Genomic DNA, 229469 nt, shown 5'->3' with positions numbered 1-229469 from the left:
GAAGCCTTGCCTGAACATCGTGGTCATGAGTGGTTACCACAACAATCTGAGCGCGCCATTGCCACCGGATGTCGAGTTTCTGGCCAAGCCATGGTCGCTCAAGGACTTCAATGCCCTGGTAAGCGCGCAGTTCCACGCGCGCCAATCCGGCGACTTCCATCTGGCTTGACCCTTGCGCGGTCCGTTGGTCGGGCAAGCGGACCCCTGTTGCGCGCATGAGACTCCAACCAGACGAGACAGGTGCTCGTTCATCGTTTGAGACGGAGGTTTACCCATGAGCAAGCGACATCAATCAGGCGGTTTTTCCGACGATCCGCAAAAAATCCATGATGCGGGCAGCAAGGGTGGCTCGAACCAGGACATCAAGAACACCAGGGCCGAGAAGGCCCGCATAGGTGGGCAGCATAGCAATGGCGGTACCGACAGGCGCAGTGGCCGCACCTGACATCGGGCGCTGCGGGGGGCGCGCTGCGCCCCCCATTCAACCGACCTGAGACCGGTTATCCGAGCGATACCCCAGCCGCCCTCGCCCGGGCCGCGTGCAGCTTGCGGTAGCTGTCGATCAGCCTCTGGTGCCGGTCGAGCCCTTCGAGCCTCAGGCTGGTCGGGGCCAGGCCATGGAAGCGTACACTGCCCTCGATCGAGCCGAGCACCGCATCCATGCGCGGGTTGCCGAACATGCGGCGCAGGTTCGCCTCGTAGTCCTGCAATTTCAGCTCATCGTCCAGCAGCACTTCCAGCACCACGTTCAACGCCTGGTAGAACAAGCCGCGCTCGAGCGTGTTGTCGTTGTACTGAAGGAACATTTCCACCAGTTCCTTGGCCTCCTCGAAGCGCTGCAGGGCCAGATGGATCAGCAGCTTGAGCTCAAGAATGGTCAGCTGGCCCCAGGCGGTGTTGTCGTCGAATTCGATGCCGATAAGCGTGGTGATGTCGGTGTATTCGTCCAGGTCACTGTCTTCCAGGCGTTCGACCAAGGCCTGCAGGCCGGCATCGTCCAGCTGGTGGAGGTTGAGGATATCGGCGCGAAACGCCAGCGCCTTGTTGGTGTTGTCCCAGATCAGGTCGTCGACCGGATAGATTTCCGAATAGCCCGGCACCAGGATACGGCAGGCCGTGGCGCCGAGGTCCTGATACACCGCCATGTAGGCTTGCTTGCCCATGTCCTCGAGAATACCGAACAAGGTCGCCGCTTCTTCGACGTTGGAGTGCTGGCCCTGCCCGGAAAAGTCCCATTCGACGAACTCGAAATCGGCCTTGGCGCTGAAGAAGCGCCACGACACCACGCCGCTGGAGTCGATGAAGTGCTCCACGAAGTTGTTCGGTTCGGTCACGGCGTTGCTTTCGAAGGTGGGCTGCGGCAGGTCGTTCAGCCCTTCGAAGCTACGTCCCTGGAGCAGCTCGGTAAGGCTGCGCTCCAACGCCACCTCGAGGCTCGGGTGCGCGCCGAACGAGGCGAACACGCCACCGGTACGCGGGTTCATCAAGGTAACGCACATCACCGGGAACTGGCCACCGAGCGAGGCATCCTTGACCAGTACCGGGAAGCCCTGCTCCTCCAGGCCCTGGATGCCGGCCATGATCGCCGGGTACTTGGCCAGCACGTGCGCCGGCACATCGGGCAAGGCGAGTTCGCCTTCGAGGATCTCCCGCTTGACGGCGCGCTCGAAGATCTCCGACAGGCACTGCACCTGGGCTTCGGCCAAGGTGTTGCCAGCACTCATGCCATTGCTCAGGAACAGGTTCTCCACCAGATTGGACGGGAAATACACCACTTCGCCGTCGCACTGGCGCACATAGGGCAGCGCGCAGATCCCGCGCTCGACATTGCCGGAGTTGGTGTCGTAAAGGTGCGAGCCACGCAGCTCGCCCTCCGGGTCGTAGATCGCTCGGCAATGCTCGTCGAGGATGCCGGCCGGCAGCGCATCCTTGCGCCCGGGCTTGAACCAGCGCTCGTCGGGATGATGCACGAAGGGCGCATTGGCGATCTCCTCGCCCCAGAACTGATCGTTGTAGAAGAAGTTGCAGTTGAGACGCTCGATGAACTCACCCAGCGCCGAGGCCAGCGCCGCTTCCTTGGTCGCGCCCTTGCCATTGGTGAAGCACATCGGCGAATGCGCATCGCGCAGGTGCAGCGACCAGACATTGGGCACGATGTTGCGCCACGAGGCGATCTCGATCTTCATGCCCAGCTCGGCGAGAAGGCTCGACATGTTGGCGATGGTCTGCTCCAGCGGCAGGTCCTTGCCGACGATCGAGGTACTGGCCTGCGCGGCCGGATCGAGCATCAGCAGGCCCTGGGCATCGGCATCGAGGTTGCTCACCTGTTCGATGACGAAGTCCGGCCCGGTCTGCACCACCTTCTTCACGGTGCAGCGGTCGATCGAGCGCAGGATGCCCTGACGATCCTTTTCACTGATGTCCGCCGGCAGTTCGACCTGGATCTTGAAGATCTGCTTGTAGCGGTTCTCCGGGTCGACGATGTTGTTCTGCGCCAGGCGAATATTGTCGGTAGGGATACCGCGCGTCTGGCAGTACAGCTTGACGAAATAGGCCGCGCACAACGCCGAGGAAGCCAGGAAATAGTCGAAAGGCCCCGGTGCCGAGCCATCACCCTTGTAGCGGATCGGCTGGTCGGCGATCACCGTGAAGTCATCGAACTTGGCTTCAAGTCGAAGGTTGTCGAGAAAGTTGACCTTGATTTCCATGCGGGTACCAGAATGACGAGCGGAACGACGGGGCGTCATTATCCGGGTTTTTCCGCGACAAGTCTTGGATAGCTCAGCCCGCAGAGCCTTGCCGCGCGCGTCGAAGACGGCTGACAGGCGGCAAGCTGGCGTTCCGGATTCAGGCGAGGCCAAATCGGCTTATCTTCGGCCAAGGCCCAGTGTTATGGTAAGCGCCCCATTGTTGTCGGCAGCCTCATCGGCGGCAGGCCGCTCAAGATCCACGACACAGGTAGCGATTGTTTCAGTGATGCCCAGGATACGTAGACTGCTGCTCGGCGCCGTGGCGCTGGTGTTCATCGCGGCCCTGTGCGGCTACGGTTTCTGGACCCAGCAACGGCCGCCGGGGCATTACCTTTCCGACCTGCGCATCGAGCTTGCGCTGGACCAGGGCGTGCCTGGCGAACGTGGCAACCTGCTGGGCATCGAGCCAGTCCTGCATCCGGTCGACTACCAGAACCTGCAGCGCCTGCATCGCAAGCTCGCCGCCTACCTGGACAAGGCCAAGGCCCTGGGCCTGGTGAACGCGCGCACCGTGGTCGTGCTACCCGAACACATTGGCACCTGGTTGTGGGCGCGAGGCGAAAAGAACGAGCTGTACCAGGTCACGCGCCGTCGCGAAGCCTGGCAGTGGCTGGAAATCAGCAACCCGCTGCGCTATGGCCTGGCCCTGCTTGCCGCCACCGGTGACGATCGGCGCAGCGACGCACACCTGCGCATGAAGGCGGGCCAGATGGCCGCGGACTACCAGGCACTGTTCGGCGGCCTGGCCAGGGAGTTCGGCGTCACCCTGGTGGCTGGCTCGATCGTGCTGCCCTCCCCTCGGGTCGAGCACGGCGTATTGCAAGCCGGCAACGGGCCGCTGTTCAACAGCAGCGTAGTGTTCGCCAGCGACGGCTCGGCCATGGGGCAACCGCAACGCCAGCACTACCCGGACAGCGAAGTCCGGCGCTATATCCAGGCCGGCCAGGACCAGCCATTGCAGGTACTGCAGACGCCGGCCGGACGCCTGGGCGTGCTGGTCGGCAGCGACAGCTGGTATCCGGCCAACTACCGGCAACTGGCTTCGCAAGCGGTGGAGCTGATCGCCAATCCGGTATTTCTCAGTGGACGTGACAGCTGGGGCAGCCCTTGGCGGGGCAATCGGCACCAGCCCCTGAGCGCGCGCCTGCCCCTGCGTCAGGGCCAGGTCAACGAAGAGCAAGCCTGGCGACAGCTGACCCAGGCCGCCAATGGCGATGTCACCAGCATCAGCGTATTCCTGCGCGGCCAGTTCTGGGACCTGGGCAGCGACGGGCAAGGCTTCGTCAACCACGACGGCAGGCACCTGGCTGGCGATTCGCATGCTGGCGCGCGCCTGCTGAACCTGTGGTTGTGACGCGATGGCGCCCCCACGCGTGCGCCTCGGCGACCTGTCGGTAGGGTTCGTGCAGCCATTGGTCGAGGCCCTGCTCGAACTCGGGCATGATCCACAAGCGCTGCTGCTGCGCTATGGCCTGGATGAGCAGTGCCTTGGCGAGCCACAGGCACGGCTGTCGATTCCTCGCTACATGCACCTGGGGCATGCGGCCATCGAGCTCAGTGGCGATCCCGCCCTCGGGCTGCGCATGGGCCGCCTGAGCCGCCTGCCCCATGCCGGGCTGGCCGGGGTAGCCGCGGCCCAGGCCCCGAACCTGGGCGAGGCTGCGCGCACCCTGCTGCGTTTCGAGCCGCTATACGCCGCCAACTACCGTGGCCGCTGCCGTTACCAGAAAGACGAACATGGCGCCTGGCTGTGCTTCTATTCGATCAGCCCCTATAACGCCTACAACCGTTTCGTGGTCGACTCGCTAATGGGCGGCTGGCTGGCCCAGCTCTCGAGCATCGCGGCTGAGCCAGTGCTGGCTGATCGCCTGGAAATCGAGTTCGAGGCACCCGACTACGCACACTGCTATGAGGCGCTCTGCGCCAGCCAGGTGCTGTTCGGCGCTCGAACCAATCGGCTGCACTTGCCACGCGAGACGCTAGGCCTGCGCAACGCACAACACTGCCCCGGCACCTGGCGGCACCTGCTGCAATTGTGCGAGGCGCAACTGCAGCAACGCACCCGAGTGCGCAGTCTGAGTGAAAGCATTCTCCATCTGCTCGGCCCCCTGCTCAGTGGTGGCCAGGAGCCCACGCTGGAGGAAGTGGCGCGACGCCTGCAACTTCCGCCATGGACGCTACGCCGCAGGCTGGCTGACGAAGGCACGCGATTTCGCAACCTGCTCAACGACGCACGACGCGATCTTGCCGAGGCGTACATCCGGGATACGGAGCTGAGCTTCAGCGAAATCGCCTATCTGCTTGGTTTCGCGTCGGCCGAGGCCTTCCAGCGCGCCTTCAAGCGCTGGACCAGCCTGACGCCGGGTGAGTATCGCCGCACGCGCAGGCAGCTCTCCTAGGGTTGTTCCAAAGTGCCTGCGCGAGCTTCGTACCGGCCCTAGAGCTCCGTGGCGTCCTCGGCGGGCTCCGGGGTATCCAGCTCCGAGGCGTGGAACTCGAGCAATTCTTCCTGGTAATCGTCCATGACCTGCTTCCTCTTGATCTCGTGATTGCCTGATCCATGCCCTCAAGCTAAAGCAGCCCTGTGAAGGAAACATGACTCCTGGAAATAAACGTAGCAGGCCTTGGCGGAATTATCTTCAGCGCTTGTTTCAATGCTTTTCCGCGACCAAGACGCCACCGCTCAGAAAACCGGAGCCTGTTCGGCAGGCGAAGCGTCCTGCCGATTCACCTGGATAGGTGCCACCTCGGCTGGCGGCGCTACCGGTTGCGAGCCCTGGTCGTCGGCAACCGAGGGTTGCGTCTCGGTCTGCGCAGCCGCTGCCGGGGCGGCCTGGATCCTACCCGGCTCGCCCGCGGGCTTGGCTACCGGCTGTGCGGAAGCCGGATTGCCAGGCTCGTCATCCGAAGCGGTCACGGCTGTGTCTTGTCCAGGCGCAGCCCCAGAGGCCGGCCCCGTCGTGGGCGGCGTATCGACGGCCGCGGCAGGCGCGGGAGCCGCTGGCATCAACGAAGCACCTGGCGCACCTGGCAGCCCGAGGTCGGCTGCTGGTGCGGCAGGCTGGTCAGTCGGCGAAGTGTCGACGGCCTTGGCCTGGGCTTGTTTGGGCAAGTAGCTTTCCACCAGGGCGAAATAGCGCTCGTAGAACTGGGGCGCGGTGACGGTTTCGCTGGCGACCTTGACCATGGAATCATCGCTCGAGCCGATGGGCATGGAGACCGAGCCCAGCACCCCGACACCGAGGCTGGCCGAGGTGTTGGATTTCTTCAGCGTATAGCGGTCCTGCAGCGCGTTGGCGAACATGGTGGAACGCTGCCCGTCCCCGCTGTCGGGAACACAGGTGACGTTGAAACTAATCTGCAGGTGGTTTTCGCTGTTCTGCTGGAAGCTCTTGTTACCGGCTACCTGGTTGGCGCCGCTGCTGGTGATGATGTAGCCCTGGCTGAGCAAGGCACGCCGCGCCGCCTCGCAGGATCCGGCCTCGCTCACGGCAAAGGCACGGGAAAAGGTGCCGGAATCGTCGAAGTTCTCATGCTCGTAGATGGCAGTCTTTTTCGAGGAGCAGCCAGTAGCACTGGCCAGCACCAGGGCCAGCCCGAGCGCGCCGATGACGGTGTGTCCAGACATTGCGAATTCCAGGAAGAACGAACGGCGCCTATTGTGCATCACATCCTGCGCAGGCCGAAACCGTTGATCGGTGAAGATTGCGCCAGGGTCCTGCAAGGCCTTGAACAGGCCGGAGGGATCTGGCCGGCGCGGGCCAGTAACGAAAAAGCGACCCGAAGGTCGCTTCTGTCGTGCGTCGAGGCGTTCAGTGACCTCTCGGCGAATATGGCGCAGCGGACGGGACTCGAACCCGCGACCCCCGGCGTGACAGGCCGGTATTCTAACCGACTGAACTACCGCTGCGTATCGCTCAGGCTTGCGCCCGATTGAAACTGGGATCTGGTCTCGATGCCTGGTATCGCTACCTCGGCCTCGGACCTCAGATCGGCGACGAGCACCCATCTGGATGAAAAGTGGCGCAGCGGACGGGACTCGAACCCGCGACCCCCGGCGTGACAGGCCGGTATTCTAACCGACTGAACTACCGCTGCGCATGTGGACTTGCGTCCGGTTCCTCTCAATGGGCCTCATCTTTCGAATCGACCTGGGTCAGGAACATTCTCAGGAAGTGGTGGGTGATGACGGGATCGAACCGCCGACCCTCTGCTTGTAAGGCAGATGCTCTCCCGGCTGAGCTAATCACCCGCTTGTTGCGTTTGCTTCGCTGAGGCCGCGAAATTTACGCAGGTACCGAAGCTAAGTCAATACCCCCGTTGAATTTTTTTTGAAAAAGGTTGGTCGGGCAGCCACAAGCTACAAGCAAAAGCAGTGCGCATGGACTGAACGGACTCGGGACGGACAGTTGATGCGGTCGGCTTGCAGTCTGCAGCCCTAGGCGTAGATCATCTTGCGGGTCATGCCACCATCGACCACATATTCCTGGCCAGTGACGAAGGCGGCCTGGCTGGACAGCAGCCAGGCCACCAGCGCTGCCACGTCTTCGACGGTTCCGACGCGACCGGTGGGGTGTTGCGCATGGTCGGCACTATCGAGAGGCTCGGCACGCTTGTGCGACGGGTCGCGGGCGTCGATCCAGCCGGGGCTGACGGCGTTGACGCGAATCTCCGGGCCAAGGCTCATGGCCAATGCATGGGTCAGTGCCACCAGGCCGCCCTTGCTCGCCGCGTAGGCCTCCGTATCAGGCTCGGACTGGCGGGCACGGGTCGAGGTCAGGTTGACGATGGCCCCACCATGGGCGCGCAGGTACGGCGCGCAGTGCTTGGCCAGCAGCATGGGGCCGCTGAGGTTGACCGCCAGGACCCGGTTCCACTGGGCCAGGCTCAAGCTCTCGAGCGTGTCGTTGTGCGGATTGGCGATCGCCGCGTTGCACACCAGCCCGTCGAGACGCCCGAACTGGCCGAGCACTTCGGCCACCGCGGTGGTCACCTGCTTTTCGTCGGCGACGTCCATGGCCACGAACCAGGCGTTGTCGCCCAGCGCCTTGGCCACCTTGGCGCCGCGCTGGCGGTCCAGGTCGCTCAACACGACCTGCCAGCCTTCGCAGATCAACCAGGCGGCAATGCCCAGGCCGATGCCGCGAGCGGCACCGGTCACCAGGGCGACGCGGCCGTTATGGCTGGTCTCACCGCCTTTCCAGTCGATCACAGCGCAGCCAGCCCACGAGCCAGGTCGACTTGCAGATCGGCGACGTCTTCCAGGCCCACGGCAATGCGGATCAGACTGTCGTGAATACCCGCCGCTTCGCGTTCCTGTGGCGTCAAGCGGCCATGCGAGGTGGTCGCGGGATGGGCGATAGTGGTCTTGCTGTCGCCAAGGTTGGTGGTGATCGAGATCAGGCGCGTGGCATCGATGAAACGCCAGGCGCCTTCCCTGCCACCCTTGACCTCGAAACTCACCACGGCGCCGAAGCCGCTCATCTGACGCCTGGCCAGCTCATGCTGCGGGTGGCTGGTCAAGCCGGCATAGTGGACGCGCTCCACGCCCTGCTGGCTGGCCAGCCACTCGGCCAGTGCCTGGGCGCCTTCGCAATGGGCACGCATGCGCAGCTTGAGAGTCTCCAGGCCCTTGAGGAACACCCAGGCGTTGAAGGGACTCAAGGTTGGCCCGGCCGTACGCAGGAAGCCGACGATGTCTTTCATCAGCTCGCTGCGGCCGGCGACCGCGCCGCCCATGCAGCGACCCTGGCCATCGATGAACTTGGTCGCCGAATGAATGACGATGTCGGCGCCGAGCTTGAGCGGTTGCTGCAAGGCTGGGGTACTGAAGCAGTTGTCCACCGCCAGCAGCGCACCCCGTGCATGGGCGATCTCGGCCAGCGCGGCGATGTCGACCAGTTCGGCCAGCGGGTTGGAAGGCGACTCGACGAACAGTAACCGGGTATTGGGCTTGATGGCCCGTTCCCAGCCTGCCAGGTCGGCCAGCGGCACATAGTCGACCTGCACGCCGAAGCGCTTGAAATACTTCTCGAACAGGCTGATGGTCGAACCGAATACGCTCTGCGAGACCACCACATGGTCGCCACTGCTGCACAGCGACATCACCATCGCCAGGATGGCCGCCATGCCGGTGGCGGTGCCAACGGCCTGTTCGGCCCCCTCCAGGGCTGCCAGGCGCTCCTCGAAGGCGCGCACGGTCGGGTTGGTGTAACGCGAATAGACATTGCCGGGCACTTCCCCGGCAAAGCGCGCAGCGGCATCGGCCGCCGTGCGGAAGACATAGCTGGAGGACAGGAACAGCGCCTCGCTGTGTTCGCCCTCCGGCGTGCGTTGTTGACCGGCACGCACCGCCAGGGTGTCGAAACCGACACCCTCCAGGTCGCTGTCCAGTCGCCCGGCATCCCATTGCTCAGTCATGCCGTCGCTCCCAAGTCAGTTGTTGTAGAGGTCGATGATCGCGCTGACGGCCTGGTTCTTGACCTTCGCCGCATCGTTTCGCGACTGCTCGATGCGGTCCAGGTAGGCCTCGTCGACATCGCCGGTGACGTACTGGCCATCGAATACCGCGCAATCGAAATGCTCGATCTTGATCTTGCCACCCCCGACCGATTCGATCAGGTCAGGCAGGTCCTGGTAGACCAGCCAGTCGGCGCCGATCAACTCGGCCACCTGTTCGGTGGTACGGTTGTGGGCGATCAGTTCGTGAGCGCTCGGCATGTCGATGCCGTAGACGTTGGGGTAACGCACCGCGGGCGCGGCGGAACAGAAATACACGTTCTTCGCACCGGCCTCGCGGGCCATCTGGATGATCTGCTTGCAGGTGGTGCCACGGACGATGGAGTCGTCCACCAGCATCACGTTCTTGCCACGGAATTCCAGCTCGATGGCGTTGAGCTTCTGGCGTACCGATTTCTTGCGCGCCGCCTGGCCAGGCATGATGAAGGTACGACCGATGTAGCGGTTCTTGACGAAGCCTTCGCGGAACTTGACGCCCAGGTGATTGGCCAACTGCAGCGCGGCGGTCCGGCTGGTATCGGGGATCGGGATAACCACGTCGATGCCGTGGTCGGGGCGCTCGCGCTGGATCTTCTCGGCCAGTTTCTCGCCCATGCGCAGGCGTGCCTTGTACACCGACACGCCGTCGATGATCGAGTCGGGACGCGCCAGGTAGACATGCTCGAAGATGCATGGCGAGAGTTTCGGCGCGGTCGCGCACTGACGGGTGTGCAGCTGCCCGTCCTCGGTGATGTAGACCGCCTCGCCCGGCGCCAGGTCGCGGATCAGGGTGAAGCCCAGCACGTCCAGGGCCACGCTTTCGGAGGCAATCATGTACTCGACGCCTTCGTCGGTGTGGCGCTGGCCGAACACGATCGGACGGATCGCATTGGGGTCACGGAAACCGACGATGCCGTAGCCGGTGATCATCGCCACCACGGCATAGCCGCCGACACAGCGGCTGTGCACGTGGGACACCGCGGCGAACACGTCTTCCTCGGTCGGCTGCAGCTTGCCGCGTACCGCCAGCTCATGGGCGAACACGTTGAGCAGCACTTCCGAGTCGGAGTTGGTGTTGACGTGCCGCAGGTCGGACTCGTAGATCTCCTTGGCCAGCTGCTCGACGTTGGTCAGATTGCCGTTGTGCGCCAGGGTGATGCCGTAGGGCGAGTTGACGTAGAACGGCTGGGCCTCGGCCGAAGTCGAGCTGCCCGCGGTCGGGTAACGCACATGACCGATGCCCATCTGCCCAACCAGGCGCTGCATGTGGCGCTGCTGGAAGACGTCGCGCACCAGGCCATTGTCCTTGCGCAGGAACAACCGACCATCATGGCTGGTCACGATACCGGCAGCATCCTGGCCGCGGTGCTGGAGGACGGTTAGCGCGTCATACAGCGCCTGATTGACGTTCGACTTACCGACGATACCGACGATGCCACACATGCGACGCAACCCCTACTTTGATGAAACTAGACTGAGCAGCCCTCACGGCCTTGCCGGCCCGAGCAGCTGCTCCTTGAATGGCAGATCAGCTGGCACGCTGACCCCACTGGACATCCACTGACTGGCAAGACCCAGGACCAGGTTCTTCGACCAGTCAGCTACCAGAAGAAATCGAGGCAGCAGGCTTGATTCCTGCCACCACGGATCCTGTTGCACGGGCCCCAGGCTCAGCAAGCCCACGGCCACCACTACCAGCAAGCCCCCGCGCGCGGCCCCGAAGGCCATGCCCAGGAAGCGATCGGTACCGGACAGCCCGGTCGCGCGTATCAGCTCGCCGACGATGAAATTGAGCATGGCCCCCACGACCAGCGTGGCGACGAAAAGAATGGTGCAGCCTGCGATGACCCGCGCCGAAGGCGTCTGGATATACGGCTCGAGGTATTGCGACAGTGAACCCCCGAACATCCACGCAACCGCGCCAGCCACGATCCAGATGACCAGCGACAGCGCTTCCTTGACGAAGCCGCGCTTGAGACTGATCAAAGAGGAAACGGCAATGATCGCGATGATCGCCCAATCAACCCAGGTAAATGCCACGGTGTCGCCTGCAGACTTGTCAGGTCGCGCATTTTAGCAGAGCGACAGGGTTGGGGTAAGCGGAATGTCAGCTTTCCCGGCCGTCGAGGCGGCAGCGAGCCGGCATTTGCCATGACCGGAGCTGCCGCATCGGCCATGCAGGCGCCAGCGGCCTGGCGGCGGCGCCTCGACCTCACTCCCGCTCGGGCTGGAAGCGCACCACGATACCCTTGATCTTGTGCTGGCGATTGATCACGTCGCGGACACGCTCGGCCTCGCCGCGTTCGATCAGCGGGCCGACGAATACCCGGTTCAGCCCACCGGCCGAGCGGACGTAGGCGTTGTAGCCCTGGTTGCGCAAGGTCTGCTGGAGCTTGTCGGCACCGGCACGATTGGACAGGCTGGCGACCTGGATCGACCAGCTCACCGGCAGGCCATTGCCATCGATCTTGGCCGGCGAGGCGGGCTTGGCAACTGCGGCCGACGGCGCCGGGTCCGGCTGGCTGGCGGGCGCTTCGGCCCGGGTCGCCGGTGCTTTGGCGGGAGCCGTGGGCGTGCCGGGTACCGGCTTGATCGGCTGGCTGGGCGGGGCCACCGGCGCGCTGGATTCGTTCACGATCACCGGAGCCTGTTCGCTGACCAGCGGATCCTCCGGCAGCGGCTTGGGCTCGGGCACTTGCACCGGCTCGACCTCGACCTGCGCAGGGCTCGGCATCGCTGGCGCCTGCGGCGCCTCGACCCGAACCTCGCGCATTTCGTCCTGACGGGTGAACAACATGGGCAGGAAGATCACCGCCAGCGCCACCAGCACCAGCGCACCGACCATCCGCTGCTTCACGCCCTTATCCAGCACTGCCATCCGTCGTGTCCCTCGCAGCCTGCCGCTCGAGCCATTGCAAGGCTTCGGCGACACAAAAAAACGAACCGAACAGCAGAATCTGGTCATCTGCCGTCGCCCGCGCGCACTGCGCCTCAAGCGCAGCGGCCACGCTGGCATGAGACTTCACCTGGGCGCCAAGGTTCGTCAGCGCTGCCCGCAGCTCGTTGACGGGACGGCTGCGGGGGGTGTCCAGGGCAGCGACCGCCCACTCGTCGACCAGGGCGTGCAATGGCGCGATCACACCCTCGAGGTCCTTGTCGGCGAGCAGGCCGAATACCGCCAGGCGCCGCCCTTTCAGCGGCCGGCTCGCCAGCCGTTTGGCCAGGTAGTCGGCGGCGTGCGGATTGTGACCGACGTCCAGCAGCAGCTCCACGGGCCTGCCCTGCCAAAGCAGCGAGCGCCGGTCGAGGCGACCGGTGATGCGGGTATCGAGCAGGGCCTGGCGCAGCTGCTCCGGTTGCCAGGGCAGGCCCAGCAGCAGATAGGCCTGCAACGCCGCTGCGGCGTTTTCCATCGGCAGGTCGAGCACGGGCAGCTGCTCCAGCGTCACCACAGCGCCGTCGGCCTCGCGTCCTTGCCACTGCCACTGCCGCGCACTCACGGCCAGGTCGAAGTCGCGACCACGCAGATACAGCGGGCAGCCCAGCTCCTTGGCCTTGTCGAGCAGGGGCTGGGGCGGCTCGAGATCGCCACACAAGGCTGGCTTGCCGTGCCGGAAGATCCCGGCCTTCTCGAACGCCACCGACTCGCGGGTATCGCCTAGGTAGTCGGCATGATCGACACCGATGCTGGTGACCAGGGCCAGGTCGGCGTCAACCAGGTTGACCGCGTCCAGGCGGCCGCCAAGACCGACCTCGAGCACCACCGCATCCAGCGACGCCTGACGGAACAGCCAGAAGGCCGCCAGGGTGCCCATTTCGAAATAGGTCAGGGAAACCTCGCCGCGCGCGGCCTCGACCGCGGCGAACGCCTCGCACAGCGACTCGTCGCTGGCCTGCCGGCCGTCGATCAGCACGCGCTCGTTGTAGCGCAGCAGGTGCGGGGAACTGTACACGCCCACCCGCAGGCCCTGGGCCTGCATCAGCGCGGCGGCGAAGGCGCAGGTCGAACCCTTGCCATTGGTACCGGTCACCGTCAGCACCCGTGGCGCCAGCCGACCCAGCCCGAGCCGATCCGCCACCTGGCGCGCCCGTTCCAGGCCCATGTCGATGGCGCTGGGATGCAACTGCTCGAGATAGGCGAGCCACTCGCCAAGGGTACGTGCTTTCATCAGGCGACGACGGGCGCCTCCGAGACGAGAACCGGGGTCGGCTGGCCGGTCATCTGCGCGAGCAGGCGAGCCAGGCGCGGACGCAGTTCGTTGCGCGAGATGATCAGGTCGATCGCGCCATGATCGAGCAGGAATTCGCTGCGCTGGAAGCCTTCGGGAAGCTTTTCGCGCACGGTCTGCTCGATCACCCGTGGGCCGGCGAAGCCGATCAGCGCCTTGGGTTCGCCGACGATGACGTCACCGAGCATCGCCAGGCTGGCCGACACGCCGCCGTAGACCGGGTCGGTCAGCACCGAAATGAACGGGATGCCCTCTTCGCGCAGGCGGGCCAGCACGGCGGAAGTCTTGGCCATCTGCATCAGGGAAATCAGCGCTTCCTGCATCCGCGCGCCACCGGAGGCGGCGAAGCAGATCATCGGGCAGCGGTGCTCCAGGGCATGATTGGCGGCGCGCACGAAGCGCTCGCCGACAACCGCGCCCATGGAACCGCCCATGAACGAGAACTCGAAGGCACTGACCACCACCGGCATGCCCAGCAGGGTGCCGCTCATGGAGATCAGCGCGTCCTTCTCGCCGGTCTGCTTCTGGGCCGCCGCCAGGCGGTCCTTGTACTTCTTGCCGTCGCGGAACTTCAGACGATCGACCGGCTCCAGGTCGGCGCCCAGCTCGACGCGACCTTCGGCATCGAGGAAGATATCGATGCGCGCCCGCGCGCCGATACGCATGTGGTGGTTGCACTTGGGGCAGACATCCAGGGTCTTTTCCAGCTCCGGACGATACAGCACGGCCTCGCAGGCCGGACACTTGTGCCACAGGCCCTCGGGCACCGAGCTCTTCTTCACCTCGGAACGCATGATCGATGGAATCAGTTTGTCTACTAACCAGTTGCTCATGCTTTCATCTCCAGTCTTGGCAGCTGGCGGGCCGTCGTCGACGGCCCTGCCCTGCCCTTGAGCTCACAATCTTCTTCGAAACGATGACGGATCGGCCCGATGGCCCGCTGCTGGCGTGGCCGGCACGGCAACCGCTCCGTCCCAATCTGTCTTGGCGGCGCCCCGTGGCGCCATCACTGCCCGGCCGCGTTCACGGCCGCGATAGCTATGGACGATGGCCCCTGGCCTGTCGTCACATCCGCCGTCATGCCTGGCGGACGGCGCGCAGGAAGGCTTCGATCTTCTCCGGGTCCTTGATGCCCTTGCCTTGCTCCACGCCACCGCTGACATCGACCGCATGGGGCCGCACCTGGTCGATGGCCCGGGCCACATTGTGCGCCGCCAGGCCACCGGCCAGGATCACCGGCTTGCTCAGTCGCGGCGGCACTAGCGACCAGTCGAAGGCTTCGCCCGTACCACCGGGGACGCCAGGCACGTAGGTGTCGAGCAGAATGCCACGGGCCCCGGCGTAAAGCTGGCAGGCCGCCTCGAGATCATCGCCGGGGCGAACCCGCAGGGCCTTGATCCAGGGCCTGTGATAGCCCTCGCAGTCGGCCGGGGTCTCGTCGCCGTGGAATTGCAGGAGGTCCAGCGGTACCGCCTCGAGGATCTCGTTGAGCTCGCAGCGCGAGGCGTTGACGAACAACCCGACCGTGGTGACGAATGGCGGCAACTCGGCGATGATCGCCCGCGCCTGGCGCACGTCGACCGCGCGCGGACTCCTGGCGTAGAAGACCAGGCCGATGGCGTCGGCACCGGCCTCGGCCGCCGCCATGGCATCCTCGATGCGGGTGATCCCGCAGATCTTGCTGCGAACGGAACTCACGGGGACTGATCCTCGACAGGCGAACGAAGCCTCGGATCTTAGCAAAAGCCTCGGTCAGCGTCAGCCGACAAGGCTTTCGTAGCCGGTGAGAAAGTGTGGGCCGATGTAACGCTGCGGAAGCGAGAATTCCTCGGGGTATTCGACCTCGACCAGATACAGGCCGTAGGGATGCGCCGTCACGCCGCCTTCACGACGATTGCGCCCTTCCAGCACTTGGCGCGCCCAGCCAGGCGGACGCTCGCCGGCGCCGATGGTCATCAGCACGCCAGCAATGTTGCGTACCATATGGTGCAGGAACGCCGTGGCGCGCACGTCCAGCACGATCATCCGCCCATGGCGAGTCACCCGCAGATGATGGATATGCTTGACCGGCGACTTGGCCTGGCACTGGCTGGCGCGGAAAGCGCTGAAGTCGTGGGTGCCGAGCAGCAAGCCGGCCGCCTCGGCCATCGGTGCGATGTCCAGCGGCCGATGGTTCCAGGTCACCTCTTCGCCCAGGTGCGCGGGGCGGATCGGGTCGTTGTAGATCACATAGCGGTAGCGCCTGGCGACAGCCTTGAAGCGGGCGTGGAAATGCCCGGGCATGGCCCGCGCCCAGGTGACGCTGATGTCATGGGGCAGGTTGAAGTTGGTGCCCATCGTCCAGGCGCGCTCGTCACGAACCGCGCGCGTATCGAAGTGCACGACCTGACCGCAGGCATGCACGCCAGCGTCGGTACGCCCGGCACAGACCACGCTCACCGGGGCGTCGGCCACCCGCGACAGCGCCTGCTCCAGGGCCTGCTGGACGCTGGGCACGCCACTGGCCTGGCGTTGCCAGCCACGATAGCGGGCACCCTTGTATTCCACGCCCAGCGCGATGCGAAAATGACCTTCGGCCGCCGCTTCGGCCGCGTCGTTGTCGATGATGTCCAAGAAAGCCAGCCCTGTCGGTTGTACGAAAGGCGGGCATTATAGCGATATCGAGACAGGGCCGGGCCAATACCCGGCCGCCGCCAGGCGGCCTCAGGCCAGGCGCGAAAGCATGTCCTCGGCTTCCTGGCGCTGCCCGGCGTCGCCGTCCTTGACCACTTCGTCGAGGATGTCGCGGGCGCCCTGCTGGTCGCCCATGTCGATATAGGCGCGGGCCAGGTCGAGCTTGGTGGTGACTTCGTCGGCGTCGGAGAAGAAGTCGAAGTCCAGGTCATCGACCGGCTCGGGCTCCGGCTCCGGCTCCGCTGCCTGCGGCGTCGAGGCGTCGGCCATCTGCGGCTCCAGCGAAGGTGACTCCAGGTCCTGCGACAGCTTGTCCAGTTCGGCGTTGACGTCATCGAGCTCCGAGGCGAAGTCACGCCCGGCCGGTGAGTCGTCCTCCAACGCCAGCGACAGGTCGAAGTCCTCGGACAGGTCCGGCTGGTCGCTCGCATCGGCAGGTGGCGTCGCGGGCTTCGGGCTGGCCGGCGTCTGCGCCGCCTGCGTGGCGGCGGGTTCGCCCTGCTCCTGCGCGGCGCCGACGTCCAGATCGAATTCGTCCCCGCCCGCCTGGGCCTGAGCCTGGGCCAGCATCGCCTCGAAATCGGCATCGGCATCGTTCTGCTCAGCCGCTGACGGCGCCGCCAAGGGGTCGAGCAACGGCGGCTCGGCCTGCTCGACCACGGGCAGTTCCGCGTCCAGGCGCAAGTCGGCGACCGCGCCCAGTGCGTCATCCGGAATCGTTTCGATATCGTCCGCGGCCTGGTCGAACGCGGACGCAGGCTCGGACGAGGCAGTGCGCACCGCAGGATCTTCGAGCAGCTCCTGCACATAGTGCTGGTCCATTTCGGCAGCCAGGGCGGCGGCCCCCAGTCCTGCGGCAGCGGCTGCGAGCATGGCCGGATAGCGTTGGCGCAGGCCATCGACCTGCGCCCGGTTCTGCTCGGTACCTGGCAGTTGGCGTTCCTGGGAGACGAAACCGTACTGGTCCCCCTGGCGGGCGTAGACCTCCATGAGCTTCAGCCGCAGGTCGCTGCGCTCGGGATAGGTCGCGACACCTGACTCCAGCAACTCGGCGGCGTCGTTCAGCCGGCCCGCGGCCAGTTTCAGCTCGGCCTCGGCCAGCACCCGCTCAGGACCTTCCCGGCCTGCCGCCGGGGCCTCGGCCACAGGCTGCGCCTGGAGTCTTTCCGCCGCCACGGCGGCGGCTGCCGAAGCGGCAACCGCGGCAGGCGACAGGGTGGTGGTGTCCAGTTCGTCGAAACTGCCTGGTGGCATGTCGAAATCGGGATCTTCGTCCTGTTCGGCCAGCGCGCGGGCCATCTGCCGGTGCTTCTCGGCTTCCTGCTCGGCCTTGCGCTTGCGCAACAGGATCAGTAGCAGGATGAGCAGCACGAGCAACAGCGAACCGGCGATCAAGGCCAGCAGCAGCGGGTTGCCGAACAGCTGGTCGAGCGCGCTCTTTTGCGCACCGACCGGTGCGGCCGAGGTATCCTGCGCCGCTTCGGGGCGCGTGTCGGTGGCCGCCGGGGACGGATCGAGCACCGGCTCGCCAGCCAGCGGCGCCTGAATCGCCGGGCCGCTGCCGGGTGGCGTCTCGGCCACTGGGTCATCGCCCAGCGCGCTGCTGGCGGGCTGGGTGCCGGCCACTGGCCCGGTCGCTGGATCGGCGGGTACGGCGGTCGCCGGCTGCTCCGCTGCGCCTTGCGCCTGGAGACGCGCCAACTGGTCGTTCTTGAGCTCGATCAGCCGCTGCAGCTTGTCCAGCTGGCTTTGCAGGTCGGCCAGGCGGCTCCTGAGCTCCTCGTTGTCACGACGACTGGTATCGAGACTTTCCTGGGCGACCGCCAGCTGATCGGCAAGTGCCTTGGCATCGCCCGCGGCGGGTTGCGAGCTGGGGGACACCAGGCGCAGGTTGTCCGGCCGAGCCACCTGCGCTGGCGCCGCATCGGCGGCGACTCGCCGGGTGGCGTCGAGCTGGCGCGCGCGCGGGCCGAGTCGTCGCCCCTCGCGCCAGGCCGCATACTGCTCGGCCACTTCCCGCACCGCTTCGCCCTGGGGAATGCTGCGAATCTGCTGCGCATCGGGCAGACGCAAGACTTGCCCGACCTTGAGCCGATTGATGTTGTTGCCAATGAAGGCATCCGGGTTGAGCGCCTGGATGGCCAGCATGGTCTGTTGCACCGATCCGCCCTGACTGTTGCGTGCGGCGATCTGCCAGAGCGTGTCGCGTCGCTGGCTGGTGTAGGTGGCAGCACCGCTCACCGCCGGCTCGATGCCTGCCTGGGACTGGCGAGCGCCGGCCTGCGCCCGGTCGAGCGACAGGCTGTAGTCACGCAACAGCCGCCCCTGAGGCCACATGACCTGGACCAGGAACTTGACTTGCGTCTCGGGCAGCGGTGCGCTGGAGGTCACCCGCAGCACGCTGCGGCCATCCGGCACGATCACCGGGGTGAAGGACAGGTCTTCCAGGTAGGTCGGCATGGGCAGGCCGGCACGCAGGTACTCCTCGGGGGGCGCGAGGCTGGGGGCCAGCTCGGCCGCGCTCAGGTCACGCACGTCGAGCAGTTCGATCTCTGCGTCGAGCGGTTCGCCCTGTGCCGACCTGAGCGTCAGCTCGCCCAACCCGAGTGCATTCGCCATACCGGACGAAAGAGCCGTGGCGGCAGCGATGGCCAGAACCAGTGTGCGAATTCGAAGCATGTCCCCTTCCCTATCAGTGGTGCGTCCCGGCAAGCCCTTGCGAAAACAGGACAACAGTGCTGGCGAGTATCTTTTACGCCCGGTCTTTTATCAACAATTGCGCCACCTGGACGGCGTTGAGCGCCGCGCCCTTGCGCACGTTGTCGACAGTCAGCCAGAAATTGAGCTGCTCGACCTCGTCGATCCCGTGGCGTACACGACCAACATAGACCACGTCCTGCCCGACTGCGTCGCCAACCGGGGTCGGGTAGTCGCCTGCCGCTACCAATTCGACGCCCTCGGCCGTCTCCAGAGCCGCATTGACAGCCGCGAGGTCGACAGGGCGACGGCTCTGCACGGTGACGCTGTAGCTATCCCCGAAGAACACCGGGACCTGGATGCAAGTGGCGGAAACCTTCAACGCAGGCATTTGCAGCACGGCTCGCAACTCGTCGACCAGACGCCGCTCAAGACGACCGTGGCCGCGCTCGTCGTCCGGACCGACCTGGGCCAGCAGGTTGAACGCCACCTGGCGATCGAATAGACGCGGCTCCAGCGGGCGGACATTGAGCAGTTCCGCGGTCTGGCGTGCCAGCTCGCTGACGCCCTCGCGTCCATGTGCCGAAACCGCCAGGCAGGCGGTCACCTGCACTCGCTCGATGTCCAGCAGCTCGCGCAACGGCCCCAGCGCCACGGCCAGGCTCACGGCCGCGGCGCTGGGGCTGGCGAGTTGCGCGGGCATGGCCAGGCCCTCGGCTTGCTGGCCGTTGGCCTCTGGCACGATCGCCCGCGCCTGGTCGAGACCGCCCGAGAGGTCGATCACCGAACAACCGGCGGCCTGGGCCTTGTCGGCCAGACTGCGGCTCACTGCGGGGCTTGCGGCGAAGAAGGCCAGTGCGGCCTTGGCGAAGTCGAAACCATCGGCATCCCGTACCCGCAGGTTGCGCCCACGGAACGCGACCGAGCTGCCAGCCGATTCGCTGCTGGCCAGCAGGTGCAGGTCGCCGACCGGAAAGTCCACTTCCTCGAGAATCTGCACCAGGGTTTCTCCCACGGTGCCGGTGGCGCCGATCACGGCGATATCGATAGGTGCTTGCATGATGAAGCCTCGGGCGGGAAACGGGAGCGGCACTTTACTCGGATTGCCCGCGCGAGGCCAACGGGGGGGTTGGAAAGGGCTGCTCGGTTGTCGGACACCTGCGCAATTCATCGGTGGTGGACCGGTCTTGAGCCTGCTCCAGGTGTTGTCGCCTGTCGGGTCCGGAGGGCGCTGCGCGCCCTGCAAACCCACCGATGAACGGTGCAGGATCGGCCGCAGTGCCCCGATAGGGGACTAACGGCCTGCGGATCCGACGGTGCCTCCAGATCACATGGCCAGCCAATGAAAAGCCCGCGACTGCGAGCAGGCGCGGGCTTCCAATGGCTCAGGCACCGCGCCTGTTGCTGCTCAGCGCTCCAGCAGGATGCGCAGCATGCGCCGCAGCGGCTCGGCCGCGCCCCATAGCAACTGGTCGCCAACGGTGAAGGCCCCCAGGTACTGCGAGCCCATGTTCAGCTTGCGCAGACGGCCCACCGGGATGTTCAGCGTGCCGGTGACCTTGGTCGGACTCAGCTCCTGCATGCTGAGCTCGCGCTGGTTGGGCACCAGTTTCACCCACGGGTTGTGCTGGCTGATCAGGCCCTCGATGTCGGCCATCGGCACATCCTTGTTCAGCTTGATGGTCAGCGCCTGGCTGTGGCAGCGCATGGCGCCGATGCGCACGCAGATGCCGTCGACCGGGATCGGGCTCTTGAAGCGGCCGAGGATCTTGTTGGTCTCGGCCTGGGCCTTCCATTCTTCGCGGCTCTGGCCGTTGGGCAGCTCCTTGTCGATCCAGGGGATCAGACTGCCGGCCAGCGGCACACCGAAGTTCTCCACCGGGAATGCCTCGCCACGCATGCTTTCGGCGACCTTGCGATCGATGTCGAGGATAGCGCTGGCCGGGTTGGCCAGGTCATCGGCCACCGCCGCGTGGGTAGCGCCCATTTGCCGGATCAGCTCGCGCATGTTCTGCGCGCCGGCGCCGGAGGCCGCCTGGTAGGTCATGGCGCTCATCCATTCGACCAGACCGGCTTCGAACAGCCCCCCCAGCCCCATCAGCATCAGGCTGACGGTGCAGTTGCCGCCGATGTAGTTACGGGTACCGGCATCGAGCTGCTGGTCGATCACCTTGCGGTTGACCGGATCGAGCACGATGACCGCGTCGTCCTGCATGCGCAGGCTGGAAGCGGCGTCGATCCAGTAGCCCTGCCAGCCGGCCTCGCGCAGCTTGGGGAAGACTTCGCTGGTGTAGTCGCCACCCTGGCAGGTCAGGATCACATCGAGGGTCTTGAGCTCTTCGATGCTGTAGGCATCCTTCAGCGGGGCAATGTCCTTGCCCACGGCAGGGCCTTGGCCACCGACGTTGGAAGTGGTGAAGAACACCGGCTCGATCAGGTCGAAGTCCTGCTCTTCCAGCATCCGCTGCATGAGCACGGAACCGACCATGCCGCGCCAACCGATCAGACCTACACGTTTCATCGCAACTACACCTTCGCTAAAAGTGGGCCGCTGCCAGGTGAATGTACGGCAGCGGGCCAGAGAGATTACAGATTCCGCAGGGCCGCGACTACTGCGTCGCCCATTTCCTGCGTGCCGACCTTGCGGCAGCCGGCCGACCAGATGTCGCCGGTGCGCAGGCCCTGGTCGAGCACCAGGCTGACGGCCTGCTCGATGGCGTCGGCGGCAGCCTGCCGGTTGAAGCTGTAGCGCAGCATCATCGACACCGAGAGAATGGTCGCCAGCGGGTTGGCGATCCCCTGTCCGGCGATGTCCGGCGCCGAGCCGTGGCACGGTTCGTACATGCCCTTGTTGTCGGCATCCAGCGACGCCGAAGGCAGCATGCCGATCGAACCGGTCAGCATGGAAGCCTCGTCGGACAGGATGTCGCCGAACATGTTGTCGGTGACCACCACGTCGAACTGCTTGGGCGCGCGCACCAGCTGCATGGCGGCGTTGTCGACGTACATGTGGCTGAGCTCGACGTCCGGGTAGTCCTTGGCCACCTCCTGCACCACTTCGCGCCACAGCTGGCTGGACGCCAGGACGTTGGCCTTGTCCACCGAGCAGAGCTTCTTGCCGCGCACACGGGCCATGTCGAAGCCAACCCGGGCGATGCGGCGGATCTCGCTCTCGCTGTAGGGCAAGGTATCGTACGCCTGGCGCTCGCCGCCGGCCAGCTCGCGAGTCCCGCGAGGTGCGCCGAAATAGATGCCGCCGGTCAGCTCGCGGACGATGAGGATGTCCAGGCCAGCGACGATCTCAGGCTTGAGCGAGGAGGCATCGGCCAGCTGCGGGTAGAGGATTGCCGGGCGCAGGTTGGCGAACAGACCCAGTTGCGAGCGGATCTTCAGCAGGCCGCGCTCGGGACGGATATCGCGCTCGATGGTGTCCCACTTGGGACCACCGACGGCGCCCAGCAGCACGGCGTCGGCCTGGCGCGCGCGCGCCAAGGTCTCGTCGGCCAGCGGCACCCCATGCTTGTCGATGGCAGCGCCACCGATCACATCGTGGGTCAGACTGAAGCCCAGCTGGAACTTGTCGTTGGCCAGTTCCAGAACCTTGACGGCCTCGGCCATGATTTCCGGGCCGATGCCGTCACCTGGAAGAATCAGAATCTGCTTGCTCATGCTTTCCTCATATCCATTCAAGCGGCGCGCCAGGCAGGCGTGCCGATAATTTCCGAGCGGCGAGCCCAAGCGGCAAGCTGAACGTGGCGAAACAGACCTCGCCACCCCTGCGCCGTCGCTTGCAGCTCGCCACTTGAAGCGTGTGGTCTAGCGCTCGGCCCACAGCACCAGCACATCGGTGCTGAACGAGCCGTCGGCTTCGATCTGGTAATACTGCCGCACTTCTTCGCCCATGGCCTCCTGCAATTGGCGAACGGCCACACGCAGGGGCTCGGGGGTGCGCATGCGCTCGACCCAAGACTCGAATTCGAGTCGCAGGCGCTGACGACCATGGCTGCGCACGAACAGGCCCGCCTCGCTGACCTGACGCAGCCACTGGGCAGCGGAATAATCGCGCACATGGCTGGTATCGCGCAGCACCTCGACGGCTTGCAGGTAGGTGTCGAGCAGCGGGCTGCCCGGGGACATGACATCGATGAACGCCGCCACGCCACCTGGCTTGAGGACCCGGCGCACTTCGCGCAAGGCCAGGCCCAGGTCGCTCCAGTGGTGCGCCGAATAGCGGCTGAAGACGAAATCGAAGCTCGCATCGTCGAACGGCAAGCGCTCGGCCGCGCCGCATTCGGTGACTATGTTGCCAAGCCCACGCTGTACCGCAGCCGCGGCGACCACTTCGAGCATCGAACGCGACAGGTCATAGGCCACCACTTCGCGAACCAGCGGCGCGACCTGGAAACTGACATGACCGGCGCCACAGCCCAAGTCCAGCACACGAGCCGACTCCCGCCCCGTCAGTTCAGCCTGCAGTAGAGCGAATTCGCTGCCCTGGGCATGCACGGCGCTGGCCAGGTAGGCACTGGCCTGCTCGCCGAACTGGCGCTGAACGACGTCGCTATGGCTGGAACTCTTCATAGGGCCTCCAATGGGTGGTGAGTAGCAAGCGGCAAGCTGATGGCGGTGGTCCTGCATGCAGCGGCTGATTCGAAAATCTTGGCAGCAGGCACAGGCGACACCGTCAGCTTGCGGCTTGCGGCTTGCCGCTCGCGGGCTAGGAGCGGAACAGCCAGGGCTGGCTGGCGCGGTGTTTCTGTTCGAAGGCCCGGATCGCATCGCTGTCCTGCAAGGTCAGGCCGATATCGTCCAGTCCGTTGAGCAGGCAGTGCTTGCGGAAGGCATCGATCTCGAAGCGCAGTACCTTGCCGTCCGGACGGGTCACCGCCTGGGCCTGCAGGTCGATGGTCAGCTGGTAGCCCGGATTGGCTTCGACCTGTTCGAACAGTTCGTCGATTTCCTCATCCGGCAGGATGATGGGCAGCAGGCCGTTCTTGAAGCTGTTGTTGAAGAAGATGTCGGCGAAGCTCGGCGCGATGATGCTGCGGAAGCCGTACTCGTCCAGCGCCCAGGGCGCATGCTCGCGGCTCGAGCCGCAACCGAAGTTTTCCCGGGCCAGCAACACGCTGGCACCCTGGTAACGCGCATGGTTGAGCACGAAATCCTGGTTGAGCGGGCGCTTGCTGTTGTCTTGGTAGGGCTGGCCCACGTCCAGGTAGCGCCACTCATCGAACAGGTTCGGGCCGAAGCCGGTGCGCTTGATCGACTTGAGGAACTGCTTGGGGATGATCTGGTCGGTGTCGACGTTGGCGCGATCGAGTGGCGCGACCAGGCCGGTGTGCTGGGTAAAGGCTTTCATGCTGCGCTCCCTTGAATCAACTCGCGGACATCGATGAAGTGGCCGGCCACCGCGGCGGCGGCGGCCATGGCTGGACTGACCAGATGGGTACGCCCACCGGCGCCCTGGCGACCTTCGAAGTTGCGGTTGGAGGTGGAGGCGCAATGCTCGCCGCTTTCCAGACGGTCCGGGTTCATCGCCAGGCACATCGAGCAACCGGGCTCGCGCCATTCGAAACCGGCCTCGAGGAAGATCTTGTCCAGCCCTTCGCGCTCGGCCTGCTCCTTGACCAGGCCCGAGCCCGGTACCACGATCGCCTGCTTGACACTGGCAGCGACCTTGCGGCCCTTGGCGATCTCGGCGGCCGCGCGCAGGTCTTCGATCCGCGAGTTGGTGCATGAACCGATGAACACGCGATCGAGACGGATATCGGTGATCGCCTGGTTGGCCGACAGGCCCATGTACTTCAGGGCGCGCTCGATCGAGCCACGCTTGACCAGATCTGGCTCGGCGGCCGGGTCGGGGACGCGCTGGTCGACGGCCAAGACCATCTCCGGCGAGGTTCCCCAGCTGACCTGCGGCTTGATCTGTTCGGCGCGCAGCTCGACCACGGTGTCGAACACCGCGTCGTCGTCGGAAACCAGCTCTTTCCAGGCTTCGACTGCCTGCTCCCACTGCTCGCCGTTGGGCGCGTACGGGCGGCCCTTGACGTAGTCGACGGTCACTTGGTCGGTCGCCACCAGGCCGACGCGCGCACCGGCTTCGATGGACATGTTGCAGATGGTCATGCGGCCTTCCATCGACAGGGCGCGAATGGCGCTGCCGGCGAATTCCATGGCATGGCCGTTGCCACCGGCGGTGCCGATCTTGCCGATCACCGCCAGGACGATGTCCTTGGCCGTCACGCCTTGCGCCAGCTCGCCCTCGACCTTGACCAGCATGTTCTTCATCTTCTTGGCCACCAGGCACTGGGTCGCCAGGACATGCTCGACCTCGGAAGTGCCGATACCATGGGCAAGAGCACCGAAGGCGCCATGGGTGGAGGTGTGCGAGTCGCCACAGACCACGGTCATGCCCGGCAGGGTGGCGCCCTGCTCCGGACTGATCACATGCACGATGCCCTGACGCACGTCGTTCATCTTGAACTCGACGATGCCGTACTCGTCGCAGTTCTCGTCGAGGGTCTGGACCTGCAGGCGCGACACCTGGTCGGCGATCGCCTCGATGCCGCCCTTGCGCTCGGGGGTGGTGGGCACGTTGTGATCGGGCGTGGCGATGTTCGCATCGATGCGCCATGGCTTGCGGTTGGCCAGACGCAGGCCTTCGAACGCCTGGGGCGAGGTCACTTCGTGGATGATGTGACGATCGATGTAGATCAGCGAGGAACCGTCGTCCCGCTGCTTGACTACATGCGCGTCCCAGAGTTTGTCGTAAAGCGTTCTGCCGGCCATCGGACTGTTCCTCATCAGCGTCTTTCTATGCCAAAGACCACTTGGCTTGTACGGCGGATGCTATGGGGTTAGATTGAATAACTCAAATTCATAATTTTCATGCTTTGGATAACAATCAGGAATCTGAACAGTGGACCTGGCCAACCTCAGCGCTTTCATCGCCATCGCCGAAACCGGCAGCTTCTCGGGCGCTGGCGAACGTCTGTACCTGACCCAGCCGGCGATCAGCAAGCGCATCGCCAGCCTGGAGCAACAGTTGGCAGTACGTCTGTTCGACCGCCTCGGGCGCGAGGTGACCTTGACCGAGGCCGGACGCGCCCTGCTCCCGCGTGCCTACCAGATCCTCAACGTGCTGGACGACACACGTCGGGCCCTGACCAACCTGAACGGCGAAGTCAGCGGCCGCCTGACCCTGGCCACCAGCCATCACATCGGCCTGCATCGCCTGCCGCCAGTGCTGCGCGCCTTCACTCGGCAGTATCCAGCCGTGGCCCTGGACATTCAGTTTCTCGATTCGGAGGCCGCCTATGACGAGGTCCTCCACGGTCGCGCGGAGATCGCGGTGATCACCCTGGCGCCGGAACCACATGCTCTGGTCAAGGCCACGCCGGTCTGGAACGACCCGCTGGACTTCGTCGCCGCGCCGGAACATCCCCTGGCCAGCAACCAACAGGTCAGCCTGGCAGACGTGGCCCAACATCCGGCGGTATTTCCAGGCGGCAATACGTTCACTCACCATATCGTCCAGCGTCTTTTCGAAAGCCAGGGGCTCACGCCCAACATCGCCATGAGCACCAACTACCTGGAGACGATCAAGATGATGGTGTCGATCGGCCTGGCCTGGAGCGTGCTGCCCCGCACCATGCTCGACGAACAGGTGGCGTCCATCGCCTTGCCGGACATACAGCTGTCGCGCCAGCTAGGCTACATTCTGCATACGGAGCGAACACTTTCGAACGCGGCCAAGGCCTTCATGGCGCTGCTCGACAGCCAGGCGCCGGCTGGCTGAGCCACCGACAGCCTGGCATTCCCTATTCTACAAGGACGCTTCATCCGCCAAAGGTCTGGTAACCGATGCCCAAACCCGCAAACCGCCCCCCGCGCATGCCGCGGATTCCCGCGTCCGACCCCCAGGCATCGGAACAGGCCTGGCAGAACGCGCCGCAACTGCTGGCCGCGCTCAACGGGGCGCAGCTGGGGGCCTGGCTGTGGGACATCGAGAGCGGCCTGATCAGCTGGTCGCGCGGCACCCAGGCACTGTTCGGCTTCGATCCGCAACAGCCGCTGCGGCGCGACCTCGAGTACCTGGACCTGTTGCCGGAAGAGGATCGCGCCCGCACCCGCCTGGCCTTCCAGGCGGTAGTCGCTGGCGAACCGGTCAAGCATGCCATGCGTCATCGCATTCGCTGGCCGGACGGCAGCCTGCACTGGCTGGAAGTGCGCGGCAGCCTGACCCACGACGCGCAGGGCCGCGCGCAGATGATCGGCGTGGTCCGCGAGATCACCCGCCAGCGCGAACGCGAAGCGGCCTTGGCCAATTCGGAAAAGCGCCTGGCCACGCTGTTCCATCTCAGCCCCAACGTCATCCTGCTGACCCGCCGGCACGACGGCATGATCTTCGAAGTCAATCGCTATTTCGAACAAAGCCTGGGCTGGTCGGCCACCGAGGCCATCGGCAGGACCACCGTGGCGCTGGGCCTGTGGGTCGATCCGGCGCAACGCAGCCATATCGTCGAAGCGACCCGACAGAACAGCGGGCCGCTGACCCTTGAAGTTCGCTTTCGCGCCCGCGGTGGCAAGGTCCATGACGGTATCCTCTGCACGCAGGGCATCGAAATGGAGGGCGTCACCTACCTGCTGAGCACCTTCGTCGATACCAGCGAGCGCAAGCGCGCCGAGCAGGCACTCAAGGACAGCCAGGAACGCCTGGACCTGGCCCTGGATTCAGCCCAGCTCGGGACCTGGGACTGGCACATACCTAGCGGCATGTTCTACGGCTCGGCGCGCGCGGCCCAGTTGCACGGCCTGCAGCCGCTTGCGTTCCACGAGTCCTTCGACGCGTTCTTCGAGGAAGTGCCGGCGCACGACCGCGAGGCCATCCGCCAAGCCTACGGCAACCTGCGCGAAGGCCCTGCCGGCAACGGCCAGATCACTTACCGCGTACAGCTGGAGAACGGCAATTCGCGCTACATCGAGAGCCGCGCCCGCCTCTACCGTGACGAACACGGCCAGCCCTTGCGCATGGCCGGGACCTTGCTCGACATCACCGAGCAGGTGCAGCGCGAACAGCGCCTGAGCGCCTCGGAAGAAAAATTCGCCAGCCTGTTCCAGGTCAGCCCCGATCCGATCTGCGTCACTCGCCAGAACACCGGGCAGTTCATCGAGGTCAATCCGGCTTTCACCCAGACCTTCGGCTGGAGCGTGGAACAGGTCATCGGCCGCACCGCGCAGCAGCTGGGGCTATGGGCCGAACCGGCCGAGCGTGCTCGACGCATCGAGCAGGTGATTCGCGACCAGGCCCTGAGCAATGTCGCCGTAGGGGTCAACACCCGCACCGGCACGCCATTGACCTGCGTAATTTCCAGCCGGCTGATCAGTGTCGACGGCCAGTCCTGCAGCGTCACCACGCTGCGCGACATCACCCAGCAGCAACGCGCCGAAGCCGCGCTCAAGGCCAGCGAGGAAAAGTTCGCCAAGGCGTTCCACTCCAGCCCCGATGCGATCACCATCAGCGAGCGCGACAGCGGGCGCTACCTCGAGGTCAACGACGGCTTCTGCCGGCTGACCGGCTATACCACCGAGCAAGTGCTCGGACGCAGCGTCCACGAAGTGGGCATCTGGGCCGATGACAAGCAGAGGGCTGCCTTGCTCGACGAACTGGCCCAACGGGGTCGAGTCCATCACCGGGAAATGCTCGGTCGCAACAAGGAAGGCGAACTGTTGGCCGTCGAGGTCTCCGTCGAACCGATCAAGCTCAACGAGACCGATTGCCTGCTGATGACGGCCCGCGATGTCAGCCTGCTGAAGAACGCCCAGGCCCAGATCCGTCACCTGGCCTACCACGACCCGCTGACCAACCTGCCCAACCGCGCCTTGCTGATGGAGCGCCTGAGCCAGCAGATCACCCTGCTCAAGCAGCATCATCTGCGCGGTGCGTTGCTGTTTCTCGACCTGGATCACTTCAAGCACATCAACGACTCGCTTGGCCACCCGGTCGGCGATACGGTACTCAAGATCATCACGGCGCGCCTGGAAGCCAGTGTCCGTTTCGAGGACACCGTCGCGCGCCTGGGTGGCGATGAGTTCGTGGTGCTGCTCAGCGACCTGCCAGGCAGCCGCGAAACGGTCGAGTGCCAGGTGTACGAACTGGCCGACACACTGCGCAACCTGCTGGCCCAGCCCATGTTCATCGACGGCCAGCGCCTGCAGGTGACGCCCAGCATCGGCGTGGCGCTGATTCCCGACCATGGCAACACGCCCGCCGACCTGCTCAAGCGAGCGGACATCGCCCTGTACCGGGCCAAGGACTCCGGACGCAACACCACCGAGTTGTTCCATGCCACCATGCAGAAGGCGGCCAGCGAACGCCTGCGCCTGGAAAACGACTTGCGCCTGGCCCTGGCACGTGGCGAACTGGCGCTGCACTTTCAACCCCAGGTCGATGCACGCGACAACCGTATCGTTGGCGCCGAGGTGCTGCTGCGCTGGTACCATCCGCAGCTTGGCCAGCAGTCTCCGGCGCAATTCATCCAGGTCCTGGAAGAAAGCGGCCTGATCCTCGAGGTCGGCAGCTGGATCCTCGACCAGGCCTGCCAAGCCTGCGCAGGCATGCTGGCCGACGGCCTGATCGATGTCCGCTCGTTCAGCCTGTGCGTCAACATCAGCCCGCGGCAGTTCCGCCAGAACGATTTCGTCGAGCGGGTATTGCGCAGCCTCGACGAGTTCCGCCTGCCCCGCGGCATGCTCAAGCTGGAAATCACCGAAGGCATCGTCATCCAGAACCTCGACGACACCATTGCCAAGATGCACGAGCTCAGGCGGCATGGCGTGAGCTTCGCCATGGACGACTTCGGTACCGGCTATTCCTCGCTGACCTACCTCAAGCGCCTGCCGGTCAATGCCCTGAAGATCGACCAGTCCTTCGTGCGCGACGCTCCCGAGGACCCCAACGATGCCGAGATCGTCCGAGCCATCGTCGCCATGGCGCGCAGCCTGGAGCTGATGGTGATCGCCGAAGGCGTCGAGCTGACCGAACAGCTGGAGTTTCTCGAACGACTCGGCTGCCACCTGTACCAAGGCTACCTGTACAGCCGGCCGCTGCCATTGGCGCAATTCCGCCAGTTGCTGACACAGCCTTCGTTCGATGACTGAAGCGCACGAACGGAAAGGGCGCCCTGGGGCGCCCTTCCGGGTTGCTGCTGGTTCGACCTGAGTCGAACTCAGTTCAGCGCAGGTGTTTCACCATTGATCGGGATGCGCTTGGCCTTGGCTTCTTCCGGCACGATGCGCAGCAGATCGATGCTGAGCAGGCCGTTGGCCAGGCCGGCCGACTGGACCTCGATGTGATCGGCCAGGCGGAAGGACAGCTTGAATGCACGCTGTGCGATCCCCTGGTGCAGATAGGTGACTTCGCTTGCGCCGTTGTCACGCTTGCCGCCGGTCACGGTCAGCACGCCCTTTTCTACCTGCAGATCCAGATCGCTTTCCTGGAAGCCGGCTGCGGCCACCACGATGCGATACTGGTCGTCGCCATGCTTTTCCACGTTGTAGGGAGGGTAGCTGCTACCCGCCTCGTTACGTGCCGCGGACTCGAACAGGTCGTTGAAGCGATCGAAGCCCACGGAATGGCGGAACAGTGGAGCAAGGGAAAATGCGGTAGTCATGGTGTAATCTCCTGAGATTCAGCGAGTTGTTGATCACGCGACCCGACTTCGGCATCGCGTACAACAGAGATAGGGACCGTCAACCACATTTCAAGGACCGTCGAAAAAAAATTTTCGTATCCTGCGATCAAGCCACATGTTGCTCGACGAGCTGGCCTGGCGGAACCGCGGGGAGCCCCAGCAACCGGCTGATCTTCTCGCAATCATCCTCACGTCGCAGCTCGGTGAACAGGACCACGGCCTGCGGATAACCGCGCGTGAGCATGGCCACCCATTGCTTCAGCCGTCCCGGCGCGTAGCGCGCCGACAGCTTGGCCTGGGCCTGTCGCCAGAAAGCATTGATCAACGGCAGCAGCGCGTCCCAGTCCATGGGCTGGTAGTCGCGCCCATCGCGGGCGGCGGCGATCTGCAGGGCCAGGTCCGGCCGTGAGACCAGCCCGCGTCCGAGCATGATGTGCTCGGCTCCGCTGACTTCGCGACAACGCCGCCAGTCGTCGACGGTCCAGATCTCGCCATTGGCGAACACCGGCACGCTGACCTGATCCTGCACGCGAGCCACCCACTCCCAGTGCGCCGGCGGCTTGTAGCCCTCGACCTTGGTCCGCGCATGCACCACCAGATGCGCCGCCCCGCCCTCGGCCAGCGCCGTGGCGCATTCCAGTGCGCCGTCCGGGCTGTCGAAGCCCAGGCGCATCTTGGCGGTCACCGGCACATGACAAGGCACGGCACGGCGCACCTCGGCGACGATGGCATGCAGCAGCTCCGGCTCCTTCAACAGCACGGCCCCGCCTCGCGACTTGTTCACGGTCTTGGCCGGGCAACCGAAGTTCAGGTCGATCACCGGCGCGCCCAATTCGCATGCCAGTACCGCATTGTCAGCAAGGCAAGCCGGATCCGAGCCCAGCAACTGCACCCGCATCGGCACACCTGCCGCGGTCCGGGCCCCCTTTCGCAGCTCCGGCGCCAGCTTGTCGAATTGCGCAGGCGGCAACAGACGATCGCAGACCCGAATGAACTCGGTCACGCACCAATCGATGCCACCGGTTCGGGTCAGGACATCGCGCAGAATGTTGTCGACCAGCCCCTCCATGGGGGCCAGGGCTATTTGCATGGCAGCGTCTCGGATGAAAAGGCGCGAGTCTAGGGGTGGGCGCTGCAAGCTGCAAGCCAATCGTGTCGCCAGTGCCGCGACGGCGACCTTGACCTCGACGGCGCATGCGGGACCAGCACGATCAGCTTGCCGCTGCCCCCATCCCGTAGCGCTCGACGAATTCGGCAGGCATGCGCTTGGGCTTGCCGCTGGACAGCTCGATGCAGGCGAAGGTGGTCTGGGCGCGCAATAAGGTGACGCCATCGCTTGGGCGCTTGAGCTGGAAACGTCGCGTCATGCGCAAGCGCTGGTCGGAATCGATGATCCAGGTGGCCAGTTGCAGTTCATCACCCTCGTAGGCGGCAGCCAGGTAGTCGATTTCATGGCGAACCACCGCCATGGCCCGGTCCAGCCGACGGTATTCGGCAAGATCCAGCCCCAGCCGCTGGGAATGCCGCCAGGCGCAGCGTTCGAGCCAGGTGACATAGGCGGCATTGTTGGCATGACCCAGACCGTCGATGTCGTCGGCGGCGACACGCAGGTCGATGATGAATGGCGTTTGCAGATCCCAGCTCATGCCTTCTCCTGATCGCGATGAATCCGAAGAGTGTACCGGATGGGCTGGCTGCAAGCTGCTCGAGATGGCTCTGCATGCGCCGCTGGCCTCGAGGCTGTCGCCGCAGACATCGGCGGCACGGTCAGCGTGTGGCTTGGGGCTGGGGCCCTGAAAAACAAAAGGCCCATTCAATATGCGAATGAGCCTTCAAAGTCCCGCAAAACGCGGGTAAAAAATTGGCGTCCCCTAGGGGACTCGAACCCCTGTTACCGCCGTGAAAGGGCGGTGTCCTAGGCCACTAGACGAAGGGGACATACAACCTTCGTGCAGATCCGTTTTCACGAATCCTGGCGGAATTGGTGGAGCTAAGCGGGATCGAACCGCTGACCTCCTGCATGCCATGCAGGCGCTCTCCCAGCTGAGCTATAGCCCCGGATTTCTAGCCTCTCGGCCCAGCGTCATCAACGATGCCGCTTGTGCGAAACTGGCGTCCCCTAGGGGACTCGAACCCCTGTTACCGCCGTGAAAGGGCGGTGTCCTAGGCCACTAGACGAAGGGGACGAACCTTCTTACCTTCAAGACCCGGTTGCTGGACCCGGTCTTGCTTCCTGGCCAACTCGTTGACCCTGAAGCGGAATTTGGTGGAGCTAAGCGGGATCGAACCGCTGACCTCCTGCATGCCATGCAGGCGCTCTCCCAGCTGAGCTATAGCCCCACGATGTCGCTCTGAACTTGAATCACCTTGCTGGGTGCTTGGCGTTTCGTTTTCGTTCATCGCTGTGGACGGGGCGCATATTAAGATCGGATTACCGGGCTGTCAAACATATTTTTCAAAAAAGTCGAAAAATTTTTTCGGGATTACAATCACTTACTGGAACGGTGCGGGGGACTGCAAGCTTCGAGCTTCAAGCGGATCGTGCAGTCGGCACGATCCGCTTGAAGCTCGAAGCTTGCGGCTGGCTCAGGCAATACCGCCCAACAGCTTCTCCCATTCCTTGTTTTCTTTCTTCGACACGCCGCCGAGCAGCTCCAGCGCCTGACGCAGACGATACCGAGTCAGGTCCGGCCCGAGGATTTCCATGGCATCGAGCACCGACACCGAACTGGCCTGTCCGGTGATGGCGGCGAACATCAGCGGCATGGCGTCACGCAGCTTCAGGCCAAGTGCATCGACCACGGCCTGGATGGTCGCGGTGATCCGCTCCTTCTCCCACTGGCGCAGGCTTTCCAGTTTCCAGAGAATCAGCTGCATCAGCTGGCGCACCTGGTCGGGCGCGAGCTTCTTGTGCTCGAACAAAGCAGGATCGAGCTTGAGCGCGCCCTCGAAGAAGAATCCGCCCAGCGGCGCGATCTGGCTGAAGGTCTCGACACGGCTTTGCACGTGCGGGGCGATCCTCATCAGGTAATCGCTGTTGAACGCCCACTGGCGCGCCCGCGCGGCAAACTCTTCCACCGACAGGTCACGCAGCCACTGGCCGTTGAGCCAGGACAGCTTCTCGATGTCGAAGATCGGCCCGCCAAGCGAAACCCGCGACAGGTCGAAGTGCTCGACCATCTCGTCGAGGGAGAACTTCTCGCGCTCGTCCGGCATCGACCAGCCCATGCGCCCCAGATAGTTCAGCATGGCTTCGGGCAGGAAGCCCATGCGCTCGTAGAACGTCACCGAGGTGGGGTTCTTGCGCTTGGACAGCTTGCTCTTGTCCGGGTTGCGCAGCAGCGGCATGTAGCACAGCTTGGGCTGCTCCCAGCCGAAGTACTCGTACAGCTTGATCAGCTTGGGCGCCGAGGGCAGCCATTCCTCGCCACGCAGCACATGGGTGATGCCCATCAGGTGATCGTCGACCACGTTGGCCAGGAAGTAGGTCGGCAGACCGTCGGTCTTCATCAGCACCTGCATGTCCATGCGGTCCCAAGGGATCTCCACATTGCCACGCAGCATGTCGGGAACCACGCACACGCCTTCGCTCGGCACTTTCATGCGGATCACGTGAGGCTCGCCAGCGGCCAGGCGACGCTGGACCTCCTCCGGGTCCAGCAGCAGGGCGCGACCGTCGTAGCGCGGCGTCTCGCCACGCGCCATCTGCTCGGCGCGCATCTGATCCAGCTCCTCGGCGGTGCAGAAGCAGTAGAAGGCATGGCCAGCTTCCACCAACTCGCGAGCGTACCTGGCATAGATCTCGCCCCGCTCGCTCTGCCGATACGGACCGTGCGGGCCACCGACGTCGGGCCCTTCGTTCCACTCGATGCCGAGCCAGCGCAGCGCATCGAAGATCTGCTGTTCCGATTCACGGGTCGAGCGCAGCTGGTCGGTGTCTTCGATACGCAGGATGAACTCGCCACCGTGCTGCTTGGCGAAGCAGTAGTTGAACAGAGCGATGTAGGCGGTGCCGACATGGGGATCGCCGGTGGGCGACGGCGCGATACGCGTGCGAACGGTGGTCATGGGACTCTCGGAATAGGATGAAACAAAGATCGGATGTTAGCAGGGAGCGGGCGCCAGGCTCCAGCCATCGTCGTCCGCGGACCGCAACGGCCGATGGCCAGGCATCGCGGCTTGCTCCAGGATGGCTGGCGGCAGACGGCTCACGCCTGACCGACCCGCGCCAGGGTGCGCTCGGGAGCGAGCCACCCCACCCTGCCCAAGCTCAAGCGGTGAGCAGCCGTTCGCGCAACTGGCCGATCTCGTCGCGCAGTTGCGCAGCCGCCTCGAATTCCAGGTCGCGGGCGAACTGGAACATCTTGTCCTCGAGCTGCTTGATTCGCTTGGTGATCTCCGCCGGCGAGCGCGCCTCGGCCTCGTAGCGCGCCGTCTCTTCGGCCGCCTTGGCAGCGCCCTTGCGCTTCTTGCTACGCGCGCCAGGCACACTGGCCCCTTCGAGGATATCGGTGATGTCCTTCTTGACGCCCTTGGGCACGATGCCGTGGGCCTCGTTGAAGGCGATCTGCTTTTCTCGGCGACGCTCGGTCTCGTCGATGGCCCGCTGCATCGAGCCGGTGATCACGTCGGCGTACAGGATCGCCCGGCCGTTGAGGTTGCGTGCGGCGCGGCCGATGGTCTGGATCAGCGAACGCTCGGAACGCAGGAAGCCTTCCTTGTCGGCATCGAGCACGGCCACCAGCGAGACTTCCGGCATGTCCAGGCCCTCGCGCAGCAGGTTGATGCCCACCAGCACATCGAAGGTCCCCAGGCGCAGGTCGCGGATGATCTCGACCCGCTCCACGGTATCGATATCCGAGTGCAGGTAGCGCACTCGCACATCGTGGTCGGCCAGGTAGTCGGTAAGGTCCTCGGCCATGCGCTTGGTCAGGGTGGTGACCAGTACACGCTCCTCGAGGGCCACGCGCTTGCGCACCTCCGAAAGCAGGTCGTCGACCTGGGTCAGGGCCGGACGCACCTCGATCTGTGGATCGACCAGGCCGGTCGGCCGCACCACCTGCTCGATCACTCGCCCGGCGTGCTCCTGCTCGTATGGGCCAGGGGTGGCCGAGACGAAGATGGTCTGCGGGCTCACCGCTTCCCACTCGTCGAAGCGCATGGGCCGGTTGTCCAGCGCCGAGGGCAGGCGGAAACCGTACTCCACCAGCGTTTCCTTGCGCGAGCGGTCGCCCTTGTACATCGCGCCTACCTGGGGAACGCTGACGTGGGACTCGTCGATCACCAGCAGCGCATCGGCCGGCAGGTAGTCGTACAGGGTCGGCGGCGGCGCGCCGGCGGGACGCCCCGAAAGGTACCGCGAGTAGTTCTCGATGCCGTTGCAGTAGCCTAGCTCGAGCATCATTTCCAGATCGAAGCGGGTGCGCTGCTCCAGGCGCTGGGCCTCCACCAGTTTGTTGCCCTTGTGCAGGTACTCCAGGCGGTCCCTGAGCTCTTCCTTGATGCCTTCCACCGCGCCGAGCAAGGTCTCGCGCGGCGTCACGTAGTGGGTCTTGGGATAGAAGGTGAAGCGCGGCAGCTTGCGGATCACCTCGCCGGTCAGCGGATCGAAGGCGGCGATGCTCTCGACCTCGTCGTCGAACAGCTCGATGCGAATCGCCTCGAGGTCCGATTCGGCCGGGAAAATGTCCACCACGTCGCCACGCACACGGAAGGTCGCCCGGGCGAAGTCCATTTCGTTGCGGGTGTACTGCAGTTCGGCCAGGCGACGCAGCAGGGCCCGCTGGTCGAGCTTGTCGCCCCGGTCGATGTGCAGGACCATCTTCAGGTAGGTCTCGGGGCTGCCCAGGCCGTAGATGCACGAGACGGTGGTGACGATGATCGCGTCGCGCCGCTCCAGCAGGGCCTTGGTGGCCGACAGGCGCATCTGCTCGATGTGGTCGTTGATCGAGGCGTCCTTCTCGATGAAGGTGTCGGAGGACGGCACGTAGGCTTCAGGCTGGTAGTAGTCGTAATAGGAAACGAAGTACTCCACGGCGTTGTTCGGAAAGAACGCCTTGAACTCGCCGTACAGCTGCGCCGCCAAGGTCTTGTTCGGCGCCAGCACCAGGGTCGGACGCTGCACCTGGGCGATCACGTTGGCGATGCTGAAGGTCTTGCCAGAACCGGTCACGCCCAGCAGGGTCTGGTGCGCCAGGCCGGCCTCGATGCCTTCGACCATCTGGCGAATGGCTTCGGGCTGGTCGCCTGCCGGCTCGAATCGGGTGACGAGCTGAAACTCGGACATGAGGTACCTCTGTCGTCGTGCATGACTGTAAATTTAACCAGTATTTTACACCAGTTTCGCCCCGCGAAGGAGCTGGCCTCGCGGCCAGCGGTCGCCCCGCTTTCTCGTGGGACCCGCGAACTTGCCCAAGGGTTGAAAAATAATCGCGCAAAAGCATGGAAAAGCTGCGCCAGACTGTCGCAGCGACGCGCCGGTATCACTATACTGACTCCCCGTTTGCGCACCGCTTCAGTGCACTCGGCTGGAGCGTGGCATCCCTATCACTCTCCATCAGAGCCAAGGTAACAATGAGCCTGTTTTCCGCTGTCGAGCTGGCACCCCGCGACCCCATCCTGGGCCTCAACGAAGCGTTCAACGCCGATCCTCGTACCGACAAGGTCAACCTGGGCGTCGGTGTCTACTGCAACGAGCAAGGCCGCATTCCGCTGCTGCGCGCGGTGATCGAAGCCGAGACCCAGCGCGCCGCCCAGCACGCCTCGCGCGGTTACCTGCCGATCGACGGCATCGCCAGCTATGACCAGGCCGTGCAGAAACTGCTGTTCGGCGCCGAGTCGCCCCTGCTGGCCGAAGGTCGCGTGGTGACCGTGCAGGCGGTCGGCGGCACCGGTGCGCTGAAGATCGGCGCGGACTTCCTCAAGCGCCTGGCCCCGGGCGCCACCGTCGCGATCAGCGACCCAAGCTGGGAAAACCACCGCGCGCTGTTCGAGACCGCTGGCTTCCCGGTGCGCAACTATCGCTACTATGATGCGCCGAGCCATGACGTCAATCGCGCCGGCATGCTCGAAGACCTGAACGGCCTGCCGTCCGGCTCGATCATCGTGCTGCATGCCTGCTGCCACAACCCCACCGGCGTGGACCTGAGCCTGGACGACTGGAAGAACGTGCTCCAAGTGATCAAGGCCAAGGGCCATGTACCATTCCTCGACATGGCCTACCAAGGCTTTGGCGAGGGCATCGCCGAAGACGCCTTCGCGGTACGCCTGTTCGCCGAGTCGGGCCTGAACTTCTTCGTCTCCAGCTCCTTCTCTAAGTCGTTCTCGCTGTACGGCGAGCGGGTCGGCGCACTGTCGATCGTCACCGACTCGCGCGAAGAGGCCACTCGCGTCCTGTCGCAGGTCAAGCGAGTGATCCGCACCACCTACTCCAACCCGCCGACCCATGGCGCCAGCATCGTCGCCGCGGTGCTCAACAGCCCCGAACTGCGCCAGATGTGGGAAAGCGAGCTGGCCGAGATGCGTGGCCGCATCCACGGCATGCGTGGGCAGATGGTCGAACTGCTGGCCCAGTACGGCGCCAGCCGTGACTTCACCTTCGTCGGTCGGCAGCGCGGGATGTTCTCCTACTCGGGCCTTTCCGCCGCCCAGGTCGGCCGCCTGAAGGATGAGTTCGGCATCTATGCCCTCGATACCGGACGCATTTGCGTCGCGGCGCTGAACCAGAGCAACATCCACGTGGTGACCAAGGCCATCGTCGAGGTACTGTGATCTTGCGGCGCCCAGGGGGAGCTTGACTTCCCCTTGGCAATCAGTAAGATACGTGCAGATTCCGCGATAGCTCAGTCGGTAGAGCAAATGACTGTTAATCATTGGGTCCCTGGTTCGAGTCCAGGTCGCGGAGCCAAATAGCGAAACCTCCAGATGCGCAAGCACTGGAGGTTTTTCGTTTTCCACGTCGCGCCTCGCCGGGCGGCCGCTGCCTGACCCCCTCGAGCCGTTTCAGGTGGCCTTGCCGATCGGAAAGAAGCAGCCGTGGCTCCAGACACCCAGCCATGTTTGGCCATCGAGTTCATGCTCGACCGCCAGCTCGACCAGCTCATAGAACACGTTGCGGTGAACCAGCGCCTCGAGGTTGTCGCGCATCAGAAGGTAGGGCGAGGGTTCCTGGCTCTGCGGATCGACCTCGACACGCAGGGGATGCCCTGGCCCCGCCTCGGCCTGGTCCTCGACGTTGCTGGTGAAGCGCAGCACCTGTCGCTCACCCTCGCCCTGAACCTCGAGCGCCACGGCCACGAACGGCGCATCATCGACCCGGATACCGACTTTCTCGACCGGGGTGACCAGCACGTAGGCATCCCCGTCCCGACGCAGGATCGTGGAGAACAGGCGCACCATCGGCTTTCGCCCGATCGGCGTCCCCTGGTAGTACCAGGTACCGTCACGGGCGATACGCATGTCGATGTCGCCACAGAACGGCGGGTTCCACAGATGAACCGGCGGCAAGCCCTTACCCACCGGGGGAACCTGCGCCAGCAGATCGCCAGCCTTGCCGTCTTCGCTCATCAGGCAACCTCCTCTATCGGCTCATGCCCAGTAGGCTACGGGCGTAGTCACGCATCGGCGGGCCCAGCAGGTCTTCGGGCCTTTTGTCATACAGGGTGAACAAGCCACCGCGCGTCTTGATGCGCACGCTATCGATCAGGTAGCGGGTGCTGGTTTCGACCAACATCATCTGAACCACACCGGTGTCGACGCCAAGGCGATCGACGGCCTGCTCGTCATACCATTCGTCACCGTTGCCGATACGGTCATCGGTATGGGCAAAACGCGTGTACAGGACATAATGAGCGCCGACCGAGCGCGCCTCGGCGAGCGCTTCCTCCAACCCCAGCGGACCCTGCGCCCGACGCACCAGCGGGAAATATTCGACGAAGCTGTCGAAAGCCGCCTCGGCCACGGCATTTGGCCTGGGCAGCGGGCCACGACCAGGCGGCACGAACGCGCCCTGGCCGATGAAGATGAACGAATCAGGCTGCAGGCGTACCGACAGGGTACGCCGGGTATCGCTGTGATCGAGCAGGCCGGCGTCGCTCATGTGATAGCGAACGCCCTCCCCCATGTCACTGACCTTCATGCAACCGGCCAGCATTGCCAGCGCCAGCGTCAAGACCAGGCTACGCATCATTCCTCCAGAAGCCGGCGACGGAAACCCGGCAGATAGCGGCCCGATGCAGCTTTCGCGCCATGACCGACCAACCTTGCGCCGAGCTACCAATGCCGAACGGCCTCAGGCGCTTGGCTCAGGATCGCGCTTGCGCTTGTTGCCCATGCGCACACCGATCTCCATCAGGAACTGGAAGAAACCTTCCTGGTCTTCCAGGACGTTGCTCCAGAACGGCGAATGGTAAAGTGCGACCGCACCATGCACCAGGGCCCAGGCCGCGCAATAATGGAAATACGGCGGCACGTCTTCGAGCTTGCCTTCATCGATGCGCCCCTTGATGAGGGAGGTCAGCCGATCGAAGTTCGACGCCCGGATGCGATGCAGCTCGTCCACCATTTCCGGTACCTGGCTGCTCTTGACCACCTTTTCTTCGAGCCGGTCGAACAGGCGATAGCGCTGGGGATCGCGCATGCGGAACTCGAAGTAGGCGCGCGACAAGGCCTCCTTGTCACGATCGATATCGTCCGAGTGCAGCAGCGCATTGAGGTCCTGCTCGTAGTCGAGCATCAGCCGCAGGTAGATCTCGGCCTTGGACTTGAAATGCTTGTAGATCGTGCCTTTGCCGATGCCCACGGTATCGGCGATCATCTCGACCGTGACGCTGTCTTCACCCTGATCGAGAAACAACTTCAGCGCCGTATCGAGGATTTCCTGCTCGCGGCGGCGAAACTCACGGATTTTTCGGGGTTCGGTCTGCATAGGAATGTCTGGATGACGATCGAAGCGGTTTATTATGCCTAACTTGCGGCAAATTGCACGGATCAGCGGGGTATGTGTGTAACGGGGAGCTGCAAGGCTCGAGCTCCCAGCTCGTCCGCATCGACTGCGCAGTCGGCTTGCAGCCTTTTCTTCATTCCAAATCTGTTTAAAAAATGAGCAGGTGACACTGGCGTCCGGGGAATTCTGACCAATACTTGAACTGTTGGTCAGGCGCTTCCCCCCAGCGTCCTGCCGATGAAGGCAATCACGGAACGAAAGCCTTTGCTTTACTCCTAATGGTCTTGACCCGAATTCTCCCCCCAGGATTCGGGTTTTTTTTGTTTCAGCATGACTCCATCCCGGTACTCGCTGGACTCGCCGCACCGGAGGTCACGAGCGAAGCGCCGGTGGAGTGCCGCCGCGGTGGTGATGAGCAGCCGCAAGCCGAGGCATTGGCCCTGTGCTCGCGCCCGCTGATAAGCGCCCGGTTCGACCAGGAGCTTCAGGCCAGGGTGCCCTTTACCTACGCGCCTACCAGGGCGTCGCCGTGGTGGATTCCCGGACGAAGTCCATCGGTGCTTTGCCAAGCCGCCGTTTGAACATGATGGAAAACGCGCCGGGGCTGCCGTAGCCGAGATCCAGCGCCACCTGCGTGACGGGCCGCCCGGCCGACAGACGCGGCAGTGCCGCCAGTAGACAGGCTTGCTGGCGCCAGGCACCGAAACTCATGCCTGTCTGTTGCTGAAAGAATCGGGTGAAGGTGCGCAGGCTTCTGTTCAGCCGCTGCGCCCACGCCTGGGGCGTCACCTGGATGCTGGGCGATCTCAGGAACGCCTTGCACAGCCGCGCAAGCTGTCGGTCTTGGGGGATCGGCGCAAACAGGGGCATTGTCTTCGCCAAGCGTATTTCGTGAAAAAGTAGTTGTACCAAGGCGCTGTCGCGTCCGTTTTCATCGTAGAGCGCGGGAATGTCCGCCGAGGCAAGCAGCAGTTGATGCAGTAGCGGAGTGACAACCAGCGCCTGACAGTGTTCGGCCGGACGCGGCGCGGCCGTAGGCTCGATGTAGAGGCTACGCGTGCTCACGCCTTGCATGCGTACGCGGTGGCGTTTTCCTGCCGGAATCCATACGCCGCTATAGGGCGGAATAGCCCATGCGCCGTCGTCCGTTTCGACCTCCATCACGCCGCTCATGCCGTAGAGCAGTTGGGCGCGTCGATGCGTATGGGCTTCGAGCAGAGTGTCGGACGGATAGTCGGTTCCGATGGCGAGGACTGGGCGTGACACACCATCCACGGAATCGAGCGGTACGTTGCGCATGACGTTGGTCTTGGCCGAAATAAAAGGATTATTGACCATTTATCGAAAGTCGGCCAATCCATGCCGCCCTATCGTGATGTCCTTGTCCAATCACGGTGCAGCTTGCTTATGTATTTCCTACTCCTGATGTTTGGTGCGTTGGCCGGTGTGACCACCGTGCTGTTTGGCTTCGGCGGCGGGTTCGTGGTCGTGCCTGTGCTGTATTCGGTTCTGCTAGCCACCTACGGCATCGACAGCGCCGTTGGTCATGTCGCTATGCACGTAGCAGTGGCCACTTCCACTTGCGTGATGACTTTCGGCGCAGGGCTGGCGACGTTCCGTCACCACAAGGCCGGCACCGTGCCATGGAATCAGGTACGTCCATTGCTGGGCTACATTGCAGCCGGAGCCGTACCGGGCGCGGCTGCCGCGCTGGCTCTAAGCGGGTCTTGGGTACGCTGGGCATTCATCGCCTATCTGGGACTGACGATTCTCGACAGCATCCTGCGCCCTGGCTTCACCGAGGAAAGCCCATTGCCGATACGCCCACTGGGCAGGTGGATGAGCGCTGTCTGCGGCATGGCGATCGGCGCGATCGCAACCTTTCTCGGTGTCGGTGGTAGCGTGATGACAGTGCCGCTGATGCGGCGCCGCGGGGCGAGCATGACCGCTGCGACGGCGGCGGCCAATCCGTTATCGCTACCGATGGCCGTGGTCGGCTCGGCAACCTATGTGGCGCTGGCCTGGAACGACACGCCGTTAGGTGCGTGGCATGCCGGCTACATCGATCTACGTGCCTGCACGGTATTGGCGGTTGGTTCATGGCTGGGTATCCGGGTCGCATCGAGGTGGATCGGCAGGATTCCCCATGGCATCCACGCCAAGGCGTATATCGCGCTGTTGTGTATCGTGCTGCTGGCAATGTTGGCGGTTTAGCCTTCAACGCTTCACGGCTGTGCATGCAAAGAACGTCACGTTCCGCCGTAAGGCGGCGCTTGCGGGGCTACGTCCGGCTTGTTGAAGAAAATTGTGCGAAAGCGTACCGCCCTCGACGTTGACGGTTAGTTGCCTGGGTGTCACCAAGAATGGCTCACCGAGACGCCGTCCGGCTTCAAGGGCTGGATACAAACGCTTTTGCCTGCCAATCAGGCTACTCGGGCCAAAGGGAACAGCCGCTTGAAGTTCGTGGTGGTTTGCTCGGCCAGCGCCTCGTAGCTTTCACTGCGCAGCGAGGCCACGAATTCGGCGACTTCACGCACATACTGTGGCAGGTTGGGCTTGCCCCGGTGAGGGATCGGCGCCAGGTAGGGCGAGTCGGTCTCCACCAGCAGCCGGTCGGCCGGCACCCGGCGCGCCACGTCGCGCAGGGCCTCGGCGTTGCGGAAAGTGACGATGCCGGACAGCGAAATGTAATAGCCCAGGTCCAGCGCAGCCTTGGCCATCTCCCAATCCTCGGTGAAACAGTGCAGGACGCCAGCCTGTGGCAGGTTCGCTTCGCGTAGCAGCGCCAGGGTGTCGGCCCTCGCCGCGCGGGTATGGACGATGACTGGCTTGCCGGTCTGGCGCGACGCCTCCAGGTGCAGGCGCAAGGAGGCCTGCTGCAGCTCGGCGGCTTCTGGTTCGTAGTGATAGTCCAGCCCGGTCTCGCCGATCGCCACCACATGCGGGTGGGCCAGCTCCTGCAGCAGCCATTCCAGCGCGGGCGTCTGGCCAGGCGCCAGGTCGAGCGGGTGGATGCCCACCGAACAGTCGACATCGGCGTAGCGTTCGCTCAGGGCCTTGACCGCTCCGGCATTCTCGGCGCTTACACCGATGCACAGAAAGTGCCCGACTCCACGTTCGCGGGCTGCCTGCAGGGCAGTATCCAGCGAACCTTGGTGGGCGGTGAGATCGAGACGATCGAGGTGGCAATGGGAATCTACGAGCATTTGTCCGGACACGTGTGGAAAGTGGAACGAAACGGCCGGGCTCAACGCGCACCCGGCAACTGGGACCAGGATGTCAGCAGCGCCTCGAGCAGCAGCACCCGGTTGAGATTGGCCTTGGCCAGGACCTTCTGGCGCTGCTCGAGGATCCAGGCCTGGATCGCCAGGACCTTGTCCTGGGAGCTCTTCTGGGCAAGGTACTGGATCACCTTGCGCATGTCATCCAGGCCCAGCCCCTGTTCGTCCTGGGTCAGCTGGTAGCGCAAGACCAGGTGGGCCCAGTCGCAGAACCAGTCGAACAGCAGCAGCAGCGGAATGGCATTCCAGGCCTCGGCCAGCTGGCTCGGCGATTGCTGCTGCTTGAGCAACTGCTTGACGCCTTCGATGACCAGCGCGCGCTGCTCGCGCACGTCTTGCCGCTGCAGGCTGATGGCAGCCAGTGGGGAACCGGCCGCCAGGCTCAGCAGCTCCTGGCGCTCGGCAACGCTGCTGTCAGGCAAGGCTGAGGCCAGCCATTCGCTGCTCTGCGCAAGCGTCGGCCGGGGACAGCCAACTTGCTGACAGCGGCTGCGAATGGTCGGCAACAACAGGCTCGGCTGATGGCTGACCAGCAGCAGGACCGTATCGCCCGAAGGCTCCTCGAGGCTTTTGAGCAAGGCATTGGAAGCATTGACGTTCATGGCCTCGACCGGTTCGATCAGCACCACCTTGCGCCCGCCCAGCTGAGCGGTCTGGACCACGAAGCCGACCAGCTCGCGAACCTGGTCGATCTTGATCGGCTTGTCCGCCTCGTCCGGCTCCAGCACGAAGTTGTCCGGATGGCTGCCCGCCTTGAGCAGCAGGCAGCCCTTGCATTGGCCGCAGGCATCCAGCGCCTCGGGCCGCTGGCACAGCAACAACGCCATCAGGCGCTCGGCCAAGGCACGCTTGCCGATGCCCCGCGGACCATGCAGCAGGTAGGCATGGGCGTGCTGACGCCGCCCCGCCAGTTGCTGCCACAGCCCCTGCTGCCAAGGGTAGGCGTCAGCCACGGCAGCGCTCCAGGATTGCCGGCAGCAAGGCATCGATGTCCTGCTGCACACGCTCCAGCGGCTGCGCCGCGTCGAGCAGGACATAGCGCGCCGGCGCGCCGTGTGCACGCGCCAGGTAGGCCTGGCGCACCGCCTCGAAGAACTCCTGCCCTTCCTGTTCGAAGCGATCCAGTCGTCCGCGAGCAGCGGCCCGCGCCAGCCCGACCTGCACCGGCAGATCGAAGACCAGGGTCAGGTCAGGTTGCAAGGAGTGCTGGACGAAACGTTCGAGCGTGGCGATACGCTCGCCCGACAGGCCCCTCCCACCGCCCTGATAGGCGTAGGTCGCGTCTTGTTTCGGAACGTCTAAGGATGTAAACGTCATGATATGTTTCGGAAAGCCTTTATATGTAAACCTCGAATTTCTCCCCTGAAAGCCCTTAGAATCAAGCTTTTGCCCGGAGAGAATCCAGTGAGAAAAATCATCGGCCTCGCAGCGAAAGCGAGATCAGGAAAGGACACAGGTGCCGCTTTCCTGATGGAGCATCCGGAGGTAGCCAGCTATGCCCTGGCGAATCCGCTGAAGGCTGGATGTCAGTCACTGTTCGGGTTATCGAATTCTCAAACCTGGGATGATACCGCAAAGGAGGTGCGGCTGGAGGCGTGGGGTATGTCTCCCCGTGAATTCTTCCAGCGTGTTGGCACTGAGTGGATGCGTGAAAGCCACGATCCTCTCCACTGGCTGAAGCGTGCCGACCGTGCGATCAACCGCCCTCCTCTGCCGCCTCGTCAGCTGACAGAAGCAGAAGCGAACGCCCCTGAAACGCCGTTCATGCGTGCTGCTCAAGAGATCTTCGGCTTCAGCGATGAGCAGATCTGGTCCGAGGCCAAGACCGAGACCGACAGCTTCTGGGGCATCTCGCCAGATGCCGCGATCGCTCTCATAAAGAAGCTGGCAATCCAGGACTTCCCTGACTTCGCCGCCAGACGCGAGCGTCATGCGAGGGAAACCTACTCGGAAAAGCCTACTCGCTTCGAACTTAACCTCGACGGCAAAGAGGTCATCATCATCAAGGATATTCGCTTCGAGAATGAAGCCAAGTTCATCCGAGATTTGGGTGGGGAGATCTGGCATATCGTCCGAGACGACGCGGCCAAGATCAAAGTCCACTCATCGGAGGCGGGCATTGCCGTTGTGAACGGCGACATCGTTATTCACAACAACGGGACCCTTGCAGATTATCGTCAGAGAATTGAGGAAGCCTGGGCTTCGTTGAAAGCTCGCAGCGCCACTGGGAATGAGTAAAGGACGGCGGGAGGGCAGCTCTCACTGCACTCCTGCAACGGAAATCCGGCACTGACTGGTCTCGACAACGGATTTCCTTGTAGTGGTCAACTAATCCCGGACACAGTTTTGAGTTTTTCCTCAGCTTTGGCCGGAGCCAGCCCATCGTTGAACTGATGGGGTCTTATCCAGTTGTAATGATCCATCAGGTACTGGCTAATGTCTCGCTGAGCTTGCTGTCCGGTCAGGTAGCCCGTGACCGGTATCCACTCTGTTTTCAAGCTGCGAAACACCCGCTCCATCGGCGCATTATCCCAGCAGTTGCCTCGGCGGCTCATGCTCTGGCGCATGCGGTAGCGCCACAATCGCTGGCGGAACTGACGGCTACCACATTGCGATCCCTGATCGGAGTGAAACAGCAGCCCTTGGGGCTTTCCGCGTTGTTCGTACGCCACGTCCAGCGCCCTGATGACCAACTCTGCATCCGGTCTTTCTGACAAAGCCCAGCCCACCACGCGCCGCGCATAGAGATCGAGGACAACCGCCAGATAGTGCCATTTACCCTGCGCCCAAATGTAAGTGATGTCGCCACACCAGACCTGATTTGGCGCGTCGACATCAAACGCTCGGTTCAACACATTCGGAATGTCCGGCCGCTCCACCGTTGCTTCTTGTAAGCGTGTGACCCTGGCTGCTTGCTGACCAGCGACAGCTCACGCATCAGGCTGCGCACCTTGAATCGTCCGATTTTCTCGCCTTCATCTTGCAGCATTAACTTGATGCTGCGGTTGCCGGGTGCACCTCGACCTTGTGTGAACAACTCATTCACTCGACTGCGCAACTTCAGGCGCTCAACGTCAGGCGTCCGCCTTTTGTGGCGATGCGCGTAATAAGTTGAGCGAGTGATTTCAAACACTTCGCACAGGAAATCAACGGGTTCATGGGCGCTAAGCTGACGGATCAGCGTATGCGCTCGAGATCTTCCGACATCAAGAGCGCCGTAGCCTTTTTTAGTATCGATTTCTCGCGCTCCAGGCGCGTGATCCGAGCTTCCAACTCTTGGATTTTTTGCTGCTCTGGCGTCAACGCTTGGCTGGTCGGCGTGATGCCGCCACGCTCCTGCTGAAGCTGGTTGACCCAACGGCGCAGGGCCGACTCGACCAAACCGAGCGAGCGGGCTGCTTCAGCATGGCTGTAGCCTTGGTCGAGCACCAAGCAGGCAGCTTCGCGCTTGAACTCAGGGGTAAAGGTACGACGTTGCTTGGTCATCAGACACCTCTCTGTGGCGAGCATTCTCGCCTAAATGGGTATCCGGTTTCATTAGACCACTACAATGGGTCGATATCGTTCAGTCGTGAACGGCTGCAATCGACCCAAAGCGGACGGTGGCAACAGACAGAAACCGGCCAGAAGCGGTCGCTCGCGCGCTGTAAGAATTCAGTGGGAAACAGTTAGCCAAGGATAAAATGGATGACCCACGAGCTATGCGTCCCGCGCCTGGTGCGCGCTACAGCCTTGGCTTCTTCGTCGATAACACCAACTGCTATATCCCGTACCCTATTCCACAATTGCTGATGACAAACAGCAGGGGCATCTTTCAATCGGAACAATTGGTCAGTTTTCAATCAGTCCCGCCGCGCTGCACCACTAAACGGGGCAGCGCTTGCCTCTACCGGCTTTTCGTGCTGACGCGTCTATGGAGCGGTTTTCAAAAGCCAGACATCATCCTGCCATGTCCTTCGGCTCATGCGCTTGGCTTGGGATAAAGATGCGGGTCCCTTTCTTGATCGCTGCGTCCACTTGAATACCAAACTCGCCACCTGAGGCTTGATCAACTGATACCCCGTCCAGCTGAAGATCTACGACATTCCGGGTTTCGTATACGTCGTTTTTCAGGATGTACAGTTTACTGCCAACAGACACCGTTGCTTCATCTAGGTGCAATATAACTACGCGACCGTTTTGAAAAACTTCGTTGACGACGCCGATCTCGGTCAGCTCCGGCGGTGAGATTTTTACGTGCCCGAACCCCAGCAGCTGGGCTCGAACATCTTCCTTGGTAATCAATCCGCGAAGGATGTCAAAGTAGGCGTTGTAAAGTTGATACGTCGTGATCAGCCCCCGCTTATCCAGCAGCGCGTCTTTGATCTGGTTTGGAGTAAAAGGCGGGTTCATCCGCTGTTTGGGAGAGACGTATCTTTGGTGGTTCACAATATACAGCGCTGATACGTCCCACGCTTTCCTTTCCTCCTGACGTCTATTTTTGATTTTGGAGATCTGAGCGCATTCCTTGTCTTTGGACGTCCCGCCGATGCCTTTAACCTCTATCACCAAGAGGCCAGGCTCCAGTTCAATCTGAATATCTTCTTCCAGCGTATCTTCGCTGTGTTCATCCATGGCTTTTGCGGAGGTATATCCCAGCCAGACGAGGTATTCACGTACGGCATCCACTAACTCGTCCCCTGTCCCAGACAGCATCACGCGAAGGAAGCTGAATTCACTCTTCAGATCTGCAATGGCGGTCTCATTCGCGGCGACATCGGTTACGTATCGTGCCTCAATAGCTGCACGTTGTTCACGGATTTCCACTTCGCCGGGGAGTGGGTGAGAGCCGTCGTCCAGCCATGAAAACATGCCATTGTACGGAAATACGTCCGGAAACACGCCCGCAAGGTTGTCGAAAAATTCAACCAAAAATTCTGCTTTGCGCACCATCTGCGGAAGGACGAAGACGGCGCCTTTGTCAACAAACGTAGCGTACCCAACGATTTCACCCGCTGCATTGACCAGAATAGGGACAAATTTTTCGTCTGGCTTGTTGGCTCCGTTCTCCCAAACAAAGGGATGGGGAAAGGTCACTTCATAGTGTGCGTCTTTCAGGTATTTGCCGATAAAGGAGTGGAATCGTGTCTCTTCTTTATACAGCTCAATTGTCCTTCCAAATTTATTTTTGAAAGCTTTTATGCCGCTGCAAAGACGTAAGGTTTCGCAGTTAAAGTTATCCACTACACTTGCGCCATGTATTCCTATCTCGGCAAGGTCGTAATGAATTTTTTCATTTTCCGCTGCGAAAATTACAACAACCGATTCCTTCTTGAGCACATCCTCGATTTCAGTAGAAAATCTTCTTGCTCCAAATCCCTTCGAATTGAAAACTTGCTCTGGATAGGAACTAACCAGCGCATATGCTGTTTTACCGCTGATGTTTTTCAGCTCGGCGCGTGCTTCAGACTCGTCTATGCCGTCTGTCTTCGCTAGGTCGACCACGACCACCTGAAACTCGTGTAGGTTGGAAGGCAGCAGTACCAATGGGCGGAGGTAGGTCTGAATACCCGCTCTGTTTTTGGGCGTCTTTACATCGCCGCCCAGAGTGGCTGCCGTGCAATCGTAGAGTTTCTGGGTTAGCAGATCAGAGACGTCGGGGGCGGTGTCAACCAGGCAGATTTTCGGAACAGCGTTCAGTGGAGGTTGCGTCAGTGGCAGCGATGTTGCATCTGGCATAAGCTGGGTATCTTGCATAGAGTTTCTTTTGGCCATTCGTTTTAACCTTCCAGGAAATTTGAGCATTTCGTTGTCCGTATGGCGTCGAGACTGGAAAGGCGACTCGCCATTCCCACAGCAGTCAACCCGAAGGGTAATGTGAGTTTGACATCAATCGCAATGGTCTCCTCCCAAGCAGATATGACGCCCAAAAAAGAGGCTAGCCGACCTCTTTTGGCGGATTCCGGCATTCCGGTGAAAGGCAGCTTTGGGTCGATAACGGTCAGCCATGACCGACTGCTATCGACCCGAAGCTGCCGTTCACGAAGTGCAGTAATCGGCGAGGAGCGGCCACACAATTCGCAGCCAACCGGTAATGACTTTGCGCGGCCACCTCAATGTAGGTATGCTTGCGATCCAGTCCGAACTCATCGGCTCGGGGAAGTACACAGGAGGAGATGAGATGTACGGCTTTGCCAAGGATCTGAAGATCGAGGTATCTTAGGAGAGGAAATACGGCAGATTTGCCTGGGACGATACGACGTTCAGTTTCTATTTGGCTCAGGCAGCTGCATCGCTGTCCAGAGCCTGATAGAGGTATTTCATGGCGACGAGCTAATTGCAACTTGGGATGAAGACATCAATTGGACGAGCAGCAATTTCCAAAGGCTCCTGAACGTCTCCGTGACCAGCTACAGCGTGATTGAAGAGAGGGTATTGGAGATCTGCCTTCGTGAAGAGTTCAGACTACGTCTGCACGATAATTCAGAGCAATTCGAAAGCGTGCAAATTTACCCCGAGCACATCGTTATCTAAGCGTGGATAGCGCCAAGCCAAAAGGCAAGGCGTACCGACGGTCCGCTTCGGGTCGAAAGCGGTCATGCGCAACCAGCCGCTGCGGCCATCATGAGTTTGATCCAGTCGGCGCGCATGAACGGACATGATGCCTATCTCAAGGATGTGCTGATGCGGCTGCCGACTCGGCGGGCCAGTGAAGTTGAGCAGCTGCTGCCGCATCAGTGGGCGGCAGCTTGGCAATATAGAGGTCGTTAAGGAAAGCAATATGATCCGGCTAGCCGACGTAAGTGATGAGCCCGATATTAGAAATTGCGCTGAACAAGCGTACGCTCGTTATGTGCCAGTGATCGGGCGCAAGCCAGCCCCTATGATCGCCGATTACTTCGCGCAGATAGCGGCAGGAGTGGTCTATGTTGCGACGGACGGCCAAACCGGGTTTCAGGGCTTTATTGTGTTTTATGACAAGGATGGGTATTTCCTGTTGGAAAACGTGGCAGTCCTCCCGAGCGCAGCCGGATGCGGGATTGGAAAGAAGCTAATTAGCTTCTGTGAAAATGCCGCCCGACAGCGTGGTGTGAGCGCCGTTCGTCTGTATACCAATGCAAAGATGACAGACAACCTTTCGATTTATTCCAGGCTTGGTTATGTGAAAGTAGCGGAGCGCACGGAGGATGGCTTCAATCGCGTTTACTTCGAAAAAGACCTTACAAACCGGATGCGGCCTCCACAGGCTGGCCCAGATGACGCTTTTGCATGAGGGGATCGGCCGGACGCTCACAGTCCGCTATGGGTCGATAGCGGTCAGTGACAGCGGCTTGTTTTGGGTTTCTTGCAAGGCAACGCTTGAGCTGAATGTTTCTTACCATCGCAAGGTGTGCATCACCCAACCCCCTCTGGATAGATCCCGCTCCAAGAGCGGATCCAAGCCTCTTTTACTACATCAAAACCGAAGGGCAGGATATTCGGCAGGGTGTGCTGAACGCGCTTCCCTGAAATGGGTGTAAATGGGTGTGAAAAAGGTTCGTACCGCCCGGCCAGCTCGCCTGAGACTACGCCGGACGCCATCCACAGGGCTCGGCCGACTCGTATTTCGCATCCATGTCTCTGCAATGAGCCGCCTGGGATCAACGTCGCAACTATCGACGCCATACGCATTAGAGTCTTTTATGGCTGACTCTGCATAGCTTTAACTGTGCCAACCTCAGCTCAACTAAAGGGGGAAGGATGAAGATGGATGGAAAGGCTGTCAGCCTGCTGAAAAAGGCTCCGGTATCGCAGGTGCCAGCGTCGGCTCTGTAGTATCCGCGCTCATTGCCGGCACTGTGGCAGGGGTAACAGTCTCAGCGGCCGGCGCCGCAGCCGCTAAAGCCTGCGAAATTGTCATTGATGACATTGCTCACCGGATGCTGTCGACGCGAGAGCAACACAAGGCAGGAGGCGTTGCAGCACTTGCCATCGACGGGAGCGGCTGTTGTGGGAGAACCCTCGTGATGACGATTTCTTCGAGAGGAAGGGAGACGACCAACCCTCTCCTGGGGAGGAATTGTTCGAAGGCGTCCTGCTGGCCGCCAAACAGGAGCACGAGCGGAAGAAGCTGGAGTACATCGCCCGCTTCTTTACCAACCTGGTCTTCAAGCCCGACTTCCAGCCAGCAGAGGCCAATCACCTGCTCGCAATCGCCGAGACCCTCACCTATCAGCAGTTCTGCATCCTTGCCGTGGTTGCGAATCGGGAGAAGTTCTCTCTGCGCGAAGATGCTTGGCCAGAACGAGGGGTGGTTCCAACGGACAAGCTCGACCTGGCCCATCAGGCGTTCTACCTATCAGAGGCAACTTCTTGCCCACATCGATCCTCAGCAGGGCCAGTCAGGCTTCGTATATGACATAGCCTACATACTCCCTATTCACGGCTACCTGTCAGCGACAGGCAAGAGGATCGTGGAGAGTCTGGGCCTGCGAGACATTCCCCGTGAGGAGCTGGAAGAGATCGCGAGTGGCTTGTGAGCACCCTTGCCTGGGTGACCGACTAGCTGGGAGGGTGGATCCCCAAGGCGGGTTTTCTGCTGGGTTGGCCATAGCGGCCAGGAGATGCTTGTTGGCGGGGGTTACATTTTCGAGAAAAACAGAGAAAGCGGATCATGCCGTTTTCGCCGAAAGTGGTTTACATATCGGCAAATCACTAGACGAACGGCTTTAGGGTTTACATTTTTGAGCAGAAATCTGAATAGATTCGGGGGATCGGTGTCTGGGAGTCGCTAGACATCCTGATTTTACTGGGTCGCAGGTCTAGGCCATAAAAAACTGTTGCTGCAACCTCGGTTTACACCAGTACCGGTTCCGAAATAGTCAAGGGGTGAAACGATCGCACAGCACCACCGCCCCGCGTGCGAGCGCAGGACGAATGACACTGGCCAGATGTTGCGCCCGCGCCGCGAACACCAGCAGCAGTTCGGTATCGGCCGCCATGCTTTCGTCGCTTGGCGTCAGCAGCAACTCGCGGATGCGTTCAGCCAGTGGCGTTCCGCCCGGCTCGCGGGTCAGTACCAGCTCGATGCCATGCGCGCGAAGCCTGGCCGCCAGGTAGTCGCGATTGGTGCTCTTGCCCGCGCCTTCGGGGCCTTCCAGGGTGATAAACAAACCGCTCACGGGCATTCCTTTACTGAGGTTGATCCGCTGCCGGCCCGGTGGCCGGTGCAGGTTCGCCGGGCGGCGTCGGTTCACTGTCGCGCGGCACCGGATCGATCGACGGTCGCAGCGTTCGATCCGCTGGCGCGCCAGGCTCCGTCGTGCTCGGCTGGTCATCCGTCGCCTGCCCCGCGGCGTCCGATCGCGCTCCCCGGTCAGCTTCCGGCCGCGGCTGGGGCGCCGGGCTGGAGCGGTAGTCGGCACGGCGCTTGAGCTGGTACTCGCGTACCGCGGTGTTGTGATCGTCCAGGTCGTCCGAGAACACATGGCTGCCGTCGCCCCGGGCGACGAAGTACAGGCTGTTGCCAGGTGCCGGGTTGAGCGCGGCATGGATGGCTTCACGCCCGACCATGGCGATCGGCGTCGGCGGCAGGCCGGTCATGGTATAGGTGTTGTACGGGGTCGGTTCGCGCAGGTCGGCACGGGTGATGCGGCCGTTGTAGCGCTCGCCCATGCCGTAGATCACGGTCGGGTCGGTCTGCAGCATCATGCCCAGCTGCAGACGCCGAACGAACACGCCGGCGATCTGCCCGCGCTCCTGGGGCACCCCGGTTTCCTTCTCGATCAGCGAAGCCATGATCAGCGCCTGGTAGGGATCACGGTAAGGCAGATCGGGGGCACGCCCTGCCCACTCCCGCGCCAGCACTTCCTCCAGGCGCATGTAGGCTTGCTGCAGCAGCTCGACATCGGTCATGCCGCGGACGAAGCGATAGGTGTCGGGGAAGAACCGTCCTTCCGGAAACACACCGACATGGCCGAGCCGCTCCATGACTTCGTTGTCGGACAGCCCGGCAAGGGTCTGCTTGATCTTTTCGTGACGAGCCACGGCCGCGCGGACCTGACGGAAGGTCCAGCCTTCGACCAGCGTGAGGTTGTACTGCACCACGTCACCACGGCGCCAGGCGTCGAACAGGTCTTCGACGGTCATGCCTGGGGTCAGTCGATATTCCCCGGTATGCAGCGGCGTGCCAGCCATGTTGAAGCGCCAGTACAGGCGCAGCCAGAAGGCATCCTCGAGCAGGCCGTCCTGCTGCATCCGGTAGAACATTCGGTTGGGTGTCGTGCCGGTCGGCACGTCCAGCATGCGTTCCTGGCTGACGGCCAGGGGTTGCTCGACGACCGTGCCGACTTTCCAGGCGGACCAGCCCAGGGCCAGTCCAGCGAGGATCAATGCGGTCTCCAGCAACAGGAGAAATAGACGTCTCACGAATCAGGCATCCAGTAGCGTATGGGCAATGGCCTGCAGTCTACGGGTCACGGGCCCGACGGGCCAGCTTGACGCGGCATGGCCTGTTACCGGCCAGATGCCATACAGGCTGTTGCAGAGAAAGACTTCGTCGGCCCGCTCCAGGTCGACCAGCGCCAGGTCGCCGACCTGGACATCGAGCCCCAGCCGCACGGCTTCGTCGAGCAGCGCGGCACGCATCACGCCGGCGACGCCACAGCGCTCGAGACTGGCCGTGAGCAGGCCACCGTCGCGAACCAGGAACAGGTTGCTGAAGACGCCCTCGATCACCCGGCCATGCTGGTCGAGCATCAGGCCTTCGGCGTGTTCGGTGTCCTGCCACTCGGCACGCGCCAGCACCTGCTCCAGGCGATTGAGGTGTTTGAGCCCTGCCAGCAACGGTTGCTCCGAGAGCCGCGTGCGGCAGGCATGCAGGCGCACGCCATGTTCGGCGTGACGTGCGGGATAGGTCGGCGGCGGCGCACCCAGCAGGATGCGTCGCGCCGGGGCATCGGCTGCCGGCGCGTAGCCACGCAGGCTGTCACCGCGGGTCAGGACCAGCTTGGCGACGCCGTCGCCCAGCTGGCTGGAAAAGCGCAGCAGCTCGTCCCGGACCTGCGCCAGCTCGAGTGGAATCGCCAGGCGCTGGCAGCCCAGTGCCAGGCGTTGCAGATGCCGCTCGAGCAGGCTCGGACGACCGGCACGCACGGCGATGGTCTCGAACAGCCCATCGCCATAGGCCAAGCCCCGGTTCTGCAGGTTGACCGCAGTCATCGGCAGGCCATCGATCCAGCTGTGCATCAGTCGACGAACCGGCGGAATACCAGCGAGCCGTTGGTACCGCCAAAGCCGAAGGAGTTCGACAGAACCACGTCGATCGGCATGCTGCGCGCCTGATGGGCGACGAAGTCCAGGTCGCAGCCTGCGTCGGGCTCGTCGAGGTTGATGGTCGGCGGAGCGACCTGGCTGTTGAGCGCCAGCACGCTGAAGATCGCTTCCACCGCACCCGCGGCACCCAGCAGATGGCCGGTCATCGACTTGGTCGAGCTGACCGCGAGCTTGTAGGCATGCTCGCCGAAGACCCGCTTGATGGCCGCGACCTCGGCCAGATCGCCGGCCGGCGTCGAGGTGCCATGGGCGTTGATGTAGCTGACCTGGGCCGGGTCCAGCCGCGCATCGCGCAAGGCATTGGCCATGCAGCGGGCGGCGCCGGCGCCATCGTCGGGTGGCGAGGTCATGTGGTAGGCATCGCCACTCATGCCGAAACCGACCAGCTCGGCATGGATCGTGGCACCACGCGCCTTGGCGTGTTCGAGTTCCTCGAGCACCAGGGCACCGGCACCATCGGACAGCACGAAGCCATCGCGGCCCTTGTCCCAAGGCCGACTGGCACGGGTCGGGTCGTCGTTGCGGGTGGACAGTGCCCGCGAGGCGCCGAAACCGCCCATGCCCAGTCCGCAGGCCGCCATCTCCGCACCACCGGCGATCATCACGTCGGCTTCGCCGAAGGCGATGTTGCGCGCGGCCATGCCAATGCAATGCGTACCCGTGGTGCAGGCCGTGGAAATGGCATAGTTAGGCCCCTGCAGACCCAGGTGGATCGACAGGAAGCCGGAAATCATGTTGATGATCGAACCCGGCACGAAGAATGGCGAAATCCGCCGCGGCCCTTGCTCGTGCAAGGTCCTGCTGGTTTCTTCGATATTGGTCAACCCGCCAATGCCCGAACCCATGGCCACGCCGATCCGTTCGCGATTGGCGTCATCGACTTCCAGGCCGGCATTGCGTACCGCCTGGAAACCGGCCGCCAGGCCGTACTGGATGAACAGGTCGAGCTTGCGGGCTTCCTTGGCCGACAGGTATTGCTCGACATCGAAGCCTTTCACCGAGCCGCCAAAACGGGTGGAGTAGGCAGACAGGTCCGTATGCTCGATCGGACCGATGCCGCTGCGGCCAGCCAGAATGCCCTGCCAGGTGCTCGGCACGTCCGTACCCAGCGGAGACAGCATGCCCATACCGGTGACCACGACGCGTCTACGCGACACAGTACTCTCCTTTTTTCAATGACAGGACCCGCCTCCCCGGACATCGCGATCACGATGCGGGCCGACGGAATCCCCGAATCCTGCAAAGAAAAAACCGCACGCCGGCAAAGGCAGTGCGGTTTTTCCCGACAAGATGCGACGACTACACAGTCTTAGGCCTGGTGGGCTTTGACGTAGTCGATGGCAGCTTGAACAGTAGTGATCTTCTCGGCTTCTTCGTCAGGAATCTCGGTTTCGAATTCCTCTTCCAGAGCCATCACCAACTCGACGGTGTCAAGCGAATCGGCACCCAGGTCATCGACGAAGGACTTTGCGGCAGTCACTTCCTCTTCCTTGACGCCCAGTTGCTCGGCGACGATTTTCTTGACGCGTTCTTCGATGGTGCTCATACCTTGTTTTCACTCCTAGTGGACATATGTCAGGCAGCTGGCCGGTGCCAAGTTTATAGGAAGACGTCCGCTTTTCAAGCGGTACGCGCCTTCGCAACGGGGACCGAGCCCCCTGCCTGGAATCTGGTTGCAGCTTTATAACGGATTTTCGCCTTCGAGTATGACTTTTTTTCGAAGCAATCCGTCACATTGAGTTGCAGGTTTACATGTACATCCCGCCGTTCACCGGCACCGTGGCGCCGGTGACATAGGCTGCGCCGTCGGACGCCAGGAACGCAACCACCTTGGCGATCTCCTCGGCCTGGCCCAGGCGACCCAGCGGAATCTGGCTCAGCAGGCCGTCGCGGTGCGCTTCAGGCAGCTCGCGAGTCATGTCGGTATCGATGAAGCCAGGGGTCACCGAGTTGACGGTGATGCCCCGCGAGCCGACTTCGCGCGCCAGGGCACGGCTGAAGCCTTCCAGGCCGGCCTTGGCGGCAGCATAGTTGACCTGGCCGACATTGCCCATGGCGCCGACCACCGAACCGATGCTGATGATACGGCCCCAGCGGGCCTTGGTCATGCCACGCAGCACGCCCTTGGACAGACGGTAGAGGCTGTTGAGGTTGGTGTCGACCACGTCGAACCACTCATCGTCCTTCATGCGCAGCATGAGGTTGTCGCGGGTGATGCCCGCATTGTTGACCAGGATGGCTGGCGCGCCGAATTGCGCCTGGATGGCCTCGAGCACGCTGGCAACGGAGTCCTCGCGGGTAACGTCCAGCTCCAGGCCGGTGCCGGCAATGCCGTGCTCCTTGAGCGTGGCGGCGATGCGCTCGGCGCCCGACGCCGAGGTGGCGGTGCCGATCACGGTGGCGCCCTGGCGACCCAGTTCGAGGGCAATGGCCTGGCCGATGCCACGGCTGGCGCCAGTGACCAATGCAACTTTACCTTGCAGGCTCATGCAAGCTTCTCCAATGTCAGGCCAGCGCCGCACGGGCGGCGGCGAAGGCGTCAGGGGTATTGAGGTTGTAGGTGGTCACGCCATCGGCGCAACGCTTGTTCAGCCCCGCCAGGACCTTGCCAGGCCCGCACTCGACCAGATTGACGGCGCCCTTGGCGGCCAGCGCCTGAACGCACTCGACCCAACGCACCGGCTGATGGAGCTGGGCCAGCAGATCCTGCTTGAGGCCGGCCAGGTCGGCGGCGACCGCGGCGGTGACGTTCTGCACCACGGGGATCCGCGGCGCCTGCCAGGCGATGGCGCCGACCGCTTCGGCGAAGCGCTCGGCAGCCGGCTTCATCAGCGCGCAATGTGATGGCACGCTGACCGACAGCGGCAAGGCGCGCTTGGCGCCCTTGGCCTTGCACAGCTCGATGGCGCGATCCACCGCGGCCTTGTTGCCAGCGATCACCACCTGGCCAGGCGAGTTGAAATTGACCGCGCTGACCACCTCGTCTTCCGCCGCCTCGGCGCAGATGGCCAGCACATCGGCGTCCTCCAGGCCGAGAATGGCTGCCATGGCGCCATGCCCGGCCGGCACGGCCTCTTGCATCAGCCGACCACGACGCTCGACCAGCTTGACCGCTTCCTTGAGCGTCAGGCTGCCAGCGGCGACCAGCGCACTGTATTCGCCCAGGCTATGCCCGGCGACGAATGCCGGTCGCGCGCCGCCTTCGGCCAGCCACAGGCGCCACAGGGCAATGGAGGCGGTGAGAATCGCCGGCTGGGTCTTGTCGGTCTGGTTGAGCTGGTCTTCCGGGCCTTGCTGGACCAGTTGCCATAGGTCGTAACCCAGGGCTTCGGAGGCTTCCTGGAAAGTCTCGATGATCAGCGGATGTTGAGCACCGAGCTCGGCAAGCATGCCCAGCGACTGGGAACCTTGGCCGGGAAAGACGAATGCGAGGGATGCAGACATTTAACAAGCCCTTGTGATTTTGTCGATGAAGCGCGCACTGCCGCTGGCAGGCGCACGGAAACTGAAAAGCTTGGATGACGAGTGCGACCAAACGGTCACATTTAACCATTTCAAAGGTCTCGCCTAAAGCAACAGGTCCTGCAGGCGACCATGCAGGCGCCGCGGCAGGTTCTCGTGGATTTCGATCAAGGCCCGCTCGATCGCGCTCTGGAAACCTTGCACGCCTGCCGAACCATGGCTCTTGATCACGATCCCTTGCAGGCCCAGCAGGCTGGCACCATTGTGCCGGGCCGGCGCGAGATCGGCCTGCAGCCGCCGCAGCAGCGGCATGGCCAGCGCACCGGCGGCCCTGGCGAGCAAGCCACCACGGAACAGCGCCTGGATTCGCGCGCCGATCATGGTGGCCAGGCCCTCGCTGGACTTGAGCAGGATGTTGCCGACGAAACCGTCGCAGACCACAACGTCGGCCTCGCCCCGGTACAAGCCGTCACCTTCCACGAAACCGATGTAGTTCAGCCCACGAGCTCCATGCAGCAGACTGGCAGCCAGCCTGACCTGCTGATTGCCCTTGATGTCCTCGGTACCGACGTTGAGCAGCGCCACGCGGGGACGCTCGATCCCGAGGGCCTGGGCGGCGACCGAGCCCATGACCGCGAACTGATATAGGTGTTCGGCACTGCAGTCGACATTGGCACCCAGGTCGAGCAACTGGCAATAGCCGGTTTCGGTGGGGATCGCCGCGACCATGGCAGGTCGGTCGATGCCCGGTAGGGTCTTGAGGATGGAGCGCGACAGCGCCATCAGCGCACCCGTGTTGCCGGCACTCACGCAAGCCTGGGCCTTGCCGTCGCGCACCAGCTCGAGCGCCACGCGCATCGACGAATCCGGCTTGCCCCGCAGCGCCTGGGAAGGCCGCTGGTCCATGCCGATCACCTCGCTCGCAGCGACGATGCGCAGGCGCGCGCGATCCGCGGCCGACTGGCCACCGACAAGTTCTTCAAGCAGGGAAGGTTGACCGACGAGGGTCAGGTGAAGCGAGGGGGTGGCGGCAAGAGAGGCGATGCACGCCTGGACAATGCTGCGGGGACCGAAGTCCCCGCCCATTGCGTCGATCGCGATGATCCGGGCAGACAAGGATTACTCGTCAGCGCCCTTGTCGATCACTTTGCGACCACGGTATACGCCTTCAGGCGAAACGTGGTGGCGCAGGTGAACTTCGCCGGTAGCCTTGTCGACCGCCAGTGCATTTTCCGACAGAGCGTCGTGGGAACGGCGCATGTCACGTGCAGAGCGAGATTTTTTGTTCTGCTGAACAGCCATAATTGATTAACTCCTAAACGTTTGGGTCACGCTTTAACTGCGCCAAGACACTGAACGGGTTGGACCGCGATACCTCGTCCTTGCTCGGGTCGGGCTCATCGGCGCCCGCCGGCTGCTGGCATTCTTCCGGATGATGAGCAGGCACGATAGGCAAGGCGAGCAGCAGCTCCTCCTCGATTAGCGCCTGCAGATCCAAAGGATCCTCGCCCAGTTCCAGCACGTCATAGCCTTTCGGCAACGACTGGGTATTCGCACCCTCCTTCACCACGGCGTAGGTGCACTCGCTGTGGATCGGCAGGGTGACCAGCTCAAGACAACGCTGGCAGACCATCTTGACCTCGACATCCAGTTCGCTGTGGAACACCACAACGCCCTGTTCGTCTCGCTCAAAATCGAATTGTGCCTGCACCGTACCGACATCGTCGGAAAGCGGGTCGCAGAGTCTTTCCAAATCGGCAAGCGCAAGCGAACCCTTGAGGGTCACGCCGCGATCAGCCAATTTGCGCGGGTCAACGTGAGGTGGAATCGGGTCATTCAACATAGGCGCAGCATTCTATGGATGCCCCCCGCCCCTGTCAAAGGAATTCGGTGGCATCGGGCGTGGTAGAATCGGGATATCTGACCAGGAGTCTATCATGCTTCCCCTGCTACTGGCTTCAAGCTCGATCTATCGTCGCGAACTGCTGCAAAGGCTGCGCCTGCCGTTCACCTGGGCGAGCCCCGACATCGACGAACAGCGCCTGACCGACGAGCCGCCGGCCGGGCTGGTGCGCCGCCTGGCCCGGCAGAAGGCACAGGCGCTGGCCGCCACGCATCCCGCGCACCTGATCATCGGCTCCGACCAGGTCGCGGTATTGGGCGAGCAGATCCTCGGCAAGCCACACAGCTTCGATCGCGCCTGCGAACAGCTGCTGGCCAGCAGCGGCCAGCAGGTCACGTTCCTGACTGGCCTTGCCCTGCTCAATAGCGCCACCGGGCAATGTCAGGTCGATTGCGTGCCGTTCACCGTCAGCATGCGGGAACTGGACCTGGCACGCGTCGAGCGCTACCTGCATGCCGAGCAGCCCTTTGATTGCGCCGGCAGCTTCAAGGCCGAAGGGCTGGGCGTTAGCCTGTTTCGCGAGACGCACGGCAGCGATGCGACCAGCCTGGTCGGGCTGCCCCTGATCAGGCTGGTGGACATGCTGCTCGAGGAAGGCGTGATGGTGCCCTGAACACCGTTGGGCCCGCGAGGCGACTGCCGTTAGCGCTCAGGGCGACGGTCGTCTTGCGCCCATCACGAGCGGCCCGGCACCTCGGCCTGCAAGCACCGGTCGATGGCGCAAGAGCGGTTTTGCCTCGTCAACTCAGCGCAACGAAGGTCCCGCGAACCCCATCCACATGGCCAGGTACTCGGCCACGCTGGCGCCCAGGCGCTTGGAGAACCGATCGAAGGGCGACTCCTGCACGGTGAAGTCCACCAAGGTCTTCTCGCCCACCACTTCACGCGCCACATAGCTGACACTGCCCAGGCCATCGACCAAGCCCAGGGCCTTGGCCTGCTCACCGGTCCAGATCAGCCCGCTGAACAGCTCGGGATGCTCCTTGTCCTTCAACCGCTCGCCGCGGCCAGCCTTGACGCTGGCGATGAACTGCTGATGGGTGGTATTGAGCACGCCTTGCCAGAATTCGGTTTCCTCGGGCTTCTGCGGCAAGAACGGATCGAGGAATGCCTTGTGCTCGCCGGCCGTGTAGGTGCGTCGCTCGATGCCGAGCTTTTCCATCGCCCCGACGAAGCCGTAGCCAGCCGCGGTGACACCGATGGAGCCGACCAGGCTCGCCTTGTCCGCATAGATCTCGTCCGCGGCACTGGCGATGTAATAGGCACCCGATGCACCAAGATCGGCGATCACCGCATACAGCTTGATCTGCGGATGCGCGGTGCGCAGGCGGCGGATCTCGTCATACACGTAGCCAGCCTGTACCGGACTGCCACCGGGACTGTTGATGCGCAGCACCACGGCCTTGGTGCCGGCATCTTCGAAGGCCTTGCGCAGGCTGCCTACGATATTGTCGGCGCTGGCCGCCTCCTGGTCGGCGATCACGCCACGCACTTCCACCAGGGCGGTGTGGCTGGCGCCACCCGACGCCGTTTTCTCCAGATCGATCAATGGCGAGAACAGCACCAGCAGGCCGAACAGATAAGCGAACGTCAGGAGCTTGAAGAAGATCCCCCAGCGCCGCGCCCGGCGCTGCTCCCGCACACTGGCGAGCAAGGTGGTCTCCAGCAGCTTCCAGCTGCTGCGCTCCTCGCGTTCGTGCGCGTCGCGCCCACCCCACTGCTCGCCCGCCTCGTCAGCCGAGGCCTTCCATTCACCCGGCTTGCCGGAATCGGGAGCTTTCCATTCGTCAGTCATGCCTGCCTACCTTCGGGAAAAATCACGCTGGCCCGGCCAGCCACTCGCGCAACTGTGAAAAACGATCGATGCAGACCTGGGGACCGAATTCGCTCAACGCCTGCAGCGACATGGCACCATAGCCGACCGCCACCGAGTGCATGCCGGCATTGCTCGCCATCAACAGATCGAAGGCAGAGTCTCCGACCATCAGTGCCTGCCGCGGTTCGACCTGGCAGTGTGCGAGGATCTGCTCGAGCATCAGCGGATGCGGCTTGCCGCGCGTCTCGTCGGCGGCACGCGTGATGTCGAAATAGCACTCCCAGCCATTGGCACGCAATACCCGGTCGAGCCCGCGTCGCGCCTTGCCGGTGGCCACGGCCAGCCGGTAGCCGTCTGCGCGGAACGCCTCCAGCGACTCGCGCACCCCCTCGAACAGCGGCGATGGCTGGCGATCCATGTCGGTATAGACCTCGGCATAGTGCTGGCGGAACACCGCGACCTGCCTCACATCGAGATGCGGGTAGAGGGTAACGATGGCCTCGTCCAGCGCCAGGCCAATGATGCCCTTGATCGCCGCCTCGTCGCGGGGCCTCTCGCCCGCCAGTTCGGCCGCGACGGTCATGGCCTGGACGATGCGCCCGATGGAATCGGCCAGGGTGCCATCCCAGTCGAAGATCAGCAGTCGATAGTCATGCCGCACCGAGACGCTCCACCGTCCTGGCCCAGGTTTCATCCACCGGCGCCTCGAGCCTGAGCTCGCCACCATCGGGTAGCGGCACGGTCAGGGCATAGGCATGCAGGAACAGGCGCTTGCCGCCCAGCTCGCGGATCTCGCGGCTGAAGTCCTCGTCGCCGTACTTGCTGTCGCCAGCGATCATGTGCCCGGCATGCAAGGCATGCACGCGAATCTGGTGAGTACGTCCGGTGATCGGACGCGCCTCGACGAGAGTGGCGAATTCACCAAAGCGGCGCAGCACGCGGAACAGCGTCAGCGCCTCCTTGCCTTCATCGCTGACCTCGACCATGCGCTCGCCCGAGCGCAGGTTGCTTTTCTGCAACGGCGCGCTGACCTGTTTCTTCGAAGTCGGCCAGTGCCCGCGCACCAGGGCCATGTAGCGCTTGTCGACGCCATCGCCACGCAGCGCGGCGTGCAAGTGACGCAGCATGCTGCGCTTCTTGGCGATCATCAGCAAGCCGGAGGTATCACGGTCCAGGCGATGCACCAGCTCCAGCTCCTTGGCATCCGGACGCAGCTGGCGCAGCGCCTCGATGACCCCGAAGCTCAGCCCGCTACCGCCATGCACGGCGATGCCGGCCGGCTTGTTGAGCACGATCAGGGCCTTGTCCTCATGGACGATGGCCGCTTCCAGGCGCTGCAGCAGCCCCTGAGCCACCGGCGCCGGCTCGTCGCGCTCGGGCAGGCGCACCGGCGGCACACGGACGATATCGCCGGCCTGCAGCTTGTACTCGGGCTTGATCCGCCCTTTGTTCACCCGGACCTCGCCCTTGCGCAGGATGCGATAGACGAGTGTCTTCGGCACGCCCTTGAGTGCGGTGATCAGGAAATTGTCGATGCGCTGGCCGGCAAGCTCGGGCGCGACCTCTATCAGCTGGACGCCGGAGGTCGGGGGGGTATTGGTCGTCATGGCTGAATCATAACAATTTTTTATGGATTTGAAGCACTTAATGATTACTGCTATATTCGCGAACGCCGCCTTGCGCGGCAGGCCAGCGGCAAGCGGCGCTGCACGGTGCATCGCGCGCCCCCTGACCAACGCAATTCTCGAGGACGCAAGGCCGTCCGACGGGGTTTTCGCCAGTTTAACGAATTGCCTGGAATCGCCACCAGCGCCGAGTAGAACAGACCGAAAAAAAACGACAAGTGCGGTGTTTCACCTCCTTCCTGTTCTTTTTCGCTGCACTCTGCCAGCCAGTCGTTTCCACGCAGCGCACGGCGAATGCTTCGGAAATACCTGCCTTGAAAACGAATCCGCCAGCGCTCGAACCGAGGCTGGCGAAAAATGCAACCCGTTGCGGATTCAGCGCGCGGCAGCACCCGAATTATCAGGGATACGTGCAGGGTGGAGATGCACAGCCCCGGACCGTGTAGCACGGTGTCCGGCGGCCGGCCGATCACACGGCCCGGCTCGCGGACCCGGTCTTGAGCAGATACCCCAGGGTATCCGCGGCCCAGGGCTGATTCCTCCTCCTGACTGAGTGCACTTGGCACCGCAGCAAACAGGACGCGTCGTCGCGACGTCGGCAGCACCGGGCAACCGGTCCGTACCGTGCGTGGTTCGACAAGGGGGTGGCCAGCCGCCCTTTGCGCACCCTGGCACCGACCATGAGAAGTCGTGTGTGCCGCACGCCGTTTCCGGCAGCCCGGAAACCGACGGTACTACATGAAAAGAATGCTGATAAACGCGACTCAACCCGAAGAGTTGCGTGTCGCCCTGGTGGATGGCCAGCGCCTCTACGACCTGGACATCGAGTCCGGCGCGCGCGAGCAGAAGAAGGCCAACATCTACAAAGGCAAGATCACCCGTATCGAACCCAGCCTCGAAGCCGCCTTCGTCGACTTCGGCTCCGAACGCCACGGCTTCCTGCCACTCAAGGAAATTTCCCGCGAATACTTCAAGAAGACCCCCGAAGGCCGGGTCAACATCAAGGAAGTGCTGAGCGAAGGCCAGGAAGTCATCGTCCAGGTCGAGAAGGAAGAACGCGGCAACAAGGGCGCCGCCCTGACCACCTTCATCAGCCTGGCCGGCCGCTACCTGGTGCTGATGCCCAACAATCCCCGCGCCGGCGGTATCTCCCGCCGCATCGAAGGCGAAGAGCGCAACGAGCTGCGCGAAGCCCTCAACGGTCTCACCGTCCCCCCCGACATGGGCCTGATCGTCCGCACCGCCGGCCTTGGCCGCAGCAGTGAAGAGATGCAGTGGGACCTGGACTACCTGCTGCAGCTGTGGACCGCGATCAAGGAAGCGTCCCTGGACCGCGCCGCGCCCTTCCTGATCTACCAGGAAAGCAACGTCATCATCCGCGCCATCCGCGACTACCTGCGCCAGGACATCGGCGAAGTGCTGATCGACAGCATCGACGCCCAGGAAGAAGCCCTGACCTTCATCCGCCAGGTCATGCCGCAGTACGCCAGCAAGGTCAAGCTCTACGAAGACAGCGTCCCGCTGTTCAACCGTTTCCAGATCGAAAGCCAGATCGAGACCGCCTTCCAGCGCGTCGTCGACCTGCCGTCCGGCGGCTCGATCGTGATCGATCCGACCGAGGCCCTGGTTTCTATCGACATCAACTCGGCGCGCGCCACCAAGGGCAGCGACATCGAGGAAACCGCCCTGCAGACCAACCTGGAAGCGGCCGAGGAAATCGCCCGCCAGTTGCGCCTGCGCGACATCGGCGGCCTGATCGTCATCGACTTCATCGACATGACCCCGGCGAAGAACCAGCGTGCCGTGGAAGAGCGCGTGCGTGAATGCCTCGAGGCGGACCGTGCCCGCGTCCAGGTCGGCCGCATCTCGCGTTTCGGCCTGCTGGAAATGTCCCGCCAGCGCCTGCGCCCGTCCCTCGGCGAGAGCAGCGGCATCGTCTGCCCACGCTGCAGCGGCACCGGCATCATCCGCGACGTCGAGTCGCTGTCGCTGGCCATCCTGCGCCTGATCGAGGAAGAAGCCCTCAAGGACCGCACTGCCGAAGTGCGTGCCCAGGTCCCGATCCCGGTCGCCGCGTTCCTGCTCAACGAAAAACGCAACTCGATCACCAAGATCGAACTGCGCACCCGCGCGCGCATCATCATCCTGCCGAACGATCACCTGGAGACTCCGCACTTCGAGGTTCAGCGTCTGCGCGACGACAACCCCGACGTGCTCAGTGGCCAGTCCAGCTACGAGATCGCCGCCACCGAAGTCGAGGAAGTCCCGCAGACCGCCGCCACGCGTACCCTGGTTCGCCAGGAAGCCGCGGTCAAGACCGCGCCGGCCCGCGCCAACGCACCGGCGCCGAGCGCTGCGCAAGCAGAGCCAGTGGCTGCGGCACCGGTCGCCAAGCCCCAGAGCGCACCGGAACCGAGCCTGTTCAAGGGTCTGGTGAAGTCCCTGGTAAGCCTGTTCGCCGGCAAGGAAGAGCCTGCCCCGGCGCCGGTCGCCAAGGCCGAGAAGCCGGCTGCGGAACGCCCGCAGCGCAACGAGGAGCGCCGCAACGGCCGCCAGCAGACCCGCAACCGCAACGGTCGCCGTGACGAGGAACGCAAGCCGCGCGAGGAGCGCAGCGAACGGGCCCAACGCGAAGAGCGCCAGCCGCGTGAAGAGCGCGCCCCACGTGAAGAGCGCAGCCAGCGCCAGCCACGCGAGGACCGTCGCTCGAATCGCGAAGAGCGCCCGGTACGCGAGTTGCGCGAGCCGCTGGACGCCACGCCTGCCGTGCGCGAGGAGCGCCAGCCGCGCGAGGAGCGTCCGGCTCGTGAAGAACGTGCCGCCCGTGAAGAACGCGCTCCCCGCGAGGAACGTGCCGCCCGTGAAGAGCGTGCCCCACGCGAGGAACGCACCGAGCGCGAAGAACGCACCCTACGCGAGGAGCGTGCCCCACGCGAAGAGCGCGCTGCCCGTGAAGAGCGCGCGCCACGCGAGGAACGCGCCGAGCGCGAGGAACGCACCCCACGTGAGGAACGTGCTCCACGCGAGGAACGCGTTGCCCGTGAAGAGCGTGCCCCACGCGAAGAGCGCGCAGCCCAGGAAGAACGCCCGACGCGTGAAGAGCGCCAACCCCGCCCGCCTCGCGAAGAACGCCAGCTGCGTCCGGCCGATGAGGCTGCCGATCCGTCCGAGGAGCAGTTGACCGGCGACGTGCAGGCACAGGAAGAGCAGCACGAAGGCAATGATGAAGAACGTCCGCGCCGTCGTTCTCGCGGCCAGCGTCGTCGGAGCAATCGTCGCGAGCGCCAGCGCAATGCCAATGGCGAGCTGATCGAAGGCAATGACGAAGAAGGCAGCGAGGAAGGTGGCGAGGCGCAGCCGCGCCAGCACACGCCTTCGCAGGCGAGCGCCGACCTGGCCGCGGGCCTTGCCGTGACCGCCGCCGTGGCTACCAGCAACATCAGCAGCGAGGCTGAAGCCCAGGCCCATCAGCAGGCCGAGCGTGCCAGCAGCGAAACGAGCGCGGCCCAGGGCAGCGAGACCGCCCCCGGGCCAGCCGTGGCGAGCGCGCCGGCAGTGACCCAGGCTGACGAAATCGCCGCCGCGCCGGCAGTCGAGCAACCTGTCGACGAAGTGCCCGCCACTGCCGAGCCAGACGCCGAGCCGGTGATCGAGGTGGCTCCGCAACCTGCCGCGGTGGAACAGGCCAAGGCCGCTGTCGAAACCGCCATCGTCGAGGCACCAGCCAGCGTCGCGGCTGACCAGGCGGCCGCTCAGGAGCAGACCCAGGTGCACGTCGTCGAGCCGCAGGCGCTGGCCGTCGAAGCCGCTCCGGTGGAAGCCGGCGAGGCCGAGAAGGCCCCACAGGTCGAGCCAGCCATGGCCGAATCGTCCGTTCAGGACGAACCAGCCAAGCCTGCGGCCGCCGAGGCCGAGCCTGCCGCCGAAGCACCGGCATCGGCTCCAGCCGCCACGGTAATGCTCCCCAACGGCCGTGCGCCGAACGACCCGCGCGAAGTGCGTCGACGCAAGCGTGAAGCCGAGGCCGCCGCCCAAGCTGCCGCCGCAGCCGCCCAAGCCGCCGCCGACAAGGCCGTGCCAGCCCAGCCTGCAGCAGCTGAGCAGGAGTCGGCCGAAGCACCGGTAGTGACCGAAAGCTCGGAGCCAGCCGTGGAATCGACCGAGGCGCACAAGCCACACGCTTGATCGTCGGTTGAACGAAAAAGCCCCGCCAGTGTGAACTGGCGGGGCTTTTTCGTTTGGGAGCGGCCGCCGCGGCTCTCAGCTCACTGGTACACCCCGCGCGTAGCGGCCGCCGTGCCGCGATGGGCCGCGCAGCGGCACCAGGATTCATCAAGCCAGCACCGCTCTACCCTGCTGGCGCGTGAGCAACGGCCTTTCAAACCTGCCAGATCCTGATCCGCTGCACGGCCTATCGCGGCACCGGGCCCGCTGCAAAAAAACCACGCCCGGCTCAATAGACGTTCGGTTCCATCTCCAGTTCGACCCCGAAGCGCTCGGCGATGTCCGCCTGGATCGCACGGGCCAGCGCGTGCAGCTGGACGCCGCTGGCCTGACCATGGTTGACCAGCACCAGCGACTGTAGACGGTGCACGCCGGCATCTCCCTCCCGGTGCCCTTTCCAGCCTGCGCGCTCGATCAGCCAGCCAGCGGCCAGCTTCACCTGCTCGCCGGCCTGCGGGTAAGCCACCAGGTCCGGATGTTCCTGGCGGATCCGTTGCGCCACGGCAGCCGGCACCACCGGGTTCTTGAAGAAGCTGCCGGCATTGCCCAGCTCGACCGGGTCGGGCAGCTTTTCACGACGGATGGCGCAAATGGCGTCGCTTATAGCCAGGGCGGTGGGCTGTTCGATGCCCTGCTCGAGCAATCGCTGGCGTACCGGGCCATAGTCCAGGTGCGCACGCAACACCCGACTCAAGGCGAACCGCACGCGCAGGATCACCCAGCGTCCCGGCTGACGCTTGAACAGGCTGTCACGGTAGCCGAACGCGCACTCCTGCATGGAAAACTCGCGCAGCTCGCCGCTCTGGCGATCCAGCGCGGTCAGCCCGGCGAACACGTCCTTGATCTCCACGCCATAGGCGCCGACGTTCTGCATCGGCGCGGCACCGACGGTACCGGGGATCAGACTGAGGTTCTCCAGGCCACTGAAACCGTGCGCCAGGCTCCATTGCACGAAGGCATGCCAGGGCTCTCCGGCTTCGGCTTCGACGATGACCTGAACGCCATCGTCGCTCAGCACGCGACGACCGGTGGCCGCCATGTGCAGCACCAGGGCCTGGAGGTCCTGAGTAAGCAGCACGTTGCTGCCTGCGCCGAGGACCACGACCGGCAAGTGCCGCCGCTGCGCCTCCACCAGCGCCTGGCGAACCTCGTCGTCGGTACGGGCGTGCACCAGGCAGGCAGCGCGCACGTCGATACCGAAGGTGTTGTAGGGCTTGAGCGACACCTGCTCGTGCAGGACCAGGCTCATGCACGCCTCCGGATTTCCGCCAGCAGGCCCTGGCAGCCGGCCTCGATCAGGTCCAGCACCTGCTCGAAGCCGGCGGCGCCGCCATGATACGGGTCGGGCACTTCGTCCCGCTCACCGGCGTAGCGACGCAGGAACAGATCCAGCTCCGCCGTGGCGGAGGCCGGGCGCATCGCCTGCAGGTGCTCGAGATTGTGCTGGTCCATGGCCAGGATCAGGTCGTACCTGGAAAAATGCGTGCTATCGACCTGTTGCGCGCGCTGGCGCGACAGGTCGTAGCCACGCGCCAAGGCCGCGCGGCAGGTTCGGCTGTCCGGCGGCTGGCCGACATGCCAATGGCCAGTGCCCGCGGAAGCCACCTGGACCCGGTCGGCCAGCCCGGCTTGATGCAACTGGTGGCGCAGGATGCCCTCGGCGGTGGGTGAGCGACAGATGTTGCCCAGGCAGACGAACAGAATACGCATCAGGCCTCCAGCAAGCGGCGAACGCGTTCGAGGTCTTCGGCGGTGTCGACACCCACCGGGGGCGCCTCGACGGCGTCGGCGACGTGGATCCGCACGCCATGCCACAAGGCCCGCAGCTGCTCCAGCGCCTCGGTCTGCTCCAGCCAGCACGGCCCCCAGGCCACGAAGTCTCGCAGAAAGCCCACGCGGTAGGCATACAAGCCGATATGGCGACGGTAGGGCACGCCGGCAGGCAACTGCTCGCGCGCCTTGGCGAAGGCGTCACGTGCCCAGGGCAGCGGGGCGCGGCTGAAGGTCAGGGCCATGCCCTGCTTGTCGCAGACGACCTTCACCGCATTGGGGTTGAACACGGTCTCGGGCTGTTCGATCGCTTCGGCCAGCGTGGCGATCGCGGCCTGCGGATGTGCCGCCAGGTTGACCGCCACCTGATCGATGATCCGCGGCGGGATCAGCGGTTCGTCGCCCTGCACGTTGACCACGATGGCATCGGCGGGCAGCTGCAGATGGGCTGCCACTTCGGCCAGCCGGTCGGTGCCGGACTCGTGGTCGGCACGCGTCAGCAGCACTTCGGCGCCGAAGGCCTGGCAGGCCTCGACGATGCTGGCATCGTCGGTGGCGATCAGCACCCGGCCCGCGGAGCTTTTGCGCGCCTGCTCCCAGACATGCCGAACCATGGGCTTGCCGGCGATTTCCAGCAAGGGCTTGCCGGGCAGACGCGTCGAACGCAGCCGGGCTGGAATCACCACGGTGAAGTCCAGGCTCATTTGTCCAGGCGCTCGTCATCGGTCAAGGTACGCGCCTCGCTTTCGAGCATCACCGGGATGCCGTCGCGGATCGGGTAGGCCAGGCCGGCGGCCTTGCTGATCAGCTCGGTCTTGTCGGCGCTGAGCTTGAGCGGGCTCTTGGTGATCGGGCAGGCCAGGATGTCGAGCAGTTTGGTATCCATGAAAGCTTCCTAGAGGCCAACGGCCGGAGAATTAAACAAGGTTCAGGAGCGGTGCCCAGGCAGCAGGCGCGCCAACTGCTGGTCGAACCAGTCGACGAAGGCACGCGAAGGCAGCGCGTCGACGGCCAGGTACCACCAGTCGTCAGCGGCGAACGGCTGGCACTTGACCGCGTCCTTCTCGGTCATCACCAGCGGCAACGGCGGACTGAAGGCCAGGCGTTCGGCACTGAACTGCGCATGATCGGCGAACGGGTGCGGTATCGGTTGCCAGTCTAGCCCTTGCAGGGTGGCGAAGAAACGTTGCGGGTTGCCGATGCCGGCCACGGCATGCAGCGCCTGGCCAGCCGGGAAATGATCGAGGCCGCGGCGCTCGCCGCTGCGCAGGTTGACCAGCGCGGTCGGCCGCAAGTGAAAGGCGAAGCCGTCGTCCCGATCGCTGGCGGCGCCGTTGAACAACACCGCATCGACCTCGGCCAAGCGTGCCACCGGCTCGCGCAGGGGGCCGGCCGGCAGGCAGCGACGGTTGCCCAGGCCGCGTGCGGCATCGATCAGCACCAGTTCCAGATCCCGGGCCAGACGATAGTGTTGCAGGCCATCGTCGCTGAGGATCAGGTCCAGCGGCTCGTCGGCCAGCAGCGCCTGTACCGCGCGCGCGCGATCCGGGTCGATCACCAGCGGCACGCCGCTGCGCTGGACGATCAGCAAGGGCTCGTCGCCCGCCTGCCCGGCGCCCTGCCCGGCCTCGACCCGCCAGGGCAGCCGGGCCGGGCGGGCGCCATAGCCACGACTGACCACGCCGACCCGCAGCCCGCGGCTGCGACAGTGCTCGATCAGCCAGAGGATCAACGGGGTCTTGCCGGTGCCGCCGACCGTGATGTTGCCCACCACGACGATGGGCACCGGGGCCCGATAGCTGGCGTGCGGGTCCTGGAGAAAGCGCGCCCGCTTGCGCGTGACCACCCGTCGATACAAGGCTTCCAGCGGGCGCAACAGCGCCAGCGCGGGATGTCCGGCGTACCAGGCGGCGAGCAGTCGGTCGGCCAGGGCCATCAGCGCTTCTCCTGGACGGCCTCGACGGTCGTCATGCGCAACTTGCCAAAGCCCAGCTTGCCGGCGGCATCCATCGCGGTGACCACGGCCTGGTGCGGGGTCTTGCCGTCGGCGCTGATCGACAGCGGCAACTGGTTGTCGCCGCCGCTGGCCTGCTCCAGGGCTTCGGTCAGCGTGGCCAGGTCACCGGCAGGCAGCAGGCGGTTGTTCACCGAATACACGCCATCGGCGCTGATGGTGATCTCCACCTGCTTGCCGGTCTCGCTCGCCGGCTCGGCGCTGCTGGCCTCGGGCAGCTCGACGCGTAGCTGGGTCTCGCGAGTGAAGGTGGTGGTGACCACGAAGAACAGCAGCAGCACGAAGACCACGTCGATCAGCGACGCCAGGTTGATGTCCACGTTCTCCCGGATGCGGTTGCGCCGGAACTTCACGCCGCGCCTCCGGCCACCTCGACCTCGCGGTCGCCTTGCACCACCTCGACCAGCTTGATGGCCTCCTGCTCCATGCCGACCACCAGCTCGTCGATGCGGCGCAGCAGGAAGCGGTGGAAGAACACCGCCGGGATGCCGACCATCAGGCCGGCCGCCGTGGTCACCAGGGCCTTGGAGATCCCCCCGGCGAGCACCGCGGCATTGGCGGTCATCTGCGAACCGATGAAGGCGCCGAAGATGTCGATCATGCCCAGCACGGTGCCCAGCAGGCCCAGCAGCGGCGCCATCGCGGCAATGGTGCCAAGGGTGCTGATGTAGCGCTCCAGGTCATGGATGACCCGCGAAGCCGCTTCCTCGATGCATTCCTTCATGATCTCGCGGCCATGCCTGGAGTTGGCCAGGCCGGCCGCCAGGATCTCGCCCAGCGGCGAGTCGGCGCGCAAGGCCCTGAGCTTGTCGCTGGTCAGCTGGTCGTCCTTGATCCACATCCACACCTGGCCCAGCAGATGGGGTGGCGTCACGCGGCTGGCGCGCAGCGTCCACAGGCGCTCGGCGACGATCGCCATGGCGGCGATGGAACTCAGAATGATCGGCAGCATCATCCAGCCGCCGGACTTGACCAACTCCCACACGATAGATCACCCCTCGGAAAAGTCCGCCACTCTACCACATGCGCCAGCGGCTGCTCAGCTGCCGGAAGTCGTCAGTCCAGTGCCGGAGCGCGCCAGAAACGCGACTGGTCGCGCAGCCGGAGCGCCTCGCCGTGGCTACCCAGGCGCAGGCGCACCGCGCCATGCAGGGCCGAATCATGCACATCCAGCCCATGCCGACGATAGCGGGCCAGTACCTCGGCATGCGGATGGCCGAAGCTGTTGTAGCGTCCCCGCGAAATGAGCACGCCGCGTGGTGCGGTGGCGCGCAGGAACGCCTCGGTGGACGAGGTGCGACTGCCATGATGGGGCGACTGCAGCCAGTCGACCCGTGGCGCTGTCGGCTGCGCCAGCCAGCGCCGTTCGGCGGCGGCCTCGATGTCGCCGGTCAGCAGCAGCCGCTCACCGCTGGCTTCGACCAGCAGCACGCAGGAACGCTGGTTGCTGTGCGGCCCGTCCGGCCAGTGCCAGAGCGAGAACTGCACATCGTCCCAGTCCCAGCGTTCACCGTTGCGGCAGGGCTCCCCGGCAAGCTCGGCAGGCAGCAGGCTGGCCTCGCCCGCGAGGATCCGAGCCGGGCGCAGTGCGCGAGCGACCGCCGCCGCGCCGCCGGCATGATCGGCATGGGCGTGGCTGACCAGCATCAGGTCGAGCTGGCGCACGCCTAGCCTGCGCAAGGTGGGTACCACCACGCTGTCGCCCAGGTCGAGCTCGCCCACGGCAGGGCCTGCGTCGAACAGCAGGCTGTGTTCTCGGGTGCGCAGGAGAATCGCCAGGCCCTGGCCGACATCGAGCTGCCAGACCTCGGCCTGCCCCCGTGGAACTGGCGCTGGCGGTATCCACAGCGCCAGCAACAGGACCGCTCCTGGCAGGCGCAACGGCATCCCACGCGGCAGCAGCACCAGCGCCGCGCCCAGGCAGACCAGCCACCAGGCCCAGGCTGGCAGGGCCGTCGGGGTCCAGGCGGGCTGCCATAGGGCAACCTGTTCGAGCAACCGGAACAGACCCTCGAGCAGCCCGCCCGCGAGCCATAGCAACGTCTCGCCCAGCAACGGTACGCCCAGGGTCGACGTGCCGAGCAAGGCCAGCGGCAACACGGCCAGGCTGATCCATGGCACCGCCAGCAGGTTGGCCAGTGGCGCGCTCAGACTGACCGGCAGGCCCAGCGCCAGCAGCGCCGGCAACAGACCGATGGCGATCGCCCACTGGGCACGGGTCCAGGCTTGCCAAGGGCGCCAGCGGCCCAGACGCCCACTGAAGCTGTAGAGCAGGATGGCCACGGCAGCGAATGACAGCCAGAACCCTGGCAACAGGCTGGCCAGCGGGTTGACCAGCAGCACCCCGACCAGCGCCAGTAGCAGCGGCAGGCTGGCGCTCAGGTGACGAAAGCGCAAGCGCCAGAGCAGCACCACGGCAAGCATCAGGCAAGCGCGCTGCACCGGCACCTGGAAACCGGCCAGCAAGCCATAGCCGACTGCCGCGAGCATGGCCAGGGCACAGGCCCAGGGTAGCCACGGCAGGCGCGTCGGCCACCAGCCGAGCCGCGCGGCCCCGGCGACCAGCGCATAGACCAGCCCGGCCAGCAGCCCGATGTGCTGGCCGGAAATCACCAGCAGGTGTACCGTCCCGGTCGCCTGCAAGGTCTGCCAGTCGCCGCGCGGCAGGGCACTGCCGTCGCCCAGCACCAAGGCCACCAGCGCGGCTTCCCCGCCCTGCCCGTCCACGGCCAGCAGACGCTGGCGGATAGCGTCGCGCCAGGCCTGCCGGGCAGAGGTCAGGCGCATGCCGGCCTTGACCGAACCGCTGCCACCGATACCACGCGCCAGCAGCATGGCCTCGCGATCGGGACCATGGGGATTGAGCAGGCCATGCGGTCGCCTGAGGCTGACGGCCAGGCGCCAACGCTCGCCACTGCCGACCGCTGGCCCGTCGAACCAGCTCAGTTGCAGTCGTCGCGGCAGTTCGGCGCGCCGCGACTGCGCAGCCTCCAGCTCAAAGCGCAGGCGTTGGCCCTCGCGGGCCGGCAAGCCGACCACGGTACCTTCGAGCCAGAGCGTACGATCGTCCAGCGCGCAGGCCAGGCGGTCGTCCAGAGCGTTATGGGCGTACCCACACGCCCAGGCGAAGCCGAGCAGCAGCCAGCCCAGCGGCCAGGCGCGGGTGAACAGGCAGCCCAGGCCGACGGCCAGCAACGGCAAAAGCCAGCCGGGCGACGGCAGGGCCGGCAGGAAACGCAGACTCAACAGCCCGAGGGCGAGCGCCACCATCCCTGTGCGCATGACGAGCAACTCCAGAAGCAGAATGCCCGTTCAGGCATAGCCGATCCAGCTGCCCGCCTCGCTCAACAATTGTCACAATCTCTGTCGAAGTTGCATCACGCAATCGGGGCATACTGGCTACTCAACAGTCGCGAGAGCCCCCATGCCGCGCCGAATCTTCAAACGCTACATGCCGGATCCGAACAGCATTCGCGAACACAAGTCGTTGCGATTTCTCGGCAAGCTGCTGCATGACCCGAACCTCTGGCACCTCAACCGCCACTCGGTGGCCAGGGCCATGGGCGTGGGGCTGTTCGCCGCGCTGATCCCCATGCCGATGCAGATGCTGCTGGCGGCCAGCCTGGCGATCCCGGTACGGGCCAACCTGCCGATCGCCATCAGCCTGGTCTGGCTGACCAACCCGCTGACCATGCCGCCGGTGTTCTTCGTCACCTACATGACCGGCGCCTGGCTGATGCAGGTACCGCCGCGCACGCTGCCCGAGGAACTGACCCTGGACTGGATCACCGGGCAGCTGTCGACCTTGTGGCAGCCATTCCTGCTCGGCTCGGTGGTATGCGGCGTGGTCCTGGGCATCCTGGGCTATTGCCTGACCATGCTGTACTGGCGCTGGTGGGTCGGCCGGCAATGGCGCCGGCGCAAGTCCAGGGGCTCAGCTGCGCATGCCGCGTCCGCTGACCAGCAGGCGCACGCACACCAGGTAGAGCACCGCGGTGGCGACCAGCATGAAGGTGATCGCCGTGCCGATACTGATGTCGGAAACCCCTAGGATCCCGTAGCGGAACGAGTTGACCATGTGCAGCACCGGATTGGCCAGCGATACGGCCTGCCAGAACGGCGGCAGCAGGTTGATCGAATAGAACACCCCGCCCAGGTAGGTCAATGGCGTCAGGACGAAGGTCGGGATGATCGAGATGTCATCGAAGTTGCGCGCGAAGACCGCGTTGACGAAACCCAGCAGCGAGAAGATCGTCGCGGTCAGCAGCACGACCACCACGGTCACGCCCAGGTGATGCACCTGCAGGTGGGTGAAGAACAGCGACAGCAAGGTGACGATCACGCCGACCGCCAGGCCACGCAGCACGCCGCCGAGGACATAGCCGACCAGGATGGTGTGGGGCGAGACCGGCGAGACCATCAGCTCCTCGATCGAGCGCTGGAACTTGCTGCCGAAGAAGCTCGAGACCACGTTGCCGTAGGAGTTGGTGATCACTGACATCATGATCAGCCCCGGCACGATGTACTCCATGTAGCTGAAGCCACCCATGTCGCCGATCTGCCGGCCGATCAGGTTGCCGAAGATGACGAAGTACAGGACCATGGTGATCGCCGGCGGCAGCAGGGTTTGCGGCCAGATGCGCAAAAAGCGGCGGATCTCGCGATAGACGATGGTGTTGAGGGCGACCCAGTTGGTGCGTAGCTCCATGCTCATACGGCCACCTTCGCCAGGTTCTTTTCCACCAGGGACACGAACAGCTCCTCGAGTCGATTGGTCTTGTTGCGCAGGCTCTGCACTTCGATCTGCTGCAGGGCCAGCTGGCCGAACAGCGCGGTGATGCCGATGTCCTTGTCCACTTGCACTTCCAGGGTATGCGGGGTGATCAGCCGGCACGGATAGCCCTGCAGCAGCGGGGCCGCGGCCAGTTCCTGCCTGAGGTCGAGCACGAAGGTCTCGACGTGCAGCTTGCCCAGCAGCTTGCGCATGCTGGTGTTCTCGACGATGGTGCCGTGGTCGATGATGCCGATGTGGCGGCACAACTGCTCGGCCTCTTCCAGGTAGTGAGTGGTCAGGATGATCGTGGTGCCCTTCTGGTTCAGCTCGGTGAGGAAGGTCCACATCGAGCGGCGCAGCTCGATGTCCACGCCCGCGGTCGGTTCGTCGAGGATCACCAGGCGCGGCTCGTGAATCAATGCGCGGGCGATCATCAGGCGCCGCTTCATGCCACCGGACAGCGAGCGCGACGGCACATCGCGCTTGTCCCACAGGCCCAGCTGGGTCAGATACTGCTCGGCGCGCTCCTTGGCTTGCCGGGGCGGGATGCCATAGTAGCCAGCCTGGGTGACGACGATGTCGAAGGTCTTCTCGAACTGGTTGAAGTTGAACTCCTGGGGTACCACGCCGATGCATCGCTTGAGCGCGGACGGCTGGCGGTCCAGGTCATGGCCGAAGACATTCACGGTACCGCTGGTCTTGTTCACCAGGGTCGAAAGAATGCCGATGGTAGTCGACTTGCCGGCGCCATTGGGGCCCAGCAAGGCGAAGAAGTCCCCTTCGGCGACGTCCAGGTCGATGCCCTTGAGGGCCTGGAAACCGTTGCCGTAGGTCTTGGTCAGCTGTCGGATGGACAGGGCGGAACTCATAACAGGTCAGGTACCGTGGAAGAGGTTCGGAACACGCCGACGCGATGGCTGGCGCAATGGAAAGGCGGCCATGGTGCAAGTCTTGGCCGCGCAAGTACAGTCATGCCTGTCGATAGTGACTATCAGCGAGCCCGAGGTGTTCAGGTCAATGCCGTCATCACCGCCGCCTGGTAGGCCGGTCGGGCTCGCAGGCGCTCGTACCAGGCATGCAGATGATGCATCTGCGGCCGCTCGATGGGCATCTCGAACCAGGCATAGGCGAAGCAGCCCAGCGGGATATCGCCCATGCCGATCGACTCGCCCGACAGGTACGGACGTTCGGCCAGCGCCTGGTCGGCGATCGACAGCAACTGCGCGCAGGTCTTGTGCGCCGCGTTGATCGCCACCCAGTCTTGTTGCTCGGCCGGCGTGCGCAGCAGGCCCCAGAACAGCGGGCGAAACGGCGCGGCCAGGGACGAGGTGGTCCAGTCCATCCACTTGTCCGCCTCCGCGCGCGCGCGTGGATCGTCGAGGTACCAGCCGCGCTCGCGGCCATATTCGGCGCACAGGTAGCGCACGATGGCGTTGGATTCCCATAGCACCAGGTCGCCGTCCTCGAGCAGCGGCACCAGCCCGTTGGGATTGCGCTTTCGGTAATCCGGCTCGTCGACCACGCCGAAGCTGCCGCCGGCCTCCACCGACTCGAAATCCAGCCCGAGCTCGTGGGCCGCCCATAGGGCCTTGCGCACATTGCTCGAATTCTTGCGACCCCAGATCTTCAGCATGGCCATGTCCTTGTCGATGGATGAACGGTCAGTCTACTCCAGACACATCCACTGGCAATCGTCGACGAACTCCGACGGGGCCGCCGTGTCACTGTTCAGACCAGCCGTTCGACAGAAGCAGGCCGTGTTCTGAGGAATGGCTCCAGGCCGATATTCACGGAGGATGGACTATGTTGCTGTTGTGGTTGGTGGTTTTGGTGATAGGCGCGGCCTACCTGACGCACCGGCGACTGGCGCCGTTGCCGATCCTGGCGATCCTGGCGACCTATGTATTGCTGATGGGCCTGTTCGGCGACGCGCCGGGCTGGTTGCAGGCCGTGCTCTGGCTGGTACTGGCGGCGATCGCGGTGCTGGTGCTGTCGACCGACCTGCGCCGTCGGCTGCTGGTCGCCCCGGTCTTCAAGTGGTTCCGCCGGACCTTGCCGCCCATGTCGCAGACCGAGCGCGAAGCGATCGACGCCGGTACCGTGTGGTGGGATGGCCAGCTGTTCAGCGGGCGTCCCGACTGGAACACCTTGCTGCACTACCCGACCCCCAGGCTCAGCGAGGAAGAGCAAGCCTTCCTCGACGGCCCCACCGAAGCACTCTGCACCATGGTCAGCGACTGGCAGATCGGCCAGGACATGGACCTGCCGGCAGAAGCCTGGGCACATATCAAGCAGCATGGTTTCTTCGCCCTGATCATTCCCAAGCAGTACGGCGGCAAGGGTTTTTCCGCGCATGCCCATTCGCAGGTGGCGATGAAGCTGGCCACGCGCAGTGGCGACCTGGCGTCGACGGTCATGGTTCCCAATTCGCTCGGGCCGGCCGAGCTGCTGTTGCACTACGGCACCGACCAGCAGCGTGACCACTACCTGCCGCGCCTGGCCCGTGGCGAAGAAATCCCCTGTTTCGCCTTGACCGGCCCGATGGCAGGTTCCGATGCGGGCGCCATGACCGATACTGGGATCATCTGCAAGGGCCAGTGGCACGGCGAGGAAGTCATCGGCCTGCGCCTGACCTGGGAAAAACGCTATATCACCCTTGGCCCGGTCGCCACGCTGCTTGGCCTGGCCTTCAAGGCCTATGACCCGGACCACCTGCTCGGCGACCAGGAAGACCTGGGCATCAGCCTGGCACTGATTCCCACCGACACGCCGGGCGTGGAAATCGGTCGACGGCACTTGCCGCTGGGCGCGGCGTTCATGAACGGCCCCAACAGCGGCAAGGATGTCTTCGTCCCGCTGGACTGCCTGATCGGCGGTCAGGCGATGCTCGGCAAAGGCTGGATGATGCTGATGAACTGCCTATCGGTGGGGCGTTCGATTTCCCTGCCGGCGGTAGGTACCGGCGCGGCCAAGTACACCAGTCTGGTGACTGGGCAGTATGCGCGGGTCCGCGAACAGTTCAACGTGCCTCTGGCCGCCTTCGAGGGCATCCAGGAGTCGCTGGCGCGCATCGGCGGCAACGCCTGGCTGATGGACAGCGCGCGACTGCTCACCGCGCAGGCGGTAGACCTAGGCGAAAAGCCCTCGGTGCTCTCGGCCATCCTCAAGTACCACCTGACCGAGCGCGGTCGCGAGTGCATCCAGCATGCGATGGACGTGCACGGTGGCAAGGGCATCATCATGGGGCCGAACAACTACCTGGCGCGCAACTGGCAAGGCGCACCGATCTTCATCACCGTCGAGGGCGCCAACATCCTTTCGCGCAACCTGATGATCTTCGGCCAGGGCGCGATCCGTTGCCATCCGTTCGTGCTGCGCGAGATGGCCGCGGCCGGGCGTACCGACCCGCGCCAGGCGCTCGCGGAGTTCGACGACCTGCTCGGTAGCCATATCCTGTTCGCCCTGCGCAACGCCGCCAGCACGCTGGTGCTTGGCCTGGGCCTGGGACATTTCGAGAAGGCGCCGGGCGATGCCCTGAGCCAGGGCTACTTCCGTGCGCTGAACCGCCAGGCAGCGGCCTTCGCCCTGCTCGCCGACCTGTCGATGATGCTGCTCGGCGGCACGCTCAAGCGGCGCGAGCGTCTCAGCGCGCGCCTGGGCGATGTGCTGAGTTACCTCTACCTGTCCTCGGCGGCGCTCAAGCGTTACCACGACCTTGGCGCCCCGGAGCACATGCAGCCGCTAGTGCGCTGGGCGCTCGAGGAAAGCCTGGGCCAGGCCGAGAACGCCCTGGCACGCCTGCTCGACAACTTCCCCAACCGTTTCGTCGGTTGCGCCCTACGCGTGCTGGTGTTCCCCTTCGGTCGCCGACACACCGGGCCGAGCGACGAACTGGACGCCGAGGTCGCCGGGCTGATCGGTCGAGGCAAGGGCGATCCGGCGCTCGAAGAGCTGCTGGCCGGATGCTACCGGCCAACCGCCGAAGGCGACCCGGTCGCTGACCTGCAGCGAGCCTGCGACCTGCTCGACGAGGCGGCCCCGCTGCACACGTCGTTGCATCAGGCACTCAAGGCTGGAGAAGTCCGCCCGGCCCCAGGCCAGACCGTGGTCGATGCCGCGGTCCGCGCCGGGATACTCGACAACGCGCAGGCGCAGCAGGTGCAGGCGGCCGAAGCGGCTCGACGCAAGGTGATCGATGTGGATGCGTTCGACAAGGAGGCGCTGCTGCCGACCGCCGGCAAGGTGCGCTGAGCGCCGAGCCGGCAGGCCAAGGGGCCGTGGCGATGGCCCCTTGGTGTCGCTGGGTGGAGTACCGGCTCAGCCCAGACTGGGGTCGACCACCAGCACCAGCTTGCCGTTGACCTTGTTGCTGGCCAGTTCGTCATAGGCCGCCTGGGCCTGCTCGGCGCGATAGGCACGCGCCAGCTGGGGCTTGAGCCTGCCTTCGCCGAACAACGGCCAGACCTGCTGGCCCAGTTCGCGCAACAGCTCGGCCTTGAACTCGTCGTCACGATTGCGCAACGTGGAGCCGGTCAGTTGCAGGCGCTTGGCCAGGACCTGGGCCAGGTCGATCTCGCTCTTGCGCCCGCCCATGAGACCGATCATCACCCAGCGTCCATCACAGGCGAGCAGGCGCAGGTTGAGGCTGACGTAGCTGGCGCCCACCGGGTCGAGGATGACGTCGAACGGGCCATGCGCTTGCAGCGACTCGAGGTCCTCGCCACGGATCACCCCGCCGCTTGCACCCAGCTCCTGGCAATAGCGCAAGCGCTCGGTCGAGCCCACGCTGACCCAGATGGGATTGCCCAACGCCTTGCACAGCTGGATGGCGGCCGAGCCGACCCCGCTGGCCCCGGCATGCACCAGTACCTTCTCGCCGGCCTGCAGGCCGCCAAGCTTGAACAGGTTCAGCCAGGCGGTGGCATATACCTCGGGAATCGCCGCCGCTTCGTGCAGGCTCAGCCCCTGCGGGACCGGCAACACGTGCCGGGCATCCACCACCACCTCCTCGGCCATGCCGCCACCGGCGAGCAGCGCGCAGACGCGGTCGCCCACGCGCCAGTCGGCACCGGCACCCACCTCGGTGATGACCCCGGCGCATTCGAGCCCGAGGAACTGGCTGGCGCCCGGTGGCGGCGGGTAGGAACCAGCGCTCTGCAGCAGGTCGGCACGATTGAGGCCGGCCGCCGCCACACGAATGCGGACCTGGCCCGTATCACAGGACAAGGCCTGTGTCTTGACCCAGGTCATATGTCCGTCAACGCCTTGCAATGCCTTCACAGTGCCTCCATAGTTGGCTGATGAATGAGCCTGGGACCGCTTGTCCCAGGCTTTTTTTGCAGTATGCGCCCGGCTCCACGGAACCGGCCAACGGAAAAGACGGCCTACTATGCGTGATCAATTGCCCTTAAGTCGAATCAGCATGAAGCATTTCCTGCACGGCACTGCCCTCACCCTGATGCTCGGCCTCGGCAGTCTGTCGCTCCCGGGCAACGCCCAGGCCGCCAACAAGTGGGACAGTCTGCAGCCGGACCGTGACGAAATCGTCGCCAGCCTCAATGTCGTGGAGCTGCTCAAGCGCCACCACTACAGCAAGCCACCGCTGGACGATGCCCGTTCGGTCATCATCTATGAAAGCTACATCAAGCTGCTCGACCCGGCGCGCATGTACTTCACCGCAGGCGACATCGCCGAATTCGACAAGTGGAAGACCCAGTTCGACGACTTTCTCAAGAGCGGCAACCTGCAACCTGGCTTCACCATCTACAAGCGCTACCTGGACCGAGTCAAGTCGCGCCTGGACTTCGCCCTGGCCGAGCTGGCCAAGGGTGTCGACAAGATCGACTTCACCGTCGACGAGACCTTGCTGGTCGATCGCAAGGATGCCCCCTGGCTCAAGAGCCAGGCCGAGCTCGACGACTTGTGGCGCAAGCGTGTCAAGGACGAGGTGCTGCGCCAGAAGATCGCTGGCAAGGACCTGACGCAGATTCAGGAAACCCTCACCAAGCGCTACAAGAACCAGCTCGCGCGGCTCGACCAGACCCGCGCCGAGGACATCTTCCAGGCCTACATCAATACCTTCGCGCAGTCCTACGACCCGCACACCAACTACCTGTCGCCGGACAATGCCGAAAACTTCGACATCAACATGAGCTTGTCCCTGGAGGGGATCGGCGCGGTGCTGCAGAGCGACAATGACCAGGTCAAGATCGTGCGCCTGGTGCCTGCTGGCCCAGCCGCCAAGACCAAGCAGGTGGCGCCTGCCGACAAGATCATCGGGGTGGCCCAGGGCGACAAGGAGATGGTCGACGTGGTCGGCTGGCGCCTGGACGAAGTGGTCAAGCTGATTCGCGGACCCAAGGGCTCGGTGGTGCGCCTGGAGATCATTCCGGCGAGCAACGCGCCGAACGACCAGACCAGCAAAGTGGTGGCGATCACTCGCGAAGCGGTCAAGCTCGAGGAGCAGGCCGCGAAGAAGTCGGTGCTCAACATCAAGCAGGACGGTCGCGACTACAAGCTTGGCATCATCGAAATCCCGGCCTTCTACCTCGACTTCAAGGCCTACCGCGCCGGCGACCCGGAATATAAGAGCACCACGCGCGACGTGAAGAAGCTGCTGACCGAGTTGCAGAAGGAAAAGGTCGACGGCGTGGTCATCGACCTGCGCAACAACGGCGGCGGTTCGCTGCAGGAAGCCACCGAGCTGACCAGCCTGTTCATCGACAAGGGGCCGACCGTGCTGGTGCGCAACAGCGATGGTCGCGTCGATGTGCTCGAGGACGAGAACAAAGGCGCGTTCTACAAGGGGCCGCTGGCCTTGCTGGTCAACCGCCTGTCCGCCTCGGCGTCGGAGATCTTCGCCGGTGCCATGCAGGACTACCATCGCGCCTTGATCATTGGTGGCCAGACCTTCGGCAAAGGCACCGTGCAGACCATCCAGCCGCTCAACCACGGCGAACTGAAGCTGACCCTGGCCAAGTTCTACCGGGTGTCCGGGCAGAGCACCCAGCACCAGGGGGTCCTGCCGGACATCGCCTATCCGTCGATCATCGATACCAAGGAAATCGGCGAGAGCGCCCTTCCCGAAGCCATGCCATGGGACACCATCCGCCCGGTGGTGCGCCCGGCGGCCGATCCGTTCAAGCCACTGCTCGCCGAACTCAAGGCGCGGCATGAGGCACGCAGCGCCAAAGACCCGGAGTTCGCCTATATCCGTGATCGCCTGGCCCTGACCCAGCAGCTGATGAACGAGAAGACCGTCAGTCTCAACGAGCAGAAGCGGCGCGCCCGTCACGACGAGATCGACAGCAAGCAGCTGGCGCTGGAGAACACGCGGCGCAAGGCCAAGGGCGAGGAACCGCTCAAGGAACTGAAGAAAGAGGACGAAGACGCCCTGCCGACCGAGCAGGACGACACCAAGCCCGAGGACGACGCCTACCTGGCCGAGACCGGGCGTATCCTGCTCGACTACCTCGGCTTGAGCGCTGCGGTGGCCAAGCACTGAGGCAACCCTTGTCATTGACGTTGGGTCGCCTGGCGATCCACCGTCGCGACCACGGCAATCGAAGGGGGCTGGGCGCGCAGGCGGCCAGCCCCCTTCGATTTCAGCGACCAGCGTTCATCGCGCCGGGCACCCGCGACCCAATGCTCGGCTGCGCTCAGCTCTCGTCGGAGTAGCGGTATTCGAAGACGCGCACCACTTCCGATGCATGCCAGGAAGCCGCCTCGAGGCCATCGGCAGGCCCCGAGAAACGCCCGAGCCGCTCCACGCATTCGAAAAAACCGGTACGGGGCAGACGGCTCGCGCCCTGGCTGATCACCAGCGAGCTGCGCAACGGCTGATCGGCCCTGGCGTCCAGCATCGCCAGGTACTCCAGAGCGGCGGTCAAGGTCTGCATCGCCGGGCTGGGCAGCTGCAGGCGCTCGAGCAGGGCGCGGTAGGTCAGCAGGTGACGTTGCCGACGGGCCAGATCGAGTTCGCCCAGCAGGCTCTGCCAGTGCTGGCGACTGATCCTGAGCTGGCTCACGCCGGCTCACTCCAGCCTGGCACCCCCAGCTCCCAGGCCAGGCTGCGGCGAATCGCGGCGTCCGGCTGACGTTCGCCCGACTCGATCATCGCCAGGTAGGCCGGGCTGATGCCGACACTGCGCGCCAGCTGCTCTGCAGCCAGCCCCTTCGCCTGGCGCAGCGCAGCCAGCTGATCGAGCCCTGGCAAAGGCGCCGGTGCCGGCACCGACTGGGCTGCCAGCACTTGTTCAGATGCCCGAGGCGCGGCCTGCGAAGGCTGCCCGGCCGCTTCCAGCAGTCGCTGGTACTGCTCCCATGGCACAACCGCGTACTCCGGTTGACCGTCCCGGTTGATGATCTGTACACCCATGAATAACCCCCTGCGCCGGATGACTTCATGCAACCTATCGGCATGATCGGATGCCATCATATTAGCAAGCGAGCGCATGGCCTGTGCAGCGAATGGTCGATCAGTGCTCGCCGCGTTCCAGTTGCAGTGCCTCTGGCGTGTCAGGCAGCCGCTCGACCACACGCAGCCGTTCCGGTGCCTGACTGTCGCGCCAGGCCTTGAACCGGGCCAGTTCGGCGGAGACGGTATTGAGGACCCAGCCGAGCACGGCGATGTCATCCAGGAAACCGACGCCTAGCAGCCAGTCCGGGATCGCGTCCAGCGGGCTGACGAAATACAGCAGCCCAGCGACGATGGTGACCATCGACTTGCCACTGATCGCGCGGTATTCCCCACGCCACCAGGCCAGGCAGAGCGACTGCAGCAGCTTGACATCCTCGCGCAGGCGGCCGAGCCGAGGACCCTTGCGCGCTACGGCGAACAGCAGTGCCGGCAAGCGGCCACGACTGAGCAGGCGCTCGGCCAGCGGCAGGAAACGGGTGAAATTCCAGGGGGCGCTCATTGAACCTCCGGTAACGGTGCGGGTTATCCACAATAACTGTGGATAACCTTGTGAACAGGGGAACATTTCCGCCGTTTTGAACCCACGGCGCAAGGGCCTGACTCGGATCGGGCGTTTTTTACACACCTGTTTCAGCGGTGCAGACATCCCATGACAGCCGATGCAAGGCACCTGCCGGGGTTCTTGTTCCGACAGCAGGCAATGGGTCAGGTTCGAACTCGAACCTCGCTGACGCGCTGCAAAAACACGAACGCCCCGTCGAAACGAGGCGTTCAGTGTGCTGCAGGCTAGCGGATCACTCGGCCGGCGACTGCGCCGGTGCGTCGCCAGGCGCTGCCGGGGCATCGGCTGGCGCCTGGTTCTGGTCCTTGATCCCGAGCAGTTCCAGGTCGAAGACCAGGACCGAGTTGGCCGGGATCAGCGGGCTCGGGCTCTGCGCGCCGTAGGCCAGCTCAGCGGGGATGAACAGCTTGTACTTCTCGCCGACATGCATCAGTTGCAAGCCTTCGACCCAACCTGGAATCACGCCGCTGACCGGCAGGTCGATCGGGCTGCCACGCTCGACGGAGCTGTCGAAGACCTTGCCATCGATCAGCTTGCCCTCGTAATGCACGGTGACCACGTCGGTCGGCTTGGGCTGCGGGCCATCGGCCTTCTTGACCACTTCATACTGCAGGCCCGAGGCGGTGGTGACCACGCCAGGTTTCTTGCCGTTCTCCTCGAGGAACTTCTTGCCCGCCGCGGCCGCTTCCTCGCTGGCCTTGGCCTGGCGCTCCTCGGCACGCTTCTGCAGCGCGCTGAATGCCTCGACCAGGTCCTCGTCCTTGATCCGCTGATCCTTCTTGGTCACCGCATCCTCGATGCCGAGCGCAACGGCCTTCGAGTCGAGATCGTCCATGCCTTCCTGGGCCAGGCTCTTGCCCATGTTCAGACCGATACCGTAGGAGGCTTTCTGTGCCGGCGTCTTCAGCTCGACTTCGCTGGCCTGCTTGTCGCAACCGGCGAGGACCAAACCAACCAGGGCAACCGCAGCCGCCAAACGATGCTGTTTCATGCTAGTTCCTTGTTCATGCGCCATAAGGGCAATGAGGGTAAAGCCACGAGCTTAACAGGCGGCAATGACCAATGGCTACCGGCATCAGAGCACCTTGGGGTCGGGAAGTTCACCAGTGCGTGTGAGCTGCAAGCCACAAGCAAGAACAGGCGTGCGTCGATGGACTCGCGCCATGGTCAGCTTGTGGCTTGGGGCTCGCCCGGTTTCCTATTTGGCGAAGGCAGCCTCCAGTGCGTCGTTGAGGGTGCGCAGGACCTTCACCCTGGCCCAGCGCTTGTCGTTGGCCTCGACCAGGGTCCAGGGCGCGACCGCCGTGCTGGTCCGATCGACCATGTCACCCACCGCTTCAGCATAGGCGTCCCACTTTTCCCGGTTGCGCCAGTCTTCCTCGGTGATCTTGAAGCGCTTGAACGGCACCTGCTCGCGGGCTTGGAATCGCTCCAGCTGGGTCTGCTGGTCGATCGACAGCCAGAACTTGACCAGTACCACCCCGGCGTTGCGCAACTGCTCCTCGAAATCGTTGATTTCGCCGTAGGCACGCATCCAGTCGGCCGGTTCGCAGAAGCCCTCGACCCGCTCCACCAGCACCCGCCCATACCAGGAGCGGTCGAAGATGGTGAAGGTGCCGCGGGCCGGTATGTGCCGCCAGAACCGCCACAGATAAGGCTGGGCGCGCTCTTCCTCGGTTGGCGCGGCGATCGGCACGATGCGGTACTGGCGCGGGTCGAGCGCCGCTGCTACCCGGCGGATGGCACCGCCCTTGCCGGCGGCGTCGTTGCCTTCGAACACGGCCACCAGGGCGTGCCGGCGCATGCGCTTGTGACGCAGCAGGCCAGCCAGCCGGGCCTGTTCGGCGACCAGTTGCTGCTGGTAGGCCTGCTTGTCCAGGCTCAAGCTCATGTCCAGGCTGCCGAGCAGACTCAGCTGGTCGATGCTGCGGCCCAGCGGAGCGATGTTTTGTTGATGCCTGGCCCGCTGGCTGTTGGCCAGGGCCGTCTGCAAGGTCTCGAGGATGATGCGCCCGACCGCGAGGCTGCGATAGCACGGGTCGACACCTTCGATGATGTGCCAGGGCGCGTAGTCGCGGCTGGTGCGGCGCAGCACCCGCTCGCCGAAGCGCACGAAGCGGTCGTAGGTGTGCGACTGCTGCCAGTCCAGCGGGCTGATTCGCCAGCTGTGCAAGGGGTCGTCCTTGAGCGCCTTCAGGCGGGCCTTCATCTGCTTCTTGGACAGGTGGAACCAGAACTTGATGATCAACGCGCCTTCGTCGCAGAGCATCTGCTCCAGGCGTTCGGCACCGGCGATGGCCTGGTCGAGCACGGCATCCTTGAACTGACCGTGAACGCGACCTTGCAGCATCTGGCTGTACCAGTTGCCGAAGAACACGCCGGTGCGCCCCTTCGCTGGCAACGCGCGCCAGTAGCGCCAGGCCGCGGGCCGGGACAGCTCCTCGTCGGTCTGCTGGTCGAAGGTGCGCACCTCGATCAGTCGCGGGTCCATCCACTCGTTGAGCAGCTTGACGGTCTCGCCCTTGCCTGCGCCCTCGACACCGTTGATCAGGATCAGCAGCGGGAAGCGTGCCTGCTGCTTGAGCTCGTACTGAGCTTCGAGCAGCGCCTCGCGCAGCGCGGGGACTTCGGCATCGAAGGTTTCCTTGTCGATGCGATGGCCGATTTCGGCGGATTCGAACATATCTGGCTCCTTCATGGAAAGGCGAAGCGGGTGGACCGGGTGCGGATCGCTGGGCGTTGGACCGGCCGGCGGTGCCCGGCGTTTGATCCTTGTTCGTGATTAAACCGTCCAAGGTCACTAAGATGACAGCTCCGCTGTTGCCGAGCCGACCATGCCAGACACCACCGTTCCCCAGCACGCCCAGCTCGACTGGGATGACCAGGGCCGCCCCTACTCGCGGCAGTACGACGACATCTATTTTTCCCGCGACCAGGGCCTCGAGGAAACCCACCATGTGTTCCTCGAGCAGAACCGTCTGCGCCAGCGTTTCGCCGAGCTGCCCGCGCACGGCTGCCTGGTGATCGGCGAAACCGGTTTCGGTACGGGCCTGAACTTCTATTGCGCCTGGCAGCTGTTCGCCGAGCACGCCCACCCCGAGGCGCGCCTGCATTTCGTCAGCGTGGAGAAATTCCCGCTCGCGCGCCACGACCTCGAGCGCGTCCAGCGGTTGTGGCCGGGCTTGCAGCCGTTTACCGGCGCCCTGCTCGAACAGTATGTGGCCATCCACCCTGGCTTTCAGCAGTTCAATTTCGAGCAAGGCCGGGTGACCCTGACCTTGCTGGTGGGCGACGTGCTCGAGCAGCTGCCGGCACTCGATGCGCGGATCGATGCCTGGTTCCTCGATGGCTTCGCCCCGGCCCGCAACCCGGACATGTGGACACCCGAGCTGTTCGCCCAGCTGGCGCGCCTGTCGGCCAGAGGCACGACGCTCGGCACCTTCACCACCACCGGCTGGGTCCGGCGTGGGCTGATCGCCAGTGGCTTCCGGATGAAGAAGGTGCCGGGCATCGGCAAGAAGTGGGAAGTCATGAGCGGCGAGTTCGATCCCGACTCGACACAGCAGGCGGCACCCCTACCGAGCCCACCGTGGTACCGGCGCCCACCCGCGATCGGCGGGCCATCCCGGGCATTGGTCATCGGCGCCGGGCTCGCTGGTAGCGCCACGGCGCGCAGCCTGGCCATGCGTGGCTGGCAGGTGCAGGTGCTGGAGCGCCATGATGCAGCCGCCCGCGAGGCTTCGGGCAATCCGCAGGGGGTGCTGTACCTGAAGCTCTCCGCCCATGGCACGGCCCTCTCGCAACTGGTGCTCGCCGGATTCGGCCATACCCGCCGCTGGCTGCAGCGACTGCAGCGCGGTCGGGAATGGGATGACTGCGGTGTCTTGCAACTGGCCTTCGATGACAAGGAGGCCACGCGCCAGGCCAAGCTGGCGCAAGCCTTCGACACGACCCTGCTCAGGCCGCTGGATCGGCAACAGGCCGAAGCCATCGCAGGCGTGGCCCTGCCCAGTGGAGGCCTGTTCTACCCCGAAGGGGGTTGGGTACACCCGCCGGCACTGTGCCAGGCGCAACTGCAGCACCCGCGCATCAGCCTGCTGACTCACCAGCAGGTACTGACGCTGCGCAAGGTAGACGGCCTCTGGCAAGCCTGGGATGGCGAGCGCCTGCTGGCCAGCGCGCCACTGGTGGTGCTGGCTACCGCCGCCGAGGTGCGCGGCTTCGAGCAAGGCGCAGGGCTCGCGCTCAAGCGTATCCGCGGCCAAGTCACCCGCCTGCCCGTCACGCCGGCCAGCCAGTCGCTGCGCACGGTGCTCTGCGCCGATGGCTATGTCGCGCCGGGACGCGAGGGCGAGCATACCCTGGGCGCCAGCTTCGACTTCCATAATCACGACCTGACCCCCACCCTCGCCGAGCATCTGGGCAACCTGGCGCTGCTCGAGGCGATCTCGCCGGACCTGGCCTCGCGTCTTGAAGTACAGGGACTCGATCCAGCCCAGCTGCAGGGCCGTGCGGCGTTCCGCTGCACCAGCCCCGACTATCTGCCGATCGTCGGCCCGCTGGCCGATGCCGAGGCCTTCGAGTGCCTGTACGGTGCTCTGGCCAAGGATGCTCGGCAGGTGCCGGACACGCCGTGCCCGTGGCTCGACGGGCTTTATGTGAACAGTGGCCATGGCTCGCGCGGCCTGGTGACCGCGCCGCTGTGTGGCGAACTGATCACCGCGTGGGTCACTGGCGAGCCTTTGCCATTGCCACGGGCCGTTGCCCAGGCCTGCCATCCGAACCGCTTCATGCTGCGTGAACTGATCCGCGGCAAGCGCAGTGCCTGAGCATCGGTTCGACGGACGTTTCGGCCAAGGCGCTCTTCAAGCGCCATGGCGTACTGCCATCCGTCTGAAGAACATCGTCACGCCGTTCGCCCTTGACGCAAACTGATAGAAAAAAGCCATTACTCGCCCGACAAAATATTGTCGTAATGTATTATTTCCGAGACACTTGCTTCGTAGGCAATTCCAGGTTGCCACGGAACTTTCGCCATCCAGGATAAATCGCACTGTGGCGGCGAATCCCGGTGCTTGCAGGGGTGAAACGGAAAAGCGTGGCCAGCGGTGTTGCAGCCGCTTTTTTCGATCGGCCGAACGGTGGATGGCGTTTGCTCAGCCACTAAGGTGCCCAGCTGAGCTGTTGCGGCTCTGAAACAGACTGACCCGCCAAAAACGTCATTTTTTTGGCGACAACGGAACATCATTGAATTCCAGGGAGAAGTAACCTGATGCGCGTTTTGACCCCCATCACCAGTGCGATCCTGTTGGCCATGGCGTGTGCCAATGCACAGGCGATGTCGCTTGCCGAAGCCATCCAGAACGCCGTGGACAATCACCCTGAGGTCAGTTCCAATCGCAACAGCCGACTGTCGGCCGACGAGGACGTCAAGTTCGCCCGCGGTGGCTACTACCCCAGCGTCGACCTGGTCGCCGGCTATGGCCGCCAGCGCTCGGACAACAACAACACGCGCCGGGTGAATGCCGACGGCACCACCAGCCGCGCCACCGAGACGCTCAATTATCGCCAGGCCGAACTGCGCCTGCGGCAGATGCTGTTCGACGGCTTCAACACGGCCAACGAAGTCGGCCGCACCGAAGCGGTGGCAACCTCGCGTGCCTACTATACCCAGGCCGTCGCCCAGGATGTCGCACTGCGCGCCATCGAGGTCTACCTGGAAGTCCTCAAGCGCCGCGAGCTGTTGACCCTCGCCGAGAACAACCTGCAGGCCCACCTGCGGGTCAATGACCAGATCGGCCTGCGTAGTGAGCGCGGCGTGGGTAGCACCGCCGACCTGGACCAGTCGCGTGCCCGCCGCGCGCTGGCGGAAAACAACCTGGAAACCGCTCAGGTCAACCTGGCCGATGCCGAGGCCAACTTCTACAGCGCCGTCGGCCGCATGCCCGATGAGCTCGAAGCACCGCTGGACGTGCAGGTGCAGATGCCGGCCAGCCTGGAAGAAGCGCGCCAGGGCCTGCTGGAAAGCAACCCGTACCTGAAGTCGGCGCAAGCTGACGTGAATGCCGCCGAGCAGCAGTACAAGGTGGCCAAGTCGACCCTGTACCCACGCCTTGACGCCGTGCTGGCCACTGGCGCCAACAACAACCTCGGCGGCGAGCGCGGACGCAGCGACAACGACTGGCAGGCTGGCGTCGAGCTCAGCTACAACCTGTTCCGCGGCGGCAGCGACAGCGCACGCCGACAGTCCGATGCGCACAAGATCAACCAGGCCCTGGACATCCGCAACAACGCCCTGCGCCAGCTCAACGAGAACCTGACCCTGGCCTGGAACGCCATGAGCAACGCGCGCAAGCAGCTGCCCTCCGCGCGCGAATACGCCGAAACCACCACGCGCGTGCGTGCGGCCTACCAGGAGCAGTTCGGCATCGGCCAGCGGACCTTGCTCGATGTGCTCGACAGCGAGAACGAGCTGTACACCGCCAGCACCCGCTATACCGAGATCCGCTATACCGGCGAGTACTCGATGTATCGCGTGCTGGCTACCATGGGCGAGCTGCTGAGCAAACAGCGCATCACCCTGCCGCCCGAGGCGATCGCCAAGACCGACGTGCGCAGCGAGGCCAAGCTGCCCGACATGCGCTGATCGCCGGGGCTTGCGCGAACGTCGCCGCGTGGCGATCAGGCAAGGCCAAGACAGGCAAGCAAGCGCGATCCACCGTCGAGCATTGCGAGCCTGCTCTTCAACGCAGCATGGACCTCGCCCAGGCACTTTCCGTACAAAGTCCGCGTGGCTGGCGGTCGGCCGGGTTGGCGGACAGCCACGCGCGACTGTACGGCTCAATGCAGCCATCGCTGTATGGCAAGCTCCGGCCAGCGGCAGGTTAACCTGCCAGCCTTGCTTGCAGCGTAAAAGGACCCGCTCACATGAACAACGCCGCCCCAGTGCCCCTGCGTCTTCTGGCCGATACCTCGCCCTCGGCCGTGGTCGCCGGTTTCATCGCCATGCTCACCGCCTACACCAGCTCCCTGATCCTGATGTTCCAGGCCGGCCAGGCCGCCGGACTGAGCAGTGGGCAGATCTCGTCCTGGATATGGGCGCTGTCGATCGGCATGGCGGTCTGCAGCATCGGCCTATCGCTGCGCTATCGCACGCCCATCACCGTGGCTTGGTCGACCCCTGGCGCGGCGCTGCTGATCACCAGCCTTGGCGGTGTCAGCTACGGGGAAGCCATCGGCGCCTACCTCACCTGCGCCCTGCTGGTGCTCGTCTGCGGCCTGACTGGCAGCTTCGAACGCCTGGTGCGGCGCATCCCCGCCTCGCTGGCCTCGGCGCTGCTGGCCGGCATCCTGTTCAAGATCGGCAGCGAGATCTTCGTCGCCGCCCAGCACCGCACCCTGCTGGTGCTCGGCATGTTCTTCAGCTACCTGCTGGTCAAGCGCTTGTCGCCCCGCTACTGCGTGCTGGCCGCGCTGATGGTCGGCACGCTGCTCTCGGCGGGCCTGGGCTTGCTGGACTTCAGCGGCTTCAGCCTGGAGCTGGCCCGGCCGGTCTGGACAACGCCGAGCTTTTCCCTGGCTGCGACCATCAGCATCGGCATCCCGTTGTTCGTGGTGGCGATGACCTCGCAGAACATGCCAGGGGTGGCCGTGCTGCGTGCCGACGGCTATCAAGTGCCGGCCTCGCCCTTGATCAGCGTGACCGGCCTGGCCTCGCTGCTGCTGGCACCGTTCGGCGCCCACGGCATCAACCTGGCAGCCATCAGCGCGGCCATTTGCACCGGCCCGCACGCCCACGAAGACCCGGCCAAGCGCTACACCGCCGCTGTCTGGTGCGGGATCTTCTATGCCGTGGCCGGCGTGTTCGGCGCCACCCTCGCCGCGCTGTTCGCGGCGTTGCCCAAGGAGCTGGTGTTGTCCATCGCCGCCCTGGCGCTGTTCGGTTCGATCATGAACGGCCTGAGCGTGGCGATGGCCGAAGCGCGTGAACGCGAAGCGGCCCTGATCACCTTCATGGTCACGGCCTCGGGCCTGACGCTGTTCTCGATCGGCTCGGCGTTCTGGGGCATCGTCGCGGGGGTACTGACCTTGCTGATCCTCGAACGCCGCTGAAGCTGTCGGGGCGGCGAGCGGCGAGCGGCGAGCTGCAAACTGCAAACTGCAAACTGCAAACTGCAAACTGCAAACTGCAAACTGCAAACAAGCAGATCACCTGAACGTGAGGGTTCACCGTACAGCTTATGGCTTGGACAGTGCTCCAAAAAAAGAACCCGGCCGAGGCCGGGTTCCTTTGCAGGGCTGCAAGAAGCGCTTACTTCTTGGAGCGGCCCTTGAAGCTGCCATCACGGGTATCGATGTCGATCCACTCGTCGATCTCGATGAAGTCGGCAACCTGCACTTCGGTGCCGTTGGCCAGCTTGGCCGGCTTCATGACCTTGCCCGAGGTGTCGCCACGCGCGGCGTTCTCGGTGTAGGTGACCTGGCGGCTGATGGTGGTCGGCAGCTCGACGGAAACGACCTTCTCTTCGTACATGGTCAGGGCGCAGACGTCCTGCATGCCTTCCTCGATGTACGGCAGAACGGCGTCGATGTCCTCGGCGTTCAGCTCGTACATGGTGTAGTCGGTGGTGTCCATGAAGGTGTATGCGTCGCCGCTGATGAAGGACAGGGTCACTTCCTTGCGGTCGAGGATCACGTCGTCCAGCTTGTCGTCGGCGAAGTAGACGGTTTCGGTCTTGTAGCCGGTCAGCAGGTTCTTCAGCTTGGTCTTCATGATCGCGCTGTTGCGACCGGACTTGGTGAATTCGGCTTTCTGTACCAGCCACGGGTCGTTGTCGATCCGCAGTACGGTACCGGGTTTCAGTTCTTTACCAGTTTTCATTACGAAATATCCGAATCTGGATGGATTTATGAAAAATCGAGGCCGCGTATCATATCCAATTTCGGTAAAACTGCACCAGCGCCGTGGCAAGGTCCGGCCGGGCGGCCTGCCTGGCGCTCCAGGCGTCGGCGTGCCGCTGCAGCTCTTGCCAGTGGGAGGTGACCTGGCGCCACGCCTGGCACATGTCCAGGTCCATGTTCCAAGCTCGCCACAGCAGGCGCAAGGCAGCCGCGGCACAAGCCGAGAGGCCTTGGCAATACAGCGTCAGGAAGGCTTCGAGCTTGTCCAGGTGGGCGTTCTCGTCTTGCACATAGATATGCCAGAGCATCGGTTGCCCTGCCCACTGCGCCCGCACGAAGGAGTCTTCCCCGCGTACGGCGTTGAAATCGCAGCTCCAGAGCAGGCGGTCATAGTCATCCTGGCTCAGGAACGGCAGCACCTGGACGGTCAGGCCGCCGCGCCGGCGCAGCTCGCCGACGGCAAGCGCAGGTTCGTCCAACCAGGCGCGCAGGTCGGTCAGGACGCGCCCCTCCGGTACCAGCACATGGCTGGGCTGGTCGTCGTCGGCCAGAGCCTGCAACCAGTCGCCCAGGCGCGGGTTTTCGTAGGCGAACAGCGAAATCAGCCGGGCCTGTGCCGCCACCTGCACCCCAAGCCCGGCCAGGAACGCCTGGCGAGCCGCCGGATCCTGGCGCAAGGGCGCGCGGCGCTGGAACAGGCCGGCCTCGCGCAACAGGCCGCCGGTTCCCTCCGTGAAGCCGGGGAAGAAGAAGATCGTGCGCAAGCCGTTGGCCTGGGGCGACGGGAGCCCGTGGCAGCCGGCGACCCAGGCTTCGGCACTGAGGTATTCGAGGTTGAGCCACAGCACTGGCGTCGCACGCCTGGCCATGACGGCCAGGTACTCCTCCGGCAGCCGACAGCCGAAGGCCGCGACGACCACGTCCGCCACCTCGCTCGCCCGCCAGGGTTGCTGCCAATGACGCACCTCCACGCCTTCGAGCGACTGACACGCGGCCATGGGGTCGGCCAGCGGGCACAGCCGGGCAAAGGCGGCAGGTTCGTCGACCCACAGGCGCACCTGTAGCGCATGCTCGTTCGCCAGCTGGCGGGCAAGACGCCAGGTGACGCCGATGTCGCCGAAGTTGTCCACGACCCGGCAGAAGATGTCCCAGGTACTGTTCATGGCTGTCCCCTTTCATCGGGCCAAAGCGCTGATTCTGCGGATAAAACGGTGCCGGCAAAAGGGTCGGCGGTGAAAAGCCGGGGCCGGCCATGCGACAATCGCTCCTTCGTCGTCCAGCCAGGAGCCTGCCATGGCCCGAGAGCGTGAACCGAGCATGACCCTTACCCCGTTGCGACTGGTGCTGTGCATCGCCCTGGGCCTGTGGCTGGGCGCCTTGGCCATTGCCCTGAGCGCCTGGCTCGCCTGGCAGCTGTGGCCGCAGCAGCTGCAGCCACTGGCCCAGGCCCTGGCTCCAGCCGCGCCGCCTGCACAGGCAGCCCAGGCCGACGATGCCCAGCAACGCATGTTCGAGCGCTACCAGCAGATCCTGCACGAACAGCAGGCCGCGCAGGCTCCGGACGGCAGCCCACGCAACCTGAACAGCCCGCGCTGTCAGTTCTGGATGCAGCAGAACCGCACCGCGCCGACCGCCAAGAGCCAGGCCCACGTGCAGGAGTTCTGCTACTGACCATGGACAAGCCGCAGCTGCTGCAGCGCATCATCGCCTTGCTCGAGCACGACATGCAGGTCCTCGAGCGCGCGGCCCAGGCCGCCTACGAGGCCGCGACCGCCGAAGAGAACATCGCCGAGAACAAGTACGACACACTCAGTCTCGAAGCCTCCTACCTGGCCACCGGCCAGGCTCGACGTACCGCCGAGATCCGCCAGGCCCTGCAGGCCTACCGGCAGCTGCTGCTGCGCGACTACGATCCGGCGCTGGGCGTTCGGGTCAGCAACCTGGTCACGCTCGAGGACGAACGAGGCGAGCTACGCCCGTTCTTCCTGGGGCCCGAAGGCGCCGGGCTGAAGATCCCGCTCGCGGACCAGTCGGTCATGGTGATCACCCCGCGCTCGCCACTGGGCCGGCAGTTGCTCGGCAAGCGTATCGATGACGAGATTCATCTCGTGCTCGAGGCTGCCGCACAGACCCTGGTGCTGGTCGAAGTGACCTGAACCGGCGAACCTCCCGTGTGGATCTGCATCCATCATCAGGCCGTGCGCCCACGCACGACCCGCTTCCATTCTGCCTTGCGACGAGACACACCATGCACACCTCGCCTTCTTTGAGCCGCGCCTTGATCCTGCTCATGGCCACCGCAACCGGCCTGGCCGTGGCCAGCAACTATTACGCACAGCCGCTGCTACACAGCATCGCCGAGCATTTCGGGGTGAGCATGGCCAGCGCCGGAGCCATCGTCATCGCCGCGCAACTGAGCTACGGCGTCGGCCTGGTGCTGCTGGCGCCGCTAGGGGACCTGTTCGAGCAACGTCGGCTGATCGTCGTCATGGTCGGCGTGGCTACCCTGGGCCTGCTGATCAGCGCAAGTGCCAGCAGCCTGCCCTGGCTGGTCGTCGGTACCGCGCTGACCGGCATGTTCTCGGTGGTGGCGCAAGTGCTGGTACCGATGGCGGCCACGCTCAGCGCACCGCAGCAACGCGGGCGGGCGGTTGGCACGCTGATGAGCGGCCTGCTGTTGGGAATCCTGCTGGCGCGCACCGCTGCCGGGTTCATGGCCGAGCTGGGCGGCTGGCGCAGCATCTACTGCCTGGCGGCGGCGTTGATGGCGCTGTGCGCCATCGCCCTGTACCGCAGCCTGCCCAGGCACCACGCCCACGCCGGTCTCGGCTACCTGGCACTGATCGGCTCGGTATTCCGACTGTTTGCCGAAGAACCGGTACTGCGCCTGCGCTCGCTGCTGGGCCTGCTGTCCTTCAGCCTGTTCGCGCTGTTCTGGACGCCCCTGGCGTTCCTGTTGGCTCGCGACCCGTACAACTATCCGGATTCGGTCATCGGCCTGTTCGGCCTGGCCGGCGCCGCGGGCGCGCTGGCGGCCAACTGGGCCGGTCGGCTCGCGGACCGTGGCAAGGGGGCGCTGGGCACCACGGTCGGCCTGGCCATCCAGCTGCTTTCATGGCTGGCGCTGGCGTTCGCCGAGCGTTCGCTGACTGCCTTGCTGGTCGGCGTCCTGCTGCTGGACCTGGCCGTGCAACTGGTCCATGTGGGCAACCAGAACGCGGTAATCGCCCTGCGTCCAGAGGCTCGCAACCGCCTCAATGCCGGCTATATCACCTGCTACTTCATCGGCGGCGCGTTCGGCTCGCTGCTGGGCACCCAGCTCTACCAGCACCAGGGCTGGATCGGCATCGTGGCCGCTGGGCTGGCGATCGCCACGCTAGCCCTGCTGTTCTGGGGAGTGAGCACATGGCTGGGCAAATCGCGCGCCCATGCAGTCGCCTGAGCCTGCGCACCTCGCGCGGTGCTGGCGCACACCACGCCCGGATTCGCTCCAGCGCGCATACCCGAGCGCAGGTGCCGCCGGCCCGTGCGCGTGAGTATCGACAACCTGTCGACAAGCGCTATTGGCGTGATGTCGCACACCTACGCGCGGGTGCTTCCAGCACCATCGGCGGGTGTCTGCTGGGTGTGGCGGTCGCAGTGCCGCGATAAGGCGCGCAGCGGCCTCAGAACCTGACCGGTGGCAAGACGATCGTCCGTGCGCGGGCCACGCCAGGGGAATGGAGCAGTGGTCGGCTGGCAGATTTGGACCCGCGTTGCGGGCCATCGCTGCGACCTCGACGTCCGGTAGTAGTCATCGACCCAGCAAATGCAAAAAGCCCCTGGAAACCTTCGCTTCCAGGGGCTTTTCAGAATGTGGCGGTGAAGAAGGGATTTGAACCCTTGATACGGTTTCCCGTATACACACTTTCCAGGCGTGCTCCTTCGACCACTCGGACACTTCACCGTTTCTCTCCAAGCCATTCAGCCCGTCGAGGCGCGCTAATTTAGTCGAAGAGCCAATCGATGGCAAGCGTTTTTTTCAGAATTTTCATGCATTTAAGCGGGTAGCGGAAAAGCGTGGCCGAACAAGGCCATCCTGCCATCCTGCAAGCTGTCTTGGACACGATTGGCAGGCTGCCTGCGCCCCTGCCCTTTGGCCGCGCCCGTTCCGAGGGCCTGTCCATGACCGCCCGGTCAGTCTTGCCGCTTTACCTGGCCGGCGCTGCTGGTTAACGTCGGCGACACCTCTTTCGAAAGGACGCTGTCATGCCCGAGCTGATCACCTACCACGCCGACGACGGTATCGCCCTGCTGACCTTGAACAATGGCAAGGTCAACGCGATTTCCCCAGAGCTCATCGCCGCCTTCAATGCCGCGCTCGACGGCGCCGAGCAGGAGCGCGCGGTGGTGATCGTCACCGGCCAGCCAGGCATTCTTTCCGGCGGCTACGACCTGAAGGTCATGACCGCCGGGCCCACGGAAGCGATCAGCCTGGTCACGGCCGGCTCCACGCTGGCCCGTCGCATGCTCGCCCACCCCTTCCCCATCGTCGCGGCCTGCCCTGGCAATGCGGTGGCCAAGGGTGCCTTCCTGCTGCTGGCCAGCGACTACCGCATCGGCATCGAGGGCCCGTACAAGATCTGCCTCAACGAAGTGCAGATCGGCATGACCATGCATCATGCCGGCATCGAGCTGGCCCGCGACCGCCTGCAGCCGGCCGCCTTCCAGCGCGCCGTGGTCAACGCCGAAATCTTCGACCCGCATGCCGCTCGCGAAGCGGGTTTCCTGGACAAGGTCGTGTCGGCCGAGCAGTTGCAGGAAACCGCGCTGGCCGCCGCGCGCGAGCTGAAGAAGCTCAACATGCGCGCCCATCGCACCACCAAGCTCAAGGTCCGTCAGGCGCTGCTGGCCGCCCTTGACGAAGCCATCCTTCTCGATCAGCGGGTTTGAGCGCGGCAAGCTGCAAGCCGAGCGTTGGCGCATGGAAGATCGGCCTACTCCTGCTTGTGGTTCGCGGCTTGCGGCTTGCGGCTTGCGGGCAGCTCACGCCTTGCCGCTCCCAGTGCACGGTCGTACACTGCGCGGCGACCATCTGGTGTGAGTCGTACCATGCTTTATCTTCCGCGTATGTTCCTGCTGGGCCTGCACTTCCTGCTGGTGGGTTTCGTGGGTCTGCTGATCGGGCTGTGCCGTCCGTTCAACCCTGACAACAGCCGCATCTTCGCCCGCCTCTACAGCCTGCCGGCTACCTGGCTGATGCGCCTGAAGGTCCAGGCCGAGGTCGGCCCGCTCGGCGACCAGCCGCCCGGCTGTGTCATTGTCGCCAACCACCAGTCCAACCATGACCTGTTCATCCTCGGCCATGTCGTGCCGCGTCGCACCGTGGCCATCGGCAAAAAGAGCCTGGGCTGGATCCCCCTGTTCGGCCAATTGTTCTGGCTCGGCGGCAACGTGCTGGTCGATCGCAGCAATGCCTACCAGGCTCGCAGGGCGCTGCAACTGACCACGCGCATCCTGCACGACGACACGTCGATCTGGATCTTTCCGGAAGGCACGCGCAATCGAGGCGAGCGCCTGCTGGACTTCAAGAAAGGCGCCTTCCACATGGCCGTCGAGGCTGGCGTACCGATCGTCCCGGTTTGCGTCAGTCGCTATGCCCTCCGCCTGAGCCTGTCCGGCTGGCGTCGACAGACGGTGATCGTCCGTTCGCTGCCGCCGATCGCCACGGCCGGCCTGGGCAAGCAGGACATCCCGGCGCTCATCGAACAATGCCGAGAGCAGATGCAACAGTGCATCGACCAGATGGAGCGCGAGCTCGCCCGGTCCTGATCCGGCCGGCGCGGCGCCGCACGGGTTGCCCCGGAACGCCGCTGCGGCCACGCTGTCTGTGAGGACAGGCCAGGAGGTAGCGCAGCATGGGACGAGTCGTGGCAGCAGCGGTGTACAACGCTGGTCGCAGGATCACCGACATCAGCCTCGAGCAAGGCAGCGAGTGGGCGCGCAAGCCAGGGCACTTCGTCTGGATCGGCCTGGAAGAGCCCAGCGCCGAGCAGCTGGCGACCCTCCAGCGACAGTTCAACCTGCACGAACTGGCAATCGAGGACGCGCTGGAAAAGCACAGCCGCCCCAAGCTCGAGACCTTCGGCGACGCGCTGTTCATCGTCACCTATTCACCGGTGCGCCGCGACGGTCGCCTGGAGTTCATAGAAACCCATATCTTCGCCGGCAACGGCTACGTCATCACCTGCCGCAACGGGCATTCCAAGTCCTATGCCCTGGTGCGCCAACGCTGCGAGGCCCGCCCACTGTTGCTCGAGCATGGCGAAGACTTCGTGCTCTACGCCCTGCTGGACTTCGTCACCGAAAACTACCAGCCGGTCAGCGAAGCCATCCATGCCGATATCGAGGCCCTCGAACACAGCGTGCTGGGCGGCTCGCTCAGGGAACAGGACATCCAGCACCTGCACGGCCTGCGCCGCGAGATCCTGCGCCTGCGCCGCTACGTGGCGCCGATGGTGGAGATCAGCGAGGAACTGCAACGGCTGAACTTCCCGTTCATCGACAAGAACATGCGCCCTTACTTTCGCGACGTACAGATCCATGTGAACCGGCAAATGGAAGATCTTTCGACCATCCACGAACTGGCCAGCCAGACCATAGAAGTCGGCCTGCTCTTGGATTCGGCGCGCCAGAGCGCGGTGCAACGCAAATTCGCCGCCTGGGCAGCGATCCTGGCCTTCCCCACGGCCATCGCCGGGATCTACGGGATGAACTTCGAGAACATGCCGGAGCTGGGCTGGCACTACGGCTATTTCGCCGTGCTGGGGGTGATCGCCACGGGCTGTACGGCGCTGTATCTCAGCTTCAAGCGCTCGGGCTGGCTCTAGGCTTTGTATGAAAAGTGCCTGCGTGACGATTAGGCCACGTTGAAAACAGGCTCGGAATGCTCATTTACAACCAGTAAAGTCGAGCGCGACCCCGGCCGTTCCTCGCCTGTTTTCGCCTTGCCTGTTCGCCGCTCGGCGACTTTTCGTACAAAGCCTAGGGTCGGCGTCGGGGCCGCCGACACATCTGCACGGGCTCATAGCGGGCACAGGTTGCAAGGACGGTACCCGCGTGGCTCATTCAGCCGCCGGCGCCCGCTTCTTCAGCGGTGCCAGCCCATCGGCGCTGGCCAATGGTGCCTTGGCCTTCGGCCGTGCTGCCGGCTTGCGCTTGGCGGTGACCTTCTTGTCGGTCTTCTTCTCGATCTTTTTCTTCTTGCTGCCGGCCGCCTTGCCCGATGCCTTGACCTTCTTCGGTCCGCCGTAGCTGCCCTTGAGCTCCTTGACCACTCGGCGCTCGAACTGCTGTTTGAGGTAGCGTTCGATGCTCGACATCAGGTTCCAGTCGTTGTGGCAGATCAGCGAGATGGCCAGGCCCTCGCCGCCGGCACGGCCGGTACGGCCGACGCGGTGCACATACTCGTCGCCGCTGCGCGGCATGTCGAAGTTGATCACCAGGTCCAGGCCCTCGATATCCAGCCCGCGTGCCGCCACGTCGGTGGCCACCAGGACCTTCGAGCCGCCCTGCTTGAAGCGCTCGATGGCCAGCTTGCGGTCCTTCTGGTCCTTTTCGCCATGCAGCACGAAGGCCTTGACCTCCTTGGCCACCAGGTGACCGTACAGACGGTCGGCCCAGGCGCGGGTATTGGTGAAGATGATCGCCTTCTGGTACGTCTCGTTCGCCAGCAGCCACTGCACCAGCTGCTCCTTGTGCTGGTCGTGGTCGGCGGTGATGATCTGCTGGCGAGTGCCCTCGGCCAGTTGCGAGACGCTGTTGAGCATCAGGTGCTCGGGATCTTTCAGCACCTTGCCGATCACCTCGCGCAACGCCGCGCCGCCGGTGGTGGCGGAGAACAGCAGCGTCTGCTCGCGATTGGCGCATTCCTGGCACAGCCGCTCCATGTCCTCGGCGAAGCCCATGTCGAGCATGCGGTCGGCTTCGTCGAGCACCAGCACCTGCACGTGGGACAGGTCCAGGTTGCCGGCGTTGAGGTGTTCGAGCAGCCGGCCCGGGGTACCGATCAGCACGTCCGGCACCTTGCGCAGCAGTGCGGCCTGTTCCTTGAAGTCCTCGCCACCGGTGACCAGGCCCGACTTGATGTAGGTGAACTGGGAGAACAGCTGGACCTGCTTGAGGGTCTGCTGGGCCAGCTCGCGGGTCGGCAGGAGGATCAGCGCGCGAATTTCCACGCGGCGCTCGCGCAGGTCGACCAGGCGGTTGAGCAGCGGCAGCACGAAGGCCGCGGTCTTGCCGCTGCCGGTCTGTGCCGTCACGCGCAGGTCACGCCCTTGCAGGGCCAGGGGAATGGCCGCCGCCTGCACCGGGGTCGGCTCGACAAAGTTCAGCTCGGCCACGGCTTTGAGCAGGCGTTCGTGCAGGGCGAATTGGGAAAACACGGATGTAACCTCGGGCATGTGCGGAAATTCAGTTGCATAGGGTAACGGTTTCCAGCGTTGCCGCCGAATTTCTTTTGCCCGCCGGTGCCCCTTCCGCGTTCTAATGGCGCCTCGTTTGGCCATACAGATGTACCTGAACCCATGGATATCCGACAACTCTGGCTCGACACCCGCGACATGTGGGGCAGCCTCGATCAACACCCCATGTTGCACGCCGCGCTCGGCCTGGCGGTCCTGCTGGCGCTGTCGCTGGCGATCGGCCGCCTGGCCCGCTTCCTGGTGCTGCACGCCAGCCGCCTGCTGGCCCGCCAGCCGGCGCTGCGCTGGCTCGACGACCTGCGTCACAACAAGGTCTTCCACCGCCTGGCGCAGACCACGCCTTCGCTGGTGGTGCAGTTCGGCCTCAAGCTGGTGCCCGGCCTCAACGCCACCAGCGAGCACTTCCTGGGCAACCTGGCGCTGGCCTTCACCCTGCTGTTCCTGACCCTGGCGGTGGCCTGTCTGCTCGACGCCCTGCTCGATATCTACGCGCGCACCGAACACGCCCGTACCCGCTCGATCAAGGGCTACGTGCAACTGGCCAAGATGGTGCTGTGGGTGTTCAGCGCGATCGTCATCGTCGCGACCCTGATCGATCGCTCGCCACTGCTGTTGCTGTCGGGCCTGGGCGCGATGTCGGCGGTCCTGCTGCTGGTCTACAAGGATACCCTGCTGTCGTTCGTCGCCAGCGTACAGCTGACCAGCAACGACATGCTGCATGTCGGCGACTGGATCGAGATGCCGCAGGTCGGCGCCGACGGCGACGTGGTAGACATCACCTTGCACACGGTCAAGGTGCAGAACTTCGACAAGACCATCGTCTCGATTCCCACCTGGCGCCTGATGAGCGAGTCGTTCCGCAACTATCGGGGCATGCAGCAATCGGGCGGCCGGCGGATCAAGCGCAGCCTGTTCATCGACGCCACCGGGGTGCGCTTCCTCACCCATGAGCAGCAGCAGCGCCTGTCCGGCGTGCAACTGCTGGGTGACTACCTGGCGACCAAGCGCCAGGAGCTGCAAGCCTGGAACCAGGCGCTCGGCCAGGTACCGGACCTGGCCGCCAACCGCCGCCAGCTGACCAACCTGGGCACCTTCCGCGCCTTCGCCCTGGCCTACCTGAAGAACCATCCCGACGTGCATCCGCGCATGACCTGCATGGTCCGTCAGCTGCAGGCCACCCCTGAGGGGGTGCCACTGGAGATCTACTGTTTCACCAACACCACGGTGTGGGCCGACTACGAGCGGATCCAGGGCGACATCTTCGATTACCTGCTGGCGGTGCTGCCCGAGTTCGGGTTGGGCTTGTATCAGCAGCCTAGCGGGAATGACATGCGAACCGGCTTGGCAGGTGGGCCGCGGGCACCGGCTATAGCCGTGAACCGGCAGCCAGCCTGAAGCAACCCGGCCAGGCGCTACCTGCCACCCTGCAGCGCCTTGAGCCTGCGATACAAGGTCCGCTCGCTCAAGCCGAGTTCCCGGGCCAGTTCAGCCCGGGAGCCCTGGAACACGTTGAGCAAGTGCGCCACCTGCTTCATGTCCGGCGCGTGACCGTCACTGGTCGACGGCGCCAGGCTGCCGCCAAGTTCCTCCGGCAGGTCCTGGCGTCGGATCACTCCGTCGTCGCTGAGCAGGCAAGCCCGCTCGAGAATGTTCTTCAGCTCGCGGATGTTGCCTGGGAACAGGTAGCGTTCGAGGCACTCCAGGGCTGCCGGGTCGACCTGCCACTGCGCCCCTGGGGCGATCCGCTCCAGATGGCTTTGCACCAACAGGGGCAGGTCCTCGGTGCGCGCCCGCAGCGGCGGCAGCAGGATCGGAAATGCGCTGATCCTGTAGTACAGGTCCTGGCGAAAGGTGCCCAGCTCGATCATTTCCCGCAGCGGCTTGTGCGTCGCCACCACCAGGCGGAAATCGGAATGCACGGTCCTCAGGCTGCCGACCGGCCTGAAGCTGCCAGCTTCGATCAGGCGCAGCAGCTTCACCTGCATCGACAGTGGCACGTCGCCGATTTCGTCGAGAAACAGCGTGCCGCCGTGTGCCGCCTCGGCCAGGCCGATCTTCTTCTGGAACGCGCCGGTGAATGCGCCCTTTTCGTGGCCGAACAGCTCGCTTTCGAACAGCGACTCGGTCAGGCCGGTGCAATCGACCACCACGAAGGGGCCGGCGGCGCGTTCGCTGCCGGTGTGCAAGGCCCTGGCGAAGAGCTCCTTGCCGGTACCGGACTCGCCCTGCAGCAGGACCGGGATCGAAGCCGGAGCCGCTCGCTGCAAGGCGCCGAGCGCCGCCTGGAACGCCTCGCTCTTGCCGACCAGGCCTTGCCGCTGCGGCTGGGCCGAAGCCAGCTCGACGCTCTTGAGGCGTTCGACATAAGCGACGAGGTGGCCGTCCGGGCCGAGCAGCGGGCGCAGTTCCACGTCGACGTGTTCAGGCCCACGAGGCGTGTGGTGGATGTGCAACACGCGCTCGGCCCGGCGCGTCTCGGCGGCCTTGCGCATGGGGCAATGCTCGCCCGCCTGGTCGCAGGGCACGGCATAGGCGTGGGAAACCTTGAAGCATTTCGCGCCCAGGTGCGGCTTGCCTTCGACACCGAAGTGGCGCTGATAGGCGCCGTTGGCGGCGATGATGTTGTAGTCCAGGTCGAGAATGATGCTTGGACAATCGTCATGCTCGAGATAGGAGGCCAGTGATTGCACATCCGGACGCTCATCTACCGGGACAGGCGCAGACATCGAATTCTCCTGGTCGGGTACTTCTGCCACATACTGCCACGAACTGCCAGGCGTCTGCCATTGGCACTGACACATCCCCTCTCGAGGCGTGGCATGGCATGGCTGAAACCCAGCGCAAGCGGGCCATAGGAGGCTGTCGACGAGCTGGCATGGATCTTGATCCAGCCCTCCAGACAGACCGCAGGAGCCTCTCATGAACATCGGCAAGCACATCGAGGTCGAGCCGTTCTTCGACCCGAGCACCTCCACATTCAGTTACCTGCTGCTCGACCGCGCCAGCGGCCATTGCGCGCTGGTCGACTCCGTATTGGGTTTCGACCCCAAGTCGGGGCGTTCCGACACGGCCCCGGCAGATCGGTTGATCGCGCGCGTGGCCGAACTGGGCGCGTCGGTGCAGTGGATCCTGGAAACCCACGTCCACGCCGACCACCTGACAGCAGCGCCTTACCTCAAGGAGCGGCTGGGTGGAAAGATCGGCATAGGCAGCCGGATCACCAAGGTCCAGCAAGTCTTCGGCAAACTGTTCAACAGCGAGCCCACGTTCAAGCGTGACGGCAGCCAGTTCGACCACCTGTTCGAGGATGGCGAGGCCTTCGCCATCGGCAATCTCGCGGCCAGGGCCATGCACACGCCCGGCCACACGCCGGCCTGCATGAGCTATGTGGTCGAAGATGGCGAAGACGGCATCGCCTTCGTCGGTGACACCTTGTTCATGCCCGACTACGGAACCGCCCGTTGCGACTTTCCCGGCGGCGACGCCAGGACGCTGTACCGCTCGATCAGGAAGATCCTGTCGCTGCCCGGCCAGACGCAGCTGTTCGCCTGCCACGACTACGGCCCCAATGGCCGACCCGTGCAGTGCGTCAGCAGCGTCCAGGCCCAGCTCGAGTCGAACATCCATGTGCACGAGGGCATCAGCGAGGACGCCTTCGTGAAGATGCGCGAGGCACGCGACTCCACCCTGGACATGCCCGTCCTGCTGCTGCCCTCGGTTCAGGTGAACATGCGCAGCGGCCATTTGCCCGAGCCCGAATCGAACGGCATCCGCTATCTGAAGATCCCGCTCGACCAGTTCTAAGCTCATCGACTTCTACAGGAAACCCTCCATGCACACGCAGCACACGCCCTTGCAGCCGGACACCACTGACACCCCTGACCGCCCACGCAGCCCGGACCTGCACCACCAGGTGGTGATCGTCGGCGCCGGCTCGGCGGGCATCGCCACCGCCGCCAGCCTGAAGGCTCGCCAGCCGGAGCTGGACATCGCGCTGATCGATCCGGCCGATGTCCACTATTACCAACCCGGCTGGACGATGGTCGGCGCTGGCGTTTTCGACGCCAGCTCCACCGCCCGGCCCCTGGCCTCGGTGATTCCACCAGGCGTCGACTGGATCAAGGCCGCGGTGGCAACGTTCGCCCCTGAACACGACAGTGTGACGCTGGACAACGGCAAGGTAGTGAAATACCAGCAGCTGATCGTCTGTCCCGGCCTGAAGCTGGACTGGGCAGCCATCGAGGGACTCGAGCAGACACTGGGAGCCAATGGCGTCACCTCCAACTATCGCTACGACCTGGCGCCCTATACCTGGCGGCTCATCCAGCAGTTGCAGGGCGGCACCGCGCTGTTCACCCAGCCGCCCATGCCGATCAAGTGCGCCGGAGCGCCGCAGAAGGCTTTGTACCTGGCCTGCGATCACTGGCACGGCAAGGGCCTGCAGGGCCAGGTGAAAACCCGCTTCTACAATGCCGGTGGCGTGCTGTTCGGCGTGGCTGCCTATGTGCCGGCGCTGATGCGCTACATGGAGAAGTATGCCGTCGACCTTCGCTTCGCCCATCGGCTGGTCGCGGTGGACGGCCCCAACCGCCAGGCCACGTTCCTGCGCACCGGTGAGGACGGCGTGAGCGAGCAGGTCGTCGAGTCGTTCGACATGCTGCACGTGGTCCCACCCCAGGTGGCGCCCGACTTCATCCGTTCCAGCCCACTGGCAGATGGCAACGGCTGGGTGGATGTCGACCCGGCCACCCTCGCCCATCGTCGCTACCCGAACATCCACGCGCTTGGCGACGTGGTCAATACCAGCAACGCGAAGACCATGGCCGCTGCCCGCAAGCAGGCCCCGGTCGTGGCCATCAACGTTCTCACCGGCCTCGGCTTGGGCCGCTCGACGGCAGTCTACGATGGCTATGGTTCCTGCCCGCTGACCGTCGAGCGAGGCAAGATCGTGCTCGCCGAGTTCGCCTACGGCGGCAAGCTGGCACCGAGCTTCCCAACCTGGCTGCTGGATGGACGCCGACCTACCTGGCTGGCCTGGCAGCTGAAGGCGCGCTTTCTGCCCTGGTTCTACTGGCGCGGCATGCTCAAAGGCCGCGAATGGCTGACCGGCACCACGTTGCGGGACGAGGCCTAGCGCCAATGGTCGAGCATGGCCTACTGGGCACGGCGCTGGGCTTCGTGATCGGCGCGGTGCTCGCGCTGACCGGGGCCGGGGGCGGCATACTTGCGGTACCGGTACTGGTGTTCGGGCTCGGGCTGAGCGTGGCGCAAGCCGCGCCGGTCGGCCTGTTCGCCGTTGGCCTGGCCGCCACGCTTGGCGCGTTGCTGGGCCTGAAGCAAGGGATCGTGCGCTACAAGGCCGCCACGCTGGTAGCGCTCATGGGCGTGGTCATGGCACCGGTGGGCCTGCATCTGGCCCGGCAGATTCCCAACGCGCCGCTGGCATTGCTGTTCTCGGCGCTGCTCGTGCATGTCGGCGTGCGCCTGTTTCGTCGCGCCAGCCAGGCCGCCAGAGGTGACGCAGCGCCGGTTCGAGCGGCGATGATGCCCTGCGTGCTCGACCCCATCAGGGGCCGGTTGGGCTGGACCTTGCCATGTGCCCGGGCACTGGCTGGCACCGGCCTGCTGGCCGGACTGCTGTCGGGCCTGCTTGGTGTAGGTGGCGGCTTCGTCATCGTGCCTGCCCTCACGCGCTACACCAACCTGGAAAATCGCAGCATCATCGCCACTTCGCTGGCGATCATCGCCATGGTTTCGCTGGGCAGCGTGACCACGACGGCCTTGGGCGGGATGCTGCTGTGGGAGGCGGCGATTCCGTTCGCCCTGGGTACCGCGGCGGGGCTGATGGCGGGCCGCCTGGTCGCCGAGCGCCTGTCGGGGCCGCGCCTGCAGCAAGCCTTTGCCGGCGTGACGATCGTCGCCGCCATATTGCTCGCCGGCAAGGCGCTGGCGGCTTACCTGGCCTGACCTGCCTGCTTCGAAGCCGCGCAGGTCAGCCAGGTCGGGCGCGCGTTCCAGGCGGTAGCGCCCACCGGCGAGCTGCGTGGGTGCTCTGGTGCGCTCATCGAGCCGCCGTGACGTCGCTCGCTCCAGCCGCGAGGTCACGCAGCACGACCAGCCTGCGCAGCAGGTGCAACACGCGACCGCTGTCGATCATCGCTGCCCAGTGCCCATCGCAGAAGCGCTCGCCGCGCACGCACCAGGTCAGCATGCTGCGCATTTGCGCAAGGTTGGCCTGGGCGATGCACGCGGGACTGTCCAGTAGCGCGCCGGCGCCATTGGCCCGGTAGTCAGGGTCGCTCCAGCAGGGCTTGGCCAGACAGTCGTAGAAGGCATCGACCACAGCCGGGTAGGTTGGCCAATGGGCACCATGCTCGTAGCGACAGGCCTCGATGGCGACGCCGTCCGGGTAAAGGCGCGGCAGGAAGGCAATCAGCTCGTCCATGTCGGCAACCTGCACGGCCGTCTCGTCCGCTGACTCGGTCGAGGCCGGGCAGCCCATGGTCGCCGGCTCGCTGCCAAGCCAGGCACGAACCCGCCGCCGTGTCATCACCCACCATCGGCCTTGCCACATCGGCGCGCCCTCCTCCAAGCTGTGCCCACGGCCATCAGCGAGCCGCTAGCGGTCCGGATTGTCCCTGCTGGCGAGCCCCCAGGCGGCTGAGCCAGACCGAGGCGAGGATCACCGTGCCACCGATCGCCAGCCGCCCCAGCGGCTCGTCCTGGTTCCAGATCAGCAGGTTGAGCAGCAGCCCGACCGGCACGTGCAGGTTGTTCATCACCGCCAAGGTCGCGCCGGAAACCAGGCAGGCGCCCTTGTTCCACCAATACAGGCCCAGCGCGGTCGGGCACAGGCCGAGGAACAGCAGCACCAGCCACTGGGTAGCGGTGCCTGGCAGGTGCTCGACGCTGCCGAACGACAGGAAGGCCGGCAGCACCACCGCCAGCGCGCCCAGGTAGAAGTAGCCGAAGCGCCGGTAGTGCGGCAGGTCGCTGGGATGACGGGCCACCAGGTGGCGATACAGCACCTGGCCGGCCGCATAGGTGAAGTTCGCCAGTTGCAGCAGCAGGAAGCCGATGAAGAAGTCGCCGCTGATGCTGTCGAAGCGGATCACCGCCGCGCCTGCCACCGCGACCAGCGCGGCCAGCAGTGCCCATGGGTTGAAGCGCCGGTTGAAGGCGTCCTCGATCAGGGTCACGTGCAGGGGGGTGAGGATGGTGAACAGCAATACCTCCGGCACCGTCAGCACACGGAAACTCAGGTACAGGCAGACATAGGTCACCCCGTATTGCAACGCGCCGATCAGCAGCATCGAACGCAGGAAGCCCGGCTCCACCTGGCGCCAGCGGGTCAGCGGCAGGAATACCAGGCCGGCCAGCACCACCCGCGCCAGCACGGCGAAATAGCTGTCGACCTGCCCGGCCAGGTATTCACCAATGAGGTTGAAGGAAAACGCCTGGATCAGTGCGACGATAAACAGATAGCCCATGGTTGCCTCTCGTGATCAAGGCGGCGACCTTAGCGGTTGGTCTGCTGGCCGGCAACCCCTGGCGGTGTGGGGCCATGCGCACGGTCCACGGGCTCGGACTGCCTGGAGCGAGCGGCTCCAGGCGCTTCGGCGCTCAGGCGAGAATGCGTTCCTGCTTGACGCCCCAGCCCTCCACTTCACCGCCCAGTGGTTCTATCACGGCCTCGAACGCTTGCTCGAAGGCGCCGATCCCGGTGTAGGTGGCGAACATGACCTTGCTCAGTTGCAGGTGCCAGGCGCCATCGTCCAGCTCGCACACCTGAGCATTGAGCGACTCGCCGCGGAACTGCCCGGCGGCCTGGCGCGCCCCGGCTTCATCGGGAAACGTGGCGTAGAACTCGATCGGATGGATGCGGGTGAAATCGAATCCGCCAGCTTTCATCTGGCGCAGGACATTGCTGCTGACATCTTCATTCTGGCTGCTCATGAAACGTCCTCCGAGTAAGACAATGGATAGACTTTCAGTGCTGGGGCACCTGCCAGACGCAAGCGATGCGCCTGGTAACGCGAGCTGCTGCAAGACGCGAATGAACCGGATCAGGCAAGCCGCGCTGGCGGATCTTGCCTGAGTGCAGGGTAGCGCCTGCCTAGGGCGCCGGCAACGGTCGGTCAGGACCGTTCACTGATGCCCAGGATGGTCACGCTGCTCTTTTCCTTGAGCAGGTGTTCGGTGGGCGAGTCGACTCGGTTCTCGAAGTCGTTCAAGTCTGCCTGTTCCATGACAGGAAAGAACCGCGCTCGGATCGCCCGCGCCGCGTCTTCGTGGCTGGGGCACTCCTCCCCGCTGTACACAAGAGAATTCTGCACACCGTGTTGATCCAGGAAGATGATTTCCCATTCTTTCATTGGCCTTGACCTCTCAATCGACGAACATCGAGTGACGCCCGTTATCGCTTGACCTGCCTGCCTGCCTTTTTGTTCAGGTCGGCGGATCGCAGGTCGAAAAAAAGGCGCGCCGGTCGTCCGGCGCGCCTCGATGCCCCCTGGGTCAGCTCATTCGGGGGTGCCGTGGACCACGCCGGCGGTGTTGTCGAGCAAGCTGCGCGTCGCGGTCTGGATGTACGACTCGAGCTTTTCCAACAGTTGCGGCTGGTCGGCGCCGTGGATCGGCTCGGCCTTGAACTCGCGGCCCAACTGGTAGCGGTACAGGCGTGGCTCCATGTCGCGGGATTCGATGAGGATGCGATCGCCCTGCACCAGCCCGACGATCTGTTCGCTGCCCGAAGGCTTGATGATGCCTACGCCCGGATCGCCTGGCGGCAGGTTCAGCAGGTCACGCCCCCAGCACTGGTGACGGGTCTGGCCACCGAGGCGACCCATGATGGTCGGCACGATGTCGACCTGGGTGCCGACGGTATGGTTGACCGCGCCGAACTTCTCCTGGATACCGGGGGCGATCAGCAGCAACGGTACGTTGAAGCGGCCCAGGTCCAGTTCGGTAACCTGCTGGTGGTTGCCGAAGCCATGGTCGCCGACGATCACGAACAGGGTCTCGTTGTAGTACGGCTGCTTGCGCGCCTTCTCGAAGAACTGGCCCAGCGCCCAGTCCGAATAGCGCATGGCGGTCAGGTGCTCGTCCAGGCGTCCCTGGCCGGTCACCGGGGCGACTGGCAGGTCCTTGGGCAAGGCATACGGCGTATGGTTGGACAGGGTCTGCAACAGGGCATAGAAAGGCTTCTTGCCATAGTTGTGCGCCAGTTCCTCGGCCGCCCGGTCGAACATGTCCTGGTCGGACACGCCCCAGGTCGGGTCGGAGAACACCGGATTGACGAAGTCGTTGCGGCCGATGAAGGTGGTCATGCCCTGGTTGCCGAAGAAGCCGGACTGGTTGTCCCAGGCGAAATCACCGTTGTAGACGTAGACGTCGTCGTAGTCGCGGGCGCTGAGCAGCGCCGGCAGTCCGGACAGCTTGTGGCCACCTTCGGGCGTCTGCATCAGGTATTCGAAGCCTGGCAGGTTGGGGAAGCAGGCCATGGTGGCGAACATGCCCTGATGGGTATGCGTGCCATTGGAGAAGAAGCGGTCGAACAGCAGCCCTTGCTTGGCCAGTCGGTCGAAGTTGGGCGTGATCTGCTCGGTGCTGCCCAGCGCGCCAACCGAATGCCCGGCGAAGCTCTCCATGAGGATCACCACCACGTTGCGGATCGGCAGCGTCCGCTCGGCAGGTGGCAGGAAGTCACGGCGCACTGCCGCGCTGTCGGCATCGGCCAGGGTATCGGCAGGCGTGAGCAGCAAGTCGCGTACGTTCTGCTGGGCTTTCTGCGGATCGAGGGTAGGCTTCCAGATATTGGCGCGGTCCTCGCCGAAACGGCTCTTGGCCGCATCGATCAGGGTCAGTGTACCGTTGAGGCCCAGCTGGTTGACGAAATTGGAATCGGTGGTGAAGGCATCGCCCCAGCGCATCGGCGGCCCCTGGCGCAAGGTGCCGCGCGCGGCGACCACCGCCAGCAGCAGGATCACCATGAACACCGCCAGGCGGTTGTACCACGGCGTGGCCGGCCGTGGCGCGCCGCCGATGCTCCGGGTCAGGCGATCGATGCCCTTGAACAGCAGGCTCAGCAGCCAGGTGCCGAACAGCCAGGCCAGCACGTAGCGAACCACCGGGAAGCCATACCAGAGCATGCTCAGCACGGTCTTGGGGTCTTCCTTGATGTATTGGAAGACCAGGCCGTTGAGGCGCTGGTGGAACTCGCGGTAGAAGTCCATCTCCACCAGGCCGAGGAACATCACCAGGCTCGAGGCCAAGGTCAGCCAGAGCCGGAACAAGCCGCGCGCGGCCATTGCCCTGGGCACCAGCACGGCCAGCAGCAGCGGAATGCTGATGTAGACCACGACCCGCAGGTCGAAGCGCAGGCCGTTGAGAAAACCTTCGGCGACGGTCGACCACGGCGTCTGGCCGACCATGTCGCTGTTGTAGAGCAACAATGCAAGGCGCACCAGGCTGAGCATCAGCATGATCAGCAGGCCGCTGAGCAGCGTGTAGGCCAGGTGTGATCTGAGGGTCGGCGCGAATGGGCGGGACACCGCCCCGTGCTTCAAGGCATCCGTGTTGGCCATGAATGGTAAGGTCCTGGAATTGCGGGTTTGCGAGAGGGCACGCCTGCCTTGGCGGCAGGGGTCGAGCGGTCATTGGCTTGCGCGAAGACAATTGGGCCAAGGCCGTATCGTGCGGCGCGGATTGTCGGCAATCACGTGTGAAAATTGTGTGACGAGGCTGCTGCAGGCGCCTGGCCAACCGCACGAGCAGCCAGATACCGGCCGGTCGGGAGCACTTGCCGCCGCGCCACGGTTCGCCTCGTCCGCTGCGCCAGCGCCGACGCGCTACGTTAGCGGCTAGCGTCCCCTGGGCCCGGCGATCGCCCAGATGATCAGGCCCACGACCGGCAGCAGGAGGATGAGCAGCACCCAGAGGATCTTGGCGCCTAGCCCCGCACTGCTTTTAACGACGTTGATGATCGCCCAGATGTCCAGGGCGAAAATGATCAGGCCGACCAGGCCGTTGAATGTCGATCCCATGTGCATGCCTCCCGCTGCGGTTGCCCTCTGGCTGAGCATAGTCGGCTATCGGCTCGATAGAAGGAATCCCGGCGCGTTCGCCAGGTCAAGACAGTAGACTGCCTTCACCTTTCGTCGACGAGGTCCGCATGCCCCCAGCCCATACCCACAGTGCCATCCCTTCGACCATGCGCAGTGCCTGGCGGGAACAAGTCCTGACCACGCCGTGGTTGAGCGCGGGCCTGGGCGTGAGCCTGCTGGCGATCCTGGCGCTGCTCGGCGCCAGTATCTGGAATGCCTTCCAGGGCGAGCATTCGCACAACCTGCACCTGGCGTTTCTCGGCGGTTCCTCGGGCTTTGCCGCCACGGCGCTGGGTGCGGTACTGGCCGTGGTATTGCGCGATGTCAGCAGTCGCAACCAGGATGTGATGCTCGGCTTCGCCGCGGGGATGATGCTGGCGGCCAGCTCGTTTTCGCTGATCCTGCCCGGGCTGGACGCTGCCCGGGAAATCACTGGCAGCGGCAGCGCCGCGGCGTTCACCGTGGTGCTTGGCATGGCGCTGGGCGTGCTGCTGATGCTCGGCCTGGATCGCTTCACGCCCCATGAGCACGAAAGCACCGGGCCTTGCGGTCCCGAGTCGGCGCGCATCAGCCGGGTCTGGCTGTTCGTGCTGGCGATCACCTTGCACAACCTGCCGGAAGGCATGGCCATCGGCGTGAGCTTCACCAATGGCGACATGGCCGTGGGGCTGCCGCTGACCAGCGCGATCGCCATCCAGGACATTCCCGAAGGCCTGGCGGTGGCCCTGGCCCTGCGCGCGACGGGCCTGTCCAACTTCAAGGCCGCGCTGGTGGCGATCGGCTCGGGATTGATGGAGCCGCTGGGTTCGGTGATCGGTCTGGGCATCTCCACCGGCTTCGCCCTGGCCTATCCGGTGAGCATGGGGCTGGCCGCCGGCGCCATGCTGTTCGTGGTCTCCCATGAAGTCATCCCGGAAACCCACCGCAACGGCCACCAGACCTCTGCCACCCTTGGCCTGATGGGCGGCTTCGCGGTAATGATGTTCCTCGACACCGCCCTGGGCTGACCGCTCAGACGTGCGCGGCGACCCGCAGGGCCTCCAGGGCAGGCGCCGCGGCGATGCCCAGCTCGGCGCTCAGCTCGAGCAGCCGCGCCAGGTCGTGCTGGCCGACCAGCACCATCTGCAACTCGTCGTCCAGCAACTGACTGAAATTGACTAGCACGTAGCCGCCGGCTTCCTTGTTCAGTGCCGCCATCTGCACCTGGATACGGTTGAGCGCGGTCAGCGGTTCGGTGCGCGCCAGTTGCTTGGGCTTGAGGTTGAACGGCACGCTCTTGTCGAACGATTCGGTGATCCGCTGGAACAGCTCCTGGTAACTGTCGGCCTGGAACAGCACGGTGTCGGGCAGGCTGCCGACCACCACCCACTCGCCCAGCGCAATCGGGAAACTGTCGTCGTAGTTGACGTCCGGGTTGGCGGCGAGAAAGCCGGCGGGGTCGGCATAGGCCTGGGCGGCTTCCTCGGCGATCCGTTCGATCTGCTCGTCAGGCATGCAGCCGGCACCGACGAGGCGAATGAGTTCGAGCAACTGGTCTTTCATGAGGGCCCCTGCGAGCGAAAAAAGTCGCCAAGGATAGCCCCAATCAGCCCGCGACGGCTAACCGACCAGCGCCTGCAGGCGCGCGGCCGTATCGGGAGCGCCCATGGTCACGGCCGCGGCGAGGGCATCGGTGCCTCGCGCATCGCGGTGCCTGGGGTCTGCGCCCTGCTCGAGCAGGTACTCGAGGATTTCGCTGCGATTGAACATGGCAGCCAGCATCAGCGCGGTACGACCATCGGCCGCAGCGGCATCGACCGGGACCCCATGCTCGATCAACAGACGAATCATCGCCAGGTCGCCCTTGAAGGCCGCGCCAGCGATCGGCAACTGACCATTGTCGTTGGCCAGCAGCGGATCGGCGCCACGCTCGAGCAAAGCCTTAACCGCAGCCTGATGGCCATGGTAGCTGGCGAGCATCAGCAAGCTATCACCCTTCTGGTTGCGCAGGTTGACGGGCAAACCGCTGTCCACCAGCCGCGCAAGCATCTGCGCATCGCCTTGGCGGGCCCGCTCGAAGACCTGTTCGGCGAATTCGATGGCTTCTTCATCGGTCATGGTCGAACCTGACTGGCCAGCATCGGACATCTGCACTCTCCTGCTTCTGGGAATTGCGTCTTTATCAAGCATAGGCAGCGCTGCAGGAAAGAAGGTTCCAGCGTGACCATGCCAGGTCGGGGCACACCGACTGCGAGCGCCATGCAAAATGCACTGTGCAAAATGCACGACCATGCACTATGCACGGCGAAGGTGTTTGAAAACACTTCATAACATGTTGATTTAAAAGGGATTTTTCAATCGGGAAAACCTGGCACGCTCGCTGCACTCATCCATGTCAATTCTGTTCACACAACATTCGGAGTAGGACATGGACCTCATTCAGGAAAAATTCGCTTCGGTCTTCGCAGCCTATCAAGTCGCCACTCAGCCTCGCCCCGACGGCGGTATCCTGCTGACCCTGCGTGGCAGTGATGGCAAGGTGACCCGGCGCGTCCTGTCGTACGCTCAGTTGCACAGCGCTGAACAGCTCTCCTGGGCCATCAGCGCGATTCGCCGCGATCTTGCCGAGCAGGCCAGCGAGCTGCCCGTGATCTCGATGTTGCAAAGCCAGCAACGCTTCGCCCTGCCGACCTACCGCTAAGTGGCTGCAGGACACTCGCAAGACCGGCCGTCCCGCCAGAAGCATCGCGGAGGCAGGCCGATCTTGCGATCGTACCTGGCGACGACCCCAAGCCTTTCACCTGCCTGACATCAGAGTTCGTCGATGCCGGGAAATTCCCGTGCTTGCGCATTCCCGGTGAATCGAGGCATCACCCCTCGCTCATGCTCGAACAACCTCAGCGCCAGGCAGAACGGCCTTTCCCCCAGTTCGAACCAGCGCGCCACACCCGCCGGGATTCGAACCAGATCACCCTTTTCGCACAGCACGGACAGCACCTGGTCGGCCAGGCGCATGGCTACCTGCACCCGACCACCGAGTACCGTCAGGACCTCATCGACCGGATGCACGTGCTCATCGCGCAGCCCAGCCGTCGTGGCATCCACGCCGTCGCAATTGAGCAGGCGCACGGCCTGGCAGTGATACGCGCCCTGTAAGCCATCCAGCGTGGCCGCGCACTGCTCCAGCACTGCCTGGCTCGGCGTGCCGGGGCGCAGCGACACACCGCTGTCCCAACGTTCGAAGCGCACGCCTTGCTCGGCCAGGGTCGTGACGACGTCCTCATGGTGGGTCAGGACCTTGCCTGGCAGGTGCGCGCTGGAGGCATGGAAAACGCTAAGGATGCTCATCGGGGACTGTCCTGCTCTGCTTCATTCGGATGATCATGATAACGGCTGCCATACAGGCGGCCAGACTGGCTATACCAAAGGTGGAGCGTGGGCCCAGGAGCGTCCAGGCATAGCCGGAGTACAAGGCGCCCAAAGCGCCACCAGTGCCGGCCAGGGCGGCGTACAGCGCCTGTCCCTGGCCTTGCTGGCGCGCGGCGAAACTGCCCTGGACGAAGGCGATCGAGGCGGCATGGAAGCAACCGAAGGTGGCGGCGTGCAGCCCCTGCGCCAGCAGCAGTACCGCAGGCACCTGCGCCAGTTCGCCCAGCAGCAGCCAGCGCAGCCCCGCGAGCAGGAAACTGGCCAGCAGCACCTGCTGCACCGAGAAACGCTTGAACAGCCGGCTCATGAGCATGAACACCAGCACTTCGGCGAGCACGCCCAGCGCCCAGAGCAGGCCGATGGCTCCACGCCCGTAGCCCAGGTGCTCCAGGTGCAAGGTGAGGAACGTGTAATAAGGCCCATGGCTGAGCTGCATGAGCGCCACGCACACATAGAACCCCGCGACGCCGGGCGCCGCCAGCTGCCTGAGGAAGCCACCGCCGCTGCCTCGCTCGGCGTGCTCGACCGGCCTGGCGTCCGGCACCCATAGGCTGGCGCCCAGAATGCCGGCCATGATCGCCAGCACGGCCAGCGGATAGATATCCAGGCTCAGCCATTCGAACAATCGCCCCAGGCCGATCACCGCCAGGATGAAGCCGATCGACCCCCACAGCCGGACCTGGCTGTAGCGCGCGGTCTGCCCATGCAGGTGAGCCAGGGTGATCACTTCGAACTGCGGCAGCACCGCATGCCAGAAGAACGCGTGCAAGGCCATGACCAGCGCCAGCCAGGCATAGCTCTTGCCCAGCAAGATCAGCGCGAAACTGGCCAGGGTCGACAAGGCCCCCAGGCGCACGATGAGCAGGCGCCGGCCACTGCGGTCGCCCAGCCAGCCCCACAAGTTCGGCGCGATGCAGCGCATCAGCATGGGGATGGCCACCAGCTCGCCGATGCGCGCCGGGGAAAACCCCAGGTGGTCGAAGTACAGCGCCAGGAACGGCGCCGTGGCGCCCAGCAGGGCAAAATAGAACAGATAGAAGCTGGACAGCCGCCAGTAGGGGATCGGCGCCACGGCTCAGCAGGCCCGGGCGCCGACAGGCGCGCCAGCCAGGTTCAACGCAGCACCGGCGTGGCTACCTTGACCTCGGCGTTCTGCGCGCGATGACGCAGCAGGTGGTCCATCAGCACGATGGCCATCATCGCCTCGGCGATCGGCGTGGCGCGGATGCCCACGCAAGGGTCGTGGCGACCTTTGGTGATCACCTCGACCGGGTTGCCATGCACGTCGATGGACTGCCCCGGCGTGGTGATGCTCGAGGTCGGCTTGAGCGCCAGGTGGGCGACGATCGGCTGGCCCGAGGAAATGCCGCCGAGAATGCCGCCGGCGTTGTTGCCCTGGAACCCCGCCGGGGTCAGTTCGTCACGGTGCTCGGTGCCACGCTGGGCGACACTGGCGAAGCCAGCCCCGATTTCCACACCCTTGACCGCATTGATGCTCATCAGTGCATGGGCCAGGTCGGCGTCCAGGCGATCGAAGATCGGCTCGCCCAGGCCAGGCATCACGCCTTCGGCGACCACGGTGATCTTCGCGCCGACCGAATCCTGATCGCGGCGCAGCTGGTCCATGTAGGTTTCCAGCTCGGCGACCTTGTCCGGATCGGGGCAGAAGAAGGCGTTCTGCTCCACCGACTGCCAGGTCTTGAACGGAATCTGGATCGGCCCAAGCTGGCTCATGTAGCCACGCACGCGGATGCCCTGGCTGGCCAGGTACTTGCGGGCGATGGCCCCGGCGGCCACCCGCATGGCGGTCTCGCGCGCCGAGCTGCGACCACCGCCACGGTAGTCGCGGGTACCGTACTTGTGGTGATAGGTGTAGTCGGCATGGGCCGGGCGGAACAGGTCCTTGATGGCCGAGTAGTCCTTGGACTTCTGGTCGGTGTTGCGGATCAGCAGGCCGATCGGGCAGCCGGTGGTGCGGCCCTCGAACACGCCGGAGAGAATCTCGACCTCGTCGGGCTCCTGGCGCTGGGTGGTGTGCCGGCTGGTCCCGGGCTTGCGTCGATCCAGGTCGTGCTGCAGGTCGGCCAGGGAAATCTCCAGGCCCGGCGGGCAGCCGTCGACTATGGCGACCAACGCCGGACCATGGCTCTCGCCAGCGGTGGTGACAGTGAACAGCTTGCCGTAGGTATTGCCGGACATGCAGGACGCTCCGCGAATCAGCCTGATTTGAACAAGGCCGCCAGTATACGCAGGCCTACCGGGTTGTTCATCCCCGCAAGCAGAACCTTGCGGGCGCCGACCATGTCCAACCGGCATCCCACCGTGAAGGAGCGGCCCGGCGCCGCGCTGGTAGTTCGATGAAGTCGCGCATTGTCGCCTTGTTCCTGCTGTGCTGTACCGGCCTGGCCCAGGCCGCCTCCCCCACCGTCCTGCAACGCCCGATCGACCTGCAGACCGACCAGGGCGTGCTGCATGGCAGCCTGCTGCTGCCGCAGGGCGACACCCCGCCGCCGGTGGTGCTGATCATCGCCGGCTCCGGTCCGACCGACCGCGATGGCAACAACCCGGCTGGCGGTCGGGTCGACAACCTCAAGCGCCTGGCCTGGCTGCTGGCCGACGCGCATATCGCCAGCGTGCGCTACGACAAGCGTGGCGTGGCGGCCAGCCAGCCGGCCACCCCGGACGAGCGCGACCTGAGCGTGGAACGCTATGTCGCGGACGCCAGCGCCTGGGGCCGCATGCTCAAGGCCGACCCGCGCTTCGGCCAGCTGATCCTGATCGGACACAGCGAAGGCGCGCTGATCGCCAGCCTGGCCGCCGAGCCCGCTGGCGCCAGCGCCATCGTCAGCCTGGCCGGCAGCGGCCGACCACTGGCCGAGGTCGTGCGCGAGCAACTGGCGCAGCGTTTGTCCAGGCGCGAACTGGCCCGCGGCAACGCCCTGCTCGACCGTCTGCAGGCCGGGCAGACCAGCCTGGACGTACCGGCGCCGCTGCGCCAGGTCTTTCGTCCCAGTGTCCAGCCCTACCTGATCTCGCTGTTCCGCCAGGATCCAGCGGCGGCCTTCGCCCGGCTCACGATTCCCGCCCTGATCATTCAGGGGCGCAACGACGTGCAGGTGGACGTGGCCGACGCCGAACGCCTGAAGGCGGCCCGGCCGGACGCGCAGATGGTGCTGATCGACGGCATGAACCACATGCTGCGCATCAGCCCGGCCGACATGAGCGAGCAACGCGAAAGCTACAGCAACCCGGAATTGCCCTTGGCCCACGAGCTGGGCGAACGGATCGTCAGCTTCATCCGCGGCCTGCCGACGAGCTGAGCGCAGCGCTCAGGTTCTGCCTCGCCTGGCCGATACGCTGATATCCGACCTTGGGCCACGCCGCCACGCCGTGTGCGTACGCTGGCGACCCGATCGTTCGAACAGCCTGCGAGGAATACCCGATGAGCGAAGCCACCCCCACCGAGCCTGCCGGGCAGGAGCCGTCTGCCAGCGACAGCCCCGCCCTGCCCTGGGCCGAGGTGGCGGTCGAGCACTTCCAGCTGTTGCGACTGGCGCCATTGCCGACGGATCGCCTCAAGGGGCCACGTCCGTTGCGTTTCGTCGAATTTGGCCATGCCGAGCGCCACGGCCTGGCGCTGAGCCTGCTGCGCCTGGAAATCCGCCTGCCCGGGGAACGCGTGCGCAAGGAGCAGAACCGCCTGGACGTCTGGGTCGACCATGAACAGCGCCAGGTGCGCCTGGGTGACCTTCAGGGCCTGCAGATGGAGCCGACTGACCGCGGCCTGGGCCGCTTCCTGCTGTCCCAGGCGGTGCAATGGCTGCAGGCACGCTGGTCGCACTATCAGGTCGAGCGCATGGAGCTGCCGGTCAAGGACGCCATCGACCCCGAGGCCCGCCTGCGCCGCGACCACGTGCTGCGCGCCATCGGTCTGCGTCTGGAACACGCCGAAGGCCAACAGCTCAAGGGCTGCATCGTCGAGACGCCGGTCGGCCAGCTCAGGCAAGGCTACAACAGCGAGAAAGTCCAGCGCCTGGACATGCTCGAAGCCGCCGGCCTGCTGCAACAGGCCGACCAGCAGTTGCAGGACAAGGAAGCGCAGCTGCGCGAGCGCGACGAACGCGTGGCCCGCTACCGTCGCGAAGACGGCGGCTTGCGCTTCACCATCACCTGCCTGGTGGCCTTCGCGGTGTTCCAGGCGGCCCTGCTGATCTGGATGGCTACCCGGTGAGGCCGGGAGCTGCAAGCGGCAAGCGGCAGGCTGACCGAGTAGCCTTTGCCAGCGCCTGCATGCTCAAGGCCGGCGCGGGGTGCGCTAGTCACACGATCAGCTTGTAGCGTGCGGCTCAGGTTCGGGATTGGAAGAGTGCCTGGTGGTCGCGGCACTGTTGCGCGGTCAGCATGAATACACCGTGCCCGCCGCGCTCGAATTCCAGCCAGGCGAAGTCGACCTCGGGGTAGAGGTTGGCGACATGCACCTGGCTGTTGCCGACTTCGACCACCAGCAGGCCTTTCTCGGTCAGGTGGTCGGCGGCTTCGGCCAGCATCCGGCGCACCAGGTCCAGGCCGTCGCTGCCGCAGGCCAGGCCGAGCTTGGGTTCGTGATGGTACTCGGCCGGCATGTCGGCGAAGTCCTCGGCATCGACGTACGGCGGGTTGGACAGGATCAGGTCGAAGCGCTGGCCGGGCAGGCCGGCAAAGCCATCGCCCTGCACCGTGTAGACACGATCCTCGAGGCCATGCCGCTCGATGTTGCGGTTGGCCACTTCCAGCGCCTCGAACGACAGGTCCGACAGCACGACTTCGGCCTCGGTGAACACGTCGGCGGCGACGATGCCGATGCAGCCCGAGCCGGTGCACAGGTCCAGGATGCGCGCCGGTTCGTCGGCCAGCCAAGGGGCGAAGCGTTTCTCGATCAGCTCGCCAATCGGCGAGCGCGGCACCAGCACGCGGTCGTCGACCACGAACGACATGCCGCAGAACCACGCCTCGCCCAGCAGGTAGGCGGTCGGCACCCGGTCCTCGATACGCCGCTTGATCAGGTGCTGCAGACGGACACGCTCATCGTCCTCGAGCTGGCAGTCCAGGTAGCCATCGGCCATTTCCCACGGCAAATGCAGCGCCCCGAGGACCAGCATCCGGGCTTCGTCCCAGGCGTTGTCGGCCCCGTGGCCGAAGAACAGGTCATGCTCATGGAAGCGGCTGACGGCCCAGCGGATATGATCGCGCAGCGTGCGCAGGCGGGATGTGATCACGAGAAACTCCTTATCAGACAGTACAAAAGTCTAACAGCACCGCGAGGGAAATGTTCCCTCGGCCTGCACCGCGCCGGCGCCGCAGGCCAGGAATCATGCTGTCTGAGCTGTCAACCATTCCCATTGAAGCGCTGGCAAGTGACAATAGGGGCACAAAAGCCCTAGTGAAGGAGCCCTTGATGTCCGTTCCAACCACGATGTTCCGCCTGAGTGGCCGCGACTATCCGCCGGCCAGGCTGAGCCAGGCCAGCCTCATCGTCATCGATGCCCAGAAGGAATACCTCGAGGGCCCGCTGGCCCTGTCGGGCATGGACCAGGCGGTGGCCAACATCGCCAGGTTGCTCGAGGCCGCGCGCAAGGCCGGGCGCCCGATCGTCCATGTGCGCCATCTCGGCACCGTCGGTGGCCTGTTCGATCCCCAGGGCAGCCGCGGCGAGTTCATTCCCGGTCTCGAACCGCTCGACGGCGAGACCGTGATCGAGAAGCGCATGCCCAATGCCTTCAAGAACACCAGCCTGCACGAAACCCTGCAGGCGCTTGGCCATCTGGATATCATCGTCTGCGGTTTCATGAGTCATTCGAGCGTCAGCACCACGGTACGTCGCGCCAAGGACTATGGTTACCGCTGCACCCTGGTCGAGGATGCCTCCACCACGCGCGACCTGGCCTTCAAGGACGAAGTGATTCCCGCGGCACTGATCCATCGCTGTGAAATGGCCGTGATGGCCGACAACTTCGCTTGCGTGGCCCCGACCGACAGCCTGATCTGAACACCCGCTCGCCGATGCCCGGGCGGAACCAGCATCCTCGGCCAGGAGTCGACTGCGCAGAGCTCACGAGGAAACCGGGATGAAGCGATCCGACAGTTTCGATGCCCGCCACCTGCGCCCGCGCCGACCTGGCGGTTGGGGAGCGCGCCTGGCGGCGGCCCTGGCCACGCTGCTCGCCACGCTGGGAATTCTCCTGGCCATGGCCGGCGTCGCTGGCGTGCTGGGCAACTACGAGGCGCTCGCCGACCTGCATGCCAATCGTCCGCTGGCCGTGGTGCTGGCCCTGGCCGGGCTGGTACTGCTCTGGCTGGGCGTGCGCTGTTGGCGCCTCGCCCGGCTGCGCCTGCGGCGTCGGCACGAGCTGGGCCTGGCCCCGCACCTGATGAAGAAGCACGATTGACTGTACGACATCGGAGAGTCGCGTAAACTACGCCGCCCACGTGGAGGCATGCATGCAAGACGACGATTTTTCCCTGTTCCGCGGTGAAATGCGCGGGGTCAGACCGATCAGCCACGACCGTGCGGACGTCGGCAAACCCCGCTCCGACCGCAAGCGCCTGGCCGAGCTGCGCCAGGCCGCGACCGTGCGCAGCGACCAGCCGCTGGTGATCGACGGCCTGTCCGACCAGTTCGTCATCGACGTTGGCGCCGAGGATGAGCTGATGTGGCGGCGCGATGGCGTGCAGGAAGCGCAGATGCGCAAGCTCAAGCTTGGCCAGATTGCGTTCGAAGGCAGCCTGGACTTGCACGGCATGAGCGTGGAAAAGGCGCGCGAGACGCTCTGGGACTTCATTGCCGAGGCGACCCGGCTGGAGGTGCGCTGCGTGCGCGTCACCCATGGCAAGGCAGCGCGCCTGGATGGCAAGCGACCAATGATCAAGAGCCACGTCAATACCTGGTTGCGCCAGCATCCCCAGGTACTGGGTTTCGTCTCTTGCAATCCGCGCCACGGCGGCACCGGCGCGGTCTACGTGATGCTCAAGCGAACCATGCTCGAGGGGCGCGACGAGTGAAGCCGCGCTTGCAGCGCCGCCCTTGCCGCCGTACCCTTCATCTTTGCGAAAATTCCCACAGGTAGATCCATGTCCCTGGAACAGAACTACACCGAGATCCTCAGCCAACTGGGCGAGGACGTCTCCCGCGAGGGCCTGCGCGACACGCCCAAGCGGGCAGCGAAGGCCATGCAGTACCTTTGCCGCGGTTATGAGCAGACCCTGGAAGAAGTCACCAACGGCGCGTTGTTCAGCTCTGACAACAGCGAGATGGTACTGGTTCGGGATATCGAGCTTTATTCGATGTGCGAGCACCACATGCTGCCGTTCATCGGCAAGGCGCACGTGGCCTACCTGCCCAAGGGCAAGGTCTTGGGCCTATCCAAGGTCGCGCGCATCGTCGACATGTATGCTCGCCGCCTGCAGATCCAGGAAAACCTCAGCCGACAGATCGCCGAGGCGGTGTCCCAGGTGACCGGCGCGGCTGGCGTGGCCGTGGTCATCGAAGCCAAGCACATGTGCATGATGATGCGTGGGGTGGAAAAGCAGAACTCGGCGATGATCACCTCGGTGATGCTGGGTGAATTCCGCACCAACGCCGCCACCCGCAGCGAGTTTCTCAGCCTGATCAAGTGACAGGCCCTCCACGCCGACCGCATGGGTCGGCGTCCTGCTTCAGGAGTTGCCCATGATCGTCAAAGCCCTGCGGGTCGGCCTCGGCCAGCTCATCGTGTTCGGCGACTGGATCAGTCGTCCGGCCAAACGCAAGCGTAGCCCCCAGGCCCAGGCCGAGGTCGACCAGCAAGCCCGCGGCCTGGCCCTGTACCAGTTCCATGCCTGCCCATTTTGCGTCAAGACCCGCCGGGCCTTGCACCGGTTGAACGTGCCGGTGGCGCTGCGCGATGCGAAGAACGACCCCGCCCACCGCCAGGCCCTGCTCGAGGGCGGCGGCCGGGTCAAGGTCCCTTGCCTGCGCATCGAGGAAGACGGCAAGACCACCTGGATGTACGAATCCGGGGACATCATCGCCTACCTGGACCGGCGCTTCGCTGGCGTCTGAGCGCCTCGCAACCTGAGTCAGGCTGTCTCGCAGGTCTTCACCCGTGTCCATGTGTAGTGGCGGCCGCCACCGGGACGCCGAAGCGGCCGCGATGGCCCGCAACGCGGCCCAGGCGCCGTCACATGGGCACCGTTCTCACCTCACGGGTACGGCCGCTCTGCCTCCTGCGCCATGGTTACGCTCGAACGTCTCGCGCCCCATCGCTGCGATCTGGCCTTCGATCAGCGCCTCGAACGGTCGCAGCAGCGCGTCGAAACGCTTCGGCGCCTCCAGCGCGTTCAGCGCCTGTACCACCGCCTCCACCGTCGACAAGGCACCGGCCTGCGGCGCCTTGCGCAAGCGGTAGCGCGAAACCGGTGCATCCCCCAGGCTCACCCGTGGCAAGGCAGCCAGCGCGGGATTGAGGTAGAGCAACTTGCGCGCCTTGCGCCAGGTACCGTCGGGCACCACCAGCAACAGCGGTCGGGCATCCGCCGCCGGGGTTGCTTCCAGCACCTGGGCCTGCTCCCCCGGGAACAACAATGCCGGCTGATAGCCAGGCGCCTCGAGCCCCTGTTGCAGGTCATCGAACGCCTCACCGACCCGCAACTCGGCATTGACCAGCCCCAACGCCACCAGGCGCGCCGTGTTGAGGGCGTGGGCGGTTTCGCTCGGATGCTGCAGCACCAGGACTCGGGTGCGGCTGTCAAGCTGGGGGATCAGCGGGCATAGGCATTGTGCGAGCGGACGCAGGCAGCGTTCGCAACGGGGTCTGGACATGGGGCTCTCTCCTGGCTGGCGCCAGTGTGGCGGCGCCAGCCGCAAGCCGCAAGCCGCAAGCTACAAGCTACAAGCTACAAGCTACAAGCTACAAGCTACAAGCTACAAGCTACAAGCTACAAGCTACAAGCTACAAGCTACAAGCCGGCCAGTGGCGAGTTCGCCCCATCACGATCGGCTTGCAGCTTGCCGCTCTCCCCTTCGATTACCGGTTGAAGCGCTCCGCCAGGCTGTACAGGTACTCGGCCATGCGCTCGAGCTCGCGACTGATGTCGGCGCCCTGCCGAGCCTGATCGGCGCTTTGGTCGCACAACTGGGCGATGCGGGTGATCTGCTGATTGATCTCCTCGGCCACGTGGCTCTGCTCTTGCGAAGCGGTAGCCATCTGCTGGCTCATGCCGGTGATGCGACTGATGGCCTGGGCAATGCCAGCCAGTGCCGAGCGCACCGCTTCCACGCTCTGCACGCTGTCCTGGGAGATCTGCTCGCCGTGGTTGGCGCTGGCCACCGCGCGCTCGGCACCGGCGCGCAGGCTGGCGATGATCTGATGGATTTCCTCGGTCGAGGTTCGGGTACGCTGGGCCAGCGAGCGTACCTCGTCGGCCACCACGGCGAAGCCACGCCCCTGCTCGCCGGCACGCGCCGCCTCGATCGCGGCGTTGAGCGCCAGCAGGTTGGTCTGTTCGGCGATGGCAGTGATCACATCGACCACGCTGCCAATCGACTGGGTCTGCTCGGCCAGCGCATGAACCGCCTGGCCGATGTCGCCGACCGCCTGGCTCATGCTGCCCATCGCCTCGAGACTTCGCTGCGCCAGCAAGGTGCCCTGCTGGGCCAGCTGATCGGCATCGCCGGCCGCGTGCGCCGTGCTTTGCACATGATGGGTGACTTCCTGGATGGTGGCGGCCATCTGGGCGATGGCGGTGGCCGACTGATCGGTTTCGCTGCGCTGGCGTTCGAGCATCCGTGCCTGGGTCTCGGACAGGCTGGAGGACTGCTTGGCGCGCGCCTTGACGCCTTCCCCAGCATCCACCAGCCGGGTCAGGGCAGTCTGCAAGCGGGCCTCCTCGCTGAGGATCGCCAGCTCCAGCTGGCCATGCAGGCCGGGGCTGTCGCTGTAGGTCAAGGCCACCAGCGGGCTGGTGAAGGCCTTTGGCTGTTGCGCCAGGGTACGGCGCAGGGCCTGGTCGCCGCGATGCTCGACCAGATACCAGGCCGCCAGCAGCGCGAGCACCAGTACCGCCAGCGCCGCCGCACTCGACAACCACAGCTGGGCCGCGGCGATGAGCAGCCCGGCGACCAGCAAGGGCCAGCCGCGTGCGAGCCGATGACCCAGGCGGGCGCGCCAGGGCCTGGCCGAACGGCCATTGCGCAGGCGTGCATAAAGGCGCTCGGCACGCTGGATCTGCTCGCGGGTCGGTACCGAGCGTACCGACTCGTAGCCGCTGACCCGGCCCTGTTCGTAAATGGGCGTGACATATGCGCTGACCCAGTAGTAGTCGCCGTTCTTCGCCCGGTTCTTGATCACTCCCATCCATGGCTGGCCCTGGCGAATGGTCTCCCACATATGGGCGAACACCGAGGGCGGCATGTCCGGATGACGCACCAGATTGTGCGGCTGGCCGACCAGTTCGTCGTAGGTGAAGCCGCTGATCGCCACGAAGGCGTCGTTGCAATAGGTGATGCGGCTGTCCAGGCCGGTGGTGGAGATCAGCCGCTGGTCGCTGGAAAAGGTTCTTTCCTGATCGGTGACAGGTAGGTTATTGCGCATCGTGCGGTCCTGTTTCAGGCATGAACTAAGTCCTTCTTGGACAAATAACGGTGTAGCAGAAGCTTTACAACCGAAACGGTGGGTAACGGTCGGGAACAGCCATCGAGCTGACGGATGGCATCGACGCAGGCGCTCAACCGACGTTGAGCTGGGTCTTGAGCAGATCCCGGAAGGTCTGGATCAACGGGTCGCGGCTGCGCCCGCGCCGAATGATCAGCGAGAACGGCGCCTGGTAGCCGAAGGTCGCTGACGACAGCACTCGCAAGTCGCCCTTGGCGACCCAGGCTTGGGCATAGTGCTCGGGCAGGTAGCCGATGTAGGCCCCCGAGAGCACCAGGATCAGCTGGGCTTCCATGCTGTCCACGGTCGCGGCGCTGTGCTTGAAGCCGTGTCGGGCCAGCTCGGCCTGGCTCCAGTAGCCACGACCGACCATGCGTTGATGGGTGATGACTTGCTCGGGAATGCGCTGCTCGCTGAACAACGGGTGTCGATTGCTGCAGTACAGCCAGTGCTGTTCGCGGTACAGCGGCTGGTAGAGCAAGCCGCTCATGCGCGAGGAGAACGCGCCGATGGCCAGGTCCAGGCGGTTGTCCTGCACGCCGAGCTGCAGATCGTAGGGACTGGAGACCGACAGGTGCAGATGCACGGCCGGATGCTCCTGGCTGTAGGCACCGATGGCTTCGGCCAGCGGCAGCGCCCGATCGCCCACCGTGGAATCGATCACCCCAAGGTTGAGGGTGCCGCGCAGCTCACCCTTGAGCGCCGCGGCGTACTGTTCGAAGCCGTCGAGTTCGGCCAGCAGCCGCAGGGTCTCCTGGTGGAACAGCTCGCCCTTGCTGGTCAGGCTGAAGCCGCCCCGTCCCCGGTGGCACAGCACCAGGCCGAGTGAGCTTTCCAGCTGGCTCATGTAGGTGCTGATAGCCGAGGTGGACAGGTTGAGTTCGCGCTGGGCACTGGCGAAGCCCTGGTGGCGCACCACGCTGACGAAGATACGCAAGAGTTTCAGGTCAGGCAGTGACGAAGCCATGTACGACGGTTCCACGAAAAGCGAGGCGCCAGTGTAACGTCGTCGCGCCGATAAGTTCACGGATTTCTGAAGTAAGTTTTTACCGTTAGCGATTCCATCGCCCCATTGCCTTGCGCAGACTGCCGGCAACACCGTGCCTGCGGCACCTGGTCGCTTGCGCGATCGCCCGCCGCAGGTTCGAACAAACATAACAATCGACTGATGAGGCCCACCGTGGACAAGATTCTTCACCAACCACTGGGCGGCAACGAAATGCCGCGCTTCGGCGGCATCGCCACCATGCTCCGCCTCCCCCACCTGCAAAGCGCCGCCGGGCTCGACGCCGCCTTCATCGGCGTCCCGCTGGACATCGGCACCTCGCTGCGTTCAGGCACTCGCTTCGGTCCTCGGCAGATTCGCGCCGAATCGGTGATGATCAGGCCGTACAACATGGCCACCGGCGCGGCCCCGTTCGACTCGCTGTCGGTGGCCGACATCGGCGATGTGGCGATCAATACCTTCAACCTGCTCGACGCGGTGCGGATCATCGAGCAAGCCTACGAGCAGATCCTCGAGCATGACGTGATCCCGCTGACCCTGGGCGGCGACCACACCATCACCCTGCCGATCCTGCGTGCCCTGCACAAGAAGCACGGCAAGATCGGCCTGGTGCACATCGATGCCCACGCCGACGTCAATGACCACATGTTCGGCGAGAAGATCGCCCACGGCACCACCTTCCGCCGCGCCGTGGAAGAAGGCCTGCTCGACTGCCAGCGCGTGGTGCAGATCGGCTTGCGCGCCCAGGGCTACACCGCCGACGATTTCGACTGGAGCCGTCGTCAGGGGTTTCGCGTGGTGCAGGCCGAGGAATGCTGGCACAAGTCGCTCGAGCCATTGATGGCCGAAGTACGGGAAAAGGTCGGTGGCGGCCCGGTGTACCTGTCCTTCGACATCGATGGCATCGACCCGGCCTGGGCACCTGGCACCGGTACGCCGGAAATCGGCGGCCTGACCACCATCCAGGCCATGGAGATCATTCGTGGCTGCCATGGCCTGGACCTGGTCGGCTGCGACCTGGTCGAGGTTTCGCCACCCTACGACACCACCGGCAACACCTCGCTGCTCGGTGCCAACCTGCTGTTCGAGATGCTCTGCGTGCTGCCGGGGGTCGTGCGCCGCTGAGTCGGCCGACTCGCCAGCCAGACCCGTGACGGGCCCCGGCGGCCCGTCACTACAAGAACAAGATCGCCGGACGGGGTGAGCCGTCCGCATGATCGACCTCGCCATAATAAAGATAATCGGGAGACCCCCAATGGCTTTGGACATCATCGTTGTACTGATCTATGCCGCGGGCATGCTCGGCCTCGGCTGGTATGGCATGCGCCGGGCGAAAACCCATGAGGACTACCTGGTGGCCGGACGCAACCTCGGCCCGACCTTGTACATGGGCACCATGGCGACCACCGTGCTGGGTGGCGCCTCTACCGTGGGCACCGTGCGCCTAGGCTACGTGCACGGGATTTCCGGCTTCTGGCTGTGCGCCGCGCTGGGCCTGGGCATCATCGCCATCAACCTGTTCCTCGCCAAGCCGCTGCTGCGCCTGCGCATCTTCACCGTCACCCAGGTCCTCGAGCGCCGCTACAACCCCATGGCGCGCCAGGCCAGCGCGGTGATCATGCTGGTCTATGCCCTGATGCTCACGGTCACCTCCATCCTGGCCATGGGTACCGTGCTGGAGGTGCTGCTCGACCTGCCGTTCTGGCTGGCCCTGGTGCTCGGCGGCGGCGTGGTGGTGATCTATTCGACCATCGGTGGCATGTGGTCGCTGACGCTCACCGACATCGTCCAGTTCGTGATCAAGACCGTGGGCCTGATGTTCATCCTGTTGCCGGTGTGCCTGCTCAAGGCCGGTGGCTGGGACAGCCTGGTGGCCAAGCTGCCGGCAGCCAGTTTCGAGCTGACCAGCATCGGCTGGGACACCATCGTCACCTACTTCCTGATCTACTTCTTCGGCATCCTCATCGGCCAGGATATCTGGCAGCGGGTATTCACCGCCCGGGACGAGAAAGTCGCCCAGCGCGCCGGGACCACCGCCGGGGTCTACTGCCTGCTCTACGGCCTGGCCTGCGCGGTGATCGGCATGGCCGCCTATGTGTTGATGCCTGACCTGGCCAACCCCAACAACGCCTTCGCCGCCATGATCAAGGGCACTCTGCCCGATGGCATTCGCGGATTGCTGATGGCCGCTGCCCTGGCGGCGATGATGTCCACCGCCAGCGCCGGCCTGCTGGCAGCCTCGGCGACCGTGACCGAGGACTTGCTGCCTCGCCTGCGTGGCGGCAAGCAGTCGAGCCTGGGCCTGAGTCGTCTGTTCACGATGCTCACGGGTTTGCTGGTACTGGGCATCGCCCTGCTGGTCAACGACGTGATCAGTGCGCTGACCCTGGCCTACAACCTGCTGGTCGGCGGCATGCTGATCCCGCTGATGGGCGCGATCTTCTGGAAGCGCGCCACCACCGCCGGCGCGCTGGCCAGCATGTCGCTCGGCTTCTGCACGGCGCTGGCCTTCATGCTCAAGGATGGCCTGGACGCCAATACGCCGATCTACTACAGCTTGGGCATCGGCCTGGCGAGCTTCGTGCTGGTCAGCCTGCTGTCACGGCAGACCGTGGTGGCCACCAGGCTGGCCTGATCGGCTTTACCCTGGCATGCCGCCACGCCCCATGTGTGCGGCGGCATGCCAGCTCACCGGCGACGGTTTTCGCGCCGGCGCCGCTCGTCCTCGGTGGGAATGGGTACCGGCTGCAGCGGTGGCGGGATGAGACCCAGGGCAACGCCCAGGTCGTGGAGCCAGTTGTTCATGCGCTTGTTCATAATGCCCCCTTAACGGGTCAGCCTCACGGTCGATCGATTCTGCGACGCTTCAGACAGATCATGATCCGATGTCCTGCATGAAGCGCTTATTCATACCTACAGATTGCGTTCAGTTTGACTGGTATCAAGCCGATTCCGCGAGTCCCGACGGTCGGTCAACTGTTTCTCCTTGTTGCAGATCGATCCGGGCGCGCGGCCCATTCGGACGAAGCCTAGCCCAGCACCTTGCGCAGCCACTGGCGTACCCTCGGCTCGGCACTGACCAGGATCACCCCAGCCAACACCATCAGCGCGCCGGCGACGAAGTTCAGGCTCAGCGGCTCGCCCAGCAACAACACGCCGAAGGTGACCCCGAACAGCGGCGTGATGAAGGAAAACACCGCCAGGTTGGAGGCCAGGTACTTGCGCAGCAGCCAGAACCAGGTCAGGTAGCTGAAGAACGACACCACGATGCCCTGGAACAGCACGCTACCCAAGGCCATCGGCGTGAACGAGACCTGCCCGACCTGACCACTGAGCACGGCCATCAGCAACAGGCCGAAAAAGCCCACCAGCAACTGATAGAACAGCGTCAGGGTCGCAGGCGCCTCGGACAGGCGCGAGCCGCGTACCACCACCGTGGTCGCACCCCAGGCAAGGCCGGCCAGCACACCGAAGGCGTCGCCCAGCAGCACGCGCCCATCGAGCTCATCGAGCGACAGGCCGCCGGCGAAAGCCGTGGCGATGCCGACGAAGGCCAGCAGGATGCCCAGCCACTGCAGTGGCCGCAGGCGCTCGCTCGGCAGCATGAAATGCAGGCCGAGCGCGGTGAACACCGGGGCGGTATAAAGAAACACCGACATGTGCGCGGCGCTGGTCAGCTTCAGCCCTTCGGCGATGAACAGAAATTCCAGCCCGAACAGCGCACCGGCCAGCAGGCCGCCGCGCCAGGTGCCGCGGACCTGCTGCCAGCCGCCACGCAGGCACACCAGCGCCCCTACCAGCACGGCGGCGATGGCCGAGCGCAAGGTGGCCTGCATGACCGGGGCGATATCGACGGCAGCCCATTTGATCAGGACTTGCTGGCTGCCCCAGATCAGGCAGAGCAACAGCATGACCTGCAAGGCAAAGGCATCGGGATTCTTGCGAGGCACGCTCATGGACGCGCCCTCTGAGAGATGTAAGGCATGGAAGAACTCGGCAGTCGAAGGAACGACTGCCGATTATCGGGTGGTCAGCCTCGGCCGGCCAGCCCAGGCTTGGCATGAAAAGTCGTCGAGCGACGATCAGGCCAGGAGAAGCAGACGAGCAGGCGCAGTTTACCTTTTGTAAATCAGCGGTCCGAGTCGGTTTTCGACGCAGCATGATCGTCGCGCAGACACTTTCGTAGCACGCCTAGATGGCACCCGTGGCGATCTGCGGGTTGGCCGAGATGCGCTCGAAGGTCTGCGGGTCGAGCGCGTCTGGCTGCTCGTCGAGCGCCTGGCGCGGCGTCGCATCGCCAGGAATGCTGCTGTCGAGCAGGCTCAGCAGCCGCGAACCGCGCTCGGTGAGCACGAAATTCTCGCCATTGCCACCGTCTTGCTCGGCACGCGACTGGATGTAGCCGCGCTCGAGCAACAGCTTTTCATAGTCACAGGCCCGGCGCTTGAGGTGATCCAGATCTTCCATAGGCTGGCCCTTCGCGGCCAGGGCCGCGGCGTGCTGCTCGGCGTATGGGCGTGGCGTGAAGCTTTCGCCCGCGCCATTCTGCACTTCATGCAACAGGCGCTCGATCAGATCCCAGTCATATTTGCTCATGAATGAAGCCTCCGAGGATGACACCATGGGTTCAAAGCATGTGACCGAGACAGGCTGGAGGTGTTCGTTCGCAGGGTGCAAGGTGCCGGGCGCCTGTCTGGCGTGCGACAGCGGCGCATACGGCCAATGCGAGCCACGCGCAAGGCCTGCGCGCCGGCCCCGACCTACCGGTGGGCAACCGGAATGAACGGGCCGCCAAGGGCAAGGGTCTGCTGCTTACACCTTCTCAGGAGATCCTGTCATGCTTGATATCCACTCGCTCAACAACCCACACGAAAAGAACGTCCATGGCCTGGAACGCGCCAGCTCGCTGGCCGGTGGCGCGCTGCTGCTGAGCAAGGGCCTGCGTCGTGGCGGCCTGGTCGGCATCCTGCAGGTGGCGGTCGGCGGCCTGGCGCTGGTGCGCGGCTTCAGCGGTCACTGCGCGGCCAAATCCTGGCTGCAGCAACGCCGTGGCGAATTGCACACACTGCGCTCGGACATCGAGCAGGATGCCGCGGACCTCAAGGCCCTGCGCACCAACGCCGACGCAGCGACCCGCGAAGCGAGCGTGACCGGCGACGACGGGCTGCTGACGCCCAAGCCCTGAGCGATCCCTGCCTCCGGCACCGCCAATGGCATTTTTGCAGGGCCTGAAGGCGTAGGAACCTGTCGGATCCCGAGGCCGCTCCGGGGTCCCGGCGGCGACCCCTACGTCCGGCCCTGCACTACCCACCGATGGCGCCGCAAGCACGGCCAGAAACTGTGGAGGCGGCTACAGTGCCGCGACCGGGGGCGCAGCGGCTTCAGGGTCCGACCACCGGCAGTTCTGAACAGGCTCGCGCAGAGGTCGTGTTGTTTGCGAGAGGCTGGGGCCGCTGCGCGGGCCATCGCGGCGCAAAGGCGCATCATCACTTCGGAGCAGATGCTTCGCGCAACGCTCTGGCCATACCGAAACCAGACCCAGCAGCCATTCCTACAACAACGGCGTATCCAGTACCTGCGACTTGCGCCCCAGCACACTCTCGCTGATCTGCACGAACTCCTCGGTATTCACGCTCGGCAGGCGCATCAGCGCGCGCGTGACGTCATCCAGCGAACGCTTGTCGTGGGTATGCAGGCGAATCTCTCGGTCCAGTGCCTGCAGCAACAGCACCCCGCGCGCGACCTGGGCCGGGCTGGCCTGTTCGCCACGCAGGCGGCTGACCTTGGCCGAGCGACTCTCGAGACGCTCTTGCATGAGCTGGTAGCGGTCGTCGCTGAGCCCGCCAGCCCGACGCAGCAAGACGGTGGCGTAGTAGTCGGCGAGGCTTTCGCCGATCCAGTCGCTGGCCTCGCGGTCGCTGATCTGGGCAAACGACTGCACCAGCGCGCGCAACAGCGGACTGCTGCCGCTCTCGTTGATCAGCGGCCGCGCACTGTCGAGATACAGCGAGCGGTGCGCACTTGCCACGCCGCGTCCCAGACCTTCTCGCGCCGCGACCACCAGCAGCTTGGGCGGGTTGCGGGCAAAAACCGCCTGCAGCTGCGGCCAGACGAAGGTCAGCAAGGTCAGGGTATCCAGACGTCGCATGCCCTGCCCGCGCGGCGCGGCGATGGTGACTTCGGTCTCGCCCAGGCGCGCGCGTCGGCTGCCAAGCTTGCCGGCCAGCATCCAACCGGTTGGCCGGTCGAACAGCCGCGAAACATCGTCGACGCGAAAGCGTTGCTTGCCGATACGCGGCCAGGCGGTCTCGATGCTCTGCCAACCTGCAGGCAGCTCGAAGCCCAGGCGAGCGACCAGTTCGACGCCATCCTGCTGGTCGAGCCGGGCCACGGGGACCAACTGGTCGCCGCGAAACAGCGCCCAGTGCGCGGTGATGCGGCTGTCACGGAGGCCATCGCGCCCCGGCTGGTCCAGCCGCACACGATAGGCCAGGCTGGCCTTGCCTGGCGCTGGACGCCAGGTGCCGCGATCGCCCTTGGTCGTTGGCAGCCATTGCCCATCGGCCTGGAAACCGCTGTAGGCGCCCTGCTTGCCCAAGGCGAAATCCAGGCTGCGCACCGCACTGCCGTCGGCCAGCACCAGGCGCACTTCGGCCTGGGCGGTCGCTGGCAGCAGACGCACCTGGTAATCGAGATCGACCTTGCGGGCCCAGGCTGGCGCGCTGGCTAGCAGGCATACGAGCAGTACCAGACGGCGATGCATTGAGCACTCCTTGTTCGGCGCAGGCGGGACGCCGTGGACGACCGAAGGTTTGTACGAAAGTCGCCGAGCCACGACCGGGCAAGGCGAACCAGGCCAGCAAGCGCAGCCTACCGGCTGCAATGAGCCTTCCGAGCCTGTCATCCACGCAGCGCGAGCGCTGCCTGCAAAGCCTAGCTGGCGCGGAAGATCAGGTAGTCTTCCCAGTCGTCTTCGGCCACATTGGCCTCGCTGAGCATGCGCCCGGACTGGGAAACGCGCTGGCAGTGGACCTGCTGGCGATCACCGCAGACCAGGTGGTGCCAATCGGGCAGGTCCTTGCCCTCGCTGACCAGGCGGTAGCCGCAGGTAGCCGGCAGCCAGGTGAACTGATCGGCCTTGCCAGGGGTGAGCTGGATGCAGTCAGGCACCTGGGCGAAGCGTCGTGGATAGTCGCTGCACTGGCAGCTGTGCAGGTCCAGCAGCTTGCAGGCGATGCGCGTGTACCAGACGCTGTTGTCGTCCTCGTCCTCGAGCTTCTGCAAGCAGCACAGCCCACAACCGTCGCACAGCGACTCCCACTCCTGCGGGTCGAGTTGTTCGAGGGTCTTGCGCCGCCAGAAAGGCGCGGTATCGGCGATCATCACACAGGTTCCTGCAATCGACTCGTTCAGCCGCCGGGGCGCGGCGGCGCCAGTCTAGAGCCTGTCCGCCAGCAAAGCCAGACCGCTTGTCAGGGCCGCTGCAACGCAGTAGCGTGCGGCTTCCCCAAACCTTGCAGGAGCGATCATGAGCGACACTCCACGCGTGGCGGACTACGCCATCGATGAACAATTCATCAACCGCTGGTCCCCGCGCGCCTTCAGCGACGAACCGATCAGCGAGCAGACCCTGCTCAGCTTCCTGGAAGCTGCCCGCTGGGCGCCTTCGGCCTACAACTCGCAGCCCTGGCGCTTTCTGTTCGCCCGCCGGGGCACTCCGAACTGGGAGCGCTACCTGCAATTGCTGGTACCGTTCAACCGCAGCTGGGCCCAGCACGCCTCGGCGCTGGTGGTGATCATTTCCAAGACCACCTTCACCGCGCCGGGCGCCGAGGAAGAATCGCCCGCACTGTGGCACACCTTCGATACCGGCTCGGCCTGGGCGCACCTGGCCCTGCAGGCCAGCCTGAGCGGCTGGCACACCCACGGCATGGCCGGCTTCGACAAGGAACTGGCGCGTCGCGAGCTGAAGATCCCGGAGAGTTACGAGGTGCACGCCATGGTCGCCATCGGCAAGCTGGGCGACAAGGCCAGCCTGGCCGAGGGGCTGCAAGCGCGCGAAGCGCCGAGCTCGCGTCGTCCGCTGAGCGAGCTGGCGGCCGAGGGTGATTTCACCCTCTGAGCGGCAAGCAAGAGCTTGACGCGTATGCGCTGGCGCGCGTGGCTACGCTGGGCGGCTCGGGGCTTTGTCAATAGCCGCGCTGGAAGTCTACCGTTCCCTGCATCGGTGCATTGGCCTGATAGGCATCGAGATTGTCCAGGAACAGGCGCGTCATGCCGATGGGCGAGGTAGGCGCGGCGCTGTGACCGGTCAGCAGCAGGCCTGGGGTGGTCCAGAACGGATGCTCCGCTGGCAGCGGTTCCTCCCGGCAGACATCCAGTACCGCCCCGCCGAGCCGGCCGGCCTGCAAGGCCTCGACCAGGTCGGCATCGACCACCGAGACGCCGCGCCCTGCGTTGATGAACAACGCCCCAGGCTTGAAACGGCCCAGCAAGGCCGCGTCGTACAGGTCATGGGTGGCCGGGGTGTCGGGCAGCAGGTTCAATACATGGTCCGCTCGTTCGACCAGGTTCGGCAGCTGCGCCAGGGTGGCTACCTCGGCGAACGGTGGCTGGGCACGGGCACTGCTGGCGATGCCCAGCAAGCTCACGCCAAACGGCGCGAGGAACTCGGCGACGCGCTGGCCGATTTCGCCGACCCCGACGATCAGTACCGTGCGGCCCTGCAGAGTGCCGCCGGGGCGGTCGTTCCAGACGCATTCGCCTTGGCTGGCCAACCGCTCCAGCAGCCGCCGCTCATGGGCAAGCAGGTAGGTCAGCATGTATTCGGCCATCACCTGGCCGAAGACCCCGACCGCCCGGGTCAGACGATAGTCGCGTGGCAGCCCCTCGGCCAGCAGCGGCGTGATGCCTGCCCAGGTGGACTGCATCCAGGCCGGTGCCGGGCACCGGCGCAGCAAGCCCGCGAGCAGGTCAGGCTGACCAAGCCAGATTGCACACTGGCCGGCCTGGCCAGCCAGCTCGGCGATGTCGTCACCGCCAACGATATCGAGGTCCGGCGCAGCTTCGGCCAGGAGCCTGGCGTAGCAGGCATGTTGCTGTTCGGCGAGCAGGATGCGCATGGGCGGGTTTCCCTGGTGGCTACGGCACGGTTGCCGCGTTGTTAGGTTCAGGCACTGTCCTTCGAGCCTGCCAGCCCCCGAGGCCGCCGCGCGCCCATCGCGGCCGGTCCGGCGCCCTGGAGGGCCTTCTGCACACGGCCTGCGTTCAAGCCGGATCGTTGCGCCGCAACAGCTCCTCTGGCAGGTGCTCGATGTATTCGTCCTCAGGCGGCGGCATCTGCAGGTGATACCCTTGGTTGTCGAGGTTCTCCAGCACCTTGGCGATGTCTTCGCGGGCCAGCTTGCGCTCGGGGCTGAGCACCAGGTCGAAGGCATGTACCGGGGTGCCGAAGAACGGCAACAACCCCTCGGGCACTCGCTGCAGGCCATCGGCCTTGAGCACGTAGAGGTACATCTCGTTCTTGCGTGGGCTCTTGTAGATCGAACAGATACGTTTCATCAGGATTCTCCAGCGCCTGCCAGACTTTCCAGCAGGGCCTGACCCATGCGCTCGCGGCGCCAGCCGCGCAGCGACTCGGGCAAATGATAGGGACCATCGGGGAAGCCACTCTTGAGCAGCGCCTCGAGTGTCTTCTTGCGCAGCATCAGCTCAGGCGCGATGCCCAGCCTTTCGCCTTCGGCCTGGCCGATGGCGCGCAGCCGCTTGAGTACGCCGGAGGCCTCGATCGGCAGCGGCTCGGGCAACGGTTCCGGCCACTGTTCGGGTGGCAGCGCGGCAGCCTGACGGATCAGCGCCAGCAGTTGCTCACCGTCCTGGCGGATGGTACGCGGATGCATGTCATCGATCCGGGCGAGCGCGGACAGGTTGTCCGGCTGGCTCTTGGCCATGGGCCAGAGGGCATGTTCGCGCAGGATGCGATTGCGCGGCACGTCGCGGCCACGCGCTTCACGCTCGCGCCAGGCGCACAGCTCGCGCAGTACCGCCAGCTGTTGACGCGACAACTTCCACGCCAGCTTGACCTCGCGGTACAGCGACTCGGGCTCCACTTCGCGGCGCAGTTGCGCGACCAGTTCGGCCCCGTCCTCCACGACCCAGGCGAAGCGCTCGTCGGACAGCCGCGGACGCAGGGCGCTGTACAGCTCGGCCAGATGCACGGCATCCTCGGCGGCGTAGCTGACCTGGGTCTGCGACAGTGGCCGCTGCAGCCAGTCGGAGCGGGTCTCGCCCTTGGGCAGCTCGAGCCCCAGCACTTCCTGCACCAGGCGCGAATAGCCCATGGAGAAACCGATGTTCAGGTAGCCCGCGGCCAGTTGGGTGTCGAACAGCGGTTGCGGCAGCTTGCCGGTCAGGCGCAGCAGCACCTCGAGGTCTTCGCTGCAGGCATGCAGCACCTTGAGCACGGCGGGATCCTCGAGCAGCTCGGCCAGCGGTCGCCAGTCGCGGATCAGCAAGGGATCGATGAGATAGGCCCGCTGGCCGTCACCGACCTGCACCAGCCCCGCTTTCGGATAGAACGTGTCGACCCGCATGAATTCGGTGTCGACTGCCACGAAGGGTAGTCGACGCCAGGCCTGGCAATGTTCGGCCAGGCGCTGGTCGTCAAGGATCCAGTGTATTTCGATGGCCACGAAGCTCTCCCGCAAACAGTGGCGCGCAGTATATACGGCGCAAGCCTCTCGCGGGAAACCGGCGCCCGGCGGCAGGCCAGGCGTGGCGCACCTGCCCGGCTCAGTCGGCTGGCAGGCGCAGCTTGGCGTAGGACTCGCGCTCGATGTCGAGAATTTCCGCGCATAGCTGGATGTCCATGCCCGGCCGTGCAACGACGGTTTCTCGCAGTACCTCGAGCAAGGCTGCCGACAACTGCCGCTTCACTTCAGCCGAGCGCCCGGCCAGCATCGCCAGACGGACATGGACGAAGCCGCGGCTCAGCGGCGAGATGCCCACCCGGAAATGCCCGAAGCCCTGGGCCCGGCTCTTGATGTCGAGCTCGTCGGCGAACTGCCCGCTGGCGACCAGCGCCTGGTTCAGGCGCAGCAGCACCAGCTCGACCTTCAGTTCGGCCAGGTTGTCGCTGTACTCCAGGTTCAGATGAGGCATCACGGGCGTTCCTGCTTCAGTAGGATCAGACAAGCCTAGTCCAGCTCGGGAACCTGGCAAACCAGCTATCCTCAAAGCTCTAGATCCTGCCAATCCCTGACCGAGGTGAAGAGATGCCAGTACCGCACGATCTGCTTGCTGACCTGCACGTGACCGAAGAGGCATTCCAGGCCTTCATCGACAAGGACCCCACGCTGCACCGGCTGCACAAGGAGTACAACGCCAGCGACAAGGCCGTCGTCGCGGCAGAGAGAAACGGCACCGCGGATGACGAGGTCAACCGCCTGCGCAAGGAGCGCCTGCTGATCAAGGACAAGATCGAACGGATCGTTCAGCCTTTGCGGGGGTGAGCCACAAGCTGCAAGCTAGAAGCGGATCGTGTCGTTCATGCGATCCGCTTTTGCTTGCAGCTTGTGGCGCGGAGCTTCAGCGCCAGCTCTCCTTGACGGGCTGGCGCCGTAGCCCCAGCAGCAGCCGGCCGAGCAGCAGCAACAGGCTCTCGATGACCAGCGCCAACACCAGGCCCAGCCCTATGCCCCAGGCCATCGCCTCGGGCACCAGCAGCACCTGGTAGGTATAACCCTTCAAGGTCTCGTCGCGCAGCTGCGGGTCGGGAGTCACCAGCACGTGCCAGGTGCGACTGGCCCATGGGCCTTGCAGGTTCTGCCATTCTCGTTCCAGGACCCGGTTGCGCAGCAGCAGGCTTTCGATGCTGTTGGCGTCGCTGTTGAAGACCGGGTCGTTGCTGGTGCGGTAATGCCGCACCAGCGCCTGCAGGTCGCCGTTGAAGAAGCGTTCGGCGGTCTGCTGGAAACCCTTGAGCGCCTGGCGCGATTCGAGCAGGTGCGCCTCGACCCGCTGGGTATAGCTGTCGATCAGCCCTGGCACCTGGACACCGGCCAGCAGGCCGAAGGTGAACAACAGCAACCGCAGGTAACTTCTGAACATGGCGCGACTTCCCTGGCTTCAGCTCTGCCCGTGGGCGACACACTCGCCATGTCGCCAAAGGGCCCATTGACCTGGCTCGTACTTCTTCCAGGTCTCGTTCTCGGTCAGGGGCTCGGTGGCGATCACCGTGACCACGTCGTTCGGGGTGGTCTGCGACTGGAAGTCCACGATCATGTCGTAGTCCTTCAGCCGGGCCGGCCCGAACGGCGCGCGACGGGTGATGTGCACCAGCTTGGTGGAGCAGAAGCAGAACAGCCAGTCACCATTGCTCAACAGGCAGTTGAACACACCCTTGTCGCGGTAGCCCGCACACGCTTCGACCAGCACCGGCAGCAGCTGTTCCACTTCCACCGGTTCGGGAAAGGCGCTGCGCACGCGGTTGAGCAGGTCGCAGAAGGCCGCCTCGCTATCGGTGTCGCCCACCGGCCGGTAGAAACTGACCTGGCCCTGGAAGTCGGCGAGCTGGCCGTTGTGCGCGAAACACCAGTTGTGCCCCCACAGTTCGCGGACGAAGGGATGGGTGTTGGACAGGCAGACCCTGCCGACATTGGCCTGACGGATGTGACCGATGACCACTTCGCTCTTGATCGGGTAGCGCTGCACCAGGTTGGCCACTTCCGACTCGCTGCTGGCGGTCGGGTCCTGGAACAGCCGCAGGCCACGCCCTTCGTAGAAGGCGATGCCCCAGCCGTCACGGTGCGGGCCGGTCCGGCCACCGCGCTGCATCAGGCCGGTGAAGCTGAAGACGATGTCGGTCGGGACGTTGGCGCTCATGCCAAGCAATTCGCACATGCCAGAGGCTCTCTCGCTCAGAGACGGGGTTCGACGCGCCCGCCCGCCGTGGCCAACTGCGGGTCGCGATAGGCGTGGCGATCGTCACGCTCGTCAGCATCGATCGCCTTGGCCTCGGCCGCCATTTCGGCATCACGCCGGGCCTGGGCCTGGGCGCGTGCTCGCCGGCGCTTGAGCAGCGGCCAGCGCACCAGGGCGAACAGCCCGTAAGCGATGAAGGCGATCAGCCCGTACATGGCCAGGTCAGAGGCCGCGCGCAGGGCGTTGTTGCCGACCTTGAACAACAGGTCCAGGGCCATGACGGCGATGGCCGGAGCGAAGCTGTGCTTGACCGGGTCGATGATGGTGGGGGTGAACAGCAGCACGGCCAGGATCACCCGCAGCGGCTCGCGCAGCCAGCGCCACATCCAGCAAGTGATGCGAAAGCCCACCAACAGGCAGCCCAGGGCTGCTACGGCATAGAGGCCCCAGGCCAGCAGATAGTCGTGTTCGGTCATGGTACGGATGCATGCCAGGCAAATTGATGCTTATGATAAACACTTTTGCGCGCAGGCGCCCCCAAAAGCCGCGATGCCGGCCGGACGAGCACGCTGTCGCCGGCCCGCTCGGTATCGCCATAGATCGAGAGACTCTCGCATGCCCGCCACCCCGAACCTTCGCCAGCCCCCGATCGCACGCCAGGACGCCGGCGCAGACCCCTACGCCTGGCTTCAGGCCCGCGACACGCCCGAAGTGCTGGCGTACCTGGCCGAGGAAAACGCCTACCAGCAGGATTGCCTGGCCGACCAGGCGCCGATGCGCGAACGGCTGTTCGAAGAAATCCGCGCGCGCATCCTGGAGACCGACCTGTCGCTGCCCTCGCCATGGGGGCCGTGGCTTTACTACACGCGCACCACGGCCGGCGATGAATATCCGCGCCATTACCGTTGCCCACGCCCGGCCGACGATTCGCTGGTGGTCGACGAAAGCCGGGAACAGCTGTTGCTCGACCCGAATGTCCTGGCCAATGGCGGCTTTCTCGCCCTGGGGACCTTCAGCATCAGCCCCGATCATCGCCTGCTGGCCTACAGCCTCGATGCCAGCGGCGACGAGATCTACACCCTGTACGTCAAGGACCTTGTCGACGGCACGCTGCACACCCTGCCCTTCGAGGACTGCGACGGCAGCATGACCTGGGCCAACGACAGCCAGACGGTGTTCTTCGCCCAGCTCGACGAGACCCACCGGCCCTGCCGGCTGATGCGTCACCGCCTCGGCGAAGCCCAGGCCAGCCTGGTCTTCGAGGAGCCCGACGGGCGCTTCTTCCTGCATTGCTACCGCTCCAGCTCGGAACGGCAACTGGTCCTGCTGCTGGGCAGCAAGACCACCAGCGAAGCCTGGGTACTCGACGCCGCCACGCCGCAGGCAGCGTTCACCTGCCTGGCGCCACGGCGCGAGGGCCACGAATACTCCCCCGACCATGGCCAGCTGGACGGCCAATGGCGCTGGTTCGTGCGCAGCAACCGCGACGGTATCAATTTCGCGCTGTACCATGCGCCGGCCGACCAGGTGCCAAGCGAGGCGCAATGGCAGCTGCTGGTGCCCCACCGCGAGGATGTCATGCTCGACGGCGTGAGCCTCAATGCCGAGGCGCTGAGCCTGAGCCTGCGCGCGGGCGGCCTGCCGATCATCGAGATCCACCCGCGTGGCCTGCCGGCCTACCGCGTGCAATTGCCGGACGCCGCCTACAGCCTGCATGTGCAGGACAGCCTGGAGTTCGCCAGCCCGCGCATCCGCCTGCGCTACGAAGCGCTCAACCGGCCGGCACAGATCCGCCAGCTGGAACTGGCCAGCGGTGCCCAGCAAGTGCTCAAGCAAACCCCGGTGCTCGGCCAGTTCGATGCCGACGAATATGTCAGCGAACGCCTCTGGGCCACCGCCGCCGATGGCACGCGCATCCCGATCAGCCTGGTCCGTCGACGTTGCGACCTGGGACGCTGCGTGCCGCTCTACCTGTATGGCTACGGCGCCTACGGAGCCAGCCTGGACCCCTGGTTCTCGCATGCCCGGCTGAGCCTGCTGCAACGCGGCGTGGGTTTTGCCATTGCCCATGTGCGCGGTGGCGGCGAGCTTGGCGAAGCCTGGTACCGGGCAGGCAAGCAGGCGCACAAGCAGAACACCTTCGACGACTTCATCGCCTGCGCCGAGCACTTGCTGGCCGAAGGCGTGACCGCGCGTGATCGCCTGGCCATCAGCGGTGGCAGTGCCGGTGGCCTGCTGATCGGCGCCGTGCTCAACCAGCGCCCGGAACTGTTCCGCTGCGCCATCGCCGAAGTGCCTTTCGTCGATGTGCTCAACACCATGCTCGACCCGGAGCTGCCACTGACCGTGACCGAGTATGACGAATGGGGCAACCCGCAGGAGCCGGAGGTCTACCAGCGGATCAGGGCCTATGCGCCCTACGAGAACGTCAAGGCTCAGGACTACCCGGCCATGCTGGTAGTGGCCGGCTACAACGACAGCCGGGTGCAGTACTGGGAAGCGGCCAAGTGGGTGGCGCGCCTGCGTACGCTCAAGACCGATGCCAACCCGCTGCTGCTCAAGACCGAGATGGGCGCGGGACACGGCGGCATGAGCGGACGCTACCAGGGGCTGCGTGACGTGGCGCTGGAGTACGCGTTCATTCTCGACCAGCTGGGCGTGGGCTCCGAGCCTGCCTGAAGGCTCAGTCGTCGCGTTCAGGCCGCTGGGGCGCGGGTGCTGGCCCCGGCGGCTGGCGCAGGCCCGGCAATGGCTGGTCCTTGGGTGGCGAAGGCAACGGCATCGGTGGCAACAGCGGTGCGCCGGGCTGGTTGTCACCTGCCCGGACCGGGGCGCCGGGGGTGATCTGCGGATAAGGCGTCGGCGTCGCGGTGCCCGGCGCGCCCGGCACCGGCACGACCAGGCGCGGCGGCTGGCTGGCGGCCTGGGCCGCAGGCCAGGCCAAGAGGATCACTGTGGCGAGGATCGCATGGAACATCTGCTGCCTCCTGTCGATAACCAAGCTACAGGCTACCCGCAATGGCGCGGTTTTGCCTGTCCGCGGCGCGCGTCCACGCGCTAGAATCAAGGTCAAGACCGTCAACAGCCCTGAACACTAGAAAGGAACACCGCCATGAGCTCGGCCTCTTCCGCCGCCGCCACCGCCCGCCTCGACCGCATCCTTGCCGACGCCAAGCGCGACAAGGAAATGGGCTATCGTGACAAGGCGCTAAAAATGTATCCGCATGTGTGTGGCCGCTGCGCCCGCGAGTTTTCCGGCAAGCGCCTCTCCGAACTGACCGTGCATCACCGCGACCACAACCACGACAACAACCCCCAGGACGGTTCGAACTGGGAGTTGCTGTGCCTGTATTGCCATGACAACGAGCATGCCCGCTATACCGACCAGCAGTATTTCAGCGAGGGGTCGCTGAGCAGCCCGAAGACCGCGACAGCCACGCATAACCCGTTTGCCGGGTTGGCTGATCTGCTGAAGAAATCCTGATGCGCGTGTAGAGACCGCAGTATCGCGAGGCCCGTGCTTGCGGCGTCATCGGCGGAATCACTGCGCTGGCGCTTAGCGGCCGCCGCCGGGGCTGCGGACCGGCCGCGGTGCCCGCGAAGCGGGCCCGGAACCGGCCAGGCCACAGCGCTCTACCCTCGCTGCCACAACCCGCGCACGAACCTACTCTTTCGAACCTGCCAGGCTGCCGAGGCCGCTCCCATTGGATTACACCTGCCGATACGGCAGCGCCTGCCGCGCCGCGTCCGCATACGCCCTGACCCCTTCCCGCTCCTGCATCAGGAAGTCCTCCACCGCCCGACGCAGCCCTGGATGCAGCAGGTAGTGCCACGAGCGCGTCAACACCGGCTCGAACCCACGAATCAGCTTGTGCTCGCCCTGCGCCCCGGCATCGAAGCGTTGCAGGCCCTCGCGGATGGCGAACTCCATGCCCTGGTAGAAGCAGGTCTCGAAATGCAAACGATCGAATTCGTCCAGGCAACCCCAGTAGCGCCCGTAGAGGCTGCCAGCCCCGACCAGGCTCAAGGCCATCGCCACCGGCCGCCCGCCTTGCCGGGCGATGACCACCCGCACCGCCTCCGGCATGCGCTCGCCGAGCAGACTGAAGAATGCCCGCGTCAGGTAGGGCGCGCGTCGACGCACGGCATAGGTGTTGGCATAGCAGCGGTAGATGAAGTCCCACTGCGCCTCGCTCAAGGCGTTGCCTGGATACCAGTCGAACTCGATCCCCTGCCCGGCCACCTGTTCGCGCTCCTTGCGCATCTGCTTGCGCTTGCGCGAGCTGAGCAGGTCGAGGAAGTCCTGGAAGTCCCGGTAGCCCTGGTTGCGCCAGTGGAACTGGCAGCCCAGGCGCTCCATCCAGCCCGGCAAGTCGCCCAGCTGGGCGTCCAGGGGCGGATCGGTGAAATTCACATGGGCGCCGGAAAGTCCGGCCTCGGCCAGGTATCCAGGCACGGCCTGCAACAGCTGCAACCCATCGCTCGGGTCGGCCGCCAGCAGCCGCGGGCCGCTGACCGGACTGAACGGCACCGCGCCGAGCAGCTTGGGATAGTAGGCGATGCCGGCACGCTCGCAGGCATCGGCCCAGGCATGATCGAACACGTACTCGCCAAACGAGTGCCACTTGCGATAGGCCGGCAGGATCGCCCGCGCCTGCCCGTCCCGCTCCAGCACCAGATGCTCGCTGGCCCAGCCGCTGTCAGGACCGAGGCTGCCGCTGTCCTCCAGCGCCGAGAGAAAGGCATGGCGCAAGAACGGCTGGTCCGGCGGCACCTGCGCATCCCAGATGGCCGGTGACAGGTCGCGCAGGCAGGCAAGACTGTAGAGGCGGGTCACGTCGATCGACTCGTGGCAAGTGAATGGCCAGTATCGCGGAAGAGGTCGGCCAAGCTCAAATCGTCCATGCCGGACTTCATCGCAGCGACATCAAATCGACATCAATCTGTCATTGGCCCCCGCAATACTTGCGCCTGTTTTCCGGAACCCCAGAACCTGTCTATTCAGGCACTTTCGGAAGGCATGCCAACTCGGGGGCGGGCGCCAGCCTCCCCACTTTTTCAACAGGGAGAACCTTATGCGTCTTGTTTCTACACTAACCGGAGCGAGCCTGTGCACCGGCATGATGCTGGCTCTGAGTGCTCCGGCCAGTGCGGCCGTCGACGCCAAGCTGCTCGAAATGCTTCGCGCCAACGGTTCCATCAACCAGGCGCAGTACAACGAACTGCAGGCTGACCTGGCCAAGGAAACCCAGGAGAAAGCCGTCCAGAAGGCTCAATCCGAACGCCTGAGCTCGTTTGAACAGAAAGTGGCATGGGCCGCCAAGACCCAGATCAAGGGCGATGTCCGCCTGCGCTACGAAGATGTCAACGTCGACAACCCGGTGTCGGGCAGCGGCAACCAGGACCGCGAGCGCGTGCGTGCCCGGGTCGGCGTGTACAGCGAGATCAACCCGCAGGTCGATGCCGGCATCCGCGTGGCCACCGGCAGCGGCGCCGACGCCCGCTCCACCAACCAGAGCCTGGACAACTACTTCGAGAAGAAATCGCTGTGGGTCGACCTGGCCTACCTCGACTGGCACCCGACCGCCATTCCCAACCTGCACCTGATCGGCGGCAAGATGCCCCAGCCGTGGGTGAGCATGGGCGACGTGATCTGGGACAGCGACGTCAACCCCGAAGGCGTGGTCGCGACCTACAAGACCGACCTGGGCGGTGTCGAGCTGTTCGGCAGCGCCGGTCACTACATGCTCAAGGACAACGTCGACGGCGACGGCGTGCAGTTCAAGCACGACCTGCAACTGTACGCAGGCCAGCTGGGCGCGCGCTTCGCGCCGGCCGACACGCTGAAGATGACCCTGGGCGCCAGTGTCTACGGCTACGACAACGACGAGTCCTCCGCCCCGCTGCTGGTCAACGGCAACACCACCAACGAGTTCAACCTGGTCGAAGGCTTCGGCCAGCTGGACTTCACCGGCCTGGCCATTCCGCTTTCGGCGTATGGCCAGTACGTGGTCAACACCGAGGCCGACGACAGCGAGGACACCGCCTGGCTGGCGGGCGTGAAGACCAAGCTCGGCGCCTTCGGCATCGACTACAACTACCGCGACGTGCAGCGCAACGCGGTGGTCAGCGCCTTCACCGACTCCGACTTCGCCAACGGCTTCACCGGTTCGCGCGGGCACAAGATCAAGGTCGGTTACGAGATCGACAAGAACTTCTCGGTGGCCGCGGCGTACCTGGCGGCCAAGTCGGACCGCTCGAACCTGCCGCGCAACGATGCGAACGTGGACACGGTGCAGGTGGATCTGGAGGCGAAGTTCTAAGCGTGACCTGAAGCCGGCGTGAGGTCGAGGCAGACGTCTTTAGGCGTCTGCCTTTTGCGCTGTGCGGGTGACGTATTGGACATGGATCGGGATGGCTGATTTGTGGGCCCTGCGGGCCCAATCGCGGCACGGGGGCCGCTCCTACGGCCGTAGTGACACCGCTGTAGTATCGGCTATTGCTGACGGTGCCTGGGCGTGGGTCGGTGGGGCTGATTTGTGGGCCCTGCGGGCCCAATCGCGGCACGGGGGCCGCTCCTACAGCCGTAGTGACACCGCTGTAGTATCGGCTATTGCTGACGGTGCCTGGGCGCGGGTCGGTGGGGCTGATTTTGTGGGCCCTGCGGGCCCAATCGCGGCACGGGGGCCGCTCCTACGGCCGTAGTGACACCGCTGTAGTATCGGCTATTGCTGACGGTGCCTGGTGAGGCTGATTTTGTGGGCCTTGCAGGCCCAATCGCGGCGCAGGGGCCGCTCCCACACCGGTCATCGCGGTCTCCTGTAGGAGCGGCCCCTGTGCCGCGATTGGGCCTGCAAGGCCCATGAAATCGGCCATCGATGAGTATCAGGCGGACGCTTCAGCCTCAGAAAACATGCCATAGCACACCCGAGCAACGATCGGTAAAACAATCACGCCTACCCTCACCTCCCTGCCTTCTAAGCTTCCTGACCCATACCCTGCCAAGGAGGCTGCGCATGCACTACCCCGCATCCCATCGACTACGTCGCGGCCGGTTTTCAGAGCCTGGCCGCATTTACCTCGTCACCACCGTCACCCATCGGCGGGCACCGCTGTTTCAACAGCTCAAGGCTGCCAGAACCGTCATCCGACACGTACAAACGCGCCCCGGCGAATTCGACACCCTGGCCTGGGTCTTGATGCCCGATCACCTGCACTGGCTCCTCCAGCTGGAATCGTCCAGGCTCGAGCGTGTGGTGCATGGCTTCAAATCCTGCAGCAGTGCGGCGTTGCTCAAGGCTGGGCTGGCGACCGGGCGGGTGTGGCAGGCGGGTTATCACGACCGGGCGCTGCGTCGTCGGGACGACGTGCGTACCGCCGCGCGCTATATCGTGGCCAACCCGCTAAGGGCAGGATTGGTGGACCGGGTGGGCGCTTATTCGCATTGGGACGCGGTGTGGTTGTGAGCCGGGATGGCATGGTCCCTAACGCTTCCGGCGCCTGGTCCTTCTGGTACAGGTGCAGGGCGATCACCGAACGGGGCGAACGGGTGTCGGCCTGGCGTGACGCTGGGCGTGGATCGGCGTTGCTGATTTTGCGGGCCCTGCGGGCCCAATCGCGGCACAGGGGCCGCTCGCGGTCTCCTGTAGGAGCGGCCCCTGTGCCGCGATTGGGCCTGCAAGGCCCATGAAATCAGCCATCGATGAGTATCAGACGAGCCAGGTCTTAGGGACCACGTGGGCGGGGTGTGGTTGCGAACGCCCCACGGCAACCCGCCCTTTCGAGCGCCAGGGCTGCGCCCTGGCAGGCCTTTACCGCTTGCGCAGCACCACGCTGCCGATCGAATACCCCGCCCCGAACGAACTCAACACCCCCAGTGCCCCCGGCTGCAGATCATCCTGATGCAGGTGGAAGGCGATCACCGACCCAGCCGAGCTGGTGTTGGCGTACCGGTCGAGGATCACCGGCGCCTCGGCCTCGCTCGCCTCGCGGCCGAGCAGCTTCCTGACGATCAGCTGGTTCATGCTGAGGTTGGCCTGGTGCAGCCAGAACCGCTGGATGTCGCCTGGTTCCAGCTGCAGCTCGGCCAGATGCCTGCCGATCAGTTCGGCGACCATCGGGCAGACTTCGCGGAACACCTTGCGGCCTTCTTGGACGAACAGTTTTTCCTCGGCCAGGGCGCCATCCTCGGCGCGGTTGAGAAAGCCGAAGTTGTTGCGGATGTTGTTGGAGAACTGCGTCAGCAGCTTGGTCCCGAGGATCTCGAAGCCATGCGAGGAGCTGGCCTGGTCGGCCCTTTCCAGCAGCACGGCGGTGGCCGCATCGCCAAAGATGAAGTGGCTGTCGCGATCACGGAAGTTCAGGTGCCCAGTGCAGATCTCCGGGTTGACCACCAGCACCGCGCGGGCCTGGCCAAGCTGCACGCTGTTGGCCGCGGTCTGGATGCCGAAGGTGGCCGAGGAGCATGCCACGTTCATGTCGAAGCCGAAGCCCTGGATGCCCAGGGCCTGCTGCACTTCGATGGCGATGGCCGGGTACGGACGCTGCAGGTTGGAACAGGCGACGATCACCGCGTCGACATCGGCGGCGCTGCGACCGGCCCGCTCGAGGGCCTGGCGCGCGGCGGCCACCGCCATTTGGCAGAGGATCGACGGCTCGTCGTTGCCACGCTCGGGCAGGCGCGGGCGCATGCGCTGCGGGTCGAGAATGCCGGCCTTGTCCATCACGAAGCGGCTTCTGATCCCCGACGCCTTCTCGATGAAGGCGGCGCTCGACTCGGCCATGGCGGACATTTCGCCACGCCCGATGGCCTCGGCATGCGCGCTGTTGTACTGATGCACCCAGGTGTTGAACGAAGTCACCAGCTCTTCGTTGCTGATGCTCTGGGGTGGCGTGTAGAGACCGGTGCCGCTGATCACGACGTCGTGCACAGTCGTTCCTCTTGTTCTAGGGCCGGCCACGCTTGGATGACCGGCCTGCGATGGAATGGTTGGTGGCACTTTAGTACCAATTTCTGGACGTGCCGCGCCAGGATGCACGGCATCGAAGCCTCCTGCCGTCGCAGGCAGGTCTTGCCGCCCTGCGGCAGCACCTGTCATACCCTCATCGTCCAGGATCGAGTGTGCCCAAGTGTGCCACAAAACGCCCCGGCTTCACGCCTCTACCTGGCTCCACTGCTTGCTCAGGCGCTTGTCGGAAACCGGCACCTTGGTGCCCAGCTGCTGGGCGAACAACGACACCCGGTACTCTTCGAGCAGCCAGCGGTACAAGCTCAGCTGCTCGTCGCGCTTGCCTTCCTGGGCGTGCTTGTCGACGCGGGCCTGGTACTGGGCCCACAGGTTGCCCAGCTCGACACTCCAGACCCGATCCTTCTGCACCTGTGCGCCCAGCTTTTCCAGGCGCAACTCGATGGCCTTGAGGTAACGCGGCAGTTCCTTGAACCACACGCCAGGGGTCTGGCGGACGAAGCCAGGGTAGACCAGATGGGCCAGCTGCTGCTTGATGTCATTGAGCGACACCGCATGACTCAGGTCGATCCGGCCCTTGAACCGCTTCTGCAAGCCATGCCACAGCTTGAGCACTTCCAGGGTCTGGCGCGCCAGGCGCTCGGCATGCTCGGCCCAGCTGCCACGCTTGCGCTCGGCCAGCGAAGCCAGGCCGGCGCCGTCGCGTGGCAACGATGCCTCGCCTTCGAGGATGCAGCTGTCGAGGCTGGCCAGCAGGATGTCCTCGACCAGCGCATCGACCCTCCCCATGTCGCGGTACAGCAGGCCCAGCTCGGTCAGCCCTGGCAACTTGCCACGCAGGAACTTGGCCGGCTCGGCCAACTGCTGCAGCAACAACCGCTGCAAGGCGCGGCGGTGCTGGAACTCGGCTTCGGCCTGGGTCGAGAAGCGCCCTTCGCGCACCGCGCCGTGGTCTTCCACCAGCGCCGGGTAGACGGTCATCGACAGGCCGGCGATCTTCTGCTGGGCGGTCTGCGCCACCTCGGCGAACGCCTTGGCCTGTACCGGCTGCTCGGCTTTCTCGTTGCGCGGCATGGCCAGCGCGGCCTGGCTGGCGGCGGCGAAGCGCGCGGTCAGCTCGGCCAGGTCACGCCCTTCGCCAAGGAACTTGCCCTGGCCGTCGACCACCTCGATGTTCATCCGCAGGTGCCCTTCCACCAGCCCGGCGGCTTCAGCCCAGGCTTCGTCAGCGACCCGCACGCCGGTCATGCGCAGCAGTTCCTGGCCCAGCGCCTGGGGCAAGGCGCCCTGGCCGAACGCCAGGCGCGCCAGCGCCGCGCGGACGAAGTCCGGCACCGGCACGAAGTTCTTGCGCAGGGCCTTGGGCAGGTTGCGCACCAGGGCGATGCACTTGGCCTCGAGCAGCCCCGGCACCAGCCACTCCAGGCGCTCGCCCGGCAGGCTCGGCAGCAATGGCGCCGGCACTCGCACGGTGACGCCATCACGCGGATGGCCAGGCTCGAAGTGGTAGCTCAAGGGCAGCCGCAGCTCGCCGACTTGCAGCGCGTCGGGGTACTGCGCGGCGGTCACTTCGCTGGCCTGGCGGGCCAGCACGTCCTCTTCGCGCATGATCAGCAGGTTCGGGTCCTTCTGGCTGTTGCCCCGGTACCAGCTGTCGAAGGTCGCGGTCTGGTGGATCTCCTGCGGCAGGCGCGCCTCGTAGAAGGCATAGAGGGTTTCCTCGTCGGCCAGGATGTCCCGGCGGCGGGCCTTGGCCTCGAGCTCGTCGAGCTGCTCGAGCAAGCGCTTGTTGGCTGCCAGGCACTTGGCCCGCGACTGGATCTGCCCGCCGACCAGGCCGTCGCGGATGAACAGCTCGCGGGACACCTGCGGATCGATGGGACCGAAATGCACCGGGCGCCGACCGACCAGGATCAACCCGTACAGCGTGATCTGCTCGTAGGCGACCACCTGGCCGCGCTTCTTCTCCCAGTGTGGCTCGAAATGGTTCTTCTTGATCAGGTGCATGGCCAGCGGCTCGATCCAGTCAGGCTCGATCTTGGCGACCATGCGCGCATAGAGCTTGGTGGTCTCGACCAGTTCGGCGGCCATCAGCCACTGCGGACGCTTGCGACCCAGCCCGGATGAGGGGTGCACCCAGAAGCGGCGCTGGCGCGCGCCCTGGTAGTCGCCATCCTCGGTCTTGTGGCCGATCTGGCTGAGCAGGCCGCTGAGGATCGCCTTGTGCAGGCGCGGGTAGTCGGCCGGCTCCTTGTTGGCCGTCAGTTGCAGGTCGCGGCAGATCAGTGCCAGCTGGCGGTGGGCATCGCGCCACTCGCGCAGGCGCAGGTAGTTGAGAAAATTCTTCCGGCACCAGCTGCGCAGCGGGTTGGCGGTCAAGGCCTGGCGCTGTTCCTCGAAGCCACGCCAGAGGCTGACCAGCGCGGCGAAATCGGAGTCGCCATCCTTCCATTGGGCGTGGGCCTGGTCGGCGGCCTGCTGGCGCTCTGGCGGTCGTTCGCGGGGGTCCTGCACCGACAGCGCGCTGGCGACGATCAGCACTTCCTGCAGGCTGCCCTGGCGTGCGCCTTCGAGCAGCATACGACCGAGCCGAGGGTCGATCGGCAGGCGCGCCAGCTGGCGACCCAGCGGGGTCAGCTGGTTCTCGCGATTGACCGCCGAAAGTTCCTGCAGCAGGTTGAACCCGTCGCTGATGGCCTTGCCATCCGGCGGCTCGATGAACGGGAAGGCATCGATGGCACCCAGGCGCAGGTGCAACATCTGCAGGATCACCGCCGCCAGGTTGGTGCGCAGGATTTCCGGATCGGTGAAGGCCGGCCTGGCATTGAAGTCTTCCTCGCTGTACAGGCGCACGCAGATACCCGGCTCGACCCGCCCGCAGCGGCCCTTGCGCTGGTTGGCGCTGGCCTGGGAAATGGCTTCGATGGGCAGCCGCTGGACCTTGGCGCGGTAGCTGTAGCGGCTGATGCGCGCGGTGCCGGTGTCGATCACGTAGCGAATGCCCGGCACCGTCAGCGAGGTTTCGGCGACGTTGGTCGCCAGCACCACGCGGCGCCCGGCGTGGGACTGGAAGATGCGCTGCTGCTCGGCCGGCGACAGCCGTGCGTACAGCGGCAGGATCTCGGTATGCCGCAGCTGCGCCTTGCGCAGCAGCTCGGCCGCGTCGCGGATCTCGCGCTCGCCGGGCAGGAATACCAGCACATCGCCCGGCCCCTTGCGCTCGTGGCGCTCATGCTCGGCGATCTCGTCGAGGGTGGCGAGGATCGCCTGGTCGACGGTCAGATCGTCCTCGAGTCGATTGCCCTCCTCGTCCTGCTCGCTGGTCAGCGGGCGGTACCAGGTCTCGACCGGAAAGGTACGACCGGACACCTCGATGATCGGCGCGCCATCGAAGTGCTTGGAGAAACGTTCCAGGTCGATGGTCGCCGAGGTGATGATCAGCTTCAGGTCCGGCCGGCGTGGCAGCAAGGTCTTGAGGTAGCCGAGCAGGAAGTCGATGTTCAGGCTGCGCTCGTGGGCCTCGTCGACGATGATGGTGTCGTAGCGCTCGAGGAAACGATCGTGCTGGGTCTCGGCCAGCAGGATACCGTCGGTCATCAGCTTGACCAGGGTATTGGCGTCGCTCTGGTCCTCGAAGCGCACCTGGTAGCCGACCAGCGCGCCCAGGGGCGTGCCCAGCTCTTCGGCCACCCGGGCGGCGACGCTGCGCGCGGCGATCCGCCGGGGCTGGGTATGGGCGATCAGGCCATGGCTGCCGCGACCCAGTTCCAGGCAGATCTTCGGCAGCTGGGTGGTCTTGCCCGAACCGGTCTCGCCAGCGATCACCAGCACCTGGTGTGCGGCCAGGGCCTTCTTGATTTCGTCACGCTTGGCGGCGATCGGCAGGCTGTCGTCGTAGCGCACCTGCGGCACGCTGGCCTGACGAGCAACGACCTGGGCGCAGGAAGCCTGGACTTTTTCCACCCATTGCGCCAGGCGCGCCTCGTCGGGACGCTTGCGCAAGTCGTGAAGCTGCCGCCGCAGGCGATGGCGGTCGGCAATCATGGCGTGGTCGAGGTTCTTCAGCAGCTGGTCTATGGCGTGGTCTGTCATGAGGCTCGCGTGGCGCAGGGGGCCCTGCGTGATGATGATCGGCGTTGAGATGTGGATTGTCGCAGATTTGCGCGGTGGGCGGCATGGGGCGGTGGATCGCCGGGACGCTGTGTGAGCCGCGGGAGCGGCCGCCGCCGGGGTGCCGGACCGGCCGCGATAGGACGCGCAGCGCCCTCAGGTCTGGCAAGCGACAGGGTCGTGAACAGGTGCGCACTGGGATGCTCGGCTGGTTTGCGGGATTCCGGGGGCCGCTTTGCGGCCCACCGCGGCCGGTCCTACACCCAGCTCACCCCGCCTTCTTCAAGCCCTGCTTCTTCAGCTCTTCGTCGCGCAGCTCGCGGCGCAGGATCTTGCCGACGTTGGTGGTCGGCAGCGCATCGCGGAACTCGACCTGCCGGGGTACCTTGTAGCCGGTGACGTTGGCGCGCATGTGCTCGACCACCTGTTCCCTGGTCAGGGTCATGCCTGGCTTGACCACCACGAACATCTTGATCACCTCGCCGGACTTCTCGTCCGGCACGCCGATGGCCGCGCATTGCAGCACGCCCGGCAGGCTGGCGAGGACATCTTCCAGTTCGTTGGGGTACACGTTGAAGCCCGACACCAGGATCATGTCCTTCTTGCGGTCGACGATGCGCATGTAGCCGTCGGGCTGGATCAGCGCGATATCGCCGGTCTTGAGCCAGCCTTCGCTGTCGAGGATCTCGGCGGTGGCTTCCTCGCGGCGCCAGTAGCCCTTCATCACCTGCGGGCCCTTCACGCACAGCTCGCCGACCTCGCCGAACGGCAGCTCGCGGCCACCGTCGTCGATCACCTTGCACAAGGTGGACGGCACCGGGATGCCGATGGTGCCGATCTGGTTGGCCTGGGCCGGGTTCACCGCGGCCACCGGGCTGGTCTCGGTCATGCCGTAGCCTTCGCAGATGGCGCAACCGGTCACGGCCTTCCAGCGCTCGGCCACGCTGAGCTGCAAGGCCATGCCGCCGGACAGGGTGATCTTCAGCGCCGAGAAATCCAGGGCGCGGAAGGCATCGTTGTTGCACAGCGCCACGAACAGGGTATTGAGCCCGACGAAGCCGCTGAACTTCCACTTCGCCAGCTCCTTGACCATCGCTGGCAGGTCACGCGGGTTGGTGATCAGCACGTTATGGTTGCCGATCAGCATCATGGCCATGCAGTGGAAGGTGAAGGCGTAGATATGGTAGAGCGGCAGCGGCGTGATGAGGATTTCGCAGCCTTCCTTGAGATTGGCGCCCATCAGCGCCCGGCACTGCAACATGTTGGCCACCAGGTTGCGGTGGGTCAGCATGGCGCCCTTGGCGACGCCGGTGGTGCCGCCCGTGTACTGCAGCACGGCGACATCGTCGGGCTGCGGGTTGGGCTCGGCCAGCGCCTGACCCTTGCCCTTGGCCAGCGCATCGTTGAAGCGCACGGCCTGGGGCAGATGATAGGCCGGGACCATCTTCTTGACGTACTTGACCACGCTGTTGACCAGCAGGCGCTTGAGCGGCGGCAGCAGGTCGGCCACTTCGGTGACGATGACGTGGCGGACCTCGGTGCGCGGCACGACCTTTTCCGCCAGGTGGGCCATGTTGGCCAGGCAGACCAGGGCCTTGGCGCCGGAGTCCTTGAATTGGTGCTCCAGCTCGCGCGCGGTGTACAGCGGGTTGGTATTGACCACGATCAGGCCGGCGCGCATGGCGCCGAACACGGCCACCGGATACTGCAGGACGTTGGGCAGCTGCACGGCGATACGGTCGCCGGGCTCCAGGTCGGTGTGGTGTTGCAGCCAGGCGGCGAAGGCACCGGACAAGCTGTACAGCTCACCGTAGGTGAGGGTCTTGCCCAGGTTACTGAACGCCGGCTTGTCGGCGAAACGCTCGCAGGACTGCCTGAGCACCGCCAGGATATTGGGGAACTCGTCCGGATCGATTTGCGCCGGTACCCCGGCCGGGTACTTGTCCTTCCAAAAATGGTCGATCATGGAAAGCCCACTCCTTTAGCACCGCGAGTTCTGCATCGCATCGATGCGATTGTTATAGATATGGGATGACGGATCGCTCGACGACCGGTTCATCCAGAAGCGCGCCGAGAGTAGCAGCTTTGCCAGGAGGCGCCTAGCTCAAGGAGGGGCTGTAAAGTCACGAAAGTGACCATTTACACCGATTCAGTCACCAAAAGAATAAATTAACGTTTCCGTCATGAAGCCTTCGCTACGGCCTGCCAGCACGCCCCGAGCTGCGGCGGCCGGCACACCGTCACCTGGCGGTTCAGACCGCCATGTCCCGCAACTCACGGCGCAGGATCTTGCCCACCGGGGTCATTGGCAGCGCATCGCGCAGGACGATCTGCCTGGGTACCTTGTAGGCGGCCAGGTTGGCCCGGCAGAACGCCTCCAGCTCCTCGACGCGAAGACCCGCCTGGCGCGGCACCACGAACAGCCTGACCGCCTCGCCGGAGCGCTCGTCGGGGACGCCGATGGCGGCGCAACTGGCCACCTGCGGATGGGTCATGAGCACCTCTTCGATCTCGTTGGGATAGACGTTGAAACCAGAGACGATGATCATGTCCTTCTTGCGATCGACGATCCGGGTGAAGCCGTCCGGGTCGATCACCGCGATATCGCCGGTCTTCAGCCAGCCCTGCTCGTCCAGTGCCTGGGCCGTGGCCTCGGGCTGGCGCCAGTAGCCCTGCATGACCTGCGGCCCCTGGATGCACAGTTCGCCAGCCTGGCCCAGCGGCAGCTCCTGCCCCGTCTCGTCGATGACCTTGAACGCAGTGCCCGGTACCGGCACCCCGACCGTGCCCAGGCGCGCCTGCCGGCCGTAGGGGTTGGTGCTGGCCACCGGTGAGGTCTCGGTCAGGCCGTAGCCTTCGACGATGCGGCAGCCGGTGAGGTTTTCCCAGCGTTCGGCGGTGGCCTTGACCAGCGCGGTGCCGCCGGAGTTGGTGATCTTCAACGCGGAGAAATCCAGGCGGGCGAAGCCTGGATGATCCATCAGCGCGACGAACAGGGTATTGAGCCCGACCAGCGCGGAGAAGCGCCATTTGCCCAGCTCCTTGATGAACGCCGGGATGTCCCGAGGGTTGGTGATCAGCACGTTGTGGTTGCCGGTCACCAGCATGCACATGCAGTTCGCGGTGAAGGCATAGATGTGGTACAGCGGCAACGGCGCGATCATCACCTCCTCGCCCTCCTTGACCAGCACCTGGCCATCGGCACCACGCTGGCGCAGGCAGGCGAGCACCTGCAGCATGTTGGCGACCAGGTTGCCGTGGGACAGCATCGCGCCCTTGGCCAGGCCCGTGGTGCCACCGGTGTACTGCAGCACGGCGAGATCATCCAGCCCCAGCGGTACCGGCCGTGGCTCGAGCCCCTTGCCCTGGCGCAGCACCTGGCGCATCGACACCGCCTGCGGCAGGTGGTAGCGCGGAACCATCTTCTTCAGCTTGTCGACCACGGTATTGACCAGCCAGCCCTTGGCGGCCGGCAGCAGGTCGCCCATGCGTGCCTCGATCAGGTACTCGATGTCGGTGTCCGGCAGCACGGCCTGCACACGGTTGCCGAACAGGTTCAGGTAGACCAGCGCGCGCACCCCGGCGTCGGTGAACTGGTGGCGCATTTCGCGCTCGGTGTACAGCGGATTGGTATTGACCACCACCAGCCCGGCACGCATGGCGCCGAACACGGCGATCGGGTATTGCAGGACGTTGGGCATCTGCACGGCGATGCGATCGCCGGGCTGGAGCTGGGTATGCCGTTGCAGCCAGGCGGCGAAGGCGGCGCTGTGACGGTCGAGATCGGCGTAGGTGAGCGTCACGCCGAGGTTGCTGTAGGCCGGGCGGTCGGCGAAACGCCGGCAGGCGCGTTCGAAGACCTCGACGACCGAGGCGTGGCGGGTGAGGTCGATGGTGGGCGGGACGCCTTCGGGGCGTTTGTCGTTCCAGAAGTCGGCGTGCATTTATTGTTGTCCTCTGGGTGGTCCGGGGTGTCTGCGCGTGGTGGGTGGTGGCCGTCCGGGAGCCGCCTTGCGACCCATCGCGGCCACCAGGGCCGCGCCTACGCCAGCCGTGCACATCTCACGACCGGGATAGCCCGCGACGCCGCCCCATCAGCACAAACCGGACGTTAGCAGCTCCACCCCACGCCAGAACCGCCATCAACATCTTGAATTCCTTTAATGCCTGCAGAACCCCGCGCAACTCCCTTGTCCATGGCCGTGGCCGGCAAATGTGATGCAACTCATTGCACCGAACGTCTCACCGAGCACACCCAGCCAAGCGGCAACCGTGCCTTGCCGCTATCATCGGCTGACCCAGCGAGACACCTGTGGCCCAGCCCGCGCCGGGCCACAGGCGCCTCGTCAGCCCTCCTACAGGAAGCCAAGATGACCCAGGTCACCAACACGCCCTACGAAGCACTCGAAGTCGGCCAGACCGCCAGCTACAGCAAGTCCGTGGAAGAGCGCGACATCCAGTTGTTCGCCGCGATGTCCGGTGACCACAACCCGGTACACCTGGACCCGGAATTCGCCGCCCGGAGCATGTTCAAGGAGCGCATCGCCCACGGCATGTTCAGCGGTGCGCTGATCAGCGCGGCGGTGGCCTGCACCTTGCCCGGCCCCGGCACCATCTATCTGGGCCAGACCATGAGCTTCCAGAAGCCGGTGAAGATCGGCGACACCCTCACCGTGCGCCTGGAAATCCTCGAGAAGCTGCCCAAGTTCAAGGTTCGCATCGCCACCAACGTGTACAACCAGAACGACGAGCTGGTGGTCGAGGGCGAGGCGCAGATTCTCGCGCCACGCAAGCAGCAGACGGTCGAGCTGGTCAGCCCGCCGAACTTCGTCGCCGGCTAATCGAGCGCCTCAGGCCGGATGAACCAGCGCCAGCGCTCAGTCGGGCATGCGCTGGGTCACTACCTCCACCAGGCGGTCGAAGCTTTCGCCCCAACCTTGGTGGAAGCCCATCTGCTCGTGGGTACGGCAGTCGGCGGCGCTCCAGTGCCAGGCGCGAGCGGTGTGCCGGGTCCTGCCGTGTTCGTCGTCGAAGCAGGCCACGGTGGTCACGAAGGCCCTGTTCGACGGCACCCAGCCTGGCCCGAAGGCGTCGGTGAACACCAGCCGACGCGGCGCCGTGATGTCCAGGAACAGGCCCTGGCTGACATGCTCGGACCCGTCGGGGGCGCGCATCCGCAGGCGCAGCAGCCCACCGACCCACAGTTGCAACTCGCATTCGGGCGTGGTCATGCCATGCGGTCCCCACCACTGCATCAGCCATCGTGGCTCGGTCCAGGCGCGGAACACCTTGTTGGGCGGGGCATCGATCAGCCGACTGACCGACAGTTCATGTAGCGCCACTCCCTGGCCTGCGAGTGCAAGGCTCATGTGGTCGTGCTCCAGAGACGGATGACGTTCGGATTCCAGGCAGGCTGTAGGCTTTGTACGAAAAGTCGTCGAGCGGCGATCAGGCCAGGCGAAAACAGGCGAGCAAGCGCCGTTTACTGGTTGTAAACGAGCATTCCGAGCTGTTTGCAACGTAGCCCGATCGCCGCGCAGGCACTTTTCGTACAAAGCCTAGCGCAGCCCTTGGTCACGATAGACCAGGGGCGGGCCTTGCATGCCCTCGCCCGTCAGGTCGGCCAGTGCGATTGGCGATAAGCCGCGTTGCGCTGGTGCGCGAAGCGTCCTACAGCGCAGCCGGCGCCAGCATGAATTCGCGATAGCCGGAAGTGATCACATAGACCGCGAAGTAGCAGAAGATGGCTGCCGACAGCAGGTATGACCAGGTCAGCAGCCGATCCCCCAGCAAGCGCCCGCCATGGCTGGCGATCCCGCACAGCCCCGTGGTCCAGACCAGCCCGGCCGCGAAGAACCCGGCAAGGAACAACCCTGCATCGAGCGCGCCGCCGTCCGCGGAGCGGGAGATCAGCACGCCACCGACAGCGGCGAACCAGAGGATCGCGCTTGGCGAGGACATGGCCAGGAACACCCCACGCAGGAACTCGCGCCAGGCCGGCTCGACCACGACGTCCGCGCGGGCTTGCAGCTGACCGCCGCGCCAGGCTGCCAGCAGCATCTTGATGGCGAACCACACCAACAGCGCCGAGCCGCCGAGCCACAAGGCCCAGCGCACCGATTCGAACTGCAGCAGCACGGTCATGCCAGCCAAGGCCGCCAGGGCATAGATGAGGTCGCCCATGCAGGTTCCGAAGCCAAGCCAGAAGCCCTGGAGGAAACCCCGTTGCATGGCGAGGGTGATCATGGCGATGTTGGCGACGCCGATATCAAGGCACAGGGACAGGCTGAGGAGGAATCCATTCGAGAAAGGCATGGGAGGCTCTGGAGTGCGGGTTGGCGGTATCGCGCCCATTGTTCCAGAATCCGCTGTCGATGTGAGCCCTTCATGGGCTGAGTTCGCTTCGATTGCAGGGCCGCCCTGCAGCCCTGCAATCGAAGCCGACACGCGGCGACTCGCCAGCTCAGCCCTGGCTACAGCCTTGTCCCATCACCCGATACTCGATCACATGCACCTTTCCCTGGTGATCTTCATAGGTCATGGTCGCCGGCACCACCTCACACACTGGGGGAATGTCGGACAGGCTGATGACGCGCTTGATATCCAGGCGGGTACCATACTCATACTGCTGGGCCACCGGCTGGGTCACCGGAGGGCTGGCCTGCCCGGCAAGCGCCATGGAAGAAATGCTGGCCAATGCCAGGCTCGATAAGGTTTTCATGTCGGATGCACCTTGCACGCAAGACTCGCTGATCGAAACTTCATAGGCCAGATAGCGCGGAGAAGTTGTCATCGAATGGATGACACGAAGTACCGATCCCTCTTCAGGGTTACAGCGGGGGATGCAGAGATTCTACGCCCATGCCGATGCAGTGACAGCCCGTCAGGCAGAGATTGGCCATGCCGGCCGGCGTACAATCGCAACTGCGCTCGACTGCTGCTGGCGATCAATCGAAAAGCCAGTGGTCATTCATTCATCGAAAACGTGTCCATGCCCATGTTCCATTGCAGCCCCTTGCTCGGCCCCGAGCGCCGTCTGCTCGACCATTTCTACCGTCGACAGGGCTCGCGCATGCGCACTACCGGCGACGGCCAGCCGTGGGTGGCGCGGGCCAGCGAAATCGTCGCCGGCCTGACGCTCACGCCAGTGGCCGAAGGGCAATGGCTGACCGGCTTGCTGGTTGCCCCGGCCTGGCGGCACAGGCAGGTGGCATCGCGGTTGGTGAACGCCTCACTGGTGGCCGCGCCTGGCCCGACCTGGCTGTTCTGCCACCCTGACCTGCTGCCGTTCTACCAGCGCCTGGCCTTCGTCGAGGCCAGGGAGCTGCCACGGAGGCTCGCCGATCGCCTGGCCCGCTACCAGCGCGCAAAGCGCCTGGTAGCGCTGGTTCGTGCTCAGTCGGCGCTGGCCTCGAGCCCTGGAAACAGCACCTCGGTGTAGCCGAACTTGCTGAAATCGCGCACTCGCGAGGGATACAACCGACCGATCAGGTGATCGCATTCGTGCTGCACCACGCGCGCGTGGAAGCCGTCGGCGAAGCGGTTGATGGGGTTTCCTTCGGGGTCGATGCCTTCATAGCGGATATGTCGATAGCGTGGCACCACCCCGCGCAGGCCGGGCACTGACAGACAGCCTTCCCAGCCTTCCTCCAGCTCGCTGCCCATCGGCTCGATCAGCGGATTGAGCAGGATGGTGCGCGGCACGGGTTCGGCATCCGGGTAGCGCTCGCTGCGCTCGAAACCGAAGATCACCAACTGCAGGTCGACACCGATCTGCGGCGCTGCCAGCCCGACCCCGCCGACGTGCGCCATGGTTTCGAACATGTCGTCGACCAACTGGCGCAGCTCGGCGCTGCCGACCAGGTGTTGCGGTATCGGCTGGGCGATGCGCAGCAGGCGCTCGTCGCCCATCCTGAGGATTTCCCGGATCATCGGCTGCCCGACCCTTGGGGCTGGACGTCAGGGGCGGACGGTTTGTCCTTGCCCAGCACGGAGGTCGGCTCGGCTGGCTGGTTGCCGTCCATGTCCTTCTCGCCCTTGTCCTTGCCCTCGGCCGACATGTGCTCGATCACCGCGTTCATTTCCGCGCCCAGCAGCAGCACCGCCGAAGAAATGTAGAAGTACAGCAGCAGCACGATGATGGTCCCGATGCTGCCATACATGGCGTTGTAGTCGGCGAAGTTGGAAACATAGAAGCCGAAGCCCAGCGAGGCGACGATCCACACCACCACCGCCAGCACCGAGCCTGGCGTGATGAAGCGAAACTTCTGCTGCACGTCCGGCATGACGTAGTACATCAGCGCCACGGCCACCATCATCAGGATGACGATCACCGGCCAGCGCAGGATGGTCCAGAGCGTCACGATGAAGTCGCCCAGCCCCACCTGGGAGGCGATCCACTCCATCACCTGCGGCCCGAGCACCATCAGCGCCGCGACCGCCAGCAACATGCAGGCGAAGCCCACGGTATAGAGAATCGACAGCGGGATACGCTTCCATACCGGCCGGCTTTCGGGCACGTCGTAGGCGGCATTCATCGCGCTCATCATCAAGCGCACGCCGGCCGAGGCCGTCCACAGGGCGATGACGATACCGACCGAGAGCAGGCCGCCCTTGGATTCCTGCAACTGGTCGATCACCGGGTTGACCTGCTCCAGCGCCTGGCCCGGCAGCACCAGCTCGGCCTGCAGGCGCAGCCAGGAGAAGAAGTCCGGCAGGTGCAGGAAACCGATCAGCGCGATCAGGAACAGCAGGAAAGGGAACAGCGAGAACAGCATCTGGTAGGCCAGTGCCGAGGCGTAGGTGGACATCTCGTCATTGAGGAACTCGTTGACGGTGCGTATCAGTACCTTGTGGACAGGCAGACCCTGCATGGCGGAAAAAATCATAGCGTCTCCTTCGCCGTTTCGACGGTCATCGGATCAGGCCCGACAACTTCAGGGGGCCTACGTGGCTGCAAACAAGTCTAGTAGACCACGGGGGACAACCTGCTGCTCCCCGACGGACAAAGAAAAACGGCCACAAACGAGTGGCCGTGTTCATCACAGAAAGCGATCAGGGCTTCTTGGTGACGTCATCGACAGCATTCTTCACGTCGCCCTTGACCTGCTGGCCCTCGCCCTTCACTTCCTGAGCCTTGCCTTCGGCGCGCAGCCGGTCGTTGTCGGTCACCTTGCCCACGCCCTGCTTGACGTTGCCGATCGCTTCGTTGGCCAGGCCTTTTGCTTTGTCGGTAGTGCCGCTCATGAGGACTCTCCTTGGTTGGACACGCAACTGTGTCGTTACAGGAATGGAGCGGCGCAAGCGGTGAGAAGTTCCGGGTTTCTTGTACAGGGTGAACGGGTTGTACAGGTTGCGTGGCGATCGGGTGGGCTGTGCAGCAGCCTGCAACACACCTCAGCCCACTGCGCCCAGCCCCTGCCCCAGCGCACCGAACTGGTATACTCCCGCGCTACCCCCAGCCACCGACTGCTATCGCGAAGTGATCCCATGGTAAAAGTTTCCCCTTCCATCGAATGCGCCAATGAGCTGCCCTTCGTCCTGTTCGGCGGCGTCAATGTCCTGGAATCGCTGGACCTGGCCCTGACCGCTTGCGCCGAATACGTGCGCGTCACCGAGAAGCTCGGCATTCCCTATGTGTTCAAGGCCAGCTTCGACAAGGCCAACCGCTCTTCGATCCACTCCTACCGTGGCCCTGGGCTGGAAGAAGGCCTGCGCATCTTCGAGAAGGTCAAGGCCGAGTTCGGCGTACCGGTGATCACCGACGTCCATGAGACCCACCAGGCCGACCCGGTCGCCGAAGTGGTCGACGTGCTGCAGCTGCCGGCCTTCCTGGCGCGCCAGACCGACCTGGTGACCGCGCTGGCCAAGACCGGCAAGCCGGTCAACATCAAGAAGCCGCAGTTCCTCAGCCCCTCGCAGATGCAGAACATCGTGCACAAGTTCAAGGAAGCCGGTAACGACCAGCTGATCCTCTGCGATCGCGGCACTTGCCTGGGCTACGACAACCTGGTGGTGGACATGCTCGGCTTCGGCGTCATGAAGCGCACCTGCGACAACCTGCCGATCATCTTCGACGTGACCCACGCCCTGCAGCAGCGCGATCCGTCCGGCGCCGCCTCCGGTGGCCGTCGCGAGCAAGTGGTCGAACTGGCCCGCGCTGGCATGGGCGTGGGCCTGGCCGGCCTGTTCCTCGAGGCGCACCCGAACCCCGACCAGGCCAAGTGCGACGGCCCCAGCGCCTTGCCGCTGGACAAGCTGGAGCCGTTCCTGGCGCAGATCAAAGCGCTGGACGACCTGATCAAGTCCTTCCCGGCGCTGGACATTCGCTGACCAGCCAGCGTCGAACGAGGTGCGAACATGACAGACACTCCGCCACGGGTCGCGATCGTCATCCCGGCCCGCTACGCCTCCACCCGCCTGCCAGGCAAGCCGCTGGCCGACATCGCGGGCAAGCCAATGATCCAGCACGTCCACGAGCGCGCCAGCCAGGTGGGCAATGTCGACGTGGTCCTGGTGGCCACCGATGACGAGCGCGTGGCCCAGGCCGTGCGCGGCTTCGGCGGCGAATGCGTGATGACCTCGCCGGCGCATGCATCCGGCACCGACCGCCTGGTCGAGGTCATGGCCAAGGTCGAGGCCGACCTGTACGTCAACCTGCAAGGCGACGAGCCGCTGGTGCGCCCCGCGGACATCGAAGCGCTGGTCGACGGCATGCTGGCCGACCCTGGCGTGGACGTAGGGACGCTCTACCATCCGATCGACCGCCAGGAAGCGGCCAGCCCCGACAGCGTCAAGGTGGTTCTGGGCAACGACGGCAACGCCCTGTACTTCAGCCGCTCGCCAATCCCCTACCCGCGCGACGGCGAAACGGCGCGCTACCTCAAGCACGTCGGGGTGTACGCCTACCGCCGCGCAGTGCTCGCGGTCTATTCCAGCCTGCCGCAGCCGATGCTCGAACAGGCCGAGAAGCTCGAGCAGCTGCGTCTGCTGGCGGGCGGCTACCGTATCCGCGCCTTCCCGGTCGAGCCGACCGGGCCCGGCGTCGACACGCCAAGCGGGCTGGAGCAGGTCCGGGCGATCATCAGCGGCCAGGCAGCCACGCCCCAACCGACCCTGCGCGACATCCGCCTGGTGATCACCGATGTGGATGGCGTGCTCACCGATGGCGGGCTGTTCTACGACGCCAGCGGCGAATGCCTCAAGCGCTTCCATGTGCGTGATGGGCTGGGCATGCGCCTGCTGCAAGAGAACGGCGTGCAGGTGGCGGTGCTCTCCGGTCGCGACTCGGCGGCGCTGCGCAAGCGCGTGGCCGACCTGGGCGTCGGCCTGTGCCAGTTCGGCGTCAAGGACAAGCAGGCCGCCTGCGCGCAGTTGATGGCCGAGGCAGGGGTCCAGGCCTGGCAGACCGCCTGCATTGGTGACGACTCGATCGACCTGCCAGCGTTTGCCGCCTGCGGCCTGTCGTATGCAGTGGCCGATGCGCCACATTACGTGAAGGCAGCCGCCAGCGGCGTGCTGGAAACGGCCGGAGGCCATGGCGCATTCCGCGAACTGGCCGATGCGATCCTGCTGGCCCAGGACAAGGGCGCGGTGTTCGGCACGGCGGCGGGGTATGCACGAGTGATGACGAAAATGGTGCAGTAGAGGGTGTGGTGTGTTGGGCCGTGCTTCCAGCAGCCTCGCTAGGTGTTCGCTGCGTTGGCTGATCCCACTAGGCCCGACCAGCCTCGACCGGATGCACGTCTTCGAGTCATCCAGCAGCGCGCAGCTGTGCAAGCCCGGGGCGCGGGCCGGGCATGCCTGACAAGCCGGGCACCACGACCGGGCCTTGCGCAGGCACGAGGATGTTTGCCAGGTCGCCCGCTGCATCATTGCCAACCCGCTCAGGGCCGGCCGGGTCCGTGATGTCGAGCACTATCCTCAGTGGGGATGCGGCCTGACCGTGACCAGCCGCGCTCAGTCGAAGATCTCGACCACTCCGACCACCGCGCCGCCGTCACCGGTCACCGCCAGCGCCCGAATCTTGTGCTCGACCATGAACGCCTCGGCTTCGGCAAGCTGGGCGTCCTGGTCGATGGTGCGCGGGCTGCGGGTCATGAACGCCGAGACCGGCGAGTTGACGATGCCCTGGTCTTCCAGCAACGCCCGACGCAGATCGCCATCGGTGACGATGCCGACCAGCTTGTCCTGGTCCAGCACCAGGGCCAGGCCGAGACGGCTGCGGGTCATGACCAGCAGGCAATCATGAAAGCGAGTGTCGGGCGCGACCACTGGCGCCGGTGCGTGCATGACGTCGCGCACCCGGGTCAGCAGCTTGCGGCCCAGGCTGCCACCGGGGTGGTAGCGGGCGAAATCCATCGGCTTGAACGCGATGGCCTCGATCAGCGCTACCGCCAGGGCATCGCCCATGGCCATGGTGGCCAGGGTCGAGGTGGTCGGCGCCAGGTTGTTCGGGCAGACCTCGCGCTCCACCGAAATGTCCAGCCAGATGTCGGCATGCCGGGCCAGGGTGGAGGTGCCCTTGCCCGTCATGGCGATGATCCTGTTGCCGAACGACTTCAGGCTCGGGATCAGCTTGATCAGCTCTTCGGTCTCGCCGCTGTAGCTGATCAGGATCAGCACGTCGATCGGCTTGAGCATGCCAAGGTCGCCATGGAACGCCTCGGCCGGGTGCAGGAAGAAGCTAGGGGTACCGGTGGAGGCGAAGGTGGCGACCATCTTCTTGCCGATCAGGCCCGACTTGCCCATGCCGCAGACCACCGCGCGCCCCTTGCAGCCGAGCAGCAGCTCGACGGCGTTCTGGAAGTTGTCATCCAGGCGGCTGGCCATCTGGGTGACGGCTTCCGCCTGGGCGATGAGGGCTTTCTTTGCAATGGGAAGGTGGTTCATCTACAGGGTCGTATCTTCAAGGGAGCGAATCGAAAACAGGCAGACGCCGCGACAGGCGACTCAGCCGCGAATTTCCGCCACTGCAGCGGCCAATGCCTGGGCCGGGTCGGCGGCCTGGGTGATCGGACGGCCGATCACCAGGTAGTCGGAGCCGGCATCCAGCGCCTGGCGTGGCGTGAGGATGCGACGCTGGTCGTCCTGGGCGCTGCCGGCCGGCCGGATGCCCGGGGTCACCAGTTGCAACGCCGGATGCGCGGCCTTGAGCGCCGGCGCCTCGAGCGCCGAGCAGACCAGGCCGTCCATGCCCGCTTTCTGCGCCAAGGCGGCCAGGCGCAGCACCTGTTCCTGCGGCTCGATGTCCAGGCCGATCCCAGCCAGGTCCTCGCGCTCCATGCTGGTCAGCACGGTCACGCCGATCAGCAACGGCTGCGGGCCGGAACGCTTGGCCAGTTCCTCGCGGCAGGCAGCCATCATGCGCAGGCCACCGGAGCAGTGCACGTTGACCATCCACACACCCATCTCGGCAGCGGCCTTGACCGCCATGGCGGTGGTGTTGGGGATGTCGTGGAACTTGAGGTCGAGGAACACTTCGAAGCCCTTGTCGCGCAGCGTCTCGACGATGCCCGCGGCGCTGCTGGTGAACAGCTCCTTGCCGACCTTCACCCGGCACAGGGCCGGATCGAGCTGGTCGGCCAGCTGCAAGGCAGCCTCACGGGTAGGGAAATCCAGGGCTACGATCAAGGGCGTCTGGCAAGTGGACATGGGGCATGGTCTCTAGGCAAGTCTGAATCGGCGGGCATTGTAAACGAAGTGCCAGGCCGATGGGGCCGAAGATCATGGACGGACGATGGCTTGCCAGGAAAGGGAACCGGGCGGCACGGCGGGCGTTCGAAGTAGTATGTGACGCGTTCGCTCGCCTATGGAGAATGCCATGCCCTGGTACGCCTGGTTGATATTGCTGATTGCCCTCGGCTCCATCGTCGGAGGCTTGCTGCTGCTGCGCGATACGGCGAGCAAGTTGCCGTTGACCGAGCAACAGAAGCAGAAGATCAAGGAGCGCAATGCCGAGGCGGATGCCAAGGAGGCTCGGGATCGTTGACCATCACCCGTGAGCTGTGAGCCGCAAAGCCGCAAGCTACAAGTGGAAGCAGATCGAGTCGTCGACACGCTCAGCTTGTAGCTTGCGACTTGCGGCTGGGCGGTGCTACTCCACTCTCAACTTCTCTCTATTGCGTTCCAGCAGGGCGCTGCCGATGCCCTTGACCTCCAGCAGCTCGTCCACCGTGGCGAACGGGCCGTTGGCTTCACGGTAGGCGACGATGGCTTCGGCCTTGGCCTTACCGATGCCCAGGAGGTGGCCTTGCAGGGCGGAAGCATCCGCCTTGTTGACGTCGATCTGGGCCTGGATCGCCTGCTCGACCGTGGCAGCCTGGGCCACCGGCTCCGCCTTCGGCGCCGCGCCGACCGAGAGCGACAGGCTGGCGACGAGTGGCAGAAGCAGGGTAGAGAGAAAGGTCTTGCGCATGATGGATCACTCCTGTTGATGGCTAGAGGCAGCGTTTCCTTGGCTGCCCGAGACACCCTAGCGCGTGCGACGTCGAAATCAATGCAGGCACTTTCGCGCAATGTTTACCAAATCCGACAGGTCGAGCGCGACCTGTCGTGATCTTCAGGAATCCAGCCGCCGCTGCTGGTAGATCCAGTCGACGATCTCGCCATCGGGCGCATACCCGCAGACCAGCTCACGCAGCAGCTGGCGCACGTGCGAACAGTCGTTGCGGTCGACCGCCGCCTGCAACTCGCCGAGCTTGTCCTTGAGCTGCGGCCAGGGCAGGAAGTCCTCGTTGGCGGACATGATCATCGGGTGGCGAGTGGGCTCGACGTTATCGCCGATCAACAACTCTTCATACAATTTCTCGCCCGGCCGCAGGCCGGTGAACTCGATGGCGATGTCGCCCGAAGGGTTGCGCTCGGAGCGCACGCTGAAGCCGGAGAGGTGGATCATCTTCTCGGCCAGCTCGACGATCCTGACCGGCTTGCCCATGTCCAGCACGAACACCTCGCCGCCCTGCCCCATGGAGCCGGCCTGGATCACCAGCTGCGCGGCCTCGGGGATGGTCATGAAGTAGCGGGTGATGTTCGGGTGGGTCACCGACAGCGGCCCGCCGGCCTTGATCTGCTTGTGGAACAGCGGAATCACCGAGCCGGAGGAGCCGAGCACGTTGCCGAAGCGGACCATGGTGAAGCGGGTCTTGCTGACCTGGGCGACGTTGTCGGCCGCGCCCAGCAGCACCGGCGCCGGTTCGCAGCTCAGCGCCTGCAAGGTCATCTCGGCCAGGCGCTTGGTGCTGCCCATGACATTGGTCGGGCGCACGGCCTTGTCGGTCGAGATCAGCACGAAGCTCGAAACCCCGGCCTGCAACGCCGCCTGGGCAGTGCCCAGGGTACCCATGACATTGTTCAACACGCCTTCGGCAATGTTGTGCTCGACGATCGGCACGTGCTTGTAGGCGGCGGCATGGTAGACGGTATCGACGCGCCAGGTCTTCATGATGTCGAGCATGTGCGCCTGGTTGCGCACCGAGCCGAGGATCGGCAGTACCTGCACCCGCGACGATTCACGGCCGATGCGCTCCTCGAGTTCGGCGGCGATGCTGTAGAGGTTGAACTCGCTGTGATCGAGCAGGATCAGCAGCTTGGGCTTCTGCCCGAGGATCTGCCGGCACAGCTCCGAACCGATCGAGCCGCCAGCCCCGGTGACCAGCACCGACTGGCCGACGATACAGCGTTCGAGCAGATCAGGCTGGGCCGGCACCGCATCGCGCCCGAGCAGGTCGGCGATGTCCACCTCCTGGATGTCGTCGACCTTCACCCGGCCGCTGGCCAGGTCCATGATCGCCGGGATACTGCGCACGTGCAGGGCGAAGCCTTCGAGATAGCCAAGGATCTCGCGGCGCCGCCCGCGGGAGATCGACGGCAGCGCGAGCAGGATCTCCTCGGCGCCAGTGTCGTCGATCATGCGCTGGATATGCTCGGGCTTGTACACCTGCAGGCCGGAGATCATCCGCTCGGTGATGTTCGGATCATCGTCGATGAAGGCCACCGGGCGCATCACCTTGCCCATGCGCAGCGCCGCCACCAGCTGGTTGCCCGCCGCCCCGGCGCCATAGACGGCCACCTTGGGCAGGCCGTTGTCACGGCTGGTGAAAGGCACATGCTGGGCAGCGGTGAACCAGTCGCCGAGAAAGTACTGGCGCATGGCCAGGCGCAGCCCACCGATGATCAGCAGGCTCAGCCACCAATAGATGAAGATGATCGAGCGCGGTATCACCTGCGGTGGCGTGCTGTACCAGAAGGCCACCAGCGTGAGCAGCAGCGAGGCCAGGCTGACCGCCTTGACGATCGCCACCAGGGCGTCGTTGCCGAAGTAGCGCATCACCGCCCGGTACATGCCGAAGCGGATGAACAACGGGATCGATATGATCGGCGCGGCGACGAACAGCCAGGGGTGGACCATGATCGGGTTGTACATCTCGTCGATGCCCAACCGCACGATGAACGCCAGCCACAGCGCCAGCCAGACCAGGACGACGTCGGTGGTGACCTGGATCAGACGCTTGTGCCGACGTGGCAGGTTCACGAGGTAGGTGCGCAACTTGTCCATATGTGCCGGCCCAAGGGGCCGCCCTCTTCAAAGTGGTGCGCCCGGTAGGGCCGGTGCGCTTGTGTTGTCGTTCCTGGGCTGTGGGGTGGCAGTCTTTTCGAGAAGGGCCCGCGTTGCGGGCCATCGCGGCCGCTCCGGCACCCCGGCTGCAATGGCCTCTACACGTCCAGCCACAGCCCTATGCCCGCTCCGTCCGCCCTGCACCGTACCACAGCGCCAGCCCGACCAGTGGCAGATAGCCGATCACCACGCCAAGCACCCCATCGAGCCCCAGCCGAACCACGCACAAGGCCACTGGCAACAACCACCCCAAGGTGATCGCCACGCTGGCCAGGGTCACCGGCAGGTGCCTGCCCAGGCGCCGCGCGGCGTGCTGGTAGGCGTGACTGCGATGGGCCTGGTAGACCTTCTCGCCGTTGAGCAGCCGACGCAGCAGGGTCACCGTGGCGTCGACCACGAACACCCCGAGCACGATCACCCAGGCCCACAGGTAGTCCGCTTGCAGCCACGCCCCTTGCAGCGACAGCGCGCCGAGGGTCAGCCCGAGGAAGCCGCTGCCGGCATCGCCCATGAAGATCTTCGCCGGCGGGAAGTTCCAGAGCGCGAACCCCACCACCGCCGCCACCAGCAGCAGCGGTACGATCACCGCCTGCCCGTGCCCGCCGATAAGGTAGATCGCGCACATGGCCAGGCACACGGCAATGGCTTCGAGCGCGGCGATGCCGTCGATGCCGTCCATGAAATTGTAGAGATTGAGCAGCCAGACCAGGTACACCGCCGCCACCGGCAACAGCAGCCACGGCGAGCAGATCGGCAACCCGGCGACCACCATCAGCGGCAGCCCGTCGAGCCAGGCCAGTACCCACACCGCCGCGGCGAAATGCCCGAGCAGGCGCCAGCGCGCCGGAACGTGCCGGTGGTCGTCGATGAAACCGATCAGCGCCACCAGCAGGCCGCCCCCGGCAAGCGCCAGGTAGTCGTCGCCCGCGACCAGGCCGCTGAACCAGAGCCCGGTCAGCGCCACCAGGAACGCACAGACGATCGCCACCCCGCCACCCCGCGGTGTCGGCACGCTGTGCGAGCTGCGGGCGTTGGGAATATCCATGAGGCGCGACAGCGCATAGCGGCGAATCAGGGCCGTCAGCAGAAAGGCACCAAGCCCCACGGCAGCCAGCAGCCAGGCGATAGACATCATGTACGACGGGACTCCAGGAAATGCGTCGCGGTGGCTTGCAGGGCCTGGTCCACCGCGACCGACGGTTGCCAGCCCAGCAGCTGGTGGTTCTTGTGGATGTCGACCTGCAGCGAGCCGAGCAGCCGCTGCACGACCGGCGTCCTGCCGGTGAGCCGGCCCGCCAGCGCCAGCCAGGCCGGCGGCACCGGCAACAGCCTGGCGCGACGCCCCAATGCATGGGCCATGCGGCGCAGCAGTTCGGGGGTGGACAGATCCTCGCCATCGCTGGCCAGGAAGGTCTGCCCGGCCGCCTGCGGGTGCTCCAGGCATACCCCGATGAGGTCCACCAGGTTGCCCAGGCTGACCAGGCTGCGGCGGTTATCCACCGCGCCCAGCGGCAGCGGCACGCCACGTTGCAGCCAGCGCATCATGCTGGCGAAGTTGGCCGCCACGCCGGGCCCATAGACCAGCACCGGGCGGATGATCACCAGTTGCATGCCGCTGGCTTGCGCCAGGCGTCGCAGCCCCTGCTCGGCCTCGTGCTTGGAGATGCCGTACGGATCCACCGGCCTGGCAGGCTGCTCGGCATCGAACGGGCAACCCGGACGGGTTTGCTCGCCGTTGACCTTGATCGAACTGATGAACACGAAGCGCCGTACCCCGGCCCGCGCGGCCTGCTCGGCCAGTGCCAGGGTGCCTTCGACATTGACCCGACGAAACTCGGCCAACGGATCGCTGGCCGCCTCGGCCATCACATGCACGCGTGCGGCGGCATGCACCACCTGCTCCACGCCAGCCAGTGCGCCAGCCCAGTCGGTGCGCGAGTCGAGCCCGGCCACCACGACCTTGCGTGCGCCGGTTGGCACTTCGGCGTCGGCCCGCCGCACCGCCGCGACCACCGGACGCGCTTGCTTGCCCAGCAGGTGCGCGACCAGCGCCCGCCCGACGAAGCCGTTGCCGCCGGTGACCAGTACCGCGCCCATGTGTTCACTTCCCATGTCAGAGCCTTACAGCGACGAGATCGAGGTACAGTTCGGCGTACTGGCCGATCATCCGCTCGGCACCGAACAACCACTCGAAGCGCTCACGGGCGCCACGGCCAAGCTCGCCGGCCCAGGCCGGGTCGTTCCAGATCTTCTGCATGGCCTCGGCCAGTTGCTGCACGTTGCGCGGCGGGATCACCAAACCCGTTTTGCCATGCTCGTTGATGTAGCTCATGCCGCTGCCAATGTCGCAGGAAATCATCGGCTTGCCATACATCGCCGCCTCGAGCAGCGCGATGCCAAAGGCTTCCGAGCGCAAGTGCGAAGGGAACACGAAGCCCTCGCAAAGCTGCAGCAGCGCGACCTTGTCCTGGTCGTCGAGCCCGCCGACGAAACGTACCGTATGGGCGCCGATGGCCTGGGCCTTGGCGCGCAGCTCCTGCTCCAGAGGCCCCTGGCCAACGATGACCACCGGCAGGTCGGCCTGCCTGGCCGCCTCGATCAGGTAGTCCAGGCCCTTGTAGTCGCGCAGCGCGCCGACGAACAGGAAGAACCGTGGCCCGACCTGCTGGCGCCAATGCTCCAGCCTGCTGGCATCCGGTGTCGGATAGGTCGCTTCGTCGAGCCCGAACGGGATGACCGAGACCTTGTCGGCAAAGCGCTGCAGCACCTCGCTGCTGGCCACGTAGTCGGGCGACGAGGCGACGATGCGGTCGACACTGCCGAGAAAGCGGTTCATCAGCGGCTGGTACAGCTTGAGCAAGGTATCCCGCTCGATGATATCGGCGTGATAAGTCACCACCGCCGGCTTGTTCAGGCGACTGGCGAAATGCACCAGTTCCATGTAGGGCCAGGGGAAGTGATAGTGGACCAGGTCGGCCTGGCTGGCCAGGTCGGTGAAGTCCTTGAACGCCGAGAACGAAAAGCCAGACGCGCCTGCATGCAGGTCGAGCCGCGAGCGATGCGCCAGGTGCTGGCCAACCGGCTCGTTGCGTGCCGCCCCGCGCTCGCTCAGGTACAGCACGTCGGCGAGGATCCCATGCTCCCTGCCGCCTTCGGCCAGCTGGTAGATGAACTGCTCGACACTACCCTTGCTTTCGGGGCAATAGGTCTTGAAAAAGTGCAGTACCTTCATCGCGCGGTCCCCTGTCAGCTGTCCAGCATCCACACCAGCGTGTCGTGCAGCGCTGGCGTGCCCCAGCCAGGCACCAGCGCACGCAGGCGGCTATTGTCGCCAAGCAGAACTTTGACTTCATTGGCCCGAACGAAAGCCGGGTTGACCCTCACTTGCATCGAATGGCCCGTGATGGCCTCGCACATCCCGATAACCTCGCGCAGCGAATGCGCAACCCCCGAACTGACGTTGAGCGTCTGCCCGATCGGCGCGACATCCAGCAGCCCGCCGTAGGCGGCGACTACCGCGCGAACATCGCTGAAATCGCGCCATACATCGAGGTTGCCCAATTCGATCACTGGCGCGCGCCGGCGGAAATGCGCGACGATCTTGGACAACAGGAAATTCTCGTCCTGCCCCACCCCCGAATAATTGAAGGGGCGCGTGATGACGATGGGCAGGCGGTCTTGCCACAGGCGCGCCATGTATTCCATGGCCAGCTTGCTGACAGCGTAGTCGTTCGCCGGGGCCGGCGCGGTGGCTTCGCTGAGCAGGCCTTCGGAGGCATTGCCATAGACGTTGGCGCTGCTGGCCAGCAGCACGCAGCCCGGCACCTTGCCGCAGGCGGCGATGGCTTCGAGCAGGTTGCGCGTGCCGATCAGGTTGACCTGATAGAACGCATCGGCCACCCCGTGGCCGACGAAGGCGAGCGCCGCCAGATGCACGACCACATCCGGCTGCAGGTCGGCCAGCAGTGCTCGCAGTGCCGCCGCATCGGTCAGGTCGGCCTGGAAATACCCCGGTTCGGCGCACGCCTGGTTGCCGAAACCGAACACTTCATAGCCGCGGCCGCGCAGTTCGGCGGCCATGTAGCGGCCGGTGAAACCGTGGATGCCGGTAACCAGGGCGCGTTTGCCGGCCAGGACCATCAGAACGAGCAGCCCTTTTCGTTACGCTGCAGGTCGGCCTCGACCATCATCCGGCACAGCTCCTCGAGGCTGGTCTTAGGCTCCCAGCCAAGGACTTGCTTGGCCTTGGCCGGGTTGCCGATCAGCAGGTCGACCTCGGTCGGGCGGTAGAACTTCGGATTGACCGAAACCAGTACCTTGCCGGTGGCGGCGCAGAGGCCCTGCTCGGACTCGGCCTGGCCCTGCCATTGCAGGGTGATGCCGACCGCCTTGAAGGCCATGCTGACGAAGTCGCGCACGGTTTCGGTGCGGTTGGTGGCCAGCACGAAGGTGTCCGGCTCGTCAGCCTGCAGCATGCGCCACATGCCCTCGACGTATTCCTTGGCGAAGCCCCAGTCGCGCTTGGCGTCCAGGTTGCCCAGCTCGAGCTTGTCCTGCAGGCCCAGCTTGATCTTGGCGACGGTGTCGGTGATCTTGCGGGTCACGAACTCGCGGCCGCGCAGTGGCGACTCGTGGTTGAAGAGGATGCCGCTGGTGGCGAAGATGCCGTACGACTCGCGGTAGTTGATGGTCATCCAGTGGGCGTAGAGCTTGGCCACGCCGTACGGGCTGCGCGGGTAGAACGGAGTGCTCTCGACCTGCGGGATGGCCTGCACCTTGCCGAACATCTCGGAGGTCGACGCCTGGTAGAAGCGCACCTTGGGGTTGACGATGCGGATGGCCTCGAGCAGGTTCACCGCGCCCAGGCCGGTGATCTCGGCGGTGGTCAGCGGCTGCTCGAAGGACACGCCGACGAAGCTTTGCGCGGCCAGGTTGTAGACCTCGGTGGCCTCGGTGGCCTGCAGCAGGCGGATGCTGGCCGACAGGTCGGTCAGGTCGTACTCGACCAGGTGCAGGTTGGGGTGGTTCTGAATGCCCAGCTCTTCGATACGCCAGAAATTGACGGAGCTGGTACGGCGGTAGGTGCCGTGAACGGTGTAGCCCTTCTCCAGCAGCAGTTGCGCCAGGTAGGCGCCATCCTGACCCGTGATCCCGGTAACGATTGCTTTCATGCGGATTGGCCAACTCCGTTAGTGCGATGTAAGGCATTCAAGTGTCGACAGCAGGCTCGCCGACAGGGGCAGAGACACGGACGTGAACGTGCGTGAGCGAGTATATATCGACTGCCGCAAGCCGCTCGACGGCGTAACGTAACAGGATGACACACACGCGGGTCGAAAAAACCTGATGCAGGTGCTACCGACATTGAAGCAGGCATTCCGTTCGGGGTCTGCAAGGAAAGGCGGATGGTCTTCGAGGGTGGGGCTGGGCGTGGTGTGGTTGGGACCGCATTGCGGTCCCTCGCGACCGGTCCGATGCCCCGGCGGCGGCCACTGCCCCACGCATACCCTGCCGGTGCAAAGAGTACTTCGCGCTTACCCCTTGCGATCGACCTTGGCGACCTCACCGCCTGGCAGGCCCTTGTCCGGCTCGGGGCTCAGCCAGACATTCACGCTGTCCACGCTGTCCTGGTTCAACTGCCCACTCCAGCGGTTGAGCATGAACAGGTTGGTGATGAAATCGTACTGCGACTTGAGCAGGTCGCGCCGCGCCTTGAACTCGTTCTGGACGCTGGTCAGCACGTCCACCGCGTTGACCACGCCATAGGTAAAGGCTTTCTGCGCTGCGATGCTCGACTGTTGCGCCGACGACAGGGCATTGCGGTTGGCGCGGATCTTCTCCACCGCGGCCTGCGCCGTCAGGTAGGAGGTGGTGGTTTCCTTGACCACCTGGCGACGAATGCCTTCCAGATCCTCTTCGGCAGCGAGCTGCTCGTCATACAAGCCCCGGACACGGGCCGAGGTGGCGCCCCCGCTGTAGAGCGGCAGGGTCACGCCGATGCTGGCCACATAGCTGTCGCTACGAGGTGCCTGGGTATTGTCGTAGCCGACGTCGCTACGCTGGGCGCTCAGGTTCAGCGAGACTTGCGGGTAGTGCCCGCCCTTGCCCTCGCGCACCGCGGCATTGGCCGCTTCGGCCCCATGCTCGTAGGCCTTGAGCAGCGGGTTGCTTTCGATCGCCTGGGTGATGTAGTTGTCCAGCGGACGCGGGGGCGCCTCCAGGGCGACATCGTTGCGTATCCGGCTGAGACGCTCCTTGATCGGTCGCCCGACCACTTCCGACAGTGCCTCGCGGCTTACCCGCACCTGATTGCGCGCTTCGACCTCCTGGGCCGCCAGGAAGTCCACCCGCGCCTGCAGGTCAAGCATGTCGGTGATCTTGGCCATCTGCCGCTCGTACATCATCTTGACGCCGTCGAGGTTCTTCTGGGTCGCCCGGCGTTCGGCCTGTACCAGCTCCAGCTCATCGTCCGCCGCCAGCGCCACGAAGTAGCGCTTGGCCAGGTCGACAGTCGCTTCGGCATGGGCGTCCTCGGCCTGCTCGCCGCGCTGGCGGGTGACACTCTTGGTCTTCTGGTAGTTTTCCCAGGCTGTCTTGTTGTACAGGTACTGGGTGAGGGTCAACGAATTGCTCTTGTTGTCATAGACCTCGCGCGAGGTTTCGTCCTTGCGCAGAATCCGGTTGACACTGCTGTTGATCGACACTTGCGGCAACAGCCCACCGAGGGACTCGCGCTGCTGCTCCGAGGCCGAGCGAGCACGCAGGTAAGCCGACAGCACACGCGGGTCTTCCAGGCGCGCTTCGCGGTACAGCGCGGCCAGGTCGAGTGCATAGGTCGAGGCCGAGACCGGCTTGGGTGGCACATCCTTGGGTACCACGGGCTCGGCCGCCAAGGCTTGGGAAATGGCCAGGCTCAAAACGACAGCGGATAACGAACGCAGCACAATCATTCCTCGATCATCGATTGGGCGAACATGTTGCGCGCCGGCTTGAGGAGGTACTCGAGCATGGTACGGTCGCCAGCATTGATGAGCACTTCGGCTGGCATGCCGGGTTGCAGCTTGCGGTTGGCGAGCTTCTTCATGCCGTCTTCGGTGACACTGACGCGCACCAGGTAGTACGCATCACCCGAGCGCTCGTCGGTCAGGCGGTCGGCGGAGATGCGAGTGAGCTTGCCCTCGATGACCGGCGTGGTGGCATTGTTGAAGGCACTGAAGCGAATGTCGGCGGTCTTGCCCAGCTCCAAGCGATCGATATCGTTAGGCGCGACCTTGGCTTCGACGACCAGGTCGGAGGCGACGGGGACGATATCCATCAGCGGGGTGGCCGCCTGGACCACACCACCGACGGTGTGCACCTTCATGTCCAGCACCATGCCGCTTTCGGGCGCGCGGATCACGATGCGTGACAGCCGGTCCCGCAGCGCGGCCTCCTTCTCTTGCAGGTCGAACACCTGCGCCTGCACCTGGGCGAGCTCATCGGCCACCTCGGCGCTGAACTTCTTGTCCAGCTGAACGATCTGCAACTCGGTTTCGCTGATCTGCAGCTTGGTCTTGGCAATGGTCGACTTGTGGTCGGCCACTTCGGTGCGCAGCATATCGAACTTGCGCTCGGACTCCAGCAGGCGCTGGTTGTCGACGAAGCCTTGCGACAGCAAGTCCTTGAGCTGGACGATTTCCCCGCTGTAGGACTTCTCGAGCCCTTGCTTGGTACGGATCATTTCCTGAAGGCCGCTGATCTGCGCCTTGAGCTGGCTGATGCGTTCGCGCTGCACGGAGATTTCGCCCAGGCGCGAAGCTTTGCGTGACATGAACACCTGTTGCTCGCCGGCCAGCGCCTCCTGGGCTCGCTCGGAATCGGTGCCCTTGAGCTGCACCGGCGGGATGGCATCGAGCTGGTCGCGTTCGGCGCGCAGGCGCGCCTCCTTGTAGCGGGCCACGATCAGCTGGTTGCGCGTGGACTCGTATTCGGCGCTGAGCTGGGACTCGTCCAGAACGATCAACGGATCGCCCTTCTTCACCGTGTCGCCGTCACGCGCGAGCAGCTCCTTGACGATACCGCCCTCCAGATGCTGAACGGTCTTGCGGTAGCTTTGCACGGTGACGAAACCGGAACCGTGCACGGCATTGCTCAGCGGCGCGAGGGCCGCCCAGGTGCCGAAGATGCCGAAGGTCACCAGGACGATGGTCATGCCAAGGCGGCGAATGCCGCGATCGGAGGTGGGCATGTCATCGAAGTTGTGGTCGAACTGGGCTATGGCTTTGCTGGTCATCGATGAGGTCCTTTCACGCGCCGGTCGAGGTTACGTTGGACGGCGCGGCGGGGTTGGCCCCGGCTGGCGCGGCGGGTGGTGTCGGCGAAGCGGGTGTGGCCGGGGTGCCCGGGCCGGCCGCGGCGGCCGCCTGGGCGACGCGCTGCTGGGCGCTGGCCTGTTGCTGCGCCAGCTGGGCGATGACCTTGTCACGCTCGCCGTACAAGGAAATGGTGCCAGCCGACATCACCAGCACTCGATCGAGGCGCGAGAGAATGTTCGGACGGTGCGAAACGATGAACACCGTCGCGCCGCTTTCCTTGAGCTTCATCAGTGCGATGCCCAGCGCCTTCTCGCCCACGTCGTCCAGGTTGGAGTTGGGCTCGTCGAGCACGATCAGCCGCGGGTTGCCGTAGATGGCGCGGGCCAGGCCGACACGCTGACGCTGGCCTCCGGACAGGTTGACGCCCTCGCTGCCAATGACCGTGTCATAGCCATCGGGCAGCATGAGGATCATTTCGTGTACACCGGCAATCTGCGCGGCCTGCACGACCTTCTCCGGGTCGACCTGCTCGAAGCGGGCGATGTTCTCGCTGACGGTGCCTTCGAAGAGCTCGATGTCCTGCGGCAAGTAGCCAACGTACTGGCCCAGGGCCTGCTTGTCCCAACTGGCGATGTCGGCGCCGTCGAGGCGCACCACGCCATGCTGGGGCGGCCAGATGCCCATCAACGCTCGCACCAGGGTGGACTTGCCAGCGGCACTGGGGCCGACGATGCCGACGATCGAACCGGTCGGCACCACGAAGCTGATGTTGCGGATGACGGGGGCCTTGGCACCTGGCGGCGCGACCACCAGGTTTTCCACCTGGACATGGCCTTCCGGAGCCGGCAGCGGCATGCGCTCGGGCTCCTTGTTCAGATCATCGAGCACATTGCTCAGACGATCGTACTGCACCTTGGCGGCGACGAAGCCCTTCCAGCTGCTGATCATCTGGTCGATAGGCGCCAGGGCTCGGCCCAACAGCAGCGAGCCGGCCATCAGCAGGCCCGGATTGATCTCATGGGTTACCACCAGATAGGCACCGATGGCCAGCATGATCGACTGCGACCAGGTGCGGAAGGTCTTCGAGAGGGTAGTGACGATGCCGCCCTTGTCACTAGCCTCTGACTGCAACATCAGGATGCGACGCTGGCGCTTTGCCCATCGGCTCATGAGCGTTTCGAGCATGCCCATCGACTCGATCACTTCGGCGTTGCGCAAGGTCTTGGTGGTCACCACGTTGGAGGCGACGTTTTCCTTGTTGGCATTGGCCAGCGCATTGGCCGTCAGCCGGTGGTTGACGAACGCCAGGAAGGTCAGAATCAACCCGCACGCCAGGGTCATGAAGCCGAACCAGGGATGGAACAGGAACATGACCACCGTATAGATAGGGAACCACGGGGCATCGAAGAAGGCGAACAGGCCATTGCCAGTGGAGAACTGGCGCAGCGCGGTGAGGTCGTTGAGCGACTGGGCGGTGGCGTCGGCCCCGCCGCTGTTCAAGGCCCGCTTGAAGCTGGCCCGGTACACGTCGCGGCTGAGCATCACGTCCAGCCGGTTGCTGATACGCACCATGATTCGGGAACGAACCCACTCGAGCGAGCCCATCGTCGCGATCAGCACGGTCATGATCAGCGTCAGCATCAACAAGGTCGAGGTGCTGCTGGAGGGAACCACGCGTCCAGAGACCTGGATCATGTAGAAGGTCGGCACCAGCATCAGGGCATTGACGAAGAAACTGAAGAAACCGACCGACAGGAAGCTGTGCTTGCAGGCTTTGAGGGCGGCTTGCAGGTTGTTTTCAGATAGAGAACTCATGGCGTCCGTACTGAGAAAGGGCAAAAACGGCCGGCAGTGTAACACCTGCCGGATGGATCGCAGCGTGTCCGCTCATGCAACAAGGGCATGAACAACCGACGAAACGTGAGTTTCATGAAAGAACAATGACACAGATCACCCTGTGCTATAAACGATACGGCGTTACTTACTTGCCTGGCAGAAGGCCAGCAGCCGCTGCCGACGAGGCGACCGACGGCAATGATACCCAGCAAGCGCCTATAGACAACTAAGCAAACGTCAGTTTGCTGGCATCATCAAATCTGGCATTCGCAACCTGCTGATCTGAAAGGGAAAAATCTTCCAGAAAATCTTCGAGCAAATTGCTCGGCGCGCGTTGCGATCGGCTTTGCGACCTTGCCGAAGCGGCCGGAGTTCAATTAGAAAATGAAATTTTTTTTATCGTTGCGAGTTGACAACTTTCCCGCACGGCTGCATCTTCGCACTTCGCAAGGAGCCTTCACTGGCCGTTTTTTGTGTACGCACGGGTCTGAGCAAGTTAGCTACCAGTGTTTCGTTTAAAAGGAGCTTAACAACGCCATGTCTATGCCTTCACAACCGCTTGACGGCTTGAAGATCAGCTCGAGGGTGACGTTGCTGGAGCCCGGCATGTACATTTTCAGGTACGCTTCGCAGCCACCTGGGAACAAGCCGGTTTGCATCGCCTTGCAGCAAGCGCCACTGGGCAAGGGCTCCATAGACTTCTTCCCCGCCGAGGGGATCAGCAAGAACATGCTGAACAAGCTCGGCGACACCATCGTGGCCCGGGTCAAAGGTGGCGTGGCTACCGTACTGATCACCGAGTACCACATGTTCGACGAGGTGATCGACCCGATCGACCTGCGTATCGACCGCATCGACACCTCCCCCGCCATCATGCGCACCTACGCCGTGGTGGCCACTGCCGAGCCAGCTCCCGCCATCACTGCCGACGCGGCCCCCATGCCGCTGGAACTGACCGCCTACCTGCAGCACAGTGGCGAAGTCCGATCGGGCGAAGGCTGGGTTGGCGCGCCAGACAGCGAAGAATTCATCGAAGGTTTCGCCGTCGACTGGCCCAGCAAGCCAGCCGGCGTGGACCTGCTCTATACCTGCATGGTGGCCGGCTCCGGCCCCACCCGCAATGTGTCGACCGGCACCTTCGTCGGCGTGCGTGGCGAAGGCCTGCCGCTGATCTGCGCAGGCTTCAGCCTGGTCGGTCCACAGCGCAAGAACTACGAACTGACAGGCCATATCGTGTTCGGCAATGCCGAACCCCAGTGCCTGATCGCCAATCAGATGATGCATGGCCCCACCGGCAACGAGCCGTTGGTGGCGCTGCATATCGCCGTCACTCCCGTTACGAAGATGAACGCTGCCCGCTCTAAGTCTCCGTGGGAAAACTCTGCCTTTAAGCAGAATCTTAGTGCAGCAAGCCAGATGGCTTGAAGTAACAGGAATCGACCATGCAATACGATAGCCCCGTTTCGTCCTCCGAGTTTCAGTCGTACCTGACTGCAACCCAACTGTCCGACAGCACCGTCGACGCCATCAGCTCCCTGCTGGGCCTGGACGCTGAAGGCGCCACCGTCAACGTCGCCAGCTTCGACGGCGTGAACCTGGAACTGCCAACCAACGGCGCAGTAGACGTTGTGACCGGCGAAATCGCTGGCACCGCCAACGACCTGGTCACCGTGGACCTGTCCGAAGCCGAACAAGCTGGCGCCAGCGTTTACATCCTCGAAAGCGAGGCCAGCCTGAACGTCAACCTGCAAGGCCAGTCGGCCGGCGCAGCTCCGGCAGTGTTCGCTGCCCTGGCCGCTGACGTTGCCGTCACCGCCGCACCTGACGCTCAGATCGAGCAAGTCCTGGTGACCGGCTCGGGCAACGACGTGATCACTGCCTCTGGCGACCAGAACTACTTCATCGACGCAGGTGCCGGCAACGACGTCATCACCACCGGCAACGGCAACAACACCGTTATCGCTGGCGCTGGCAACAACGTCGTCAAGACCGGTGCGGGCGACGATACCGTCGTGCTGAGCGGCACTGCCCACACTGACGTGGTCGACACTGGCGCTGGCTTCGACGTGGTCCAGCTGGACGGTTCGCGTGAAGACTACGACTTCGCCGTCGGCAACAACTACAACGTCAACCTGACCAGCGCTGCCACCGGTGTTGGCCAGACTGCCTCGATCACCAACGCCGAGTTCCTGACCTTCGTCGACGGCGAAGAAGTCGAGACCGTTGCTCTGGCTCGCAGCGAAGATGAAGCCGCTGCCCTGCGCCTGTACCAAGGCATCCTGGACCGCGACGCTGACGCACAAGGCGCCAAGGACTTCGTCGGTGCCGTGAACAACGGTACTTCGCTGACCGACATCGCCAACCTGTTCCTGAACTCCACCGAGTTCGCAGGTGCCGTCAACGCTACCGACATCAACGAGCTGTACCAGGCTCTGCTGGGTCGCGACGCTGACGAGCAAGGCGCTGCCGACTGGGCTGGCTACCTGGCCAACGGCGGTTCGCTGACCGACATCGCTGCTGCCATCGCCACCTCGCAAGAGGCGATCGAAGCAGACCAGTCGAACGGTGACTTCGTCCGCGATCTGTACGAAAACGTACTGGGCCGTGAAGTCGAGGAAGAAGGCTACAACGCTTGGGTAGGCCAGCTGTTCAACGGCGCAAGCCGTGCCGACGTGGCTGCAGCCATCGTTGGTTCCGCTGAAGCTCAGACCAAGTCTGACAGCGACTTCATCGAAGGTCTGTACCAGTCCGCTCTGGGCCGTGCTTCGGACGAAGCTGGCAAGGCAGCTTGGCTGGGCCTGCTGGCCAACGGCGGCACCCACGCCGACGTTGCCCTGGGCATCGTTGGTTCCGCTGAAGGTGTTGACCACATCGACAACGTCGTTGTGCTGCACGGCCAAGTGTAACTAGCCCTGCTGTAGCGAAGCGTATGCCCGGCCGCAAGGCTGGGCGTATGCGAAAGGGGGCGACTCTAGGGTCGCCCCTCTTTTTATTTTTTGTAGCCAAGCCAAGCTTATGTCCAGACAACTCGACCATGGGCGAGAAACGCTCATGGACATCTTCCACCGCCATCGCCAGGCCAGCCAGCCTGACCTTGCCGCTGCCGCACTCGAGCGTGCCATGCAAATCGCCGAGTACCGGCCCGAGGCAATGGTGTGGAAAGGCATAGCGACCCTCGCGACGTCGCCACAGCTGGCATTTCTGTTTTTCGCCAACGCCGCCCAGGCATTGCCTGGCCGCGCCGACATCCACGCCTTGATCGGGCGCAGCCTGCTGGCCCAGGGGCACGCCCCGCTGGCCACCCAGTACCTGACCGAAGCCTGGCGGCAGCAACCCAACGACCCGGCGCTGCGCATGACCCTCTGGCAAGCGCGCAGCCAGTCGCAGGCTCCCACCGAACTGCGGCGGATGATCCTTGCGCACCTGCCCGACATCACCGCCGCCAACGAGCTGGCGCTGGTGCTAAAACTGCTGGCGGCACAGGCCGATGCGCCTGCCACCGTGGGCGTGGTGCGCTTTTTGCCGGAACGCAACGAGATCCAGGGTTGGGCGGTCGACCTGCGCAACCTGCAAAGCCCCGCTGCGTTGAAGCTGCTGGTCAACGGCAGGCAGATCGACTCGTTGGCCAACGCCCCGCATCCACTGCTCGGCGCCGCCGGGCTGCCGGCCAGCCACGGCGGCATTCGCATCCGTGTATCCAATCCGACCGCGCAAGTGCGCGTCAGCTTCGCCAACGGCACGGAGCTGCTTGGCAGCCCGGTGTTCGCCATGCCGGCGTTCGTACCACCATCCGCGCCAGCCGAGCCGGCCAGGCAGGCGGCTGTCGACGTGTTGATCCCGGTCTACAACGGCCTGGAGGAAACACTCGAATGCATCAACAGCGCACTGGACGCCCGCAAGCTCAACCGTACCCCCCAGCGCCTGGTCGTGATCGAGGACGCCACCCCCATACCCGCCCTGGCCAAGGCACTCAAGGTGCTGGCTGGCAAGGGCAAGATCACCCTGGTGCACAATGCCGTGAACCTGGGCTTCATCCGCAGCATGAACCGCGCCATGGCGTTGAGCCCAAGCAAGGACGTGGTGTGGTTGAACGCAGACACGCGCGTGCACGGCGACTGGCTCGACCGCTTGCGCGAGGTTGCCTACCGCGATGGGCGCACCGCCTCGGTGACCCCGTTCACCAACAACGGCGAGCTGATGAGCTTCCCGCGCAGCCAGATCAGCCACCCCATGCCGAGCGCGGCCGAACAGGCCGAACTCGACGACCTGGCGCGGCAAGCTGCCAGCGCGCCGATGGAAATCGAAACCGGTTGCGGCTTTTGCCTGTACATCAAGCGCGAAGCGCTCCACCAGGTCGGTTACCTGGACGAAGTCCACCTGGCCCGCGGCTATGGGGAAGAGACCGACTGGTGCTTGCGCGCACGCAACCTGGGCTGGCACCACCTAGGCGCCCCCAACGTCTTCGTGGCACACCAGGGCGGCATTTCGTTCGGCGCGGAAAAAATCCTGCGCGTGGCCCACAACAACGCCATCTTGCGCCAACGCTATCCGGACGCCTCGGCTCGCTACAAGGTCTTCTGCCTGCGCGACCCGATCAAGCCTGCGCGGGACGCACTGCAACGGGCGCGCCTCGTTCGCCTGGCCGAACAAGCGGCCAGCCGCAGGCAGCCGGCAGGCTGGCCAGCACAGGGCAAGAAGACCTTGCATGTTCATGACGGCTCGAACGACGACGCGCCGTTCAGCCTGGCCTGGCAGCACGACACGCATCGAACCTGGGTCACCCTGCGGGCACCGCTGGCGCCGCTGCCGCTGATCCTGGATTACCAGCTGCCTCAAGACTTCGACAGCCTGGTCGAGGCCCTTCGCCTGTTGCCTCAGGACGAACTGGTGTTCGAGCGACTGGCCGATTGCCCGGCCGAGCTCTGCGACTTGCCCGCCCTGCTGGACACGCCCTACCGCATCCTCTGCCGTGACCAGCGCCTGCTGAGCCAGGACGGCTCGCATGACTGGCAGCGCTTCGCCCGTGAAGCGAGCAGCATCCAGTTGCCCTGGAACGCGCTGACAAGCGCCTATGCCGCCGCCTTGCCGGGCAGCCATTTGCTCACCCAGGCCACTCGCCCATTACGCGGTACGCCGGCGGAGCTTCCACGCGTCTTCCTGATCGGCGATGCCCTGCGCGAGGCCGAAGTAGGCCAGCAGTGGCTTACCTTGGCCCGCAACCTGGCCCGCAACCAGCGGCCCACGGTACTGCTGGCCAAGGAAGATGCCCCTTGGCTCAAGACGCTGCAAGCCACAGGCATCGTGCAGCTGCTGCCCGAGGTTCAAGGCTTTACCTTCGCGCAACGGGCCAAGGCAGCCGGCTGCCAGGCGGTACTCAGCCTGACCGATGCCCCGGATGCCGGCTGGCCGGCTCCGGAGCTGGCCGCCGAACTGGACGTGCCGCTGTACGCCAAACCCACGTCGCTTGCCGATGAAGTCGGTGCGACGCCCATTACCCATCTACCTTTCTACTGAGCCAAGCCTGATGCCCCAAGCAGCCTTCGACAAGCCCCAGGCGGGCCAGCCACCCGCCACTTCCGCCACGCTGAGCGGGGCCATCATCGGCCTGCAAGGTGATGTGCTGCAGGGCTGGGCGCTGGATAGAGCGCAACCTGAACGACGCCTGGTCATCGAAGTGTTCATCGATGGCAGCAGTGTCGCCCTGGCCCGGGCCGACCAGTATGAACCGAGCGCACCTACCGGCGACCAGTTCCATGGGTTTGCCGTGCAGCTGCGGCAGAGCTGGCTTGAACAAGCCCACACGATCACCGCCCAGGTCGCCAACCAGGGCATACCCCTGGCAGGCCAGGTGCAGGTGCCGTCAGCCCCGGCCCAGGAGGTCTCGGCCATTACTTCGCAGGTATGGCACACCGGTGGCCTGCGCGTCAGCGGCTGGGCATGGGACCCGGTCGCCCCGCGCCGCCACGTGCGGATCAGCGTGCGCGACGGTGACCGGGTCATCGCCCAGGCCCTGTGCAATGAGCACCATCAGGCCCTGGCTTACCGAGCCTCGGCCGACCACGGCTTCACCCTCGACCTACCCTGGGAGCTGGCCGACGGTGAGCTGCATCTGCTGGAGGTGGTGAACGATCTCGGCCAGACACTGCCGGGCAGCCCGATCCGCCTGTGCTGCCGACCCGAGGGCCTGGAAGGGCTGCTGCGGCGACTGGACGTGCCGCAAGACGACCCTACCTTCGCCTTGCTTGAAGGCGTCGCCAAGGAACAGGCCTTGCGCCTTCCCAAAAGCGCCGGCTGGCACCTCTACCCCCAGTGGTTCGATGCCTTCCAGAAACTCGACGACGTGCCGTCGCCCCCGCTGCTGGGCACGCTTGGCATCCTGCTGATCAGCGCAGGCGACGACACGCTCGAGCAGACCAGCCTGGCAAGCCTGGGCGATGACCATGCAAAGGTGCAGGCAGTCGCCACTGCCTCGCCTGACGAAGTAGCGTCGGCACTACGGCAACTGCTCGAGGCCGGTTGCGACCGTATTCTGCCAATGATGGCAGGGGACCGGCTGGCACCCCATGCCCTCCCCCACCTGAGCGCATTGCTGGACGACGACAACGCATGGGGCTATGCGGACTGCGACCGTGATGACGCGCAAGGCGGGCGCAGCTTCCCCTGGCTGAAACCCACCTGGGACATGGACCTGTTCATCGGCGCGGACATTTTCACGCCAGGCGCGATCTTCGGTGCGGCTGTCGTCGAACGGGCCTTGGCCCTCCTGCCCAGGCGCGATGGCGCAGAAGCTTGCAACTGGCATGAGCTGAGCGCGGCGATCGTCCTGCTCAGCGAGCGCGATCAGCTGAGCGTCGCTCATCTACCCAGGGTGCTTTACCACCGGGCGCATGGCGCTGCGTCGAGCCCCGAACAGGCAGTGCCCTCATCGCAACGCAAGCAAGCCATCCAATGGCTCTGCGAACAGCTGGCGCCGGGGGCGACCGTCAGCGCGGTAGAAGCCTACCCCGCTCTGCTACGCGTACACTGGCCATTACCCGAGGCACTTCCGCGGGTGAGCCTGATCGTGCCGACTCGTGATCAATACAAGTTGCTGTTCGCCTGCATCGAAGGTCTGCTCAACGACACCGATTATCCGAATCTGGAGATCATAGTCGTCGACAACCAATCCACCGATGAGCAAACGCTCGATTATCTGACGGCGCTGGACAAGCGTGGCGTGCGAGTGCTCCGCCACCCCTACCCGTTCAATTACTCGACCATCAACAACCGCGCCGCAAGCCTGGCCACCGGCGAACTGATCGGGCTCGTCAACAACGATATCGAAATCATCGAGAGTGGCTGGCTGAAGGAAATGGTTGCACAGTTGCTCCGCCCGGGTGTGGGTGCCGTAGGTGCAAAGTTGTTGTGGCCAAACCGCATGGTCCAGCACGGTGGCGTGGTGGTAGGCGTCGAAGGCTTGGCCGCACATAGCGGAAATACACTTGCAGCACGTGATCCAGGTTACCTGGGCACCAATCAGCTCACCCGGCGCCAGAGCGCAGTCACGGCTGCCTGCATGCTCATGCGCAAGTCCGTTTTCGATAAAGTCGAAGGCCTGGATGAAAGTACCTTCCCCGTAGCCTTCAACGATGTGGACTTGTGCTTGAAGATTCAACGCCAAGGGCTGCATTTGGTCTGGAGTGCATTTGCGCAATTGATCCACGCCGAATCAGCCAGTCGCGGGAAGGATTTGGTGCCAGAAAAACGCGCTCGTGCTCGACGCGAACAGCAGAAATTCATTGAGCAGTGGACCCTCGATTCCTACAATGATCCATTTTATAACCCGGCATTGGCCCTGGATTATTCGACTGGACCGTACGGCGGGTTATCGATGCCGGTAAAGAACTTTGCTGAACGAAAATCTAGCCGGCCCGCCCCCGTGTCATGGGATGAAAGGAAGCGATAAATGTGTGACATGGCCAGTAATGCCTCAAGCGCTTTGTCTTTGCACACAAGCCTGGCGTTAGCGAATTCGGCAGTTTGTCATGTCAAGCTCCGGGCTGCCTTATTGAAGTCAGTCCGGCATTTAATCTATTCGTCTGAACAATTGAAAAAGGGTAGCCGGTATCCGACGGATAGAGATCTGCTTGGTTTCAGCCATGATACTTGCAGTGGCATCTTGTCCCAGTTGCACGGCAGACCCGCGCCGCCTCGCAAACGACCACCCAGCGACCCATTCGCAACGCAAAGACGTTACACACGCTCTCGACGATATGGCTGTCATTACCCAAGACGGCCAGTAAACATCCACTCTTATTCATTTGCAGACCAAACGCCATGAACTCCCTCTCTGCACCGGCAGCATCAAGTACCGAAGTCACAGGCCATTTCGATTACATCCTTGACGACCGCGCTTTCGGTTGGGCGTTTGCTCCTGCTCATCCACAGAAAAAGCTGACTATCGAAATCATTGCAGATGGCGAAGTCGTGGCTCAAGGTATCGCGCAACAGTTCCGTGAAGATCTTCAAACTGCCGGCATCGGTGACGGTTGCTATATGTTCGATCTGCAGCTTTCTCATGAGCTGTATGACGGCGAAGTGCATGATCTGGCTGCACGCGTGGCAGAAACCGGCAATCTACTTAGCGGCACCCATGCATTTGGTCCCGAGCGCCGCGAGCCGGCCTATCCTCAGATTCCACGGGCGATTGGCTTAAGCTTGCTCGCCGATCTACTGAGCCAATCCAAATACAGCCGTTACGCAGGTAACCTGCGGAACTTTGCTCAAGCCTATCGCCTTGCCGCACGCTTGCAGGAAACTGGAGAGGTCGCCGAAGCCAGAAGTGCTTGGGCCACGATCAATAGCGCGCTGGGCGAAAACTCATTGGGCTATTGCAAGCTAGGCGAAAGCCTGATGTTGCTGGGCTTGGCGGCTGAAGCCTTGGATGCGTTCCGGGTAGCGGCCGGCTGCGACCTGCGCCTCCATTGGGCCCATCTGGGGATCGCCAACAGTCATTTCGCACTTGGCCAGTTCGAACAAGCCGAAGAGGCGATGCAGATCGCGATCGCACTACAGCCGCACGATATCACTTTGCCAAAACGTCTCAAGTACATGCAGGACCATGGCCTGCCTCAAAGGGTTGAAATGCTGCTGGGTCAAAGCCAACGCGAAGAAGCCATTGGTTTGTTGAAGGCATTCTTGCTCAAACGCCCAGACAGCGACCAGGCATGTGCACTGCTTGGAGATTTGCTCTGCGAGCCGAGTGACAACACCCTCCCTGGTATGACGCGACTGCATGAACTGCGCAAAGCACAATGCGTTCTCGAAGCATTGTTGGACGATGTCGAAACCCGTTTGGACGAGGCCAGTGAGTAATGAACAAGCTGTTGCGCCACATTCGCGAACACAGCGCTGACGGGCTGCAATTCGGCCTGATCGTTGGTGCTGGTACAGGTACCCAACTGGGCGCCTGGCGTCAGTTGGGCTGTCGCCGGTTGCTACTCGCCGAAGCACATCCACGCTCGGCAGAAGAATTGAACCGTCGCTTGTGTCACGAACAAGGTGAACGCTTGCTCGCAGTTGCGGTTACACCTGACGAGCAGCCTACGGCAACGCTGTACACACTCAACAATCTTGCCTACAGCAGCCTCGGCAAAGCAGTCGATCTGCTCACACATTATCCCAATATCCGCTCTGATGAGACAGTGCAAGTCCCGGCCCGTAGCCTCGAAGCCGTGTTAACTGAACAAACACTGGACGAGCAGCAGCCACACGCACTAGTCATTGCCGCACCAGGGCAAGCGTTGCAACTGCTGCAAGCGACCTCCGCGCCTTTGCTGCAGGCCTTTACCTGGGTGATAATCGAATGTAGCAGTGAGCCGCTTTATGAAGGTGATTCTAACGACAGTACGATCGCTGACTGGATGGAGGAGCTTGGTTTCGACTTGGTAAGCGAGAATCCGGACGCCATTTTTCCCCATGCCCAGCTATTGTTCGAACGCGACCCTAACCGCGTAACGCATCAAAGGTTGGTTAACGAATTATTACAACTGCGTTCACGCCTGTCGCTTTCAGAGCAAAATAGCCAACAGCAGATTGAGCAGCTGGAACAGCAGTTGCGCGAACACGAAGAGGCGTTACGCGACGCGAACAAGCTGGTGAGCGAGCAGAATTTCCGGATCGAAAAACTCGTCAGCGAAAATACTAGCCTTCTCGCTACATGTGAAGAGCTGGAAGCAAAGCAGAGCGAACTGGCCAAGGCGTACAATGAACAGACCTGCTTGGCTAACGGGCTGCAAGCAGAAATCGATTCTCTTAACCACCGAGGGAGCAAGCTTGCTAAGACTTGCGAAGCGCTCACTCAGGAAAAAGAAGCGTTGGCCGCAGCGCATGAAGCAAAGAGCAGTCTGGTAAACGACCTGCAAGCGGAGCTGGCGTCACTGAACAATCGCAACACCGAACTTTCCCAGGCGCATGAAACGCTGGAAAAAAAGGTTGTTGAATTGACCGACCAACTTCACGTGCAAAGCCAGCTGGCGAACGAACGTCAAACCAAGATAGATGTGCTCGAGACAGCTGCTAGAGAACTGGCAGCGGAACGCGATGCTTTGTTCAAACGTAATGCAGAGTTCACCGAAACCTGCGACACCCAAACAAAGCTGGCCAATGAGCGTAAGATGCAGCTTGACCAGATTACTGCTCAGCGAAATCAGTTGCAAAAAACCGTAGCAGAACAGAAAAACGAGCTCAGTACCAGCCTGAAGCATGTACAGACGATAGCTGCTTTGGAAGCAGAGCTTACTTCACTGAAAAACCGGAACACTGAGCTGCTCCAAACCGGTGAATCGCTGGACAAAAAAATAGCGGACTTGGCCGCCGCTCTCAAGGCGCAGACCGAGCTGGCGAGCGAGCGCCAAGCCAGCCTGGACGCACTCGGGAAAAAATCTAGCGAACTTGTGGGCGAGCGCGATGTCTTGTCCAAGGCTAATGCAGAGCTGACCAAAACCTGCGACACGTATGCCAAGCGCGTCAGTGAGCAAAAGGCTCAATTGGACACGATCGCTGTTCAGCGCGATCAGCTACAAAAGACCGTGTCTGAGCAAAAGAATGCGCTTGATGCCAATCAAGGGCATATGCAGAAGCTCGAACGTGAAGCGGTTGAATACGAGCATCGGCAGCGGCTGCTGGAGGAAGAGCTGACCAAAGCCGAGGCTCAGCTGGAATTGATCAAGGATCTGTTATTACGCGAGCCAGGACTCTAACGGTGGGATCGCCAATGTTTACAACCATTGCTAAATGGTTAGGGCTTTTTAAAAAGCCTACCGACCATAATCAAGCAGCAGCTGATGTGGTTGTAGTAGAAGATACGAGCGAGAGCGTGAACTCGCATTTGGTTGCCTATGATGAAAATCTGTTGGAACGCAGCCGTACTCAGTGGCAGCTTGGCGACTGGCAGAGCCTAATGCACATTCAGCGCGAAACTCTGCAGCACCACCCCGACCGAGCCAAACTCGCACTATTGGTAGCCAGCGCTCACCAGCATTTAGATAACATGTCAGCGGCAAGCCAATTCACCCGCCTTGCCCAAAACTGGGGATGCAGCAAGAAGTTGATCAGTCAGGTCTTGATCGCTGGTGTACATAATACATTAGGCCGTGCCACCGCGATCGGCGGCCGTTCTCAACAGGCGCTGCATCATTTCCAAGAAGGTATGAAAATAGTGACGCCTGGGGCCGATATGCGGGTCCTTGCGCAAACTCGCATACGAGAAGAACTAAGCCGACTCGGAATATCAGCCCCAGAGGTGCAGAGCACTCCTGGCTCAGATGCGATACACCTACCGGCCGGCGATAGTGCCGTACAGCAGCTGGCACAGGAACTCCAGAAGCAACACTCAAGCCTCAACGAACAGATCAAGCAGCAGAATGCTGAAATGATCAAGATACGTAAATCTCTCGAAAATACAGTCAGATCCGAAATGCTCAATGCTGCACAGCAGCTTGAAGCCTTTTTGGGTATTCAAAATTTCCTGAATCATGGTGAGCGTTTGCCTGGAATGCACGGCTGGCCGATCAGCCCTGATTTCGCGTTATATCTGATTGAATTGATAGATAGCAAACACTATGACTTGATTCTAGAGTTTGGGTCCGGCACATCAACTGTGATCATTGCTAAAACGCTAGCCAGAATCGGTCAACAGCGTAGAACGTCGCCCCCAGTACAAGTGGCATTCGAACATTTGGAACAATATTACAATCAGACCCATGCGAATCTGATCCAAGCAGACCTAATTCACGCAGTCCAGCTCGTATTGGCACCGCTCGTTCCATTTCAATCACCAAGCGGCAATATGTATAGCTACTATGACTGCCACTCGAAACTGGCAGAATTGAAAGCAAAACTGACAGCGGACTGCTTGAAAATACTGATGATCGTAGATGGCCCACCTGGCTCGACAGGAAAACACGCTCGCTATCCTGCGGTGCCGGCTGTACTGAAGCATTTCAAAGGTGCCGCGCTAGACATAGTACTCGACGACTACATACGCAGCGATGAGAAAGAAGTAGCTGAAATGTGGCTGAAAGAAGTCGAAGCAGTTTATTCAAACACCAGCTTAAGGGCCAGAAAAATGGAAAAGGATGCTTGCCTGATCTCCGCGACGCCTTAATCAAACCAAATACCAACCAATTTAAAGCCGCAGCCCTTAAGTGTGGACAGAGTTAAATAAATGAAAATTTTAAGCACCGCGATCGCTGAATTTAAAAAAAGAAATTTTTCGAGAGCAGTTGAGCTATTCAGGGAAGCAGGTTCCTTGTATGGTGATGAGCTAGTAGCTGCAAACATTGCAATGTGCTTAAAACAGATAGCGCCAGATGCACTACCTCCGACAAAGGGCGGCGAACAGCTCCTGGACCCGGCCACACAACTGATGCTATCGAATTCGGGCGAGCTGGAGCTTACCGAGACGCAGCGTAAAGAGTTATTGGACACCTGGAAGCAGCTCACCTCACAACGATCCAAGGATGTTGAAGTCAAAAATGTGAGTCCGATTCCGGTAGACTGGCCAAAGGAGCTGGTTCTGGCTCCGCTCCCAGAAAGCCCAAATGATTTTGTGTGGAATAAGAGTCGCAAAACGAAGTCAGTGCCCACCGAAAGTCCGGGACTCAGCATCGTCGTACCTACCTTCAATCGCAGCAAAATTCTTGACATTACGCTAGCGTGCTTGGTAAATCAAGAAACGAACTATCATTTTGAGGTGATCGTTGCCGATGATGGCAGCGGTGAGCAGATCGTGGATGTAGTTCGAAAATACGAAACACTACTTGACATCAAGTACGTCCGCCAAAGGGACTTCGGTTACCAACTTTGCGCTGTGCGCAACTTGGGGCTAAGAACCGGAAAATATGATTTTGTAGCAATTTTGGACTGCGACATGGCGCCAAACCCTAAATGGGTAGAGTCTTATGTTAGCTTATTGATCGAAGATGACGATGTTGCGCTGATTGGACCTCGTAAATATATAGATACCGAGCAAATGTCAGCAGAAGATTTTGCCCGCAACCCAAGCTTGATCAGTAGCCTCCCCGAGGTTTTGACGCAAAACAACGTAGCAGGCAAAACCCAAGACATGATTTCTGTGGATTGGCGCTTGGAACATTTTGAAAAAACTCAAAACCTGCGGCTCTGCGAGACCCCCTTCCGCTTCTTTAGCGGTGGAAATGTGGCCTTTTCAAAAAAATGGTTGGACAAGGCCGGATGGTTCGATGAGGAGTTTAACCATTGGGGAGGAGAAGACAATGAATTTGGTTATCGCTTGTATCGAGAAGGCTGCTTCTTCAGAGCGGTAGAAGGCGGCATGGCTTATCATCAGGAGCCACCTGGAAAAGAAAACGAAACAGATCGCGCTGAAGGAAAAAAAATCACTATTGAGATCGTAAAGGAAAAGGTTCCATACTTTTACCGCAAGCTTACTCCGATCTACGCAGCCAAGCTTCATAAAAAGCCGCTTGTCTCGATCTATATTCCCGCCTATAACTGTGCCGACCATATTGTAAGGTGTGTTGATAGCGCTCTAAATCAAACCATCACCGACTTGGAGGTTTGCATTTGCGATGACGGTTCGACAGATAACACACGCGAAGTTCTTGACCTACATTACGGCGACAATCCGAGAGTGCGGATTACCTCTAAGATAAATGGCGGAATTGGCTCTGCGTCCAATTGCGCAGTGCGCATGACGCGCGGGTTCTATATTGGCCAGCTGGATTCTGATGATTACCTCGAACCGGATGCGGTCGAATTATGTCTCCATGAGTTCTTCTTGGACCGATCTTTGGCCTGTGTTTACACAACCAATCGAAATGTTAATGCAGATGGCTCATTGATCGCCGACGGCTATAACTGGCCTGTTTTTTCGCGCGAAAAGCTAACAACGGCAATGATTGCGCACCATTTTCGGATGTTCACAGCGCGGGCATGGAATCTCACCGATGGCTTTGACGAGAATATCACCAACGCCGTAGATTATGATATGTACTTGAAACTCAGCGAAGTTGGGCCTTTCAAACACATCAATAAAATTTCATATAATCGAGTCCTGCACGGAGAGAACACGTCAATCAGGAAACTCGGCGCTCAAAAAATCAACCATTTCGCGGTCGTGAACAGCTCTTTGAAGCGGCAAGCCATCAAACAGTTCGAATATGCCCCGCAAAACCTGCTGGATGACGCTTGCAGAAAATACAAGATTCTCCGCAACAACGACTATTAAAGGGGCCGTGAGATGCAGATCACAGTTAACAAAATGGCAGGCAAAACGTCATTCTTATACGAAGGAGCCGGCATAAACTTTATACATGAACTTTCCTACTCTGAGCATCTGGCGCCGACGGACGATTCATTGTTCAGGATAGCGCTATTGGCTCGCCCGGCGAATGACCCCACCTACTCAGTCACCGGTGTAGTTCCATCTTCAAGCAGCATCGACTTTTTTGAAAAGGCCTATAAATGCCGGATTCACGCCACGGCGTGCGACACCCCTGTTCCGGGACCGGCAAAGACACTCGCGAATGATATATATCTCTGTTTTTCCGGCGGCTTCGACTCTATTGCCGCCAAAGCCATCCTCCCGGACTCTGTCAAACTGATATCAAATGAATTTGGCGGCGCCTTCGAGCGCGAATCGGTATTTTTCAAAAAATTCGACACTACTGTCGTGCAGTGGAACTTGCGACGATCGAGGTCAGATGGCTTTCCTAAATTCAATGAATCCATCGACTGGCGGTTTATGCTTGCTCCGGGCTTACTACTTAAGCAAGAAGGAAAGCCCATCACATTGGCTACTGGCACCATTTTGGAAGCCAGCCCGTTTTGGTATGCAGGCCAGATCAAGCCTGATTTCCAAAGCTACTCAAGTTTTGGGTTTGGTCCCGACGTATCGGTGATCAATCCAGTTGCATGCATTAGCGAATTCGCCACCACGCTCATTGCAGCCAGACAGCTAAGCCCTGAACTGTTAAACCAGAGCCTGGACTCCCTTGCGGCACCAAAATCATTGAAACGGTACCGCAAGGAAGTCTTGATTGCGCTGGCACAAGATCGATCTGTACGTGCTCCTCACCCTGAAATGCCCAAACATTCATTTGGTCGTGGAATTGGTGACGATGCGGTTGCGCTGTATTTGACATGGAAGCTTGGCAGGGACTGGGTAGTAGAAAACTACTGTTCTGACATCCCTACCTGCTCAAAGTACTTGGACATGTCTTTCTTCGAAAGAATCCATGAAAATAACTTAAATTGCTTTAACGAAGAGGACAAAAAAAGCCTACTTAAACGCCTCGCAGAGTTTGATTTGGACACATACGACAAAAATGACTACGACAACCTTGAAAAATCAAAGGCACTCAGACAGGAGTTTATTTCTTCTTCTAATTAAGCCATAAACCGTACAGAGCACCTAGCTCGCAGCACCAGATGGACAATTTTCATGCACGTCCAGCATTAAGGCTCGAGTCACGTTCAGCACAGCCCTCTTGATCTGTGCTGAACAGATGCTGATACCCTTTCACTGCGCCGGCAAATAACCCCACACTTTTATGGATTTTATATACATTTGCTGAGGCAAGCTTTTCAAATCTATGGGCCCCACCCACCGCGACCCCCCGCCTATATTTATTTTCAACTGCATAGGTTGATTTAATGGGGAAATATTTTGAGTTTTCCCAAATACGGTTGGGACCTTCAGTACCAGTTCATCATCGTGAAAAACCTTAATAAAGTCAGGCGTCCATTCTGCTGTATATTTGTGAAAACCAGCACCCAGCGAGCTTTTCCCGCTCTTTCTGTCTAACTCCTTTGGTGAGCGCCCTGAATGTACAGTAGAAAAGCGAACCCCTGGGTCCTTGTCGCCTTTAGCCTCCATGATATCGATCTCCCCGTACTGACCTTTGTTCTTGCCCTGCAACCAGATGGCAGGCTGAAGCCCTGGGCTTTCTGGGACCGCAGCTACGATCTCAAACCTTCCGTAAGTGAAGTATTCCTTACTTGCTATACTGACGGAGCTCACATCGCGATAGGGAATAGCTTTGATCGGCCCAGCCTTCCTTTCCCCGAACCGCGGATTGTCAAGCCGTTCATGCCTAGCCTCCAGCGTGAGCGTGCCATTTTGATAGATAAGATTCTTATCGCCTTCCGTATAAAATACTTTGGTATTTTCATTCACTCCGATGGTTCTTGTCCATTGCATCGGATCCAGTCTCTGGCCGGCAGTAAAATCAACGTCAAGCACCGGCCTTTCCGAGAAGCCATTCCCTAGTACTGACATTGATACCAAACAAAGCGATAACGGCAATTTTTTTACAGCCATTTTTCTTGCTCCTGGGCCTTCAATGTATCGGATGACTCTTTTGCGGTTTCGGCGCCATCGTGCGCTATGTTGATCCAGTCGATCATCTACATGCATCGAAATGTCCCCGTTTGGCTACGTCGAATTCAATGCCACGTGAGTCGAACACCCCTGCGTTTGAATGCGATGTCTTCTGCCCCTGGATTCTGAACCCCTGATGTCATTGGGCAATGACATCTCAACGGAGTTCCCTCACCGAGAGCTACCCAGCAAACCCGTGCCACACGAAATCAGAAGATTTTTCAAAAAACGAGAACGGGGTGGTGTAAAAATCCGCGTTTATGCGGCATGATGCACCTATTGCCTAAGCACCGGGTGCTACGCCCTACCATAATCAAGGTTTCTAACACATGCATATCACTATCTCTGGTACTGGATACGTTGGAATGTCTAATGCTGTGCTGCTCGCTCAGCATAATCAGGTCTTGGCACTGGACATCATGCCAGAGAAAGTCGAAGCCATTAACAGGCGAGAGTCTGTGTTGGTCGATGCTGAACTGGAGTACTTTTTAAAAAACAAATCACTTGATCTGCGAGCCCTGCTTGACAAGAATGAAGCATATAAGAACGCGGAATTTGTGATCATTGCAACACCAACCGATTACGACCCTCAAACTAACTACTTCAACACCAGCTCGGTAGAAACAGTAATCCGTGATGTCCTCGCCATTAACCCAACGGCGACCATGATAATCAAATCTACTGTACCAGTAGGGTTTACCGAGCGTATGCGCCGCGATTTTTCATGCAATAACATTATCTTTTCCCCGGAATTCTTGCGAGAAGGCCGCGCACTCTATGACAACCTTCACCCCTCGCGCATTGTCATTGGAGAACGATCAGAGCGCGCCGAACTTTTTGCGGAATTGATGCTGCAAGGCGCAGAAAAGAAAGATGTACCCGTTCTATTTACAGGCCCGACCGAAGCTGAAGCAATAAAATTGTTTTCCAATACTTACCTGGCGATGCGCGTAGCCTACTTCAATGAACTCGACAGCTATGCGGAGACACACGGCTTGGACACCCGCCAGATCATTGATGGCGTTGGGCTCGACCCCCGCATTGGAGGACATTACAACAATCCTTCTTTTGGCTATGGCGGGTACTGCCTACCTAAAGACACAAAACAGTTGCTAGCCAACTATAGCGATATTCCGCAGACTCTCATCCAAGCCATTGTCGATTCAAATAGGACGCGTAAGGACTTCATTGCGGAATCCATCCTTAAACGCCAGCCGAAACGAGTAGGCATATACCGGTTAACCATGAAAGCCGGATCTGATAATTTCCGGACGTCCTCCATACAAGGTATTATGAAGCGACTCAAGGCCAAGGGCGTGGAAGTGGTGGTGTATGAGCCGGCTCTCGAGCAAGATTCCTTCTTCAATTCGCGAGTCGTCCGCGACCTTGAGGATTTCAAATATGCCTGCGATGTCATAGTAGCCAATCGGCTGACCGACGAAATCCGCGAGATCAGCGAAAAGGTTTACACTCGTGACCTCTTCGGCAAGGATTGACTGGTCCGTCGTTGACGACTGACTTAACTAAGGAGAACTCCATGCAAATCCTACTTTCTGGCTTGCATGAACAAGCCAGTCGCGCTTGGGCAGGCGCACCGGTAGACGGCACCTCATCACTGGAATGGCAGCCTGTATCGTTATTCATCGCGGATGCGGAAACGGCAGTTGGTGAACCTGGGCGTCGATGGGTATGGCTGTACCGAGCACCATGGGTCTGGCTCGCTGAAGGAAGCAGCGCAAATGCTGTTGCAGCCTTGCAGCAATGGCAATCCCAACAGCGCGCAGTATTGCAACTACGACGCAGTCTGAAAGACAGTCTCGTATTGGTGAATGTCGATCGGGTCGATGCCCAGTTCCTTGCGGAATACCTTGGCATTTTCCAGGGGATCCAGGCCTCGTCCCTCCCCGCGCGTTCCCCGTTAGCTTCTACGCTTGCATCTTTGTTTTCGCAAGCCGCACCTGAATGCTGGGCCCTTTATGAGGCTTTGGAAGCTGCAGCCTGGCTACCGGAAGGCGAGCCAGAATTTCGCTCAAGTCTGGCCTTGCCCTCCAACGAAGGACTAGATGAATTACTCCAATTAATCCACGCTGGTCGGCAGTTACCACGCTTCAGACAGCGGGCAGACGAGCTCGGTGAAAAGTTGCAAGCAGCGGAAACAGCATTGGCGAGTGTGAAGACACAGGCCGACTTTAGCCAGAGAGAGACCGGTAAACAACTACGTGAAAGCGAACAGGCTCTCCTCAGCTTGCGTCATGACCTTGATCAGGCTCGGACTGCAGAGCAAACCCGGAGAGAGGAACACGAATTACTGCTTGCGCAGCTGCTGCAGGTGCAAGAGGAACTCGAAAGACAATATCTCGATAACGTTTCGCTCAAGGAGCAGCATGCGGCGCTAGCCCAGGAGCTGACCTCGACAATCGAGCGTCATGCCGATATGTCGGAGCAGCTTGAGCTTGCTAGAGCAGCGTTGACTGAAGCAAAGCAGGTGCATGGCAACCCAGGCGAAACACAACCACCAGTGCAGGTGCATTCAGCAAAGGGACGGGAGGAGTCACAATCGCTGAGGGAGGAAAATGAGTTATTGCTTAACCAGCTCCACTCTGTACAGGAAAAGCTGGAGAATTATTATCTTGCCAACCGCGAAATACTCTCAGCGGTGGACCAATCCGAGCATACCATGCATCGCGCTCGTCATCTGATCAGTCAAATGGCCGCTCATGTCTGAATTACTTTCTTTATCGTCCGATAACAGCGTGGTCGACGCTGAATGGTATCTTTCCACCTACCCGGATGTCGCTGCGACTGGCATTGACCCGAATGTTCATTATGAACAGCATGGCCATGCCGAAGGTCGCTTTCCTCGTTTGCTTCGGGCTGCGCGCCTGGAGAAAGCACTGTGGGGCGGTTTCGCGAAGCCTGCACTATCCGAGTTGCAGTCTTGGTGGCAGGAGACCAGCGATTCCGAGGAGCAAACTTATGCGGCCTGGGCATTAGCACGTTGGTTTGCTAGTACCGCCCAATGGCCAAGTGCACTCCCTTTCGTTCCGCATTTGCTGGGTGAACTTCCCCCTTATATCGGACATTTCGGAGCAACATTGCTTGCAGTAGAAATTTTACTGCGCAATGACCAGCGAGAGCTTGCCCAAGCGTGCGTGCAAGAGGCTATCGATCTGCGTGGGCGTCAGGCCGACCTTTGTTTGGCCGCCGCCAATGTTGGCCTTCCAGTTGCTGACAATGATGGGTATCCGGAACCAATGCGACGGCTCGCGTGGTTCAGTCGAATTTTCAACGAAAGGGGGCTGGCCCCCATCAGCTTGCGTGACTCACAGGCTTCCTTGACTTTAGACAACCTTCGGAGCGAAGCGGCAGCGCTATCCGGTCCGGCCAAAAAACAACCGAAGATCAGCGTTATCATGCCGGCATTCAACGCCGAGGCATTCATCGAAACGGCTCTGCGCAGCCTGCTCGCCCAAAGTTGGAGCAACCTGGAAATCCTGGTAGTCGATGACCGCAGCACAGACGCCACGGTCGAGCGCGTATCAGCGCTCGCCCGCGAGGACAAACGCATTCTCCTGCTGCAACAACCGGTCAACCGTGGTGCCTACGCTGCACGCAACACTGCGCTGGAGCACGCCACCGGTACGTTCCTGATCAACCACGACAGTGACGACTGGTCTCATCCTCAGCGCCTGGAGCTGATGGTCGCTCCGCTACTGGAAAACTCGAACTTGGTCGGTACGCTGGCCGACTGGGTCAGGTCCGACACCCAGCTGCATTTCCAAAACTGGCGTATCGAGAACAGTCTGATCGAACCGAGCGTTTCCACCATCATGGTGCGACGCGAAGCAGTACGGGACCTTGGCGGTTGGGACGAAGTGCGTGTCGCGGCTGACCACGAGCTGCGTCAGCGGCTGCTACGCTGCCATGGCACCGACGCGCTACTTCATGTTTGCCCTGGTGTCCCCCTGGTCATTGCCAGGCACCTGCCGCAATCACTGACCATGGCCTCCGGTACGCACGTACGCTCGACATTCTTCGGCCTGCGTCAACTCTACAGTGCGCTGGCCGATACCTGGCACGCGATGACAGAGGATGCAGCCGGCCTGCGATTGTCTACGGGCTCTGCCACTCGAGCCTTTCCGGCGCCAGCACCTATGCTGCATGCCGCCGATGTCGAAACCAACTATGACTGGCTGTTGATCAGTGACCTCAGTGAAGGCGCACGCACGGCCAAGACGCTGCTTTTCGTACTTGACCGTTTGCAAAAGCATGGCAAGCGAATCGCCTTGCTGCACTGGCCAGACTACCAACGCCCGTCCCCGGTTGGTGATGCCATCCTCCGTCGGGCTGTCAGCGGAGCAGTGGACGTGGTGCTTGCAGAGCAGCAGCTAACGGTTCCTCGAGTGCTGGTCGTGGGTCGTCACCTGCTTGCCTACCCGTTGGACTTGGTTCCTGGCATCCAGGGATTGCAGGACTGTCAGGTAATCGATTCGATCCGTGAAGCAAGATTGCTATCAATCTCCATCGTACAGGGTCAAGGTCCAGTCAGCACCGAGACACCTGAACCGCTTCAAGCCTTGTCGCAGCATTCGGACGCGGCTTCTGCGCAACCGTTTGAGGCACACGGTGCTCCGTCGGAGCCAGCCGACTCTGTGCTGCCGGCCCTGTTCGATGCAGAGTGGTATCTGCAACGTAACCCAGACCTGCAAGGCGCTGATGTCGACCCGTGGCAGCATTACCTTACCCATGGTCATGCTGAAGGCCGTGAACCAGGCCCCGACTTCAATACGCCTTGGTACTTGGAGCAAAGTGTCGAGGCGCGTGAAAGTGGCCTGCCAGCTTTGCTGCATTACGAACAGGTAGGGCGCCAAGCGGGCCACGACCCTAGCCATCCCACCTTCGCTGGTCGCCAGCAACACCGCCCAGGGCGGCCAACAGTGCTGCTTTGTGCTCATGCTGCCAATCCGCAGCTGTTCGGCGCAGAACTTAGTCTGTTGGATGTGCTGGATGCCTGTGTTGCGATGGAGCTGAACGCAATCGTCAGCGTACCGAGTGTTGCCAACCCGCTTTATCTTGAAGAGTTACGGGCTCGTGCGCTGCTGGTCGCCTGTATTCCAACCCTGCTGTGGCGCGCCGACACAGTGCCCTGCTCGATAGCGGTCGAACGCTTCTCTGCACTGATCCGTACGCATTCGGTCGATTTGGTACAAGCCAATACCCTGATGCTACGCGAGCCGCTGATTGCCGCACGCTTGGCACAGGTGCCGGCAGTTCTCCATGCTCACGAGTCGCCCACCCAGGACGCCGATCTATGCGCTTCGATCGGACTACCGGCAGACCAGATCGTAACCGAGGCGCTGGAACGTGCCGATCACGTCTTGGCCAATTCGGCCTTCACGGCACGCTATCTTTCCAAGCCAGGGGCTACTCATGTAGTTGGAAACATCGTCGATCTGAAAGCGTTTGATTTGCCCAATTCGGTGGATCACAAACGCATCACTGCAGCATTGATCAGCAGCAACCAACCTAAAAAGGGTGTGCAAGACCTGCTGCAGCTGGCTTGCGATACGGCTGCCGACATTCCCAATCTGCAGCTGTTGCTGATTGGTCCCGAAACGCCCTGCGTCGCAGCCTTGCGTAGGCTGGAGGCTGACGGCCGGCTGCCAGCCAACTTCTCCATCCTGCCTTACGCAGCCAGCCCGCAAGCTGCGTTGGCCCAGACCAACATCGTGCTCAATCTTTCCCATTGTCAGGAAACGTTCGGTCGCACCGTGCTCGAGGGAATGGCAGCCAGCCGCCCGGTGCTGGCTTACCGGTGGGGCGCATTGCCTGAGCTCATCGAAGAGGGCATCACCGGCTTTACGTTCGAGCATGGTGATACCAAAGCCGTCGCAAACAGGCTGCGCCAGTTCTGCCGTAACCCGAAGAAGATTCGTACGGTAGGTGCTGCAGGTCGCAAACGTGCCAAGCAATATAACTTGAAGCGCCTGTGCCAGCAGTTGGGTCAAGCCTATGAGTCGATACTCGACCGTTCGCTGCAAGTTTCCTCCGGTGAACGTCAGCTGCTGGAAGGAGTCGTGCAATGACCCATCATCACGACTCGTCACCGCAGAAAATCGCAACTGGCGAAACTCAGACTCATGCGGCTGCTGAGTCGATGTCTCCTCTGCCTCTACTTGCAGCGACACAACTTGCCACTGCCGACGGCACTTGGGAATGGCAGGATTATCCCGCAGTCAAGGAACACATCGCCCAGGCGAAATCGGCGCATCGCGCCCGAAACCCTGTCGCAGCCCTCGACGTACTGGATTTCGATCCAGCCGACTTGCCGGCTCAGGCTGCCAAGTTGCAGTTCCAAGCCCCAGGCGCCCTGCCGCTGGTATCCATCCTCATCCCCGTGTTCAACAACGTGAAGCTGACGCTCGAATGCCTGGCTTCCATCCAGCGACACCTGTCGCCGGATCTGGATGTGGAAATCATCATCGCGGATGACGCCTCCACTGATGACACCCAGGCGTTGCTCGAGCCCATTCCCAACCTTCGCTACCTGCGCAGCGAACAGAACCTCGGCTTCCTGCGCAACTGCAACCGCGCCATGGCCCACGTCAACGGGGCATTCACGGTTTATCTCAACAATGACGTCCAGGTCACCGCTGGCTGGCTCGAGGCGTTGCTGGACACCTTCGTCGAGTTCGAGAACGTCGGTGCCGTCGGGCCCAAGTTCGTCTACCCCAGCGGCCATCTGCAAGAGGCTGGCGCTGCATTGGCGCCCGATGGCGTTTCGACCATGATCGGTTTCGCCGAGAACCCGAACGAGCCGCGCTTCAACTACACCCGGCGGGTCGACTATGTCTCTGGTGCGTGCCTGCTCGCCCCTACCGCCTTGCTCAAGCGCATCGGCGGCTTCTCCGAAGAGTTTCTGCCTTGCTACTGCGAAGACAGCGACCTGTGCCTGACCATTCGCGCCGAGGGCCACGAGGTCTACTACAATCCGCACGCCACGGTCATTCACCACCTGTCCAAGACCACCGCCGCGGCCGGTAACGACTTCAAGATGGCCAGCATCGCGAAGAACGTCAGCACGCTGAACAGGAAGTGGGCGGCGACCATCGAACGGCACTTCGACCCCCGCCTGATCGCTTTCTTCCTGCCTCAGTTCCATCCGGTCCCGGAGAACGACCTATGGTGGGGCAAAGGCTTTACCGAGTGGGCCAACGTCAGCAAGGCTGAGCCCAATTTCGTCGGCCACTACCAGCCGAGGATCCCCGCCGACCTCGGCTACTATGACTTGCGCCTGCTCGAAGTGCTGCAAGAGCAGGCCGACCTGGCGCAACGCTATGGCGTCCACGGTTTCTGCTTCTACTACTACTGGTTCGGTGGCAAGCGTCTGCTGGAGCGCCCCATCGAGCAGTTGCTGCAAAGCGACAGGCCCGACATCCCGTTCTGCCTGTGCTGGGCGAACGAAAACTGGACACGTCGTTGGGACGGCCTGGAAAAGGAAGTGCTGATCGCCCAGGCGCATAGCGACGAAGACGACATGGCGGTGATCGAGGACCTGATCCGCTATTTCAAGGATGACCGCTACATCAGGATCGATGAGAGACCCTTGCTGGTCATCTACCGGCCAACCCTGTTCCCCGACTTCGTCAAGACCGCCGCTCGCTGGCGCGAAGTCTGCCGCGAACGGGGCGTGGGCGAAATCTACATTGCGATGGTCGAGTCGTTCGAGCTGGCCAAGTCGGGCTCTCACCCCTCCTTGTACGGCTGCGATGCGGCCATCGAATTCCCCCCAGGTGGCCTGGTCAAGCCCAAGCCGCCCACGGGCGAGCTGCTCAAGCCTGGTTTCTCCGGCCATTCGGCGGACTACCGCGAGCTGGCGGTGAGCTATGCCTCGCGCCCCGCGCCCGGCTATACGCGCTTCAAGGGCGTCATGCCTGGCTGGGACAACACGGCGCGGCGCCAGGAGGCAGGCAATTGCTTCGAACATTCGACACCAGGGGCCTTCCAGGCCTGGCTCGAGGAAGCGATTGCCGAAACCCGTGAGCAACACTTCGGCGACGAGCGCCTGGTGTTCATCAACGCGTGGAACGAATGGGCCGAAGGCGCCTACCTGGAACCCGATCGGCGCTTTGGTCACACCTACCTCGAAGCTGTGCGCAACGCACTGGACGCCTCGCGTCTGCTGAAGAAAACCTGAGTGGCTGATATTCGATGACTCATATCCTCAACGACAGCGGCGATCTATGCCTGGTAGGCCACCCCTTCGCACCGATCGGCATGGGCGAACACATACGTGCCACGTTTCGCTCGCTCAGGGCCGTCTACGCCCCGCCAAAGCTTCACGACATCTACAAGTTCGTGCCGGCCAGCGAGGCCGAAAGCGCCGAATTCGGCGCGGCGCTGGTGGAAGAACCCGCACCGATCAACCTCTTCCATATCAATGGCAACGAGGTGGAGCATGCATTGGAGCATCTCGGCCAGACCCGGCCGTGGCAGGGTTACAACATCATCTATCCGCTCTGGGAACTGCCTCGCTATCCGCGGGAGTGGGCGACGCAACTGGATCGTTTCGATGAAATCTGGGCTGCCTCGCGCTTCGTCAAGGAGGCCCTCGAGCAAGCGTGCAGCAAGCCTGTGGTACACATGCCGCTGGCGACCGAGATCCACCTGGAGACTTTCTTCGGCCGTCGTTACTTCGGCCTGCCTGAAGCGGACTATGTGTTCCTGTTCTTCTATGACTTGCGTTCGTACTCCGCCCGCAAGAACCCCCGTGGTGTGCTCGAGGCCTTCAGGCAGCTGCTCGCCAAGCGGCCCTACGCGCGCGCGCACCTGGTGATCAAGGTGAACGGTGTCGACATGTACCCGCAAGCCTTCGCCGAGCTGCAGGCCGAGGTGCAGGCGCTGCCTGGCCGCACCACGCTGCTGGAGCGGACCATGAGCAGCACCGAGGTGAAGAACCTGCTGCGCTGCAGTGATTGCTTCGTGTCGCTGCACCGTTCCGAAGGCTACGGCTTCGGCGTGGCCGAAGCGATGGCGCTGGGCAAGCCGGTGATCGCCACGGCATATTCGGGAAACATGGACTTCATGACGGCGGACACCAGCCTGCCGGTGGACTACCGGCTGATCCCGGTGCTGGAGGGCGAATACCCTCACCATGAGGATCAGCAGTGGGCCGACCCGGACGGCGACCAGGCGGTGGCCTACATGCTGCAACTGGTGGATGACCCGGCAATGGGCCGAAGGCTGGGCAAGAAAGCGCAGCTGCATATGCAAAGCTATTTCAGCTACCGCTACACCGGATTGCGCTACCGAACCCGTCTGGAGGAAATCAGGCAGAGCCTGCCACGCGCTTGAATGTGGCTGGTGGGGACGCGCCTGGACTTTCAGGCGCCTTCGCCGGCTTGAGCGCGTCATTTCGGGCCTGATGAGCGGCCCCATCCTGACCTGCGCTATCCATGACCAGAGCCTTCATGCAGCCTCAGGACTTCACCCCTACTGCCCTTCATCAAACGTCTTGAGGCATGGCAGCTCAGCTTGCCAGCACGATGCTGACTAAACGCCAGCAAGACCGGAACCTAACCCGCCTGGATGGGTCGGAAGTACCCGGTGCCACTCCATGGCAGGCGTTGCTATCGAATATCGGATCAGTCTGCCAATTGCACCAGAATTATCGACACCTCGGCTGCACGCCCGCACGCTATATTTCTGGTAGCACTCGTTCATAGCAGGCTCGACACGCCATGACGTGACCAGGCGAACATACCAAGTGCCGGCAACTAACGGCGTTCGGGTATACTTTTCGATCGCGTTTTCGTGATGGCTGAGTCGTACATGCATGGACTTATACAGGGCTCGCAAGCTCTGTCATGACCTCAAGGTATAAAACTCTCGTGAAGATTCTAGTAACAGGTGGTGCCGGCTTCATCGGTTCGGCAGTCATACGTCACATCATCTCCAGCACCGATGATTCGGTCGTCAACGTCGACAAGCTTACCTACGCAGGCAATCTGGAATCCCTGCAGGCCGTCGATCAAAGCGAGCGCTATGCGTTCGAGCGCGTCGATATCTGCGACCGCGTCGAACTCGACCGCGTACTGCGCGAGCACCAGCCTGACGCCATCATGCACCTGGCTGCCGAGTCCCATGTAGACCGCTCCATCAGCGGCCCGTCCGAGTTCATCCAGACCAACATCATCGGCACCTACAACCTGCTGGAAGCGGCGCGTGGCTACTGGACCGCGCTGGACGAGACACGCAGGGCGGCATTCCGCTTCCATCACATCTCCACCGACGAAGTGTACGGCGACCTGGAAGGCCCGGAAGACCTGTTCACCGAAACCACGCCTTACCAGCCAAGCTCGCCCTACTCGGCCAGCAAAGCCAGCTCCGACCACCTGGTGCGCGCCTGGGCACGGACCTATGGCCTGCCGACGCTGGTCACCAACTGCTCGAACAACTATGGCCCCTTCCACTTCCCCGAGAAGCTGATCCCGCTGGTCATCCTCAATGCACTGGAAGGCAAGCCGCTGCCGATCTACGGCAAGGGCGACCAGATTCGCGACTGGCTGTACGTGGAAGACCACGCCCGCGCGCTGTACAAGGTGGTCACCGAGGGTGAAGTGGGCCAGACCTACAACATCGGCGGCCACAACGAGAAGCAGAACATCGAAGTGGTCCGCACCGTCTGTGCGTTGCTCGATGAGCTGCGCCCCGATTCGGCCTTCCGCCCCCATGTCGAGCTGCTGACCTACGTGCAGGACCGCCCTGGCCACGACCAGCGCTATGCCATCGATGCCAGCAAGATCCAACGGGAACTGGGCTGGGTGCCGGAAGAGACTTTCGAGTCAGGCATTCGCAAGACGGTGCAGTGGTACCTGGACAACCCCGAGTGGGTTGCCCATGTGAAGAGCGGCAGCTACCAGCAATGGATCGACAAGAACTACACCACGCGTACGGGCCAGGCATGAAGATTCTGCTGCTGGGAAAAAACGGCCAGGTCGGCTGGGAACTGCAACGGGCGCTCAGCGTACTGGGCGAGGTGATCGCCCTCGACCGTCATCGCGTATCGACCCCTTACGGCGAGCTGACAGGCGACCTGGCGGACCTGGAAGGCTTGCGCGACAGCATCGGCAAGGTAGCGCCGCAGGTGATCGTCAACGCGGCGGCCTATACGGCCGTCGACAAGGCCGAAAGCGAGCGTGAGCTGGCCCACAAGGTCAACGCCCTGGCCAGCCAGGTGATGGCCGAGCAAGCCAGGCGGCTCGATGCCTGGCTGGTGCATTACTCCACCGACTACGTGTTCGATGGCAGCGGCTCGACGCCGTGGCACGAAACCGATGCCGTTGCGCCGGTCAACTACTATGGCGCCACCAAGCTCGAAGGCGAGCAGCTGATCGCAGCGTCTGGCTGCAAGCATCTGATATTCCGCACCAGCTGGGTATATGCGGCACGCGGCAACAACTTCGCCAAGACCATGCTGCGCCTGGCGAAGGACCGGCCAACACTCAACGTGATCGCCGACCAGGTTGGCGTGCCCACCGGGGCGGACCTGCTGGCCGACGTAGCGGTGGCGGCACTGCAGCAAGCGCTGCGCAAGCCGGAGCTTGGCGGTATCTATCACCTGGCGCCCGCCGGCGAGACCACCTGGCATGCCTATGCCAGCTATGTCATCAACTTTGCCCGGCGCCACGGTGAGCCGCTGGCGGTGGAAGCGGTCAACCCGATCGCTACCAGCGAATATCCGACTCCAGCCGCGCGCCCGTTGAACTCGCGCCTGGCCACGACCAAGCTTCGTGACTCTTTCTCTCTGCACTTGCCAGACTGGCAAAGTGGTGTCACCCGCATGCTTATGGAAGCTCTGAACAAATGAACACGACCAATCGTAAAGGGATCATTCTGGCTGGTGGTTCGGGGACGCGCCTGCACCCGCTGACACTCGGCGTGTCCAAGCAGATGCTGCCGATCTATGACAAGCCGATGATCTACTACCCGCTTTCGGTGCTGATGCTGGCCGGCATGCGTGAGATCCTGATCATTTCAACGCCCGAAGACCTGCCTGCGTTCCGCAAGCTGCTGGGCGACGGCAGCCAGTACGGTATCGAGCTCAGCTATGCCGAGCAACCGAGCCCGGACGGCCTGGCCCAGGCGTTCATCATCGGCGAAGAATTCATCGGCAAGGACCCGTGCTGCCTGATCCTCGGCGACAACATCTTCTACGGTCAGCATTTCTCGGACAACCTGCGCTCGGCCAACGAGCAGACCGAAGGCGCTACGGTGTTCGGTTACCACGTGGCCGACCCGGAGCGCTTTGGCGTGGTCGAGTTCGACGAGACCGGCCGGGCGTTGAGCATCGAGGAAAAGCCGGCGCAACCCAAGTCGAGCTATGCGGTGACCGGCCTGTACTTCTACGACAATCAGGTCGTCGAGATCGCCAAGAACATCAAGCCGTCGGAGCGTGGCGAGCTGGAAATCACCGATGTGAACCGCGTGTACCTCGAGCAGAAGAACCTCAGCGTCGAGATTCTCGGCCGTGGCTTCGCCTGGCTGGATACCGGCACTCACCAGTCGTTGATGGAGGCGAGCCACTTCATCCATACCATCGAGGAACGTCAGGGCTGGAAGGTCGCCTGCCTTGAGGAGATCGCCTTCCACAACGAATGGATCAGCCGTGAACAGGTGGCTTGCCAGGCCGAGAAGCTGAAAAAGACCGGGTACGGCCGCTACCTGTCCGAGTTGCTCAAGCCAGGCCACCACTGATCATGACGCCAGCTACCCAAACCGCCGGCACGGCGCACGGGCCTGCCAAGGTTGCGGTACTGCTGGCAGCCTACAATGGGCGCGAATGGATAGAGGAGCAGTTGGCCTCCATCCTTGGCCAAGCGCAGGTCGACGTCGATGTCTACATTAGCGTCGACCCTTCCACCGATGGCACCGAGGCATGCTGCGCCGAATATGCATTGGCGCATCCGCATGTCACGCTGCTTCCCGCCTGTGGCCCGTTCAAGGGTGCCTCACGCAATTTCTTTCGCCTGATCAGGGACGTCGACCTGTCAGGCCATGACTACGTGGCGTTTTCCGACCAGGACGATGTGTGGCACGCCGACAAGCTACAGCGCGCGGTGAGCACGTTGCTTGCCAAGGCAGCCGATGGCTACTCGAGCAACGTCATGGCGTTCTGGCGTGACGGGCGGCGCCTGCTGGTGAACAAGGCGCAACCACAGGTGCGCTGGGATCATCTGTTCGAGGCGGCAGGCCCGGGTTGTACCTACGTGCTGAGCCGCAAACTCGCCGAGGATTTCAAGGCCATGTTGCTCGACAACTGGCAGCACGCCCAGCGTATCGATCTGCATGACTGGTTCTGCTATGCGTTCGCCCGCAGCCGAGGCTACAGGTGGTACATCGACCCTACGCCTGGGCTGGAGTACCGGCAGCATGAGCGCAACCAGGTAGGCGTGAACAACGGCCTGTCTTCGGCGCTGGTGCGCTGGCGCAAGATCAACGACGGCTGGTGGTTCGCCCAGGTCGAGCTTACCGCGCGTCTGCTGCAGATCCACAGCCCGTTCGTGACGCTGGAGGGGGACTCGGCCAGGATCAGCTCGCTGGCCAGGCTGGCTTGCAACGTGACCAGCTGCCGGCGGCGCACTCGTGATCGGGTGATGTTGTTCGTGGTGTGCGTCCTGAAAGGAGTAACCCGAGCCTTCCGGAGGCCTCGGCCGTAACGCCGAAGCCTCCATGCGCCTCAAACCACACCGCGACCGCAGTAGTGGTCATCCAGCATCACGTCGCCCAGCAACTTCAACTCGTCGGTCGAATGCTTGACGAAGAACTCGTCTGCCAGGGCCCGGCTGATTTCCAATGACGGCGCGAAGCTGGCCAGCAACGTCTGGCGAACCTGCACCGCATCCCTGGCGAACTGAATCACGCCATTGCGCAGTGCTTCCCTGAAGGCGTCGCCAGCGCGCTCCTGCGTAGACAGCTCGCGGTGCTGGGCCTGGATCTGGCCACCCTCGACCGTGGTGTACTTGACCACCTGCCCTTCACTGGAGCTGAGCAGCTTTTCCAGCTCGAAACTGCGCAGGTACATGATCGGAGCCGCCAGGCTGTGCTCGACGTTGTGCATCATGCAGCCACGAATGATGACGTCATGTTGCTCGGAGACCTTGAGCGAGCGCTCATCGGTGGCCAGGTAGTAGCCATGGATGTTCTGGCCAGTCAGCTTGCAGAGGTAGTTCTGGATGGTAGCCCCATAGCCAACGTCCACGACCGCCTGCTTCCGGCTTCCCATCAACCCCATGGAGTCCAGGTACCGCGTCAAGCCGGCGCGCTCCACTTGCGCCTGCTTGAAGATGGTGCCGGCCAGCTTCTCGAGCAGCGGCTTCAGGGTGTCCAGGTTGCCGTTGCGCACTTCCACGGTCGTTTCCCTGCCGATGCCGGTACCCGCCTGCAGCTCGCGCCATGTCGCGTCGTCCAGCTCCAGCCCGAAGCGCTCCAGCAGGTAGCTGGAGGCCGTGTTGGCGTAGTAGTCGCCCTTGGCGATGGCGAATACGTCGTCCAGCGTCTCGAGCAATGGCACGCTGCACGTGCGGCGCGAAACCACCAGGTACCTGGAAGGGGGCGCCTTGTCGAGGCCTTCGGCCCAGACATCGTAGACGGCCTTCATCAGTTGGCCTTCACGCGCCAGGAAGTGCAACTCACCCACTTCGTCGCGCTTGGCGTTGTCGATCAGCCATTGCGCCATGCCGGTCAGCATGGGGCCCACGAGGCTGTAGCCGATGTTGTAGGGCGTGGCATGGAACAGCGACCCGGCGTTCAGCTCGGGGTAGGACACCGCCGCGAAGTTATGCCTGAACAGCAGGCCCAGGGTCAGTTCGGCATTCAGGTCATGGGCGAACTCGTACTTCTCGACGATGCGGCGCAAGCGCGGCATGCCCCTGGCCATCTCTGTCGGACGCAGGATGTGCAACCCGACACAGCCTTTGTCGCACGGGATCTGCAGGTCGGAGCGCTCGTTGTCGCCAACCATGATGAACTCGTTGGGTTGCAGCCCGTAGACCTGCAGCACATGGTCATAGAGCGCCCCGGTATCCTTGCGCAGGCCTACTTCGTTCGACAGGTAGAACTCGGTCCAGCCGTGGATGCCGTTGGCGTTCAACGCCTGGACTATCAGCGACTTGGGCAGGAACATGTCGGACATCAACAGCACCGGCTTACCGGTCGCCTTGGCCTGCTCGAACAGCTCGACACCACCGCTGCGGGCGGTCAGCGAGCGGTATTCGATCTGCTCTTCGAGCTCGCGAATGGTCTGTACGTCGGCGTCGGGCAGCTTGGTGAGCTGCTGGAAGGTCTGGTAGATGTCGTGCAGGTCGACATCCTTGCCCTTGTGCTTGCGCGCTTCGGCTTCCGCGGCGACACGGCACTCGCCGAACAGCTTCGCCAGGGGTTCTGGCAAGTTGGCGGCCACGATGCGCTTGGTGGTCTCGGCATCAATGAGCGGACGTACCAGGAGCGTGTCGAAGATATCGAAACCGATGCACTTGATCACCGGATTGGCGAAATTCCCCACCATCCAGTCGAAAGGACGCGCCAGCAGCTGATCGAGCCGCCACGAAGACCAGGTCGGGTTCTGCATGTCCTTGATGATGCCGGCCTGCAGCCCCTGCTTGCGCGCGCTGAGCACGAGCAGCCGCTCCAGGCAGTGCGCGAAGGTACCGTCGGTCTGGCCCGCTTCCTCGATGAAATCCTCGATGGTGATGTTGGCGTTGAACAACGGCCGCAGCGCGTCGCCTCTGGCCCAGAACATGGAGCCCGCCGGGAAATCGAAGTAGCCCTGGGGTACCGGCGAGATACCCAGGCGTGCGCACCAGGCGGTGCCCATGCCCTTGTTGGCCAGCCAGGTGTTGGCCTGGCAGGGCACCGATTTGAAGTTCTGTGGATAGACGATGCCCTTGTCGCCTGCCAGCAGGGTGAAGATCCGGCGGATGGTGGTCGTGCTACCGAGCAGGTTGCCCGCCAGGTACTGACGCCAGCCTTCGGTGGCGCCTGCGTTGTACAGCGACTTCTTGCTGTGCAGGTGGGCCAGGTAATCGTAGCGACGCAGCGCTTCACCGAAGGTGCAGAACATCGGCGCGATGTCCCGGCCCCGGTTGTTGACGACCTGGAAGGTCTGCGCCTTGCAGTTTTCCAGCTTGTCGAACGCGGCGCGGCAGGCCGCTTCACCCGAGGCATCCTTCACCGACACATACAGGTCGTAGGCGAAGGGCATGTTGCTCAGGTAACCGGCGAACTCCGGAGCCAGGTCGTCGTAATACATGTGCAGGTGGATGGCGATGGTGCCCTCTACCTGCTCGGCCGGCAGGACGCCCTCCAGCGTGATCAGCGTGCTGTCGGTGACCTCGATGGGTGTCTGAGTGCCGTTCTTCCACATTTCGTAATGCGGGCTGCCACGGAACACGAACTCCAGGTTGCGATACCCCCAGTCCAGCACCGAGGTACGGTACTTGGGCGGCAGCGCCCAATACAACGGCTTGAGCTGCTCGAGCACGCGAGCGCGCAGGCCGCCAGCGACCAGCGGACGCTGCCCGCGAACCGCCCGCGAAAGCAGACGCAGGGGCGCGGTGGTTTTCCAGCTGGTGGATCGGTGAATCGCCTGGATGATGCCTGCGAACTCATCGGAGGCGCGCTTGGCCCGCTCGTTGCTCTGCGCCAGCTCCGCCCGCAGGCTGTCGATTTCGGCCTGGGCCTTGGCGAGCCGATCGCGCGCATCGAGCGCTTCGGCACGCAGGGCGTCGATCACTTCCAGCTGTTGCAAGGCGCTGTCCAGCGCCCTCTGGGTGTCGGCTGCCTGGTGCTCGATCTGCTGCCGGACCGCTTCGGCGTCGGCCAGCGCCCTCGTCATCTGGTCCTGCAACTGGTACCGAACGTTCTCGGCATCCGCCAGTTGGCCTTCGAGCCGATATCGCGTCTTGTCGGCCTCGATCAGCCGAGCTTGCAAGTGGCTCCGGCTCCCCTGCAATGCGGCGTTTTCTTCACGCAACGTGTCGAGCACACTGGCCTCCAGTGGGCGTTCTTGTGAATTGGTCAATTTTCTGGACTCCGGCGGCCGAGTGTTGGTGAAATCAGACTGCGCATTGGATGTTTCATCATGAAATGTCGGGAGCGAATCATGCCTCCTGGTGAAAGCCTCGACAACGAAGAGTCCGTTGCCGCAGCTTTCAAGACGAACCAGGCATGCGGGTATACGAACGCGTGCATCTACAGACCTGTCTCGCTATCGACAGTGAGCTTCGTTTCCAGCATGGGGATGCCGATCAGCCCTGACGCCGAAGGGTCGTGGCTCGAATGGAAGATGATGGCGTCGTGGACCCAATGGTGCGAGGTATGGTCTTGCTGGGTGCCATCGGCAACGGCTGCCTGGATCGAATAGTCGCCGTTGGCCAGCCACGGCATGGCGAACGTGAACTGCGCCTTGATCTCCTGCCCAGGCTCCGCGATCGGTGGCACACGATCTTCGATGCTCAGGGTGTTGCTGCCGAACAGGAACTGGCCGAGCCGGTCCTTGACGTAGAAACCCAGCACCGGGTGCTTGAGCACGGTGTAGGCGACCGCATGAATGGACAGCGTCACCACCTCGCCGCCCTTGAGCGCGCGGATATCGCTGCCGTCTTCCGCGGTGACGTTGACGTACTTGATTTCGGCACCGAGCGGGGCCGTCTGCGCGGACGCCTCGAGGTTGTGCTGGAACAGGCTCGAAGGCCCGGCGGGGGCGTAGCGATGCTCGCCGGCCCATATTTCACGAAGCTTCTTGGCCGCGGACGACGCCTGGGTCTGTTCCTGAAGTTGCTTGTCCTGCGTCGCCCCGAGAATGAAGTTCAGGTAGTGCTCGCAGGTCTGCTTGGCCTCGCCAAGCTCTTTCATCTGCCCGTCGGACAGCCAGAGCGCCTTGTCGCAGAGGGCGATCACGGACTTGCTGTCGTGGCTGACGAACAGCAGGGTCTTTTCTTCCTTGAACTTGCGCAGGAAGCGCATGCACTTCTGGGTGAAGATCGCGTCGCCAACGGCCAATGCTTCGTCGATGATCAGGATATCGGCATCGACATGCGCGATGGTGGCGAAGGCCAGACGCACGAACATGCCGCTGGAATAGGTCTTGACCGGCTGATCGATGAAATCCCTGATTTCGGAGAAATCCACGATATCGTCGAATCGCGCGTCGGTCTGCTCTTTGCTCAGACCATAGAAGGCCGCGCTGAGGTAGACGTTTTCCCGTCCGGTGAATTCCGGGTTGAAGCCGGCGCCCAGCTCCAACAGTGCCGCGACCCGGCCGAAGGTCTGGATATGGCCTTGGCTGGGGCTCAGCGTGCCGCAGATCAATTGCAGCAAGGTCGACTTGCCCGAGCCGTTACGACCGATGATGCCGAGCGTTTCACCTTTCCTGAGGGTAAAGGACACGTCCTTCAACGCCCAGAATTCGCGGCTGTAGGCTTTCGGCTGCATGCCCAGCGTCCGCTGCAGGCGAGGCATGATCGACTGCTTGAGTCGGTCCTGGGGCTTGTTGTAGATGTGATAGCACTTCGATACGGCGTTGACGACGATCGCTGCGTCTGCATCGTGCGAGGCGTTAGAGGACATCAGCGAACCCCTTTCTTGTTCTCTGGAACCATGCGCAGCCTAGCCAGGCGGTGACCAGGGCCATGAGCGAATAGCGGCCCAACCCCATCCAGTCTGGAAGATGACCCCAGATCAGGACCTCCCGGACCTGTTCGATGATGAAGGTCAGCGGGTTGGCTTCCATCAGGGGGCGCATCTCCACCGGCAGGGAACTGACCGGGAAGAACACCGGGGACAGGAACAGCATCACCATGGTGATGATGCCGATGGTCTGCCCGACGTCGCGCAGATAGACACCCAGCGATGCCAGGATCCAGGCCAGCCCCTGCACGAAAATGATGTAGGGGAGCACGACCAGCGGCACCAGCAGCATGGTGGCGTGGAATTCGCCATTGACGATGATGATGGCACACAGCAGCACCAACAGACTCACGCCGCTATGGAACAGCGCGGTACACATGGAGATGACGGGCAGTATCTCCAGCGGGAAGACGACCTTCTTGACGTAGTTGACGTTGGCCAGGATCAAGCTTGGCGCCCGGTTCAACACTTCGGCGAACAGGCCGTGCACGATCATGCCGGCGAACAGCAGAATGGCGAAATCACCTTTGCCTTCGTCCGGAGAAGTTGTCCAGCGCGCCTTGAACACTACGGAAAAAACGAATGTATAGACCGCCAGCATGAACAGTGGCGTCAGGAACGACCACAACAGCCCCATCACGGAGCCCTTGTAGCGGCCGACCACTTCTCGCCGTGCCATCTGCAGGATCAACCGGCGATATTGCCAAAGATTGCTGACCAGCGCCCACGGCGATATGGCAGCTTGCGAATGCGGATTCATCCAGTTACCTCGGTGCGTTAATCGAACTGTCCGTATGGCGGACGCCCACGCAAGCGACCGTCCTGTCGGGGGACGGCGCTAGGCTTGCGCGAGACTGGTTTCAAGCGAAGGTATCGGCATCCTGGAAGGTGCTGGCCTTCTGGTCTTTGGCCGACAGTGCGGGCTCACCATGGTATGGCCATTCGATGGCGATGGCCGGGTCATTCCACGCCAGGCTGCGCTCGTACTGGGGAGCGTAGTAATCGGTGGTCTTGTAGAGGAATTCGGCGCTTTCCGAGAGCACCACGAAGCCATGGGCGAAGCCTTCAGGCACCCACAGCTGGCGCTTGTTTTCAGCACTCAGGTGCACGCCTACCCATTTGCCGAAAGTGCTGGAGCTTCGGCGCAGGTCGACGGCCACGTCGAACACCTCGCCGTGCACCACCCGTACCAGCTTCCCTTGTGGCTGCTGGATCTGATAATGCAGGCCGCGAAGCACGCCTTTGACGGAGCGGGAATGGTTGTCCTGGACGAACGTCACAGGGCGTCCGGCCGCTTCCTCGAACACTTTCTGGTTGAAGCTTTCGAAGAAGAATCCACGGTCATCACCGAAGACCTGTGGCTCGAAGAGGATGACTTCTGGAATGTCTTGCTTTGTTGCTTTCATGTTATGTCAATCTCCGAAATGCTGATCGGGCAGCGCAGGCCGCCGCGAACAGCTCGACAAATGCTGCGCCTGCGGGGCAGGCGCGTTGAACCGGCGATGCCTGGTTTCAAATTCTGGCCAGAAATGCAGCGATCACGAGCGTGAGGTTCCCTACCAGGGTCTGGCGATACACACCTGACCGACGCAGCGCGCACAGACGGGACGAGAGGCCCGCGCGCCTACCAGACTCGAAGTCCGCCAGAATGGCGCGGTTCTCTTGGGTCAGCAGCGGAGCCATGGCCCGCAGGATCTGCACATTGGCGTCATTCCATTTCACGAAGCGGCCTGACAGCATTTTGCGCAGGCGCTTGAGCCGGTCTTTCAAACTGTTGTTGGCGCCGATGAGGTTGTCGCCATGCTGGCGATACTCGAGGCTTGCCTGCGGATCATAGATGACAGTGCCACCGCACCCTGTTACCAAAATGTAGGCAAGCCAATCGTGGGCGACGATGCTGGCGCCTTCCGGAAGCTGCATCAACACGTCGCGTGCTGCCTGATTGATGAGCATGGTATTGGCACCTGCCAGGCTTTGTACCAAGGCGTTCCGGAACGACGGCGGCCTCGAAAACAACGGCGAATAGCCAGCTGCGTTGCGTGCGCTATCGACAAGCTGGGTTCGGGAGCAATAAAGCGCCGGTTTTTCAGCCGGGGTTGTGACCAGGCAGGCAAGACTTCGTTCCAGCTTGTCACTGAACCAGACATCGTCCTGATCGCTGAAAGCATAGAAACGTCCCTTCACCGCTGGCCGCTTGAGCAATGAAATGAAGTTTTTCGCAAAGCCCTGGCCCGGACCATCGAATACCTGCAGGCGCTCCGCCCCCCAGCGTTGCTGATATTGAGCCAGTATCTGGCGCGTGGCATCCGTGGATCCGTCATCGGACACATACAGCTTCCAACTGCCGCATGTCTGGCTGGCGAACGACTCGAGCTGCTCCCGTAGAAACGCTTCACCGTTGTAGGTGCACATCAATATAGCGATATCGGCTTGTTCGACCAGGCTCGTAGCGCTTTGGTAGCCTTCAGCCATTTTCACGTCCTCGCCGTTGCCCCTCCTCGCATCCATGTCAGTCAGCCGGGATGTCATGAACTGCTTCGCTTGCCCAAGACCATATTTTACGTGTCGGGATTATCATCGTCTGCCCTGAACTTGCGCTGCGAGCGCGCCGAATGCAGCAGCGCTCATGCATCGCAGCGGCCATAGCTGTCTTCGAAGCGGACGATATCGTCTTCACCCAGGTATTCGCCGCTCTGTACCTCTATCAGTACCAGGTCGATGACACCTGGATTTCTCAGGCGATGCTTGTGGCCAGCACGGATGAAAGTGGACTCGTTGGTATTGAGCATCAGTTCCTGGCCATCGTTGACCACGACGGCCATGCCGCTGACGACGATCCAGTGTTCGCTACGATGGTGGTGCATCTGCAGCGACAGTGACGCTCTGGGCTTGACCACGATGCGCTTGATCTTGAAGCGATCGCCACTCTCCAGGATCGTGTAGGTCCCCCAGGGACGATGAACCGTGCGATGCAGCTGGTGCAGGGTGTGGCCCTTGCGCTTGAGCTGGCCGACGATGTGCTTGACGTCCTGGGCGTGGTCCTTGTGGGCGATCATCACCGCGTCGGCGGTATCGATCACCAGCAGGTCCTCGACGCCCACCAGGGCGGTCAGGCGGTCTTCGCTGTTGACGTAGTTGTTGCGCGAGCCGTGGGCCAGGACCTCGCCCTCGAAGCGATTGCCATCGCTATCGGCCGGCGTGAGCTCGCTGACGGCATTCCACGAGCCGATGTCGCTCCAACCCATGTCGCAAGGCACGGTTGCGACCCGGTCGGAGCGCTCCATGAGCGCATAGTCGATGGAAATATCCGGAACCTGGCTGAAACTTGCCGAATCGATTGCCAGGCAGCTGTACCCTTCGGCTTCGGCCAGGCGTGATTGACGCTTGGCTTCGATGCACGCCTGCAGCACATCCGGCGAGTGTTTCTCGAACTCCTCGAGAACGGTACCGACCCGAAAGCAGAACATGCCGGAGTTCCAGAAATAGTTGCCTGCCGCCACATAGGACTCAGCCGCTGCCAGGTTGGGCTTCTCGACGAAGCGGGCCACCTTGAGACCATGTTGCAGCTCGCCCTCGCGGCCTGCTTCGATGTAGCCGAAGCCTGTTTCCGGATATAGCGGCTTGATGCCGAAGGTCACCAGCCAGCCTTGGACCGACAGTTCGAGAGCCTTGGCCACGGCAGTGGCGAAGGCAGGTTCGTCCTGGATCAGATGGTCCGCGGGCAGCACCAGCATGTGCGCGTCGAGGCCATGGCTATCCTGGAGCTGCAAGGCTGCCATGGCGACCGCAGCAGCGGTGTTGCGACCAAACGGTTCGAGAATGAATGCCTGGGCATGACCCGCGGCACGCACGCCGCGGTATTCGTCTTCGGTCTTGAACAGCAGTTCGCGGTTGGTGACGGTAAGGACTTTGGAGACACCTGCGAGGTTCGAGGCCCGGAGAAATGTCTTTTGAATCAGGTTCTGGCCGTCAGGCAACGTCATGAAAGGCTTCGGGTGAGCCTCTCGTGAAACGGGCCACAAGCGGCTACCCACGCCACCTGACAAAATTACGGGTATCAAGTCCATATCTTTCGATCCTGCTGGCCATTTGCATGGCGCGTCATGAAACGCAAAGTACTTCGGCAACGACGGGCCACTTCGCACCTTGAACGTTCAAATTCCTTGCTGGTCATTCAGCTGCTGGGCTCAGGTAAAAGCGTACAGGCAGGCATACCCCAGAATCCGCGAAGCCCAAGAATATCAGAGAACCTTTCGGGAGGCTTGCTCGTGCAAGCTGCGCTGCCGCCCGCTTCGACCGCCACGAGACTCATTCGATCTCCAGGTCATAGGCTTTTTTCGCGTAGGCCTGACGCAGCCTTGTCGCCAGCGCCTGCCGCGCCCTTGCCTCGCCGTGAACCAGCCTGATGCGCGACGGCCAGCGCTGCATGCCGGTGACGAAGCCCAGCAACCCATCTTGATCGGCATGCCCGGAGTAGCCACCCACCGTCATGACCTTGGCACGGATGTCGTGCATCTGCCCGTCCAGGTCGATCTGGACGAAGCCCTCCGCCCCGGCGCTGGCCTGGATCACCGCGCCCGGCGTGCCCCTGGCCTGGTAGCCGATGAAGATGATCTCGTGGCGTGGATCTTCGAGCATGGCCTTGAGGTAGTTGACGATGCGTCCACCCGAGCACATGCCATTGCCGGCGATGACGATGGCCGGCTTGCCAGTGCTCTTGAGGTGGTTGACCACCTGTTGGTGGCGGGCGTGGCTGTCGATGGCGATCAGCTGGCGAAAGCCCAGTGGCTGGCGGCCGTCCTCCAGGCGCTGGGCGGCTTCGGCGTTCCAGTGGGCGTGCAGCTGGCGGTAGGCTTGGGTGATGCGCTGGGCCAGTGGCGAGTCGAGGATCACCGGCAGTTGCGACCAGTCGATGGCCTGCAGCGGGTCGCCGCTGGGGTCGCCCTGCCCTGTCGGCGCCAGGGCCTTGCGATGCAGGATATCCTCCAGGTCGTACAGCAGCTCCTGGGTGCGCCCCAGGCTGAAGGCCGGGATGAGGATGGTGCCGTGGTCGGCCAGGGCGCGATCGATCGCGGCCTCGAGGTCGTGCTGGCGGTTGTCGCGGTCGCCGTGCAGGCGGTCACCGTAAGTGCTTTCGAGCACCAGGATATCGGCTCGCTCGGGTGGCTGGGCACTGCGCAGCAGCGGATTGCCGGGGGCGCCGAGGTCACCGGAGAACACCACCCGGACGGCGTCGGCATCGGCGGCGTGGCGAACGTCGCATTCGACATAGGCCGAGCCGAGCAGGTGGCCGGCCCGTTGCAGGCGTATGCGGCAGTGCAGCCCGGGGCGGTCGACCAGCACATGCCAGTGGTCGAACGGCAGGGGCACCAGGCGCTCTTCGAGAAACGCCAGGTAGCGCGCGACATGCCGCGGCTGGTCGCTGATGGTCAGCCGGTAAGCGTCCTCCAATACCAGCGGCAGCAGTTTGGCCGACGGTTCGCTGCAGAAGATCGGGCCACGGTAGCCGGCGGCGAAGAGCGCGGGAATACGGCCGACATGGTCGAGGTGGACATGGGTGAGTACCAGCGCCTCGATACCATCGATGGCGAAGGGAATGCCAGTGTCGCCTGGCTGGCCTTGCCCCTCCTGCTCCAGGCCGCAGTCGATCAGCAGGCTGCTGGCATGGTCGAGGTGCAACTGGTGGCAGGACCCGGTGACCGTGTCGGCGCCGCCGTGATGGGACAGACTGGGATACTGCATGCGGTACGCACTCCATGGCAGATGAGTGCGTCATTAGCTCATGAGCGAAAGGCGGACCGAAATCGGATATGCCGTCCGTTATCGAAGGAAAATTCCTACGTTACTTGCCAGCCAGCGCAGCTTCGCGGGCCGAGGCGCGAATTCGCCGCCGCGAGCGCAGCACGCCGTAGGCACCGAGCAGCGGGCCGACCGCCAGGCCGATGATCAATGCTGCCAGGACAGGTACGGCCAGCGGCAGCTGCGGCGACGACCAGCCGAAGATCACCAGGGAAACGCCCTGCTGGTTTTCCAGCACGAAGAACAGGACCACTGCGGCCAGCAGCAGGAGCAGCAGCGCCGTGATGGCGCGTTTGAGGGTATGCATCGGTGTTTTCCTTTGGGCGCCTAGCGTTGCGCTTCGTGTTCTTCTTCGTTCACGCGGTCACGCAGTTCCTTGCCGGGCTTGAAGTGTGGCACGAACTTGCCTTCGAGGCTGACAGACTGCCCGGTCTTGGGATTACGGCCAACGCGTGGCGCGCGATAGTGCAGCGAAAAACTGCCGAAACCGCGGATCTCGATACGATCACCCGTGGCCAGGCACTGTGACATCTGTTCAAGCATGGTCTTGATGGCAAGCTCGACGTCCTTGGACGAGAGCAAACCCTGATGGGTGACAATCCGTTCGATCAGCTCCGACTTCGTCATGTTTTTCCCTTCGTTATCAAGCAGCTAGATCATTGCTCAATTGTTTGTAGCACGTCATGGGAGATTTGAACAGGGTGAAGCTTGACTTCATTAAAAAATTCAAGTTTGCGCAGATTTTGGGGAACTTTAAGTTTTGGGCGCGCCGGGTGGGGCTGTGCTTCTGACGCTATCGGTGGGTTGCACGGGGCGCTCCAGTTCTGGCCCCGCAAGCACCACCGAATGGCTCGGGAAGCACGCCCCCGTAGGCGTGGGTGGCCTGGAGGACGACTTTCCAGAACCCAAAAAAAAGAGCGACCGAAGTCGCTCTTTTTCTTCCAACCAGAACTTAGTTCTGCTTGGCCATCGCTTCGCGCAGCAGCGCGGCCATGGTGGTGTCGCCAGTGCTTTCCGGAGCCGATTTCAGGCTCTGGATGGCTTCGCGCTCTTCAGCATCGTCCTTCGACTTGATGGACAGGCTGATGACGCGGCTCTTGCGATCGACGCTGATGATCTTGGCTTCGATCTCGTCGCCTTCCTTCAGGACGTTACGCGCGTCTTCAACGCGGTCACGGCTGATTTCGGAAGCCTTCAGAGTAGCTTCGATGTCGTCGGCCAAGGTAACGATGGCGCCTTTGGCGTCAACTTCCTTGACGGTACCCTTGACGATGGCACCCTTGTCGTTCAGGGACACGAAGTTGGAGAACGGATCGTCTTCCAGCTGCTTGATGCCCAGGGAGATGCGCTCGCGCTCCGGGTCGACCGACAGGATGACGGTTTCCAGCTCGTCGCCCTTCTTGAAACGACGCACGGCTTCTTCGCCAGCTTCGTTCCAGGAGATGTCGGACAGATGGACCAGGCCGTCGATGCCGCCTTCCAGACCAATGAAGATACCGAAATCGGTGATCGACTTGATGGTGCCGGAGATCTTGTCACCCTTGTTGAACTGGCCGGAGAAGTCTTCCCATGGGTTGGACTTGCACTGCTTGATGCCCAGGGAGATACGACGACGCTCTTCGTCGATGTCCAGAACCATGACTTCCACTTCGTCGCCAACCTGAACGACTTTCGACGGGTGGATGTTCTTGTTGGTCCAGTCCATTTCGGAAACGTGCACCAGGCCTTCCACGCCTTCTTCCAGCTCGGCGAAGCAGCCGTAGTCGGTCAGGTTGGTGACGCGCGCCATGACGCGGGTGCCTTCCGGGTAACGAGCCTTGATGGCAACCCATGGGTCTTCGCCCAGTTGCTTCAGACCCAGGGAAACGCGGTTACGCTCGCGATCGTACTTCAGGACCTTGACGTCGATCTCGTCGCCAACGTTGACGATCTCGGACGGATGCTTGATACGCTTCCAGGCCATGTCGGTGATGTGCAGCAGGCCATCGACGCCGCCCAGGTCCACGAAGGCACCGTAGTCGGTGAGGTTCTTGACGATACCCTTGACCTGCTGGCCTTCCTGCAGCGATTCCAGCAGCGCTTCGCGCTCGGCGCTGTTTTCGGCTTCCAGGACGCTGCGACGGGAAACGACAACGTTGTTGCGCTTCTGGTCCAGCTTGATGACCTTGAATTCCAGCTCTTTGCCTTCGAGGTGGGTGGTGTCGCGCACTGGGCGGACATCAACCAGGGAGCCTGGCAGGAACGCACGGATGCCGTTAACGTCGACAGTGAAGCCGCCCTTAACCTTACCGTTGATAACGCCCTTGACGACTTCCTCGGCGGCGAAAGCTGCTTCCAGAACAATCCAGCACTCGGCGCGCTTGGCTTTTTCACGGGACAGCTTGGTTTCGCCAAAGCCGTCTTCGACCGCGTCCAGCGCAACGTGAACTTCGTCACCGACCTTGATGGTCAGCTCGCCAGCTTCGTTGTAGAACTGCTCGAGCGGGATGACGCCCTCGGACTTCAGGCCGGCGTGCACGGTAACCCAGTCACCGTCGATGTCGACGACGATACCGGTGATGATCGCGCCTGGCTGAAGGTTGAGGTTTTTCAGGCTTTCTTCAAAGAGTTCTGCAAAGCTTTCGCTCATTTTAATTCCTGTAGATTCGGGCGAAACATACGCCCATCGGCCACACTCCAGACAATGTGGGTTTCGTTCATGTAAAGAAAGGCCGGCAGGACGTTGACTGGTGAACCTGCCTGCCTTTCTGTCGATCAGAGAAGGTCGCGCTCGGCGAGCTCGCTCCTGATCCGTTGCAACACCTGCTCGATGGACAACTCGGTGGAGTCCAGCTGGATGGCGTCGGCCGCCGGCTTGAGCGGGGCCACCGCACGCTGGGTGTCACGCTCGTCGCGCGCACGTATCTCTTCCAGCAGACTCGACAGACTAACATCTTCGCCCTTGGCCTTCAACTGCAAGTAACGGCGGCGCGCCCGCTCCTCGGCACTGGCGGTCAGGAAGACCTTCAGTGGCGCGTCGGGAAACACCACCGTGCCCATGTCGCGGCCATCGGCGATCAGCCCGGGGGCTTCGCGGAAGGCCCGCTGGCGCTGCAGCAGGGCTTCGCGCACCGCCGGCAGCGAGGCGACCATGGAGGCGCCGGCACCGACGGTCTCGGTGCGGATCACATGGCTGACGTCCTCGCCCTCGAGGATGATCTGCTGCAGCTTACCGGGTTCGGCCGCAATGAACTGCACGTCCAGATGAGCGGCGAGGGCCTTGAGCAGCTCTTCGTTGGTCAAGGCCACGCCATGATTGGTGGCGTTGAACGCCAGCAGACGATAGAGCGCGCCGGAGTCCAGCAGCCTCCAGCCCAGCTCGCGGGCCAGCAGGCCGGCCACGGTACCCTTGCCCGAACCGCTCGGCCCGTCGATGGTGATCACTGGCGCCTGGCTGTTCACGACTTGCCCTCTTCGGCCACGCGGATGCCGACTTCGGCGCACAGCGCCAGGAAGTTGGGGAACGAGGTGGCGACGTTGGCGCAGTCATGGATGCGGATCGGTGCGCTGGCGCGCAGCGAGGCCACGCTGAAGGCCATGGCGATGCGGTGGTCGCCGTGGCCATGCACCTCGCCGCCGCCGATCTGGCCGCCGTCGATGATGATGCCGTCCGGGGTCGGCTCGCACTTCACGCCCAGACTGACCAGGCCGTCGGCCATGACCTGGATGCGGTCGGATTCCTTGACCCGCAGCTCCTCGGCACCGCGCAGCACGGTGCGCCCCTCGGCGCAGGCAGCGGCGACGAACAGCACCGGGAACTCGTCGATGGCCAGCGGCACCAGCGCCTCGGGAATCTCGATGCCCTTGAGACGGGCGCCGCGCACGCGCAGGTCGGCCACCGGTTCGCCGCCGACTTCGCGCTGGTTTTCCAGGGTGATGTCGCCACCCATCAGACGCAGGATATCGATCACGCCGGTGCGGGTCGGGTTGATGCCGACGTGCTCGAGGACCAGTTCCGAGCCTTCGGCGATGGACGCGGCGACCAGGAAGAAGGCCGCCGAAGAGATGTCGGCGGGCACTTCGATGCGGGTCGCGGTGAGCTGGCCGCCAGCGCTCAGCGAGGCGACCGGGCCGTCGGAGTGCACCGGGTAGCCGAAGCCGCGCAGCATGCGTTCGGTATGGTCGCGGGTCGGCGCAGGCTCGGTGACGGTGGTGGTGCCCTCGGCGTACAGGCCGGCCAGCAGCAGACAGGATTTGACCTGGGCACTGGCCATCGGCAGTTTGTAGTCCAGGGCCTTGAGCTTCTGGCCACCCCGGATGGTCAGCGGCGGGCGGCCTTCGGGGCCGGTCTCGACCACTGCGCCCATCTCGCGCAGCGGATTGGCCACGCGGTTCATCGGGCGCTTGGACAGCGAGGCATCGCCGGTCATGGTCACGTCGAACGGCTGCGCGGCCAGCAGGCCGCAAAGCAGGCGCATGGAGGTGCCGGAGTTGCCCAGGTAAATGGGGCCGGGCGGCGGCTTGAGGCCGTGCAGGCCGACACCGTGGATGGTCACCCGGCCGTGGTGCGGGCCTTCGATGACCACGCCCATGTCGCGGAAGGCCTGCAAGGTCGCCAGGGCGTCCTCGCCTTCGAGGAAGCCTTCGACTTCGGTGGTGCCCTCGGCCAGCGAGCCGAGCATGATCGAGCGATGGGAAATCGATTTGTCGCCCGGCACACGGATCCGTCCGGACAGGCGGCCACCAGGTTGGGCCAGGAAAATCAGGTCGTTGGCGTTCATAGCGTCCACATAGGCCCGACGGGCCAGGATTTTGCTGAAATGCTCGCGGGCCACCTGGGCGCGGGTGAATACACCCAGCAACTGGTGCCCGTCCCCTGCATCGACCGCATCGCGCAAGGCGTCGAGGTCGCTGCGAAATGCATCGAGTGTGCGCAGCACGGCTTCGCGGTTGGCGAGGAAGATGTCGTGCCACATGGTTGGATCGCTGCCGGCGATCCGCGTGAAGTCACGGAAGCCTCCGGCAGCGTAGCGGAAGATTTCCAGATTTTCATCGCGCTTGGCCAACGAATCGACCAGGCCGAAGGCCAGCAGGTGCGGCAGATGGCTGGTGGCGGCCAGGACTTCGTCGTGACGCTCGACCGCCATGTGCTCGACATCGGCATCCAGCGCCCGCCACAACCGATCCACCAGGGCCAGGGCCTGCGGGTCGGTCTCGGCCAGCGGCGTGAGGATGACCTTGTGGCGTCGGAACAGCTCGGCGTTGGCTGCCTCTACCCCACTCTGCTCGGAACCGGCGATCGGGTGGCCGGGGACGAAGCGCGACAGATGCTTGCCTAGCACGCGCCGGGCGGCGCGAACCACGCTGCCCTTGCCGCTGCCGACATCGGTCAGCACGGCGCTACCCAGATCGAGCGTGGCCAGAAGGGCCAGGAGTTTTTCCATGGCCAGGATCGGTACGGCGAGCTGGATCACGTCGGCACCGACGCAGGCCAGGGCCAGATCTTGCTCGCAGCGATCGACCACGCCCAGCTCGACGGCCCGCTGCCGCGAGCGTGGGTCGAGGTCGACGCCGACCACTTCGCGGCACAAGCCGCTCTGGCGGATGCCCTTGGCGAAAGAACCGCCGATCAGGCCGAGGCCGATGACCACCAGGCGGTCGATGGGCGGGGTGGGTGTGTTCGTGACTGCATCAACCACAAGTGTGGGTCCTGTGTAGTACGGCGGGTTTTTGCGGGGTGGGTGTTTGGGGCCGCGTTGCGGCCCATCGCGGCACGGAGGCCGCTCCTACAGGTCAAGCTTGCGACGCGTTTTTTGACTGTGTACGCGATCGCCCTGTAGGAGCGGCCCCTGCGCCGCGATGGGCCGCACAGCGGCCCCAAAGCACCTCCGCCATTCAAGCGATCAAAGCACCGCCTTGGGATACGACCCCAGCACCTTGAGCCCTACCGCTTCCTGGCTGATCTGCTCCAGGACCGCCTTGATCAGCGGATCGCGATGATGCCCGACGAAATCGATGAAGAACACGTAGGTCCACTTGCCGCTGCGCGACGGCCGGGTCTCGATGCGGGTCAGGTCGATGCCGTTCTCGTGGAACGGCACCAGCAGCTCATGCAAGGCGCCGGGCTTGTTGCTCATGGAGACGATGATCGAGGTCTTGTCGTCGCCAGTCGGCGGGACTTCCTG

General features: G+C 63.6%; 197 protein-coding genes, 9 tRNA genes and 6 pseudogenes (2 of these 212 only partly in view). 72 read left to right on the top strand and 140 right to left on the bottom strand.

The window, feature by feature from the left end; genetic code table 11:
• Positions 1–169: the 3' end of a response regulator gene (locus ACY8GK_RS01315; protein ID WP_196176716.1), read on the top strand. Its footprint begins 239 nt before the window's first position; 169 of the gene's 408 nt are visible here — the last part of the coding sequence; its start codon lies beyond the left edge, outside the window; the stop codon is at positions 167–169.
• Between the two features lie 105 nt (positions 170–274).
• Entirely contained in the window at positions 275–445 is a 171-nt protein-coding gene (locus ACY8GK_RS01310) for a general stress protein (protein WP_196176718.1), read from the top strand.
• A 55-nt stretch (positions 446–500) separates the two neighbouring features.
• Here the strand turns inward: ACY8GK_RS01310 and ACY8GK_RS01305 are convergent, their stop codons facing one another.
• Positions 501–2708 (bottom strand): OsmC domain/YcaO domain-containing protein, encoded by a 2208-nt coding sequence (locus ACY8GK_RS01305; protein ID WP_462402065.1) that lies wholly within the window; start codon positions 2706–2708, stop codon positions 501–503.
• A gap of 277 nt (positions 2709–2985) precedes the next feature.
• Between ACY8GK_RS01305 and ACY8GK_RS01300 the strand changes: the two genes are divergently transcribed.
• Together ACY8GK_RS01300 and ACY8GK_RS01295 are read left to right on the top strand one after the other, a co-directional pair.
• On the top strand, positions 2986–4104 hold the full coding sequence (locus tag ACY8GK_RS01300) for a nitrilase-related carbon-nitrogen hydrolase (RefSeq protein ID WP_196176803.1): 1119 nt from the start codon (positions 2986–2988) through the stop codon (positions 4102–4104).
• A 4-nt stretch (positions 4105–4108) separates the two neighbouring features.
• Positions 4109–5149, top strand: a complete 1041-nt coding sequence (locus ACY8GK_RS01295; protein WP_462402064.1) for an AraC family transcriptional regulator — start codon at positions 4109–4111, stop codon at positions 5147–5149.
• 284 nt (positions 5150–5433) lie between these two features.
• Here ACY8GK_RS01295 and ACY8GK_RS01290 read toward each other — a convergent pair whose 3' ends face one another.
• From ACY8GK_RS01290 to leuC, 20 genes are all read right to left on the bottom strand, one after another.
• Positions 5434–6378 carry a DUF2242 domain-containing protein gene (locus tag ACY8GK_RS01290; RefSeq protein WP_196176724.1) on the bottom strand — a complete coding sequence of 315 codons (945 nt, stop codon included), beginning with the start codon at positions 6376–6378 and terminating at the stop codon, positions 5434–5436.
• Between the two features lie 205 nt (positions 6379–6583).
• A tRNA-Asp gene (locus ACY8GK_RS01285) sits at positions 6584–6660 on the bottom strand.
• Between the two features lie 111 nt (positions 6661–6771).
• Positions 6772–6848, bottom strand: a tRNA-Asp gene (locus ACY8GK_RS01280).
• A 78-nt stretch (positions 6849–6926) separates the two neighbouring features.
• Positions 6927–7002 (bottom strand) — tRNA-Val (locus ACY8GK_RS01275).
• Positions 7003–7188: 186 nt separating this feature from the next.
• The gene (locus ACY8GK_RS01270) at positions 7189–7962 is read right to left on the bottom strand and encodes an SDR family oxidoreductase (protein ID WP_196176726.1); all 774 of its coding nucleotides are present in this window, start codon (positions 7960–7962) and stop codon (positions 7189–7191) included.
• Positions 7959–9170 (bottom strand): O-succinylhomoserine sulfhydrylase, encoded by a 1212-nt coding sequence (locus ACY8GK_RS01265; protein WP_196176728.1) that lies wholly within the window; start codon positions 9168–9170, stop codon positions 7959–7961. The genes ACY8GK_RS01270 and ACY8GK_RS01265 overlap by 4 nt, the downstream gene beginning before the upstream one ends.
• Positions 9171–9185: 15 nt before the next feature.
• Positions 9186–10691 (bottom strand): amidophosphoribosyltransferase, encoded by a 1506-nt coding sequence (gene purF / locus ACY8GK_RS01260; protein ID WP_196176730.1) that lies wholly within the window; start codon positions 10689–10691, stop codon positions 9186–9188.
• Positions 10692–10733: 42 nt separating this feature from the next.
• Complete coding sequence (locus ACY8GK_RS01255; protein WP_196176732.1) at positions 10734–11288, bottom strand: CvpA family protein; 555 nt, start codon at positions 11286–11288, stop codon at positions 10734–10736.
• 172 nt (positions 11289–11460) lie between these two features.
• A complete protein-coding gene (locus ACY8GK_RS01250; RefSeq protein ID WP_196176734.1) occupies positions 11461–12126 on the bottom strand; it encodes an SPOR domain-containing protein in 666 nt (221 codons plus the stop codon).
• A complete protein-coding gene (gene folC, locus ACY8GK_RS01245; protein ID WP_196176736.1) occupies positions 12110–13417 on the bottom strand; it encodes a bifunctional tetrahydrofolate synthase/dihydrofolate synthase in 1308 nt (435 codons plus the stop codon). The genes ACY8GK_RS01250 and folC overlap by 17 nt, the downstream gene beginning before the upstream one ends.
• Positions 13417–14310, bottom strand: coding sequence for an acetyl-CoA carboxylase, carboxyltransferase subunit beta (gene accD / locus ACY8GK_RS01240; RefSeq protein WP_196176738.1), 894 nt, complete (start codon positions 14308–14310; stop codon positions 13417–13419). The genes folC and accD overlap by 1 nt, the downstream gene beginning before the upstream one ends.
• Positions 14311–14554: 244 nt before the next feature.
• A complete protein-coding gene (locus ACY8GK_RS01235; RefSeq protein WP_196176740.1) occupies positions 14555–15175 on the bottom strand; it encodes a phosphoribosylanthranilate isomerase in 621 nt (206 codons plus the stop codon).
• 60 nt (positions 15176–15235) lie between these two features.
• The gene (gene truA, locus ACY8GK_RS01230) at positions 15236–16090 is read right to left on the bottom strand and encodes a tRNA pseudouridine(38-40) synthase TruA (RefSeq protein ID WP_196176742.1); all 855 of its coding nucleotides are present in this window, start codon (positions 16088–16090) and stop codon (positions 15236–15238) included.
• Between the two features lie 90 nt (positions 16091–16180).
• Positions 16181–18829 carry a FimV/HubP family polar landmark protein gene (locus tag ACY8GK_RS01225; RefSeq protein ID WP_462402063.1) on the bottom strand — a complete coding sequence of 883 codons (2649 nt, stop codon included), beginning with the start codon at positions 18827–18829 and terminating at the stop codon, positions 16181–16183.
• A 73-nt stretch (positions 18830–18902) separates the two neighbouring features.
• Positions 18903–19907, bottom strand: coding sequence for an aspartate-semialdehyde dehydrogenase (locus ACY8GK_RS01220; protein ID WP_196176746.1), 1005 nt, complete (start codon positions 19905–19907; stop codon positions 18903–18905).
• Positions 19908–20255: 348 nt separating this feature from the next.
• Entirely contained in the window at positions 20256–21368 is a 1113-nt protein-coding gene (gene asd / locus ACY8GK_RS01215) for an aspartate-semialdehyde dehydrogenase (protein WP_462402062.1), read from the bottom strand.
• Between the two features lie 65 nt (positions 21369–21433).
• Positions 21434–22516, bottom strand: coding sequence for a 3-isopropylmalate dehydrogenase (gene leuB, locus ACY8GK_RS01210; protein WP_196176750.1), 1083 nt, complete (start codon positions 22514–22516; stop codon positions 21434–21436).
• Positions 22517–22663: 147 nt separating this feature from the next.
• Entirely contained in the window at positions 22664–23428 is a 765-nt protein-coding gene (locus ACY8GK_RS01205; RefSeq protein WP_196176752.1) for a class I SAM-dependent methyltransferase, read from the bottom strand.
• A gap of 136 nt (positions 23429–23564) precedes the next feature.
• On the bottom strand, positions 23565–24206 hold the full coding sequence (gene leuD / locus ACY8GK_RS01200; RefSeq protein ID WP_196176754.1) for a 3-isopropylmalate dehydratase small subunit: 642 nt from the start codon (positions 24204–24206) through the stop codon (positions 23565–23567).
• Entirely contained in the window at positions 24203–25636 is a 1434-nt protein-coding gene (leuC, locus tag ACY8GK_RS01195; RefSeq protein WP_196176756.1) for a 3-isopropylmalate dehydratase large subunit, read from the bottom strand. The genes leuD and leuC overlap by 4 nt, the downstream gene beginning before the upstream one ends.
• 130 nt (positions 25637–25766) lie before the next feature.
• On the opposite strand from leuC, the gene ACY8GK_RS01190 reads away from it, so the two are divergent.
• Together ACY8GK_RS01190 and ACY8GK_RS01185 are read left to right on the top strand one after the other, a co-directional pair.
• Positions 25767–26645 (top strand): LysR family transcriptional regulator, encoded by an 879-nt coding sequence (locus ACY8GK_RS01190; RefSeq protein WP_196176758.1) that lies wholly within the window; start codon positions 25767–25769, stop codon positions 26643–26645.
• 65 nt (positions 26646–26710) lie between these two features.
• Complete coding sequence (locus ACY8GK_RS01185) at positions 26711–30007, top strand: PAS domain S-box protein (protein WP_462402061.1); 3297 nt, start codon at positions 26711–26713, stop codon at positions 30005–30007.
• A 68-nt stretch (positions 30008–30075) separates the two neighbouring features.
• Here the strand turns inward: ACY8GK_RS01185 and ACY8GK_RS01180 are convergent, their stop codons facing one another.
• The 9 genes from ACY8GK_RS01180 to uvrB form a co-directional block, all read right to left on the bottom strand.
• Positions 30076–30519: an Hsp20 family protein gene (locus ACY8GK_RS01180; RefSeq protein WP_196176762.1), complete on the bottom strand. Its 444-nt coding sequence runs from the start codon at positions 30517–30519 to the stop codon at positions 30076–30078.
• A 127-nt stretch (positions 30520–30646) separates the two neighbouring features.
• Positions 30647–31630 carry a tRNA dihydrouridine synthase gene (locus tag ACY8GK_RS01175; RefSeq protein ID WP_462402060.1) on the bottom strand — a complete coding sequence of 328 codons (984 nt, stop codon included), beginning with the start codon at positions 31628–31630 and terminating at the stop codon, positions 30647–30649.
• Between the two features lie 121 nt (positions 31631–31751).
• A complete protein-coding gene (locus ACY8GK_RS01170; protein ID WP_462402059.1) occupies positions 31752–32186 on the bottom strand; it encodes an acyl-CoA thioesterase in 435 nt (144 codons plus the stop codon).
• 216 nt (positions 32187–32402) lie between these two features.
• Positions 32403–32478, bottom strand: a tRNA-Glu gene (locus ACY8GK_RS01165).
• Between the two features lie 44 nt (positions 32479–32522).
• Positions 32523–32598, bottom strand: a tRNA-Ala gene (locus ACY8GK_RS01160).
• Between the two features lie 52 nt (positions 32599–32650).
• Positions 32651–32726 (bottom strand) — tRNA-Glu (locus ACY8GK_RS01155).
• A gap of 78 nt (positions 32727–32804) precedes the next feature.
• Positions 32805–32880 (bottom strand) — tRNA-Ala (locus tag ACY8GK_RS01150).
• 246 nt (positions 32881–33126) lie between these two features.
• On the bottom strand, positions 33127–34608 hold the full coding sequence (gene gltX, locus ACY8GK_RS01145; RefSeq protein WP_462402058.1) for a glutamate--tRNA ligase: 1482 nt from the start codon (positions 34606–34608) through the stop codon (positions 33127–33129).
• Between the two features lie 202 nt (positions 34609–34810).
• Positions 34811–36826: an excinuclease ABC subunit UvrB gene (uvrB, locus tag ACY8GK_RS01140; RefSeq protein ID WP_462402057.1), complete on the bottom strand. Its 2016-nt coding sequence runs from the start codon at positions 36824–36826 to the stop codon at positions 34811–34813.
• Between the two features lie 287 nt (positions 36827–37113).
• On the opposite strand from uvrB, the gene ACY8GK_RS01135 reads away from it, so the two are divergent.
• Complete coding sequence (locus ACY8GK_RS01135) at positions 37114–38310, top strand: amino acid aminotransferase (RefSeq protein ID WP_196180399.1); 1197 nt, start codon at positions 37114–37116, stop codon at positions 38308–38310.
• A gap of 60 nt (positions 38311–38370) precedes the next feature.
• Positions 38371–38446, top strand: a tRNA-Asn gene (locus ACY8GK_RS01130).
• A 95-nt stretch (positions 38447–38541) separates the two neighbouring features.
• On the opposite strand, the gene ACY8GK_RS01125 is transcribed toward ACY8GK_RS01130, so the two are convergent.
• The 4 genes from ACY8GK_RS01125 to ACY8GK_RS01110 form a co-directional block, all read right to left on the bottom strand.
• Positions 38542–39105 carry a DUF1285 domain-containing protein gene (locus tag ACY8GK_RS01125; RefSeq protein WP_462402056.1) on the bottom strand — a complete coding sequence of 188 codons (564 nt, stop codon included), beginning with the start codon at positions 39103–39105 and terminating at the stop codon, positions 38542–38544.
• 13 nt (positions 39106–39118) lie between these two features.
• Positions 39119–39724, bottom strand: coding sequence for a DUF4823 domain-containing protein (locus ACY8GK_RS01120; protein ID WP_196180395.1), 606 nt, complete (start codon positions 39722–39724; stop codon positions 39119–39121).
• A 105-nt stretch (positions 39725–39829) separates the two neighbouring features.
• Complete coding sequence (locus ACY8GK_RS01115; protein WP_196180393.1) at positions 39830–40465, bottom strand: TetR/AcrR family transcriptional regulator; 636 nt, start codon at positions 40463–40465, stop codon at positions 39830–39832.
• A 531-nt stretch (positions 40466–40996) separates the two neighbouring features.
• The gene (locus ACY8GK_RS01110; RefSeq protein WP_462402966.1) at positions 40997–41782 is read right to left on the bottom strand and encodes an AraC family transcriptional regulator; all 786 of its coding nucleotides are present in this window, start codon (positions 41780–41782) and stop codon (positions 40997–40999) included.
• A gap of 108 nt (positions 41783–41890) precedes the next feature.
• Between ACY8GK_RS01110 and ACY8GK_RS01105 the strand changes: the two genes are divergently transcribed.
• Positions 41891–42697 (top strand): sulfite exporter TauE/SafE family protein, encoded by an 807-nt coding sequence (locus ACY8GK_RS01105; RefSeq protein ID WP_196180391.1) that lies wholly within the window; start codon positions 41891–41893, stop codon positions 42695–42697.
• A gap of 209 nt (positions 42698–42906) precedes the next feature.
• On the opposite strand, the gene ACY8GK_RS01100 is transcribed toward ACY8GK_RS01105, so the two are convergent.
• The 3 genes and pseudogenes from ACY8GK_RS01100 to ACY8GK_RS01090 all read right to left on the bottom strand — a co-directional run.
• Positions 42907–43689 (bottom strand): TatD family hydrolase, encoded by a 783-nt coding sequence (locus ACY8GK_RS01100; protein ID WP_462402055.1) that lies wholly within the window; start codon positions 43687–43689, stop codon positions 42907–42909.
• 41 nt (positions 43690–43730) lie between these two features.
• The gene (locus tag ACY8GK_RS01095) at positions 43731–44717 is read right to left on the bottom strand and encodes a DNA polymerase III subunit delta' (RefSeq protein WP_462402054.1); all 987 of its coding nucleotides are present in this window, start codon (positions 44715–44717) and stop codon (positions 43731–43733) included.
• A pseudogene (locus ACY8GK_RS01090) lies at positions 44710–45048 on the bottom strand (dTMP kinase); the annotation flags it as partial. The gene ACY8GK_RS01095 and the pseudogene ACY8GK_RS01090, both read right to left, overlap by 8 nt.
• Before the next feature lie 120 nt (positions 45049–45168).
• Between ACY8GK_RS01090 and ACY8GK_RS01085 the strand changes: the two are divergent.
• Positions 45169–46002 (top strand): deoxynucleotide monophosphate kinase family protein, encoded by an 834-nt coding sequence (locus tag ACY8GK_RS01085; protein WP_462402053.1) that lies wholly within the window; start codon positions 45169–45171, stop codon positions 46000–46002.
• Between the two features lie 86 nt (positions 46003–46088).
• Here ACY8GK_RS01085 and ACY8GK_RS01080 read toward each other — a convergent pair.
• Both ACY8GK_RS01080 and ACY8GK_RS01075 read right to left on the bottom strand, forming a co-directional pair.
• A pseudogene (locus ACY8GK_RS01080) lies at positions 46089–47250 on the bottom strand (IS3 family transposase).
• Positions 47251–47703: 453 nt separating this feature from the next.
• Entirely contained in the window at positions 47704–49500 is a 1797-nt protein-coding gene (locus ACY8GK_RS01075; RefSeq protein ID WP_462402052.1) for a hypothetical protein, read from the bottom strand.
• A gap of 855 nt (positions 49501–50355) precedes the next feature.
• On the opposite strand from ACY8GK_RS01075, the pseudogene ACY8GK_RS01070 reads away from it, so the two are divergent.
• From ACY8GK_RS01070 to ACY8GK_RS01060, 3 genes and pseudogenes are all read left to right on the top strand, one after another.
• Positions 50356–50514 (top strand): annotated as a pseudogene (locus ACY8GK_RS01070) (transposase domain-containing protein); the annotation flags it as partial.
• 10 nt (positions 50515–50524) lie between these two features.
• The gene (locus tag ACY8GK_RS01065; protein WP_462402051.1) at positions 50525–51016 is read left to right on the top strand and encodes a GNAT family N-acetyltransferase; all 492 of its coding nucleotides are present in this window, start codon (positions 50525–50527) and stop codon (positions 51014–51016) included.
• A gap of 714 nt (positions 51017–51730) precedes the next feature.
• The gene (locus ACY8GK_RS01060) at positions 51731–52141 is read left to right on the top strand and encodes a hypothetical protein (protein WP_462402050.1); all 411 of its coding nucleotides are present in this window, start codon (positions 51731–51733) and stop codon (positions 52139–52141) included.
• 469 nt (positions 52142–52610) lie between these two features.
• Here ACY8GK_RS01060 and tmk read toward each other — a convergent pair.
• From tmk to ACY8GK_RS01010, 10 genes and pseudogenes are all read right to left on the bottom strand, one after another.
• Positions 52611–52904: pseudogene (gene tmk / locus ACY8GK_RS01055) on the bottom strand (dTMP kinase); the annotation flags it as partial.
• Positions 52905–52914: 10 nt separating this feature from the next.
• Complete coding sequence (mltG, locus tag ACY8GK_RS01050) at positions 52915–54150, bottom strand: endolytic transglycosylase MltG (RefSeq protein WP_196180383.1); 1236 nt, start codon at positions 54148–54150, stop codon at positions 52915–52917.
• Positions 54151–54153: 3 nt separating this feature from the next.
• The gene (gene pabC, locus ACY8GK_RS01045) at positions 54154–54969 is read right to left on the bottom strand and encodes an aminodeoxychorismate lyase (RefSeq protein ID WP_196180381.1); all 816 of its coding nucleotides are present in this window, start codon (positions 54967–54969) and stop codon (positions 54154–54156) included.
• The gene (gene fabF, locus ACY8GK_RS01040; protein WP_196180379.1) at positions 54969–56213 is read right to left on the bottom strand and encodes a beta-ketoacyl-ACP synthase II; all 1245 of its coding nucleotides are present in this window, start codon (positions 56211–56213) and stop codon (positions 54969–54971) included. Before fabF ends, pabC begins: the two co-directional genes overlap by 1 nt.
• 152 nt (positions 56214–56365) lie before the next feature.
• The gene (gene acpP, locus ACY8GK_RS01035) at positions 56366–56602 is read right to left on the bottom strand and encodes an acyl carrier protein (RefSeq protein ID WP_196180377.1); all 237 of its coding nucleotides are present in this window, start codon (positions 56600–56602) and stop codon (positions 56366–56368) included.
• Positions 56603–56804: 202 nt separating this feature from the next.
• Positions 56805–57545 carry a 3-oxoacyl-ACP reductase FabG gene (gene fabG, locus ACY8GK_RS01030; protein WP_196180375.1) on the bottom strand — a complete coding sequence of 247 codons (741 nt, stop codon included), beginning with the start codon at positions 57543–57545 and terminating at the stop codon, positions 56805–56807.
• 16 nt (positions 57546–57561) lie between these two features.
• Entirely contained in the window at positions 57562–58500 is a 939-nt protein-coding gene (gene fabD / locus ACY8GK_RS01025) for an ACP S-malonyltransferase (RefSeq protein ID WP_462402049.1), read from the bottom strand.
• A gap of 123 nt (positions 58501–58623) precedes the next feature.
• Positions 58624–59634 (bottom strand): phosphate acyltransferase PlsX, encoded by a 1011-nt coding sequence (plsX, locus tag ACY8GK_RS01020; protein ID WP_462402048.1) that lies wholly within the window; start codon positions 59632–59634, stop codon positions 58624–58626.
• Positions 59635–59637: 3 nt separating this feature from the next.
• The gene (gene rpmF / locus ACY8GK_RS01015; RefSeq protein ID WP_196180369.1) at positions 59638–59820 is read right to left on the bottom strand and encodes a 50S ribosomal protein L32; all 183 of its coding nucleotides are present in this window, start codon (positions 59818–59820) and stop codon (positions 59638–59640) included.
• A gap of 13 nt (positions 59821–59833) precedes the next feature.
• A complete protein-coding gene (locus ACY8GK_RS01010; protein ID WP_196180367.1) occupies positions 59834–60361 on the bottom strand; it encodes a YceD family protein in 528 nt (175 codons plus the stop codon).
• Between the two features lie 94 nt (positions 60362–60455).
• Between ACY8GK_RS01010 and ACY8GK_RS01005 the strand changes: the two genes are divergently transcribed.
• Positions 60456–61034, top strand: a complete 579-nt coding sequence (locus tag ACY8GK_RS01005) for a Maf family protein (protein ID WP_196180365.1) — start codon at positions 60456–60458, stop codon at positions 61032–61034.
• Between the two features lie 132 nt (positions 61035–61166).
• Here ACY8GK_RS01005 and ACY8GK_RS01000 read toward each other — a convergent pair whose 3' ends face one another.
• The 3 genes from ACY8GK_RS01000 to rluC are packed head-to-tail and all read right to left on the bottom strand — an operon-like array spanning position 61167 to position 63844.
• Positions 61167–62216, bottom strand: a complete 1050-nt coding sequence (locus tag ACY8GK_RS01000) for a S49 family peptidase (protein ID WP_462402047.1) — start codon at positions 62214–62216, stop codon at positions 61167–61169.
• Positions 62217–62238: 22 nt separating this feature from the next.
• Positions 62239–62898 carry an HAD family hydrolase gene (locus ACY8GK_RS00995; protein WP_196180362.1) on the bottom strand — a complete coding sequence of 220 codons (660 nt, stop codon included), beginning with the start codon at positions 62896–62898 and terminating at the stop codon, positions 62239–62241.
• Positions 62888–63844 carry a 23S rRNA pseudouridine(955/2504/2580) synthase RluC gene (rluC, locus tag ACY8GK_RS00990; RefSeq protein ID WP_462402046.1) on the bottom strand — a complete coding sequence of 319 codons (957 nt, stop codon included), beginning with the start codon at positions 63842–63844 and terminating at the stop codon, positions 62888–62890. Before rluC ends, ACY8GK_RS00995 begins: the two co-directional genes overlap by 11 nt.
• Positions 63845–64600: 756 nt before the next feature.
• On the opposite strand from rluC, the gene rne reads away from it, so the two are divergent.
• The gene (gene rne / locus ACY8GK_RS00985; protein WP_462402045.1) at positions 64601–68047 is read left to right on the top strand and encodes a ribonuclease E; all 3447 of its coding nucleotides are present in this window, start codon (positions 64601–64603) and stop codon (positions 68045–68047) included.
• Positions 68048–68315: 268 nt separating this feature from the next.
• On the opposite strand, the gene murB is transcribed toward rne, so the two are convergent.
• The 8 genes from murB to ACY8GK_RS00945 all read right to left on the bottom strand — a co-directional run bounded on the left by murB (position 68316) and on the right by ACY8GK_RS00945 (position 75152).
• The gene (murB, locus tag ACY8GK_RS00980; protein ID WP_196180356.1) at positions 68316–69335 is read right to left on the bottom strand and encodes a UDP-N-acetylmuramate dehydrogenase; all 1020 of its coding nucleotides are present in this window, start codon (positions 69333–69335) and stop codon (positions 68316–68318) included.
• Complete coding sequence (locus ACY8GK_RS00975) at positions 69332–69796, bottom strand: low molecular weight protein-tyrosine-phosphatase (protein ID WP_196180355.1); 465 nt, start codon at positions 69794–69796, stop codon at positions 69332–69334. Before ACY8GK_RS00975 ends, murB begins: the two co-directional genes overlap by 4 nt.
• Positions 69796–70560 carry a 3-deoxy-manno-octulosonate cytidylyltransferase gene (kdsB, locus tag ACY8GK_RS00970; RefSeq protein ID WP_196180353.1) on the bottom strand — a complete coding sequence of 255 codons (765 nt, stop codon included), beginning with the start codon at positions 70558–70560 and terminating at the stop codon, positions 69796–69798. Before kdsB (ACY8GK_RS00970) ends, ACY8GK_RS00975 begins: the two co-directional genes overlap by 1 nt.
• On the bottom strand, positions 70557–70742 hold the full coding sequence (locus ACY8GK_RS00965; protein ID WP_196180351.1) for a Trm112 family protein: 186 nt from the start codon (positions 70740–70742) through the stop codon (positions 70557–70559). The genes kdsB (ACY8GK_RS00970) and ACY8GK_RS00965 overlap by 4 nt, the downstream gene beginning before the upstream one ends.
• Positions 70743–70784: 42 nt before the next feature.
• On the bottom strand, positions 70785–71792 hold the full coding sequence (lpxK, locus tag ACY8GK_RS00960; RefSeq protein WP_196180350.1) for a tetraacyldisaccharide 4'-kinase: 1008 nt from the start codon (positions 71790–71792) through the stop codon (positions 70785–70787).
• Entirely contained in the window at positions 71792–72223 is a 432-nt protein-coding gene (locus ACY8GK_RS00955; RefSeq protein ID WP_196180349.1) for an ExbD/TolR family protein, read from the bottom strand. Before ACY8GK_RS00955 ends, lpxK begins: the two co-directional genes overlap by 1 nt.
• On the bottom strand, positions 72220–72855 hold the full coding sequence (locus tag ACY8GK_RS00950) for a MotA/TolQ/ExbB proton channel family protein (protein ID WP_196180348.1): 636 nt from the start codon (positions 72853–72855) through the stop codon (positions 72220–72222). Before ACY8GK_RS00950 ends, ACY8GK_RS00955 begins: the two co-directional genes overlap by 4 nt.
• A 71-nt stretch (positions 72856–72926) precedes the next feature.
• Positions 72927–75152, bottom strand: a complete 2226-nt coding sequence (locus ACY8GK_RS00945; RefSeq protein ID WP_462402044.1) for a DNA internalization-related competence protein ComEC/Rec2 — start codon at positions 75150–75152, stop codon at positions 72927–72929.
• 142 nt (positions 75153–75294) lie between these two features.
• Here ACY8GK_RS00945 and ACY8GK_RS00940 point away from each other — a divergent pair.
• Positions 75295–75792, top strand: a pseudogene (locus tag ACY8GK_RS00940) (DUF2062 domain-containing protein); the annotation flags it as partial.
• Between the two features lie 12 nt (positions 75793–75804).
• Here ACY8GK_RS00940 and ACY8GK_RS00935 read toward each other — a convergent pair.
• The 3 genes from ACY8GK_RS00935 to ACY8GK_RS00925 form a co-directional block, all read right to left on the bottom strand.
• Complete coding sequence (locus ACY8GK_RS00935; protein WP_196180345.1) at positions 75805–76584, bottom strand: ABC transporter permease; 780 nt, start codon at positions 76582–76584, stop codon at positions 75805–75807.
• Entirely contained in the window at positions 76581–77513 is a 933-nt protein-coding gene (locus ACY8GK_RS00930; protein ID WP_196180344.1) for an ABC transporter ATP-binding protein, read from the bottom strand. The genes ACY8GK_RS00935 and ACY8GK_RS00930 overlap by 4 nt, the downstream gene beginning before the upstream one ends.
• A 140-nt stretch (positions 77514–77653) precedes the next feature.
• Positions 77654–78277, bottom strand: coding sequence for a glutathione S-transferase family protein (locus ACY8GK_RS00925; RefSeq protein ID WP_196180343.1), 624 nt, complete (start codon positions 78275–78277; stop codon positions 77654–77656).
• A gap of 170 nt (positions 78278–78447) precedes the next feature.
• Here ACY8GK_RS00925 and ACY8GK_RS00920 point away from each other — a divergent pair, with 170 nt between their 5' ends.
• A complete protein-coding gene (locus ACY8GK_RS00920) occupies positions 78448–80895 on the top strand; it encodes an acyl-CoA dehydrogenase (RefSeq protein WP_462402043.1) in 2448 nt (815 codons plus the stop codon).
• A 66-nt stretch (positions 80896–80961) separates the two neighbouring features.
• Here ACY8GK_RS00920 and ACY8GK_RS00915 read toward each other — a convergent pair whose 3' ends face one another.
• On the bottom strand, positions 80962–81924 hold the full coding sequence (locus ACY8GK_RS00915; protein WP_462402042.1) for an NAD(P)H-quinone oxidoreductase: 963 nt from the start codon (positions 81922–81924) through the stop codon (positions 80962–80964).
• Positions 81925–82066: 142 nt separating this feature from the next.
• Between ACY8GK_RS00915 and ACY8GK_RS00910 the strand changes: the two genes are divergently transcribed.
• Positions 82067–84148, top strand: a complete 2082-nt coding sequence (locus ACY8GK_RS00910; RefSeq protein WP_196180337.1) for a carboxy terminal-processing peptidase — start codon at positions 82067–82069, stop codon at positions 84146–84148.
• Positions 84149–84302: 154 nt separating this feature from the next.
• Here the strand turns inward: ACY8GK_RS00910 and ACY8GK_RS00905 are convergent, their stop codons facing one another.
• The 5 genes from ACY8GK_RS00905 to pap form a co-directional block, all read right to left on the bottom strand.
• Positions 84303–84671, bottom strand: a complete 369-nt coding sequence (locus ACY8GK_RS00905) for a hypothetical protein (protein WP_462402041.1) — start codon at positions 84669–84671, stop codon at positions 84303–84305.
• Positions 84668–85021, bottom strand: coding sequence for a helix-turn-helix domain-containing protein (locus ACY8GK_RS00900; RefSeq protein WP_196180334.1), 354 nt, complete (start codon positions 85019–85021; stop codon positions 84668–84670). The genes ACY8GK_RS00905 and ACY8GK_RS00900 overlap by 4 nt, the downstream gene beginning before the upstream one ends.
• Positions 85022–85121: 100 nt before the next feature.
• Complete coding sequence (locus tag ACY8GK_RS00895) at positions 85122–85562, bottom strand: YkvA family protein (RefSeq protein ID WP_196180332.1); 441 nt, start codon at positions 85560–85562, stop codon at positions 85122–85124.
• Between the two features lie 295 nt (positions 85563–85857).
• Positions 85858–86616 carry an FKBP-type peptidyl-prolyl cis-trans isomerase gene (locus ACY8GK_RS00890; protein WP_196180330.1) on the bottom strand — a complete coding sequence of 253 codons (759 nt, stop codon included), beginning with the start codon at positions 86614–86616 and terminating at the stop codon, positions 85858–85860.
• A 207-nt stretch (positions 86617–86823) separates the two neighbouring features.
• Complete coding sequence (pap, locus tag ACY8GK_RS00885) at positions 86824–88308, bottom strand: polyphosphate:AMP phosphotransferase (RefSeq protein ID WP_196180328.1); 1485 nt, start codon at positions 88306–88308, stop codon at positions 86824–86826.
• Positions 88309–88459: 151 nt separating this feature from the next.
• Between pap and mnmC the strand changes: the two genes are divergently transcribed.
• The 3 genes from mnmC (at position 88460) to ACY8GK_RS00870 (ending at position 93737) form a co-directional block, all read left to right on the top strand.
• Positions 88460–90454, top strand: a complete 1995-nt coding sequence (mnmC, locus tag ACY8GK_RS00880; RefSeq protein ID WP_462402040.1) for a bifunctional tRNA (5-methylaminomethyl-2-thiouridine)(34)-methyltransferase MnmC2/FAD-dependent 5-carboxymethylaminomethyl-2-thiouridine(34) oxidoreductase MnmC1 — start codon at positions 88460–88462, stop codon at positions 90452–90454.
• 443 nt (positions 90455–90897) lie between these two features.
• Complete coding sequence (locus tag ACY8GK_RS00875) at positions 90898–92271, top strand: TolC family outer membrane protein (protein WP_462402039.1); 1374 nt, start codon at positions 90898–90900, stop codon at positions 92269–92271.
• Between the two features lie 281 nt (positions 92272–92552).
• The gene (locus ACY8GK_RS00870) at positions 92553–93737 is read left to right on the top strand and encodes a benzoate/H(+) symporter BenE family transporter (protein ID WP_462402038.1); all 1185 of its coding nucleotides are present in this window, start codon (positions 92553–92555) and stop codon (positions 93735–93737) included.
• Positions 93738–93936: 199 nt separating this feature from the next.
• On the opposite strand, the gene efp is transcribed toward ACY8GK_RS00870, so the two are convergent.
• Positions 93937–94506 (bottom strand): elongation factor P, encoded by a 570-nt coding sequence (gene efp, locus ACY8GK_RS00865; protein WP_170028870.1) that lies wholly within the window; start codon positions 94504–94506, stop codon positions 93937–93939.
• Positions 94507–94555: 49 nt separating this feature from the next.
• Complete coding sequence (gene earP, locus ACY8GK_RS00860) at positions 94556–95689, bottom strand: elongation factor P maturation arginine rhamnosyltransferase EarP (RefSeq protein WP_196180320.1); 1134 nt, start codon at positions 95687–95689, stop codon at positions 94556–94558.
• Between the two features lie 130 nt (positions 95690–95819).
• On the opposite strand from earP, the gene ACY8GK_RS00855 reads away from it, so the two are divergent.
• The 3 genes from ACY8GK_RS00855 (at position 95820) to ACY8GK_RS00845 (ending at position 97968) form a co-directional block, all read left to right on the top strand.
• The gene (locus tag ACY8GK_RS00855) at positions 95820–96197 is read left to right on the top strand and encodes a hypothetical protein (protein WP_196180318.1); all 378 of its coding nucleotides are present in this window, start codon (positions 95820–95822) and stop codon (positions 96195–96197) included.
• Between the two features lie 2 nt (positions 96198–96199).
• A complete protein-coding gene (locus ACY8GK_RS00850) occupies positions 96200–96682 on the top strand; it encodes a GreA/GreB family elongation factor (protein WP_196180316.1) in 483 nt (160 codons plus the stop codon).
• A gap of 92 nt (positions 96683–96774) precedes the next feature.
• Positions 96775–97968 (top strand): MFS transporter, encoded by a 1194-nt coding sequence (locus ACY8GK_RS00845; RefSeq protein WP_462402037.1) that lies wholly within the window; start codon positions 96775–96777, stop codon positions 97966–97968.
• A 414-nt stretch (positions 97969–98382) separates the two neighbouring features.
• Here the strand turns inward: ACY8GK_RS00845 and ACY8GK_RS00840 are convergent.
• Positions 98383–98472, bottom strand: a tRNA-Ser gene (locus ACY8GK_RS00840).
• A gap of 302 nt (positions 98473–98774) precedes the next feature.
• On the opposite strand from ACY8GK_RS00840, the gene ACY8GK_RS00835 reads away from it, so the two are divergent.
• The 3 genes from ACY8GK_RS00835 (at position 98775) to ACY8GK_RS00825 (ending at position 101395) form a co-directional block, all read left to right on the top strand.
• Positions 98775–99458: a crotonase/enoyl-CoA hydratase family protein gene (locus ACY8GK_RS00835; protein WP_462402036.1), complete on the top strand. Its 684-nt coding sequence runs from the start codon at positions 98775–98777 to the stop codon at positions 99456–99458.
• Between the two features lie 159 nt (positions 99459–99617).
• Positions 99618–100337, top strand: a complete 720-nt coding sequence (locus ACY8GK_RS00830; RefSeq protein WP_462402035.1) for a lysophospholipid acyltransferase family protein — start codon at positions 99618–99620, stop codon at positions 100335–100337.
• 86 nt (positions 100338–100423) lie between these two features.
• Positions 100424–101395 carry a magnesium and cobalt transport protein CorA gene (locus ACY8GK_RS00825; RefSeq protein ID WP_462402034.1) on the top strand — a complete coding sequence of 324 codons (972 nt, stop codon included), beginning with the start codon at positions 100424–100426 and terminating at the stop codon, positions 101393–101395.
• A gap of 234 nt (positions 101396–101629) precedes the next feature.
• Here ACY8GK_RS00825 and ACY8GK_RS00820 read toward each other — a convergent pair whose 3' ends face one another.
• Positions 101630–102949 carry a DEAD/DEAH box helicase gene (locus ACY8GK_RS00820; protein WP_462402033.1) on the bottom strand — a complete coding sequence of 440 codons (1320 nt, stop codon included), beginning with the start codon at positions 102947–102949 and terminating at the stop codon, positions 101630–101632.
• Between the two features lie 141 nt (positions 102950–103090).
• Between ACY8GK_RS00820 and ACY8GK_RS00815 the strand changes: the two genes are divergently transcribed.
• Positions 103091–104383 (top strand): mechanosensitive ion channel family protein, encoded by a 1293-nt coding sequence (locus tag ACY8GK_RS00815; protein ID WP_462402032.1) that lies wholly within the window; start codon positions 103091–103093, stop codon positions 104381–104383.
• Positions 104384–104400: 17 nt separating this feature from the next.
• On the opposite strand, the gene ACY8GK_RS00810 is transcribed toward ACY8GK_RS00815, so the two are convergent.
• Positions 104401–105714, bottom strand: a complete 1314-nt coding sequence (locus ACY8GK_RS00810; RefSeq protein ID WP_462402031.1) for a sigma-54 interaction domain-containing protein — start codon at positions 105712–105714, stop codon at positions 104401–104403.
• Positions 105715–105907: 193 nt separating this feature from the next.
• On the opposite strand from ACY8GK_RS00810, the gene ACY8GK_RS00805 reads away from it, so the two are divergent.
• From ACY8GK_RS00805 to ACY8GK_RS00795, 3 genes are read left to right on the top strand one after another with little or no spacing between them, the layout of a single operon-like run.
• Complete coding sequence (locus ACY8GK_RS00805; RefSeq protein WP_462402030.1) at positions 105908–106792, top strand: MBL fold metallo-hydrolase; 885 nt, start codon at positions 105908–105910, stop codon at positions 106790–106792.
• A gap of 28 nt (positions 106793–106820) precedes the next feature.
• Positions 106821–108122 (top strand): NAD(P)/FAD-dependent oxidoreductase, encoded by a 1302-nt coding sequence (locus ACY8GK_RS00800; RefSeq protein WP_462402029.1) that lies wholly within the window; start codon positions 106821–106823, stop codon positions 108120–108122.
• A gap of 5 nt (positions 108123–108127) precedes the next feature.
• On the top strand, positions 108128–108955 hold the full coding sequence (locus ACY8GK_RS00795; RefSeq protein WP_462402028.1) for a sulfite exporter TauE/SafE family protein: 828 nt from the start codon (positions 108128–108130) through the stop codon (positions 108953–108955).
• 94 nt (positions 108956–109049) lie between these two features.
• On the opposite strand, the gene ACY8GK_RS00790 is transcribed toward ACY8GK_RS00795, so the two are convergent.
• The 6 genes from ACY8GK_RS00790 to ACY8GK_RS00765 form a co-directional block, all read right to left on the bottom strand.
• Positions 109050–109562, bottom strand: coding sequence for a DUF6508 domain-containing protein (locus tag ACY8GK_RS00790; protein WP_462402027.1), 513 nt, complete (start codon positions 109560–109562; stop codon positions 109050–109052).
• Positions 109563–109596: 34 nt separating this feature from the next.
• A complete protein-coding gene (locus ACY8GK_RS00785) occupies positions 109597–110478 on the bottom strand; it encodes a carboxylate/amino acid/amine transporter (RefSeq protein ID WP_196180287.1) in 882 nt (293 codons plus the stop codon).
• 133 nt (positions 110479–110611) lie between these two features.
• On the bottom strand, positions 110612–110944 hold the full coding sequence (locus tag ACY8GK_RS00780; protein WP_196180286.1) for a ribonuclease E inhibitor RraB: 333 nt from the start codon (positions 110942–110944) through the stop codon (positions 110612–110614).
• Positions 110945–111126: 182 nt separating this feature from the next.
• Positions 111127–111363 (bottom strand): hypothetical protein, encoded by a 237-nt coding sequence (locus ACY8GK_RS00775; RefSeq protein WP_196180284.1) that lies wholly within the window; start codon positions 111361–111363, stop codon positions 111127–111129.
• Positions 111364–111510: 147 nt separating this feature from the next.
• The gene (locus ACY8GK_RS00770; RefSeq protein ID WP_462402026.1) at positions 111511–113574 is read right to left on the bottom strand and encodes an LTA synthase family protein; all 2064 of its coding nucleotides are present in this window, start codon (positions 113572–113574) and stop codon (positions 111511–111513) included.
• Between the two features lie 276 nt (positions 113575–113850).
• On the bottom strand, positions 113851–114033 hold the full coding sequence (locus ACY8GK_RS00765; RefSeq protein ID WP_196180280.1) for a PLDc N-terminal domain-containing protein: 183 nt from the start codon (positions 114031–114033) through the stop codon (positions 113851–113853).
• A gap of 128 nt (positions 114034–114161) precedes the next feature.
• Between ACY8GK_RS00765 and ACY8GK_RS00760 the strand changes: the two genes are divergently transcribed.
• On the top strand, positions 114162–115100 hold the full coding sequence (locus tag ACY8GK_RS00760; protein ID WP_462402025.1) for a ZIP family metal transporter: 939 nt from the start codon (positions 114162–114164) through the stop codon (positions 115098–115100).
• A 4-nt stretch (positions 115101–115104) separates the two neighbouring features.
• Here ACY8GK_RS00760 and ACY8GK_RS00755 read toward each other — a convergent pair whose 3' ends face one another.
• Both ACY8GK_RS00755 and ACY8GK_RS00750 read right to left on the bottom strand, forming a co-directional pair.
• A complete protein-coding gene (locus ACY8GK_RS00755; RefSeq protein WP_196180276.1) occupies positions 115105–115635 on the bottom strand; it encodes a hypothetical protein in 531 nt (176 codons plus the stop codon).
• Between the two features lie 57 nt (positions 115636–115692).
• Positions 115693–116220 carry an ankyrin repeat domain-containing protein gene (locus tag ACY8GK_RS00750; RefSeq protein WP_462402024.1) on the bottom strand — a complete coding sequence of 176 codons (528 nt, stop codon included), beginning with the start codon at positions 116218–116220 and terminating at the stop codon, positions 115693–115695.
• A gap of 280 nt (positions 116221–116500) precedes the next feature.
• Here ACY8GK_RS00750 and ACY8GK_RS00745 point away from each other — a divergent pair, with 280 nt between their 5' ends.
• Positions 116501–116773, top strand: a complete 273-nt coding sequence (locus ACY8GK_RS00745) for a DUF3509 domain-containing protein (RefSeq protein WP_196180272.1) — start codon at positions 116501–116503, stop codon at positions 116771–116773.
• Between the two features lie 110 nt (positions 116774–116883).
• Here ACY8GK_RS00745 and ACY8GK_RS00740 read toward each other — a convergent pair whose 3' ends face one another.
• The 3 genes from ACY8GK_RS00740 to aroC are packed head-to-tail and all read right to left on the bottom strand — an operon-like array spanning position 116884 to position 119700.
• Positions 116884–117420: an oxidase gene (locus tag ACY8GK_RS00740; RefSeq protein ID WP_196180271.1), complete on the bottom strand. Its 537-nt coding sequence runs from the start codon at positions 117418–117420 to the stop codon at positions 116884–116886.
• Positions 117407–118573, bottom strand: a complete 1167-nt coding sequence (locus tag ACY8GK_RS00735; protein ID WP_196180269.1) for an MFS transporter — start codon at positions 118571–118573, stop codon at positions 117407–117409. The genes ACY8GK_RS00740 and ACY8GK_RS00735 overlap by 14 nt, the downstream gene beginning before the upstream one ends.
• A gap of 41 nt (positions 118574–118614) precedes the next feature.
• Entirely contained in the window at positions 118615–119700 is a 1086-nt protein-coding gene (gene aroC, locus ACY8GK_RS00730; protein ID WP_196180267.1) for a chorismate synthase, read from the bottom strand.
• 158 nt (positions 119701–119858) lie between these two features.
• Here aroC and ACY8GK_RS00725 point away from each other — a divergent pair, with 158 nt between their 5' ends.
• Together ACY8GK_RS00725 and ACY8GK_RS00720 are read left to right on the top strand one after the other, a co-directional pair.
• Positions 119859–120821 carry an alpha/beta hydrolase gene (locus tag ACY8GK_RS00725; protein ID WP_196180265.1) on the top strand — a complete coding sequence of 321 codons (963 nt, stop codon included), beginning with the start codon at positions 119859–119861 and terminating at the stop codon, positions 120819–120821.
• Between the two features lie 122 nt (positions 120822–120943).
• The gene (locus tag ACY8GK_RS00720; protein ID WP_196180264.1) at positions 120944–121732 is read left to right on the top strand and encodes a hypothetical protein; all 789 of its coding nucleotides are present in this window, start codon (positions 120944–120946) and stop codon (positions 121730–121732) included.
• A 115-nt stretch (positions 121733–121847) separates the two neighbouring features.
• Here the strand turns inward: ACY8GK_RS00720 and prmB are convergent, their stop codons facing one another.
• On the bottom strand, positions 121848–122756 hold the full coding sequence (gene prmB, locus ACY8GK_RS00715; RefSeq protein ID WP_196180263.1) for a 50S ribosomal protein L3 N(5)-glutamine methyltransferase: 909 nt from the start codon (positions 122754–122756) through the stop codon (positions 121848–121850).
• A gap of 179 nt (positions 122757–122935) precedes the next feature.
• Between prmB and ACY8GK_RS00710 the strand changes: the two genes are divergently transcribed.
• The 5 genes from ACY8GK_RS00710 (at position 122936) to ACY8GK_RS00690 (ending at position 125578) form a co-directional block, all read left to right on the top strand.
• Positions 122936–123526 carry a cysteine hydrolase family protein gene (locus tag ACY8GK_RS00710; RefSeq protein WP_196180262.1) on the top strand — a complete coding sequence of 197 codons (591 nt, stop codon included), beginning with the start codon at positions 122936–122938 and terminating at the stop codon, positions 123524–123526.
• A gap of 79 nt (positions 123527–123605) precedes the next feature.
• On the top strand, positions 123606–123926 hold the full coding sequence (locus tag ACY8GK_RS00705) for a hypothetical protein (RefSeq protein WP_462402023.1): 321 nt from the start codon (positions 123606–123608) through the stop codon (positions 123924–123926).
• Positions 123927–123978: 52 nt separating this feature from the next.
• Positions 123979–124539 (top strand): Smr/MutS family protein, encoded by a 561-nt coding sequence (locus tag ACY8GK_RS00700; RefSeq protein ID WP_196180260.1) that lies wholly within the window; start codon positions 123979–123981, stop codon positions 124537–124539.
• 69 nt (positions 124540–124608) lie between these two features.
• Positions 124609–125154: a GTP cyclohydrolase I FolE gene (folE, locus tag ACY8GK_RS00695; protein WP_196180259.1), complete on the top strand. Its 546-nt coding sequence runs from the start codon at positions 124609–124611 to the stop codon at positions 125152–125154.
• A gap of 52 nt (positions 125155–125206) precedes the next feature.
• Complete coding sequence (locus ACY8GK_RS00690; protein ID WP_462402022.1) at positions 125207–125578, top strand: glutaredoxin family protein; 372 nt, start codon at positions 125207–125209, stop codon at positions 125576–125578.
• Between the two features lie 135 nt (positions 125579–125713).
• Here ACY8GK_RS00690 and ACY8GK_RS00685 read toward each other — a convergent pair whose 3' ends face one another.
• The 4 genes and pseudogenes from ACY8GK_RS00685 to ACY8GK_RS00670 form a co-directional block, all read right to left on the bottom strand.
• A complete protein-coding gene (locus tag ACY8GK_RS00685) occupies positions 125714–126337 on the bottom strand; it encodes a tRNA-uridine aminocarboxypropyltransferase (protein WP_196180257.1) in 624 nt (207 codons plus the stop codon).
• A 205-nt stretch (positions 126338–126542) separates the two neighbouring features.
• Positions 126543–127574 carry a methyl-accepting chemotaxis protein gene (locus ACY8GK_RS00680; RefSeq protein WP_462402965.1) on the bottom strand — a complete coding sequence of 344 codons (1032 nt, stop codon included), beginning with the start codon at positions 127572–127574 and terminating at the stop codon, positions 126543–126545.
• Between the two features lie 219 nt (positions 127575–127793).
• A pseudogene (locus ACY8GK_RS00675) lies at positions 127794–128108 on the bottom strand (PAS domain-containing protein); the annotation flags it as partial.
• 133 nt (positions 128109–128241) lie between these two features.
• The gene (locus ACY8GK_RS00670) at positions 128242–129135 is read right to left on the bottom strand and encodes a LysR family transcriptional regulator (protein ID WP_462402021.1); all 894 of its coding nucleotides are present in this window, start codon (positions 129133–129135) and stop codon (positions 128242–128244) included.
• 213 nt (positions 129136–129348) lie between these two features.
• On the opposite strand from ACY8GK_RS00670, the gene speB reads away from it, so the two are divergent.
• Positions 129349–130299, top strand: coding sequence for an agmatinase (speB, locus tag ACY8GK_RS00665; RefSeq protein WP_196180254.1), 951 nt, complete (start codon positions 129349–129351; stop codon positions 130297–130299).
• A 130-nt stretch (positions 130300–130429) separates the two neighbouring features.
• The gene (locus ACY8GK_RS00660) at positions 130430–131809 is read left to right on the top strand and encodes a sodium:solute symporter family protein (RefSeq protein WP_462402020.1); all 1380 of its coding nucleotides are present in this window, start codon (positions 130430–130432) and stop codon (positions 131807–131809) included.
• 53 nt (positions 131810–131862) lie between these two features.
• Here ACY8GK_RS00660 and ACY8GK_RS00655 read toward each other — a convergent pair whose 3' ends face one another.
• The 3 genes from ACY8GK_RS00655 to ACY8GK_RS00645 form a co-directional block, all read right to left on the bottom strand.
• Positions 131863–131991, bottom strand: a complete 129-nt coding sequence (locus ACY8GK_RS00655) for a PA1414 family protein (RefSeq protein ID WP_329604778.1) — start codon at positions 131989–131991, stop codon at positions 131863–131865.
• A 212-nt stretch (positions 131992–132203) separates the two neighbouring features.
• A complete protein-coding gene (locus ACY8GK_RS00650) occupies positions 132204–133130 on the bottom strand; it encodes a DMT family transporter (RefSeq protein ID WP_196180250.1) in 927 nt (308 codons plus the stop codon).
• A gap of 235 nt (positions 133131–133365) precedes the next feature.
• On the bottom strand, positions 133366–133770 hold the full coding sequence (locus tag ACY8GK_RS00645) for a transcriptional regulator (protein ID WP_196180248.1): 405 nt from the start codon (positions 133768–133770) through the stop codon (positions 133366–133368).
• A 241-nt stretch (positions 133771–134011) separates the two neighbouring features.
• Here ACY8GK_RS00645 and ACY8GK_RS00640 point away from each other — a divergent pair, with 241 nt between their 5' ends.
• Entirely contained in the window at positions 134012–134359 is a 348-nt protein-coding gene (locus tag ACY8GK_RS00640; protein WP_196180246.1) for a YgaP family membrane protein, read from the top strand.
• Between the two features lie 366 nt (positions 134360–134725).
• On the opposite strand, the gene ACY8GK_RS00635 is transcribed toward ACY8GK_RS00640, so the two are convergent.
• On the bottom strand, positions 134726–135937 hold the full coding sequence (locus ACY8GK_RS00635; RefSeq protein WP_462402019.1) for a hypothetical protein: 1212 nt from the start codon (positions 135935–135937) through the stop codon (positions 134726–134728).
• A gap of 170 nt (positions 135938–136107) precedes the next feature.
• Positions 136108–136557: a YcgN family cysteine cluster protein gene (locus ACY8GK_RS00630; RefSeq protein WP_462402018.1), complete on the bottom strand. Its 450-nt coding sequence runs from the start codon at positions 136555–136557 to the stop codon at positions 136108–136110.
• Positions 136558–136702: 145 nt separating this feature from the next.
• Here ACY8GK_RS00630 and ACY8GK_RS00625 point away from each other — a divergent pair, with 145 nt between their 5' ends.
• Positions 136703–137296, top strand: a complete 594-nt coding sequence (locus ACY8GK_RS00625; protein WP_462402017.1) for a nitroreductase family protein — start codon at positions 136703–136705, stop codon at positions 137294–137296.
• 67 nt (positions 137297–137363) lie between these two features.
• On the opposite strand, the gene ACY8GK_RS00620 is transcribed toward ACY8GK_RS00625, so the two are convergent.
• From ACY8GK_RS00620 to ACY8GK_RS00605, 4 genes are all read right to left on the bottom strand, one after another.
• Positions 137364–138296 carry a D-2-hydroxyacid dehydrogenase gene (locus ACY8GK_RS00620; protein ID WP_462402016.1) on the bottom strand — a complete coding sequence of 311 codons (933 nt, stop codon included), beginning with the start codon at positions 138294–138296 and terminating at the stop codon, positions 137364–137366.
• 145 nt (positions 138297–138441) lie between these two features.
• Positions 138442–138735, bottom strand: a complete 294-nt coding sequence (locus ACY8GK_RS00615) for a YcgL domain-containing protein (protein WP_196180236.1) — start codon at positions 138733–138735, stop codon at positions 138442–138444.
• The gene (rnd, locus tag ACY8GK_RS00610; RefSeq protein ID WP_196180234.1) at positions 138735–139865 is read right to left on the bottom strand and encodes a ribonuclease D; all 1131 of its coding nucleotides are present in this window, start codon (positions 139863–139865) and stop codon (positions 138735–138737) included. The genes ACY8GK_RS00615 and rnd overlap by 1 nt, the downstream gene beginning before the upstream one ends.
• Positions 139866–139965: 100 nt before the next feature.
• Complete coding sequence (locus ACY8GK_RS00605; RefSeq protein ID WP_196180232.1) at positions 139966–140334, bottom strand: 5-carboxymethyl-2-hydroxymuconate Delta-isomerase; 369 nt, start codon at positions 140332–140334, stop codon at positions 139966–139968.
• A gap of 113 nt (positions 140335–140447) precedes the next feature.
• Between ACY8GK_RS00605 and ACY8GK_RS00600 the strand changes: the two genes are divergently transcribed.
• Complete coding sequence (locus tag ACY8GK_RS00600; protein WP_196180230.1) at positions 140448–140684, top strand: YdcH family protein; 237 nt, start codon at positions 140448–140450, stop codon at positions 140682–140684.
• A 76-nt stretch (positions 140685–140760) separates the two neighbouring features.
• Here the strand turns inward: ACY8GK_RS00600 and ACY8GK_RS00595 are convergent, their stop codons facing one another.
• Genes ACY8GK_RS00595 through ACY8GK_RS00585 form a run of 3 tightly spaced genes read right to left on the bottom strand, consistent with a single transcriptional unit; the run spans position 140761 to position 142571 of the window.
• On the bottom strand, positions 140761–141282 hold the full coding sequence (locus tag ACY8GK_RS00595; protein ID WP_196180228.1) for a DUF2937 family protein: 522 nt from the start codon (positions 141280–141282) through the stop codon (positions 140761–140763).
• Between the two features lie 18 nt (positions 141283–141300).
• Positions 141301–142074, bottom strand: a complete 774-nt coding sequence (locus ACY8GK_RS00590) for a class II glutamine amidotransferase (RefSeq protein WP_196180226.1) — start codon at positions 142072–142074, stop codon at positions 141301–141303.
• A 17-nt stretch (positions 142075–142091) separates the two neighbouring features.
• On the bottom strand, positions 142092–142571 hold the full coding sequence (locus ACY8GK_RS00585; protein ID WP_462402015.1) for an MFS transporter: 480 nt from the start codon (positions 142569–142571) through the stop codon (positions 142092–142094).
• Between the two features lie 139 nt (positions 142572–142710).
• On the opposite strand from ACY8GK_RS00585, the gene ACY8GK_RS00580 reads away from it, so the two are divergent.
• Positions 142711–144774 carry a S9 family peptidase gene (locus ACY8GK_RS00580; RefSeq protein ID WP_196180223.1) on the top strand — a complete coding sequence of 688 codons (2064 nt, stop codon included), beginning with the start codon at positions 142711–142713 and terminating at the stop codon, positions 144772–144774.
• Between the two features lie 4 nt (positions 144775–144778).
• Here ACY8GK_RS00580 and ACY8GK_RS00575 read toward each other — a convergent pair whose 3' ends face one another.
• Positions 144779–145072, bottom strand: coding sequence for a hypothetical protein (locus ACY8GK_RS00575; RefSeq protein ID WP_196180221.1), 294 nt, complete (start codon positions 145070–145072; stop codon positions 144779–144781).
• A gap of 135 nt (positions 145073–145207) precedes the next feature.
• On the opposite strand from ACY8GK_RS00575, the gene ACY8GK_RS00570 reads away from it, so the two are divergent.
• A complete protein-coding gene (locus tag ACY8GK_RS00570; RefSeq protein ID WP_196180219.1) occupies positions 145208–145579 on the top strand; it encodes a YajD family HNH nuclease in 372 nt (123 codons plus the stop codon).
• A gap of 225 nt (positions 145580–145804) precedes the next feature.
• Here the strand turns inward: ACY8GK_RS00570 and ACY8GK_RS00565 are convergent, their stop codons facing one another.
• Complete coding sequence (locus ACY8GK_RS00565; protein WP_462402014.1) at positions 145805–146932, bottom strand: GNAT family N-acetyltransferase; 1128 nt, start codon at positions 146930–146932, stop codon at positions 145805–145807.
• A gap of 238 nt (positions 146933–147170) precedes the next feature.
• On the opposite strand from ACY8GK_RS00565, the gene ACY8GK_RS00560 reads away from it, so the two are divergent.
• Both ACY8GK_RS00560 and ACY8GK_RS00555 read left to right on the top strand, forming a co-directional pair.
• Complete coding sequence (locus tag ACY8GK_RS00560) at positions 147171–148418, top strand: putative porin (protein ID WP_462402013.1); 1248 nt, start codon at positions 147171–147173, stop codon at positions 148416–148418.
• 693 nt (positions 148419–149111) lie between these two features.
• On the top strand, positions 149112–149561 hold the full coding sequence (locus tag ACY8GK_RS00555; RefSeq protein WP_196180211.1) for an REP-associated tyrosine transposase: 450 nt from the start codon (positions 149112–149114) through the stop codon (positions 149559–149561).
• Between the two features lie 345 nt (positions 149562–149906).
• Here ACY8GK_RS00555 and ACY8GK_RS00550 read toward each other — a convergent pair whose 3' ends face one another.
• The 4 genes from ACY8GK_RS00550 to fadD2 all read right to left on the bottom strand — a co-directional run bounded on the left by ACY8GK_RS00550 (position 149907) and on the right by fadD2 (position 159115).
• Positions 149907–151025: a beta-ketoacyl-ACP synthase III gene (locus ACY8GK_RS00550; RefSeq protein ID WP_196180209.1), complete on the bottom strand. Its 1119-nt coding sequence runs from the start codon at positions 151023–151025 to the stop codon at positions 149907–149909.
• 222 nt (positions 151026–151247) lie between these two features.
• Entirely contained in the window at positions 151248–155153 is a 3906-nt protein-coding gene (gene hrpA, locus ACY8GK_RS00545; protein WP_196180207.1) for an ATP-dependent RNA helicase HrpA, read from the bottom strand.
• Between the two features lie 286 nt (positions 155154–155439).
• On the bottom strand, positions 155440–157137 hold the full coding sequence (fadD1, locus tag ACY8GK_RS00540) for a long-chain-fatty-acid--CoA ligase FadD1 (protein ID WP_462402012.1): 1698 nt from the start codon (positions 157135–157137) through the stop codon (positions 155440–155442).
• A 286-nt stretch (positions 157138–157423) separates the two neighbouring features.
• Positions 157424–159115 carry a long-chain-fatty-acid--CoA ligase FadD2 gene (gene fadD2, locus ACY8GK_RS00535; RefSeq protein ID WP_462402011.1) on the bottom strand — a complete coding sequence of 564 codons (1692 nt, stop codon included), beginning with the start codon at positions 159113–159115 and terminating at the stop codon, positions 157424–157426.
• A gap of 426 nt (positions 159116–159541) precedes the next feature.
• On the opposite strand from fadD2, the gene ACY8GK_RS00530 reads away from it, so the two are divergent.
• Positions 159542–160012 carry a MaoC family dehydratase gene (locus ACY8GK_RS00530; RefSeq protein ID WP_196179728.1) on the top strand — a complete coding sequence of 157 codons (471 nt, stop codon included), beginning with the start codon at positions 159542–159544 and terminating at the stop codon, positions 160010–160012.
• Between the two features lie 36 nt (positions 160013–160048).
• Here the strand turns inward: ACY8GK_RS00530 and ACY8GK_RS00525 are convergent, their stop codons facing one another.
• The 3 genes from ACY8GK_RS00525 to ACY8GK_RS00515 form a co-directional block, all read right to left on the bottom strand.
• A complete protein-coding gene (locus tag ACY8GK_RS00525; protein WP_196179726.1) occupies positions 160049–160540 on the bottom strand; it encodes an SRPBCC family protein in 492 nt (163 codons plus the stop codon).
• A gap of 301 nt (positions 160541–160841) precedes the next feature.
• Complete coding sequence (locus ACY8GK_RS00520; protein ID WP_462402010.1) at positions 160842–161486, bottom strand: LysE family translocator; 645 nt, start codon at positions 161484–161486, stop codon at positions 160842–160844.
• Between the two features lie 148 nt (positions 161487–161634).
• Positions 161635–161892: a DUF2790 domain-containing protein gene (locus tag ACY8GK_RS00515; RefSeq protein WP_196179723.1), complete on the bottom strand. Its 258-nt coding sequence runs from the start codon at positions 161890–161892 to the stop codon at positions 161635–161637.
• Between the two features lie 270 nt (positions 161893–162162).
• On the opposite strand from ACY8GK_RS00515, the gene ACY8GK_RS00510 reads away from it, so the two are divergent.
• A complete protein-coding gene (locus tag ACY8GK_RS00510) occupies positions 162163–162612 on the top strand; it encodes a GNAT family N-acetyltransferase (RefSeq protein WP_462402009.1) in 450 nt (149 codons plus the stop codon).
• On the opposite strand, the gene def is transcribed toward ACY8GK_RS00510, so the two are convergent.
• The 3 genes from def to ACY8GK_RS00495 form a co-directional block, all read right to left on the bottom strand.
• On the bottom strand, positions 162567–163103 hold the full coding sequence (gene def / locus ACY8GK_RS00505; protein ID WP_196179720.1) for a peptide deformylase: 537 nt from the start codon (positions 163101–163103) through the stop codon (positions 162567–162569). The genes ACY8GK_RS00510 and def overlap by 46 nt on opposite strands.
• Positions 163100–164059, bottom strand: a complete 960-nt coding sequence (locus ACY8GK_RS00500; protein WP_462402008.1) for a YihY/virulence factor BrkB family protein — start codon at positions 164057–164059, stop codon at positions 163100–163102. The genes def and ACY8GK_RS00500 overlap by 4 nt, the downstream gene beginning before the upstream one ends.
• A gap of 166 nt (positions 164060–164225) precedes the next feature.
• Complete coding sequence (locus ACY8GK_RS00495; RefSeq protein ID WP_196179715.1) at positions 164226–164417, bottom strand: CsbD family protein; 192 nt, start codon at positions 164415–164417, stop codon at positions 164226–164228.
• Between the two features lie 243 nt (positions 164418–164660).
• On the opposite strand from ACY8GK_RS00495, the gene kdsA reads away from it, so the two are divergent.
• Both kdsA and kdsB (ACY8GK_RS00485) read left to right on the top strand, forming a co-directional pair.
• Positions 164661–165503 (top strand): 3-deoxy-8-phosphooctulonate synthase, encoded by an 843-nt coding sequence (kdsA, locus tag ACY8GK_RS00490; protein WP_196179713.1) that lies wholly within the window; start codon positions 164661–164663, stop codon positions 165501–165503.
• A gap of 27 nt (positions 165504–165530) precedes the next feature.
• Positions 165531–166817 carry a 3-deoxy-manno-octulosonate cytidylyltransferase gene (gene kdsB / locus ACY8GK_RS00485; protein ID WP_462402007.1) on the top strand — a complete coding sequence of 429 codons (1287 nt, stop codon included), beginning with the start codon at positions 165531–165533 and terminating at the stop codon, positions 166815–166817.
• 312 nt (positions 166818–167129) lie between these two features.
• Here the strand turns inward: kdsB (ACY8GK_RS00485) and ACY8GK_RS00480 are convergent, their stop codons facing one another.
• Both ACY8GK_RS00480 and pyrF read right to left on the bottom strand, forming a co-directional pair.
• Complete coding sequence (locus ACY8GK_RS00480; protein WP_196179709.1) at positions 167130–168062, bottom strand: KpsF/GutQ family sugar-phosphate isomerase; 933 nt, start codon at positions 168060–168062, stop codon at positions 167130–167132.
• A 60-nt stretch (positions 168063–168122) separates the two neighbouring features.
• Complete coding sequence (gene pyrF / locus ACY8GK_RS00475) at positions 168123–168824, bottom strand: orotidine-5'-phosphate decarboxylase (protein ID WP_196179707.1); 702 nt, start codon at positions 168822–168824, stop codon at positions 168123–168125.
• Positions 168825–168993: 169 nt separating this feature from the next.
• Here pyrF and ACY8GK_RS00470 point away from each other — a divergent pair, with 169 nt between their 5' ends.
• Complete coding sequence (locus ACY8GK_RS00470) at positions 168994–169161, top strand: DUF2897 family protein (protein WP_196179705.1); 168 nt, start codon at positions 168994–168996, stop codon at positions 169159–169161.
• 105 nt (positions 169162–169266) lie between these two features.
• Here the strand turns inward: ACY8GK_RS00470 and ACY8GK_RS00465 are convergent, their stop codons facing one another.
• The 10 genes from ACY8GK_RS00465 to ACY8GK_RS00420 form a co-directional block, all read right to left on the bottom strand.
• Entirely contained in the window at positions 169267–169587 is a 321-nt protein-coding gene (locus ACY8GK_RS00465) for a ComEA family DNA-binding protein (protein ID WP_462402006.1), read from the bottom strand.
• Between the two features lie 144 nt (positions 169588–169731).
• Positions 169732–171726, bottom strand: a complete 1995-nt coding sequence (locus ACY8GK_RS00460) for a polysaccharide biosynthesis protein (protein ID WP_462402005.1) — start codon at positions 171724–171726, stop codon at positions 169732–169734.
• A gap of 178 nt (positions 171727–171904) precedes the next feature.
• Complete coding sequence (locus ACY8GK_RS00455; protein ID WP_196179740.1) at positions 171905–172918, bottom strand: MraY family glycosyltransferase; 1014 nt, start codon at positions 172916–172918, stop codon at positions 171905–171907.
• Positions 172918–173898, bottom strand: coding sequence for a UDP-glucose 4-epimerase family protein (locus tag ACY8GK_RS00450; protein WP_462402004.1), 981 nt, complete (start codon positions 173896–173898; stop codon positions 172918–172920). Before ACY8GK_RS00450 ends, ACY8GK_RS00455 begins: the two co-directional genes overlap by 1 nt.
• 1 nt (position 173899) lies before the next feature.
• Positions 173900–175018: a glycosyltransferase family 4 protein gene (locus ACY8GK_RS00445; protein ID WP_196179699.1), complete on the bottom strand. Its 1119-nt coding sequence runs from the start codon at positions 175016–175018 to the stop codon at positions 173900–173902.
• 14 nt (positions 175019–175032) lie between these two features.
• Positions 175033–175926 (bottom strand): GDP-mannose 4,6-dehydratase, encoded by an 894-nt coding sequence (locus tag ACY8GK_RS00440; RefSeq protein ID WP_462402003.1) that lies wholly within the window; start codon positions 175924–175926, stop codon positions 175033–175035.
• Positions 175926–176957, bottom strand: a complete 1032-nt coding sequence (gene gmd / locus ACY8GK_RS00435) for a GDP-mannose 4,6-dehydratase (protein WP_462402002.1) — start codon at positions 176955–176957, stop codon at positions 175926–175928. Before gmd ends, ACY8GK_RS00440 begins: the two co-directional genes overlap by 1 nt.
• A gap of 363 nt (positions 176958–177320) precedes the next feature.
• Positions 177321–178736 (bottom strand): TolC family outer membrane protein, encoded by a 1416-nt coding sequence (locus tag ACY8GK_RS00430; RefSeq protein ID WP_196179693.1) that lies wholly within the window; start codon positions 178734–178736, stop codon positions 177321–177323.
• A complete protein-coding gene (locus ACY8GK_RS00425) occupies positions 178733–180058 on the bottom strand; it encodes an HlyD family type I secretion periplasmic adaptor subunit (protein WP_462402001.1) in 1326 nt (441 codons plus the stop codon). Before ACY8GK_RS00425 ends, ACY8GK_RS00430 begins: the two co-directional genes overlap by 4 nt.
• Positions 180059–180071: 13 nt before the next feature.
• Positions 180072–181895: a type I secretion system permease/ATPase gene (locus tag ACY8GK_RS00420; RefSeq protein ID WP_462402000.1), complete on the bottom strand. Its 1824-nt coding sequence runs from the start codon at positions 181893–181895 to the stop codon at positions 180072–180074.
• 564 nt (positions 181896–182459) lie between these two features.
• Here ACY8GK_RS00420 and ACY8GK_RS00415 point away from each other — a divergent pair.
• The 9 genes from ACY8GK_RS00415 (at position 182460) to ACY8GK_RS00375 (ending at position 197829) form a co-directional block, all read left to right on the top strand.
• Entirely contained in the window at positions 182460–183341 is an 882-nt protein-coding gene (locus ACY8GK_RS00415; RefSeq protein ID WP_462402964.1) for a hypothetical protein, read from the top strand.
• Positions 183342–183358: 17 nt separating this feature from the next.
• Positions 183359–184822, top strand: a complete 1464-nt coding sequence (locus tag ACY8GK_RS00410) for a DUF4214 domain-containing protein (RefSeq protein WP_462401999.1) — start codon at positions 183359–183361, stop codon at positions 184820–184822.
• A 145-nt stretch (positions 184823–184967) separates the two neighbouring features.
• Complete coding sequence (locus ACY8GK_RS00405) at positions 184968–187430, top strand: glycosyltransferase family 2 protein (protein WP_462402963.1); 2463 nt, start codon at positions 184968–184970, stop codon at positions 187428–187430.
• A gap of 10 nt (positions 187431–187440) precedes the next feature.
• Complete coding sequence (locus tag ACY8GK_RS00400; protein ID WP_462401998.1) at positions 187441–189861, top strand: glycosyltransferase family 2 protein; 2421 nt, start codon at positions 187441–187443, stop codon at positions 189859–189861.
• 371 nt (positions 189862–190232) lie between these two features.
• A complete protein-coding gene (locus ACY8GK_RS00395; RefSeq protein WP_462401997.1) occupies positions 190233–191270 on the top strand; it encodes a tetratricopeptide repeat protein in 1038 nt (345 codons plus the stop codon).
• Complete coding sequence (locus tag ACY8GK_RS00390) at positions 191270–193156, top strand: FkbM family methyltransferase (RefSeq protein WP_462401996.1); 1887 nt, start codon at positions 191270–191272, stop codon at positions 193154–193156. The genes ACY8GK_RS00395 and ACY8GK_RS00390 overlap by 1 nt, the downstream gene beginning before the upstream one ends.
• A gap of 14 nt (positions 193157–193170) precedes the next feature.
• Positions 193171–194562 (top strand): methyltransferase FkbM, encoded by a 1392-nt coding sequence (locus tag ACY8GK_RS00385; RefSeq protein WP_462401995.1) that lies wholly within the window; start codon positions 193171–193173, stop codon positions 194560–194562.
• A 60-nt stretch (positions 194563–194622) separates the two neighbouring features.
• Positions 194623–196665: a glycosyltransferase family 2 protein gene (locus tag ACY8GK_RS00380; RefSeq protein ID WP_462401994.1), complete on the top strand. Its 2043-nt coding sequence runs from the start codon at positions 194623–194625 to the stop codon at positions 196663–196665.
• Positions 196666–196677: 12 nt separating this feature from the next.
• Entirely contained in the window at positions 196678–197829 is a 1152-nt protein-coding gene (locus ACY8GK_RS00375; RefSeq protein WP_462401993.1) for a hypothetical protein, read from the top strand.
• 129 nt (positions 197830–197958) lie between these two features.
• On the opposite strand, the gene ACY8GK_RS00370 is transcribed toward ACY8GK_RS00375, so the two are convergent.
• A complete protein-coding gene (locus tag ACY8GK_RS00370) occupies positions 197959–198759 on the bottom strand; it encodes a glycoside hydrolase family 16 protein (protein ID WP_462401992.1) in 801 nt (266 codons plus the stop codon).
• 389 nt (positions 198760–199148) lie between these two features.
• Between ACY8GK_RS00370 and ACY8GK_RS00365 the strand changes: the two genes are divergently transcribed.
• The 9 genes from ACY8GK_RS00365 to ACY8GK_RS00325 all read left to right on the top strand — a co-directional run bounded on the left by ACY8GK_RS00365 (position 199149) and on the right by ACY8GK_RS00325 (position 212537).
• Positions 199149–200315 (top strand): nucleotide sugar dehydrogenase, encoded by a 1167-nt coding sequence (locus ACY8GK_RS00365; RefSeq protein WP_462401991.1) that lies wholly within the window; start codon positions 199149–199151, stop codon positions 200313–200315.
• A 41-nt stretch (positions 200316–200356) separates the two neighbouring features.
• Positions 200357–201544, top strand: a complete 1188-nt coding sequence (locus ACY8GK_RS00360) for a hypothetical protein (protein WP_462401990.1) — start codon at positions 200357–200359, stop codon at positions 201542–201544.
• A complete protein-coding gene (locus tag ACY8GK_RS00355) occupies positions 201537–204905 on the top strand; it encodes a glycosyltransferase (RefSeq protein WP_462401989.1) in 3369 nt (1122 codons plus the stop codon). The genes ACY8GK_RS00360 and ACY8GK_RS00355 overlap by 8 nt, the downstream gene beginning before the upstream one ends.
• A gap of 260 nt (positions 204906–205165) precedes the next feature.
• Positions 205166–207016 carry a glycoside hydrolase family 99-like domain-containing protein gene (locus ACY8GK_RS00350; RefSeq protein WP_462401988.1) on the top strand — a complete coding sequence of 617 codons (1851 nt, stop codon included), beginning with the start codon at positions 205166–205168 and terminating at the stop codon, positions 207014–207016.
• 14 nt (positions 207017–207030) lie between these two features.
• Positions 207031–208173, top strand: a complete 1143-nt coding sequence (locus ACY8GK_RS00345; protein WP_462401987.1) for a glycosyltransferase family 4 protein — start codon at positions 207031–207033, stop codon at positions 208171–208173.
• A gap of 536 nt (positions 208174–208709) precedes the next feature.
• Positions 208710–209786 (top strand): dTDP-glucose 4,6-dehydratase, encoded by a 1077-nt coding sequence (gene rfbB / locus ACY8GK_RS00340; protein WP_462401986.1) that lies wholly within the window; start codon positions 208710–208712, stop codon positions 209784–209786.
• Positions 209783–210688, top strand: a complete 906-nt coding sequence (gene rfbD, locus ACY8GK_RS00335; RefSeq protein WP_462401985.1) for a dTDP-4-dehydrorhamnose reductase — start codon at positions 209783–209785, stop codon at positions 210686–210688. The genes rfbB and rfbD overlap by 4 nt, the downstream gene beginning before the upstream one ends.
• A complete protein-coding gene (rfbA, locus tag ACY8GK_RS00330) occupies positions 210685–211575 on the top strand; it encodes a glucose-1-phosphate thymidylyltransferase RfbA (protein WP_196179667.1) in 891 nt (296 codons plus the stop codon). Before rfbD ends, rfbA begins: the two co-directional genes overlap by 4 nt.
• Before the next feature lie 2 nt (positions 211576–211577).
• Positions 211578–212537, top strand: coding sequence for a glycosyltransferase (locus ACY8GK_RS00325; protein WP_196179666.1), 960 nt, complete (start codon positions 211578–211580; stop codon positions 212535–212537).
• Between the two features lie 20 nt (positions 212538–212557).
• Here ACY8GK_RS00325 and ACY8GK_RS00320 read toward each other — a convergent pair whose 3' ends face one another.
• The 13 genes from ACY8GK_RS00320 to pheA form a co-directional block, all read right to left on the bottom strand.
• A complete protein-coding gene (locus ACY8GK_RS00320; protein ID WP_462401984.1) occupies positions 212558–215899 on the bottom strand; it encodes a rhamnan synthesis F family protein in 3342 nt (1113 codons plus the stop codon).
• A 170-nt stretch (positions 215900–216069) separates the two neighbouring features.
• Positions 216070–217446, bottom strand: a complete 1377-nt coding sequence (locus ACY8GK_RS00315; RefSeq protein ID WP_196179664.1) for an ABC transporter ATP-binding protein — start codon at positions 217444–217446, stop codon at positions 216070–216072.
• Positions 217436–218266 carry an ABC transporter permease gene (locus tag ACY8GK_RS00310; RefSeq protein WP_462401983.1) on the bottom strand — a complete coding sequence of 277 codons (831 nt, stop codon included), beginning with the start codon at positions 218264–218266 and terminating at the stop codon, positions 217436–217438. The genes ACY8GK_RS00315 and ACY8GK_RS00310 overlap by 11 nt, the downstream gene beginning before the upstream one ends.
• Positions 218267–218366: 100 nt before the next feature.
• Positions 218367–218912 (bottom strand): dTDP-4-dehydrorhamnose 3,5-epimerase, encoded by a 546-nt coding sequence (rfbC, locus tag ACY8GK_RS00305; RefSeq protein WP_462401982.1) that lies wholly within the window; start codon positions 218910–218912, stop codon positions 218367–218369.
• A 106-nt stretch (positions 218913–219018) separates the two neighbouring features.
• The gene (locus ACY8GK_RS00300; RefSeq protein WP_462401981.1) at positions 219019–219978 is read right to left on the bottom strand and encodes a glycosyltransferase family 2 protein; all 960 of its coding nucleotides are present in this window, start codon (positions 219976–219978) and stop codon (positions 219019–219021) included.
• Positions 219979–220130: 152 nt separating this feature from the next.
• Positions 220131–221573, bottom strand: coding sequence for a mannose-1-phosphate guanylyltransferase/mannose-6-phosphate isomerase (locus ACY8GK_RS00295; protein ID WP_462401980.1), 1443 nt, complete (start codon positions 221571–221573; stop codon positions 220131–220133).
• Between the two features lie 241 nt (positions 221574–221814).
• Positions 221815–223248 carry an MBL fold metallo-hydrolase RNA specificity domain-containing protein gene (locus ACY8GK_RS00290; RefSeq protein ID WP_462401979.1) on the bottom strand — a complete coding sequence of 478 codons (1434 nt, stop codon included), beginning with the start codon at positions 223246–223248 and terminating at the stop codon, positions 221815–221817.
• Positions 223249–223348: 100 nt separating this feature from the next.
• On the bottom strand, positions 223349–223612 hold the full coding sequence (locus tag ACY8GK_RS00285) for a lipopolysaccharide assembly protein LapA domain-containing protein (RefSeq protein ID WP_196179659.1): 264 nt from the start codon (positions 223610–223612) through the stop codon (positions 223349–223351).
• A 20-nt stretch (positions 223613–223632) separates the two neighbouring features.
• Entirely contained in the window at positions 223633–223932 is a 300-nt protein-coding gene (ihfB, locus tag ACY8GK_RS00280; protein ID WP_196179658.1) for an integration host factor subunit beta, read from the bottom strand.
• Positions 223933–224257: 325 nt separating this feature from the next.
• The gene (gene rpsA, locus ACY8GK_RS00275) at positions 224258–225934 is read right to left on the bottom strand and encodes a 30S ribosomal protein S1 (protein ID WP_196179657.1); all 1677 of its coding nucleotides are present in this window, start codon (positions 225932–225934) and stop codon (positions 224258–224260) included.
• Positions 225935–226059: 125 nt separating this feature from the next.
• Positions 226060–226746, bottom strand: coding sequence for a (d)CMP kinase (gene cmk / locus ACY8GK_RS00270; RefSeq protein WP_196179656.1), 687 nt, complete (start codon positions 226744–226746; stop codon positions 226060–226062).
• On the bottom strand, positions 226743–228983 hold the full coding sequence (locus ACY8GK_RS00265; protein WP_462401978.1) for a bifunctional prephenate dehydrogenase/3-phosphoshikimate 1-carboxyvinyltransferase: 2241 nt from the start codon (positions 228981–228983) through the stop codon (positions 226743–226745). Before ACY8GK_RS00265 ends, cmk begins: the two co-directional genes overlap by 4 nt.
• A 204-nt stretch (positions 228984–229187) precedes the next feature.
• Positions 229188–229469: the end of a prephenate dehydratase gene (gene pheA, locus ACY8GK_RS00260; RefSeq protein WP_462401977.1), read on the bottom strand. It continues 813 nt past the right edge of the window; the window shows 282 of its 1095 coding nt (coding positions 814–1095); the start codon falls outside the window, past its right edge; it ends in the stop codon at positions 229188–229190.

The sequence above is a fragment of the Pseudomonas sp. Marseille-QA0332 genome, assembly GCF_054950175.1.
Note: the sequence above shows the minus strand (reverse complement) of the source record. Positions and strands in the feature narration are given on the sequence as shown.

Excerpts from the sequence above, each read along its gene's own strand:
- ACY8GK_RS01005 (WP_196180365.1), top strand. The coding sequence starts at position 60,456 with ATGCTTCCCCTGCTACTGGCTTCAAGCTCGATCTATCGTCGCGAACTG.
- ACY8GK_RS00930 (WP_196180344.1), bottom strand. The coding sequence starts at position 77,513 with ATGAGTTCCGCCCTGTCCATCCGACAGCTGACCAAGACCTACGGCAAC.
- ACY8GK_RS00450 (WP_462402004.1), bottom strand. The coding sequence starts at position 173,898 with ATGGGAAGTGAACACATGGGCGCGGTACTGGTCACCGGCGGCAACGGC.
- ACY8GK_RS01105 (WP_196180391.1), top strand. The coding sequence starts at position 41,891 with ATGTATTTCCTACTCCTGATGTTTGGTGCGTTGGCCGGTGTGACCACC.
- ACY8GK_RS00625 (WP_462402017.1), top strand. The coding sequence starts at position 136,703 with ATGAGCGACACTCCACGCGTGGCGGACTACGCCATCGATGAACAATTC.
- lpxK (WP_196180350.1), bottom strand. The coding sequence starts at position 71,792 with ATGGCCCTGGCCGACCGACTGCTCGCCGCCTGGTACGCCGGACATCCC.
- ACY8GK_RS01065 (WP_462402051.1), top strand. The coding sequence starts at position 50,525 with ATGATCCGGCTAGCCGACGTAAGTGATGAGCCCGATATTAGAAATTGC.
- ACY8GK_RS00455 (WP_196179740.1), bottom strand. The coding sequence starts at position 172,918 with ATGTCTATCGCCTGGCTGCTGGCTGCCGTGGGGCTTGGTGCCTTTCTG.
- ACY8GK_RS01125 (WP_462402056.1), bottom strand. The coding sequence starts at position 39,105 with ATGAGCGAAGACGGCAAGGCTGGCGATCTGCTGGCGCAGGTTCCCCCG.
- accD (WP_196176738.1), bottom strand. The coding sequence starts at position 14,310 with ATGAGCAACTGGTTAGTAGACAAACTGATTCCATCGATCATGCGTTCC.
- ACY8GK_RS01180 (WP_196176762.1), bottom strand. The coding sequence starts at position 30,519 with ATGACTACCGCATTTTCCCTTGCTCCACTGTTCCGCCATTCCGTGGGC.
- ACY8GK_RS00600 (WP_196180230.1), top strand. The coding sequence starts at position 140,448 with ATGCCAGTACCGCACGATCTGCTTGCTGACCTGCACGTGACCGAAGAG.
- ACY8GK_RS00845 (WP_462402037.1), top strand. The coding sequence starts at position 96,775 with ATGCACACCTCGCCTTCTTTGAGCCGCGCCTTGATCCTGCTCATGGCC.
- ACY8GK_RS00945 (WP_462402044.1), bottom strand. The coding sequence starts at position 75,152 with ATGCGCACAGGGATGGTGGCGCTCGCCCTCGGGCTGTTGAGTCTGCGT.
- ACY8GK_RS00345 (WP_462401987.1), top strand. The coding sequence starts at position 207,031 with ATGACTCATATCCTCAACGACAGCGGCGATCTATGCCTGGTAGGCCAC.
- ACY8GK_RS00710 (WP_196180262.1), top strand. The coding sequence starts at position 122,936 with ATGTCCGTTCCAACCACGATGTTCCGCCTGAGTGGCCGCGACTATCCG.
- murB (WP_196180356.1), bottom strand. The coding sequence starts at position 69,335 with ATGAGCCTGGTCCTGCACGAGCAGGTGTCGCTCAAGCCCTACAACACC.
- ACY8GK_RS00890 (WP_196180330.1), bottom strand. The coding sequence starts at position 86,616 with ATGAAACAGCATCGTTTGGCGGCTGCGGTTGCCCTGGTTGGTTTGGTC.
- ACY8GK_RS00440 (WP_462402003.1), bottom strand. The coding sequence starts at position 175,926 with ATGGTCCTGGCCGGCAAACGCGCCCTGGTTACCGGCATCCACGGTTTC.
- ACY8GK_RS00705 (WP_462402023.1), top strand. The coding sequence starts at position 123,606 with ATGAAGCGATCCGACAGTTTCGATGCCCGCCACCTGCGCCCGCGCCGA.
- earP (WP_196180320.1), bottom strand. The coding sequence starts at position 95,689 with ATGAACAGTACCTGGGACATCTTCTGCCGGGTCGTGGACAACTTCGGC.
- ACY8GK_RS00690 (WP_462402022.1), top strand. The coding sequence starts at position 125,207 with ATGATCGTCAAAGCCCTGCGGGTCGGCCTCGGCCAGCTCATCGTGTTC.
- ACY8GK_RS00310 (WP_462401983.1), bottom strand. The coding sequence starts at position 218,266 with ATGAATCCGCATTCGCAAGCTGCCATATCGCCGTGGGCGCTGGTCAGC.
- ACY8GK_RS00570 (WP_196180219.1), top strand. The coding sequence starts at position 145,208 with ATGAGCTCGGCCTCTTCCGCCGCCGCCACCGCCCGCCTCGACCGCATC.
- ACY8GK_RS00365 (WP_462401991.1), top strand. The coding sequence starts at position 199,149 with ATGCATATCACTATCTCTGGTACTGGATACGTTGGAATGTCTAATGCT.
- purF (WP_196176730.1), bottom strand. The coding sequence starts at position 10,691 with ATGTGTGGCATCGTCGGTATCGTCGGTAAGTCGAACGTCAATCAGGCG.
- kdsB (WP_462402007.1), top strand. The coding sequence starts at position 165,531 with ATGACAGACACTCCGCCACGGGTCGCGATCGTCATCCCGGCCCGCTAC.
- ACY8GK_RS00385 (WP_462401995.1), top strand. The coding sequence starts at position 193,171 with ATGTTTACAACCATTGCTAAATGGTTAGGGCTTTTTAAAAAGCCTACC.
- ACY8GK_RS00660 (WP_462402020.1), top strand. The coding sequence starts at position 130,430 with ATGGCTTTGGACATCATCGTTGTACTGATCTATGCCGCGGGCATGCTC.
- ACY8GK_RS00765 (WP_196180280.1), bottom strand. The coding sequence starts at position 114,033 with ATGGGATCGACATTCAACGGCCTGGTCGGCCTGATCATTTTCGCCCTG.
- ACY8GK_RS00855 (WP_196180318.1), top strand. The coding sequence starts at position 95,820 with ATGGCCCGAGAGCGTGAACCGAGCATGACCCTTACCCCGTTGCGACTG.
- pap (WP_196180328.1), bottom strand. The coding sequence starts at position 88,308 with ATGTTCGAATCCGCCGAAATCGGCCATCGCATCGACAAGGAAACCTTC.
- ACY8GK_RS00525 (WP_196179726.1), bottom strand. The coding sequence starts at position 160,540 with ATGAGCCTTGCACTCGCAGGCCAGGGAGTGGCGCTACATGAACTGTCG.
- ACY8GK_RS01170 (WP_462402059.1), bottom strand. The coding sequence starts at position 32,186 with ATGAGCTGGGATCTGCAAACGCCATTCATCATCGACCTGCGTGTCGCC.
- ACY8GK_RS01000 (WP_462402047.1), bottom strand. The coding sequence starts at position 62,216 with ATGACTGACGAATGGAAAGCTCCCGATTCCGGCAAGCCGGGTGAATGG.
- ACY8GK_RS00780 (WP_196180286.1), bottom strand. The coding sequence starts at position 110,944 with ATGAGCAGCCAGAATGAAGATGTCAGCAGCAATGTCCTGCGCCAGATG.
- fabG (WP_196180375.1), bottom strand. The coding sequence starts at position 57,545 with ATGAGCCTGCAAGGTAAAGTTGCATTGGTCACTGGCGCCAGCCGTGGC.
- folE (WP_196180259.1), top strand. The coding sequence starts at position 124,609 with ATGTCCCTGGAACAGAACTACACCGAGATCCTCAGCCAACTGGGCGAG.
- ACY8GK_RS00815 (WP_462402032.1), top strand. The coding sequence starts at position 103,091 with ATGGATATCCGACAACTCTGGCTCGACACCCGCGACATGTGGGGCAGC.
- ACY8GK_RS00460 (WP_462402005.1), bottom strand. The coding sequence starts at position 171,726 with ATGGACAAGTTGCGCACCTACCTCGTGAACCTGCCACGTCGGCACAAG.
- ACY8GK_RS00825 (WP_462402034.1), top strand. The coding sequence starts at position 100,424 with ATGGGACGAGTCGTGGCAGCAGCGGTGTACAACGCTGGTCGCAGGATC.
- ACY8GK_RS00445 (WP_196179699.1), bottom strand. The coding sequence starts at position 175,018 with ATGAAGGTACTGCACTTTTTCAAGACCTATTGCCCCGAAAGCAAGGGT.
- ACY8GK_RS00495 (WP_196179715.1), bottom strand. The coding sequence starts at position 164,417 with ATGAGCGGCACTACCGACAAAGCAAAAGGCCTGGCCAACGAAGCGATC.
- rne (WP_462402045.1), top strand. The coding sequence starts at position 64,601 with ATGAAAAGAATGCTGATAAACGCGACTCAACCCGAAGAGTTGCGTGTC.
- efp (WP_170028870.1), bottom strand. The coding sequence starts at position 94,506 with ATGAAAACTGGTAAAGAACTGAAACCCGGTACCGTACTGCGGATCGAC.
- ACY8GK_RS00700 (WP_196180260.1), top strand. The coding sequence starts at position 123,979 with ATGCAAGACGACGATTTTTCCCTGTTCCGCGGTGAAATGCGCGGGGTC.
- ACY8GK_RS01310 (WP_196176718.1), top strand. The coding sequence starts at position 275 with ATGAGCAAGCGACATCAATCAGGCGGTTTTTCCGACGATCCGCAAAAA.
- ACY8GK_RS01135 (WP_196180399.1), top strand. The coding sequence starts at position 37,114 with ATGAGCCTGTTTTCCGCTGTCGAGCTGGCACCCCGCGACCCCATCCTG.
- ACY8GK_RS00300 (WP_462401981.1), bottom strand. The coding sequence starts at position 219,978 with ATGGCTGAAGGCTACCAAAGCGCTACGAGCCTGGTCGAACAAGCCGAT.
- ACY8GK_RS00380 (WP_462401994.1), top strand. The coding sequence starts at position 194,623 with ATGAAAATTTTAAGCACCGCGATCGCTGAATTTAAAAAAAGAAATTTT.
- rluC (WP_462402046.1), bottom strand. The coding sequence starts at position 63,844 with ATGACGACCAATACCCCCCCGACCTCCGGCGTCCAGCTGATAGAGGTC.
- ACY8GK_RS00325 (WP_196179666.1), top strand. The coding sequence starts at position 211,578 with ATGACGCCAGCTACCCAAACCGCCGGCACGGCGCACGGGCCTGCCAAG.
- ACY8GK_RS00635 (WP_462402019.1), bottom strand. The coding sequence starts at position 135,937 with ATGCATCGCCGTCTGGTACTGCTCGTATGCCTGCTAGCCAGCGCGCCA.
- ACY8GK_RS00935 (WP_196180345.1), bottom strand. The coding sequence starts at position 76,584 with ATGAGCATGGAGCTACGCACCAACTGGGTCGCCCTCAACACCATCGTC.
- ACY8GK_RS00645 (WP_196180248.1), bottom strand. The coding sequence starts at position 133,770 with ATGAGCAAATATGACTGGGATCTGATCGAGCGCCTGTTGCATGAAGTG.
- ACY8GK_RS00285 (WP_196179659.1), bottom strand. The coding sequence starts at position 223,612 with ATGCATACCCTCAAACGCGCCATCACGGCGCTGCTGCTCCTGCTGCTG.
- ACY8GK_RS00400 (WP_462401998.1), top strand. The coding sequence starts at position 187,441 with ATGCCCCAAGCAGCCTTCGACAAGCCCCAGGCGGGCCAGCCACCCGCC.
- ACY8GK_RS00620 (WP_462402016.1), bottom strand. The coding sequence starts at position 138,296 with ATGCGCATCCTGCTCGCCGAACAGCAACATGCCTGCTACGCCAGGCTC.
- ACY8GK_RS00770 (WP_462402026.1), bottom strand. The coding sequence starts at position 113,574 with ATGGCCAACACGGATGCCTTGAAGCACGGGGCGGTGTCCCGCCCATTC.
- rfbC (WP_462401982.1), bottom strand. The coding sequence starts at position 218,912 with ATGAAAGCAACAAAGCAAGACATTCCAGAAGTCATCCTCTTCGAGCCA.
- ACY8GK_RS01205 (WP_196176752.1), bottom strand. The coding sequence starts at position 23,428 with ATGAAGAGTTCCAGCCATAGCGACGTCGTTCAGCGCCAGTTCGGCGAG.
- ACY8GK_RS00420 (WP_462402000.1), bottom strand. The coding sequence starts at position 181,895 with ATGAGTTCTCTATCTGAAAACAACCTGCAAGCCGCCCTCAAAGCCTGC.
- ACY8GK_RS00510 (WP_462402009.1), top strand. The coding sequence starts at position 162,163 with ATGCCCATGTTCCATTGCAGCCCCTTGCTCGGCCCCGAGCGCCGTCTG.
- ihfB (WP_196179658.1), bottom strand. The coding sequence starts at position 223,932 with ATGACGAAGTCGGAGCTGATCGAACGGATTGTCACCCATCAGGGTTTG.
- ACY8GK_RS01185 (WP_462402061.1), top strand. The coding sequence starts at position 26,711 with ATGCCCAAACCCGCAAACCGCCCCCCGCGCATGCCGCGGATTCCCGCG.
- ACY8GK_RS01225 (WP_462402063.1), bottom strand. The coding sequence starts at position 18,829 with ATGCTTCGAATTCGCACACTGGTTCTGGCCATCGCTGCCGCCACGGCT.
- ACY8GK_RS00425 (WP_462402001.1), bottom strand. The coding sequence starts at position 180,058 with ATGACCAGCAAAGCCATAGCCCAGTTCGACCACAACTTCGATGACATG.
- ACY8GK_RS00355 (WP_462401989.1), top strand. The coding sequence starts at position 201,537 with ATGTCTGAATTACTTTCTTTATCGTCCGATAACAGCGTGGTCGACGCT.
- ACY8GK_RS01120 (WP_196180395.1), bottom strand. The coding sequence starts at position 39,724 with ATGCGTAGCCTGGTCTTGACGCTGGCGCTGGCAATGCTGGCCGGTTGC.
- ACY8GK_RS00870 (WP_462402038.1), top strand. The coding sequence starts at position 92,553 with ATGAACAACGCCGCCCCAGTGCCCCTGCGTCTTCTGGCCGATACCTCG.
- ACY8GK_RS00515 (WP_196179723.1), bottom strand. The coding sequence starts at position 161,892 with ATGAAAACCTTATCGAGCCTGGCATTGGCCAGCATTTCTTCCATGGCG.
- ACY8GK_RS00900 (WP_196180334.1), bottom strand. The coding sequence starts at position 85,021 with ATGGGTGTACAGATCATCAACCGGGACGGTCAACCGGAGTACGCGGTT.
- ACY8GK_RS00390 (WP_462401996.1), top strand. The coding sequence starts at position 191,270 with ATGAACAAGCTGTTGCGCCACATTCGCGAACACAGCGCTGACGGGCTG.
- leuD (WP_196176754.1), bottom strand. The coding sequence starts at position 24,206 with ATGAAAGCCTTTACCCAGCACACCGGCCTGGTCGCGCCACTCGATCGC.
- ACY8GK_RS00360 (WP_462401990.1), top strand. The coding sequence starts at position 200,357 with ATGCAAATCCTACTTTCTGGCTTGCATGAACAAGCCAGTCGCGCTTGG.
- ACY8GK_RS00750 (WP_462402024.1), bottom strand. The coding sequence starts at position 116,220 with ATGTCCGATGCTGGCCAGTCAGGTTCGACCATGACCGATGAAGAAGCC.
- ACY8GK_RS00590 (WP_196180226.1), bottom strand. The coding sequence starts at position 142,074 with ATGTGCGAATTGCTTGGCATGAGCGCCAACGTCCCGACCGACATCGTC.
- ACY8GK_RS00795 (WP_462402028.1), top strand. The coding sequence starts at position 108,128 with ATGGTCGAGCATGGCCTACTGGGCACGGCGCTGGGCTTCGTGATCGGC.
- ACY8GK_RS00595 (WP_196180228.1), bottom strand. The coding sequence starts at position 141,282 with ATGTTCAGAAGTTACCTGCGGTTGCTGTTGTTCACCTTCGGCCTGCTG.
- leuB (WP_196176750.1), bottom strand. The coding sequence starts at position 22,516 with ATGAGCAAGCAGATTCTGATTCTTCCAGGTGACGGCATCGGCCCGGAA.
- ACY8GK_RS00805 (WP_462402030.1), top strand. The coding sequence starts at position 105,908 with ATGAACATCGGCAAGCACATCGAGGTCGAGCCGTTCTTCGACCCGAGC.
- ACY8GK_RS01250 (WP_196176734.1), bottom strand. The coding sequence starts at position 12,126 with ATGGCAGTGCTGGATAAGGGCGTGAAGCAGCGGATGGTCGGTGCGCTG.
- ACY8GK_RS00375 (WP_462401993.1), top strand. The coding sequence starts at position 196,678 with ATGCAGATCACAGTTAACAAAATGGCAGGCAAAACGTCATTCTTATAC.
- ACY8GK_RS00500 (WP_462402008.1), bottom strand. The coding sequence starts at position 164,059 with ATGATTTTTTCCGCCATGCAGGGTCTGCCTGTCCACAAGGTACTGATA.
- ACY8GK_RS00800 (WP_462402029.1), top strand. The coding sequence starts at position 106,821 with ATGCACACGCAGCACACGCCCTTGCAGCCGGACACCACTGACACCCCT.
- rpsA (WP_196179657.1), bottom strand. The coding sequence starts at position 225,934 with ATGAGCGAAAGCTTTGCAGAACTCTTTGAAGAAAGCCTGAAAAACCTC.
- ACY8GK_RS00370 (WP_462401992.1), bottom strand. The coding sequence starts at position 198,759 with ATGGCTGTAAAAAAATTGCCGTTATCGCTTTGTTTGGTATCAATGTCA.
- fadD2 (WP_462402011.1), bottom strand. The coding sequence starts at position 159,115 with ATGCACGCCGACTTCTGGAACGACAAACGCCCCGAAGGCGTCCCGCCC.
- ACY8GK_RS00755 (WP_196180276.1), bottom strand. The coding sequence starts at position 115,635 with ATGAAAGACCAGTTGCTCGAACTCATTCGCCTCGTCGGTGCCGGCTGC.
- ACY8GK_RS00430 (WP_196179693.1), bottom strand. The coding sequence starts at position 178,736 with ATGATTGTGCTGCGTTCGTTATCCGCTGTCGTTTTGAGCCTGGCCATT.
- ACY8GK_RS00640 (WP_196180246.1), top strand. The coding sequence starts at position 134,012 with ATGCTTGATATCCACTCGCTCAACAACCCACACGAAAAGAACGTCCAT.
- ACY8GK_RS00785 (WP_196180287.1), bottom strand. The coding sequence starts at position 110,478 with ATGGGCTATCTGTTTATCGTCGCACTGATCCAGGCGTTTTCCTTCAAC.
- ACY8GK_RS00790 (WP_462402027.1), bottom strand. The coding sequence starts at position 109,562 with ATGTGGCAAGGCCGATGGTGGGTGATGACACGGCGGCGGGTTCGTGCC.
- ACY8GK_RS00745 (WP_196180272.1), top strand. The coding sequence starts at position 116,501 with ATGGACCTCATTCAGGAAAAATTCGCTTCGGTCTTCGCAGCCTATCAA.
- ACY8GK_RS00530 (WP_196179728.1), top strand. The coding sequence starts at position 159,542 with ATGACCCAGGTCACCAACACGCCCTACGAAGCACTCGAAGTCGGCCAG.
- uvrB (WP_462402057.1), bottom strand. The coding sequence starts at position 36,826 with ATGTCCGAGTTTCAGCTCGTCACCCGATTCGAGCCGGCAGGCGACCAG.
- mnmC (WP_462402040.1), top strand. The coding sequence starts at position 88,460 with ATGCCAGACACCACCGTTCCCCAGCACGCCCAGCTCGACTGGGATGAC.
- ACY8GK_RS00650 (WP_196180250.1), bottom strand. The coding sequence starts at position 133,130 with ATGAGCGTGCCTCGCAAGAATCCCGATGCCTTTGCCTTGCAGGTCATG.
- ACY8GK_RS01295 (WP_462402064.1), top strand. The coding sequence starts at position 4,109 with ATGGCGCCCCCACGCGTGCGCCTCGGCGACCTGTCGGTAGGGTTCGTG.
- ACY8GK_RS00685 (WP_196180257.1), bottom strand. The coding sequence starts at position 126,337 with ATGTCCAGACCCCGTTGCGAACGCTGCCTGCGTCCGCTCGCACAATGC.
- aroC (WP_196180267.1), bottom strand. The coding sequence starts at position 119,700 with ATGTCCGGCAATACCTACGGCAAGCTGTTCACTGTCACCACCGCTGGC.
- ACY8GK_RS01175 (WP_462402060.1), bottom strand. The coding sequence starts at position 31,630 with ATGCAAATAGCCCTGGCCCCCATGGAGGGGCTGGTCGACAACATTCTG.
- ACY8GK_RS00835 (WP_462402036.1), top strand. The coding sequence starts at position 98,775 with ATGCCCGAGCTGATCACCTACCACGCCGACGACGGTATCGCCCTGCTG.
- ACY8GK_RS00580 (WP_196180223.1), top strand. The coding sequence starts at position 142,711 with ATGCCCGCCACCCCGAACCTTCGCCAGCCCCCGATCGCACGCCAGGAC.
- ACY8GK_RS00480 (WP_196179709.1), bottom strand. The coding sequence starts at position 168,062 with ATGAACCACCTTCCCATTGCAAAGAAAGCCCTCATCGCCCAGGCGGAA.
- ACY8GK_RS01305 (WP_462402065.1), bottom strand. The coding sequence starts at position 2,708 with ATGGAAATCAAGGTCAACTTTCTCGACAACCTTCGACTTGAAGCCAAG.
- ACY8GK_RS00395 (WP_462401997.1), top strand. The coding sequence starts at position 190,233 with ATGAACTCCCTCTCTGCACCGGCAGCATCAAGTACCGAAGTCACAGGC.
- ACY8GK_RS01265 (WP_196176728.1), bottom strand. The coding sequence starts at position 9,170 with ATGACTGAGCAATGGGATGCCGGGCGACTGGACAGCGACCTGGAGGGT.
- def (WP_196179720.1), bottom strand. The coding sequence starts at position 163,103 with ATGATCCGGGAAATCCTCAGGATGGGCGACGAGCGCCTGCTGCGCATC.
- ACY8GK_RS00615 (WP_196180236.1), bottom strand. The coding sequence starts at position 138,735 with ATGAAACGTATCTGTTCGATCTACAAGAGCCCACGCAAGAACGAGATG.
- ACY8GK_RS00470 (WP_196179705.1), top strand. The coding sequence starts at position 168,994 with ATGCCCTGGTACGCCTGGTTGATATTGCTGATTGCCCTCGGCTCCATC.
- gmd (WP_462402002.1), bottom strand. The coding sequence starts at position 176,957 with ATGAAAGCAATCGTTACCGGGATCACGGGTCAGGATGGCGCCTACCTG.
- ACY8GK_RS00760 (WP_462402025.1), top strand. The coding sequence starts at position 114,162 with ATGCCCCCAGCCCATACCCACAGTGCCATCCCTTCGACCATGCGCAGT.
- ACY8GK_RS00290 (WP_462401979.1), bottom strand. The coding sequence starts at position 223,248 with ATGCAGTATCCCAGTCTGTCCCATCACGGCGGCGCCGACACGGTCACC.
- ACY8GK_RS00555 (WP_196180211.1), top strand. The coding sequence starts at position 149,112 with ATGCACTACCCCGCATCCCATCGACTACGTCGCGGCCGGTTTTCAGAG.
- ACY8GK_RS00720 (WP_196180264.1), top strand. The coding sequence starts at position 120,944 with ATGAGCGAAGCCACCCCCACCGAGCCTGCCGGGCAGGAGCCGTCTGCC.
- ACY8GK_RS00740 (WP_196180271.1), bottom strand. The coding sequence starts at position 117,420 with ATGAGCATCCTTAGCGTTTTCCATGCCTCCAGCGCGCACCTGCCAGGC.
- ACY8GK_RS00725 (WP_196180265.1), top strand. The coding sequence starts at position 119,859 with ATGAAGTCGCGCATTGTCGCCTTGTTCCTGCTGTGCTGTACCGGCCTG.
- ACY8GK_RS00465 (WP_462402006.1), bottom strand. The coding sequence starts at position 169,587 with ATGCGCAAGACCTTTCTCTCTACCCTGCTTCTGCCACTCGTCGCCAGC.
- ACY8GK_RS00295 (WP_462401980.1), bottom strand. The coding sequence starts at position 221,573 with ATGGACTTGATACCCGTAATTTTGTCAGGTGGCGTGGGTAGCCGCTTG.
- ACY8GK_RS00875 (WP_462402039.1), top strand. The coding sequence starts at position 90,898 with ATGCGCGTTTTGACCCCCATCACCAGTGCGATCCTGTTGGCCATGGCG.
- ACY8GK_RS00910 (WP_196180337.1), top strand. The coding sequence starts at position 82,067 with ATGAAGCATTTCCTGCACGGCACTGCCCTCACCCTGATGCTCGGCCTC.
- pabC (WP_196180381.1), bottom strand. The coding sequence starts at position 54,969 with ATGCACAGCTGGATCGATGGCCTGCCGATGACTGCGGTCAACCTGCAG.
- ACY8GK_RS00670 (WP_462402021.1), bottom strand. The coding sequence starts at position 129,135 with ATGGCTTCGTCACTGCCTGACCTGAAACTCTTGCGTATCTTCGTCAGC.
- rfbA (WP_196179667.1), top strand. The coding sequence starts at position 210,685 with ATGAACACGACCAATCGTAAAGGGATCATTCTGGCTGGTGGTTCGGGG.
- kdsB (WP_196180353.1), bottom strand. The coding sequence starts at position 70,560 with ATGAGCCTGGACTTCACCGTGGTGATTCCAGCCCGGCTGCGTTCGACG.
- rpmF (WP_196180369.1), bottom strand. The coding sequence starts at position 59,820 with ATGGCTGTTCAGCAGAACAAAAAATCTCGCTCTGCACGTGACATGCGC.
- ACY8GK_RS00415 (WP_462402964.1), top strand. The coding sequence starts at position 182,460 with ATGCCTTCACAACCGCTTGACGGCTTGAAGATCAGCTCGAGGGTGACG.
- ACY8GK_RS00830 (WP_462402035.1), top strand. The coding sequence starts at position 99,618 with ATGCTTTATCTTCCGCGTATGTTCCTGCTGGGCCTGCACTTCCTGCTG.
- rfbD (WP_462401985.1), top strand. The coding sequence starts at position 209,783 with ATGAAGATTCTGCTGCTGGGAAAAAACGGCCAGGTCGGCTGGGAACTG.
- ACY8GK_RS00775 (WP_196180284.1), bottom strand. The coding sequence starts at position 111,363 with ATGAAAGAATGGGAAATCATCTTCCTGGATCAACACGGTGTGCAGAAT.
- ACY8GK_RS00315 (WP_196179664.1), bottom strand. The coding sequence starts at position 217,446 with ATGTCCTCTAACGCCTCGCACGATGCAGACGCAGCGATCGTCGTCAAC.
- ACY8GK_RS01220 (WP_196176746.1), bottom strand. The coding sequence starts at position 19,907 with ATGCAAGCACCTATCGATATCGCCGTGATCGGCGCCACCGGCACCGTG.
- fabD (WP_462402049.1), bottom strand. The coding sequence starts at position 58,500 with ATGTCTGCATCCCTCGCATTCGTCTTTCCCGGCCAAGGTTCCCAGTCG.
- hrpA (WP_196180207.1), bottom strand. The coding sequence starts at position 155,153 with ATGACAGACCACGCCATAGACCAGCTGCTGAAGAACCTCGACCACGCC.
- ACY8GK_RS00895 (WP_196180332.1), bottom strand. The coding sequence starts at position 85,562 with ATGAGCGCCCCCTGGAATTTCACCCGTTTCCTGCCGCTGGCCGAGCGC.
- kdsA (WP_196179713.1), top strand. The coding sequence starts at position 164,661 with ATGGTAAAAGTTTCCCCTTCCATCGAATGCGCCAATGAGCTGCCCTTC.
- ACY8GK_RS00560 (WP_462402013.1), top strand. The coding sequence starts at position 147,171 with ATGCGTCTTGTTTCTACACTAACCGGAGCGAGCCTGTGCACCGGCATG.
- ACY8GK_RS01110 (WP_462402966.1), bottom strand. The coding sequence starts at position 41,782 with ATGCGCAACGTACCGCTCGATTCCGTGGATGGTGTGTCACGCCCAGTC.
- ACY8GK_RS00655 (WP_329604778.1), bottom strand. The coding sequence starts at position 131,991 with ATGAACAAGCGCATGAACAACTGGCTCCACGACCTGGGCGTTGCCCTG.
- pyrF (WP_196179707.1), bottom strand. The coding sequence starts at position 168,824 with ATGTCCACTTGCCAGACGCCCTTGATCGTAGCCCTGGATTTCCCTACC.
- ACY8GK_RS00810 (WP_462402031.1), bottom strand. The coding sequence starts at position 105,714 with ATGTCTGCGCCTGTCCCGGTAGATGAGCGTCCGGATGTGCAATCACTG.
- ACY8GK_RS01010 (WP_196180367.1), bottom strand. The coding sequence starts at position 60,361 with ATGTTGAATGACCCGATTCCACCTCACGTTGACCCGCGCAAATTGGCT.
- ACY8GK_RS00405 (WP_462402963.1), top strand. The coding sequence starts at position 184,968 with ATGGACATCTTCCACCGCCATCGCCAGGCCAGCCAGCCTGACCTTGCC.
- ACY8GK_RS01100 (WP_462402055.1), bottom strand. The coding sequence starts at position 43,689 with ATGCTCGTAGATTCCCATTGCCACCTCGATCGTCTCGATCTCACCGCC.
- ACY8GK_RS00410 (WP_462401999.1), top strand. The coding sequence starts at position 183,359 with ATGCAATACGATAGCCCCGTTTCGTCCTCCGAGTTTCAGTCGTACCTG.
- ACY8GK_RS00585 (WP_462402015.1), bottom strand. The coding sequence starts at position 142,571 with ATGACCGAACACGACTATCTGCTGGCCTGGGGCCTCTATGCCGTAGCA.
- ACY8GK_RS01290 (WP_196176724.1), bottom strand. The coding sequence starts at position 6,378 with ATGTCTGGACACACCGTCATCGGCGCGCTCGGGCTGGCCCTGGTGCTG.
- asd (WP_462402062.1), bottom strand. The coding sequence starts at position 21,368 with ATGAAACGTGTAGGTCTGATCGGTTGGCGCGGCATGGTCGGTTCCGTG.
- gltX (WP_462402058.1), bottom strand. The coding sequence starts at position 34,608 with ATGACCACCGTTCGCACGCGTATCGCGCCGTCGCCCACCGGCGATCCC.
- ACY8GK_RS00850 (WP_196180316.1), top strand. The coding sequence starts at position 96,200 with ATGGACAAGCCGCAGCTGCTGCAGCGCATCATCGCCTTGCTCGAGCAC.
- ACY8GK_RS00920 (WP_462402043.1), top strand. The coding sequence starts at position 78,448 with ATGTTGCTGTTGTGGTTGGTGGTTTTGGTGATAGGCGCGGCCTACCTG.
- ACY8GK_RS01115 (WP_196180393.1), bottom strand. The coding sequence starts at position 40,465 with ATGCAGACCGAACCCCGAAAAATCCGTGAGTTTCGCCGCCGCGAGCAG.
- leuC (WP_196176756.1), bottom strand. The coding sequence starts at position 25,636 with ATGGCCGGCAGAACGCTTTACGACAAACTCTGGGACGCGCATGTAGTC.
- folC (WP_196176736.1), bottom strand. The coding sequence starts at position 13,417 with ATGAAAGCACGTACCCTTGGCGAGTGGCTCGCCTATCTCGAGCAGTTG.
- ACY8GK_RS00965 (WP_196180351.1), bottom strand. The coding sequence starts at position 70,742 with ATGGATACCAAACTGCTCGACATCCTGGCCTGCCCGATCACCAAGAGC.
- ACY8GK_RS00630 (WP_462402018.1), bottom strand. The coding sequence starts at position 136,557 with ATGATCGCCGATACCGCGCCTTTCTGGCGGCGCAAGACCCTCGAACAA.
- ACY8GK_RS01075 (WP_462402052.1), bottom strand. The coding sequence starts at position 49,500 with ATGCAAGATACCCAGCTTATGCCAGATGCAACATCGCTGCCACTGACG.
- fadD1 (WP_462402012.1), bottom strand. The coding sequence starts at position 157,137 with ATGATCGACCATTTTTGGAAGGACAAGTACCCGGCCGGGGTACCGGCG.
- acpP (WP_196180377.1), bottom strand. The coding sequence starts at position 56,602 with ATGAGCACCATCGAAGAACGCGTCAAGAAAATCGTCGCCGAGCAACTG.
- ACY8GK_RS00575 (WP_196180221.1), bottom strand. The coding sequence starts at position 145,072 with ATGTTCCATGCGATCCTCGCCACAGTGATCCTCTTGGCCTGGCCTGCG.
- ACY8GK_RS00605 (WP_196180232.1), bottom strand. The coding sequence starts at position 140,334 with ATGCCTCATCTGAACCTGGAGTACAGCGACAACCTGGCCGAACTGAAG.
- ACY8GK_RS00925 (WP_196180343.1), bottom strand. The coding sequence starts at position 78,277 with ATGCTGAAGATCTGGGGTCGCAAGAATTCGAGCAATGTGCGCAAGGCC.
- ACY8GK_RS00520 (WP_462402010.1), bottom strand. The coding sequence starts at position 161,486 with ATGCCTTTCTCGAATGGATTCCTCCTCAGCCTGTCCCTGTGCCTTGAT.
- ACY8GK_RS00975 (WP_196180355.1), bottom strand. The coding sequence starts at position 69,796 with ATGCGTATTCTGTTCGTCTGCCTGGGCAACATCTGTCGCTCACCCACC.